Source organism: Kovacikia sp. CALU 1929 (assembly GCF_056784235.1).
In genome coordinates, this window is record NZ_JBXBCF010000083.1 from 1 (window position 1) to 230,686 (window position 230,686).

At 49.3% G+C, this 230,686-nt stretch carries 204 protein-coding genes, 2 tRNA genes, 7 pseudogenes and 1 CRISPR repeat array (1 of these 214 cut by a window edge); of the genes and pseudogenes, 96 read left to right on the forward strand and 117 right to left on the reverse strand.

What is annotated here, in order from left to right; genetic code table 11:
• Nucleotides 1–366: 366 nt before the first annotated feature.
• Nucleotides 367–660: a helix-turn-helix domain-containing protein gene (locus AC1S52_RS22010; protein ID WP_482031190.1), complete on the reverse strand. Its 294-nt coding sequence runs from the start codon at nt 658–660 to the stop codon at nt 367–369.
• A complete protein-coding gene (locus tag AC1S52_RS22015) occupies nt 657–1,259 on the reverse strand; it encodes a hypothetical protein (RefSeq protein ID WP_482031191.1) in 603 nt (200 codons plus the stop codon). The genes AC1S52_RS22010 and AC1S52_RS22015 overlap by 4 nt, the downstream gene beginning before the upstream one ends.
• Nucleotides 1,260–1,426: 167 nt before the next feature.
• Between AC1S52_RS22015 and AC1S52_RS22020 the strand changes: the two genes are divergently transcribed.
• Entirely contained in the window at nt 1,427–1,579 is a 153-nt protein-coding gene (locus AC1S52_RS22020; protein WP_482031192.1) for a hypothetical protein, read from the forward strand.
• 349 nt (nt 1,580–1,928) lie between these two features.
• Here the strand turns inward: AC1S52_RS22020 and AC1S52_RS22025 are convergent.
• Nucleotides 1,929–2,674: pseudogene (locus AC1S52_RS22025) on the reverse strand (IS1 family transposase).
• A gap of 36 nt (nt 2,675–2,710) precedes the next feature.
• On the opposite strand from AC1S52_RS22025, the pseudogene AC1S52_RS22030 reads away from it, so the two are divergent.
• Nucleotides 2,711–2,806, forward strand: a pseudogene (locus tag AC1S52_RS22030) (IS1 family transposase); the annotation flags it as partial.
• A 95-nt stretch (nt 2,807–2,901) separates the two neighbouring features.
• Here AC1S52_RS22030 and AC1S52_RS22035 read toward each other — a convergent pair.
• The gene (locus tag AC1S52_RS22035) at nt 2,902–8,670 is read right to left on the reverse strand and encodes an AAA family ATPase (protein WP_482031193.1); all 5,769 of its coding nucleotides are present in this window, start codon (nt 8,668–8,670) and stop codon (nt 2,902–2,904) included.
• A 99-nt stretch (nt 8,671–8,769) separates the two neighbouring features.
• Nucleotides 8,770–10,083, reverse strand: coding sequence for an AAA-like domain-containing protein (locus tag AC1S52_RS22040; RefSeq protein ID WP_482031194.1), 1,314 nt, complete (start codon nt 10,081–10,083; stop codon nt 8,770–8,772).
• A gap of 356 nt (nt 10,084–10,439) precedes the next feature.
• Here AC1S52_RS22040 and AC1S52_RS22045 point away from each other — a divergent pair, with 356 nt between their 5' ends.
• The 12 genes from AC1S52_RS22045 (at nt 10,440) to AC1S52_RS22100 (ending at nt 27,014) form a co-directional block, all read left to right on the forward strand.
• A complete protein-coding gene (locus AC1S52_RS22045; protein ID WP_482031195.1) occupies nt 10,440–10,670 on the forward strand; it encodes a hypothetical protein in 231 nt (76 codons plus the stop codon).
• A 521-nt stretch (nt 10,671–11,191) separates the two neighbouring features.
• Nucleotides 11,192–11,395 carry a hypothetical protein gene (locus AC1S52_RS22050; protein ID WP_482031196.1) on the forward strand — a complete coding sequence of 68 codons (204 nt, stop codon included), beginning with the start codon at nt 11,192–11,194 and terminating at the stop codon, nt 11,393–11,395.
• Between the two features lie 78 nt (nt 11,396–11,473).
• Entirely contained in the window at nt 11,474–11,629 is a 156-nt protein-coding gene (locus tag AC1S52_RS22055; RefSeq protein WP_482031197.1) for a hypothetical protein, read from the forward strand.
• 63 nt (nt 11,630–11,692) lie between these two features.
• On the forward strand, nt 11,693–12,127 hold the full coding sequence (locus AC1S52_RS22060; protein ID WP_482031198.1) for a cupin domain-containing protein: 435 nt from the start codon (nt 11,693–11,695) through the stop codon (nt 12,125–12,127).
• A 166-nt stretch (nt 12,128–12,293) separates the two neighbouring features.
• Nucleotides 12,294–13,553 (forward strand): DUF8189 domain-containing protein, encoded by a 1,260-nt coding sequence (locus tag AC1S52_RS22065; RefSeq protein WP_482031199.1) that lies wholly within the window; start codon nt 12,294–12,296, stop codon nt 13,551–13,553.
• Between the two features lie 109 nt (nt 13,554–13,662).
• Nucleotides 13,663–16,014: a phosphoinositide-specific phospholipase C-related protein gene (locus AC1S52_RS22070; protein ID WP_482031200.1), complete on the forward strand. Its 2,352-nt coding sequence runs from the start codon at nt 13,663–13,665 to the stop codon at nt 16,012–16,014.
• Nucleotides 16,015–16,271: 257 nt separating this feature from the next.
• Complete coding sequence (locus AC1S52_RS22075; RefSeq protein ID WP_482031201.1) at nt 16,272–16,733, forward strand: hypothetical protein; 462 nt, start codon at nt 16,272–16,274, stop codon at nt 16,731–16,733.
• Nucleotides 16,734–16,816: 83 nt separating this feature from the next.
• Complete coding sequence (locus AC1S52_RS22080) at nt 16,817–19,468, forward strand: two-partner secretion domain-containing protein (protein ID WP_482031202.1); 2,652 nt, start codon at nt 16,817–16,819, stop codon at nt 19,466–19,468.
• Nucleotides 19,469–19,598: 130 nt separating this feature from the next.
• Nucleotides 19,599–21,509: a ShlB/FhaC/HecB family hemolysin secretion/activation protein gene (locus AC1S52_RS22085; RefSeq protein WP_482031203.1), complete on the forward strand. Its 1,911-nt coding sequence runs from the start codon at nt 19,599–19,601 to the stop codon at nt 21,507–21,509.
• On the forward strand, nt 21,494–24,415 hold the full coding sequence (locus AC1S52_RS22090) for a CHAT domain-containing protein (RefSeq protein WP_482031204.1): 2,922 nt from the start codon (nt 21,494–21,496) through the stop codon (nt 24,413–24,415). The genes AC1S52_RS22085 and AC1S52_RS22090 overlap by 16 nt, the downstream gene beginning before the upstream one ends.
• 42 nt (nt 24,416–24,457) lie before the next feature.
• The gene (locus AC1S52_RS22095; RefSeq protein WP_482031205.1) at nt 24,458–26,209 is read left to right on the forward strand and encodes a CHASE2 domain-containing protein; all 1,752 of its coding nucleotides are present in this window, start codon (nt 24,458–24,460) and stop codon (nt 26,207–26,209) included.
• 16 nt (nt 26,210–26,225) lie between these two features.
• Nucleotides 26,226–27,014 (forward strand): DUF928 domain-containing protein, encoded by a 789-nt coding sequence (locus tag AC1S52_RS22100; RefSeq protein ID WP_482031206.1) that lies wholly within the window; start codon nt 26,226–26,228, stop codon nt 27,012–27,014.
• A gap of 590 nt (nt 27,015–27,604) precedes the next feature.
• Here the strand turns inward: AC1S52_RS22100 and AC1S52_RS22105 are convergent.
• Nucleotides 27,605–28,465, reverse strand: a pseudogene (locus AC1S52_RS22105) (IS1380 family transposase); the annotation flags it as partial.
• Between the two features lie 72 nt (nt 28,466–28,537).
• Nucleotides 28,538–28,972 (reverse strand): annotated as a pseudogene (gene tnpA, locus AC1S52_RS22110) (IS200/IS605 family transposase).
• A gap of 293 nt (nt 28,973–29,265) precedes the next feature.
• Here tnpA and cas12k point away from each other — a divergent pair.
• Both cas12k and AC1S52_RS22120 read left to right on the forward strand, forming a co-directional pair.
• Complete coding sequence (gene cas12k, locus AC1S52_RS22115) at nt 29,266–31,185, forward strand: type V CRISPR-associated protein Cas12k (protein ID WP_482031207.1); 1,920 nt, start codon at nt 29,266–29,268, stop codon at nt 31,183–31,185.
• Nucleotides 31,186–31,272: 87 nt separating this feature from the next.
• Entirely contained in the window at nt 31,273–31,428 is a 156-nt protein-coding gene (locus tag AC1S52_RS22120; protein ID WP_482031208.1) for a hypothetical protein, read from the forward strand.
• A gap of 333 nt (nt 31,429–31,761) precedes the next feature.
• Nucleotides 31,762–32,088: direct repeats of the CRISPR family, unit length 37 nt; unit sequence GTTGCAATCAGTCTCCCAGAGATGGGCGGACTGAAAG.
• Between the two features lie 457 nt (nt 32,089–32,545).
• On the opposite strand, the gene AC1S52_RS22125 is transcribed toward AC1S52_RS22120, so the two are convergent.
• Both AC1S52_RS22125 and AC1S52_RS22130 read right to left on the reverse strand, forming a co-directional pair.
• Nucleotides 32,546–32,652: transfer RNA gene (locus tag AC1S52_RS22125), tRNA-Thr, on the reverse strand.
• A gap of 58 nt (nt 32,653–32,710) precedes the next feature.
• Nucleotides 32,711–32,914: a ribbon-helix-helix domain-containing protein gene (locus AC1S52_RS22130; protein WP_482031209.1), complete on the reverse strand. Its 204-nt coding sequence runs from the start codon at nt 32,912–32,914 to the stop codon at nt 32,711–32,713.
• A 144-nt stretch (nt 32,915–33,058) separates the two neighbouring features.
• Between AC1S52_RS22130 and AC1S52_RS22135 the strand changes: the two genes are divergently transcribed.
• The gene (locus AC1S52_RS22135; protein ID WP_482031210.1) at nt 33,059–33,307 is read left to right on the forward strand and encodes a hypothetical protein; all 249 of its coding nucleotides are present in this window, start codon (nt 33,059–33,061) and stop codon (nt 33,305–33,307) included.
• Nucleotides 33,308–33,408: 101 nt separating this feature from the next.
• On the opposite strand, the gene AC1S52_RS22140 is transcribed toward AC1S52_RS22135, so the two are convergent.
• From AC1S52_RS22140 to AC1S52_RS22160, 5 genes are all read right to left on the reverse strand, one after another.
• Nucleotides 33,409–33,903: a hypothetical protein gene (locus AC1S52_RS22140; protein ID WP_482031211.1), complete on the reverse strand. Its 495-nt coding sequence runs from the start codon at nt 33,901–33,903 to the stop codon at nt 33,409–33,411.
• 11 nt (nt 33,904–33,914) lie between these two features.
• Nucleotides 33,915–34,661: a hypothetical protein gene (locus tag AC1S52_RS22145; protein ID WP_482031212.1), complete on the reverse strand. Its 747-nt coding sequence runs from the start codon at nt 34,659–34,661 to the stop codon at nt 33,915–33,917.
• A 167-nt stretch (nt 34,662–34,828) separates the two neighbouring features.
• A complete protein-coding gene (locus AC1S52_RS22150; protein WP_482031213.1) occupies nt 34,829–34,999 on the reverse strand; it encodes a hypothetical protein in 171 nt (56 codons plus the stop codon).
• Nucleotides 34,999–35,460 carry a hypothetical protein gene (locus tag AC1S52_RS22155; protein WP_482031214.1) on the reverse strand — a complete coding sequence of 154 codons (462 nt, stop codon included), beginning with the start codon at nt 35,458–35,460 and terminating at the stop codon, nt 34,999–35,001. Before AC1S52_RS22155 ends, AC1S52_RS22150 begins: the two co-directional genes overlap by 1 nt.
• Nucleotides 35,461–35,463: 3 nt before the next feature.
• Nucleotides 35,464–35,811: an STAS-like domain-containing protein gene (locus tag AC1S52_RS22160; protein WP_482031215.1), complete on the reverse strand. Its 348-nt coding sequence runs from the start codon at nt 35,809–35,811 to the stop codon at nt 35,464–35,466.
• A 372-nt stretch (nt 35,812–36,183) separates the two neighbouring features.
• On the opposite strand from AC1S52_RS22160, the gene AC1S52_RS22165 reads away from it, so the two are divergent.
• Together AC1S52_RS22165 and AC1S52_RS22170 are read left to right on the forward strand one after the other, a co-directional pair.
• On the forward strand, nt 36,184–36,543 hold the full coding sequence (locus tag AC1S52_RS22165; RefSeq protein WP_482031216.1) for a Panacea domain-containing protein: 360 nt from the start codon (nt 36,184–36,186) through the stop codon (nt 36,541–36,543).
• Nucleotides 36,527–36,976, forward strand: a complete 450-nt coding sequence (locus tag AC1S52_RS22170; RefSeq protein ID WP_482031217.1) for a hypothetical protein — start codon at nt 36,527–36,529, stop codon at nt 36,974–36,976. The genes AC1S52_RS22165 and AC1S52_RS22170 overlap by 17 nt, the downstream gene beginning before the upstream one ends.
• Before the next feature lie 6 nt (nt 36,977–36,982).
• On the opposite strand, the gene AC1S52_RS22175 is transcribed toward AC1S52_RS22170, so the two are convergent.
• The 18 genes from AC1S52_RS22175 to AC1S52_RS22260 all read right to left on the reverse strand — a co-directional run bounded on the left by AC1S52_RS22175 (nt 36,983) and on the right by AC1S52_RS22260 (nt 53,849).
• Nucleotides 36,983–38,167 (reverse strand): restriction endonuclease subunit S, encoded by a 1,185-nt coding sequence (locus AC1S52_RS22175; RefSeq protein WP_482031218.1) that lies wholly within the window; start codon nt 38,165–38,167, stop codon nt 36,983–36,985.
• Between the two features lie 161 nt (nt 38,168–38,328).
• On the reverse strand, nt 38,329–38,538 hold the full coding sequence (locus AC1S52_RS22180; protein ID WP_482031219.1) for a type II toxin-antitoxin system HicB family antitoxin: 210 nt from the start codon (nt 38,536–38,538) through the stop codon (nt 38,329–38,331).
• Nucleotides 38,535–38,735, reverse strand: coding sequence for a type II toxin-antitoxin system HicA family toxin (locus tag AC1S52_RS22185; protein WP_482031220.1), 201 nt, complete (start codon nt 38,733–38,735; stop codon nt 38,535–38,537). Before AC1S52_RS22185 ends, AC1S52_RS22180 begins: the two co-directional genes overlap by 4 nt.
• A 15-nt stretch (nt 38,736–38,750) precedes the next feature.
• A complete protein-coding gene (locus AC1S52_RS22190) occupies nt 38,751–38,957 on the reverse strand; it encodes a toxin-antitoxin system, antitoxin component, Xre family protein (RefSeq protein WP_482031221.1) in 207 nt (68 codons plus the stop codon).
• An 8-nt stretch (nt 38,958–38,965) separates the two neighbouring features.
• Nucleotides 38,966–39,520 (reverse strand): Uma2 family endonuclease, encoded by a 555-nt coding sequence (locus AC1S52_RS22195; protein ID WP_482031222.1) that lies wholly within the window; start codon nt 39,518–39,520, stop codon nt 38,966–38,968.
• A gap of 3 nt (nt 39,521–39,523) precedes the next feature.
• Entirely contained in the window at nt 39,524–41,230 is a 1,707-nt protein-coding gene (locus AC1S52_RS22200; RefSeq protein WP_482031223.1) for a type I restriction-modification system subunit M, read from the reverse strand.
• 33 nt (nt 41,231–41,263) lie between these two features.
• Complete coding sequence (locus AC1S52_RS22205) at nt 41,264–41,602, reverse strand: type II toxin-antitoxin system PemK/MazF family toxin (protein ID WP_482031224.1); 339 nt, start codon at nt 41,600–41,602, stop codon at nt 41,264–41,266.
• Nucleotides 41,589–41,813: a ribbon-helix-helix domain-containing protein gene (locus tag AC1S52_RS22210; protein WP_482031225.1), complete on the reverse strand. Its 225-nt coding sequence runs from the start codon at nt 41,811–41,813 to the stop codon at nt 41,589–41,591. The genes AC1S52_RS22205 and AC1S52_RS22210 overlap by 14 nt, the downstream gene beginning before the upstream one ends.
• A gap of 75 nt (nt 41,814–41,888) precedes the next feature.
• On the reverse strand, nt 41,889–44,714 hold the full coding sequence (locus AC1S52_RS22215; protein ID WP_482031226.1) for a type I restriction endonuclease subunit R: 2,826 nt from the start codon (nt 44,712–44,714) through the stop codon (nt 41,889–41,891).
• Between the two features lie 116 nt (nt 44,715–44,830).
• Nucleotides 44,831–45,157 carry a hypothetical protein gene (locus AC1S52_RS22220; protein WP_482031227.1) on the reverse strand — a complete coding sequence of 109 codons (327 nt, stop codon included), beginning with the start codon at nt 45,155–45,157 and terminating at the stop codon, nt 44,831–44,833.
• A gap of 64 nt (nt 45,158–45,221) precedes the next feature.
• Nucleotides 45,222–46,175 (reverse strand): hypothetical protein, encoded by a 954-nt coding sequence (locus tag AC1S52_RS22225; RefSeq protein WP_482031228.1) that lies wholly within the window; start codon nt 46,173–46,175, stop codon nt 45,222–45,224.
• 45 nt (nt 46,176–46,220) lie between these two features.
• Entirely contained in the window at nt 46,221–46,580 is a 360-nt protein-coding gene (locus tag AC1S52_RS22230) for a hypothetical protein (RefSeq protein WP_482031229.1), read from the reverse strand.
• A 422-nt stretch (nt 46,581–47,002) separates the two neighbouring features.
• Entirely contained in the window at nt 47,003–47,479 is a 477-nt protein-coding gene (locus AC1S52_RS22235; RefSeq protein WP_482031230.1) for a hypothetical protein, read from the reverse strand.
• A gap of 175 nt (nt 47,480–47,654) precedes the next feature.
• The gene (locus AC1S52_RS22240; protein WP_482031231.1) at nt 47,655–50,657 is read right to left on the reverse strand and encodes a phage/plasmid primase, P4 family; all 3,003 of its coding nucleotides are present in this window, start codon (nt 50,655–50,657) and stop codon (nt 47,655–47,657) included.
• The gene (locus tag AC1S52_RS22245) at nt 50,657–50,977 is read right to left on the reverse strand and encodes a hypothetical protein (protein WP_482031232.1); all 321 of its coding nucleotides are present in this window, start codon (nt 50,975–50,977) and stop codon (nt 50,657–50,659) included. Before AC1S52_RS22245 ends, AC1S52_RS22240 begins: the two co-directional genes overlap by 1 nt.
• Nucleotides 50,978–51,491: 514 nt before the next feature.
• Nucleotides 51,492–52,646 carry an Arm DNA-binding domain-containing protein gene (locus AC1S52_RS22250; protein ID WP_482031233.1) on the reverse strand — a complete coding sequence of 385 codons (1,155 nt, stop codon included), beginning with the start codon at nt 52,644–52,646 and terminating at the stop codon, nt 51,492–51,494.
• A 176-nt stretch (nt 52,647–52,822) separates the two neighbouring features.
• Nucleotides 52,823–52,895, reverse strand: a tRNA-Thr gene (locus AC1S52_RS22255).
• Between the two features lie 87 nt (nt 52,896–52,982).
• Nucleotides 52,983–53,849: a ferritin-like domain-containing protein gene (locus tag AC1S52_RS22260; RefSeq protein WP_482031234.1), complete on the reverse strand. Its 867-nt coding sequence runs from the start codon at nt 53,847–53,849 to the stop codon at nt 52,983–52,985.
• A 282-nt stretch (nt 53,850–54,131) separates the two neighbouring features.
• Here AC1S52_RS22260 and hpnA point away from each other — a divergent pair, with 282 nt between their 5' ends.
• Together hpnA and hpnH are read left to right on the forward strand one after the other, a co-directional pair.
• Entirely contained in the window at nt 54,132–55,115 is a 984-nt protein-coding gene (gene hpnA / locus AC1S52_RS22265; protein WP_482031235.1) for a hopanoid-associated sugar epimerase, read from the forward strand.
• A 107-nt stretch (nt 55,116–55,222) separates the two neighbouring features.
• Nucleotides 55,223–56,245 (forward strand): adenosyl-hopene transferase HpnH, encoded by a 1,023-nt coding sequence (gene hpnH, locus AC1S52_RS22270; RefSeq protein ID WP_482031236.1) that lies wholly within the window; start codon nt 55,223–55,225, stop codon nt 56,243–56,245.
• A 95-nt stretch (nt 56,246–56,340) separates the two neighbouring features.
• Here the strand turns inward: hpnH and AC1S52_RS22275 are convergent, their stop codons facing one another.
• On the reverse strand, nt 56,341–56,598 hold the full coding sequence (locus AC1S52_RS22275; protein WP_482031237.1) for a hypothetical protein: 258 nt from the start codon (nt 56,596–56,598) through the stop codon (nt 56,341–56,343).
• Between the two features lie 278 nt (nt 56,599–56,876).
• Here AC1S52_RS22275 and AC1S52_RS22280 point away from each other — a divergent pair, with 278 nt between their 5' ends.
• Nucleotides 56,877–61,031 carry a pre-peptidase C-terminal domain-containing protein gene (locus AC1S52_RS22280; RefSeq protein ID WP_482031238.1) on the forward strand — a complete coding sequence of 1,385 codons (4,155 nt, stop codon included), beginning with the start codon at nt 56,877–56,879 and terminating at the stop codon, nt 61,029–61,031.
• A 158-nt stretch (nt 61,032–61,189) separates the two neighbouring features.
• Here AC1S52_RS22280 and AC1S52_RS22285 read toward each other — a convergent pair whose 3' ends face one another.
• Together AC1S52_RS22285 and AC1S52_RS22290 are read right to left on the reverse strand one after the other, a co-directional pair.
• Nucleotides 61,190–61,627: a DoxX family protein gene (locus AC1S52_RS22285; RefSeq protein WP_482031239.1), complete on the reverse strand. Its 438-nt coding sequence runs from the start codon at nt 61,625–61,627 to the stop codon at nt 61,190–61,192.
• Nucleotides 61,628–61,926: 299 nt separating this feature from the next.
• A complete protein-coding gene (locus AC1S52_RS22290; protein WP_482031240.1) occupies nt 61,927–62,718 on the reverse strand; it encodes an SDR family NAD(P)-dependent oxidoreductase in 792 nt (263 codons plus the stop codon).
• Nucleotides 62,719–62,869: 151 nt separating this feature from the next.
• Here AC1S52_RS22290 and AC1S52_RS22295 point away from each other — a divergent pair, with 151 nt between their 5' ends.
• The 7 genes from AC1S52_RS22295 (at nt 62,870) to psb35 (ending at nt 71,698) form a co-directional block, all read left to right on the forward strand.
• Nucleotides 62,870–63,454: a DUF1802 family protein gene (locus tag AC1S52_RS22295; RefSeq protein ID WP_482031241.1), complete on the forward strand. Its 585-nt coding sequence runs from the start codon at nt 62,870–62,872 to the stop codon at nt 63,452–63,454.
• A 228-nt stretch (nt 63,455–63,682) separates the two neighbouring features.
• Nucleotides 63,683–66,190, forward strand: coding sequence for an AMIN domain-containing protein (locus AC1S52_RS22300; protein WP_482031242.1), 2,508 nt, complete (start codon nt 63,683–63,685; stop codon nt 66,188–66,190).
• A 155-nt stretch (nt 66,191–66,345) separates the two neighbouring features.
• Nucleotides 66,346–66,615, forward strand: coding sequence for a cytochrome b6f subunit PetP (petP, locus tag AC1S52_RS22305; protein ID WP_482031243.1), 270 nt, complete (start codon nt 66,346–66,348; stop codon nt 66,613–66,615).
• Nucleotides 66,616–66,668: 53 nt separating this feature from the next.
• The gene (locus AC1S52_RS22310; RefSeq protein ID WP_482031244.1) at nt 66,669–67,766 is read left to right on the forward strand and encodes a Get3/ArsA fold putative tail anchor-mediating ATPase NosAFP; all 1,098 of its coding nucleotides are present in this window, start codon (nt 66,669–66,671) and stop codon (nt 67,764–67,766) included.
• 7 nt (nt 67,767–67,773) lie between these two features.
• Complete coding sequence (gene chlG, locus AC1S52_RS22315) at nt 67,774–68,829, forward strand: chlorophyll synthase ChlG (protein WP_482031245.1); 1,056 nt, start codon at nt 67,774–67,776, stop codon at nt 68,827–68,829.
• Nucleotides 68,830–69,050: 221 nt separating this feature from the next.
• Complete coding sequence (locus tag AC1S52_RS22320) at nt 69,051–71,402, forward strand: transglycosylase domain-containing protein (RefSeq protein ID WP_482031246.1); 2,352 nt, start codon at nt 69,051–69,053, stop codon at nt 71,400–71,402.
• Nucleotides 71,403–71,494: 92 nt separating this feature from the next.
• Nucleotides 71,495–71,698 carry a photosystem II assembly protein Psb35 gene (gene psb35, locus AC1S52_RS22325; RefSeq protein WP_482031247.1) on the forward strand — a complete coding sequence of 68 codons (204 nt, stop codon included), beginning with the start codon at nt 71,495–71,497 and terminating at the stop codon, nt 71,696–71,698.
• 15 nt (nt 71,699–71,713) lie between these two features.
• Here the strand turns inward: psb35 and AC1S52_RS22330 are convergent, their stop codons facing one another.
• Entirely contained in the window at nt 71,714–72,136 is a 423-nt protein-coding gene (locus AC1S52_RS22330; RefSeq protein ID WP_482031248.1) for a tellurite resistance TerB family protein, read from the reverse strand.
• A 63-nt stretch (nt 72,137–72,199) separates the two neighbouring features.
• Complete coding sequence (locus tag AC1S52_RS22335; RefSeq protein WP_482031249.1) at nt 72,200–73,672, reverse strand: 16S rRNA (cytosine(967)-C(5))-methyltransferase; 1,473 nt, start codon at nt 73,670–73,672, stop codon at nt 72,200–72,202.
• A gap of 268 nt (nt 73,673–73,940) precedes the next feature.
• Here AC1S52_RS22335 and AC1S52_RS22340 point away from each other — a divergent pair, with 268 nt between their 5' ends.
• A complete protein-coding gene (locus AC1S52_RS22340; protein WP_482031250.1) occupies nt 73,941–75,200 on the forward strand; it encodes a dicarboxylate/amino acid:cation symporter in 1,260 nt (419 codons plus the stop codon).
• Nucleotides 75,201–75,272: 72 nt separating this feature from the next.
• On the opposite strand, the gene AC1S52_RS22345 is transcribed toward AC1S52_RS22340, so the two are convergent.
• The 3 genes from AC1S52_RS22345 to AC1S52_RS22355 all read right to left on the reverse strand — a co-directional run bounded on the left by AC1S52_RS22345 (nt 75,273) and on the right by AC1S52_RS22355 (nt 78,010).
• Nucleotides 75,273–76,391 carry an N-acetylmuramoyl-L-alanine amidase gene (locus AC1S52_RS22345; protein ID WP_482031251.1) on the reverse strand — a complete coding sequence of 373 codons (1,119 nt, stop codon included), beginning with the start codon at nt 76,389–76,391 and terminating at the stop codon, nt 75,273–75,275.
• Between the two features lie 171 nt (nt 76,392–76,562).
• Nucleotides 76,563–76,991 (reverse strand): hypothetical protein, encoded by a 429-nt coding sequence (locus AC1S52_RS22350; protein ID WP_482031252.1) that lies wholly within the window; start codon nt 76,989–76,991, stop codon nt 76,563–76,565.
• Nucleotides 76,992–77,056: 65 nt separating this feature from the next.
• Entirely contained in the window at nt 77,057–78,010 is a 954-nt protein-coding gene (locus AC1S52_RS22355) for an isopenicillin N synthase family dioxygenase (protein ID WP_482031253.1), read from the reverse strand.
• Nucleotides 78,011–78,093: 83 nt separating this feature from the next.
• Between AC1S52_RS22355 and AC1S52_RS22360 the strand changes: the two genes are divergently transcribed.
• On the forward strand, nt 78,094–78,414 hold the full coding sequence (locus tag AC1S52_RS22360; protein WP_482031254.1) for a TMEM14 family protein: 321 nt from the start codon (nt 78,094–78,096) through the stop codon (nt 78,412–78,414).
• A gap of 7 nt (nt 78,415–78,421) precedes the next feature.
• On the opposite strand, the gene AC1S52_RS22365 is transcribed toward AC1S52_RS22360, so the two are convergent.
• Nucleotides 78,422–80,677 (reverse strand): ATP-dependent helicase, encoded by a 2,256-nt coding sequence (locus AC1S52_RS22365; protein ID WP_482031255.1) that lies wholly within the window; start codon nt 80,675–80,677, stop codon nt 78,422–78,424.
• Between the two features lie 211 nt (nt 80,678–80,888).
• On the reverse strand, nt 80,889–81,311 hold the full coding sequence (locus tag AC1S52_RS22370; protein ID WP_482031256.1) for a DUF1824 family protein: 423 nt from the start codon (nt 81,309–81,311) through the stop codon (nt 80,889–80,891).
• A 549-nt stretch (nt 81,312–81,860) separates the two neighbouring features.
• On the opposite strand from AC1S52_RS22370, the gene AC1S52_RS22375 reads away from it, so the two are divergent.
• Complete coding sequence (locus tag AC1S52_RS22375) at nt 81,861–82,106, forward strand: Asr1405/Asl0597 family protein (RefSeq protein WP_482031257.1); 246 nt, start codon at nt 81,861–81,863, stop codon at nt 82,104–82,106.
• A 315-nt stretch (nt 82,107–82,421) separates the two neighbouring features.
• On the forward strand, nt 82,422–83,078 hold the full coding sequence (locus tag AC1S52_RS22380; RefSeq protein ID WP_482031258.1) for a (2Fe-2S) ferredoxin domain-containing protein: 657 nt from the start codon (nt 82,422–82,424) through the stop codon (nt 83,076–83,078).
• Between the two features lie 37 nt (nt 83,079–83,115).
• Here AC1S52_RS22380 and AC1S52_RS22385 read toward each other — a convergent pair whose 3' ends face one another.
• On the reverse strand, nt 83,116–83,745 hold the full coding sequence (locus tag AC1S52_RS22385; RefSeq protein ID WP_482031259.1) for a ribonuclease H-like domain-containing protein: 630 nt from the start codon (nt 83,743–83,745) through the stop codon (nt 83,116–83,118).
• Nucleotides 83,746–83,899: 154 nt separating this feature from the next.
• On the reverse strand, nt 83,900–84,439 hold the full coding sequence (locus AC1S52_RS22390) for a CAP domain-containing protein (RefSeq protein ID WP_482031260.1): 540 nt from the start codon (nt 84,437–84,439) through the stop codon (nt 83,900–83,902).
• A gap of 453 nt (nt 84,440–84,892) precedes the next feature.
• Between AC1S52_RS22390 and AC1S52_RS22395 the strand changes: the two genes are divergently transcribed.
• Nucleotides 84,893–85,288 (forward strand): hypothetical protein, encoded by a 396-nt coding sequence (locus tag AC1S52_RS22395; protein WP_482031261.1) that lies wholly within the window; start codon nt 84,893–84,895, stop codon nt 85,286–85,288.
• Nucleotides 85,289–85,498: 210 nt separating this feature from the next.
• On the opposite strand, the gene thrB is transcribed toward AC1S52_RS22395, so the two are convergent.
• The 3 genes from thrB to psb28 are packed head-to-tail and all read right to left on the reverse strand — an operon-like array spanning nt 85,499 to nt 87,807.
• Nucleotides 85,499–86,437, reverse strand: coding sequence for a homoserine kinase (gene thrB, locus AC1S52_RS22400; RefSeq protein WP_482031262.1), 939 nt, complete (start codon nt 86,435–86,437; stop codon nt 85,499–85,501).
• A gap of 4 nt (nt 86,438–86,441) precedes the next feature.
• Nucleotides 86,442–87,368 carry a thylakoid membrane protein ThyD gene (gene thyD / locus AC1S52_RS22405; protein ID WP_482031263.1) on the reverse strand — a complete coding sequence of 309 codons (927 nt, stop codon included), beginning with the start codon at nt 87,366–87,368 and terminating at the stop codon, nt 86,442–86,444.
• Between the two features lie 52 nt (nt 87,369–87,420).
• Nucleotides 87,421–87,807: a photosystem II reaction center protein Psb28 gene (psb28, locus tag AC1S52_RS22410; RefSeq protein ID WP_482031264.1), complete on the reverse strand. Its 387-nt coding sequence runs from the start codon at nt 87,805–87,807 to the stop codon at nt 87,421–87,423.
• Between the two features lie 169 nt (nt 87,808–87,976).
• On the opposite strand from psb28, the gene AC1S52_RS22415 reads away from it, so the two are divergent.
• The 3 genes from AC1S52_RS22415 to AC1S52_RS22425 all read left to right on the forward strand — a co-directional run bounded on the left by AC1S52_RS22415 (nt 87,977) and on the right by AC1S52_RS22425 (nt 90,965).
• The gene (locus AC1S52_RS22415; RefSeq protein ID WP_482031265.1) at nt 87,977–88,678 is read left to right on the forward strand and encodes a diacylglycerol/polyprenol kinase family protein; all 702 of its coding nucleotides are present in this window, start codon (nt 87,977–87,979) and stop codon (nt 88,676–88,678) included.
• 156 nt (nt 88,679–88,834) lie between these two features.
• Nucleotides 88,835–89,437 carry a DUF3038 domain-containing protein gene (locus AC1S52_RS22420; RefSeq protein ID WP_482031266.1) on the forward strand — a complete coding sequence of 201 codons (603 nt, stop codon included), beginning with the start codon at nt 88,835–88,837 and terminating at the stop codon, nt 89,435–89,437.
• A 142-nt stretch (nt 89,438–89,579) separates the two neighbouring features.
• Entirely contained in the window at nt 89,580–90,965 is a 1,386-nt protein-coding gene (locus tag AC1S52_RS22425; protein ID WP_482031267.1) for a DUF4335 domain-containing protein, read from the forward strand.
• Nucleotides 90,966–91,068: 103 nt separating this feature from the next.
• Here the strand turns inward: AC1S52_RS22425 and AC1S52_RS22430 are convergent, their stop codons facing one another.
• The 3 genes from AC1S52_RS22430 to AC1S52_RS22440 all read right to left on the reverse strand — a co-directional run bounded on the left by AC1S52_RS22430 (nt 91,069) and on the right by AC1S52_RS22440 (nt 92,214).
• Entirely contained in the window at nt 91,069–91,557 is a 489-nt protein-coding gene (locus AC1S52_RS22430) for a ferredoxin (protein ID WP_482031268.1), read from the reverse strand.
• Nucleotides 91,557–91,943, reverse strand: coding sequence for a DUF1257 domain-containing protein (locus AC1S52_RS22435; protein WP_482031269.1), 387 nt, complete (start codon nt 91,941–91,943; stop codon nt 91,557–91,559). The genes AC1S52_RS22430 and AC1S52_RS22435 overlap by 1 nt, the downstream gene beginning before the upstream one ends.
• Before the next feature lie 61 nt (nt 91,944–92,004).
• Nucleotides 92,005–92,214, reverse strand: a complete 210-nt coding sequence (locus AC1S52_RS22440; RefSeq protein WP_482031270.1) for a DUF2997 domain-containing protein — start codon at nt 92,212–92,214, stop codon at nt 92,005–92,007.
• 370 nt (nt 92,215–92,584) lie between these two features.
• Between AC1S52_RS22440 and bioU the strand changes: the two genes are divergently transcribed.
• Both bioU and AC1S52_RS22450 read left to right on the forward strand, forming a co-directional pair.
• The gene (gene bioU, locus AC1S52_RS22445; RefSeq protein ID WP_482031271.1) at nt 92,585–93,619 is read left to right on the forward strand and encodes a (S)-8-amino-7-oxononanoate synthase BioU; all 1,035 of its coding nucleotides are present in this window, start codon (nt 92,585–92,587) and stop codon (nt 93,617–93,619) included.
• A 199-nt stretch (nt 93,620–93,818) separates the two neighbouring features.
• A complete protein-coding gene (locus tag AC1S52_RS22450) occupies nt 93,819–95,750 on the forward strand; it encodes a serine/threonine protein kinase (RefSeq protein ID WP_482031272.1) in 1,932 nt (643 codons plus the stop codon).
• 137 nt (nt 95,751–95,887) lie between these two features.
• Here the strand turns inward: AC1S52_RS22450 and AC1S52_RS22455 are convergent, their stop codons facing one another.
• The gene (locus tag AC1S52_RS22455) at nt 95,888–97,276 is read right to left on the reverse strand and encodes a glycosyltransferase family protein (RefSeq protein WP_482031273.1); all 1,389 of its coding nucleotides are present in this window, start codon (nt 97,274–97,276) and stop codon (nt 95,888–95,890) included.
• Between the two features lie 120 nt (nt 97,277–97,396).
• On the opposite strand from AC1S52_RS22455, the gene AC1S52_RS22460 reads away from it, so the two are divergent.
• The 3 genes from AC1S52_RS22460 to AC1S52_RS22470 all read left to right on the forward strand — a co-directional run bounded on the left by AC1S52_RS22460 (nt 97,397) and on the right by AC1S52_RS22470 (nt 98,776).
• Entirely contained in the window at nt 97,397–97,720 is a 324-nt protein-coding gene (locus AC1S52_RS22460; protein WP_482031274.1) for a hypothetical protein, read from the forward strand.
• Between the two features lie 10 nt (nt 97,721–97,730).
• Nucleotides 97,731–98,225, forward strand: a complete 495-nt coding sequence (locus AC1S52_RS22465) for an N-acetyltransferase family protein (RefSeq protein WP_482031275.1) — start codon at nt 97,731–97,733, stop codon at nt 98,223–98,225.
• 344 nt (nt 98,226–98,569) lie between these two features.
• Nucleotides 98,570–98,776 carry a glycogen debranching protein gene (locus AC1S52_RS22470; RefSeq protein ID WP_482031276.1) on the forward strand — a complete coding sequence of 69 codons (207 nt, stop codon included), beginning with the start codon at nt 98,570–98,572 and terminating at the stop codon, nt 98,774–98,776.
• Nucleotides 98,777–98,931: 155 nt separating this feature from the next.
• On the opposite strand, the gene ftsZ is transcribed toward AC1S52_RS22470, so the two are convergent.
• From ftsZ to AC1S52_RS22485, 3 genes are all read right to left on the reverse strand, one after another.
• The gene (ftsZ, locus tag AC1S52_RS22475) at nt 98,932–100,026 is read right to left on the reverse strand and encodes a cell division protein FtsZ (RefSeq protein WP_482031277.1); all 1,095 of its coding nucleotides are present in this window, start codon (nt 100,024–100,026) and stop codon (nt 98,932–98,934) included.
• 412 nt (nt 100,027–100,438) lie between these two features.
• Nucleotides 100,439–101,317: a cell division protein FtsQ/DivIB gene (locus AC1S52_RS22480; protein WP_482031278.1), complete on the reverse strand. Its 879-nt coding sequence runs from the start codon at nt 101,315–101,317 to the stop codon at nt 100,439–100,441.
• A gap of 178 nt (nt 101,318–101,495) precedes the next feature.
• A complete protein-coding gene (locus AC1S52_RS22485) occupies nt 101,496–101,900 on the reverse strand; it encodes a DUF4168 domain-containing protein (protein ID WP_482031279.1) in 405 nt (134 codons plus the stop codon).
• A 164-nt stretch (nt 101,901–102,064) separates the two neighbouring features.
• Here AC1S52_RS22485 and AC1S52_RS22490 point away from each other — a divergent pair, with 164 nt between their 5' ends.
• Nucleotides 102,065–102,568, forward strand: a complete 504-nt coding sequence (locus AC1S52_RS22490; RefSeq protein WP_482031281.1) for a pentapeptide repeat-containing protein — start codon at nt 102,065–102,067, stop codon at nt 102,566–102,568.
• A gap of 194 nt (nt 102,569–102,762) precedes the next feature.
• Here the strand turns inward: AC1S52_RS22490 and AC1S52_RS22495 are convergent, their stop codons facing one another.
• The 7 genes and pseudogenes from AC1S52_RS22495 to AC1S52_RS22525 all read right to left on the reverse strand — a co-directional run bounded on the left by AC1S52_RS22495 (nt 102,763) and on the right by AC1S52_RS22525 (nt 109,309).
• Complete coding sequence (locus tag AC1S52_RS22495; protein ID WP_482031282.1) at nt 102,763–104,916, reverse strand: cation:proton antiporter domain-containing protein; 2,154 nt, start codon at nt 104,914–104,916, stop codon at nt 102,763–102,765.
• Between the two features lie 100 nt (nt 104,917–105,016).
• A complete protein-coding gene (locus AC1S52_RS22500) occupies nt 105,017–105,676 on the reverse strand; it encodes an HAS-barrel domain-containing protein (protein ID WP_482031283.1) in 660 nt (219 codons plus the stop codon).
• A gap of 95 nt (nt 105,677–105,771) precedes the next feature.
• Nucleotides 105,772–105,966: pseudogene (locus tag AC1S52_RS22505) on the reverse strand (NAD(P)H dehydrogenase subunit NdhS); the annotation flags it as partial.
• 154 nt (nt 105,967–106,120) lie between these two features.
• Nucleotides 106,121–107,383 (reverse strand): rod shape-determining protein RodA, encoded by a 1,263-nt coding sequence (rodA, locus tag AC1S52_RS22510; protein ID WP_482031284.1) that lies wholly within the window; start codon nt 107,381–107,383, stop codon nt 106,121–106,123.
• Between the two features lie 163 nt (nt 107,384–107,546).
• A complete protein-coding gene (locus AC1S52_RS22515) occupies nt 107,547–108,620 on the reverse strand; it encodes an Mrp/NBP35 family ATP-binding protein (protein ID WP_482031285.1) in 1,074 nt (357 codons plus the stop codon).
• A 14-nt stretch (nt 108,621–108,634) separates the two neighbouring features.
• Nucleotides 108,635–108,787: a hypothetical protein gene (locus AC1S52_RS22520; RefSeq protein ID WP_482031286.1), complete on the reverse strand. Its 153-nt coding sequence runs from the start codon at nt 108,785–108,787 to the stop codon at nt 108,635–108,637.
• Nucleotides 108,788–108,790: 3 nt separating this feature from the next.
• Complete coding sequence (locus tag AC1S52_RS22525; RefSeq protein ID WP_482031287.1) at nt 108,791–109,309, reverse strand: SRPBCC family protein; 519 nt, start codon at nt 109,307–109,309, stop codon at nt 108,791–108,793.
• Nucleotides 109,310–109,672: 363 nt separating this feature from the next.
• On the opposite strand from AC1S52_RS22525, the gene AC1S52_RS22530 reads away from it, so the two are divergent.
• On the forward strand, nt 109,673–109,894 hold the full coding sequence (locus tag AC1S52_RS22530; RefSeq protein WP_482031288.1) for a hypothetical protein: 222 nt from the start codon (nt 109,673–109,675) through the stop codon (nt 109,892–109,894).
• A gap of 209 nt (nt 109,895–110,103) precedes the next feature.
• Complete coding sequence (locus AC1S52_RS22535) at nt 110,104–112,215, forward strand: family 10 glycosylhydrolase (protein ID WP_482031289.1); 2,112 nt, start codon at nt 110,104–110,106, stop codon at nt 112,213–112,215.
• On the opposite strand, the gene AC1S52_RS22540 is transcribed toward AC1S52_RS22535, so the two are convergent.
• Nucleotides 112,142–112,864: a phosphoribosylanthranilate isomerase gene (locus AC1S52_RS22540; RefSeq protein WP_482031290.1), complete on the reverse strand. Its 723-nt coding sequence runs from the start codon at nt 112,862–112,864 to the stop codon at nt 112,142–112,144. The two genes, AC1S52_RS22535 and AC1S52_RS22540, sit on opposite strands and share 74 nt — an antisense overlap.
• A 188-nt stretch (nt 112,865–113,052) precedes the next feature.
• Here AC1S52_RS22540 and psaK point away from each other — a divergent pair, with 188 nt between their 5' ends.
• Together psaK and AC1S52_RS22550 are read left to right on the forward strand one after the other, a co-directional pair.
• Nucleotides 113,053–113,316, forward strand: a complete 264-nt coding sequence (psaK, locus tag AC1S52_RS22545; protein WP_482031291.1) for a photosystem I reaction center subunit PsaK — start codon at nt 113,053–113,055, stop codon at nt 113,314–113,316.
• Nucleotides 113,317–113,485: 169 nt separating this feature from the next.
• Nucleotides 113,486–113,626: a hypothetical protein gene (locus tag AC1S52_RS22550; protein WP_482031292.1), complete on the forward strand. Its 141-nt coding sequence runs from the start codon at nt 113,486–113,488 to the stop codon at nt 113,624–113,626.
• 185 nt (nt 113,627–113,811) lie between these two features.
• On the opposite strand, the gene AC1S52_RS22555 is transcribed toward AC1S52_RS22550, so the two are convergent.
• From AC1S52_RS22555 to AC1S52_RS22570, 4 genes are all read right to left on the reverse strand, one after another.
• Complete coding sequence (locus AC1S52_RS22555) at nt 113,812–114,777, reverse strand: GDP-L-fucose synthase family protein (RefSeq protein ID WP_482031293.1); 966 nt, start codon at nt 114,775–114,777, stop codon at nt 113,812–113,814.
• A 162-nt stretch (nt 114,778–114,939) separates the two neighbouring features.
• Complete coding sequence (locus AC1S52_RS22560) at nt 114,940–115,785, reverse strand: hypothetical protein (RefSeq protein WP_482031294.1); 846 nt, start codon at nt 115,783–115,785, stop codon at nt 114,940–114,942.
• 871 nt (nt 115,786–116,656) lie between these two features.
• The gene (locus AC1S52_RS22565; RefSeq protein ID WP_482031295.1) at nt 116,657–117,439 is read right to left on the reverse strand and encodes an NYN domain-containing protein; all 783 of its coding nucleotides are present in this window, start codon (nt 117,437–117,439) and stop codon (nt 116,657–116,659) included.
• Nucleotides 117,440–117,815: 376 nt separating this feature from the next.
• Nucleotides 117,816–118,784: a YsnF/AvaK domain-containing protein gene (locus tag AC1S52_RS22570; RefSeq protein ID WP_482031296.1), complete on the reverse strand. Its 969-nt coding sequence runs from the start codon at nt 118,782–118,784 to the stop codon at nt 117,816–117,818.
• A 196-nt stretch (nt 118,785–118,980) separates the two neighbouring features.
• Between AC1S52_RS22570 and AC1S52_RS22575 the strand changes: the two genes are divergently transcribed.
• Nucleotides 118,981–119,898, forward strand: a complete 918-nt coding sequence (locus AC1S52_RS22575) for a PRC-barrel domain-containing protein (RefSeq protein WP_482031297.1) — start codon at nt 118,981–118,983, stop codon at nt 119,896–119,898.
• Nucleotides 119,899–120,008: 110 nt separating this feature from the next.
• On the opposite strand, the gene AC1S52_RS22580 is transcribed toward AC1S52_RS22575, so the two are convergent.
• A complete protein-coding gene (locus AC1S52_RS22580) occupies nt 120,009–121,439 on the reverse strand; it encodes an MFS transporter (RefSeq protein WP_482031298.1) in 1,431 nt (476 codons plus the stop codon).
• A gap of 60 nt (nt 121,440–121,499) precedes the next feature.
• On the opposite strand from AC1S52_RS22580, the gene AC1S52_RS22585 reads away from it, so the two are divergent.
• A complete protein-coding gene (locus tag AC1S52_RS22585) occupies nt 121,500–122,327 on the forward strand; it encodes a thiazole synthase (protein WP_482031299.1) in 828 nt (275 codons plus the stop codon).
• A gap of 149 nt (nt 122,328–122,476) precedes the next feature.
• Here AC1S52_RS22585 and AC1S52_RS22590 read toward each other — a convergent pair whose 3' ends face one another.
• The 3 genes from AC1S52_RS22590 to AC1S52_RS22600 form a co-directional block, all read right to left on the reverse strand.
• Nucleotides 122,477–123,244, reverse strand: a complete 768-nt coding sequence (locus AC1S52_RS22590) for a M48 family metallopeptidase (RefSeq protein WP_482031300.1) — start codon at nt 123,242–123,244, stop codon at nt 122,477–122,479.
• Entirely contained in the window at nt 123,241–123,738 is a 498-nt protein-coding gene (locus AC1S52_RS22595) for a DUF6335 family protein (RefSeq protein ID WP_482031301.1), read from the reverse strand. The genes AC1S52_RS22590 and AC1S52_RS22595 overlap by 4 nt, the downstream gene beginning before the upstream one ends.
• Nucleotides 123,739–123,874: 136 nt before the next feature.
• Nucleotides 123,875–125,128 carry a GNAT family N-acetyltransferase gene (locus AC1S52_RS22600; RefSeq protein ID WP_482031302.1) on the reverse strand — a complete coding sequence of 418 codons (1,254 nt, stop codon included), beginning with the start codon at nt 125,126–125,128 and terminating at the stop codon, nt 123,875–123,877.
• 585 nt (nt 125,129–125,713) lie between these two features.
• Between AC1S52_RS22600 and AC1S52_RS22605 the strand changes: the two genes are divergently transcribed.
• On the forward strand, nt 125,714–125,941 hold the full coding sequence (locus AC1S52_RS22605) for a hypothetical protein (protein ID WP_482031303.1): 228 nt from the start codon (nt 125,714–125,716) through the stop codon (nt 125,939–125,941).
• Between the two features lie 491 nt (nt 125,942–126,432).
• Here the strand turns inward: AC1S52_RS22605 and AC1S52_RS22610 are convergent, their stop codons facing one another.
• From AC1S52_RS22610 to AC1S52_RS22630, 5 genes are all read right to left on the reverse strand, one after another.
• Nucleotides 126,433–126,810 carry a helix-turn-helix domain-containing protein gene (locus tag AC1S52_RS22610; RefSeq protein WP_482031304.1) on the reverse strand — a complete coding sequence of 126 codons (378 nt, stop codon included), beginning with the start codon at nt 126,808–126,810 and terminating at the stop codon, nt 126,433–126,435.
• A gap of 14 nt (nt 126,811–126,824) precedes the next feature.
• Entirely contained in the window at nt 126,825–127,118 is a 294-nt protein-coding gene (locus AC1S52_RS22615; RefSeq protein WP_482031305.1) for a type II toxin-antitoxin system HigB family toxin, read from the reverse strand.
• A 119-nt stretch (nt 127,119–127,237) separates the two neighbouring features.
• Complete coding sequence (locus tag AC1S52_RS22620) at nt 127,238–127,612, reverse strand: nuclear transport factor 2 family protein (RefSeq protein WP_482031306.1); 375 nt, start codon at nt 127,610–127,612, stop codon at nt 127,238–127,240.
• Nucleotides 127,613–127,987: 375 nt separating this feature from the next.
• A complete protein-coding gene (locus AC1S52_RS22625) occupies nt 127,988–128,716 on the reverse strand; it encodes a hypothetical protein (RefSeq protein WP_482031307.1) in 729 nt (242 codons plus the stop codon).
• Between the two features lie 152 nt (nt 128,717–128,868).
• On the reverse strand, nt 128,869–129,096 hold the full coding sequence (locus AC1S52_RS22630; protein ID WP_482031391.1) for a GNAT family N-acetyltransferase: 228 nt from the start codon (nt 129,094–129,096) through the stop codon (nt 128,869–128,871).
• Nucleotides 129,097–129,609: 513 nt separating this feature from the next.
• Between AC1S52_RS22630 and AC1S52_RS22635 the strand changes: the two genes are divergently transcribed.
• On the forward strand, nt 129,610–130,302 hold the full coding sequence (locus AC1S52_RS22635) for a hypothetical protein (protein WP_482031308.1): 693 nt from the start codon (nt 129,610–129,612) through the stop codon (nt 130,300–130,302).
• Between the two features lie 8 nt (nt 130,303–130,310).
• Here AC1S52_RS22635 and AC1S52_RS22640 read toward each other — a convergent pair whose 3' ends face one another.
• Both AC1S52_RS22640 and AC1S52_RS22645 read right to left on the reverse strand, forming a co-directional pair.
• Nucleotides 130,311–133,718 carry a PAS domain S-box protein gene (locus AC1S52_RS22640; protein ID WP_482031309.1) on the reverse strand — a complete coding sequence of 1,136 codons (3,408 nt, stop codon included), beginning with the start codon at nt 133,716–133,718 and terminating at the stop codon, nt 130,311–130,313.
• Between the two features lie 260 nt (nt 133,719–133,978).
• On the reverse strand, nt 133,979–134,443 hold the full coding sequence (locus AC1S52_RS22645) for an ABA4-like family protein (RefSeq protein WP_482031310.1): 465 nt from the start codon (nt 134,441–134,443) through the stop codon (nt 133,979–133,981).
• 45 nt (nt 134,444–134,488) lie between these two features.
• Between AC1S52_RS22645 and AC1S52_RS22650 the strand changes: the two genes are divergently transcribed.
• The 3 genes from AC1S52_RS22650 to queF all read left to right on the forward strand — a co-directional run bounded on the left by AC1S52_RS22650 (nt 134,489) and on the right by queF (nt 136,390).
• The gene (locus AC1S52_RS22650) at nt 134,489–135,193 is read left to right on the forward strand and encodes a hypothetical protein (protein WP_482031311.1); all 705 of its coding nucleotides are present in this window, start codon (nt 134,489–134,491) and stop codon (nt 135,191–135,193) included.
• Nucleotides 135,194–135,365: 172 nt separating this feature from the next.
• Nucleotides 135,366–135,833: a secondary thiamine-phosphate synthase enzyme YjbQ gene (locus AC1S52_RS22655; protein WP_482031312.1), complete on the forward strand. Its 468-nt coding sequence runs from the start codon at nt 135,366–135,368 to the stop codon at nt 135,831–135,833.
• Between the two features lie 74 nt (nt 135,834–135,907).
• Nucleotides 135,908–136,390 carry a preQ(1) synthase gene (queF, locus tag AC1S52_RS22660; RefSeq protein ID WP_482031313.1) on the forward strand — a complete coding sequence of 161 codons (483 nt, stop codon included), beginning with the start codon at nt 135,908–135,910 and terminating at the stop codon, nt 136,388–136,390.
• A 5-nt stretch (nt 136,391–136,395) separates the two neighbouring features.
• On the opposite strand, the gene AC1S52_RS22665 is transcribed toward queF, so the two are convergent.
• The gene (locus AC1S52_RS22665) at nt 136,396–136,950 is read right to left on the reverse strand and encodes a GNAT family N-acetyltransferase (RefSeq protein WP_482031314.1); all 555 of its coding nucleotides are present in this window, start codon (nt 136,948–136,950) and stop codon (nt 136,396–136,398) included.
• 96 nt (nt 136,951–137,046) lie between these two features.
• On the opposite strand from AC1S52_RS22665, the gene AC1S52_RS22670 reads away from it, so the two are divergent.
• Nucleotides 137,047–137,271: a DUF4351 domain-containing protein gene (locus AC1S52_RS22670; protein ID WP_482031315.1), complete on the forward strand. Its 225-nt coding sequence runs from the start codon at nt 137,047–137,049 to the stop codon at nt 137,269–137,271.
• Between the two features lie 41 nt (nt 137,272–137,312).
• On the opposite strand, the gene AC1S52_RS22675 is transcribed toward AC1S52_RS22670, so the two are convergent.
• From AC1S52_RS22675 to AC1S52_RS22695, 5 genes are all read right to left on the reverse strand, one after another.
• The gene (locus tag AC1S52_RS22675; RefSeq protein WP_482031316.1) at nt 137,313–138,722 is read right to left on the reverse strand and encodes a cytochrome c biogenesis protein; all 1,410 of its coding nucleotides are present in this window, start codon (nt 138,720–138,722) and stop codon (nt 137,313–137,315) included.
• Between the two features lie 121 nt (nt 138,723–138,843).
• Complete coding sequence (locus AC1S52_RS22680; protein ID WP_482031317.1) at nt 138,844–140,013, reverse strand: PIN domain-containing protein; 1,170 nt, start codon at nt 140,011–140,013, stop codon at nt 138,844–138,846.
• A 173-nt stretch (nt 140,014–140,186) separates the two neighbouring features.
• On the reverse strand, nt 140,187–140,930 hold the full coding sequence (locus tag AC1S52_RS22685) for a cytochrome c biogenesis protein CcdA (RefSeq protein WP_482031318.1): 744 nt from the start codon (nt 140,928–140,930) through the stop codon (nt 140,187–140,189).
• A 171-nt stretch (nt 140,931–141,101) separates the two neighbouring features.
• Nucleotides 141,102–142,301 carry an FtsW/RodA/SpoVE family cell cycle protein gene (locus AC1S52_RS22690; RefSeq protein ID WP_482031319.1) on the reverse strand — a complete coding sequence of 400 codons (1,200 nt, stop codon included), beginning with the start codon at nt 142,299–142,301 and terminating at the stop codon, nt 141,102–141,104.
• 167 nt (nt 142,302–142,468) lie between these two features.
• Nucleotides 142,469–143,341, reverse strand: coding sequence for a 6-carboxytetrahydropterin synthase (locus AC1S52_RS22695; RefSeq protein WP_482031320.1), 873 nt, complete (start codon nt 143,339–143,341; stop codon nt 142,469–142,471).
• A gap of 179 nt (nt 143,342–143,520) precedes the next feature.
• On the opposite strand from AC1S52_RS22695, the gene AC1S52_RS22700 reads away from it, so the two are divergent.
• On the forward strand, nt 143,521–144,987 hold the full coding sequence (locus AC1S52_RS22700; RefSeq protein WP_482031321.1) for a mechanosensitive ion channel domain-containing protein: 1,467 nt from the start codon (nt 143,521–143,523) through the stop codon (nt 144,985–144,987).
• 162 nt (nt 144,988–145,149) lie between these two features.
• On the opposite strand, the gene AC1S52_RS22705 is transcribed toward AC1S52_RS22700, so the two are convergent.
• Nucleotides 145,150–146,466 carry a class I SAM-dependent methyltransferase gene (locus tag AC1S52_RS22705; protein ID WP_482031322.1) on the reverse strand — a complete coding sequence of 439 codons (1,317 nt, stop codon included), beginning with the start codon at nt 146,464–146,466 and terminating at the stop codon, nt 145,150–145,152.
• 118 nt (nt 146,467–146,584) lie between these two features.
• Between AC1S52_RS22705 and AC1S52_RS22710 the strand changes: the two genes are divergently transcribed.
• Entirely contained in the window at nt 146,585–147,688 is a 1,104-nt protein-coding gene (locus AC1S52_RS22710; protein WP_482031323.1) for a glycosyltransferase, read from the forward strand.
• 299 nt (nt 147,689–147,987) lie between these two features.
• On the opposite strand, the gene rsmG is transcribed toward AC1S52_RS22710, so the two are convergent.
• The gene (gene rsmG, locus AC1S52_RS22715) at nt 147,988–148,809 is read right to left on the reverse strand and encodes a 16S rRNA (guanine(527)-N(7))-methyltransferase RsmG (protein WP_482031324.1); all 822 of its coding nucleotides are present in this window, start codon (nt 148,807–148,809) and stop codon (nt 147,988–147,990) included.
• 5 nt (nt 148,810–148,814) lie between these two features.
• A complete protein-coding gene (locus AC1S52_RS22720) occupies nt 148,815–149,237 on the reverse strand; it encodes a hypothetical protein (protein WP_482031325.1) in 423 nt (140 codons plus the stop codon).
• 96 nt (nt 149,238–149,333) lie between these two features.
• Here AC1S52_RS22720 and AC1S52_RS22725 point away from each other — a divergent pair, with 96 nt between their 5' ends.
• Nucleotides 149,334–149,723, forward strand: a complete 390-nt coding sequence (locus tag AC1S52_RS22725; RefSeq protein ID WP_482031326.1) for a DUF6398 domain-containing protein — start codon at nt 149,334–149,336, stop codon at nt 149,721–149,723.
• Nucleotides 149,716–149,850 carry a hypothetical protein gene (locus AC1S52_RS22730; RefSeq protein ID WP_482031327.1) on the forward strand — a complete coding sequence of 45 codons (135 nt, stop codon included), beginning with the start codon at nt 149,716–149,718 and terminating at the stop codon, nt 149,848–149,850. The genes AC1S52_RS22725 and AC1S52_RS22730 overlap by 8 nt, the downstream gene beginning before the upstream one ends.
• A gap of 56 nt (nt 149,851–149,906) precedes the next feature.
• On the opposite strand, the gene AC1S52_RS22735 is transcribed toward AC1S52_RS22730, so the two are convergent.
• Both AC1S52_RS22735 and rimI read right to left on the reverse strand, forming a co-directional pair.
• Complete coding sequence (locus tag AC1S52_RS22735; RefSeq protein ID WP_482031392.1) at nt 149,907–152,378, reverse strand: ATP-dependent Clp protease ATP-binding subunit; 2,472 nt, start codon at nt 152,376–152,378, stop codon at nt 149,907–149,909.
• Nucleotides 152,379–152,548: 170 nt separating this feature from the next.
• A complete protein-coding gene (gene rimI / locus AC1S52_RS22740) occupies nt 152,549–153,160 on the reverse strand; it encodes a ribosomal protein S18-alanine N-acetyltransferase (RefSeq protein WP_482031328.1) in 612 nt (203 codons plus the stop codon).
• Between the two features lie 120 nt (nt 153,161–153,280).
• Between rimI and lysA the strand changes: the two genes are divergently transcribed.
• The 3 genes from lysA to uppS all read left to right on the forward strand — a co-directional run bounded on the left by lysA (nt 153,281) and on the right by uppS (nt 156,869).
• Nucleotides 153,281–154,750, forward strand: a complete 1,470-nt coding sequence (lysA, locus tag AC1S52_RS22745) for a diaminopimelate decarboxylase (protein WP_482031329.1) — start codon at nt 153,281–153,283, stop codon at nt 154,748–154,750.
• Between the two features lie 106 nt (nt 154,751–154,856).
• Nucleotides 154,857–155,789 carry a diadenylate cyclase CdaA gene (cdaA, locus tag AC1S52_RS22750; protein ID WP_482031330.1) on the forward strand — a complete coding sequence of 311 codons (933 nt, stop codon included), beginning with the start codon at nt 154,857–154,859 and terminating at the stop codon, nt 155,787–155,789.
• A 330-nt stretch (nt 155,790–156,119) separates the two neighbouring features.
• Nucleotides 156,120–156,869, forward strand: coding sequence for a polyprenyl diphosphate synthase (gene uppS / locus AC1S52_RS22755; RefSeq protein WP_482031331.1), 750 nt, complete (start codon nt 156,120–156,122; stop codon nt 156,867–156,869).
• A 553-nt stretch (nt 156,870–157,422) separates the two neighbouring features.
• Here the strand turns inward: uppS and AC1S52_RS22760 are convergent.
• Nucleotides 157,423–159,522: a hypothetical protein gene (locus tag AC1S52_RS22760; RefSeq protein WP_482031332.1), complete on the reverse strand. Its 2,100-nt coding sequence runs from the start codon at nt 159,520–159,522 to the stop codon at nt 157,423–157,425.
• Between the two features lie 235 nt (nt 159,523–159,757).
• Between AC1S52_RS22760 and AC1S52_RS22765 the strand changes: the two genes are divergently transcribed.
• Nucleotides 159,758–159,940: a hypothetical protein gene (locus AC1S52_RS22765; RefSeq protein WP_482031333.1), complete on the forward strand. Its 183-nt coding sequence runs from the start codon at nt 159,758–159,760 to the stop codon at nt 159,938–159,940.
• Here the strand turns inward: AC1S52_RS22765 and AC1S52_RS22770 are convergent.
• From AC1S52_RS22770 to AC1S52_RS22795, 6 genes are all read right to left on the reverse strand, one after another.
• Nucleotides 159,912–161,822 carry a vanadium-dependent haloperoxidase gene (locus AC1S52_RS22770; protein WP_482031334.1) on the reverse strand — a complete coding sequence of 637 codons (1,911 nt, stop codon included), beginning with the start codon at nt 161,820–161,822 and terminating at the stop codon, nt 159,912–159,914. The two genes, AC1S52_RS22765 and AC1S52_RS22770, sit on opposite strands and share 29 nt — an antisense overlap.
• 201 nt (nt 161,823–162,023) lie before the next feature.
• The gene (locus AC1S52_RS22775; RefSeq protein WP_482031335.1) at nt 162,024–162,314 is read right to left on the reverse strand and encodes a DUF3143 domain-containing protein; all 291 of its coding nucleotides are present in this window, start codon (nt 162,312–162,314) and stop codon (nt 162,024–162,026) included.
• The gene (locus AC1S52_RS22780; RefSeq protein ID WP_482031336.1) at nt 162,295–162,915 is read right to left on the reverse strand and encodes a J domain-containing protein; all 621 of its coding nucleotides are present in this window, start codon (nt 162,913–162,915) and stop codon (nt 162,295–162,297) included. The genes AC1S52_RS22775 and AC1S52_RS22780 overlap by 20 nt, the downstream gene beginning before the upstream one ends.
• A gap of 203 nt (nt 162,916–163,118) precedes the next feature.
• Nucleotides 163,119–164,564 carry an O-antigen ligase family protein gene (locus AC1S52_RS22785; RefSeq protein ID WP_482031337.1) on the reverse strand — a complete coding sequence of 482 codons (1,446 nt, stop codon included), beginning with the start codon at nt 164,562–164,564 and terminating at the stop codon, nt 163,119–163,121.
• 2 nt (nt 164,565–164,566) lie between these two features.
• A complete protein-coding gene (locus AC1S52_RS22790; protein WP_482031338.1) occupies nt 164,567–165,442 on the reverse strand; it encodes a YaaW family protein in 876 nt (291 codons plus the stop codon).
• A gap of 130 nt (nt 165,443–165,572) precedes the next feature.
• Entirely contained in the window at nt 165,573–166,475 is a 903-nt protein-coding gene (locus AC1S52_RS22795; RefSeq protein ID WP_482031339.1) for a DMT family transporter, read from the reverse strand.
• A 174-nt stretch (nt 166,476–166,649) separates the two neighbouring features.
• Between AC1S52_RS22795 and AC1S52_RS22800 the strand changes: the two genes are divergently transcribed.
• The 3 genes from AC1S52_RS22800 to AC1S52_RS22810 all read left to right on the forward strand — a co-directional run bounded on the left by AC1S52_RS22800 (nt 166,650) and on the right by AC1S52_RS22810 (nt 170,212).
• Nucleotides 166,650–168,017: a peptidoglycan recognition protein family protein gene (locus AC1S52_RS22800; protein ID WP_482031340.1), complete on the forward strand. Its 1,368-nt coding sequence runs from the start codon at nt 166,650–166,652 to the stop codon at nt 168,015–168,017.
• 167 nt (nt 168,018–168,184) lie between these two features.
• Nucleotides 168,185–169,711, forward strand: coding sequence for a YifB family Mg chelatase-like AAA ATPase (locus AC1S52_RS22805; protein WP_482031341.1), 1,527 nt, complete (start codon nt 168,185–168,187; stop codon nt 169,709–169,711).
• 42 nt (nt 169,712–169,753) lie between these two features.
• A complete protein-coding gene (locus AC1S52_RS22810; protein ID WP_482031342.1) occupies nt 169,754–170,212 on the forward strand; it encodes a DUF3887 domain-containing protein in 459 nt (152 codons plus the stop codon).
• 45 nt (nt 170,213–170,257) lie between these two features.
• On the opposite strand, the gene AC1S52_RS22815 is transcribed toward AC1S52_RS22810, so the two are convergent.
• Entirely contained in the window at nt 170,258–175,351 is a 5,094-nt protein-coding gene (locus AC1S52_RS22815) for a RecQ family ATP-dependent DNA helicase (protein WP_482031343.1), read from the reverse strand.
• Between the two features lie 1,111 nt (nt 175,352–176,462).
• Between AC1S52_RS22815 and AC1S52_RS22820 the strand changes: the two genes are divergently transcribed.
• Nucleotides 176,463–177,578, forward strand: coding sequence for a hypothetical protein (locus AC1S52_RS22820; protein ID WP_482031344.1), 1,116 nt, complete (start codon nt 176,463–176,465; stop codon nt 177,576–177,578).
• Between the two features lie 91 nt (nt 177,579–177,669).
• Nucleotides 177,670–178,242, forward strand: a complete 573-nt coding sequence (locus AC1S52_RS22825) for a TIGR04376 family protein (protein ID WP_482031345.1) — start codon at nt 177,670–177,672, stop codon at nt 178,240–178,242.
• Between the two features lie 105 nt (nt 178,243–178,347).
• Here AC1S52_RS22825 and uvrA read toward each other — a convergent pair whose 3' ends face one another.
• Nucleotides 178,348–181,383: an excinuclease ABC subunit UvrA gene (gene uvrA, locus AC1S52_RS22830; RefSeq protein ID WP_482031346.1), complete on the reverse strand. Its 3,036-nt coding sequence runs from the start codon at nt 181,381–181,383 to the stop codon at nt 178,348–178,350.
• Nucleotides 181,384–181,600: 217 nt separating this feature from the next.
• On the opposite strand from uvrA, the gene AC1S52_RS22835 reads away from it, so the two are divergent.
• From AC1S52_RS22835 to pgsA, 4 genes are all read left to right on the forward strand, one after another.
• Nucleotides 181,601–181,798 carry a hypothetical protein gene (locus AC1S52_RS22835; RefSeq protein ID WP_482031347.1) on the forward strand — a complete coding sequence of 66 codons (198 nt, stop codon included), beginning with the start codon at nt 181,601–181,603 and terminating at the stop codon, nt 181,796–181,798.
• Nucleotides 181,799–182,011: 213 nt separating this feature from the next.
• Nucleotides 182,012–183,235 carry a hypothetical protein gene (locus tag AC1S52_RS22840; protein ID WP_482031348.1) on the forward strand — a complete coding sequence of 408 codons (1,224 nt, stop codon included), beginning with the start codon at nt 182,012–182,014 and terminating at the stop codon, nt 183,233–183,235.
• Nucleotides 183,236–183,542: 307 nt separating this feature from the next.
• Nucleotides 183,543–184,325 carry a sugar transferase gene (locus AC1S52_RS22845; RefSeq protein WP_482031349.1) on the forward strand — a complete coding sequence of 261 codons (783 nt, stop codon included), beginning with the start codon at nt 183,543–183,545 and terminating at the stop codon, nt 184,323–184,325.
• Nucleotides 184,326–184,671: 346 nt separating this feature from the next.
• Nucleotides 184,672–185,214, forward strand: a complete 543-nt coding sequence (gene pgsA / locus AC1S52_RS22850) for a CDP-diacylglycerol--glycerol-3-phosphate 3-phosphatidyltransferase (RefSeq protein WP_482031350.1) — start codon at nt 184,672–184,674, stop codon at nt 185,212–185,214.
• Here the strand turns inward: pgsA and AC1S52_RS22855 are convergent.
• A complete protein-coding gene (locus tag AC1S52_RS22855) occupies nt 185,211–186,125 on the reverse strand; it encodes a ChaN family lipoprotein (protein WP_482031351.1) in 915 nt (304 codons plus the stop codon). The two genes, pgsA and AC1S52_RS22855, sit on opposite strands and share 4 nt — an antisense overlap.
• A 353-nt stretch (nt 186,126–186,478) precedes the next feature.
• Here AC1S52_RS22855 and AC1S52_RS22860 point away from each other — a divergent pair, with 353 nt between their 5' ends.
• Entirely contained in the window at nt 186,479–187,474 is a 996-nt protein-coding gene (locus tag AC1S52_RS22860; RefSeq protein ID WP_482031352.1) for a hypothetical protein, read from the forward strand.
• Nucleotides 187,475–187,757: 283 nt separating this feature from the next.
• On the opposite strand, the gene AC1S52_RS22865 is transcribed toward AC1S52_RS22860, so the two are convergent.
• A complete protein-coding gene (locus AC1S52_RS22865) occupies nt 187,758–188,156 on the reverse strand; it encodes a Na-translocating system protein MpsC family protein (protein WP_482031353.1) in 399 nt (132 codons plus the stop codon).
• Nucleotides 188,157–188,661: 505 nt separating this feature from the next.
• Here AC1S52_RS22865 and AC1S52_RS22870 point away from each other — a divergent pair.
• The 5 genes from AC1S52_RS22870 to AC1S52_RS22890 all read left to right on the forward strand — a co-directional run bounded on the left by AC1S52_RS22870 (nt 188,662) and on the right by AC1S52_RS22890 (nt 196,161).
• On the forward strand, nt 188,662–189,081 hold the full coding sequence (locus tag AC1S52_RS22870) for a response regulator (RefSeq protein ID WP_482031354.1): 420 nt from the start codon (nt 188,662–188,664) through the stop codon (nt 189,079–189,081).
• An 84-nt stretch (nt 189,082–189,165) separates the two neighbouring features.
• Complete coding sequence (locus tag AC1S52_RS22875) at nt 189,166–190,077, forward strand: YihY/virulence factor BrkB family protein (protein WP_482031393.1); 912 nt, start codon at nt 189,166–189,168, stop codon at nt 190,075–190,077.
• 85 nt (nt 190,078–190,162) lie between these two features.
• Nucleotides 190,163–190,519, forward strand: coding sequence for a zinc ribbon domain-containing protein (locus AC1S52_RS22880; protein ID WP_482031355.1), 357 nt, complete (start codon nt 190,163–190,165; stop codon nt 190,517–190,519).
• An 827-nt stretch (nt 190,520–191,346) separates the two neighbouring features.
• Nucleotides 191,347–192,807 (forward strand): efflux RND transporter periplasmic adaptor subunit, encoded by a 1,461-nt coding sequence (locus AC1S52_RS22885; protein ID WP_482031356.1) that lies wholly within the window; start codon nt 191,347–191,349, stop codon nt 192,805–192,807.
• Between the two features lie 60 nt (nt 192,808–192,867).
• Nucleotides 192,868–196,161, forward strand: coding sequence for an efflux RND transporter permease subunit (locus AC1S52_RS22890; protein WP_482031357.1), 3,294 nt, complete (start codon nt 192,868–192,870; stop codon nt 196,159–196,161).
• Between the two features lie 162 nt (nt 196,162–196,323).
• Here AC1S52_RS22890 and AC1S52_RS22895 read toward each other — a convergent pair whose 3' ends face one another.
• From AC1S52_RS22895 to AC1S52_RS22920, 6 genes are all read right to left on the reverse strand, one after another.
• Nucleotides 196,324–196,710, reverse strand: coding sequence for a DUF4342 domain-containing protein (locus tag AC1S52_RS22895; protein WP_482031358.1), 387 nt, complete (start codon nt 196,708–196,710; stop codon nt 196,324–196,326).
• A gap of 123 nt (nt 196,711–196,833) precedes the next feature.
• Nucleotides 196,834–198,045, reverse strand: coding sequence for an aspartate aminotransferase (locus tag AC1S52_RS22900; protein ID WP_482031359.1), 1,212 nt, complete (start codon nt 198,043–198,045; stop codon nt 196,834–196,836).
• Entirely contained in the window at nt 198,042–199,259 is a 1,218-nt protein-coding gene (locus AC1S52_RS22905) for an iron-containing alcohol dehydrogenase (protein ID WP_482031360.1), read from the reverse strand. Before AC1S52_RS22905 ends, AC1S52_RS22900 begins: the two co-directional genes overlap by 4 nt.
• Before the next feature lie 20 nt (nt 199,260–199,279).
• Nucleotides 199,280–199,804, reverse strand: coding sequence for a DUF2518 family protein (locus AC1S52_RS22910; protein WP_482031361.1), 525 nt, complete (start codon nt 199,802–199,804; stop codon nt 199,280–199,282).
• 56 nt (nt 199,805–199,860) lie between these two features.
• Nucleotides 199,861–200,283: a tetratricopeptide repeat protein gene (locus tag AC1S52_RS22915; protein ID WP_482031362.1), complete on the reverse strand. Its 423-nt coding sequence runs from the start codon at nt 200,281–200,283 to the stop codon at nt 199,861–199,863.
• Between the two features lie 32 nt (nt 200,284–200,315).
• A complete protein-coding gene (locus tag AC1S52_RS22920; RefSeq protein WP_482031363.1) occupies nt 200,316–200,672 on the reverse strand; it encodes a HesB/IscA family protein in 357 nt (118 codons plus the stop codon).
• Nucleotides 200,673–200,929: 257 nt separating this feature from the next.
• Here AC1S52_RS22920 and AC1S52_RS22925 point away from each other — a divergent pair, with 257 nt between their 5' ends.
• The gene (locus tag AC1S52_RS22925) at nt 200,930–202,576 is read left to right on the forward strand and encodes a DUF6930 domain-containing protein (RefSeq protein WP_482031364.1); all 1,647 of its coding nucleotides are present in this window, start codon (nt 200,930–200,932) and stop codon (nt 202,574–202,576) included.
• Between the two features lie 93 nt (nt 202,577–202,669).
• Here the strand turns inward: AC1S52_RS22925 and AC1S52_RS22930 are convergent, their stop codons facing one another.
• Both AC1S52_RS22930 and AC1S52_RS22935 read right to left on the reverse strand, forming a co-directional pair.
• The gene (locus tag AC1S52_RS22930; protein WP_482031365.1) at nt 202,670–204,049 is read right to left on the reverse strand and encodes an efflux RND transporter periplasmic adaptor subunit; all 1,380 of its coding nucleotides are present in this window, start codon (nt 204,047–204,049) and stop codon (nt 202,670–202,672) included.
• Nucleotides 204,050–204,154: 105 nt separating this feature from the next.
• Nucleotides 204,155–204,793, reverse strand: a complete 639-nt coding sequence (locus tag AC1S52_RS22935; RefSeq protein ID WP_482031366.1) for an exopolysaccharide biosynthesis protein — start codon at nt 204,791–204,793, stop codon at nt 204,155–204,157.
• A gap of 280 nt (nt 204,794–205,073) precedes the next feature.
• Here AC1S52_RS22935 and AC1S52_RS22940 point away from each other — a divergent pair, with 280 nt between their 5' ends.
• From AC1S52_RS22940 to clpB (AC1S52_RS22995), 12 genes are all read left to right on the forward strand, one after another.
• Nucleotides 205,074–206,273, forward strand: a complete 1,200-nt coding sequence (locus AC1S52_RS22940; protein WP_482031367.1) for a class I SAM-dependent methyltransferase — start codon at nt 205,074–205,076, stop codon at nt 206,271–206,273.
• Between the two features lie 134 nt (nt 206,274–206,407).
• Nucleotides 206,408–206,812, forward strand: a complete 405-nt coding sequence (locus AC1S52_RS22945; protein WP_482031368.1) for an ATP synthase subunit I — start codon at nt 206,408–206,410, stop codon at nt 206,810–206,812.
• Between the two features lie 81 nt (nt 206,813–206,893).
• Entirely contained in the window at nt 206,894–207,619 is a 726-nt protein-coding gene (gene atpB / locus AC1S52_RS22950) for a F0F1 ATP synthase subunit A (protein ID WP_482031369.1), read from the forward strand.
• A 129-nt stretch (nt 207,620–207,748) separates the two neighbouring features.
• Nucleotides 207,749–207,994: an ATP synthase F0 subunit C gene (gene atpE / locus AC1S52_RS22955; RefSeq protein WP_482031370.1), complete on the forward strand. Its 246-nt coding sequence runs from the start codon at nt 207,749–207,751 to the stop codon at nt 207,992–207,994.
• Between the two features lie 218 nt (nt 207,995–208,212).
• Complete coding sequence (locus AC1S52_RS22960) at nt 208,213–208,641, forward strand: F0F1 ATP synthase subunit B' (RefSeq protein WP_482031371.1); 429 nt, start codon at nt 208,213–208,215, stop codon at nt 208,639–208,641.
• A 119-nt stretch (nt 208,642–208,760) separates the two neighbouring features.
• On the forward strand, nt 208,761–209,318 hold the full coding sequence (locus tag AC1S52_RS22965; RefSeq protein WP_482031372.1) for a F0F1 ATP synthase subunit B: 558 nt from the start codon (nt 208,761–208,763) through the stop codon (nt 209,316–209,318).
• Nucleotides 209,318–209,875, forward strand: a complete 558-nt coding sequence (atpH, locus tag AC1S52_RS22970; RefSeq protein ID WP_482031373.1) for an ATP synthase F1 subunit delta — start codon at nt 209,318–209,320, stop codon at nt 209,873–209,875. The genes AC1S52_RS22965 and atpH overlap by 1 nt, the downstream gene beginning before the upstream one ends.
• A 112-nt stretch (nt 209,876–209,987) precedes the next feature.
• Nucleotides 209,988–211,505, forward strand: a complete 1,518-nt coding sequence (gene atpA / locus AC1S52_RS22975) for a F0F1 ATP synthase subunit alpha (RefSeq protein ID WP_482031374.1) — start codon at nt 209,988–209,990, stop codon at nt 211,503–211,505.
• A gap of 163 nt (nt 211,506–211,668) precedes the next feature.
• The gene (locus AC1S52_RS22980) at nt 211,669–212,616 is read left to right on the forward strand and encodes a F0F1 ATP synthase subunit gamma (RefSeq protein ID WP_482031375.1); all 948 of its coding nucleotides are present in this window, start codon (nt 211,669–211,671) and stop codon (nt 212,614–212,616) included.
• 381 nt (nt 212,617–212,997) lie between these two features.
• Complete coding sequence (locus AC1S52_RS22985; RefSeq protein WP_482031376.1) at nt 212,998–213,321, forward strand: 2Fe-2S iron-sulfur cluster-binding protein; 324 nt, start codon at nt 212,998–213,000, stop codon at nt 213,319–213,321.
• A gap of 128 nt (nt 213,322–213,449) precedes the next feature.
• Nucleotides 213,450–213,641 (forward strand): hypothetical protein, encoded by a 192-nt coding sequence (locus AC1S52_RS22990; RefSeq protein WP_482031377.1) that lies wholly within the window; start codon nt 213,450–213,452, stop codon nt 213,639–213,641.
• Between the two features lie 598 nt (nt 213,642–214,239).
• A complete protein-coding gene (clpB, locus tag AC1S52_RS22995) occupies nt 214,240–216,900 on the forward strand; it encodes an ATP-dependent chaperone ClpB (RefSeq protein WP_482031378.1) in 2,661 nt (886 codons plus the stop codon).
• A 10-nt stretch (nt 216,901–216,910) separates the two neighbouring features.
• Here the strand turns inward: clpB (AC1S52_RS22995) and AC1S52_RS23000 are convergent, their stop codons facing one another.
• Genes AC1S52_RS23000 through AC1S52_RS23015 form a run of 4 tightly spaced genes read right to left on the reverse strand, consistent with a single transcriptional unit; the run spans nt 216,911 to nt 218,136 of the window.
• Complete coding sequence (locus tag AC1S52_RS23000; protein WP_482031379.1) at nt 216,911–217,168, reverse strand: hypothetical protein; 258 nt, start codon at nt 217,166–217,168, stop codon at nt 216,911–216,913.
• A gap of 45 nt (nt 217,169–217,213) precedes the next feature.
• On the reverse strand, nt 217,214–217,555 hold the full coding sequence (locus AC1S52_RS23005; protein WP_482031380.1) for a DUF5615 family PIN-like protein: 342 nt from the start codon (nt 217,553–217,555) through the stop codon (nt 217,214–217,216).
• Nucleotides 217,552–217,776: a DUF433 domain-containing protein gene (locus tag AC1S52_RS23010; protein ID WP_161824007.1), complete on the reverse strand. Its 225-nt coding sequence runs from the start codon at nt 217,774–217,776 to the stop codon at nt 217,552–217,554. The genes AC1S52_RS23005 and AC1S52_RS23010 overlap by 4 nt, the downstream gene beginning before the upstream one ends.
• A gap of 27 nt (nt 217,777–217,803) precedes the next feature.
• Nucleotides 217,804–218,136: a hypothetical protein gene (locus AC1S52_RS23015; RefSeq protein ID WP_482031381.1), complete on the reverse strand. Its 333-nt coding sequence runs from the start codon at nt 218,134–218,136 to the stop codon at nt 217,804–217,806.
• A 17-nt stretch (nt 218,137–218,153) separates the two neighbouring features.
• Between AC1S52_RS23015 and AC1S52_RS23020 the strand changes: the two are divergent.
• A pseudogene (locus AC1S52_RS23020) lies at nt 218,154–218,372 on the forward strand (transposase); the annotation flags it as partial.
• A gap of 498 nt (nt 218,373–218,870) precedes the next feature.
• Nucleotides 218,871–218,975, forward strand: a pseudogene (locus AC1S52_RS23025) (IS5/IS1182 family transposase); the annotation flags it as partial.
• Nucleotides 218,976–218,991: 16 nt separating this feature from the next.
• On the opposite strand, the gene AC1S52_RS23030 reads toward AC1S52_RS23025, so the two are convergent.
• From AC1S52_RS23030 to AC1S52_RS23050, 5 genes are all read right to left on the reverse strand, one after another.
• The gene (locus AC1S52_RS23030) at nt 218,992–221,016 is read right to left on the reverse strand and encodes a P-loop ATPase, Sll1717 family (RefSeq protein ID WP_482031382.1); all 2,025 of its coding nucleotides are present in this window, start codon (nt 221,014–221,016) and stop codon (nt 218,992–218,994) included.
• Nucleotides 221,017–221,490: 474 nt separating this feature from the next.
• The gene (locus tag AC1S52_RS23035; RefSeq protein ID WP_482031383.1) at nt 221,491–223,158 is read right to left on the reverse strand and encodes a dynamin family protein; all 1,668 of its coding nucleotides are present in this window, start codon (nt 223,156–223,158) and stop codon (nt 221,491–221,493) included.
• Between the two features lie 833 nt (nt 223,159–223,991).
• Nucleotides 223,992–226,610: an ATP-dependent chaperone ClpB gene (gene clpB, locus AC1S52_RS23040; protein ID WP_482031384.1), complete on the reverse strand. Its 2,619-nt coding sequence runs from the start codon at nt 226,608–226,610 to the stop codon at nt 223,992–223,994.
• Nucleotides 226,611–226,836: 226 nt separating this feature from the next.
• On the reverse strand, nt 226,837–227,040 hold the full coding sequence (locus AC1S52_RS23045; RefSeq protein WP_482031385.1) for a hypothetical protein: 204 nt from the start codon (nt 227,038–227,040) through the stop codon (nt 226,837–226,839).
• Entirely contained in the window at nt 227,037–227,264 is a 228-nt protein-coding gene (locus tag AC1S52_RS23050; RefSeq protein ID WP_482031386.1) for an addiction module protein, read from the reverse strand. Before AC1S52_RS23050 ends, AC1S52_RS23045 begins: the two co-directional genes overlap by 4 nt.
• Before the next feature lie 156 nt (nt 227,265–227,420).
• Between AC1S52_RS23050 and AC1S52_RS23055 the strand changes: the two genes are divergently transcribed.
• The gene (locus AC1S52_RS23055) at nt 227,421–228,422 is read left to right on the forward strand and encodes a nucleoside hydrolase (protein WP_482031387.1); all 1,002 of its coding nucleotides are present in this window, start codon (nt 227,421–227,423) and stop codon (nt 228,420–228,422) included.
• Nucleotides 228,423–228,568: 146 nt separating this feature from the next.
• On the opposite strand, the gene AC1S52_RS23060 is transcribed toward AC1S52_RS23055, so the two are convergent.
• The gene (locus AC1S52_RS23060; protein ID WP_482031388.1) at nt 228,569–228,739 is read right to left on the reverse strand and encodes a hypothetical protein; all 171 of its coding nucleotides are present in this window, start codon (nt 228,737–228,739) and stop codon (nt 228,569–228,571) included.
• On the opposite strand from AC1S52_RS23060, the gene AC1S52_RS23065 reads away from it, so the two are divergent.
• Together AC1S52_RS23065 and topA are read left to right on the forward strand one after the other, a co-directional pair.
• A complete protein-coding gene (locus AC1S52_RS23065; protein WP_482031389.1) occupies nt 228,714–229,292 on the forward strand; it encodes a Uma2 family endonuclease in 579 nt (192 codons plus the stop codon). The genes AC1S52_RS23060 and AC1S52_RS23065 overlap by 26 nt on opposite strands.
• A 201-nt stretch (nt 229,293–229,493) precedes the next feature.
• On the forward strand, nt 229,494–230,686 hold the 5' portion of the coding sequence (gene topA / locus AC1S52_RS23070) for a type I DNA topoisomerase (RefSeq protein ID WP_482031390.1). The gene runs 1,012 nt beyond the window's last position; only the first 1,193 of its 2,205 coding nucleotides appear in the window; it begins with the start codon at nt 229,494–229,496; its stop codon lies beyond the right edge, outside the window.

Consider the following 230,686-nt stretch of genomic DNA (forward strand, 5'->3'; position numbering starts at 1 on the left):
ACCTCAAATGGGCTTCCTTCAAAACACTCGACCAACTCCAACTTAAAGTTGATCAACTGATTGCTCAGTTAACTCCTGAGCTAATTGCTTCCATCACAGGGTATGCATTTATTCTCGATGCCCTATCTGCCCTGAATACTGTTTAAATTGGTATGAATTGTCCAGACGTCCTTTCGTGGGTGCTTGCGGAGGGGGTAGCCCTGTTGTTTCAGAGCAGCCCGAATCAGTTCGATGATTTGGACAAGGTGCTGTCGTCTTTTCATGGGGGATAACTCAAGGGGCTGAACGGCTGCAAAACACTGAAGCCACCCTACAAAGAGAGTGGCTTGGCAAAACAGGTCAGGATGATATTGACTTTTTGGGGATTTATGGCTTTGGGTGCTCGGTTGTGGAGGTGCAGAGGGCGTTGATGAACTCCTGGGGCAGTTGCTCGAAGTGGTCGAGGATGAAATCCATCAGAGCCAGGTGTCGCAGGTCGGTGGCGGTGGGGCGACGGTAACGGCGACCTTTGCGGAACCAGCCGCGAACGGTGGAGAGGGAACGGGAACAAATAGCGGCGATCGCCTTGCTGTAGAACTGCTGCGGGGTCATCCCAAGTTGGCAGTAGCTATAGCGTCGAATCAGGTGGTGTTCCCGTGGAGTGAGGGGGCGAGGATTCATAGCAACACCTCCGCTTCAAGGGGTTCAAGGTCGTCTTCCCAGGCGAGGTCGGCTTTGACCCAGGCGGTGCTGGGAGAGTTGGGATCCAGCCAGATCAGGTAGCACCAGCGCCAGCGACCGCAGTGGGGCGCGAAGCTGTAGAATCTGCCGATCGCCCTTCCCCAATCGGTAGTTTCGCCCTTGGAAATCCAGCGGAGGCGATCGCCGTACAGAAATCGGGGTACTGCGACATCGGGGAAGGTGGTGGGCAGGTCGGTTGAGGGGGATTGCAGGTGCAGGCAGGCGACGGCAGGGGAGATATCAAGTTTGTTGTGGCGGATGGTTTCCAGATAGGTGTCCAGGAGTTTGCCGTTGAGCTGGGTGGTGAGGGTTTGGATGAGGAGGGTGGCGATCGCTTTGGCTTCCTGCGGGGTGAGAGCGACACAGGAAGCATCAAAGCTAGCATCGGAGAAGGTTTGCAGTCGGTAGAGCAGGAGGAGGATGGCAAAGTCATCGAGGGCTTGCTGGTAGCTGGACTGGCATACCTCTGGCGTTGAAGCGGGTCTGGCGGGATCGCGAGTGGAATATCCGGCATCCGTTGAGGTGGCGTGTTTTGACATAGGATGAAAACGCTCCTGATGCGATTGGGAGTAAGTGCCAGACCCTGTGCCGACCAAAGCTGTGGGTCTGGCATTTTTATGTTAATCTAGTTTGCTCTACTCTAGAGTAGATTACCCTTAATCGCAATGCTTCACCTAAACTTGCTCTAGAGCTGACCAGAGCAAGTATGACGACCCAAAAGCGACAGACCAGTATTTATCTGCCCGACTCTATGCGGGAGGCGATACAGGCGATCTCCGAGAAGGAGCAGCGATCGTTTACGTTCGTTGTGGAGATGCTGTTAAGGGAAGCTTTAGAGGCTAGGGAGAATAAAAGTTAGGGTGCTTGGGCAATTTACATAGTTGAGCGATCTAGCACTGGTTAGAAGAGGAGCAGCAACAGGAAGTGATTGAGCAGCTTAATCTGGATAAATTATCTGAATTATGGCCCTGCCAAAAGCAGGGTTTTTCTGTAGTTTAGCAACTCTCAGCAAATGCTCCTCGGAAGCACCAACTCATCAACACAGCTTGGAGTGAAAATGTCATGCCACGATAACAATTCTCTGTCGCACGATTCCTCCAAGTTGGGTAGAGAAAGGCAAAGGCAGTTTTATGCATCGACAAATTCTTACTTCTAACAAATTTTCTGTTAAAACCTTCCTTGCGAGGGGAATTTTTGGCGTTGCTGAATCAGTCTATGATGGTCTGAGGAATGGGCACTTCTCGGAACTTGAGGTAGTGGAGTAACATACGCCTTCGGCGGGGCGTAGCCCTAGGAATTGAATGCGCCAGCATTTCTACTGATTTGGAATAACACAACGTCTTACGATGTAATCGAGCCAGATAATGTCGTAAGCGAGTGTTTTCCCTTCCACTCTGGTCATGTAAGTTTTGCTCACAATCTGGTCGCCTTCAGGGATAAAACCAGGATAAACTGACCACCCATCGGTGACATAGAAGTAACATTGCCAGGTTGCCACCACTGCCCACAAAGACTTGAAGGTCTGGGCACTAGGGTCGTCTAAAACCCAGCCTAAGATCCCTGGCTTAAAGTGGTCAACCGCTGTCCACAGCCAGATTTTGTTTTTTTTGACCCGACAAAGGTTTCCAGTACCCTGCGGGAAGCAAGCTACATCGAGTTCACCGACTTCAGGAACTGTCTCAGGATCATAGGCATCGGGAAGTCATTCCCCCACTGGCTTGAGCCAGGTAATCACGGTCGTATGATGCACCCCTTTGACCCGTTCAATCGCTCGAAATCCTAAGCCATTGACGTACATTCTGAGGCACTCCCGCTTAAACTCTTCCGAGTATCCAGCAGGCGGGGAATAGGTATCAAAGAACTGCCGTCTGCACTTCTTGCAGATGTGATTTTGTTTACCTTTCTGTTTCCCGTTTTTACTGATATCAGTCGAGCCACATTCTGGACACTGCATCGTTTCTTCCCTGATTTCATAGCTCTATTATGCAACGCCCGCAGACTGATTTGCTTCTCCAAATCGGTTTTAGTGAATGGTGTCGTGATTGGATTGTTTATCAATCGTTTGGAGTTTGGCTTGCTCATTTAGCCCTAACAAAACATCTGAGACACCACCTCGTTATTCAGCAGGTTACGCCTAATTCAGAAGACAACATATAATTCGTTATTCGGCAGTAGTCCTCTCTACTTTAAAATTCGACACAAACTGTGATCAAAAATTGATTCATAAATACGGTTACTGACCCTGAGAGAACCCTGCTGCTTGACCACTAACCCTGACAAGAGCAATTCTCTTTCTTCAGTACCGCCTGTGGCGACAACTTTTTCCTGATGCAAGACTTGTTGGTAGAGTTCTAGTAGCCGCATAGATTGTTGACTCTTAAGGAGGCGATCGCGGATGGTTCGTAAATGTTCTGGCTCATCCTGGGATTCCCAATTGTCTATTACCTTTGTCTGCACCAGGTTTTGAATCCACTCGGCTTCGCCTTTGGGAGGAATGGGAGAGGAATGATTGCGGATGAACTTACAGAGCTTTTGGGTGAGAAAAGGCTGACCATTCGTCCAAGCTAACAGTTCTTTTAGCACCGTTTGTGGGTTGCTGACCTTTTCTGCCAGTCCTTGCAGCAACGGTTGAGCTTCGTGCTCTTTAAAGCCCTCCAGTTGAATGGACTGACCGATGTTAAAGGGGGTGGTCTGGATATCAGTAATCAAATCTGAGTGGGTAGCAACACCAAAGAGCGCAAAAGTTAAACGTCGATACTGTGGATTGAGGCTGCGTTGGTTATAGCAGGAACGAATCAGGGTGAAAAAATCATTAACTGGAAAATTTAAGCTCAAGACGCTATCAATTTCATCGATAAAAATGATCAGTTGTTTGGAGGGAGTACTATCTTCTAAGCCGACTTCAAACAGCAGAACATCTTCGATAAATTCACTCAATCGCTGAACTGGAGAAAGATCTGCGCGCTCTTGCCACCAAGCTTTCAGGTTAAACTTTGTTCGCAAATCAAATCGTCGCCATAGCTCGAAGGCGATTCCCATATACCATTGGTCAGGGGTAACGGTTGCACTGCCAATGCGGGTCATATCAATGGGCGCACAACAAAATCCCTCATGCTGGAAGTGGTTGATCATGCGAACCATGAGACTGGATTTACCCATCTGTCGGGGATTAAGGACATAGCAAAACTCTCCGCGTTTCAAGGCTTTGTAGAGGTAACGATCGGCAGAGCGTACCACGTAAGTGGGAGCATCCATCGGCAAACTCCCGCCCACTTGATAGTCAAAAGTAGCGGATTGTTCGGTATTTCTAAGTAGCTCATTTTCAAACAGCAGTTCAGCTTGGGTGGTTTTAAGAATTTCCAGAGTTTGAGACAGTTCTTGGGTGCGATCGGAGACTTTTTGTTCCAAGATGTGGCTGTAATTGTCTAACTGCTGATAAAACCGTGAATTTTCAATGGAAATAGCTGCCTGGGTGGAAAGTATCTTTAACACTTCAATGTGCTTTGGGGTAAATGCGCCCGTTGTGAGATTATTTTCTAAATATAAAATGCCGTTCAATTTACCCTGGTTGATTAGGGGAGTGCAGAGAATGGATTTGGGCTGAGTCGCAGCAATATAAGGGGTGTTGGCAAATAGTCCCTCATGGGCAGCATCATTTAAAATCACATTTTCCTGCGTATGCGCAACATAGTTGATGATGGCGGTTGACAAGCGAGGGATTTGAGTGGAATCTCCAAAATCTATGGGAATGGATTGTAGGATGATGTCATCTTCACCTTCTGTTGCCTCAGCTTCAATGACCCAGTGGTGATCCTCATTTTCTAGATCTGCCTGAAACGGTAAGAGTAAGAAACCTTTTTGAGCACCTGCATTTTCAATCACCGTTTTCATCAACTTTTTGATCAACTGATCCAGTGCGATTTCGCTCGAAATTGCCTGTGACGCTTTGATGACGGTAGCCAAATCGATCGCATCACTGGTGCGGTTGGAAATTTTGGTTGCAGGATTGATGAAAGTGTTTTGCATTTCCGATGAGGTCGAAGCCAACCACTGGGGATAGTGTCTATCTAAATCCTCTACTTTGCGTTTAGCACCCCAAAGTTGATAACCCTGGCGTGCTTTGTTTAGATAAAGTTGGGCAAAGGCTTCTTTTCCTTGTTTCAACCAAAACCTGGCTGCTAGTTCATTCGCTAGAGCTTCTTCTTGAAGGTATCCATGCTCACTAGCAAGGGCAATGGCGCGATCGTACTCGTTCAGGGCTTCGCTCACCTCTCCTAAAATGCGATAGCGTTCGGCGGCAACAAGGTGGAACTTGTGTGCGTAATTCATAGGAGCGTATTCCGCCCAAGATTGCATTTTTTGCTGATTGGCTGTGACCTTGAGTAAGATACGCTGTTGCTCTGATTCTGTTGCAGTCGAAAAGATCGCAAGATTAGCAAGGGAGTCATACAGGTAAAAAACTGGCACGATCAGGAGTCCGATCGCACCTTCTTCTACCAGCTGATCAAGTTCGGCGGCGTTGTGCGTTGCTTGAGCATAATCTTGAAAGAGGTAACTGAGCATCAGTTTGTTGAGGTAAAGATGAAAAATGGTGAGTTTGTCATTGACGGCAAGATGGCGAGGCAGACATTCGACTTCGTTGTAAATCTCACCCCTTAACTGGCAGGGATCATTGGACTGCTCCATCAGGTTCAAGACTGATTGTCGATAAATCCTCAGCAAATTCAAGGGAACTTCTTGCTTGAACTGGGCGATCGCCAATTGATCGCTTGCCATCTCTTGTTCCAGTTCGGTCAAGTCTTGTCCAATTAAATAGGCATGGTAACAGCGAAATGCTAGCGAAAAGAGCGCAAATTCTAAATCCCCCGTTTCTAGACCACATTGATACGCTTCCAGCAGCGGATCAAGCGTTTCCCTGAGATGTTCCTGCCAATGTCTCAAGAATATGTTTACGAGCGACAACGTTTTGGGAGTAAATTCCTTTGCATTCAGTTGTGACTGAAGTTTAGTCGCCAGTTGCGCGAATTGAAAACCGATATTGAAGTTTTCTTCAACACCGCAAAGTATCATCCCGTAATCGGCATAGCCAAAGGCTGATCCGGGCGCATTGCCATATTGGAGCGAAAGTTGCATTTTTTGAAATACGATCAGTTGCCATACCTGAGGTGCTACAAAGTAGGCTGGTGTGCAAACACTCGCTATCGTTTGCATTGCTGCGATTTTAATGCGATCGGTCATTCTCGGCAGATCGATTAAATCTTCAACTCGCTTTCCTGTCAGTGCCTGCTTCGTTCTTTCCCATTCCTGCAAAATATCAGATTGGCTGGGATTTTGTGGAATTTCCACGCCCAAAAAACTGAGAACTTCTAGAGCTGTAGCGATCGCCTCTGCTAAATTATACTGAGCAATATAGGCTTGAATTTTGATCTGATAAGCTTTGACCCGATCCAACGGAGTTTTAGTCTGTTGCAGCACGATTTCAATCAGCGATTCCATTTGCTTGAAGTTACCACACAGGTAAGCCGCTTCTGCCAATGCCGAATAGATTGCCAGAGTCAGGTCATAATTCTGTATCCAACTGGTAGCACTCAATAGTTCTCGACCAATGCTTAGATGCTGGAATGCTGATTCGTAGGCGACTAATGTTTTTGCTCGCAAACCCGCCATCAGGTTGAGTCTGGCTAGTTCATCTTTCTGGTTGCGATTGACAATGAGTTCTCGCCCTAAATTGAGATGATGGATGATATCAAATAGTTTTACTTCTAAGGAACCTGCTGGTATGGCTTGCAGTAACAACTGCCCGATTTTTAGATGAGTGAGTTTTCTGTCAGTTTGAGGAATTAATAAATAAGCCGATTGTTGAATCCGATCGTGCGAGAATTTGTAATCCTGGAAAGACAGTTTCGCGTCGAAATTAGGTGTAGAAATAATTAATTCAGCTTGCATTGCCACTATTAACGCTGAAGAAACTTCGTCAGATGGTTTTTCGCAGATAGTCACCAGGGTATTTAAATCAAAATCCGTTCCGATACATGCAGCCAGACATAAAATTTGCTGGGTTGATTGCGGAAGCTTGCGAATTTTGGCGATCGCAAACTCTACCCCATTGTCAGTTATACTTTTAGCTTCAATTTCAGAAATATTCCAAGACCAGTGAGGTGCAGTTTGCTGGTTTTTTCCTGCCTCCTTTCCCGATCCAGGATGGTTAAATGCAATCAGATTCTCTGCATACAGCGAGTGTAAAAACTCATTAACAAAAAAGGGATTGCCATCTGTTTTACGCTTCACCAACTCCGCCAGTGGACTGGCGATCGCTGGACCACACTGCAATGTATCGGCAACCAGTTGCGTAATGCTTTCTTGCTCTAGCGGTGCTAGCGTCATGTGATGAATCGTTGCACCTTCTCGCCTGAGTTTATCTAAAGCTATGCTCAAAGGATGAGACGAACCGACTTCATGATCCCGATAGGCTCCAATCAGGAACAGATACTGCATTTTGCGATCCGTTGCGATCGTCTTAATTAAACTGAGTGTGGCTGAATCTACCCATTGCAAATCATCTAAAAAGATCACTAAGGGATGTTCATGCGAACAGAGTGCCTGAACAAAGCTTTGTAAGACAATATTAAACCGGATTTGAGATTCACTGGGACTCAGTTCTGGTACAATCGGTTGTTTACCAATAATTTTTTCGACTTCCGGGATCACATCAACGACAATCTGACCATTATTCCCTAAAGCAACCAGAAGTTTTTCACGCCACTGGTGTAATTGCGCTTCAGTTTCAGTTAAAAGTTGTCGGATTAGTTCCTGATACGCTTTGACGATCGCAGAGTAGGGAATATTTTGTTGAAACTGCTCGAATTTGCCAGCAATAAAATAACCGTGCTTCTGGGTAACAGGTTTATAGATTTCCTGTACTAGAGCCGACTTACCAATACCAGCGAAACCCGCAATCAGCATCATTTCAAATTTCGATGAGTTGGAATTCTCTACTGCTGTGACTTGCCTAAAAGCTGTTAGTAAGGTTTCAATTTCTCGCATTCTGCCATAGAATTTTTGAGGAATTTGGAACTTTCCAGAGATATCTTGACCCGCGATCGGAAAATCAGAAACCTCTCCAGTACTTTGGAATTGTCTTAGACATTCCTCTAAATCTGCTTTTAGTCCCCAGGCACTTTGATAGCGCTCCTCAGCGGTTTTAGCCAACAGCTTTATGATCAAATTGGAAACCGTTTTAGGAATTGCTGGAACTAACTGGTGAGGAGGCGTTGGCAGTCTTGCAATATGACAATGTACCAGTTCTAGAACATCAGTTGTCTCAAACGGCAGTCGCTGAGTGAGGAGTTGATAAAAGGTCGCACCAAGGGAGTAAAAGTCGGTTCTATAGTCTAGTATCCGATTCATTCTGCCCGTTTGTTCTGGCGACATATAGGCTAGGGTGCCTTCTAATAGAGCGGGATTTGCAAGCGCAATATTTTCACGAGTCAATACTGTAGCGATGCCAAAGTCAATCAGTTTGACCTGCCCCGTTTCTGGGTTGAAAATGATATTGGATGGATTAATATCTTTGTGGATAACGTTGGCAGCATGAATCTGGCTTAACGTCTCAGTGATTTGAATCGCCAGAGGGAGAAATTCTGACAGGGAAAAGCTTCTCGACTCCAGCAATATTTCCAAAGATTCACCCCCAAAATCTTCCAAACACATCACGAGAGAATTTTGATATTTTTGTAAGTCATATGCCCTGATAACGCCTTCTAGTTGCAAGGAACGGGTAATTTCATAGGCTTGCTGATAGCGGCTCAGCTCTGCTGGTGTGGGATAGTCCAGGTTGAGCAGCTTGAGGATGACAGGTTGATTGTCCAGCTTACGGCGCGATCGATAGATGAGTGAATTGGCGCTTTGATAAATTTGAGCCAAAATTTGATAGTCAGGAAGTACTAGCATGGTTGATCATCACTGAGATAAATGGGAAGAATTAAAATTAGAGAACCTCTAGTCGTTTTTTTCCATTGCTACAAGAGGAGTTATACTTAAGTCTACAAATCAGATTTTGAACGCTTGACGATACAACTCACAACCTGGGATCACTTTATCTCCTAAACGTTCTATCAACCCCAGACTGTTTAACTTATAAGCCAGAATAGGAGCTAACGAGATCGGTTTAGTAGCACTCAGGACAGTATGAAGCGCTTGTGCTAATTCCGGTTGTTCTTCCAATGTTACCCAATGGCGCTGTAAGTGATGGTCATAAATTCCAGTGGCTGTGGAGGCAGTTTCCAACAGTTGCGCGAGAGTAACTTCTCTATGGCTAAGGTGATAGATTGCTGTATGTACCAATGCGGGATGTCCTCCAACCACCTCCATCAGTTGCCTCGCCACCGCCCCATTTTCACAGTCAAGTCCGTAGCGTTGAGCTAACTGCTGCACCTCCTCCTGACTAAAACTGTTTAATTTAACCGGCAGTCCTACATTGAACGGGGATTGATTAAGTTGGAGGGGAACGTAAATTTCCGTCGAGTGAACCACGATTAGGCGGAGCTTTTGCCAAATGGACAGTGTTTTCGCTTCTTCATACCAGGAGCGCAGCAGTGGTAAAAAATCCATTGCCACTTGAGAATGTTCAAAGATCTGATTGACCTCATCTAACGCCACAACAAGGGGAGTGCTAATTTGATTGAGTAGATAGTCTTGGAAGTACAGGGTGCAGCTAATTTTGCTACCCAGATCGTCATCCCAGTAATCATTTAATTTTGGTTGTAGTTGAAGCTGGTAGGTGACATTAGCACACAGCCAGCGTAAAAAAAGATCCGAATCGCCTAAAATTGCCTGATCAACTTGTTCCAGGTTCAGGCTGACAGTGTGGTAGCCCAGGTGTCTAGCAGCATCGAGAATCCTCAGCAGTAGTGAAGTTTTGCCCATTTCCCTAGGAGCTTTAATTCGCACTAAGGCTCCTGGCTTCCTGATTTCTTGATAAACCTGCTTTTCAAGGGGAGCGCGTTCCAGGTAAAAAGAGGAGCCAAGAGGGACTGCGCCGTTGGGGTAGTGTGGTGATGGGTTTGGGATGGCATCGATCGCCTCAGGAATTTCAGAATTCTTATCGATGTCCTGAGACAAGACAGTCTGGGATGAAACTTCAAACTCTAGATCAGCGATTTCTCTCCAATCCAGTGACAATCTTCGGCTGAGTTCTTCAAATGTCGTGTAGTCAACCGACTTACCTGTCAGGAAGTTGCTGACTGTAGCTAGCGCCAATCCTGCATCCTCAGCCAAAGCGCGCTGGCTAGGAAAGCCGTTCAGTCTGAGTGCCAGTTTGACTTTATCAATGCAGCCCTGTTGGACTCTGAGTGATCTTGCCATAGAGACCTCTCATAATCAGTAATTTAATCCTACAGGGTAAAAGTCATAACGAAAGCAGTCATAAATCAGAAACAAGTCAGTTAATCTCAGGTTTGAACGCAGTTAGCGATGGAGTTTGATAAAGACATGAGGTTCAAGTCTGGTATTCATCCTTCTGATTAGAGATTTAACCAGCAGGAACTTTAATCAGTATGTGGATCTCTTCTCAGCACCGCGATTTTTTCAAGCCGTTGTCAAGTTGCGATCGCTACCGCTGATCTACTGAGGGTTTCCCTCTCAATGACTTAATAATAACGGGTTAGCGGTAGCTTAGCCAACGCGGAGTTCTGCTTTTCCTTATTGCGAGAGACATGCTAATGGAGATGCAAAATTTTCAAGGAACCTCAAATGAAGGAGATTTTCAAACGGCTCTTCAGGATGCTATTAACAAAGCTTTAAAGACATTGAGTTTTGTTGATGGTACAGCTATCTCAGATCAACACATTGAATGGAAAATCATCGAGATATCAGGTGGCAGAGACGCATTATCAGGAGAGAAAACGATTGTTGTGACGATAGCAGCCTTGAAAACATCAAAGGTTAATTAATCCATGATAACTGTTTTTATATCCACACCTCAACTCACGCTAACCCTGCTCACCAATCGCTTACGCTCCACTTAAGTCTAGCTTTGCTGCTTTTATGACACGAGTGTATCTCCACAATAAATAAAAAGTCACTGTACAAAAGTCATAAATGTTTGAAATTAATGCACTGCATCAGTTCGGAACACCAGCACCTACTCACTGTATGTAGCATTTAATGCTCAAATAAACCCTCTTTTCTAAGGGAAAAACTATGTCTACTCTTCCTAAAAAATCGATCAAGGAAATGATTTTGCTCCCTCTTGTTGCAGCAGTGATTGGCAGTTCGATCATTTTTAGTTTTGTAATGCTGGGAAAAGAATGCTCACGGCTAATCACAAGTTCTATTTTCTATCCATCGTATTGGCGGTGAATCATTCAACAGTATTGCATCGGTTCAGACTACTGACCTTTATCTAAATGCATACGCTCCGATAGTCTGCCGAAGTTGCAACTTTCACTCTACTTAAATTGGAGCAAGCCCTATGCAACTGATCTATCGTGGTCACTCATATACCCATATAACGATTCCTGCTAAACTTGTTCGCCAACCTCCTGCGATCAACTGGCGCTATCGATTGCCCGGAGCAGCCCAGATTGAAATTTTGCCTGTGAAGTTCTCTATAGCCTCTCGCTCTGCCCAACCTCGTGCAATTAACTGGCGCTATCAAATTCCAGCGGAGGTCTAAATGCAAAACGGTTTAAGAACTTACAAAATAATCACGTCTACACAGTACGACCGGACTCAGCATACTGACCCTACTCTCATGAACACCGTCAGCGGATTGCTAGTGATTCTCCTTCCTGTTGTTGCGGTCTGCGCGATCGTGGGATACCGCAAGCACCGGGCTAAGATTCTGCAACAGCATATCCAACGTTTAAACCGAATACTGGAGCTAGACTCCAGTGAAAAGTTAGCTTAAACAGGTTGCGACTCTCAAGAGACTTGCAATAAGCGGAGACAACAGATGAGTTCTGAGCGTTGCATGCTTCCGATTGTAAAGACCCCAAAAGACTATCAAACCTTTCGGATTAGCCCTCAGGATACAAATCGGCTAGCGATCGTGTTTGATCCTGAAAGCGCCAATGTGTCACTGACCTTCTGTATTGAAATTTTTGATGTTCATGGTAAAACTCCACCGAATCGACATCAGTTTGCAGTAGAAATGTTTTTTGTTTTGAAGGGAGAGGGATTGGCAATTTGTGATGGTAAAACAGTTCTCATTCATACCGGGGATAGCATTTTAGTCCCAGCAACCAGTACCCATTTAATCCAAAACATAGGCTCAGAAAGGCTCTATACCCTTTGCATCATGGTACCTAATGAAGATTTTGCTGAACTAATTCGCAGTGGGATTCCCGTTGCTCTGGATGAAGAAGACCTGACTGTTTTAAGACGGTTCTTCAACCAAACTTTTTAACGAGTAATCGACCTGATCTAAATCGAATATGGCAGCTAGACTCCAGCAAAAACTTGCTCTCATGGCGCGATCACAATCCTCAGGAGTCTCGCAAAAACAACTTAATCGTGTGTTCTAGATTGACTTGAAAAATCAAACTCACATTCATCTAAAAGGAGTATCAAATATGACCTGGAGCAATTGGGAAAACTTAGGGGGTGGCTGCATTTCTGCCCCCGCTGCTGTTTCCTGGGGTGACCACCGGATTGATGCATTTGTGATCGGTGCTGACAATGCCATCTATCACAAAGCGTGGGATGGGTTTAACTGGAGTGATTGGGACAATCTGGGTGGCGACTGTCGCTATGGAGTGGCTGCGGCTTCCTGGGCACCGGGTCGCTTAGATATTTTCACAGTTGGTGCAGGAGGAGCGCTAAACCATAAGACATGGGATGGTTCATGGAGCGGCTGGACTAATTTGGGAGGTAGCTGCATTTCTGCCCCCGCTGCTGTTTCTTGGGGAGACAATCGTATTGATGTATTTGTGGTCGGTGCTGACAATGCCATCTATCACATCGCTTGGGATGGTTCGGCATGGAGTGGCTGGGACAATCTGGGTGACGACTGTCGCTACGGAGTGGGTGCTGCTTCCTGGGCACCGAATCGCTTAGATATTTTCACGATCGACGCAGGAGGAGCGCTAAACCACAAGGCATGGGATGGTTCATGGAGCGGTTGGACTAATTTGGGAGGTAGCTGCATTTCTGCCCCCGCTGCTGTTTCCTGGGGTGACAACCGGATTGATGCATTTGCGATCGGTGCTGACAATGCCACCTATCACATCGCTTGGACTGTTTCAGGCTGGAGTGACTGGGACAATCTGGCTGGCGACTGTCGCTACGGAGTGGGTGCTGCTTCCTGGGCATCGAATCGCTTAGATATTTTCACGATCGATACAGCCGGATCTCTAAACCACAAGGCATGGGTGGAAGGGGGAATTGACCCAGGGACACCGAATGCTCCAGCTCAAGAAATTTTGGCAGCGCACAATCGCTATAAAGCCGAAGTAGGGGCTGCACCTCTGCAATGGTCAGACAGTTTGGCGGCGGATGCCCAACCCTGGGCAAATTACCTGGCTTCCCTCGGCGGATTCACTCTGATCCACAGCCAAACTCCCAATCAAGGCGAAAACTTGTTTGTAGGCACCTCTGGTGCATTCGGCTTCACCCGAATGGTTGACGATTGGGGGGGTGAGCAGCAGTCCTTTGTGCCTGGACCATTCACGGGTGTAGGTTTTGATGGGAAACCAGTCGGACACTATACCCAAATAATTTGGCGATCGACAACCCATGTGGGATGTGCGATCGCGACCAGTGGCGACGGCAACGATTTCCTGGTCTGCCGTTACAGTCCTCCAGGAAATGTGATTGGGCAACACGTTCCTTAGCCAACTCGCTGCATCAGTTCAATCTGAGGCACTGATCAATGTGGTGTAACACGGTGAGTGCCTCAGGTTCACTTCAAAGAAGTACTCATCTACTAAGGAGAAGTTAACTATGGGATTCTCTAACGAATATGCCGATGTTCCTAACTGGGTTGCGAAACCTGAAGGATACCAGACCGGAGCAATGGTCAAATACAAAGGTAATGTCTTTTATGCCAACTTCTGGGCGACGGAACCTGGGGTAGGCGATGCGGATCACAATGGTTGGCGATTTTATGATGAGTTGTACGATCAAACTTCGTCACATGCCACCGAAACCAAACAAGCAAAAATCATTGCCTATATCCCCACCTGGAGAAAGAAAGAGGAATTTAACTATGCCAATGACGAGATGTATCAAAACATTACCCATGGCATCATCTCGTTTCTGATGTTTGATGAAACGAAGCTGGGTAAGTTTGAACCCAACTCCATCAACGATGTGAATGCGGTTCTCTCAGATGTGGTTAAAACTGGACATCGAAACGGTGCCCGCATCTTAATTGCTCTGGGAGGGGCAACGGATTATGGATTCCTAAATTTGATGACCGCGATCGGTAAAAACCCCACAAATGTCAATCCACTTTTGGATGAAGCGGTAAAGAATGTTGTCGATTTTGTTCGGTCAAACAATCTAGATGGAGTGGATCTGGATTTAGAGTGCTGGTGGGGCAAACCGGGTGAGCCGGATCAGGGCGGTAGACCTACAGGTGCTGGTCCCCATCCCGCAGGCTATGGGTTGACACTATTTGCTCAAAGTTTAAAGCAAGCCATGCCCACCAGGCTGGTTTCAGCCGCTGTCTTTGGTACCTCCTGGTATGGCAATAACTATGACCCCAAAATGGCAAATTATGTGGATTGGCTGGCGATCATGACCTATGACCTGACGGGATCGTGGAATAGTTCGCCTATTGGACCGCACAGCACCCTGTTTAAAATCCGCAATCAAGCTACTCAGAGACCCAATCACACGGGTGTTTCCCAGGAATCTTATGCAAATGAGCAACAGGGCGCGTGGCCAGGTGGGGGAGCGGTAGACAATCCGATTCTGTCCGTGGAAGATACGCTCTGGTACTGGACCAATCCACTCTTTGTCAACTGGCAGGGTGCCGGGCAAAAAATACCCAGACGTAAAATCGTCGCCGGTGTGCCAACTTATGGCTATGATTTTGCCTATGGGAAAGATCCCGATGCTCAGAGTGGTCAGGTGCCGCCCGGATATAAAGTACTACGGTACAAAGACATCGTGGCTCAATTTCCGACCATTGCTCCTACAGTGCCAAACGGCAACATCAAAGTGCCAGGAAGTACTCCTACCCCTCCTTTCATTTCACCTCAAGGAACCTATCCGTTTGCCAACAACATCTACTTTGAAACGCCCGCGATGGCAGTTGCCAAACTCCAATTCTTAAAGGAAATCGGCGCACAGGGAGTGATTATTTGGGAACTTTCCAATGATGTTTGGGAAGAGGGGAAGAGCATCATCAAGGCACTTTACAAAAAATCAGGTAATCCTGCCATCAAGCCGCCAATCCGACGATATAACCAGTGTTCTTTCTTGTGTACGCACAACTCCTTTACCAATTATGAAGATGCTCGTTGGGCTTCGGCAAATCAATCCAAATCGATTACCAACCAACTCAAAAATGGTGTCAGGGCATTAATGCTGGATACCCATTATGTAGAAGGTGATATTGCGAATCTAGTGATCCACAAGTCAGGAGTGTATTTATTACATGGAATTAATGAGCGTGGTTGGCTCCCAGGTTTTACTTTTGCTCTACCTCCATGGCGTTTGTATGATGCCTTGTCCGAGGTGTGGAATTTTCTGGACGATAATCCGAATGAAATAGTCACCATTTTCTTGGAAGATTACACCGCTGCCGAGGAGCTACAAGCAGAGTTTAACTTCATAGCAGCTAAAAAAGGTCCAGGGTTCCTACGGCGAATCTACAACCCTGACAATGATTCTTATTGGAAGGTCAAAGATCGGAAAGAGTGGCCTTTGTTATCTGACCTGATTGCCTGGGATAAGCGCGTGATTATTTTCAGCAGCAATCAAAATAAACAAAGCAGCAATTATGTCGCTTACGATCGCGACTATACCAAACAAAACTACTGGAGCCTCGGAGTTGACGGTACCAATTGGGGTTGCCTTTCAAGATGGGACGCTGGTGAGTATCCAGATGATAAAGATTACCCCAAGTTGTTCGTTTTCAATCATCACAGAGATGTCCCGACTACAATCACCGCAGCACTTGATAATCATTCTGAAAAAATTCTAAACAGAATTGACTATCAATGCACTCCCAGAGCTAAGGAGCTTCCTAATTTTGTGGCGGTTGACTTTTTTGAAGTCCCTTTAGAAAGAGGAAGACCACAGGATGCTGTCAATGAGTTGAATCGACGGTGGCAAGCCAATTAGGTTAATCAGTCATAAAGTAGTGCGATCGCTACTTTCATCGCGTGCAATGTAATCCAACGTTCTTCTCTATGTAGGTGGGACTAATTAAATATAAGAGCTGTGTAGGTTGGGTTGTTCGCGTTAGCGTTGCGTAGCAATAGCACGTAGCTTGCTTCCCGCAGGGTAACCAACACCCGCATGGGTTAGCGGTAGCGTAATCCATCCTACATTTGATTCCACCTACCTACTTACCACTTCTCCTAAATTCTTAAAGCACCATGAATGAATCTTCCTCTTCGATTCCTCCTAATGCAGCGTCTTTCAGCCAGAATCGCTCTGTTTCTATTGGCGGCAACATGACGGGCAGCAACGTGATTACGGGGGATGGTAATACCGCTTCAGTTCAGTTCCATCAGATCACCCTACCACCTCCAGAAAGTGTGGATATTCAGTCCGAAATGGCGGCGCTGCGAGAAATGTTAGCGCAGCTAGAAACTCCCGACCGCCGCAAGATTGATAACGCTCTGGCTGATGTGGATGAGGAACTCAAAAAACCTGAACCAGATAAAGCGGAGGTGGGGCAGGCGTTGGAACGGGCTTTCAATTATGCCCAGAAAGCAGAAGGCTTTTCGGAAGCGATTGAAAAACTCCAACCACGGGTCAGTAAGGTTGTTTCGTGGTTGGGCGAAAATTGGTACAGCATTCTCAGTGTGGTCAAGCTGGGTGTCATTTGCATTTAAGTAATCATTGTCTAGATCGGTTAAACAAGCAAGTTCATTCCTATGGCTTGTGAATTGACAAGTTTACTGAGAGGTAGATTCTTATGATCACGATCTGCTTGTTTGAAATCCGGCTGGTCTGGTTTCTGAGGATGGCGATCGCACTTTTTAGTAGTTTATGGATTGGCTCTAATCAAACCTTGGCTCAAGTGACCCCCGATCGCACCTTGGGAGCAGAAAGTTCGGTTGTGAATCCGAATCAGATAATTCGAGGATTGCCCAGTGATCTAATTCAGGGGGGAGCCGAGCGGGGAGCCAATTTATTCCATAGCTTTCTAGACTTTAATGTTGCAGCGGGGCGCGGGGTTTATTTCAACAATCCGGCAGGGGTGGAAAATATTTTGAGCCGGGTGACGGGCGGCAATTTGTCCAGGATTGATGGCAGGTTGGGTGTGTTGGGCAGTGCCAATCTATTTTTGCTGAATCCAAATGGGATTCTGTTTGGTCCAAATGCCAGTCTGGATGTGGCGGGATCGTTTTTGGCAAGTACGGCGAACAGTTTACGGTTTACAGATGGCACGGAATATAGTGCTACGAATCCGGATGCGTCCTCATTGTTAACGGTGAGTGTGCCGCTGGGAGTGCAGTTTGGGCGGGAACAACCTCAAGCGATCGCCAATGCGGGCAACCTGACGGTGGGACAGGATCTGATCCTGATTGGAGGCACAGTAGTGAGTACTGGGCAACTGAATGCACCAGAGGGAAATCTGCGGATAGCGGCGGTACCGGCTGGGGCTGGGGTAAATGTGAGTCCAGAGGAACCCCTGACTGTAAACTTGCCAACTGATTTGCCCACGCCTATAACCACAACAACATCGGCAGCGTCACCAGGCAGCATCACGGTGGGGGACATTCGTGCTGGTGATGAGGGCAGCGTAGAAATTAACGCCCAGGGTGACATTTCTACAGATACAATTCAGACTTTTGTAGGAGATGGTGGTAGCGGTAATGGCGGTGAAATTACCCTCACTTCAAGGAACGGCAGTATTACGACTGGTGGTTCACTCAATGCCTCATCTACTGATGGTAGTGGGGGCAAAATCACGTTAGATGCAGCAGGCAATATTACGACTGGTGGTTCACTCAATGCCTCATCTACTGGTGTTTCCTTATCTGAGAACAAGAGTACTGGCGGGGAAATCACCCTCACAAGTCGAACTGGATCCATTAATACGGTAGCGGGTGAACTTAATTCCACTGCTGTTGATGGGAATAGTGGCAACATTCAGTTAAGTGCAGCACTCGATGTAAATACAGCCGATATTAAAACTTCTATTCTTATCGGGAGAGAGGGGACAGGAATTATTGGAAATATTGACATTACTTCCAGTGCCGGTAACATTGACACGACTCAAGGAAATCTAAGTGCTGCAAGCGATAATGGAACCCCTTCTGGTACAGTTGCGCTCACTGGTGCTGGCAATATTTCCCTGGGCAACATTACCGTATCAAGCAAGATTCCTGAATCTAGCGATTTTGATTTTACTGGTTCAATCAGAATCGAATCCAAAAATGGTTCTATCTATCTTGATGGAAAAACGCTAGAAGCAACGAATTCTAGTGATGGGATTACAGGAGATATTGCACTGCAAGCATTTCAAGACATTGTTCTCACTAACAATAGCCAGGTATTGGTTAAAGGTACCTTAGGTTTTATTGAAATGACGACTCCTCCAACCGGGAGAGTTTTGCTCAATGGCAGTAGTGTCAACGCGAGTGTCAATCCAATCAGTACTACTACCAGATCAGGACAGGCTGGAGACATCGAAATCACCACAGGCACTCTGAGGATTGAAAATAAATCTAACGTTGAGGTGAATAGCCCTGAAAGCCTCGCCGGAAACCTGATCATTTCAGCAAATAGCGTTTTGCTAAACCAGAGCACCATTTCTGCTAACACGGGACAGATTCAATCAGAAGAAGATTTTGGAGCAAACATTTTTTTATTGGGCTATTTAGATCAGGCAGCTAGAGCCAGGTTTGAGGGTCCTTCATCAGATTTGACAATTCTAACGGAATTAGAAAGCTACCCAGCCCTGAAATTTTTGATTCTACAAAATGGTAGTCGAATCACCACAAATGCCACCAGCACTGCGAAAGGCGGTAATATTTTCATCAATACTCAAGTGCTGTTAGCCACTGGAACTCGCAATAAAATTCAAGCGAATGCAGCCCAGGGTACAGGGGGAGCGGTTTTCATTGTAGGCAAGCCGCTGGGAATTTATAATATTGACTTTCGCCAATTTGAGACAAGATTACTGAATGATATTACAGTGACTTCAAACATTGGCGATACCGGGATTGTAGAGATTGCTCTCCCCGATATCAATCCGTCACGGGGCTTAAACCAACTACCCGCAGACACTACCGACGCATCGAGACGGATTAACCCCATTTGCCCGATCGCCGGACAACAAAGTGCCGCTAACCAATTTGTTGTCACTGGACGCGGTGGCTTGCCCGCCACACCCAATACTGCCCTTAGCAGTAGCGTCCTCGTTGGCGAATCGTCCCCGGTTGTTACCCAGTCCGATCTCCCCTCTGGTCTCTCTGCGAATGCGACAGAAACTCCCCCCAGTGTCGAAGCTCAAGGAGTTACCATTGGGGCGCATGGAGAATTCATCTTAACTGCCCATCCAGACGGGGTATCGCCCCATTCATCCTGGCAACCGTTCCCGAATTGCAACTCCCAGTAAAACCATTCCAGTCATCAGCCTGGTAAACGATTGTTTGATTGATACTGATGTGATTAATTCGACTTACGCATTTTGACCAAAACCTCCGAGGTTTGCGTAAGTCCTTTAATTCTTAAAACTGCCCAAACATATGGAACTGATAGAACACGATCGCGCTGATCAGGTCATTCAGGTTAACAAACACAATCGACAAGCCGCTTCTGCTTGCCGATTTCACCTCATGACTCAGTTATCCCTCACACTGCCTTTAGGTATTTTGTGGGTCAACTTGCCCAGTGCCGTCATCGCCCAGACGATTGCCCAGACCGTTACCCAAACAAGCCCTGTAGCCCAAATTCTGGCACCCAACTTGACTCCTTTGCCGCCTGTCCGATCGCTGCCGCCCCAGGACATCATCCCCCGTCCCAAACCGTCTCCGCCACTGCCCGGAATTCCGCCACCACCTGCCCCTCCCGCAGAGTTGCTACCTAATCCCCAACTCCAGCCACCCGATGCAGCACCGCCAAACCTACCCATTCAGTTTCGGGTCACAGGATTCAAATTTGAGGGTGGCACCGTCTTCAACAATGAAGAGTTGCTGACCGCGATTGCCGAATCCCTCAAGCTTGACTCGGCAACCCTGCTACCCCGCAAACTCACCTTTGCAGAATTGCTGGAAGCTCGTTCTGCCATCACAAAACTGTATATCGCTAAAGGCTACATCACTTCAGGCGCTTTGATTCCCGCCGAACAAACTGTTCCACCGGAAGGAGGAGTTGTCCGGATTCAAATCGTGGAAGGTGGCTTAGAAGAGATCAAAGTCACGGGCACTCGGCGGTTGCAGCCCGGTTATATCAGCAGTCGGTTGGCGATCGCCACGGCAAAGCCCTTAAATCGCGATCGGCTTCTGGATGCGCTGCAACTGTTATCCCAATCTGTCTTGATTGACAAAATCTCGGCTGAGCTAGCGGCTGGCTCTCGGTTTGGCAGCAACCTGTTAGAAGTTACCGTCAAAGAGGCTCGCACCTTGCATGGTGAACTGAATCTGGATAACAATCGCTCACCCGCTGTCGGTAGTTTCCGTCGCGGCATCACGTTGCACGAAGACAATTTACTGGGGCTGGGGGATCAACTCGGCATCGGCTATGCCAATACGGATGGGAGTAATGCCCTGAACTTGAGCTATACGATCCCCATCAGCCCCCGCAATACTACCCTGCAACTCAGTTACAGCAATACTGCTAGTAACGTGATCGAAAAGCCCTTCAACGTGCTGGACATCACCTCTCAATCCCGCATCTATGAACTGACGCTGCGCCATCCCTTGATTCGCACGGTGAAGCAAGAATTAGCGGTGGGACTTACCTTTTCCCGCGAAGAAACAGACACAGCCCTCGGCTTTGAAGACATCGGACCGTTCCCTCTTTCCCCTGGAGCCGATGCTAATGGACGCACTCGCTTATCCGTCTTGCGCCTGTTTCAAGACTATGTCCAGCGCAATGAGAAAGCCGTATTCGCCCTCCGCTCTGAATTTAACCTGGGACTGGGGATCTGGGATGCCACCCGTAACGAAATTCCCCCCGATGGACGGTTTTTTGCTTGGCGAGGACAGGCGCAATGGGTGCGTCTATTGGCACCCCGCCTGCCGCTGGTGCTGCGCGGGAACATCCAACTGGCAGACCGCCCCTTAGTTGCCCTGGAGCAATTTACCCTGGGAGGGCAATATAGTGTCAGAGGCTATCGCCAGGATGCACTGCTGGCTGACAATGGCGCGTATGGTTCGCTGGAAGTACGGCTTCCTATTCTGCACTTGCCGGAATCAAATACCCTCGTTCAACTGGTACCCTTTGTGGATGTGGGCACAGTCTGGAATCACTCGGAAGATTCCCAATTACCGATCAATACGTTGGTCTCAACGGGGTTAGGGTTACGGGTGCAAGTGAGCGATCGCGTTGATTTTCGTTTTGATTGGGGAATTCCTCTGATCTCGCTCAACGCAGCCAATAAAAACACCCTGCAAGAACTGGGGCTTTACTTTACCTTCCTATGGAAACTCTTCTAAACTGGCTATTTCCCCGGATCGGTGCCTGGACTGCCCAGCACCGACGGCACTCCCCTGTCGTTGTGATAATCGCAGTCATCGCCTTTATCAGCAGTTTGACTATTCACGCGATCGCTGCCGACCGAGGCACGGCGGCAACGCCAGCAGCGTCAGGATTGTGCTTGAATTCAGGTGTAGCGAATGCCGATGACTTGAGCCGTTGGGGTTGGGAAAAGTATCAAGCTGGGCAGTTTGGTGAGGCTAGAGATTGCTGGCGGCAGGCGCGTAAACAGCATCGAGGGGCAGCAGCGATCGCTGACCAAATCAATCAAGCTCAGGCAGAACAGGCACTAGGGCTTTATCCCCTCGCCTGCAAAACGCTCTTACCTCTCTATAGCCCGACTACACCCGACTGTAAAGCTTTACCACAGACTGACGGTGTACAAGATAACCCGGCAAGAGAGCAGTTCCTTGCCCAGGTAAAGGACCATGCCAGAACACCGGAGCAGATCGCGGGCTTACGCAGTTTGGGCAACGTTCTGCGGAGCATGGGTGTCCTGGAGTTGTCTCAGGCGGTGTTGTCGTTAGACCGACTCCCCGACAGTGCCGATCTGCGGCTGGATTTGGGCAATACCCACCGAGCATTGAGCGATCGCTCCTGGGATTTGTATTGGCGATCGGGGGAAGCACTTGACTTAACCGATGCGATTGAGAACGCCCGCAAAGCCATCAAACATTATGAAGCCGGACAATCGGTTGCCCCAGTGACACCAGACACTGCCATAATCGCTCAACAGCAAGCGCAATTGAACCAATTGAGTTTACTTATGTCCCAGCAGCGAGAGTTGGGGTGCTTGCTAGACCCAAACCAGACAGGTTGCCGATTCGAGCAACAGCAGCAACGGACAAAAATCCAAAATCAATCACAGTCCCAACTTAGATCAGAGGCTCAACGATGGTCAAGGGAGGTTCAGGATCGACTCAGCCGTTGCCTCACCGGGCGTGATCCATCCAATTCGTTGTCAGCTCTGTTGTCCGAAATTGAGCAACTGCCAGTTAATCACACCACATTGCAATTACGCCTCAATCTAGCCCACAGTCTGATCAATCTCCCCACTCTAACCAATCTGCCTACGGTGACGATTTCCCAGTGGCATAGCACCCTTGAAGCCTGGTTGAAAACCACGATCGCCCTGACTCAAAATGACAGTCGGGAACGCTCCTACGCCCTGGGGTATTTGGGTCAGTGGTACCAGAATCAAACGGTACCGGATTGGTCTGCGGCGGAACTCTGGACCCAGAAAGCGCTACTAGTGGCGCAAGGGATTCCGGCTGCCGAGATTGCCTATCAGTGGCAGTGGCAGTTGGGAAAAATTTATCACGCCCAATCCCAAGTGCCCCTACAATCGAAAGCCCAAACGGAAACCTCATTAACCCGCGATCGCACCCCAGAAGCCCGTCAGGCTTACAACAGCGCCTTTGAAACGTTGCAAGCACTGCGAGGAGAATTAGCGGCGAGTAACCCCGATACGCAGTTCTCATTTCAGCAAAATATTGAAACCATTTATCGAGAATATATTAATCTACTGCTGGCAGAAGATCGGGAACCCAGTCAACCCGACTTGAAGATGGCTCGTGAAGTGATTGCTGCGCTCCAGGCTGTAGAAATCGAAAACTTCCTGCGGCAGGGCTGCCCAGAAAATAACCTGCAAGCAATTGATCAAATCATTGATAGCAAAGCTGGTGAAAAAACAGCGTCCTTTTTTCCGATCGTGTTGGAGAGTGCAGACGGAAAAACCGTGAGAGTCGAGGTCATTCTCAAGCTACCGGATAGTACTCAGGCGAGTCAAACTCTATCCCTCGATTCACAGAAACAGAGTCAGGCAAACCTTGAAAAGGTCAAGGCGAACAGCCCCACGTCAAATCAAACTGCATCCTTAAAGCATTATCGCAGCAGCATCGATCGCAAGGAGTTCACCGATACAATCCGAGGACTGCTTTTTGATTTAGAAGAAGAATACACGTTTTACAGTGTTAAACAGAAAGCGCACAAGGTTTATCAATGGCTGCTGGCAGAGGCAGAGCAGCGGGGCTATCTCAGCAATATTGATACGCTGGTCTTTGCCCTGGATACACGCTTGCGTAACATCCCATTAGCCGCCTTAGTGTATGCTCCTAACCTGAATACGCCCGATCTTCAGGGCTATTTGATTGAGAAATATGCGGTGGCGATCGCGCCCAGATTAAATCTACAAGTAGCTGAGCGATTTCCCGCTAAAACCCTCAAAGTTCTGGCGGCTGGGTTCAGTGAGAAGCCAACTGTGAAATTTAAGGGTCGCTTATCACGCCGATCCTTTCCTGCCCTGCCCTACGTTAAAGATGAGTTGAACAGCATTGCGTCTGTCGGACAGGGCAAACTCGCCGTATCCCAACTTTTAGATCAGCAGTTCACCGCCGCTGGTTTCCAACAAGCGATTAACACCACGGCGATCGACATCCTGCACCTGGCAACGCATGGTGAATTCAGTTCCAGACCCGAAGGGACATTTGTCCTGTCTGCGGATGAGCGAGTGATGAATGTGAACCAACTGGAACAGATCTTTCGGGATCGTAACCCCAAACAAGCCAACACGATCGGGTTATTAATTCTAAGCGCCTGTGAAACAGCAACCGGCGATCAACGGGCTACGTTGGGGATTTCTGGTGTTGCAGTTCGGGCTGGGGCGCGAGCCGCGATCGCCTCCCTCTGGACTTTAGATGACGAAGTCAGTGTGACGTTTATCGAAAAGCTGTACGAGCAACTCACCCAAACAACTCTCACCAAAGTCCAGGCGTTACAAGCCGCCCAACGGGCTTTAGCAAAGGAGAAAGGCTATGAACATCCACGTTACTGGGCACCCTACATTTTCGTCGGCAATTGGTTGTGATATCCCTAATGACACTCTTCGTATCAATCAGGACTGAAGCGCGTGGCAAACAATTTTGATCAGGATCAGATTAAGGAAATAATCGGCAACAAGTTGTCAGATGGAGAATTGCACAAACTCATGCAATTACTTGGCAATCGTTCTATTTCGATTCAAGGAAATGCAACGGAAGCCATAATTGCTACTGGAAATGATAACACCATCAATAATACCACTAATAACATCACTAATAACACTATCAATAACATAATCTATAGTATCAATCAAAGTACAGATCGAAGCAAATTACTAAAGCTGATTGATGAACTAGAAAAAGAGCAGAAGCTTCCTGTTCGGTGTCGTAAACCCTCCGTGTTGATCACTAGTGTGGGAATTGGCGTGTTGGTTGGAATCGCGCGGTTTCTCGCCGGACTACAAGGACTGGAGTTATGGGCATTAGACGGACTTATGGCAACACAGCGAGGGTTTGCTCAGAAAGATAATCGTATTCTGGTGATTGCTCCAGATGATCATGAAGTTCAACAACAAGGTCAAGAAGTGAATGATAAAGGAATTTCTTTGACAGACGATAAGCTAGCCGAAGTATTAGAGAAAATTCAAAAATATCAGCCGACAGTGATTGGGTTAGATCTTCAGCGCCCATTTGCAGCGAAGGGTAAACTCGCCAAAATCCTAAATTCAAAGGCTGTGACTCAACCCAAACAGCGAGCAGTGGTTCCCCCTCAGAAAGGTGCTGTTAAACCGTTCCTAACTGCCAAACATCAAAAGCGCAACGCCACGATTCCTCCCCAAACAGTCAAGATACTCCCTATGCCAGAAAGCCTCCATTTAATTGGTGGATGCAAAGCACTTGAAACAAAAAAAGTGAAAGATGATATCCAATCGATTAAAGGTACTGAAATTCCCCCTCCCCCTGAAATTGCCCCCAGCCGCATTGGGTTCGTTGACTTTGCCATTGGCGTTGGAAATCGAGCCGTCATGCGCCGTCAGATTCTATCTCAAGAACTTCCTCCCCATGCTGACAAATGCAAAACAACAGTTGCGTTTAGTATCCGTGTTGCCAGCCAATTTCTCTTCAAAACGCAGGGCTACAACAAACTTGAAACAAAGCCGGAAGCGCAACAATGCCCAAAATTTATGCATTCAGATCCTAAACGGAATTTTGTTTTTCCATACTTCAATGCCGTAACAGGTGGTTTTCAGGGCGGTGTAGAAGAGAATGATCACTATGGCGGATGCCAAATGCTGCTGAATTATGGCATCAAAACAATCACAACCTTTAACCTGACAAAACTGTTGCAGGATAATGAGCTAGACCAGCTAAACCCAAAACCAAAGATTATTTTGATTGGGTCTGCTGCGCGTACCCATAGTGATTTATGGCTCACTCCTCTAGGTGAGATGGCAGGGGTCGAAATTCAGGCTCTGACAGTCAGCCAAATTATCGATACGGTATTAGGCAAGCAGCGTCTGATCTGGGTAATGCCCGAATGGGTCGAATTTTTCTGGACGTTAAGTTGGGCTATCGTGGGAGGCGTTTTGGGTTGGTACTTTCTGTTTTGGCGCTTTTTGTTTTGGCGGTTCTGGTTAATATCGCTGACGACTACTGGGATCGTCCTTTACGGAATCTGTAGTCTGAGTTTTTGGTTTGGGCAGTTATGGCTTCCCCTGTTTCCCCCAATCATCACTTTGCTGGCTTCAGGGACAGGTGTTGCCTACCTGAATATCAGTTGCAAATTGGGCAGCAGTAATCCATTGCAAATGCTTCGTGCTGCTCTTAACGAAAATAATTAACTCGGAGTGCTGTTTGATGAACTCATCTCCCTTGCCCCTAGTAAAGCGAGTAGCCGGTTACGTCGTCACCCTATTGTTGACCGTATCTCTTTGGCTTGTATCCCCACCTGCCGTTCAAGCTGGCAATCCCATTGATTACGTCTTTAAGCAAATTGCACTACGGTTTAACCCGCCCAAAGGACCCTCTCCCAATCGTCGATCAGGCGGATTTGGACGCGGTGACAGTTGTCCCATTGAAGTTGATCTTCCCCTCACGGCACTGGCGATCGCTCCACCATCGAACCAGACTGAAACGAACCAAACTGGAACAAGCCGCTTAAAAACGGGGCGTACACAATATGGTGGTGAAACAACAGAGGCTTCTCCAAGGTTCTGGTTTTATGTGCCCTATACTCGTTCTACCAGTGAGGGCTATGCCCAGTTTATGGTGCTGGATGAATCCAGGCTGCCTCTATTTGAACAGCCAGTTAGACTTGATCTTGCCGATCAACCCGGCATTATCAGTGTCAATCTGCCACAACAGCAAGCTTTACAGATTAAGCACCCATATTTCTGGTATTTCTCAGTGATCTGCGACCGCGATCGCCCCTCTCGCAACCCCAGTGTAAACGGTTGGATTCAACGGGTACCTGGCACACTTAGTGTGCCGGATGGTCAGAACTACGATGTATGGTACGACCTGCTTAACGCCCTGGCGACTGCCCGTCGTCAGTCACCCCACAGGCTAGATCTCCGGATCGCTTGGGCGCAACTTATGAAAAATAACAAAGGCTTGGAAAAGCTTGCTCAGAAAGAGCTTCGTTAGCACTGTATGCCCCAGAAGCAAGACTGTTCTACTCACCACGTTCTAGGAGTCTTATAAAAATAAGTTGCGTAACTTTTCCGTTTCAGAATCGATGAAATCGCTAGGTTTGATTGAGTGATGGGCAGATGCGACGATGATTCCTGATTATGTGGTCAAGCAGGTAGAGGTTAAGTATAACCACCAGCCCTTGCAAGATCAATTGAGCTGCTTTTAATAATTCATGAAATCCTCATTGAAAGAGGGCTTTAGTCTTTTGGATAGGAGAAACTACCATCTACAAGTTAGAGGCATTCTGATAGGAATTGAGAAAAACTCTAGACAAGGATATCCAAAATGCTCTTGACCCGGATTTCTCACCAGTCTTTTTCATTGAGAAGGGGAAATAGAATTGAGTGAGGAGAATCTTGAAAATCGCTCTCTATTGCTACAATAGGTATCAAAAGTGGTTGCTGAGCCAAAAAATACCCATTGCAAAGACAATTTTGCAACTTCTGGAAAGAACACAAGCAAGACAATGTCAGGGTGCGATAGTCACCCTGAAAATTGACGAAATCAGCATTCAGTTAACGCGACGGGTCAATGACCTGAGATTACCCTGGATGCGGTAATTGCTGCAATTGTTGATAAATCCGATGGAACAATGATTGACTTGACCAAGCACTGCTGAACGCTATGACCACCCGACGACAAGTGATGCGAATTTGGGCGCCGATTTTGAGGAGTTTGAGCCGAATGGTACCGAGTTGAGCATTGGCTAATTCAGTCTGGGCTAACACCTGTTGGTGCAAGGCTTGCATCAGGATGTAGGCAAAGGAAGAAAACCACAATCGTAATTGATTGCTTTCAAAGTCATGGGTGGAGGTGCGGTCACTAAAGAGGTCGAGTTGATGCTCCTTGATGCGATTTTCCATCTCCCCTCTAGGACAGTAGTAGTCAGCATGAAGAGTGCCTGCACTGATCTCAGTGGTAGAGAAGGAGGTGACAACACAATGACGACGAGCACCGTTGGCATCGTAGGTGATTTTGCACACCACTCGACGCTCACAACTCCAGGAGTCCAGTGTGCGGTAGGTGAAGGACTGATACCAGACTTGGGGGGGCACCAGAGCATCCAGGTCAGGCTTGAGTTCTGCTGCGGTTGCCACCAGAGGACTGAGGGTTTGCTCGACCTGTTGGCGCTGGTGCTCGTAAGCGGCTTTGGCGCGTTGCTCAAGTCCCCAACTCAATCGCCCTACCCGCTCATTGCTGGGATACGCCAACACGTATTCCACCTTGGCTTGAGGCTCACACCAACTCATGAGGTCGTCTCGCCCATAGGCACTATCCCCCCGCACGATGATCACCAGCTCTGCCCACTGGCTTCTAATCTGAACGATAATCCGTTGTAATTCTTCCAGGCCCCCAGCAGCGGGGTCTACATTCGACGGACGCAGTTTGCTTGCTAGCACATGCCGTCCACAGAAACTGAACCACTATGCACTTTCAGTGCATAGGTTCCTGAAGGGCTGAAAGCCCAAGTTAACCTATTCGAGTAGGAAGTTACCGCGATCTTGATTTGACGGACTCCGATGATGCTCTAAATACTCTTCCACTAACTGCTCGGTTAGATTGCCAGTACTCCATGCGCCATACCCAATGGACAAGAAAAGCTTACCTCAATACCGTTTTTGCAACTCTGGATACTCCTGCTGCAACAGTCGTGAACTGCGCCCTTTCATCCGCTTCACCAAATCACTCACCGCTTTCGATGGCGGGTACTCGATATGCAGATGGACATGATCCTTGCTCACAGCACCTTTGAGAATCGTCACATCCTCTGCGTCGCAAACTTTGATAATTAGTTCCCGGCAGCGCTTTTGGTTCTCACCCTTGAGCACCGCATAGCGATATTTCGTCACCCAGACGATATGGACGCTCAACCGTGTGATCGTATGACCGCCCCATCGTTGTTCTACCATGATGGTTTCTGTCAAAGCTACCATCTTTGCCAAACCACCTGAAACACCGGGAACTGTGTAGCAGCTAAAGCCTCCCACTAAAGTGGGTAGTTTTGACTAGCGTGCTGGGACAATAAAGCCGTAACGCATACCAGTGTGTATGAGACGGAGTTTGAGGAGCAAGAGCCATGCCAATCAGCTTGTCACGATGACATTATTTGGAGTATGATGCCTTCGCAGGATAACAGTACATCAGAACTATTGCCAGAGTGCCTAAAACTTTTCGGCAATGGCTGTGCTAGGGGTTGCTAACCATGAGCATCATCACCATTCACTGTCGCTTGACCGCTTCTGAGCCTGTTCGTCGCCATCTCTGGCACCTCATGACTGAGAAAAACACTCCATTAATCAATGCCCTATTAAAACAGGTCAGCCAGCATCCCGATTTTGAGATGTGGCAACGCAGAGGGGAGGTTTCAGAGAGTGCTGTTAAAGGGCTTTGTAAGGCACTCAAAGAAGTTTATCCAGGGCAACCCGGACGATTTTATGCTTCTGCCACTCTTATGGTGACGTACACCTATGAATCGTGGTTATCCCTTCAACGATCGCGAAAACAACATTTGGATGGAAAACAGCGTTGGTTGGATATCGTCAAAAGTGAGGCTGAACTCGTTCAACTCTCCGGTTCTGCTCTAGAAATCATTCAGCATCGGGCACAAGAGATTTTGAATCAACTCAATACCGAGCATGAAACTCAAACGGGTTCCAACACCAACAGGCGGAATGCAAACCGGAAATCTAATTCTTTTAATGATGCGAGTCTGATAACTCGCCTGTTTATAGCCTATAACGCCACAGATGAGCTTCTCAACCGTTGTGCGATCGCCTATCTCATTAAAAACGGTGGCAAAGTTGCTGAAGTCGAAGAAGACCCAGAGAAATTTGCCCATCGTGTCCACCGCAAACAAAAAGAACTTGAAGCCCAACTTCAGGCTCGCTTGCCGAAAGGGCGTGACTTAACTGGGGAAGAGTTTTTGGAGACATTGGCGATCGCCACTCAACAGGTTCCTGAAAGTGTTGCTCAGATGCGTGATTGGCAAGCCAAACTGTTGACTCGACCTGCATCTCTGCCCTATCCCATCATCTACGGTAATTCTATAGATATAAGGTGGGGTAAGACCGCAAAGGGCAGAATTACCGCCACTTTTAATGGGGTTGATAAATATCTCAAAGCGACTGACTCTGATATCCAGAAATGGTTCAAAACCCATAAAGAATATCCATTTCGGTTGTACTGTGATCAGCGGCAACTGCCCCTCTTCCAACGATTTTTTGAAGATTGGCAAGCTTATCAATCCAATCAAGAGACTTATCCAACAGGTTTACTCACGCTCAGCTCAGCCATGTTGGCATGGAGAGAAGGCAAGGGCAAAGGTAACCCCTGGGATGTGAACCATCTTGCCCTCTATTGCTCCTTTGATACTCGCCTGATGATCGCAGAAGGCACCCTGGAAGTTCAACAGGAGAAAGCCGCGAAAGCCCTCAAAAAACTGACCTATACAAATCCTGACCCTCGGAACCAAGCAACGCTTGATCGTTTGCATAATTTACCCGATCGCCCTAATCAGAAAACCTCCCAGAGAAACCCCGAAATCCTGGTTGGGCTTAGTATTGGGTTGGCTAATCCTGTCACGGTCGCTGTTGTTAATGGCAGAACAGGAGAGGTACTAACCTATCACACACCGCGAACACTACTGGGTAATCAGTATCGGCTTTTGAATCGTCATCGCCACCAACAGCAACAGAATGCCCTGAAACGGCACAAAAGTCAAAAGCGGGGTGCTGCTCATCAGCCCTCAGAATCAGAATTGGGTCAATATGTCGATCGCCTACTGGCAAAGGCAATTATTCAACTTGCCCAACAGTATCAAGCGGGAAGTATTGTGATTCCAAGTTTGAGCCATCTGCGTGAATTACTGGCTAGCGAAATTACAGCAAGGGCTGAACAAAAATGCCCTGGTTCAGTAAAGACTCAAAATCAATACGCCAGGGAGTACCGCAAAGCGATTCATCGTTGGAGCTACAACAGACTCATCGAAGCTATCCAGGGTAAAGCCAAGCAAGTTGGCATTGCAGTTGAATCAGAGTTTCAGCCACTCCAGGGCAATTCCCAGGAACAGGCAAGAGACCTAGCGATCGCCGCTTATCACTCTCGTGCGATCGCCACAAAATAATCCTGTAGTTTTTAGTACATTCGTACCTCGACAAGTTAATATATGATTCAACAGCGCCGCAGTTTAAGCTCTATGAGCCGCTGAACTGTGAAAAATATGGGTCAGTTTGGTCGTCGTCAGACGATCGTGCTTTCCGACCCTGGTAACTGTCTGCTTGCTGACTGCCATTCTGGTGCAAATTTCATCGCGGGATTTGTGTGGGGATGGGAAGCTGCATTAGTTGAGTCTCATCTTCCAATGTAGCGTAGGTGCGCACCCAGCAGAAGTGAGTCAAGCCTTCATTTTTGAGGGTACAGGAGCATTATCTGCTCAATTTTTGCAGATCGTGTGACTGAAGTGGCAGTTATTGAATCGCCTCCGATCAAGGAGGAGTCCTCCACAACTTTTTCGCAAACCAAAGCGAGGTCAACAAACTTGGGAGGTTTGCCAAAATCCCAAATCCTGCTATTGGTAAGACTTTCACAATTGTAAGCTTGCTAAAAAGCTTCCTGAGTAACAAGTCAAATGGTAGTTCTCAAGTAGGTTTGCCAAAACTTGACTTAGATAGCTTGCGGGATAAGGGTTCTAACGCTGGGAGTTGCAATCAGTCTCCCAGAGATGGGCGGACTGAAAGGTGTCAGCTTGAATCAAGTCCGCAAACTAGCAATCGGTTGCAATCAGTCTCCCAGAGATGGGCGGACTGAAAGGCAATGGAACGAGTCAAAGTCGTCGATCATTTGAAGTTGCAATCAGTCTCCCAGAGATGGGCGGACTGAAAGAATTTGACGAACCGGAAGCACTTTCCTGGACCGGTGGTTGCAATCAGTCTCCCAGAGATGGGCGGACTGAAAGCGTAGAGGAAATCATCGCGATCGTGGAGAGTCCCGGTTGCAATCAGTCTCCCAGAGATGGGTGGGCTGAAAGATTACAGGAAACTTTCACAAATGGTTCAGGTGCGGAGTCGCTATCAGCATCCCAGAGATAAGTGGGCTGAAAGCAAGGCACGCCACCGGCGTAGATGAAATAGTAGCGTAGCTGCAATCAGCCTCCCAGATATAGGTAGTCTAAAAGCGTCAGCACATCCGAGGGGAGATTTCCACTCGAAACTATGCTCTCTACGTTTTCTGTCTTCTGGCAAGATAGTCTTTAGGAGGACTGAAAGGAGCAGCTGATTTGTAATTTGCGATTGCTGCTACCTCAGTTGCAAGTAATTAGTTACCTGTTGCTTGTTTTAGAGTGCGACACCAATCTGCGAAGGGCAAAGAATTTCAATTTAGCGACATTAACTCACGAAAACAAGCAAAAAGCAGGAAATTAGTCTAAAAACGACACTAATCTGCGAACTGCGACATTTAATGTGCGAACGTACAATCATTAAAACTGGTGACAAGACTCGAACTTGCGACCGGCTGATTACAAATCAGCTATCAGCCCTTGTAAATAGAGGGTTTCAAGCTTTATTACACTTTCTTACACCCAAATTAAACCCAAACTTATTCGCTTCATCGTGGCTTCATAAATTAGAAGGATAAAAGAGAGCGCCTTTTCACTCTTTCTTCTGGTTCTGCTGCTGTTGCTTCTGATATTCTCGATAGGCATTTGTAAGCAGAACTGCTGCCAAATTGGACAGGCTTCTTTGCTCCTTCTTAGCCCATTCCTCTAGACCCTCTTTTACTTCAGGGTCTACATAAGCTGTCACCCGCTCTAAATCTGTGGTCACGGCAGAATGCTGTTTGGTGGTTGTCAGCATTTTATAGACTCCTTTATGTAACTAGGTAACATAGAGTGTCACACCCTATTACACCATGCTACTCTAGCTCCAGTAAAACTAAACCCTGTCCCGAAGTTTTGCAGGCTCACAGGACAGGGCACCCCTTTATGGAGTTAAACCATCATGACAGAGAATACATCCACTCAGAGCGCTTTGCCGTCTGAGCAAACCTTGATCGATTTACGCGATCGCCCCTCTCCTGATATTCTGCGAGTCATTGCGATCGGCTCTCCCCAAGTTGTTCAATTTTGCGTTTCGAGGCTCTTCCAACTGGGTTATGCCAGACCTGATGAATGGTCAAGGCAGCTTCCGACTGTTAACCCTGGCGAGGTAATGCGGATATTGACTAAGCGAGTTAGCTTGTTTGAGTAGGAACTGATTTAGGGCACTCTTTGAGCCGCAAAGATTGAGAAACCTCGGTACAGCATACCGAGGTTTCTTTTTAAGAAAAGAAATTCTAAGCAGAAATTGCTTTACAGCAGTTTTTCCGCAATCAGATTTAGGAGGTTCAAAACCTGGTTGATGTCTCCTCGCAGAGATTGAAGTTCGTGCTCGATCGCCTCAAGTCGTTGAATCAGAAGATCTTGAGATCGAGATCCTGATGAACCGGAATTTGTTGGTTGCTCGTTCAACTTAGAAGCTAACGTTGCCCAACTAGATGCTTTGATGCCGAAATGAGCTTTGGCATCCTTGAGAATTTTGAACTGCTGTTGAAGTTTTTCGACCGTGTAGGGTTCTGAAGGCTGCACCTGTGCTTGTTGGTCAAGGTCTTCCTCGACCATCTCGACAACTTCATCAATTAGTCGATCATGGTTTTGGGCAATTTGGGCAGCAGCCCCCAAGATGCGGGAGGTTGCTTTGATTTGGACTTCACTCTCGTCCCTGAGTTGATTGGCGATGCCACGAATACGATCGCCTAATGTTGGCTTTCGAGAAGTTTGGATCAGTGGACTCGGTTCTTCGCTCATGTTGGGGTTTTCTATTCTGCAAGGATGTCTTTCATTGCCTGCCACATACGGGCAATCTTTTGAAGTAAATTGACTGGGTTACTGGTGGATTCTTGTTCAACCGAATCCACTAGAGATTGAATCCGGTCCATGCGGTCAGCCAAGTCTTCGAGATTAGTGATGGCTTGGTCTTTCCGAGTCAGCGAGTCACGTAATAGGACTGTCATTTCACCAATCTCTTGCTTCAGGCGATCGTTTTCCCGTTTCCGTCGTGTCTCCCATCCCTTGATTCCTGCTTTGGAGCGTCGCTCCAGCTTCAGTTGGGCTTGGGCTTCGTCGTACAGTGTCAAGTAGTGCTGTCGTTCGGCTTGAGCGGTTTCAAATTTGACCAACAATTCGCTACTACGGGCTTGTTCTTGAGTGTAGAGGGTGAGGTAGGACTGTGCTTGCGTCTGGGCTTCTTGGTAAAGAGTCAGGGTTGTCTGGTACTTATGTTGCTCTTCCTGAAATAGAGTCAGGGTTGTCTGGTATTTTTGCTGCTCCCCTTGAAACAATGCGATCGCACTTTGATGCTTCTGCTGCTCTGCCAGGTAAAGTTGATGGTTTTGCCCTGCCCGCTCTTCTACCTCTTGAACACGCTGCTGCAATTCAGTTTTTTGCGCCCGTACAGTCATGAGGGACGCTTTTAGATCATGGTAGGAGGCTGGTTCCGTTGAGCGTGATCGCGGGTTGTTTAGGTTGTTGTCTTCAGAACTATCGCGTCGATCTGCTCTTCTCATAGGTATCTCTCAACCGCAAAACTAACCCGCTCAACCCTTCAAGCCTAAGCTGCCCAAATCCGGAGTGTTGTGACCTGGATCTTGATTGCTGTGAAGTTCTCATCAATTTCTTGAAGCAGAGGGTTGGGGCTAAATTTCGCAATCGTCCTAACTTTCTCCAAGTCCTTTCACCGTGTAGCGATTAGCTTCCCTTGTGTGGCGGCTTGCTGAAGCACTAAGCCATTGTTGGTGAAGAGCTGGATGTCAGGAATGACGGCATAATCCATGTCATCAGTGATCACCTTTACTTGCCCTGCCTCTGCTCGACTGATGGCTTCGAGGATCAGAAGATCGTACATCAAGAGCCTGGGTCTTGGAAACGGGCTAGAGAGGCATTGGTAATTTCTTCGTTGACTATCAAATCAATTGGTAGAGCCAATCCCTCAACCTGCTGCCAAGCTGATTCAACCTCTGCAACGACGTTTGCCCGTTCCACTGGGTTGTTGTGTCGATATTCTTTAGCGTCTAGAGAACTTCTTGTTCGTTGATTATAGATCTCACGCTCTGTTTTCTCGATGACGTGGGAAAGCTCTGCCAGGATTAAGCCAGAGTAGACCAAAGTTGCCCCGTTCCGTCGCGCCTGCCTCAGGTAGGGGGTGTAGGCTCGAATTTTGTTAGGAGCATTGCGAGATGAAGCGATCGCGTTGGTGTAGGTCTGCCAGAGCCAAACATTGGTATCGACCAGAAAAATATCATCCTGGCGTGGGGTATCGTGGCGAATGTCGATGACTTCCGCCTGGATGGTGAGATTAATGGGCATGGTTTAGAAGCTGGCAGCGTACTGTTCTAAGACGGTATCGACTGCATTCTGATATTGAGCATCAGAATAGTAGTGCTTGGCGTTCTCAATGACGCGCTTCAAAAGGCTGTGCCCGTTGGCAGACAGGTTGGTGATCTTGAGAAGTTCGTTGAGCTTGTCGGAGGAAAGGTCTTTCAGGAGTTGCCCGATCGCGAAGTTGAAAAAGGCAGAGGCAAAGACGGTGACTCCGTTGAAGTCTAGCTCTACAGAATGACCAGCCAGAAGTGCAGAGTGAATGCAGTCATAGATTTGCTGCCCACTTTCAGAATCGGTTGCAAATTCTCCAGTGATATCCTGAACTCTATAAGTCATATTGGATTTCCTTCATCTCGAAAAGCTTGCCTCAAGTTACCCAATGTAAAGCGTTGACTAGGCTGATTTTATATAGCTAATTTAAGTACAGCCCTACATATTGATTTAAACGTGCTGCATTCAATTTCGATAGCACCAGATATGCAGTACGTAGACTACGGGCATAAAATAGTACACATAAACTAATTATAAATGCGGCAATCCTCAATTGCGTTCGGGATTAAAAGCGCCTAACCTGAATTATAGGTGTATAACTCTGGCAAGCTTTAGGGGGTGGTTGTATTGTTGACCTGTTTTGAGGTAGCAAGTTATTTTATCTCGCTGGCTAATGAAAGTGGGTCTTTCATTAGCAATCTGAAACTCCAAAAGCTTGTGTACTATGCTCAGGCATGGCACTTAGCGCTTTTTGAACAGCCGCTGTTTAATGAGGACTTTGAGGCATGGATTCATGGTCCTGTAGTTCCTGATTTGTACCATCACTACAAGAAGTTTGGTTGGCGACCAATTGATGAGGATGCTGACCCGCAACTACCCGATGAAATTCGGAATTTTCTGAGTGAGGTTGCCGAAGAGTATTTTGCTTGCGATGCCTATGAGTTAGAGCAAATGACTCATCTTGAAGATCCCTGGAATCGTGCAAGGGGCGATTTGCCACCTGACGCACCCTCTAATCAGGTCATTTTGAAGGAATGGATGAAGGAGTATTACGCGGCGCGTGTCGAAGAAGATTAGGAAGACCGATGTTCCGAAAGATAGCTCATCCGGTATTCAATCAACAAAGCTGAAGCCCCCTCAAGGCATCAGCTTTTCGTTTAAGTATTTCAATGACACCCATGAAAAGTTTTCCTGTACTGAAAGAGAAGGCAGCTATTGGATCACCTTGATTACCCGCTTGCGGGACTTGTCAGGACTTACGGCGGTAGAACTGCGGCAGGGTAATAATAAAACCTTGCGATGTCATCCCATTGATTGGAACAGTAAGGGTGTGAGTGAAGCTTGCTTTGGGATTCCCGGTGAAGAGCAGTTGGTAGACACGCCCTACCAGTTTTCTCTAACCTCTAATGAGCATGGCAGAGTGCATGGCTTTTTCATCGAGAATATTTTCTTCGTGGTGTGGTTAGATGCAGAACACCAACTTTACTCAGGCAATCCAACTGGTAATTGAACCTGCTTAAAGCTCACCCCGGAAGGCGCGGTGCAGGACGGTTTGAAATAAATGCTCTGCCTGCCGATCGCCCTCACGTTGCTGCATCCGAAGCCGTTCAAACCGTTGGACAATTTGAGCAAATTTTTCTTGAAGAGGGAGAGGTGGCAGAATCATTGGAAAACTCCCCATGATTCCCGTGTTGAGATTTGGCTGTGTTCCATCAGGTGCAAGACTTCTAAAGTGGAGAGTAAGTTGATTTAGAGTTCGCAACAGAAAAATTTGATTCAGATTTTTACTTAGTTGATCGAAAGCAAGCCAACCGTCATGGATGCATCCAGAGATCGTCAAAATCCTTGCAAAGCCTAAACTCACTCCACAATTTGCGAATATAAGCGAACCTGGCTCTAGATATACACTTTTGTTTGCACCTTGCTCAGTAACAAAATCTTTTGTGGAGGACAAATACAAACTATCTCCCTTTGCTCCATCGCCAATTTTTATCCAAGGAACCGTGCCACCTAAATAATCATCAATTGGTCGTGGAGAAGCACCACGTCTAATCCGGCATAAATCTCCTAGTTGCTCTTTATCCCAACCCATTGGATTAACCACAGGATCGCCAAACATTTCTAGGAAGACCGATCGCAGGTAACTATCGCTCAACTGTTGGGTGTAGCGGCGGGTGCGGCGGAGGCGATCGCATTTCTGGGCGATCGATGCAATTCGCTTCTGTTCCTCCGGTGGTGGTAGAGGAATTTGTAAATCTCTAAGAACTTGTAAGGATACGAATTTCTGTGTGACACCCAACGATTCTCTAGATAGCTGTTTCACTAGCAGAGATGAGTGAAGAAGATAGTAGAAATATTGATTAAAGACTTGACTATTACCAAATTTGAAAAGAGCAACGTTCTTGATAGAAAACTCGCGCTTTTTATTGACAATGACAGGATTACCTATAGTCCCAATCATTGCCATGATAATGTCACCCTTATCCACTCTTGAACGTTTCTGAATTTCTTCATGGTCCTGCTGAGAGATATAAAACACGTCACTAAAATCTATAATTCCTTGTTTGAGATTCTTAGAAGTGACTAGTGGAACACCCTGAGGAATATATTTCGGAGTGTCATGAGTTCCGTCTCTTACATCGATTACGTCCTGACAACGAACCCATTGCCAGCCTTTTGGAAGTTTTTCCTGAGTCTGCATATAAAAAATAATCTGAATAATTCTGCTAACTTATAAATTTCTACTGTTGCTGCCTCATTAACACCTCGAACCTCCTTACAAACTTAGCCAGCCAAACACCTGCTCTACCGTCAGCGATAACGGGATGCCATTGAGGATGGGAAGGGACGATCGCTCTATCATCAACAGGCTTCAACGTACTCACAAATCGAAACAGGTTCAGGAATTGATTCACCATCTTCCTGCAAACCTTCTAGATGGAATGCGATCGCTTCTTGGATCAGTGTCCTCACCTCTTCCAATGTCTCCCCTACTGCCACACATCCCGGCAAATCAGGAACATAAGCTCCGTAACTTTTAGAACCCTTTTCAATCACCACAGCATATTTCATAAGGTTTCTCCTTGATCCAGTTGAGCCTGTCGCCAAATACTCTTCAGTGTCCCGATGGGAACATCAACACTGAGCTTTCCCGAAACCGTTACCGTGCCAGCTTTCTCAGTATGCTTAAACTGCCGATGACTCCCCTTTGTTCTTGCAAGATACCAACCATCTGCCTCTAACTGCTTAATCACATCCCGTACTTTCATTCTGGCTCACAGTGATCACTCGTCGTAATCGGCATCATCGGGATTATCCCAAACTTTGTTGAATGCGGTTTCCGACAACTTTGTAGCTGCTGTCACTAGTTGTTTATCACGGGTTCGCTCCAGCAGAAAGTCTACAAAGTTCTCAACCTCTGTCACCTTATCAGGAGTCAGTTTGAGAATTTTTTCGAGTAATGCCTGTTGCTGTAGATTTGTTGACATCATTCACCTTCTTACAAACTCAGCCAGCGAAACACCTCTGCCACTGTTAGCGATAACGGAATGCCATTGAGGCTGGGAAGCGGGCGATCGCCACTCAACAACTGCACCTTCTGATCGCTAAAAACGATCAAAATGCTTTCTTCTGCTGGGTCTAGCAACCAACCGAGTTCTGTGCCGTGCTGAGAACAGTGGAGCAAATTGCCTAAAACTTTGGTTTGGCTCTGGTTGGGGGAAAGGATCTCAATCGCCCAATCGGGATGGCTGTCAAACTGATTCGCAACTCGTCCTGAAGCTTGTCGGGGAATTCTGTCCCACCGGAACACTGCCACATCGGGCACAACGGAAGCTCCGCCAAACGTACAGCGCAGTTCTGGAAAGGCATAGGCAATCTTTGGGGCTTTTGTGACCTGGTTGATGCGATCGCACAATTCACTCTGAAGCGTACTATGTTCTCCCTGAGGCATGGGCTTTTGGCTCACTTGTCCACCAATAAACTCGGATGCGGGTTTCGTTTCTGGAAGCTGCAAAAACTCCTCCAGCGTCAGGCTCTTTACGGTTGCAACCATTGCCTATCCCTCCAGTAGTTTCTCTAATTTTGCCACTTCTGCCGCCATCACATGCTCCAGCTTCAGCAAGCGTTCCGTCGTTACTCTGGGCGATTCGTAATACATCTCATCCTGCTCGATCTGGCGATAGCGACTGGCAGACAGGTCATACTTGTTCGTTTTCACATGCTCCTTCGTTACCCAAAACTGGCGATTGAGCTGGTTGATCTCCGCTTGCAACGGTGCCATCTGCTCATGCAGTACGGTCAGCTTTTGCTGGTCAGCTTCCGATGCCTGCTGCTTGGCTTCATCGCCTTCAGGCGCGATCGCTGCCTCAAACATCAGGCGGTTAATCTCCTTCTGGAGTAACAACCGTTCTGCTTTCATTGGGGCAATTTGCTGTTTCAATGCGCCTAACCGGGTGGTGCGTTTTGCGGTGAACTCTGTATCAAACCGATGCTGCCAGCACCGCAAAAGATCGGGAATGTCATTTTGCTCTGGTGTGGGCTGCCGCTTGTCATCCAGCGAAAAGCCATCGTGATCCATGTCGTAGAACCAGATGCGATCGGTCGTTCCCCCGCGAGTAAACAGCAGCACTGCCGTCGAGACTCCCGCATAGGGCTTAAACACCCCACTGGGCATCGACACCACCCCATCCAGGCGATTCTCTTCAATGAGCCGTTTGCGAATCTCAACGTGTGCCTTACTGGAGCCAAACAGCACCCCATCCGGCACAATCACCGCACAGCGTCCGCCCATATCCAGCACCCGCAGGATCAGGTGCAGAAACAGCAGTTCCGTTTTCTTGACCTTCGTAGGCAGAGACGGGTTGATGTCTGACTCATCCATCTTCCCCTTGAACGGTGGATTCATCAGCACCACATCCAGCGACTTCTCATCGTTGAACGCCTTCGAGAGCGTATCCTTGTAGAAAAAACGCGGGTGCTGAATGCCGTGCAGCATCAGGTTCATTGACCCAATCCGTAGCATCGTCATCCCAGAGTCATTGTCGTAGGCAGTCAACGCCTCCGTTTGCAGATGCTTGCTTTGCTCAGGCGAGAGGCGATCGCCCACCAGATGTTTCTGCCCCTTCTCGTCTTGGAGAATTTCCGGGCTGGTGTGCTGCTCCAGAATGTATTCATAGGCGTTTACCAGGAAGCCACAGGTGCCCGCTGCCAAATCGCCAATCCGGTCTTTGGGCTGAGGAGCTACCATCTCCACCATCATGCGAATAATATGGCGGGGTGTGCGAAACTGCCCATTCCGTCCTGCCGCACTCAGCTTACTCAGCAGGTACTCATACAGATCGCCCTGCACATCCTGGTTCTGCTCCGAGATCTTCATCTGATCGATCAGATTGCAGACCTCAATCAACGTCGCGGGCTTACTTACCTTGAACTCCGCCCCTTCCATATACTGCCGGAACGAGCTACCCGCTTCCCCCACCTCTCGCAACCAGGGAAACACCTTCTCCTTCACATGCTTCAGGGCATCCCCTGCTGGTTTATGCACCCACTCCGACCACCGCAGTTCCGTTGGAATTTGGGGCTTAAATTCCTGCTGCCGCCGCAGTGCTTGCTTTTCCCGCTTAGCCTCCGTGTCATCCAACCGCTTCAGGAAGAGAAGATAGGAGAACTGCTCGATCGAATCCATCGGGTTCGACAACCCTGATGACCACAATCGGTCCCATATTTGGTCAACTTTCGATCTCAGTTCTGAATCGGTCAGCATTCTAGACTCTCTTCATTCCATCACTTCCACACTTTAATCGAGTGCCAGATGAAGTTTTAGCGCCGCATTAACCAATGCCATTATTTCTTCACTCAAACAACCTGCCACCGTTGCTTCCAGGCGTTGGATAGAAATGGTTCGGATTTGCTGTGCCTGTACCTTTGAAGGTTTGGGTAATCCACTATCCTGCGGTTGAATCAGCACCTCAAACGGGTAAACCCGACTCACATTAGAGGTGATCGGCAAAATGGTCACGGTACTGCCAGCGCGATTGTTGGCATTATTACTCACCAGCAGAACCGGACGGCGTTTTGCTGTTTCAGATCCGACTGTGGGATTGAGGTCAGCATAGTAAATCTCACCACGTTTCATCGCCCAACCCATCCGCGATCGCATTTTCCCAGACTGGATCGACTTCCCCAGCCGCCTGTCGATACGCCGCTTCTAACTCTTGCATTCGCAGCAACTCTAATGCCCGTTCAATCACTTGAGACCGAGATCGGCATTGATGGGTTATTTTGTAGCTTTCGATGAAATGCACCAAAGGAACTGGTAGAGAAACCGATAGTTTTTCAGCCTGCATAGTCGCACCGTTGGTAATTCACCATCTTCCTACCAAGAGTAGCGTAAATGGTAGGTAAATCGCTACTTCTTGGCTCTATGCTGCCAACTGTTGAGTCAACGTCAGTAGCTCGTGAACCTGTTCCTCTGTAAACCACCTTTCTACAGCATCCTCTCCAAAACGATCGAGCGGTTCATCATACAGGTCAGCCAGTTCAATCCGACGTTTTTGTAGGAAAACAGTCTGAACTGCCCGCAGAAAACGCATCTGATCGGCATTGTAGGGTTGCTGGGCAATATGTTGCTCAAAATTCCGCTGCACCACCGTCTCATAATCCGGTAGCTCCTCCATCTCTAGCTGTTCTCGGAGAAAACCCAATAAACTGCCAGTTTTGACATTAAACGCTTTGCGGATGTTAGATACCACATCAGTTGAGACGGTTGTTGCCCGATAGGTTCCAGCCACTTCAGCCACCCTCGACGATTCGGCTGAAACCACCTCGTTGAAGAGCTTCGTGCCCAACTCCTGCCGCAGAGTCCGTTCCAGGGCAACCAGTTGCAGGTCTGTTGGGGCCTCTCCGTTACGGAGTGCCGCGATCGCAGGGTGATTCTCCACAATTTCCAGCACCTTCCGCTCCACCCGTTCCCGATACTCCTGCACATAGACCTGCTCACCTCCGTCTCCCAGCGTAATGTAGCCGCTATTGGCAATTCGGTCTTTCAGGTCAATTTCTAAGAAATCATTAGGCTTATCATGGCGGTTCCTCATTTGACCTGCCAGAGCTTCAATTACCTGATTGAGTTCGGTCGGTGTGGCGTTTCGCAATCGACCAGAGAGGCAAAATTCAAAAGCAGCCTGCTGTCTAGGATTGCTCTCAATGAGGTTAGGAGGTAGACGGCTGACATCTTCTGCGATCGACTCCAACGTGGCAGCCTTCACAGCATTGGTCAAAATCTCATACTTCAACCGCTCCACTTTGTTGGTGAACGTCGCCGCTGGCACATCCGTCCCCGCCACAAATCGGAGCAACGGACCCACCTTCGATCGCAGGAAGTTGATCTTGGTTTGGTTCAGGTAGAGCCAGAAACTATCTGTCCAGGCTTGCTTAATGTCAGCAAACACCTTCTGAACGCTGAAGGTCTCTGTGGGGATTTGGGCAATTTGCGATCGCAAATCCCCAACCACGCGCTGACGTTCTTCAGGCTGCTGATTGCTCAAATACCCTTCCAGCAGTTTCAACCGGGTATTAAAAATCTTCACCAGCACGGGTAGCTCCTGGCTCACCACCTCCTCGCTAGGGTCACGGTCAAACTGGTTTTGCCAGAAGTCGATAATCAGAAACTTGTCCTTTTTGCCGCCCGGTAGGCGATCGCGAAATTTACAGGTTTCATCATTGCGGGTTCCCCGTCCAATCATCTGCCGCAGCTTAATTTGAGACTGCACTGGCTTCATAAACACCAGATTCACGACTTCCGGCACATCTACCCCGGTATCCAGCAGATCTACCGAAATGGCAATGCGGGGCATATTCTGCTGCTTGAAGTTTTCAATCAGGTCATCCGTTCGCTCCATTTTGGACGTGATCACCTGCACCAGATTGGGATACTGAGGATACATCTCCTCAAATGCCTTCGCCAACCGTAGTGCGTGGTCTTGACTGAGGGCAAACACAATCATCTTCCCTGGCAGTAACCCAGATTGGTCTTTATAGCAGACTTCCATAAGCTCTTCCCATTGCCGCCGCAGGGTATCCCGATTGCTGACTGTTCTCTCTAACTCTGTACCCTCGTAATCAATCTTATCGGGGTCAACGCCATCCTCAATCAGTTCGTTGCGATCCTCCTCACTTAGATTTGCCCCTCGAATGCCGTCCCGCTGAAAGCGAGTGCGTGCTTGATAAACGTCATAGTCCACCAAATGACCTTCCGCCACCGCATCCTTGTAGTCATAAAGAAACGTGGGCTTGGGCGGATCGTCGAAGCAATGAAACACCTGAAACGTGTTGCGATCGATAAACCCAGCAGGTGTTGCCGTCAGTCCAATAATTCGGGCATCGAAGTATTCCACCACTTCGCGGAACAGGTTAAAGATCGATCGATGGGCTTCATCAAACACAATCAGGTCAAAGAAGCCAGGAGTGTACTGCTTGCAACAGACGGACAGGGTTTGCAGCGTTGCCACATACAGCCGCTGGGTTGTATTAGTATCAAAACTACGAATCCGATGTCGGGGTTCGTTCGGTAGAAATGTTTTGAACCCATCATCCAGAGCTTGTTTGACCAACGTATCTCGATCTGCGACAAACAATACCCGTCTTGCCTGATTTGCTCTTAGAAACAGGTCAATTAGTGCCATCGTGGTGCGAGTCTTCCCAGTGCCCGTTGCCATCACCAGCAACGCCCGACGAAACCCTTCATCAAACCGCTCACAAACTCGCCGGATCGCTTCCTGCTGATACGCTCGTCCAGCGATCGCGATGTTGACCCCAAGCGTTTGCAGCACAATCTTGTTTTGGCTCAGATAAAGCAGGTTTTCCAGATCCAAGAGCGAGAAGAAGCCTGCCACCTGACGCTTAGTTGCGCGATCGACATCCCAGAAATAGGTTTCTCTGCCATTAGTCAGAAAGGCAAATGGCTGAAAGGTTTGATGCTTGGCTATCTCTGTCACATAATGTCGCACTTGCTGTTCTGCAACTCGTGGATCGAGGCTTTGTTTCTTTGCCTCTACGACCGCAATCACTTCCCCATTTGAACGATAGAGGCAATAGTCTGTCACCCCTTTCCAAGGTTCTGCATCATACCCTTTTACAGGGATCTCGAACCTGACCTCCCCTTTAGTAGGACTCAAATCCCACCCCGCAGCCTCAAGCTTCGGGTCAATCAATTCCTTCCGAGTCCCGGCTTCATTAAGGGAGTGGCTCATTTTTTGAAGGCTTAACCGAGTTTTTATGAATTGCCAAGAGCACCTTCTATAGTTTTATTCAATTTCTTCGTTGATGTCTCTAAATTTCCGCAGAAAAATCAAAATAGACCTTTAATTCAAATTGCAGCGATCGCACCTTCAATCTTGCCAACCCGTTGGCGTAGCGCATCAATTTGCCGATCCAGTTGCTTGAGTTGCTTTCCACGAGCGATCGCCGCCTCATACTGCCCCACCTCAGCAGCCTTGATATATTTCGACTTCTTCCCATTAAACTGAGCTTTCCGGCTCCTCAACTGCCAATGAGCATTAGTGGTTTTGGCAGTCCCCCTCGGTTTAGATGCTGCAAGCCAGCAGTCAAACAACACATCCCCCTCACGGCTGATCCTGGCTCTTTCAGCTTCCAGGGCTTTCAGGTTTTCCAGCAGTTCAAGGTACTTGTCCATCGTTCTAATTCGTGTGCATTATTCACTTATTATATCCTTTTGCACACGAATTAGAACAGAGAATTCACTGACAGGCAAAGGAATCGGCTCCTGGTGCAGGGCTGAGATCAGGATTTTGACCAAACGAACCCATAGAACCCTCATTCCTCCGTTGCTGGATTTCTTCCAACCGATCCAACGCCTCATACAGTTCCCGGTTAATGTTCCGTTGATAGCGATTCACTAGATCTTGTTGGTGCATCCCCTGACTGGCAATTCTGGCTTGGGTGATGCTCGTTTGAATTGCCTTATTTTCTGCTAAAAGCTGCTTAATTTCCTGAATTCGTTCCCTCGCAAGCTTCTGGAGTTTTCTAAACCGGGTAACAACTTCCTTTGCGGTTGGCAGTGGCTCAGGGTTTGCTTCGTCCTCCCGCTCATACGTCCAGGGGTCAAGCCATGTATCAAAGCTATCTTGAGCTTGATGAACGGCTGCTGAGCGATTACGCGAAAAATAAGCGCCTCCAGAGGAATCCCTCACTCCATCGAGCCAGTCTTGTAAATCAGGGTTCGTCTTCAGTAACGCTACATCCTCATTAAACAGTCGAATCAACCGCTCTAAAACCGCCTGTTCTTCCGTTAGCGACTGCTGAAGGGGAATCCGTTGATCGAGAAAATCTGGCTCACTGGCAAACTTGGATGGAATCACAACATCAGGAAACTTACAGGACTGCTGAGCTTTCAAAATTTCAATATTGGCGATCGCTGCCTCGACTGACCAGAGCCGATGCTGTTTGAGCATTCCCATCGCAACCTGTTGAATCAGAAAATGCTCAACTGGGTTTTCTGGTTGATAGTAGTCAATCAAACCCTGAACCAAGCCCTCGAAAGTTGCCAGGTCTTCAGTTACTAAAAGGGGAGTCTGTTGAGCCAGTAACCCATGCTTGGTTGCATTACGAGCGGCGATCGCCTTTCCCCGTTGAGTGATGGCTCCTCTCGATTTTGACCCATTCATCCGGCATACTTCAGGATTAGCAACCATTTCTCACTTTGAGCCAAATACCTCTCAACAATAGCCTATTCAACCCTAAACAGAATCCTCCAGAACTAACACGGATAGCAGATTATTTCCAAGTGGGATACCATCAAAAATAACAGTTACTTCTTTGCCGTATAGTAGAGCTGATCTTGCCTGCTCAAATGCCCACTGAGGCCAGTTTGAGATGAAGGTAGAATTTCCCCTGGTAAAGCTAACACTGTTGCTACCTGAAGAATTACGCCCAACAGAACTAATCCTGCCAGTCTCAAACCCTAAATTGAGTTCTGCTACAATCTCTGAGAGCTTTTGTAGGCTCCCTCCCTCAGCAGTATTCTCGATAACGATCTGAGCAAGTTCTTTCTCAAGTGTCAGTTTTGTTTCAGCTAATAAAGCAGATTGTTTTTTCATTGTTATATCCTTTCTCGATGGATTATATAAGGTCTTTTTGAAAGCAAATAGGCAATAGATAAAAGCATTGAGAGCTTAGCTTACGCCATTGGTGAGTTAACTGGTTCAGTGTTTGTTAAACAACAGCTAATGTCTACTTTGCAACACTCAACCAGAGTTTGACGGTACCCTTGAAGGTACTTCTTCAATAGTCAATATTCAAGAAAAACTGGCTCTAACTGTCTGCTCGACTACTCTGAGTTGGTGACAGGTGAATAGTTCGTTTTTGAGTTGTCCTTAAAATTTTGAAAAATTATTCAAAGTAATGGTCTAGCGTTTCCCGCTGCACTCTCCCTAGCTGAGTCAGGATTCGACGTACCTGGCGCATCTCAGCAGAGTGCCAGCCTGTCTTTACTGCATCCTGGCTACTGGTTGCCCTGCCCTCACTCGTTACCGGACCTGTTGACAACTCCCACGGTTTCCAAATTTGAATCAGTTCTCGCTGCCGTTGTTTCGCTTCGGGTGTCCATCGCGGCATCGGGTGAAGCCTCCATTGTTTGAGGGATAGGTGAGGGTTGGGAGGTTGTATCTATTACTTGATTGGTTGCTGAGGGCTGGGACTGTTCAACCTTAAGCTGATTCAGTTGCTTATCCACATAGTTCTTGATGAACTGGGTAGGTTTCTTCGGGTTCTTCAGTTCTGCCAGCGCCACTAGGGTTTTACGGCATTGCTCTTGTGCCCTCAAGCATAACGAAGCATAGCGATCGCACACCTCTGGATCAGCAATCATAAACGCCGCAAACCCGACCATGCGATTAAACAAAGCTTGCAAAACCTCAGCCTGACTCAGCAGAATTCGTTCAGCCTCCTGCAAGTCCCCTTTCTTGAGACTGACGGCGTTATCCGTCAGGGTGGGCATTAGAGCCAGTGCCTTCTCAACCGAATAGTCTTTTTGGGTGTAAAGAATTCATCCAATCGTCTGTGCCGCTGCCCATTCTGGAGAGTCTACCGAGAGTTTATGACCATCCATGAATTGAGGTTCTTCCGGTTTAGAGACTTTCTGTTTCTTTGTGCGTGCCATACGCTTGATTGGGTTAATTGGATTGACGGTTGCTAATTGATCGGATGTGGTTGATTTTCCAAATCCGCACTTCCGATCCTCTATCAATCTTGACTTTCCAAGCCGTTATTCGCTTGGTTGGATCAGGATGATTGTTCGGCAAACTGATGATCGTTGCAGGTTCCCAACAAGTATCATGGAACACTTCAACGCGATCGCCTTCCTGTAGATCATCCCTAGAAAAAGAGCTTTTTGGCGTGGTGACAGGTTCCTCACTCGTCATGACTGATGAGCGGTGACGGGTGTAATCGTCGCTAGACAAAGGAGTGACGGATGTGACGGATAAATCACTCCTTTTTTCTATACTGCTTTGATTGCATTGATGAGCGTTCTGATCGAAGGGTATTCTACTCTCCTGCTGTTCAGGTTCATTCCTGTATATAAGAAGTGAAGATGACCCGTCACACTCGTCACAGTCCCTATCTAGCAAAGGTTCTGACCCGTCACTACTATCCGTCACTGACTCGTCACTTTTTGATGAGCCGTCACTAGCTGTGTAGAGGACTTCCAGGGCAAAGGGAATATGGGAATCGGTATTCATACGGAGTCGCAAACCCTCAATAACTTTCCCCCGGTTTCTGTGCCGTTTCTCAATTCCCCACTTCAAAATGTTGTTGCAAAGATCGAGCAGGGAAGGAGAAAACTCACGAATTCCTTTTGGTCGGCTACCTGTGCGATCGCAGTACTGCCAATAAGAACCAAACAGTGTAGATTCATCATCTTTATCATCTCCTACCTGCTCTGATGCCTTCGGTTCACGAATGACACAAGCATTTAGCCATACAGCAATGCTGTCGGTTCTCATCCGATATTCCCAGGTTTGCTCCGCCACTTCTAAAGACTCATCGCCAGCTAGTAGCAATGTAGAGGTTACTTCTGAGTCAGGAATAGACAAAACATAATTTGTGAGAGCAGCTAATTCTGGCTGGAATTCCTCATCTAGATTCCTGCGTTTGTCTGGTGAAACAGATCGACTAAACGGAACAACTAAAGCCCTTCTTGCCATTCCAGAACTAGAATCTCCAGTGAAGATTGGAAAGTTAGAGGACATCATGACCATGCCTTCATAAATGAACTGGAAAGCTTGCTTATTCTTGATTTCTGCTCGTATCCAGTCATTACCAATCAGTGATTTGAACTTCCCAAGGTTCCCATTAAATTTGTCTTCATCCCAAAAGATGAGCAACCGCTTCTTGTAAACATTGGCTGACTCAAAGCGGTTGGTAGTCCAGTCCTGAAGCGTAGAGGAATGAGTATTTTCAGATCCAATTATTTCCGTCACAAGCCTCATAAAAGTTCCTTTACCGCTCCCTCCAGGTCCGGTTAAATGTAAGAACCGTTGCAAGTCATAACGCCCTTTCAGGCAAGCATTCAGCCAACTTAGTAGAATTTTCTTAATTTTGATATTGTTTCCGGTTGCCTCATCCATCCAAGCTGAAATTCCGCTCCAATCCTTAGCCGTTGGATCATGCGCTCTCGGAAATGACCATGTAAACCGATAACCAGGAGAATGATTCAGCAACCTCCCTGTTGAAATTTCCAGAACACCATTCTGAAACGGCAGCAAACCCGCTTGTTCTTCCCATTGATTCGCTAGAAGTTGACCTTTCAGCAACCCCATCACCGATTTAACAGTGGTCAAGCTGTATCCTTTTCCATTCATAGGATGTGAATCTAGTTCGCTCTGAATCAACCGCTGTATTGCTTCATCAGTATGGGCAGTCCATACACCGGATGCTTCTGAGCCATAGCAATACCAGGATTGATTCTCAGCATTAAACAGCCAATGGGAGCGGTATTTTTTAGCAAACTCGCTTACTAGAATCGAAGCTCTCGGTAGGTCTGGAGGGCTTGAACCATCGCCTTGAGAATATTTCTGAGTTTTGTCCTTCTTTCTTTTTGGCAGAGCAGGCATTGTTACACCCGCCTGCTTTGCCAATTCAGCCACAATGTCTATAAAATCCTGTCCATGCGGAGAACCGTTACCATCTCGTAACCGATGCCGATAGTTGATAGGGTTCCTTTTTTTGTTGTTTGTGCAGGTAGGGCACGCCCAGGTATAGGTTTTGCCATCTGCTGTAGGCTCCACCCAAAACGCCGTATGAGTTTGACTTTCATGGAATGGACAGTTACCTTTCAGCTTGCTTTCTGGTTGGGGCTTGAAGTCATGCCCTTGCCAGTTGTAAATCTGCTCTGCTGAAAGTTTTGGATAAACCTCATTTTGTAAGAACTCATTCAGGTCATTTCTTCCCTGTTGAGATTTCGGCTCCAGTTGAGCGGTTTGATCGCCATTAGACGTTGCATTTCGGCTAGGAATAATTGCTCTCATTGCTGCGTAGGTGTGGCGCTTTCCAGAATTAGAAATGATGGTGCTTTGCTGTCCTGTCTCCATGTGAAAACAACCTGCAAGCCTCATGACTCTGGATGGATTTTTCAAGCTACGATCGCCATCTGAGAACTCAAGTAAGTCAGTTTGCAAGACCTCCCACTGTTGAGGATCTACAAACTCACTAAGTACCCAGTAAGAATGAATTGACTTGCCACCTGTATCAACCTGAAACGTCGGTTCTGGTAGCCCTAGCAATTTCCAAAGCTCTCGCTGCTGCTCTTTGTCGATGTCATCATGCTCATAGAAGAGGGCACGACATCGAATAATGTCAGCATTGCAGTGCCCTCCATCATTCACTACGAAGTAACACCCCATTCCCTGAGATTGCAGCTTCTCCATAAGCTTCCAAGGGAGGCGTGGGAACTTCCCATTTAACTTGCGACCTGCACCCTTACCTTTAGGCTGGAAAAAGCGAAGATAGACCAGTTCACCTTCCTCGTATCCCAAGGCTTTTAGATGAGTGAGCGCTTGCTCTTCATCAATTTGAGATTGGCGAGTCTTAGTGTTAGAATAATTAGAGATGAAATTGTTAGTGAGAGAGCGATCGCGAGAGTTCACCCCGCGATCGCTTTTGATTGTTTGCTCCATTACACTGCCCTCCGACCCCGTTTCTTGGGTTGATTTGCAGGGAGCGATGCTAGAAACACTTCGATAGCTTTCTGGTGAGCATGGGGGTTATCACGTTGCATTCCCCAGTCTGCCAGTAAGGTCGGGTTGTATCGAACAACGCGAGAGTTCCAAACAAAGTAGTGGACCCCTTTGATAAGGGGCGAATCTTTCTGAAGTCTGTACCGCTTCAATGTCTCGGTACTAACTCCTAAGATGGCAGCCGCTTCATGCTTGCCTACTAGCCTGATACCAGGTAGATACTGGGAGGAAGATAGTGGAGTGTCAGAAGATGCAGACAACTTTGAGCCTGCAATGTCGTCAAAATTTGAGAAAGCCATATAATAACGGACACGTTATCTCCCTCGTACCTGTGGGAGTAGCGGGGTCTACCAGTGGTGGTAAGTTTCTCAGGCTTTTTTCCCACTGGCAGGCATTTGCTTGACACGAACCCTTTGCAGATTTTCTAGCGCCAACTAGTTTTGCAAGGGGTTCTGTCTTTTTAAGAACTTGAACAGTTTGAAAGTATTTAGTTTGCATCCATACTTTGAATTCATATTACCTTTCAATCCTCTGGCAAGGATCATAATTTGGCTCATTTTGTGCATATATGGTGTAACTTTTTCTGAAGATCTATCATTTCCGATATGGAGATCCATATCTAGCGTTTAGATAAACCATCCCTTCTATTCTACGCACAAAGCGAATTACCCCTTATTCCAATAAGGAACAAAGGGGTGAGGCAAGATTGAGAAGATTTAGCTGTTATCAAGAGTGAAACTTAGCTTCAAGAGTGCCAAAGAACTGGCAGAAGCTTCACAGGTTGGGAACTTGAACATGATCGGTTGGCTTAGCGTAAATTCGATCAATCATCTGAGCAGAATTTCCAACCCATTTTGCAATCTGAATACTGGCGATGTCCGCCTCTCTACACAAATTACAGAAGGTGTGGCGGGTTTGGTATGGGTTTCTGTACTCAATCTCAGGGAGACCATTTAGAACATTCTTCCATGCTCGGTTCGTGAAGTTGTGCCAGTCAATAAACCTTCCTTCTGGACTGGAAAAAACTAAAGATTCAGGATCATGTTTCTCAGGCTTAATCGCTTCCAACAGAGCTGATAGCTGTGCATTAATAGGAAATTTTCTAGACTTCTGGGTTTTCAATCCATCCTTTAAGACCAACCCCTTTCCGTTGTAAATGACTGCACGTTCAAAAGTAATAGTTGAGCGATTAATATTTTTCCATTGCAAAGCTAAAGCTTCCGATGGTCTGCATCCTGTAAAAAATAGAAATTCGATTAGAGGAGAATATCGACTGTAGTATCTATTGGCTTTGAAGGCTTGAATGATGCGATCGCGTTCATCCCTGGTGAATGGGAAAACTTCATCTTCCTCAGTTCCAGCCTTTTTCACTTTCACTTCGGCTGACATACCCTCAAAGGGGTTTGCTATATCCAGCAACTCAGATTTTTTTGCCCACTTGCAGCAGGCAGACAGATGCATCAAAACTCGTTTAGCGGAATCAGCAGGCACATTAGCATTTAGCCAGTCAAAGATCGCCTGTGCTTCGGTGGGAAGTTTGTAGGGACACCGCTCTAGGTGATTTGAAACCCAGCCATACATTCTGATCGTCGCTGGAGACTTTCCTGGTTGCTTAGTTTCACTATACTGTCGCCAAATTTCAGAAAGACTGGGTGTAGCTTTGGGTGTAATGTCTGGAGAACTGACACTTAGAGATGATTGAGGTTTGTACTTTATCAGGGTTTGATCAAAGTGCCCTGAGAGAATATCTAGTTCAATCTCCCTAGCCTTCATCTCAGCCAGCTTACGGTTCTCTGGTGTATCTGGAAAGCCTAGAGAAACATAGTGCCGTTTCCCAGCGAATCGGAAGCGTAACTGCAACCGATTGTGAGAAGTAATGACTTGAACCGAACCCTTAGAAGCCTTGCCTGTTGGAGTCTTTGAGTACATGGGTGCTGACCTTTAGTACACTAGCATTAAACCCAAGTTACACCCAAGTTACACCCAAAATGTTCTAAAAGTACCCAATCTTTAACCAAAATTCAGAACATACGTTCCTATACCTCAGACCTTCTTTGAAAACCGAAAACCCCCAAATCTAGCGGATTTGGGGGTTTTCTTTCAAAAGCTGGTGACAAGACTCGAACTTGCGACCGGCTGATTACAAATCAGCTGCTCTACCAACTGAGCTACACCAGCAAATTTTTTCTGCTAAACCAGGATAGCAAATTATAGAGTCAATTGCAGGGACGATCGCCACTGAAACTAACGCCCCTGCCAAGTAGTTTAAGCCGCATCAGCAACTGGACTCGATTTGCGTTTGGGCAATAATTTGAGCGATCGATAGGCAACTTCGGTTAGCACAGGTAAAAACTCTGGACGGAGCAACTGCTCATCGTATTGGCTCATTCGCTTAGTATTCTCCTGAATGCACACCTCTAGAAACCTATCTATAGTCAGATTGAGGGTGAAAGCTTTGACTCCAGTTGCCGTAAAACCTTTGTTATTGCTACTCTTTTTCTTCTTCTTTTTGGTTATGCCGCTCAGGTTATCGAGTCTGCGCTGAAGGGCACCTGTGTATTGCCAGAAGGAGTGGAAGGGACGTAACCAACCTTTGCCCTGCTGAACTTGCTTATAGGCAATCCAGTTGATAAAAAATACCATGTGGCGGGCTTCTTCATCCAGAATCGGGTCAAAGATGGTGAAAAAGGCTTCGGGCATTAAGCCTGCCTGACGGGCAATTTCAAATAAGCCGAAGGCAAAGAAGGAGTCGAAGCATTCACCGTAGCCAAATTTGATGAATGCCGGTTCCAGATTGGCAGGCAGTTCTCGTTCTGGCTTGGCGGGCAGGTTGACGCTGTAGCGATCGATCAAATACTCAATCACCCGACCATGACGGGCTTCTTCTCTTCCCTGGAGAGCGATCGCCGCTCGAATGACGGGATCCTCTACGGTCGCCGCGTAAACATCCAGCATTTTGCCTGCTTTCTTTTCCGTGTGCAATGCTTCATCCCAGAAGGGAATTCCCTGTAAACGTTCCAGGGTCGTACTGTCTAGCTGGGGCCAGGGTAGCTGTTCCGGTTCGTACAGGCGATGGCTAGCCATAAACCATTGGCAAAACAAATGCTTATGCTCTTCGGAACCCACTTTCATATTTCACTCCACTCACCAGACGAATCCAGAGAAAGTAGTGGGTAGAGGGCAAGCTGTAACGAGTTACTACTCAACAACCCACAACTTCCTACAAGATCCTGTTTACCTTCTCACCAAGTCTAGCTTGCCCATCCTTGCAAAAGCTAGACTCCCTGACACCTAGACCTCCGAGGCTTCCAAAAACCTCGGAGGTATAAGCCTGACGTTCCTTCTTCACTGCTACCCACAGCAGTGGTTGAAACGGTAGGATGACAGTTGAATCAATTCAAAGAATAACGTGGTGTGAACAAGGCGTTTGTAACGGGTGGGACAGGGTTTGTCGGTGCTAATTTAGTTCGCTTACTTTTGAAAGACGGCTATTCTGTGCGGGCACTGGTTCGTTCGGGCAGTCGGTTGGATAATCTGCAAGATCTGGAGGTGGAATTAGTCGAAGGCGAGTTAAATGATCCTGATCTGTGGCAGCAGATGACTGATTGCAAATATCTCTTTCATGTGGCGGCTCACTACTCCCTGTGGCAGAAAGATCAGAAGATTCTGTATCAAAGCAATGTGTTGGGTACTCGCAATGTCCTGGCAGCCGCCCAAAGGGCAGACATTGAGCGAACGGTCTACACTAGCTCGGTTGCCGCGATCGGTGTGAAGGAGGGGAGTATGGCGGATGAAACCTATCAAAGCCCGGTGGAAAAGTTAATTGGTCATTACAAAAAGTCTAAGTATTGGGCAGAGCAGGAAGCCGTCCAAGCGTTTCAGAGAGGGCAGGACATTATTATCGTTAATCCCACCAGCCCAATCGGTGCCTGGGACATTAAGCCAACGCCCACAGGGGAGATTGTTCTCCGCTTTCTGCGTCGCCAGATGCCTGCCTATATTGACACGGGGCTAAACTTCATCCATGTGGAGGATGTGGCAAAGGGGCATCTGCTGGCATTACAGAAAGGAAGGGGGGGCGATCGCTACATTTTGGGCAATCAAAACCTGTCCCTGAAGCAACTACTGGATCAGCTATCTACCATCACAGGGATTCCCGCTCCCCAACGAGCCATTCCGGCATGGATTCCGCTCACCGTTGCCCAAATTGACGAACACATTCTGGCAAAGTTCGGAAAACCCCCTTCGGTTCCTGTAGATGCTGTTCGAATGGCTACCCAAACCATGTTTTACGACTCCACAAAAGCAGTTAAAGAACTGGAACTTCCCCAAACTCCCATCACGACTGCCCTACACGATGCCGTAAACTGGTTTGTAAAATATAGTTACGTATCTTGATAGGTGGTAGGTGGTAGGTGGTAGGTGGTAGGGAGAAATACTCCCGACTCCCGATTCCCCACTTCCTCACCCCCGTCTTGTGGTCTTAGTGAGGAGTTAAACCATCCATGTCAGTTCACATCCAGCAGGCGATCGAAGTTGGTAAGTATATTGTCAGCCAGAGGCTCAAAGGGCGTAAAAAATATGCCCTGACTCTGATGCTGGAACCTCTGTTCCGGTGCAATCTGGCTTGCTCTGGTTGCGGTAAGATTCAACATCCTGTCGAAATCCTCAAGCAAAACCTGACCCCAGAGGAGTGCTTCGCTGCCGCCGAAGAGTGCGGTGCGCCTGTGGTTGCCATTCCCGGTGGTGAACCATTGTTGCATCCTCAAATTGATGAAATTGTGCGGGGTTTGGTGGCACGCCGTAAGTTCGTTTACCTCTGTACTAACGGCATTCTGTTGGAGAAGAGCCTGGATAAGTTTGAACCCTCTCCCTACTTTGCCTTTAGTGTTCACCTGGACGGATTGCGAGAACATCATGACAAGTGTGTAGACCGCAAAGGCGTATTTGATATTGCAGTCAAGGCAATTAAAGCGGCTAAAGCACGGGGCTTTCGAGTCACCACCAACACGACGATCTTTGCAGGGACTGACCCCAAAGAGATGCAGGAGTTTTTTGACTTCCTCACCGAGTTGAATGTCGATGGCATGATGATCTCTCCGGGCTACAGCTATGAGTGGGCACCCGATCAGGAGCACTTTCTCAAGCGAGAGCAGACCCGTGCCCTGTTCCGGGAAATTATGGCTCCCTACAAAGCAGGCAAGAAAAACTGGAACTTTAACCACAACCCCCTATTCCTGGACTTTCTGACCGGGGAAAAGGACTACGAATGTACTCCCTGGGGAATGCCCAGTTACAGTGTGTTGGGCTGGCAAAAACCTTGCTATCTCCTGAATGAAGGGCACGTTAAAACCTACCGTGAACTCTTAGAGAACACAGACTGGAGCCAGTATGGACGTGCCAGCGGTAACCCTGAGTGTCAGGACTGCATGGTGCATTGTGGTTATGAGCCGACGGCTGCCACTGATGCTATGGAACCCAAAAATATGGCGCGGGCATTGGGTAGTGTGTTGAGCTTGAGTCGGTAAAACAAGTTCACTACAAAGGCAAGTTCACCACAAAGACGCAAAGGACACGAAGGAATTATTCTGTTTTGTGTCTTTGTGGTTTGTAGAGTTGCCCATTACTGGGGCGGTAGAACTACCTGGTTTTGCCGCTCATAGATCAGGCGATCGCGCCCTGTGTAAGGGTTACCCGATGTCACTGGGCGAACCAATTCATTTGACTTCACTTGAGTTTGAGGGTTCACTGGCATTTGGACCACCATTTGAACTGGTTTCTGAGTCAATGTTGGAATAGAGTGATGGGTCAAACCTAGCTGATACTCATAACGGGTCTGAGCTTTGACCGCAGAAGCCGATAGGGCAGAAAAAACCAACATCGAAAGTCCAGCCCTAATGAAGCATTTGATCATTTGAACTCCTGGGTGAAGGGAAAGTATGGAGTGAGCCTTCACCTGAATACCAGTGTCTATTGGTATCCTGAGATACCAATTAAGGATGAGTGAGAAAATTTGAGGGAAGAGACCTGATTCAACGGAACTAACGGGTTTGCTGTGCCGTGGATGTAGGGGACAAGTTTAAAAAAATTGCTATAAAGGTTAGCGGTGTTGATTGAACATCTTCACCGAATTTTCAGTGGTGCCTGGGGAGTTTACAAATGGAACCCTTTGCTCAATCTACCAAAATCACATCGGCGAATCTGCTTGCTAGTGGGGCATTGGCGGACCCGGAGCGATCGCTCCAGGCACTCCTCCTCCCCAATCCTCTGGATACAGGCTTTTCCTCCCGTTCCGCCAGTCAGCAAAGTGTTAACGAAGTTGCGACCATTCCTCCGCTCGACAGTTCCCTGATCCAAATTCAACCTCTGGCACAGGCATTAGGCACCCTTTACGGGCAGGCAAGTCTGACAGGAAGCCTCACCACGGGCAACCCCTACGATGTATATCAGTTTGAGCTGCCAACGCTTTCCAGTCCTACAGGTGCTAATCTGGCAGGCACGGGAACGCTCACCCTCACTTCAGAAGCACAGATTGTCCTGGTAGAAGACCGGAACAGTAACGGGCGCGTAGACCCCGGTGAGGCTTTTGAAGGTTCCAGCACCAGTCCAGTTCAGCTTCCCTATCGGTCGGGCACCTATTATGCGATCGCCTATTCACCCGGCGGCGACCTGAACTACACTCTTACCCTGGCAGCAGATTTCGCTGGCAACACCCTGGCAACCGCCGCAGACCTGGGCACTCTGTACGGCAGGCAATCGTTTCAGGATTTCATTGGTAGCACAGACCAGGAAGACTATTACCGCTTTAGCATGGATGAACCCGGCAATTTCACGCTTCTGCTGGAAGGGTTGACCGCCGATGCCAATGTGCAACTGGTGCAAGACCGCAACAACAACGGGTTGATTGAGGAAAGCGAGATTTTACAGGTTTCCGCCAATCCCGGTACAGCAGCAGAAGCGATCACCCAGGCGAAGGCGATCGCTCCCGGCATCTACTACGTTCGTGTCCTGTCAGGCTCCGAGGGCGGGACAAACTACACCCTGACTCTGGATTTGAATCAGGCAGGGAATAGCCTCAGCGAGGCTCGCACCATTCAATTTTTTGACGATACCCAGTCTTTCTTTGGCTTTGTAGACAGCACTGCCCCAGAAGATTATTACCAGTTCGAGGTGTTTACAGACAGTAACCTCAGCCTGGTGTTGAACGGTAGGAGCGATCGCGTTTCCGCCCAACTGATCCAGGACTTGAATGGGAATAGCATCGTCGAAGTTGATGAAATTCTGGCGACCTCCGTGAATCAGGCAGGCACCCTGATGGATACCCTCAGCCGTCCGTTGGCGGCAGGTGCCTATTTTGTTCGGGTACTCTCTGCATCCCCGGCTGGAGCCACCAATTACCAGATCGATCTGTCTGTTACAGGGGAAGACCGGGCAGGGAATGATCTGGGAACCGCTCTGGAGATTGGGGTTTCCTCGATTCCCTCCCCCTTCACCGGCTGGGTCGATAGCACTGACACCAACGACTATTACCGCTTTAGCCTGCTAAATACCAGCACGGTTAATCTCACGTTAGATTCCCTCAGCGCAGATGCCAACCTGCAACTGATTCAGGATTTCAATCAAGATGGCACACTGGATAGCAATGAAATCCTGCAAACATCGGCAAACCCTGGTCTGGCTTCGGAGTCTATCAGCCAGCTTTTAGGACCGGGCGACTATTTTATTCGGGTTTACCAGGGAAGCGGTAGTACCAACTATCGATTGGTCGCGGCTGCGATTCCGGTTCTGGATCAGGCGGGTAACAACCTGAATGATGCCCGGTTAATTGCCCTCAGCTCTACCGCCAGCCCCTTCACTGACCGGATTGACAACGGAGACTTGGAAGACTACTACCGATTTAGTATTACCGACAGCGGTGCTGCCTTTAACTTGCTGCTGGATGGGTTGGAAGGCAATGCGATCGCCGAACTCATTCAGGATCTCAATAATGACGGCATCGTTGACAGCAATGAGGTTTTGCAAACTGCCGTCAGCGTTAATGAAACGGCAAAAACCCTCACCCGTGTTCTGGATACTGGCACTTATTTTGTCCGAATTGCGGGAGCTACGCCTGAGGTCAGTACCAACTATCGCCTCAGTCTGTCCCTGGATCAGGCAGGGAATACGCCCGCTTCAGCCCGACCGATTCCAGCCAGCGACCCGTCCCTCTCGTTCAGTGATTGGGTGAGTCTGGCAGACCCGGTGGACTATTACCAGATCAGCCTGAGTAGGACTACCAACCTGAGCCTGAGCCTGGGCGGACTGAGTACTGATGTTCGGTTCAGACTGTTGGACAGTTCTGGCACGCTCATTCAGGATGACGTGCTGAACCAGGACGGTACGCGATCGCTGAACCAGACACAGACAGCCGGGACTTACCTGATCGAAGTTGCGGTCCTCGGCGGCAGTACGAATTACAATCTGCAAGTTGCAACTTCAGCGATCGATAATGCTGGAAACCGGCTTGCCGATGCCCTCGACCTGGGTTTACTCAATGGCTCCCAAACCTTGAATGATTTTGTTGGTGACTTCGACCCCAGCGATTATTACCGCTTCAGCCTGAATGCTCCCGGTACACTCAGTGCCCAACTAACGGGACTGGCTGCCGATGCCAATTTAGTTCTGATCCAGGACCGGAACAACAACGGCGAAGTAGATGCCGATGAATTGATCCAATCTGTTGCGAATCCGGGGGCGATCGCAGTCTCCCTGACCCAGGAGCTAGAGGCAGGCACTTACTTCACTCTAGTGCGGCAAGGAGCCACAAATGCGAATACGGATTACAGTCTGAATCTGGCATTTGACCAGGCAGGTAATACCCTGGGTACTGCCCGTCCCATTGTCGTAGACGCTGCCAACCGCAGCTTTAGCGATTTCATCAGTGAAACTGGAACCGATACGAATGACTACTACCGCTTTAGCCTGGACAGTAACCAATCCCTCAACCTGGCGTTGACCACCTTCAACGCACGGGCGGCTGTGCAACTGATTCAAGACCGGAATGGAAACGGCGTGGTTGACAGCGATGAAATCTTGCTGGCTCAGGAAACCCTGGGCACTACCCCCATCTCGTTGAGCCAATCCGTGGAAGCAGGCACCTACTGGCTGCGAGTCCTGCCGACGACAGGGGATGCCAACTACACTCTCACCATCAGTACCGCTGCCATTGACTGGTTTGGGCTAAACCTGCGCGACCTGGAAGTCATTAACCTTGCCCGTGCCGCCTTCGCTAACGGCGAAATTGATCGCAACGAAACCCTTGCCATTCTGCGGAGTACCCAGGACGGCGGGATTGTCACCCAAACTGAACTAACAGATTTGAGGCTACTGGTGGGCAATGGTCAGCCGCTAGGGATGCCTGACTATGTGCGAATCCTGGCAGACCGGGTAGTGAATGGGCGTGTGGCAAATCAGTTTTACCAGGGTGAACCTCTGGGCAATTTGGCAGACAGCGGCGACTCGGCAACCCGAATGGATTGGTTGATTCGGAAATGGTTTCTAGGTCAAGACCGCCCCTTAGCCCAATCTTCAGATGGACAGATCACCTATCCCTATCGGCTTGCCAGTGGTGCCCTGTTCCAGGATGGCATCAGCTTTACCGATATTCGACAAGGCGATCTGGCAAATGCTTACCTGTTGTCGGCACTGGCAGCTACCGCTCTGCGATCGCCCGCTGTCATCCAGAATATGTTCATTGATAACGGAGATGGCACCTATACCGTGCGCTTCTACAACAATGGCGTAGCGGATTACGTCACTGTCGATCGCTACCTGCCCACCACAGCCGTGGGCACCTTCGCCTACGCCGGATTCGATACCTTCTACAACGTCAACACGAATGAGTTGTGGGTCGCCCTGGCAGAAAAAGCCTATGCTCAGATCAACGAACTGGGTTGGCTGGGGCAGGATAACACCAACTCCTACCAGGGTATTGCTGCTGGCTTAGAAACCGTTGCCGTCAACCAGATCGCCAATCGGGCTACGACAGCACCACTCCCACTCAACTTTGCCACTTTGGTGAATGCCTTTGATGCGGGGCAGTTGGTATTTGTCACGTCTAATCCGGTCACGGTTGCAAGTAACATTGTCCCTGACCAGAAATATGTCGTCGTGGGTTATGACTCCATTGCTCAAACCGTTACCCTGTTTAACCCCTGGGGCACAGGCGATCGCCGATTGGAAGGCAGCAACCGTCCCGGCATTGTGACCTTAAGCGAAAGCGAATTGACGACCAGCTTTGCCCTCCTGTCCTACACGACCGAAGCAGTAGGATAGTTTTGAGGTGGATGGCTTAGGAATGAGAATTTAATAAGATGCAATTTTTCGCGGAGGGGCTTAGCACTGCTAAGCCCGTACCACCAAGAAATAGTTCAGGTTAATTAATCCATGTTTCTTAGTATCAATTGATAACTCCGCGTCACGGTTAAGGGGGATCACTCAGTCACTTTAGGATATCCAGGCAGAATCGAAGCCTGCTTGGGACCATTGTCTGGTCTGGTGTACCAGTATGCCCAGGCAATTAAGACAAACTGAAACGGCAGTCGAATTGCCTGAAACCACCAACCATCAGGAACTCCATCAATATGGATGTGATTCATTGCCATGTTTAGATTGGCTGGGTATACCGCAATAAACAGTGCCACCAAAAGCCATGCAGATGATTGGCTGATGGGCGGCATCAACAGTCCCAACCCTAGTAAGATTTCAATCACACCACTGATGTAAACCAGCGCAGCCGGATACGGTAAGAAACCAGGCACAATTCTAATAAACGGATCGGAAGCGATAAAATGTAGCGCTCCGGCAACCAACATGCAGACTGCCAGAATGATCCGCAACACTTCCTTATTCTTCTGAATTTGCTCAATCACAGATGGTAGTCTCCAACCAGTTGCAAATCAAAAACGTTTTATCACCACTTTAGGGGTATTTATCCTTCCAGACATCCCTCTAGAGATTGTGCTAGAGATAGGAGCTAATCACCTCTCATCCTCTCTGCTGTGGTGTATGCAGGGAAGCCCCTCTCTGCGAACCAAACGCCAATAATTATTCCCTCACTCTCAACTTTTAATTCTCAACTTTTAATTCTCAACTCTCAACTTTTAATTCTCAACTTTTAATTCTCAACTCTCAACTTTTAATCCTCAACTCTCAACTCCTCACCCCGCCGCTACCAGGGCAACCGGCTTCCATCCCAGGAAAGAAACTGACCACTATCCTCTGACTGTAATCCTTCAATGACCCCAAACAACTGAGTCACCGTCCGTTCAACAGGAAATAGCTTTTCTGGTGGCACATTCCGCTGAAATGGTTTCGACAAATCGGTATCCGTCGTGCCTGGATGCAACATAATGACTAAGGTTTTGGGGCTTTTGCGGCTATATTCGATCGCCACGGTTCGCATCAGCATATTCAACGCTGCTTTTGAAGCGCGGTAGCCATACCAGCCCCCCAGCCGATTATCCCCAATACTGCCAACCTTCGCAGAGATACTGGCAAGCACGCTCCGTTCACCGTGTTTGAGGAGTGGTAAAGCGTGTTTGGCAAGCAGCACCCCCCCAATACTGTTGACCTGAAAATAGCGCATCAGATGGTCAGCCTGAACCTGCTGCAAACTTTTTTCTGGCTGTAGATCGCCTTGATGAAGAAAACCGACACAGTAAATGACTAAATGCAATCGCCCAGTTTGTGCCTGAATTTGAGCCATGCTTTGAATGATTTGGGCTTCATCGGTGATGTCCATTGAAAGTAAGCGCAGCCGGTTTGGATGCTGCTCCAGCAATGCCATTAACTCTGGTGATGCTATTGCTCGGTAGGTGGCATAGACCACTTTGATGCGGCAACGCAACCTTTCGGGAAGCCGGTGATCATCCAGCAATTGCTGCACAAAACCCAACCCAATCCCCCGATTAGCGCCGACAACCAGGGCATGGATTGGCTCAGTTCCCTCAAAAATCTCCATGAATAGCCACTAATGAGAGAAGTTACCTTGCAAATCTTAATGGAATTTGTTGAGGCTTTGAATGTAAACCCCACCAACTTAGAAACCCGTAGTTTTTCCCGGGAAAGATTTCCAGTTCTCAACTTAAATTCAGGTTTAGCAGTAGAATAGCTTGAAATTTAAAGTCCTCAGCTTCATGGCTCAAATTACCGATGCGCTGAAAGAATGGCAAGTTGCCGTCGATGCTCTGGAAACGGGAGAGATGGTCATGCTGTTGCGCAAAGGGGGAATTCGGGAAGCTGGGGGCAAATTTTCGCTGATGCACGATCGCGTCCTGCTATACCCCACGCGCGAACATCAGAAACCGCACCTGCTGAAAACAGCCTATTCCTCTCTGGTTGAGCCGGTGGAGTCAGGTTGGCATCCTGCCTCTATCCGAATTGGGGCATGGGCAGAGATTTCCCAGGTGTTTCAGGTGACAGATGCCGATCGCGTTGCCTCCCTCATGCCCTTTCACATTTGGAATCAGACGTTTATTGATGAACGCCTGAAGTGGAAACCTAATCAGCCCCTTTACATTCTGTTGCTGAGGGTCTACAAGCTATCTTCACCATCGCTCATTCCTTACGAACCTACCTATGGGGGCTGTAAGTCCTGGATTGACTTACGAGAAGCGATCAGTCTGGATGGGCAGCCCGTATTAGAAGATCAGGTCTATAATCAGCGGACGGCTGAGATTTGCGCCGCAGTCGCCTAATCAGCAGGAATCAAAAATATTTCTGGAATTTTTTTGATCAAACGCTACATCTGGTGTCATCATTAGTTGAGTTTGGGGCATTCTCCCCAGATAGTGAGTTCGCATCAGTAGCGACTTCGTAAAGTGATCCACTTTGAGGATTATCATCCTCGCAACTATCGCTTCATCTGATGCTGCTACGGCTATCCTGGAAAGCCAAATCGTTTTGGAAGCGTTCAGCACAGAGCCATGCAAAGCCAAAAATTTGAGTCAAAATCTCAGTCTGCAATTCTCTTACAGCAACGTTTCGCAAGGGTTCCCTTGATGGCTCAATGGTTGAGCCAATCGCTATTGATCATGGGTATCGGTAGTACCACGGGGATTGCGCTGGCAGTGGGGGCGATCGCAACGGTTCAGGCTGCCTCCCTGACTCAATGGCAATATGACCCCGTCGCGAACCAGCTAGAACTGACCGTCAAAGACGGAACCACGCCTCGTTACTTTCTAATGGCGCAGCCTGCCCGCATTGTGGTGGATTTACCCGACACGTCGGTTGGCGAAGTCGCTACCCAGCAAACTTATACGGGTGCAGTCCGCAGTATTCGCGTGTCCCAGTTCCAACCTGGACTGGCTCGGATTGTGATGGAACTGTCACCCGATATTTCCCTCGCCCCTGGACAGGTCAAGCTCGAAAAAGCGGCGGGCAACTCCCGTTGGGTTTTACAACCCTTGATTGCTAAAGCTCCGTCTAACCAGCCTCCCCTTGCCCAGGCACCCAAACCCGTCATTCCCATTGCTCCGCCATCGGGTATCCCCTCCTCGGCTGCGGCTACCAGCCCTCCCCCTGTTTCCGCTCCATCAGTTTCCCCTTCTGCATCAGTTTCCCCTCCGTCCGTCTCCGCTGCAACCCCAACCGCTGCCTTACCGGACTCAACCACGGTTGCCCCCGTTACCAATGTCACCTCAACGGCACTCTCACCGCCGCCGTCTGTGAACACCACCAACGCCTCGATCCGCCGTCCTTCGAGTCCTAAACCAGTTGCCCGCCCAACTCCATCTCAGCCTAAACAACCAACGGTTTCCAAGCCTTCCACGGCTGATGCAGAGGATGTTATGACGGTAGATACCGCTGGGGGAATGGCGATCGCGGTGCCTCCGCCGGAGTCCCCCACCTCCCCTCAACCCCAAGCCCAAACGACAGCCCTACCCTCCCAGGCACCCGTTGTAGTAGTCCCCTCTTCTGCACCAACCGCCAGTTCTGTCGCCCGATCTACCCCCTCTCCGGCTCTGCCCACGCCTGGCTCCCCTGCGCCACTGGATATTCCCACAACCCTGGCTTCCAGTGCTCCAGGCTCTAAGCCTACAATCACGGTGCCGCCGCTAGATGCCGCCAGCCCAGCAGTGGCTCCATCGGGTACTGCCTTTCCCCCGGTTTCACCCCGTCCTGTACCAGCATTAGCTCAGGCTACGCCAGTTGAATTTCCCAATGCGACTCCATCTGGGGCAGGCATTCCTGGTCAACCCGCGATCGCCGTTCCCCCGCCTGCCGCAACTCAACCTTCCCCAGGGGTGCGCAAAAAACCCGCGATCGTCATTCCCCCTCCGACCACGGCTCAACCTTTCCCGGCAGTCCGCGCAGAACCCGTTGTCATCAACCCAACAACGCCCCTGCCTCCTTCGATCGCCTCGCCAGTCCCTCCAACGGTCAACGTCCCACCCCTATCGCCCAGCGTCCCGTCGGTGGTGAACGACCCCTTACCTGGAACTGCCTACCCACCAGCCCTCAACGTTCCACCTCTGGTGCCAACACCGTCTAGAACCAGTGCCCCGTCGCCTCAGCCAGCGGTCCCTGCCTCGTCGGTGTTCAGACCTGATTTTTCCGGTCCCACGTCTGCACCCCCCGTCCCCGCCGTTCCACCGCGATCGCCGGAGGCACCTTCCAGAGCCGATACCCCTCCCGTTCAGCCAGCGGTACCCGCCTCATCGGTGTTCAGACCTGATTTTTCTCCCCCCATTCCAGTCGTTGCTCCCCCATCGCCAGAGGCACCTTCCAGAGCGGGTGCTCCGCCGCTTCAGCCATCGATACCCGCATCGTCGGTGTTCAGACCCGATTTTTCCGGTCCCACGTCTGCACCCCCCGTCCCTGCGCGTCCCACGGGTACCCCAGTGATTGAGTTTGGTCAGCCGTTGCCTGCGGTTCCCCCCTCACCCACTACGAGGGGAGCGCAACCAGGAGTTCCCCATAGCTCCCTATCTGCCCAGCGATCGCTGGTATCTGATGTATCGCTGCCCGCCGGTACGGTACTTGACCTCCACTATCCCGGACAGACTTCTCTGGAATTAAAGACAGGTGCCCCCCAGGCTGAAGTTTTAGTGGTGCGATCAGACATTCGTAATTCCGCAGGAACTCTGATTGCTCCTTCAGGTGCTGTCGTCACCGGGCGATTTGAAACAAACCCCTCAGGCAGCCGGTTTATTGCTCAAGCCATCTTACTCCAGGGTCGCGCGATTCCCTTGGCTGCTCAGTCGGATGTTTTGGGCGCAAACCGGAAGCTTACAGACAACAATCTGGTTCAAAATGCTGGGGTTGGATTGCCTGTAGGCGGACCCATTGGAGAAGTAGCCGGGGGAAACCCCGGACTCGGTGCTGCCGGGGGAGAGACTGCTGGCACCCTCACCGCTCTATCCACTCCCAAATTCGCCACTATACATCCAGGGCAACTAATCCAGGTCAAGCTTTTAGAGGATTTTCGCTAAGGTTGGGGGAAATTTTGAGTTTTGAATGGAGGGTTTTGAGTTGAGAGTTTTGAAGTGCTGGGGCAATGGGAAGATCATGCTTTACTGACCACCTACCACCTAACCCCTACTCCTATCCCTGACACCCCTACCCCACTCCCTGCTCCACAATTCTGTTGCCTCACACGCTAAATCAGGAACAGGACGCTGGTACACTGGGTTTTGGTTTATTTTTAAGTCTTGGAGTTGAAATGGAAGTCGGTCAGAAAGTTCGGGTCCGTCGATTGCGAGATCGGGCATCTAATGAGGTGGTTAGCAAGTTGGGGCAGGTCGGTACAATCCGAGACTTCAAGATGACGGATGGTAGTGGAGTGGGAGTCCTGATTCAGTTTGACGACAAATTTTCTACCTGGTTTTTTGAGGATGAAGTAGAGCAGGTGCAGTAAACCGTCTAGCTCGTTAAACTGTTCAGTGCAGGTAGAGCTTGGGAAGTTGACACATGGCTCTGATTTTGACTTTTTTAGGTAAGGGTGGCGTTGGTCGAACCACGATCGCGATCGCCGCCGCTAAACGGTTTGCCAACCAGGGTAAGCGGGTGCTTCTAGCCATTCAGGAAGCAGGACCCGCCCCTGGTTTAATGCTGGGAATGGTGCTGGAACCCGATCCAAAGGATCTGGCTCCTAATTTACAAGTGATTCAGTTTCAAGCAGCGACTCTGCTAGAGCGCAGTTGGGAAGAACTGAAAAAGTTAGAGGCACAGTATCTTCGGACTCCCTTCTTTAAGGAGGTATTTGGGCAGGAATTAGGTGTTCTGCCTGGAATGGATGGTGCGCTGGTGCTGAATGCGATTCGGGAATACGATGCCAGCGGCAAATATGATGTGATTGTGCTGGATGGGGCAGGCGATCAGGCAACTTTGCGAATGTTAGGGATGCCTGAAATTGCAGGCTGGTATATTCGTCGGTTTCGCCAGGTCTTTGCTGACTCTGACCTGGGCAAAACCCTATCCCCTTTTATTCAACCGATTGCCAGTGCGGTGTTAAATGTCAGTTGGACCGATGACCCCTTCAATCAGCCCGTGGCACGGCAGGCAAACGATATTTTGGAGCAGGGCAGGCAGGCGATCGCCGACCCCAAGCGGGTAATCGCTTACCTGGTGACCACTGGAGAAGAAGGGGCGATCGCGACTGCCCGTCATCTCTGGGGAGCAGCTCAGCAAGTGGGGCTGACCGTGGGCGGGGTGATTGCCAATCAAACGAGCGATACCAGCCCGTTCAGCGAAAAATTTGCCCCACTCCCGGTTAGTTCCGTAGCAAATCAACCTGTCAATGATTGGCAACCCCTGATTGATGCCCTACCTGATTTTGAGCTGACCTCTCAGGTTCCCCCCCCGATCGCGATTAATGTGGCAGAGCGAAAAGTCAGCCTGTTTCTTCCCGGCTTTGACAAGAAACACGTCAAGCTGACCCAATACGGACCCGAAATTACGATTGAAGCGGGTGATCAGCGCCGCAATATTTTTCTGCCACCTGAATTAAGGGGTAAGCCCGTCGCCGGAGCTAAGTTCCAGGACAGCTTTTTAATTATTTCCTTCTAGTAAGAATATGTCTGACCTGAATCCTTCTCAAATCGAGGCTGAGTCTACTGCCGCAATACCCTCTGAGGGGGCGCAGGCAACTTCTGATGGGGCTGCGATTGATACCGCCGCTGACCGGAGCGCTAAAACCCGCCAACTGCTTGGCATGAAGGGTGCCCAACCGGGGGAAACCTCGATCTGGAAGATCCGGCTGCAACTGATGAAGCCGATTACCTGGATTCCCCTGATCTGGGGCGTGGTCTGCGGTGCAGCTTCCTCTGGTAGTTTCCGCTGGTCGCTGGAGTATGTCCTCATCTCTGCCGCCTGTATGTTGCTTTCCGGTCCCTTACTGACCGGCTACACCCAGACCTTGAATGACTTCTACGATCGCGAAATTGATGCCATCAACGAGCCTTATCGTCCCATCCCCTCTGGTGCAATTTCGATTCCCCAGGTCGTCACCCAAATCCTCGTTCTACTGCTTTCCGGCATTGCCCTGGCTTACGGGTTAGATCAATGGGCAGGGCACGAGTTCCCAACCATTACCGCCCTGACCATTGGTGGTTGCTTTCTGTCCTATATTTACTCTGCCCCACCCCTGAAGCTTAAGCAAAACGGCTGGTTGGGTAACTATGCCCTGGGTGCCAGTTACATTGCTTTGCCCTGGTGGGCAGGTCATGCCCTATTTGGTGACTTAAATCTGACCATTATTCTGCTGACGCTGTTTTACAGTCTGGCCGGGTTAGGGATTGCCGTCGTAAACGACTTCAAAAGTGTGGAAGGCGATCGCCAGCTTGGCTTAAAGTCTCTCCCAGTAATGTTTGGTATTGCCACCGCTGCCTGGATTTGCGTTTTCATGATCGATGTTTTCCAAGTTGGCATTGCCACCTACTTGATCACCATTCATGAGAACCTGTATGCTGCAATCTTATTGCTGTTGGTGATCCCTCAGGTCACCTTCCAGGATATGTACTTCCTCCGCGATCCGCTAAAAAATGACGTGAAGTATCAGGCAAGTGCCCAGCCATTCCTTGTTTTAGGGATGCTGGTTGCGGCTCTGGCACTGGGTCATGCTGGTGTTTAAATGGACAATAGACAGTCGATTTCAGTGTTAGCCTTGATGCAAATCAAGCAAAACCCAGGTCAAAAGTCGAACGGTTTTTAGCTCCAAATTGACAGGTAACACTTCGGATCTTGAACATTGCTGGTTTAGGGATAGGTTTTGAAGATTGCTCTCCTTCGGGAATGCAAATTTAAGACCTTACAATGGAGCGGGTAATAACTTGGTGGTGATGAGGCTTTGGTGTGGACGATTTTATTTCAAAGATTAAAAACATCTCAACCGGCTCTAAAAGCTCAGAGTCACTCCAGTCTGAAGGTTCGCATGATCCGGCTGCAAATCGGCAGCCAGTTTCCCCCCGGCGATCGCGCCGCAATGAAGGGGTTGTGCTGAAACTGAGGCGGTTATTTGACAAGCCAGAACCGGATCTCGATCAAACCGATCCAAACCCTCTCCAACCAAAGCTGCCCCAGCATCCAAAACCCCGTCGCCGCTGGCTCTGGGTTACATTTTTGCTAGCCGGTGGCAGTGGGAGTATTCTGGCTTTAGGAATTTGGAGCATTGAGAGTGAACTGCCCGATGTTTCAGATATATCCCGCTTTGTTCGCAATGGCACTCTCACCATCAAAGCGGCTGATGGCAGCGTCTTACAGCAGCGAGGACCGGCAACCCGCGATAAGCTGGACTATGAGCAAATACCCCAAAAGGTTGTGCAGGCTTTTGTTGCGGCGGAGGATCGACGGTTTTATCAGCACAATGGGGTTGACGTACAGTCCATTGTGCGAGCAATGGCGACGAATCTGCTTGCCGGAGATCTGGTAGAAGGTGGCAGCACCATAACCCAGCAGCTTGCCCGCGTTGTTTACCTGAATCAAGAGCGAAGTTTTGGACGTAAGCTTCAGGAAGCCTTTCTAGCCCAAAAGATTGAACGGGAGTTGAGTAAACAGCAAGTCCTGGAAAGATACTTGAATCTGGTTTACCTGGGTTCAGGGGCATATGGGGTAGCCGATGCCGCCTGGGTTTATTTCAGCAAATCCGTGGACAAACTCACTTTACCTGAAATTGCTACCATTGCCGGACTGCCGCCTGCTCCCAGTGACTATTCGCCTTTAGTTAACCTGGATACGGCGAAACAGCGCCGAGATATTGTGCTACAGCGGATGCGGGAAGCCGGTTTTATTACGGCAGGGGAGGAGGAAGCCTCACGGGCATTACCACTAGCGCTAAAGCCCAGTGTTCCTAAAAAGCTATACAGTGATACGCCCTATTTCACTGCCTATGTCCAGCAGCAGCTTCCCAGACTCCTTTCTAAAGAAGCCCTGGAGGTTGGTGGGTTAACGGTTGAAACCACCCTCAATCCCCACTGGCAAAAGGCGGCTGAAAAGGCAATCCAGAATGCTGTGAATGAAATTGGACCTTATGAAGGGTTTAAGCAAGCCTCTCTGGTTGCGGTTGACCCTCAAACGGGAGAAATCCGGGCGATGGTGGGCGGTACTGACTTTGACCGCAGCCAATTTAACCGGGCAACCCAGGCGCAGCGCCAACCGGGGTCTGCTTTTAAGTCCCTGCTGTACACCGCTGCGATCGCCACGGGCATGTCCCCCTACACCAGCTACCTGGATGCCCCTTACACGGTGGATGGCTACAAGCCAGAAAACTACAGTCGCAAATATAGCGGTTGGATGACCCTGCGGGAAGCGTTGACCAACTCGGTTAACATTGTCTCCGTCAGGCTATTGATCGATACCGGCTTTGATCCCGTGATTAAGCTATCGAATCAGATGGGCATCAAGTCTAAGCTGTTGCCAACCTATTCTCTAGCTCTGGGTGCCTCTGAGGTCAACTTACTGGAGTTAGCCAACGCCTATGGAACCATTGCCGCCCAGGGTAAATATACAGAGGCCCATGGCATTCGACGCATCATTGACCGCAACGGCGAGGTCTTATACCAGTCAGACTTCCGTTCCAAACGGGTGCTGGATCCAGGCTCAGCCGCGATCGCAACCTGGATGATGCAGAGTGTAGTCAACAGCGGAACGGGACGGGCAGCCCAGATCGGTCGTCCAGTGGCTGGAAAAACTGGCACCTCTGAAGAAGCCCGCGATCTCTGGTTTATTGGCTTTATTCCTCAACTGGTTGCAGGGGTTTGGCTGGGCAATGATGACAATGCCCCCACCTGGAGCTATAGCAGCACCGCTGCATCCGTCTGGCATGACTTTATGACCGTAGCATCCAGAGGAATGGCAGTCAAAACATTTCCTGAGTTGCCAAATCTGGAAACTCGTAAGGGATCCATGAAAGCCAAGCCAGTCAGACCCAACCGGGCGTACACCAGCGAGGCTCCCTCTTCGGAAACCCGTCAGAGCGCCCCTTCCAGATACACAGAACCAGCCAGACCAGCAGAAAGTTCACGTAATAATGATCCCCCCCCCTCTGATTCGGCTCCCGCTGAGGCACCTCCATCTGATGTTCCACCCCCAGAAGCGCCTCAAGTGCCTGATGAGCCACCCCCACCAACTAATACGGCTCCACCTGAGCTTCCTCCTGCCGAACCGCCTGCTCCCCCAGCCGTTGATTCTCTTCCCACTGCTAATTGAGTCAAACTTCCAGGAGTTTCCATGGGCTAGGAGCAGATGTAGGTTTAATTTCTGTAGTTTTTCTTTAGGTAATTGACCAGGAGTTGTGTCGAATGAACGGATTGATCGCTACCGCTACAAGCGCAGGAATGCACTTTCCCGTAGCATTTACTGCGGTATATGTTGTGGGATTTATTGCCGCTGTTACCATTGGCTCGATTGCCTGGTACAACTCTAAGCGCCCCGCTGGATGGGAAGACAAGGATCGCCCCGACTTTATCCCAAAAGTTAAGCCTGAAGACTCATCTGAGTCGTAGCTGCTCATCGCTGGATTAATCCAGGCTAGAAACCCAGCGCTTGTAAAGATTACGAATAGTCTTTAAAACCGTGCTGTCATTCGGGTCCTCAGGCTCATGTCCAGGGTCTAGCTTTTGCAGGTTGGTCAACAGGCGAGCTTCTTCATTGGCAACCGTACCATCGCTGTAAATCAGCCCGCTAATTGCCTCAATCAGTTGCTGGCAGTTTTCGGTGGTTGGCTGATCGCCCAAAAACTCCCTGACCCAGCCATAGCACTCCTCTGGTTTTACAGGTCTAAACTCGTAAAGCAATGGCTGGATATCAGGTTCATTCGCAACACCTTTTTCCTTGACCACCCGGTGCAGATATTCCCGCTCTTCCGGCTGGATCTGCCCGTCGATCCAGGCAGCGCCAATCAGGATTTTGACGAGGGTTTTGACCTTAGGATCTGCTGTCATCGCTTTTAGGTAATGATGGATTACCTGTACCCTACACCCAACCCCTCTTACTCAGCCACTTCTTCAACTCTTCTTTAGCCGAACCATGAAAAACCCATCCATATCGGATCGATGGGACCAGATTTTGACCCATCCTTCAGGTGTGACCAATGCGGCGGCGGGTGAATCAGAGGTTGGGGGTTCAATCTGCCAGTTGGGATGGTTGGTAAGAAAGGTCTGAACCACCGCCTCATTTTCAGCAGGATGGAGGGTACAGGTCGAATAGACCAGAATACCGCTGGGTTTGACCCAGGAGGCTGCCTGGTCTAGCAGTTGGGTCTGGAGTGCAGCCAGTTCCTGAGCGGAGTCAGGGGTTTGCCGCCAGCGGGCATCGGCGTGTCGGTGTAAGGTTCCCAAGCCAGAGCAGGGGGCATCCACCAGGACTCGATCGCACCCTTGCTTGAACTGGGGCAGGTCGCGGCTATCGCCTTCACAGATTTGAATCGAAACTAAACCCAGCCGATCTGCATTTTGCCGCAACTTTTTGAGTCGGGAGGGTGTGCGATCGCAGGCCCACACCGTCCCTTCATCGTGCATCAGTTCTACCAGGTGCATGGTTTTGCCTCCCGGTGCAGCGCAGGCATCCACCACCACTTCCCCCGGTTGTGGATCAACCAGATAGCCCACTAGCTGAGCGCTGCTATCCTGCACCATCCACCAGCCCTCACTGAACCCCGGTAGCTGCTGAATCGAACCGACTGGTTCCAGCAGCCTCAATGCCTGGGGCAGGTGGGGCACCCGCCCAACCGGAACCCCGGCTGCCTGCATTGCCGCTTCCACTGTCTCAATCCTGGTTCGTAGAGGATTGATCCGTAAATCAATTTGCGGTGGTTGGTTCATCCACTCACACAACTGCTCCGTCTCCTCCAGCCCAAGCTGCTCCAGCCAAACTTCAATGATCCAGTTGGGATAACTGTGCAGAATACCCAGGCGATCGATGGGGGGAAGGGCAGGAGAAGGAGGAAAGATAAAGGATAAAGGATGAGAGGATAGAAAATTACTCTCATCCTCTTGGCTGTTAGTAATTAGCGATTGGCTGCCAGTGGGTTCTTCCCTCGCCTCCCTCTCTTCCCTCTCTCCTGCCCCCCTGCCCCTCTGCGCCCTCTCCTCCCTCTCCCTAGCCCACCTCCGCAGCAACCCATTCACAAACCCCGATAGTCCAGCAAATCCATTTTGTTTTGCCAGGTCTACCGTCGTGTTAACCGCCGCCGATACCGGAATTTGATCTAGGAAGCTGAGTTGATATAAACCTAGATGCAGGATAGTTCGCAGGTCGGGAGACTGCTGGTGCGACTTCTTCTTCGCCAGGTGATCGATGATGGCATCCAGGGTACGCTGTCGCCTGACACTCCCATAGACTAGCTCCGTGACCAGGCGGCGATCGAGTTGGCTCAGACCTGACTGACTGAGTACTTTATCCAGCGCCACATCCGCAAAAGCTCCACGATGCACCTGACGGAGAGCGAGAAATGCAGTTTGGCGGGAAGTTTGAGACACGGAAGGGAGACAGGGTATGGGGAAGTCGTTGAGAGTGAGGGGGAGATGGGGAGGGGATCTGGGGAAGGTGGTGGAAAAAAAGAAAGAACAGTTGTTGTTGGTATCTACCCCCATCTACCACCTTACTTCCTCTACCACTTATCTCATGGGCTATCCCTAACTCAAAACTCTCAACTCAAAACTCTCAACTCAAAACTCCTACCTCCCCGTCCCCTCCCTCACGATGATAGATTGAACGAGTTAGTTTGGGTGAGACGCGCGTGGGCTTATGAATTTATCAACGCTCATTCTCAGTTCGTTGGGGGTAGGGATTCTATTTGGCGCTCTGTTGAATGGGGTTTTCCCAGAGGCGATCGCGCCAGTTGATCACTATCTTCTCACTCCCCTGGGTAATAGCTTTCTTCGCCTCATCCAATTTGTGGTCGTCCCGATTGTGTTTTCGTCGTTGATTTTGGGGCTAACCGGGGTGCGGGATGCCTCTCAGGTCGGGCGGTACCTGCTGAAGTTATTTACGGGATATGTGCTGACGGCGGCGATCGCCGTGTCTTTAGGAATTACGACTGCCCTTCTACTAAAACCGGGGGCTGGGATGGCTGGCTTCTCCCTGGATGTGGCAGCAAGTACGACCCAACGCCCATCCTTGATTGATTGGCTGGTCAGCCTGGTACCGGTCAATCCGTTAGAGGCAATGGCAACCGGGAATCTGCTGCAAGTAATTTTTTCGGCAGCACTCATTGGGGCAGGCATTCAACTGGCAGGAGAGAAATCAGCCAGCTTTGTCAATCTGGTTGAAAGTGTCTATGTCATTTTTGAAAAAGTCCTGTCCATTATCCTCTACACGGCTCCAGTGGGAGTTTTTGCTCTGATTAGCTCTGTGATTGCCACCCAGGGGTTTGGACTGATCGCCCGCCTGCTGATTTATGTACTCGGTTTGCTGCTGGCATTCATCGTAATGATGGGCATTTATCTGTTAATGCTATTTGTGCTGAAAGCTAAGCCAATTCAGTTTTTTAAGTCCTTTTTTCCAACCTTTTCCCTGGGGTTTGGCACCGCCAGTACAAATGCAGTCTTACCCCTGGCGTTACAGGATGCGCAGGAAAGTTACGGCATGAGCGGGACGATCGCCAGCTTTGCCATCCCCCTGGGCACCGTACTGAAACGAGACGGGTCAGCCATTTATCAAGGGTTCAATGCCCTTTTTATCGCCCAGATCTACCACATTCCCCTGACCGTTGACCTGCTGGTGGCAATCGCCCTCAGCACCCTGCTGGTTTCCTTCAGTACAGCCGGTGTCCCCGGCTCCGGCATCATTATGATGGCAACGGTTCTATCGGCAGCGGGGTTGCCCGTGGAAGGCGTGGCACTGGTTGCAGGGGTTGACCGCCTGACGGATGGCTTTAAGACCATCGTTAACATCACCGGCAATGTCGTAAACGCAGTCTTGTTAAGTCGCTGGGAAAACCACGGATTTTCACTACCTGAGGAGGAAGAGGGGGTAAAAAGTGAGGAGTTGAGAGTTGAGAATTGAGAGTTGAAAGTTTTGAAATGGATAGGGAACACCACCCCTTCATCCCCCTCCCCCTTGCTCACCCCTCACCCCTCATCTTCCTGGCTTCACGTACTGCAAAATTCCCCGAGCGATCGCCTCTGCCATGCGATTCTGAAAGGCTGGATCTCGCAGCCTGCGAGCGTCTTCTGCACCAGTCACAAAACCAACTTCGACCAGGACAGATGGCATGGACGTTCGCCGCAGGACGTAGAAACGGGCTTGTCTGACCCGGCGATCGCGAACTTCCGTACCGTTCAGAACACTGCGGTGAATGGTGTCTGCCAGGGCTTTGCCAGAGCTAAAGTAATAGGTTTCCAAGCCATTAACATCTGGGCGGGACATGCTGATGGCATTGGCGTGAATGCTGACAAACACCGTTGCATTGAGCCGGTTGGCAATTTGCACACGGGGTTCAAGCCCTAAATCGCGATCGTCCTCACGGGTTAGAACGGCTTCAATGCCCTCTCTCCGTAGAATGTCTGTCACTCGTAAAGAGATAGGCATCACCACATCGATTTCTCGCAGCCCACCGATGCCAACCGCTCCTGGATCGGGTCCCCCATGTCCCGGATCAATCACAACTACGACTCGACTGTTGGGGTTGCGCAGGGGGGGAAGACTGGTGCGGGGAGTTGGACGGGTAGCAGCCCTGGGGGGAGCGGTTGCGGGAGAAAGCCGGGTCTGCTCTGGAAAGGGAACCAGGATCACCGTTTCAGCGGCGGCTGGCAGGGGTCGCCGATCGGGTTCTCCGGGGTCAGGCTCGTTTGACACGGATGGCGGCAAACGTTCGGGTTCGGGCAACTGCACCACCCACTCGTTTGCATAAACACCACGCAGCCGGACTGCTTTTGGATCAATCGTGTATCCCGGAGCCAGTTCAACGACCACACGGGTCGTATTGCGGTCAAACTGCCCCACCCGCAGGCTACGAATTGCTCCGCCAACCGATTCACTTTGTAGCGGTCTTCCAAGAACGATTCCTGGTAAATCAATTACCAGGCGAGTTGGTTGGGCTAATAATTTAGCGCGGGGCTGAACCCGTTGATCGGTTCTTAGCTCAAGCCGGTTTTGCCCCCGGTCAAATCGCCACTGCTCTAGGGTCGCTGCTTCTGCGGCAGCCGAAATCAACACCATGCCCACTAGAGCGGGCAGAAACCAGTTCAATTTCACAGCCGTACCTGCCTAACCTGTCTCAGGGAAATGTCACAAATCTGTCAAGACGCGATTTGTCCTAAATAGTTGCCGAGCTAATGACATCCCTTAGAGCTAAAAATTATACAGGTATGGAGCCCATCAGCATACCCATGAGTTTTCCCCCAATCGGGGCGATCGCGCACCTGCTTACTGGGCAGACAGCCGGGCAAAAAACTCACCAGTCACCATCACAAAGGGAAACACGATGCCTGCCAGCCCAATCCAGCCACCAAATTGTCCTAAAAGGGATAACAACGTTTTGCTGTTACTAGAAGAGCGCTCGTTGGTAATGGCGACGAAACGAGAACTGGATCCCAACAGAAAAGCGCCTCCAATCCCAAGCGGCAGGCTGAGTGCAAACCACAGACTCAAACGCTCTCCTGGTTGAATTGCGCCTAAAGCCGGTAGCAGCAAAAAGCTGACAACCATGATTACCACCCAGAGCAATAGCCCGGACAGAAAATCCTTCCGCCCCAGTTCATCGAAGCTAGAAAAAATGTGCATTCGTTGAACCGATCGCCCGGTTGAACGCCGTCTGGGTCCAACGAGTTCTGGTCTTCGTTGTTTGTTAATCATCGGGTATTCCTGCTGCGACGATTTATCTCCCTATCCTAACTCTGAAAGTTAGGGATCTCAGTAGTTTACACAGCCAGACCAATTTCCTGCAACCGCTGTTGCAGATAGGCACCCGCCGTGATGCTGGGAAACCTTTGTCCCCCGGTGCTGGTGATGCTTTTCGGTAAAGGCGTCAGGTCTACCTCGGAACGGGGATGGACAAAAAAAGGCATGGAGAATCGCCGTTCGCGACTGTCCACTGGGTTCGTGACTCTATGGGTAGTGCTTTTTAACCGTCCATTAGTTAGCTGCTGAAGCATATCGCCGCTGTCAACAATGATTTGTCCCGGTAGGGCGGCAACGGGGAGCCAGGTGCCATCCCGCTGAAGCAGTTCCAAGCCATCCGTGGTGGATTCACACAGGAGCGTGATCAAATTAATGTCCTCATGGGGAGCAGATCGAAGGCTGGCGGGGTGTGCATTGCCAGGAACTGGTGGATAGTGAATGATCCGCAGAATGGTGTTGCCATCCTGAATCATGGCACTGATTAAATTTTCTGGCTCCTCTAAATAGAGGGCACAGGCTGTTAGCAATTCAACGGCGCAAGCTTCTAGTTGCCGGTAAAGCTGATTCATCACGGGGTGAAACGAGGGCACTTCGATCGGCGCAAGGTTGGAAAGGATGCGATCGCCCAGGGGATGCTGAGGTGGAACCTCTCGCCCCACATGCCAGAACTCTTTCAAGTCTGGAAAGGGATGATCTTTGGCATGTTCTCGCCCGAAGGAGGTAAATCCCCGCTGCCCATGCAGATCTGGCTTTTCATATTGACGTTTGATGGCTTCTGGGAGTTTAAAAAATGCCTCAGCAACCTGATAGGCAGTTTGAATTAGATTGGAGTCCACGCCATGATTGACGAGCGCAAAAAAACCGATCTCCTCCAGTGCCACACCCAACTGATGTATAAACCTATGGCGACTGCTGCGATCGCCCCCGCAAAAGTCTTGCAAGTCCAGAACCGGAATTGTCTGTGTAAGAGCCATAATCTGAGGGAGAATAACGGTAATCCGTATTTCTACAGGATATACATTCCTACAGGGTACACATTTCATAGGTTCACACCGCAATGTCCCCCATTATCTGGTTCATTCTGGTTTACGCTGTACTGGTTCTGGCAGGCGGAATTGTAGGCTACGTCAAAGCTGAAAGCAAAGCATCGCTAATTTCAGGTGTTGCAAGTGGAGTAGCACTGGCGATCGCCTGGTATATCGCAGGTCAAACCCCTGCGATCGGACTGGCTCTAGCAGCCGCTCTGGCGCTCGTCCTACTGATAGTCTTTGCCATCCGGTTCCGCAAAACAGGTAAATTTATGCCCGCAGGGCTGATGGCGGCTCTCAGTCTGGTTGCGACCCTGGTATTTTTTAGCGGCTGGATAGTCGGTAGCTAGACCCCTACTAACTCACTGCCCAGGGAAATTGCTCGATCAACGCAGGAATGACCGGGCAGGGTTTGCGTTCATCTAAATTGTCTGGCTTGTTCCAGGTAAAGGGTGCTTTTTGGGCGGCTGACATCCACAACAGCCGTTTTGCTCGGGTCATGGCAACGTAAAGCAGACGGAATTCTTCGGCAGTTTTCAGATGTTTCGCCCGTTCCCAGGCTGTTTGAGTATCCGGCAGGGGGAACTGGTTGTGAATGCTGGCACGAATCTGAGCGCGGGCAACTTCTGCCAGCGTAAACTCTCCCAAAAATTGCGTCTGAGGTGGCACCCATAGGGTACCCGGAATCGTGTTTTCGTGCAGAAACGGGAGGAAAACAAAGTCCCAGTCCAGCCCCTTCGCCTTATGCATGGTAATCACCGTCAACTGACCGGCACGCATGTAGCGCTCCTCTGGGTCTTCCGCATCCACCGGCTCAAACTGCTCTGACGAAACAATTTCGTTCAGAATGCTCAGGATTGCTGAGAGAGAGTTATCTCCAGCCATTTGCTGGGTCACTCGTTCTGACAGCTTATCCGCCGTTGCCAGTTCAGATTGGTCGTAGTTGAGGGAAAGTGCCAGAAAAGGAATCAGTTGATAAGGCGGCAATTCTAATCGGGCATGGAGCAGTCCGGTGCAATAAAGTCGAGCCTGAATCACAGGTTCCAGTGCAGGGGTTTCGAGCGGTCCTGGATAAAGAAACTGTTCCGGCAGGCTGACCAATGTATTGAGATCTTGAGTCGGAATCAGTTTACGTTCTACCAGGGTGGTGAGGGCTGCTTTTAAGTAGTCCGGGGAATGGGGACGGTCAATAAACTGTAGTAGCCTCAATAGTTCAGCCGGAACGTGGGATTGGCGATCGCGCTGTCCCACCTCATACACCAGTAGCTTCTCTCCATACCAGCGATCCAGTTCTCTAGCAACAAATCGCCCCTGCTCATTCGTCCGCACCAGTACCGCTGCTCGGCTATCGGGATTTCGCTTGAACAAGGCGATCGCCCGCTTGCCAATCCATTCCACTGTCTGGTAAACATCTTCAGGCGTATAAATCTCCAGTCCCTTTCCTTCAGCCGATGGATTTGCATTGGGTTGGGGGTCATCGGCTGGCACAGGCTGAATCTGCTGAACCCGAAACGGCTGCTCACTGCCTGCCACCCCTGATCGATTGACCCAATGAAGCACAAAATTTGCCGCATCAATGATTCGTCGATTACTACGCCCCGCCTGGGTCATGGTCGCCAGTCTGCCCTGTTGCTCACAGGCGGCACAGAATTCTCGAAAGAAGATAGGGTCTGCTGGTGTAAACGTCGAGTTAATAGCTTGATTGGGGTCGCCAACACGAACCAGATTATCCTGTCCAGCCGGCCCCATGTCCCTGGGGTCAGCCGCCAGAATTTCCAGTAATCGAGTCTGGAGGGGACTGGAATCCTGTGCCTCGTCCTCAAAGACAGCAAAGGTCTGTTTTTGCCAGAACGCTCGAACAGCCTCATCCTGCAAAACTTTGAGCGCCCCCAAAATCATTTCATCGTAATCAATCAGGTTACGAAACCGAAGCTGCATCTGGTAAAACTCATACAGCCCTGCCGCTATCGCCAGCACCGAGTATTCATCCGTCATCTCATTGCTCTGCTGGCGCAAGTCTTCCGGCATTAGCCCAGAACTTTTCGCCTCATGGATGACGGTCGAAGCCAGGGCAGGCAACACCTCAGTTCGCAATACCGACTGGCGACGCAACCGCTCCGTTTCTTCGCCATCAAACTGCCGTCCTTCAATCAACATTTGATAGAGGCGGGCATTTGCCGAAATCCATTGCTCCACACAGGTCCGAATCAGGCGATGGCTATGGTTAGGCGTAACCAGCACACTGTCCTGGTTCAACCCGGATAGCTCTGGATGGGCACGGGCGATCGCCCAGGCAAGCCCATGTAACGTCTGTACCGTAAATCCAGTGGCGGGCAACCCCAGATTCTTGAGATAGCCCCGGATCTTGAGCTTAATATTGGCAGCCGCCGATCGCGTAAAGGTTACTACCACCAGTTGACGACGAATATGCAGTTGATGCCGAGCAATGGTGATCGCCGCTGCCACCGCCATGCCCGTAGACTTGCCCGCCCCCGGCACTGCCGACACTGCCAGGGGTCCACCCTGCCAATCCGCAATCTCCCGCTGCCCCGGACGCAACGAGTCCTGAAGTTGCTGGAGAGAAAGCGTTGGAGAGGGGGAGGGGGGAGACATGGGGGAAGAGGGTTGAGAGTTGAGAATTAAGAGTTGAGAGTTACAGCGATTTTTGGATGCGTAAACCACAACGGCGTGTGGATGGGGAGATGAGGGGATGGATGTGGATACAGCTTATGCCAGGGGAAACGGCTGTAAGCGTTGTGGGTTGTGAAGCTTATGGGAGACGGCTGAAGGTTGAAAGTTCTCACCCTCTCACCTCCTCACCCCCCTACCTCCCTTCCCACAAATCCAGCGGCAAATGCCCAAATGTCTCATTCACATCCCCATCGTAGGCAGACTGACAGGAAACCAGAACTCCCCGATGAACGCCTGTATAGGTGTCGGTGTGGCAGCGTCCGGTTTTGGGGTTGAATTTGACGTAGACGGGACCTTCCATCGTGGAAATCGCTGGCAGATGGTCGTAGCCAAGGGCAGCCAGGTAGCTGTGCAGGGTCGCCGCCGCCTGACTTGTAGTATCGGCGCAGATGCCAAAAATCTGAAAATCTGAGCGATCGGCAACCAGCAGAAGGGACTGACGCACTAATTCCCCATCTGGGGCAGGTTTTTCAGTTGTCCGATCCAGACAGATGAATTGTCTTAAAACTTTCTGAGCCGCCTCAAGGGTCAGGTTATCTGCATTCAAAATTGCCATAGGTTTTGGGAACTAAACCGGGTAAAACACAGTGTCCTTAAAGAATAGCGTTTGTAAGGATCCGTGAAGTAATGGCAAAGAGTTTAGTAAAAAAATGTTGGACAAATGACCCGCGATCGCTCAAAAGCCCTTTCTTACGGGGATTGTCAACACAAAAGGCTTATTGCCAATTATTTGCAAGTGGTCATTTTTGGTGTAGGATTGTTATTAAGGTTATTGACTAGCTTTTGCAATAAGTTTTTCTTAACACATTCCATTTTTTGATTCTTTAAAGAGAGTTATTCAGGGAACTTGATATGAATCGATGCTTGTTTTTGGTAAAGCAGTTGACATTTTGGGCAATCTGAGAATTGAGAACTCCTTCTAGATGTAAGCATTGCCGACTACAGAAGAATGTAAAGCTGTCATACGAAATCCAGAAAACACAGGGAGAATCAGCGAAGAAATAATTTAGTACGCAGCTTACTTTCGTTTTTCTCTAAGAATTAATCTCAATAGTCTGCATTGCATCTCATTTGAATTTCATTCGTTTGTACCTCTCTGAACCCGATGAATCCACCCCAGCTTGAATCTCTGACTGTTCCATTACAGACTGTTTCTCGTTGCGATCGCTGGCAAGCCAGTCAACGGCTACAAAATCTCTCAATTCCCTGTCAATGTTCCACCGATGGTCGCTTGGTGGTTGAAGTGAATACACCACTGGCAATTCTTCAAATCAGGAGTGTGGTTAAGCAGCTAACCGCCTCCAGAGCAGAACTGATTGATAGCTTGGAACGCTGCTGGCGTTTGGATTAAAGCAGAAATTGGGTATTGCTGAAAAGCAGGATGAATTGAAACGAAGTTTCAAGCATCCAGCACCTTTCTCATCCCCAGATTCATCAACGCCGAAATTGAATATAGTTGATACAGATATAGCGTTTTTGAATCCAGTAAGGTATGTGGATAGCTGTAGAATCTTTGAGCCAAAACGATGAGATGACCTCACCCAGAAAGGAAACGCTATAGCTAAGCTACGGAGTGATTAAAGAGTGGAGTTGTTAATCGGATAGTAGTCAATGAACTCCACGCCCGACAGTCTAAGGCAGTGAATCACCCAACTGAGATGGACCAATGAGCAAGAAAGATAAGCAGAGGGCACTGTTTAGCCTGAAAGGGCGATTTCTCGGTTTTATCATCGAAGATGGCTATAAAATTAAATACTTACGGCTTGAAACAGGGGATGGAGAGTACTGCATCAAGCTTTCAAAGGAAGCTCGCGCCTCAGTTGGAAGAGTGTTGTCTGCCGGTGATTGGCTACAAGTCTGGGGCGAAAAGACGGTTAGAGACGAAGGTGAAATCAAGCTGAAAGCTTTCCAAATTGCTGTTATCACGCCTGATCAATCACCTGCTATCTTCCCTGAAGTCCCTGCACCCCAGGCAAAATCGAAGAAATCAAAATCGGCAATTCTGGTTTGCCAAAAGTCTGACTGTATGAAGCGGGGTGGCAAAGCCGTCTGTAAGGCATTGGAGAGTGCCCTGGGCGATCGCGGCTTAACTGACCAGGTCTCCATTCAGGGAACTGGCTGCATGAAACACTGTAAAGCTGGTCCCAATATAGTTTTCATACCCGACAAAACTCGCTACAGTCGGGTTTCTGCTGGAGATATTCCCGCTTTGGTCGATCAACACTTTCCTCAGCCACAACCAACGGCAACCCCTCTAGCAGAAACATCGCCTCAAGTTCCTGAAGTACATAACTGGAATCTGAAAGCTACTGTTTCCAACTGATTGCGATCGGAACCAGCAATCTTCTTCAAAGATCAAGTTAATGATCAAACACTCCCTGGTACTGCATCAGATCTAGCAGTGCCAGGGTTGGCAGGCACTCAAAACATTGCTGTGCCAGTTCCCAGCGTTCTTCTCGCTTCAACATGTCAGTCAGTCTTTTATGGGCACTTAACAGGTAACGGACATCGTTTGCCGCATAGCGAAGCTGCTCTGGGGAAAGATTGGCTGCATTCCCCCAATCAGAGCTTTGGGCACTTTTGTCCAGTTCTACTTGCTCTAACTCGTGAATCAAATCCTTGAGTCCATGTTTGGGTGAATAGGTGCGGGCAAGTTTGCTGGCAATTTTTGTGCAAAACAGGGGCGTGGTATGAATGTTCAGGTGATAGCGCAGGGTTGCAATGTCAAATCGAGCGAAGTGAAACACCTTGAGCGTGGCTTCTGACTCCAGCAAATGTTTGAGATTAGGTGCCTCGGTTTGCCCACGGGCTATCCGCACAACCGTTACCTGATCCTGGGGGTCACAGATTTGGACGAGGCAAAGGCGATCTCGATGGGGCAGCAGTCCCATGGTTTCGGTATCGACTGCGATCGCCTCTGCCTTCAAATACTCAGACAGTTGCTCGTCTGATAGATCACCATCGCAAATTTGAAAATTATCCGATGCCATTGGGATGTAGGAAAGAAGAATATAGGCTTATAGAGTATAGGGTACAGGGGAATTAGTGGTTAGTGGCTAGAGAGTCCATCTAACCATTAACCACCAACTACTACCTATTCCACATCCCAAAACGATGGCACACTAACCCTGAAAGCCTCTACCATTACCTGCGCTTGATGAAAATTTGCGTAAAGTAATACTGCCCCTTCGGATTACGGGCAATGCCAATGCCAGTCAAGTCATAATTGCCCTCAATGTTCTTGCGGTGACCAGGGCTTTTGAGCCAACTTTGGACTGCCTGGGTTGCAGGATCTTGGGAACCCATGCCGTAGAAAACGTTTTCTGCTCCACCAGCGTAGGGAATCGAACGGGTAATGACCTGAACGCGCTGTTTAAATCCGTCGTGACCAAAGGGGACACGACCATTTGCCATTGCCTGACTGTGTGCCTGCGCCTGCGAGCTAATACGGGAGTCTAAGGTTAAGGGTGGGAGACGGCGGTTCCGGCGATATTGGTTAACCTGCGTCAAAACCGCCTGCTCCATTGACTGGCTGGAAGCTGTGGTCTGATAAACTCGATGGGTTGGAACCTGGGTGGTCTGCCACAGGGTCAGGTTTGGGAATGGTGCAGCAGTAGCAGAGGCAAGACTGGTAGCTGTTGCCAGCGTACCCAATGCGACCACTGTAGTCAGTTTAGAGAGCATAGCGGTTTTCCAGTGAATTCAAAGTTCAAGTAAATATTCATCGCAAAGTCACTCTTAAATCATTCCCCAGGTAGGTGCAGAATAGAGTGAACTGGTGCAACCCTGAAAATTAGGACTGGGAATAAATCGACGGAGTTCCAGCGATCGCCATGATTCCGCAGTTCTACCAAGGGTATTCTCAATTCCTTGGGAGGAGGATCTGTAGATGAGCGATTCTACGGTCGCGTTTGTATCTTCAGTTTCTTTAAACTACAGATATAAAAACTGCATCTGCCAAACCGCTATAGATTTCTTGCAGTCGAGAGTAATCAGACAATATTTCTGAAAAGGTCGTCAGAAAATTTCATTCAGGCTGATAATGTGGTCAGCTTGATCGGCAAGATGCTTCTGGGCGGTTACCGATTAATCCCTTCCCTAAAGCAAAAGACCTGATGTATCAAGCGAGCTAACCGCATGCCCTCCGTGACTGAAACCAGGTTGCAGCCTTCTTCCATGAACCCACCTGTACCTTATGCAGATTACATTATAGGTGCAGCAATTTTTGACTTGAACGGACTCCCTAAGGAATACTACACCACCTCTGAAAGCAGCAACATGAGCTGGGTACAGACTATTTTTCAAGCCCTGGGGCTGCGATCGCTACTAATGTCCTCTCTCCAATTGGAGGGGTTTCGCCACTCTGTCATTTACGGTTCTGAATACTGTGCAGTCGTGGTAAAGCAGAAGGCGCACTACACGGCGTTACTGGTACAGCAACGGGATGACCTGATTAGTGATGGTTTCATCCACTGGGTACACAGTTTTGAATTCAGTGATTTGAAACAGAATCCCCGGTTTCGGGTGGCTTGAAGGGGAGAGGAGTTGGGAGTTGAGAGTTGAGAATTAAGAGTCATGAGCGTTCGCGGTAGCTGGCATCTTATACCCGATACCCAGGGTCCAGTGCTCAGTCCTTAGGGACTCGCAAATTAATAAAGTCCCAACGTCATTCCCGCGCAGGCGGGAATCCATCGTGGAGCAGATTCTCTAGCGGGTACTTTATTTTGGGGCATATCCCTTAGCCTACTCTCCCGATCTGGCTATCACCTCTGCGATCGCTCCTCGGTTATCCAGTCCTACGACTTTGACCAGGGCATTGGTTCCCTGCTCTGCCCAGGCATGTTCCATTGCCGAGCGAACGGCTTCTGCAAATTCTGATGTTGTCAGTGCCAGGAGGGTGGGTCCGGCTCCGCTGATGACCATACCGTAGGCACCTGCGCCTGTTGCGGCAGTTTGAACAGATTCGTAACCGGGAATTAACGGCTGGCGGAAGGGTTGATGGATCCGATCCTGGAGGGCGACTTTCAACCAGTTGCCGTTGCCCGTCTCTAACCCACGCAATAACAGACCCAGATGGGCTGTGTTGAAGATGGCATCAGCCCGGCTATAGCTGGCTGGTAGAACCCGTCGGGCTGCCTCAGTTGAGAGTTCAAAATCGGGGATGGCAACGATGGGAACAACGCTACTATCCCAGGGAATCTGACAGATTTCCCAACTAGCATCCCTATCAGTTGCGGCTAATCGGCATCCTCCTAGCAATGCGGGAACCACATTATCCGGGTGCCCTTCGATCGCGATCGCCATTTGCATAATCGCTGCCTGACTCATGGGAGAACCGGCTAGCACATTGGCACCCACCAGACCACCCACGATCGCCGTTGCCGAACTGCCCAACCCCCTTGCCAGCGGTACGCCTAACTGAATCGTGATCTGAACCGGGGGTGGAGATTGATTGAGGCAATCATAAAATCGGGTAAATGCTTGATAGACCAGATTGCTGCGATCTGTCTTGACCTGTTCTGCTTCAACACCATTGACTACTATCTCAACGGCTGTTTCTGCCGAGGATAGGGGAGAAAATGTGAACTGGTTGCAGAGAGTCAAGGCAGCCCCCAGGCAATCAAATCCGGGTCCCAGATTAGCCGTGGTAGCCGGAACCGTGACCATAACCGTTGAGATCACAATTTCAGCCCTCACTGCTCAAAACTTGTTTCAATGCTTGCTGTACGGTCGAGTACTGATACTGAAACCCGGTTGACTGAGTCCGTTTAGGTAACACCTGCTGCCCTTCAAGGATCACTTTTGCCCCATCCCCTAATAGTGCCTCCAGGGCAAAACCGGGTACGGGTAACCAGGAGGGTCGGTTCAAAACCTGCCCCATTGTGGTACAAAATTCGGTCATTCTAACTGGATTGGGAGCGGTAGCGTTATAAATGCCCTCCATCCCTGGCTGAGTCAATGCCCAGAGGATCAAACTGACCAGATCTTCCTGATGAATCCAGGAAAACCATTGTCTACCCGTCCCAATGGGACCCCCGGCAAACAATTTAAAGGGAGGAAGCATTTTGGCGATCGCGCCCCCCATCCCCAGAACGACTCCAAATCGTAAAATGACCAGCCGCACTCCAGCGCTAGTGACCTTCTGTGCCTCGCTTTCCCATTCCTGGCAGACCTTAGCTAAAAAATCATTTCCACTTGGACTGGTTTCGTCAAAGGTGGCAGTTTCACTGGTACCGTAATAACCAATTGCGGAAGCATTGATTAATACTTGCGGTTTAGGATTTGCCTGGGTGATGGCTTCCACAACCTTCTGAGTCCCCAGTTTGCGGCTGTTCAAAATCCCTTGCTTGTGTTGAGGCGACCAGCGCTCAGAAATGGGTTCCCCTGCCAGATTAACCACGCCATCACAACCCGAAATCGCCTGCTGCCAATCCCCTGCTTCAGTGGGCGTGTAAACCACAATTTCTACAGTTGGGAAAGCGGATTTGGGAAATACCCGCTCTGCATGAGCTGAGTTACGGGTCAGAACGATCATCTGATGCCCCTCTTGCTGCAACCGCTCGACTAAGCGGCTACCAACGAATCCTGTTGCCCCTGTAATGGCTATTTTCATGAGTTATTTGGATTAGTTATCAGTACTTAAAGGATGAGTAGAGTTCAATGCTTTACTCATCGCCTTTTGGCTCTGGTTCTCCATAGGCCATGCCATTTGCTTCAGCATAGCGGTTCATGAATCGCATGAAGCGTTCCCAGTGCTCATCCTGGTCGATGTCAAAGCGACACTCCATCCGCTCCAACTCATCTCCCTCTGGACCTCCAAAATAAAACTTTACCGACGAGGGTTCAACCTGAATTTCCCCTTCATCGTCGCTTAAGCACATCGCGTTAGAAAAGCGATTCCGAAAGCTGTTGAAATGCTCGATGGCTTTCAATTGGCGGAAGACCATCAGTACACTCCGGGCACCCGTTGAACGATTACGGCGCAAGCTAACGCCATCAAGTTCCTCCGAAAGACCCTCAAAAAATTGAATGCTGGGAACTGGGGAAGTCATAAACCAGGCACAACAACGTAGACCTTAGTATACAAAAGTTCCACCAGCTCCAAAATGGTTCTTTCCGCCATCGGGGATCACTTCAGGCGGGATAATAAAACAAGATGCATAGCGGTGAGACAACTAACTCCCCCTATGGTCTCTACTTGTACCGTGTTTATTTGCGCCGATGTCCCTCCTGTCCTGGTTTGTTGATGCGCCCCTCTGGCTCCACCTCGTTATTGCCGGAGCCTGGTTAGGTACGATTGGGCTACTGGCAGAATGGCTATACCGCCATACCTCTGCTGGCTCGGAAGTGGCGCGTAAAGTGGTTCACATTGGCACAGGTAATGTCATTTTGCTTGCCTGGTGGTTAAAAATCCCTGCCTGGGTAGGGATAGGGGCTTCCGTCGTATTTGGGGCGATCGCCTTTCTGTCTTACCAGGTACCCATTCTGCCCAGCATCAATGGGGTGGGACGCAAGAGTCTGGGTACCTTTTTCTATGCAATCAGTATTGGTATCCTGGTAGCTTGGTTTTGGACAATCCAGCAATACCACCATGCCGTTTTAGGGGTGCTGGTCATGACCTGGGGAGATGGGCTGGCGGCTCTGGTGGGTCAGCGACTAGGTAAGCATCCCTATAAAGTGTGGGGCATGTCCAAGAGTTGGGAAGGATCGCTGGCAATGTTCGTCGTCAGCTATGGGGTAAGTAGCCTGGTTTTGCTAGGAGTTTACGGGGGGCGTTGGGAGATTTGGGCAATTTCTTTTTTGGTCGCTTCTCTGGCAACGGGATTAGAAGCCTTCTCGAAGTATGGGATTGACAATCTGACTGTCCCTATCGGTAGTGCGGCACTTAGTCTATTCCTGACTCAAATTTTACTTCTGAGATAAAAATTGGGTCTTGACCTACAGTGACCCATCAGGAGGATGTTGATTTCTAAAATGTATGAAAAAATCTTTACGGAAACATATGCACGGCTTCTTTAGTCTGTTTCAAGACAGGTAACCAGTAAACCAAGCCCCGGTTTGTCTCCTATTGTTAACTTTATGACCACTACCGTGAAGTCGCCCGCGATCGCCTCAATTCAATCCCTTTCCCTGACTAACCAGCCTGATCCGAGTCAGTTAGACAATATCAAAGCCCAGCTCGACCTGGTGCTCCTGGCTTTAGAAGCGCTGGCAGGCATTGGCTCCGAAGCCATGCTTCAAGCTGCGACTGAACTGAACCTGGAATCGTTAGTGGCAGATCGGGTTTCTCTCTGGCGTTTACGCCAGTCTAGCCCCCTGCGTAAAGGACAGGGCGGACGTAAAAAACTGGATGTGGAAGAAGCACGGGCACTGGTCTTAATTTGCTGCTCCCTGGCTCGACAGCACCATGAACTGATTCGCCGTGCCGTTACCCTGCTCGAACAGATGACAGAACAAAACCGGGAACCCCATCAGTCTGCTCTGTTGGGAGACTACCTCGATAGCTTCAACAATACCTACCAGGAGCGGATGGAAGACGGTGATCATACCTCTCCGGAAGCTCTAACTCACCTTGGCTTGAAACTCCTGATCGATTTGCTGTTTTACAGCGCCAGCAACGGACCCCGCCGCCTCTGGTTGGCATTAATGGATCGGGCAAAGGAAGCAGGAGTTAGGGGTTAGAAGTGTTAGGTGTTAGGTGCCAGGTGTCAAGAACCGACTGCCCCATGACTGATCTCTTACCTTCTCCAACTCAAAACTTTTAATTCTCAACTCTCAACTCATAACTTTTCCCCCTCCCTATTCCCATTACTCGATATTGCCCATGCCTCACTCAGTTTTGCGACGATATACCCCTCCGACCTGCACCCTGGAGATCATTGGGAATCATTCGCCGCTGTCTCGCTGGATGGCGCAACCGGTTGTGAAGAACCTGCGGTTTCAACTGAGCCTGGATGACCCCAAACTATCGAAAGACGAATGGGTCACTGTAAGAGGCGATCGCGTCCAGTTAGAGGCGTTGTGTGAAGCGGTTTCCAGCTATGTACAGCATTTTCTGGAACAGTCGCCGAATCGAATTGGTGAATTGGTTTCGGTGTCCTCTAAGGCGGAGATCGCTCCGTTACCCGAAACAGCCGTTCACGATGCGGTTGGGCGATCGCCCCAGCCTAATGGGGCAGGAATTTCCCTTCAGCCCCAGGGATTGCTATCCCACAATCTACGGTTGGGTTCACTGGCAACGGAAGAAACGGGTTCGATGACTCTTCTCAGTACCTTACAACTGTTTGACCTGGCAAATGCCCTGGATGAATACGCGAGCGAGATTGTGGCATTGCCAAACCTGCAACCGGCACGAAGCGGTTGGTTAAAATCTTCCCCTGCCTGGGCACAGGTTGCAGCCATAGGTTTGGTCGTGGTAGGTCTTTCTACATCAGTGGTGAAGCTATTTGATGAGTCCAGCAGCACCCCGGAACCAGCAATCATGAGCCAGGGAGCAACTAGCCGCGATCAGACCATTGCCAACCAACTTCCTCCCACGGTGACTGAGAATGCAACCCCACCCGTGGCTTCAAAGCAATCATTGCCACCTCCCCCGACTCCAGGGGCAACGGTTCCTTCCACCCCTTCCCTGCCAACGGTAACCGTATCACCTGTGATTCCACCCAGTCCCAACGTCAATCTGGGAGAGTCCCAGCCAATAGCTCCCAGTTCGGCTCTGGAACGCCGCGATCGCTCTGAAGCTGCCGCTCAAAACTCGATTACCCTCGACGAAACGGGAGAAGGAATCGCGCTTGCGCCTGCCCCCGCATTAAAGCCTGAGCTTGGGGATAATCCAGTTGCGCGGCGATCTGCGAGTTCAGAATCTCCCGGACTAGCTAGCTCCCAAGCCCCGCGTGCGCTATCAGCCCCGGCCCAAAACAGTACTGCATTCGACACCATTCCCCAAGTAGCAGAAGTCCGCCAGTATTTCCAACAGCGCTGGACTCCCCCCGAAGGATTAACCCAGACCATTGAGTACACTCTGGTAATTAATCAAAATGGCTCCGTCCAGCAAATTCTACCCCTGGGACAAACCGCAGGTGATTACGTCGATCGCACTGGCATTCCCCTGGTTGGCGAACCGTTTGTCTCTCCCCTTAAAACCAAACCCAGTGCCAAAATCCGTCTCGTATTAAGTCCCGATGGTAAAGTCCAGACGTTTCCTGAGTAGCCTTGCTGTTGTGGATTTGTGGATTACTAAAAAGGGGCCTCTTCAAGAGACCCCTGCCATCTTTCCTTTAGTTACTAACGGATCAAACTAACTTTGATCAAACTTATTTCCGCTTCTGCTTCACCTTGAGACGGCGGTTGCGCTGCTCTCTGCTTACCAGTGCCGGATCAACCGGAAAACCCGCTACCGGAATCACCTGGTACTTGCGATCCTCTTCCAACTGCTTCAATTCGGCGTAACCAACCCAGTGAATGCAATCAACCGGACAGGTATCGATCGCTTCCTGAATTAGATCATCCGAATCTCCATCCTGGCGAACCACGCGGGAACGTCCATAGTCTGGCTCAATATAAAACGTATTACGAGCCACATGGGCACAATGCTTGCAGCCGATGCAAGTAGGTTCATCGACATAAACTCCTCGCTGCCTAAAAGCACCCCCTAACTCTGGCTCCAACCCAGTTCGCTCAGGAGCATCCCGAAGAAATCCTCCCAGCTCAGGCTCTAGCCCAGTTCGGTTCTGCTCATCAGTCAGTTCAGACGCGATCGTCGTGGTCAGTTCACCCGATCCAGGCAAGGAAGCCTCAGACATTACGCACCCCAGCGTTGCAAGACCAAACGAATGGAACCATCCTTATTTTGCTGCTCTTCAGCCACTTGAAACCCTTTCTCGGAAGTTTCGTTGAGAACCGTGTGGTAAGCATAGCGTTGAGTCACCCGGCTGAGGAAACGATCCACCGTCAAATCCTGGTTCCAGAACTGTAAATCAGCAATCAGCTCATATTCACTACCGTTCCAGCTAAAACCAACGTCGTAGCCGTTGGGCTGTTCAATCGCGACTTGAGCCGTTTGAGTCTGTCCGCGATAACCGCGCACTGAACAGGGACCTTCCTTCCAATCGACCCCCAGATCGTTTAGGGCTAATTGGAGAGAAGTGAGATTACGAATTTGGGTTTTGATTTGGCTAAAGTGTGACATGGTGGTTCTTAACAAGAGAGGATAAATTTAACAAACAGAGATGAATTAAAAACTAGAAAACTTACCACTCGCTGAACGTAGTTTGCGCAGATGCCACTGCGGTTTGGTGAGCTTCTTGGGCAAAATATTCAGAAGTCGGTTCCTGAATCAGCACCAAACCTAGCTGAGCTTCAATTGCCGCCGTCACTTCCGCACAGGAAGTACCAACGATTCCAGTTACTTTCTCCTGAACGCGACCATCAGGATAAATAATAAACTCAAGCGTTTCCATGCTTTTTACTGATATGAATTGAACAGAAGCTAAAAACCCGGCGGACTATGGTCGGAAATCGTTAAGTGACTCGAGTGCTGCCGAGAGCCACTCCACTTTTCTTACCTAACTTGATTTATTCAGTTTAACTACTCGAATCATTACGAGTTAATACTTTACAAAAAGAGTCAAACTGCTGATCACACGCTCAATTATTTGACAGTTTCGCTTAACTTCGAGCAGCCGTCAAGTTAAATCAATCGAAGGAATTTAGCTTTGTAAATCTTTATAAATCGAGTTTGCCAGGGCTTGCCTCAGCCCTGGGAGTGATTGGGTGGAAATTGGTTAGATAATATAAGGTCTGTTCAACTTGCGCATGGTAAATTTCGGTATGAATAAAGAGCACGCAACCAATCTGTCTGACCCTACTTCATCGCCTCAATCACTGCCTTTAAGGCTGGGCGTTTTGGGATTTGGTGGGCTAGGGCAGGCGGCAGCCAGAGTTTTAGCGCCGAAACAAGAAATGCAGTTGGTTGCGGCGGCGGATCGAAAAGGCTATGTTTACAGTGCTGCGGGACTAGACCCCGATACCTGCATCACGGTTTATCAAACTCAAGGTTCGCTGGGCTATCTTGACCCAGGGGGGATTTTAAGTAGCCACAGCATTGAAGAACTAATTGAGGGTGCCTCAGTCGATGGATATTTTCTGGCATTGCCCAATTTGCCTAATACCTTCATGGCATCGGTGGCGCGACAGTTTATCCAGTCGGGTTGGCGGGGTGTACTGGTTGATGCGATTAAACGAACCAGTGCGGTCGAGCAACTGTTGGGTATGGGAGAGGAACTACAAGCGGCTGGGATTACCTATATGACTGGCTGTGGGGCGACTCCTGGCTTGTTGACTGCCGCTGCGGCGCTGGCAGCCCAGAGCTACAGCGAAATTCACAGGGTTAAAATTACCTTTGGAGTGGGAATTGCAAACTGGGAAGCTTATCGGGCAACAGTGCGGGAAGACATTGGTCATCTGCCGGGTTACACAGTTGAACAGGCAAGGGCGATGACTGATGCGGAAGTAGAAGCCCTGCTAGATCAAACCAATGGACTGATTACCCTGGAAAACATGGAACATGCGGATGATGTGATGATCGAGCGGTTGGGGATTTGCCCCCGCGATCGCATCACAGTCGGCGGCGTGGTCGATACCCGCAATCCGAAAAAACCACTCAGTACGAATGTGCAGGTCACTGGGCGCACCTTTGAAGGCAAAATTTCTACCCACACCTTTACCCTGGGGGATGAAACAAGTATGGCAGCCAACGTCTGTGGTCCTGCGTTTGGCTATCTTAAAACTGGTATTGGGCTTCACCGCCGGGGCATCTATGGCATTTTTACCGCTGCCGAGGTCATGCCCCAATTTGTCCTTTAATGGGTTGTGTTGGGGGCATTGCTAATTCCAAAAATGAATGTAGAGCAGGACGAAGTGACACGAAGGCTCAATTCGTCCTGCTTTACAGCAAGACCTGCTGGGGGGTATCCCCCTACAGAAGGAAATCTGGTTTGTGAGTCATAATCGTCGGGTTAGGTGTGATATTTCCTGACATTTTACTCGCGGAAGATAGTCAAAAATGGTGCTCCCAATTGCAGTGGGGACAGTTCTGCGTCAACGGTACGTGATCCAGCAGGTTCTGGGTCAGGGGGGGTTTGGGCGCACATATCTGGCGCTTGACCAGGAACGGTTTGATGAGCCTTGCGTCATTAAAGAATTTTTGGTGCCTTATCAGGATGCCTCCCTCGTTGAAAAGTCCAAAACTCTATTCCAGCGGGAAGCCAGCATTCTCTACCAGATTCAGCATCCGCAAATCCCACGCTTTTGGGCATCATTTGAGGACGAACAACGGCTGTTTCTGGTTCAAGATTATATTCAGGGGCAAACCTACCGAAAACTGCTCAGCGATCGCAAACAACAGGGGCAGGCTTTTTCAGAAGCGGAGGTGATGCACTTCCTCAAGCATATGCTGCCTGTTCTGACCTATATCCATGATCGCGATATCGTTCACCGGGACATTACGCCCGAAAACATCATTTTGCAACCCCAGGCAGCAACAGAGCTTGTGCCGATAGAAACTCTGCCGGAAGCAGGTTTACCTGTGTTGATCGATTTTGGTGCGGTGAAGGAGGCAACCAGCCATTGGCCCCTGATGTCGGCTGCAACCCGTGTCGGTAAAGTGGGTTATGCACCACCAGAGCAATTACAAACGGGTAAAGTTTATCCCAATAGCGATCTCTATGCACTGGCAGCAACCTGTCTGGCACTCCTGACCGGACGAGAACCTCAATCCCTGCTGGATAGCCAGACCTTGACCTGGCGCTGGCAGTCCCATGCCACCATCAGTGAAGGGTTGGGTAGTTTACTCAGGAAAATGCTGGCGGTTTATCCGGGCGATCGCTTCCAGTCTGCCCGTGAAGTTTTAGCTGCGCTGCCAGCTAACCCCTCCCAACAAAGTACTTTGTTGCCGTCATCGTCTGGCGACCCTGCTCGGTACTCCCCCCCTATCTCCTTAAACACCCATCCATCAGGCAAATCGACTCAACCTGTTGTCTCCTATTCGTCTTCACTGCAACCCCCTATTTCCCCATCCCCCTTATCAGAAATAGAGTCCCCAAAACGTCCTCGCAATATCCGCAGAGGAATAGGCGGAACCATGCCGCTGGCAATGGCTGCCACCTTTTTGATTGCAATGGGAGTTGCCGTCCCGGTGGTCTGGCGCACCTGGACCAGAAACTCGAATACCAATGAAGTATGGGTTTCGGGGGCAAAGCTACCGGCATCGGAAGCCTCTCGCATCCTCGATTCTCAAGGGATTAATTCCAGTAGTTCAGCCCTTAAGTCTCCTGCCGATAGCTTATCAGGTTCCGATAGCAGCCCTGGTAAAGCCGTCAATAGTAGACCGCCTCAGCCGGTCCAGTTTCCTCCTGACAAAATCTCTACGCTAGTCCAGGGCAAGCTGGAAGGCAATGAATTGCAGCCTTATGTCCTTAAGGGAGCACAGGGTCAAATTATGACGGCTTCCCTGGAAGGAGAGGGGGTGACAATGAACCTCCTGCGTTCTAACCAGGAAGGAATTGATGAAGCCGCTTACCGAACCCAGAGTTGGACGGGGGTGCTACCAGCGGATGATCAATACCTGATTCAGGTCACGGGTTCTGGTGCCTATTCTTTGGATGTGGCAATGTCTCCCCTCTCTCGCCCAACAGAGGGACAAACGCACCGAGTCTCCTTTGCCCGTGGAACGTCGGGAACAACGGTAACTGGACGGATTGCCCCTAAACAAGTCCGGCGCTATTTAATCAGAGCGCAGCAAGGACAAATTCTGGCACTCAAAGTATTGCAGGGAAGTGTTAGCTTGAGCGCGATCGCCCCCGATGGGCAGAGAATTGGGGGCAGCACGACCAATTCTAAAGACTGGCAGGGGAGACTTCCCATGGCAGGGGATTATGTGATCGAGCTGTCTTCTCGCCAGCCAGAAGATTATGCCCTCTCCTTAGAAATTTTTTAGGATGCCGGGTATGGGTTTACGAGGGAGCAGTAAAAGGTGGAGAATAAACATCCTCTAAGGCAATTTCTAAGGAAAAGTTATAGCTGTTTTTGCGAAATCGCCTAACTCAAAACTCAAAACTTCCACCACCCGCCCCCTCACCCCAACCCCAGTTCCTGGCAAACAAGCTGCACCAGCTTTTCAGCCGCACCAGCCTGCCCTCGTACCTGACGCAGATTTGTCTGAACCTGGCGGAGCTTATCGGGATGATTGAGATAGTCCAGAGCGATCGCAGCCACCTGCTCAGGCTCTAATTTGCCAACCAGTTCCGGCACAATTTCTTCTTTTGCCCAGATATTGGGCCACGCCAACAGTTTGCCCTGCCGCAACACCAGCCAGTTAATGCCTTTAGCAAACAGTGAACCCACTCCCGGCAAATTGGCAAGCAAGCCTGGTAACCCATCCCATGCTCGCATCACATCCATCTGCTGAGTTGGCAGCAGAACAATCATGGGAACTCCCAGCGCCCCCAATTCTGCTGTATTGGCACCTACAGTCGTCAGACAGAGTGAACAACGGGACAGCACTTCATAGGCAGGAAATGGTGTCCACAACTCCACCTGCAAACCAGACCCCGTTTCCAGAAACGGCAAACCCGATGCAGAATCAGCCTCTCTGAGACTGGCTTCCGCCCAACCAAATCGACGAATGTTGGGATTGTAGAGTGGGTCTCCATACTTTGCGAGGTTTTGCAGATTGAGCGTCGGTGCAACCAGCATAACGAAGTGCAGGTCTGGACGCGCCTGATGAATTTTCTCCGCGATCGCCAGTGTCAAAGGCACACCCAACATCAACTTCATCGGTTTCGACCCAGGCAGAATCCCAATTAGAGAAGATGAAACCTTTACTCGCGCCTGGGTTGCCGGGTGTGGGGTAGACCGATTCGTTGTTCGCGGCTGGTTGTTGGTTGTGAATGGGTTTAGGGTTTTCTCTGCCCCCTCTCCTTCTCCTTCCTCCCCCCCCTCTGCGCCCCTGCCCTGCTCCTCTGCCTCCTCTCCCCCTGCCTCTGCCATTAAATCCCCCACAACCGTAAACTTGTGGGCAAGTTTTCTATCTACACGGGTAGCGGCAGCTTCATTCATGATGCCAAATCGGTCTATCCACCGATGCCAGCGGGCTTCCCACTCTGCGTATACGACCGTGCGGTAGCCCAGTCGTCTGCCAATCACCACTGGAAAGAACTGGTCACCCCCCAAAAACAGCACCACACCTTTTTGCCGCCAATCCCAATTTTCAGCCGTCTTTCCCCACAGCAAAAACTGCAAAAAATCGGCGGCTCCTTGCACACGGTCAACTTCTGGAAAACAATGGGCGATCGCCGCTTCCTGTCCACTGGCATTGGCACAGGGAGACAGGACAACGGAAATACGCACCTGGTCGCGATCGTTGCCCAACCGCTGCCGTAGGGTTTTGACAACGGGTTTTACCCAGGTTGCCAGTTCCCCAGGTCCATTGGACAAAATTAAGATGTCAATTGCACGGTTCATTGGTGTTGATCGAAGACTGAGGAGTTTACATGGCAAACCTATCAGCCACTCTCCAAATATCTGTAAACGGAGGATGATGGTCTATAACGGTCTAGTTAAGAAAACTAAGCAGCGATCGCCATGAGTATCCTATACGAAGACGACTATATTGTTTGCGATGATGATGCTTTAACGATTCACTGGTACTACTTTCCGATCGGTAGCAAGCGGATTCCCTACACGAGTATTCGTCACATTAACGAAGAATCGATCAGTTTTTGGACGGGATCAGGGCGCATCTGGGGCATGGGTTTGTCACCAGAATGGTTTCATCTCGACCCAAAACGTCCTTCTAAAACTCGCTGCATTGTGATTGACGATGGTAACTGGACTAAATCAGTGATTACACCTGACAACCACGATGGAGTCTTCCGCATCCTACAGGAAAAAACTCAAAACTACTGACCCCTTACCCATGACCCATACCAATACTCAAGTCATCCTGCGTTCAGCAACCCAAACTGATATTCCGGCTCTATTTCGGTTGGTAAAAGCACTGGCAGAGTACGAAAAGCTTACCCATGCTGTGACAGGCAATGAGGAACTATTGAAAGAACATCTTTTTGGTTCCCGTCCTTATGCAGAAGCCATTTTGGCAGAGTATGGGAAAGAACCAGCCGGATTTGCCTTATTTTTCTACAACTATTCTACTTTTCTGACCAAGCCAGGAATTTACCTGGAAGACCTGTTTGTATTGCCTGAGTTTCGGCGGCGGGGAATTGGCAAAAGCTTACTATCTTATCTGGCACAGCGGGCAATGGCTGAAGGCTGTGGAAGACTGGAGTGGAGCGTACTGGACTGGAATGAACCTGCTATTTCCTTTTACGAACGAATGGGGGCTGATATACTCCCAGACTGGCGAACCTGTCGAGTAACAGGGAGCGCTTTAGCTGAACTTGTAAATCAGTAATCGAGCACTCATCGCATCAATGCGGACTGATGGGCGAGCCATTGAACGAGCAGTCCCTAAATGTTCTACGGATTTCACGTTTGTAGGCAATTTCTATGGCTTATTGAGCTAGAAAAACGGTGTCATACCAGTTCAATATGAGTTAGCACTTAACAAGGGGCTTAAGCCCCTTGTCTATCAAGCTTTCTTCTGTGCAGCTTCAAAAAGAATTGGTATAACCCTAATAACGACAGCTAAAAGTTTCTGAAAAGTCCCTTAAGAATTTTCGTTGATTTCAGGACAGCACTATGCTGAAAGTTACTGCAACGCTTTGCTTGAACGGTTGAACTATCGAAAGGGGCACCATGTTGATCTGGGTGAATGAACAATTGGATCCATCGGGAATTCTCTATTCCTGCATTGCCTGCTGCGATGAAGAGATGGCACAAGAATGCCACCAATCATTTCAGGAAAGATTAACTGAACAACAACGAACCGATGGTTGGATCGCCCGCCTGCGAACAGTCCAGTCCTGGGATGAAGTCCCAGCCAACGCGCTCAAGCTGGACTGAATAGCAACAAGGGGGGGCTGAAGCCCCTTTTCCTGACAGATATGGCTATAGCTATAAGAAAGAAAAAACCAGAGCTGAAAAGGATAGGTTAGTCCACGCTAATCTATCCTAAAAGAGTGATAAGTATTTTTTATCTGGGAATCTCCTGGCAACCCTTAACGAGGTGGACGCCGCCGCTGGAGGAATTCTGGAATATCCAGCCCAGGAGGTCTTCCTTTAGGTTCAGGGGTGGGAGAAGGGGGCGGAGGAGAGCCTACGGGAGGTGGGGCAACTCGACGCATACTCGTCGGCTTGGAAAGACTGGATGGACGGACATCGCCTGTAAATCCTGTAGCAATCACTGTAATCCGAATTTCACCCTGCAAGCGCTCATCCAATACCGCGCCGAAGATAATGTTGGCTTCGGGATCGACGACTTCATAAATAATTTCTGCGGCAGCATTCACCTCATGCAGCGTCAGATCGTGACCTCCGGTAATATTGAAAACCACTCCCCTGGCTCCCTCAATGGAAGACTCTAGCAGGGGAGACGAGATCGATGCCATTGCCGCTTCCCTTGCCCTGGATTTGCCTGAGCCAACACCAATCCCCATTAAGGCTGAACCAGCATCTGCCATGACAGCCCGGACATCCGCAAAGTCAACATTCACTAAACCAGGTACAGTGATGATATCTGAAATACCCTGAACTCCCTGGCGCAGAATATCATCGGCAACCCTAAACGCTTCCTGTACAGGGGTTTGCTCCGAAATTACCGACAACAGCTTGTCGTTCGGAATGATGATCAGAGTATCGACCCGGCTCTGTAAGGCAGCAATCCCTTCCTCTGCCTGACTGGTGCGCCGCCTACCTTCAAAATTAAATGGACGGGTTACTACGCCAACCGTCAATGCCCCAATTTCCTTGGCAATTTCTGCCACAATGGGAGCCGCCCCTGTACCGGTACCGCCACCCATACCAGCGGTAATAAATACCAGATCAGCGTTTTCCAGGGCGTTTGCAATTTCATCCCGTGATTCTTCTGCTGCCTTCTGTCCGATCGCCGGATTACCACCCGCACCCAGACCGCGCGTCAACTTTTGTCCCATTTGCAGCCGGTGAGGAGCTGAAGCATGGGTCAATGCCTGGGCATCGGTATTGATTGACCAGAACTCGACCCCTGACACTTCACTCGCAATCATGCGGTTGACTGCATTACCGCCGCCACCACCCACACCAATGACCTTAATCTTGGCTACGCTACTTGGCACAATTTCACCACTCCTTGATTCTTCCCCAGGCATACCTTTTGTACTTGAAGATTGACTTAAGTGTAGTCCGGAGTTGCCAAAGGGATTAGAAGCGTTCATTGCTGTTGAAAATTCAGATTGTTCTTCTGGGTGGGAGCCGTCGTGGGCGTGGTCTAAATTATTATTAAGCGTCATGGAATAGGAGCCAAGTTTACTATTAAGCGTCATAAGTATTCAAGTGTCGCCAGAATTGGAATTGGGTATTTCGACCTTATCAACCCTAGACCTTGTCAACTATAGGGTAAGTTTTTCAAAAAACCAACATTAACGCCAGATTTGCAACAGCTTGAAACGTCTATTTCAATCTGACTAATCGAAGCAATTGAATTAAACCCGCCTAGTGTCGGCTTTTAATGTTCTCATACTGGTAAAGCTATGGAGTGTCTGATTTTACCGGGTCTTTAGATTGAGTCATTTGGGCGATTGGAGCATCTGGATCGCGTAAATCAATGTAAGCGATTTGACTAAAACTTGGGTGGGACTTGAGTTTTCGCATTTGGTCTAAGACGCTGAGTTGATGGGTGAATTGAGGATCGTAGGAACCGAGATGCACAATCCCCAGATCCGTTTTGAGAATTAAATTCGTAGGATCTCGCCAGTCAATCTCAGAAATTTTGACTGGACTGTTGCTGACCTCCTGATAAAATTTTGACCAATAGGGACGATACTGCTGAAAATTACCAATAATCTTTAGAGAGGGCATTTTCAAGGATTGATCTAGCGAGGTATAAAGCTCTAAGGGGATCCACAGCCCTTTTTCATCGAGCAAACCTGCTGTTGGTGCAGCGCCCTTAGCTTTTGTGCTTTGAGGGGTGGGGGTATTCTGGGCCACCAAACGGGGATCAGGGACAGATTGAACCGCGATCGCCACCGGAAACCGTTCCTTCACCTGAATCACTAGACCGGGGGGAAATAGCCGCCGATTGATTGCCACGTCTGCGATCGGTGCCTTTACCTTCAATGTATCAACTATCTGCTGGGGTTCCACCCGCAGTAGAGACTGAGGATAGGGAATTGGCAACAGTGCCTGAATCGTTTGCGCTGGTAGGTAATGATTTCCCTCAATAGTGACCTGTTCTGGACGACGAATCACCCAGGCTGGTAAGCTGGCAACCCAAAACAAACCACCTGCCAAGCCACTTACTGCCAGCAGTCTCCAAACCGTTTGAAAAAACCTGACTCGTCGGCGAAAGCGGAGCTTTTGCCGACGTTGAGCTAACTCTGTGCGCGAAACCGACACGATACTAGTCATCCAGGCTTCTCAATTTATGCTGTAAGTCTATCGGATAGCTACTTAACATACCTGACTTTTAACGAAGTGTCTCAGGTATCAGCGGAACTTATGCTGCTCCCGGTTGCTGGGCTTTAGCCATTTGTTTTAGGATTTCAACTCTTCACTCTCAATTCTTCACTCAACTCTCAACTCCCCCTCAGCTAGTTGCCTCCTGAAGTTGAATAGCAATACGTTCCCCAAACTCAGGATCCGTATTTGCCAAACCCAGCAGTTGTAGATACTCCTGGTGAGTTAAACCAGCTTCTTCAATAATTGCCAGGGCTTCTGCCTCAATTTCCTGCTCAATTCGGAGGGATTCTGACTCAGTTTCTGCTCCCTGAAGTTGACCTTCTCTTCGCTCAATCAGAGCCACAACCTGTAAACAGGCATGGACAAACTGGCTCACCTTCTCCGATGGAATATTGTTGGGATCAAGCCCTGAACGATTGATCACTAACTGTTCTGCAACTGAACCTGAACCATTTGTCGAAGTGAGTGATTCCTGTGCCAGACTGGTTGCTGACTGACCAGGAATCAACCACAGTAACAGTACCACCAACATTAGTATGCAAGCCTTCCGGCAAGTAATAAACACTTGTGACAGCATGGGAAGAGATGGAGAAAGGGTTAGAGGGGTGTTGAGAGTTTTGAGTTGAGAGTTTTGAGTTGGAAGGCGAAAACTCCTCACTTCACTCCTGATACCTATTATCTAAAAGTCCTAGCACTGTGAAGCCAAGAATTTTCATTATTTTGGGGTTGGTGGTTGTAGCGGGTGTGGTGCTTTCGCAGCAGCGTGAGGTTCGTGTGCTTTGGCTGCTGACCATGAAGGAATGCCGAGCTTGTGATTTGAGGGGGGCGGATCTGGCTGGGAAGGATTTGCAAGGAGTGCATCTTCAGGGCGCAAATTTGAGTCAGGCAAAGCTTAGTGAGTCAAATCTAGAAGGATGTAATTTAGCGGATGCCGTGTTGTCGCAGGCTGATCTAAGTTTGGCTAATTTAGTCAATTCAAATCTCCAGAACGCTGATTTAAGGGAAGCAAATTTAAGTGGCGCGGGTTTGATGCAGGCAAATTTGCGGCAGGCTGATTTGAAGCGAAGCACGCTGATATTTGCTGAACTGACAGGCGCAGACTTGAGGGGGGCAGATTTGCGGCAGGCTGAGATCCACGGTGCAACCTGGGTGCAATCCCAGTTGATGGGAGCAATGATGCCAGATGGGCAGGTTCGTTGACTCAAGCTATCGGCACTAGTGTTGTAAACACTAAATTTTGCAACATGGGGGTTTGGGGGATTCGCCCCCAAGAAGGGGTTCCACCCCTTCACCCCTTACAAAACCTTCGTTTTGCTGTACTAGTGTTCTTTTAGGGCGGAGTTCGGAGTACGAAGTAGGTCAGCGTATCTAAATGTCCGCCTGTGGGTCCCAGGTTAGCCAGGCGATCGCCGTATCCGCATCGCTTTTGTTTTATTAATACTGAGTAGGCTGGGAGTTAGCCCTGTGTAAGGTTCACCCAGCATGATGATTGAGCAGGTTAATCGTTCAGCAATTTGGCTGGTAACGTCGCTGACCGCCAGTCCACCTGCACTGGTGCGACGATGGGAAGAACATAGGATGACCAGATCGTGGTCATTGGCAGCGGTGGCTATCGCCCTTACCACATCATCATCAGTCTGAATCTCAATCTGTGGCATCGAGTTTGGCGACACCTTGCTTGCCATTAGTTCCAATTGAGACTTTGTCCAGGCAATTTTTGGGTCGCCAACACGACTAGTCAATCGGTTAGATGCCATCGGATCAAAGACGTGCAGCAAGGTGACCTTTGCCTGAATTGCCTCTGCTAATACATGAGCAAACCTCGTCACCCAGAGCGATCGCGGTGTCAGATTCTCCAACGGCACCAAGATACGCTGCACAGTGGTGGGAGACTCGAGTAACCGGGAAATGGCAACCGGACAATGGGATCCCCAGAGCACGCTGTCAATGACGTTGCCAAATAATCGAGCTTGCAGCCCTGTCCGCCGCCCCCAACCCATAACTACCAGGCTGGCATTTTGCTCTCGGCTGGCACGGTTAATTCCCTGGGCAATGCTGTCATCAATCCGAATCAAGGGTTCGGCTTCAACGCCCACCTCCCGGCTTAACTCTACTGCAACTGCCAGAAGTGACTGGCTTCGTCTCAAAGCCGTCGTAATTTGAGCATCATTCATGTGCGTATGCCCGGAAGCAACCGATAGGGGCACAATTCGCCCAGGATAGTTGCGCACCAAAAGGGCTGCCAGTTCGATTAAGTAGCGTTCCGTTTTTGGATTATGAACAGGCACTACGACCGTAAAAAAGCGCTCTTCTGCCTCATCCCAGTTAAGGGAACCCACTATGCCCTCTGGGTCCAACTCTGGTTCCACCGTTAATTCTGGCGCATAGCGGGAAGTGATAATGGGACCCAGCGTCGAGGTCACCAGCATTAAGACAATCACACTGTTGAGAATATCTTCAGTCAGGAGGTTTGCTCGATAACCAACCAGAGTGGCAGCTAAAGTCGCGGCGACCTGTGGCATGGATAGGGACCACATCACCAGCATTTCTCGCCGACTGTAGCGGTAAGCCAATGCCGCTAAAAAGGCTGCCACAAACTTACTAAAAATTAACCCCAGAACGACTGTCAAGGTTAGCCCCAGGGTTTGTAGAGTAGTCAGGCTGCGGATAAAGACTGGAACATTGATCAGCAAGCCCATGTTCACAAAGAAGATGGGAATAAACAGCACACTGCCAACGAACATCACCTTTTCTTTAACTGCCCCATGCCCTAAAGCCCCGTTGACTGCCAACCCTGCTAGAAACGCGCCGACAATTTTCTCGATGCCAATCATTTGTGCTCCCACAGCCGCTAAAAACACTACCAGCAGCACAAATAGGAACTGATTGCCCTCCTGATCTCCAGAGCGGCGGAAAAACTCGCGTCCAGCGCGATCGAACCCAAACAGCACAACTGCGGTATAAATCACCAGTGACCCAACCAGGCTGACCAGCTTTAGTAGGCTAAAATCTCCAGCATGAATACCCATGCAAACTGCCAGCACCAACAGCGCACCAATATCTGTAAAAATCGTTGCCCCAATGGTGACGGTAACCGCTTCATTTCCCACCACCCCCAACCGGCTCACAATTGGGTAAGCTAACAGTGTGTGCGAGGCAAACAACGATCCGATTAGGATAGACCCATTCCAACCGAAGCCAAATGCTCGCCCTACAATAGTTCCGATAATCAGGGGAACGATAAATGTCAGGCTCCCAAATCCAGCAGAGCGATGTTTGGTCTTGTTGAACTGTTCCAGGTCAATTTCCAACCCTGCAACAAACATCAGGTAAACCAACCCAATGTCCGAGAGCAGTTTCATTGCCTGAGACTTTTCTTGCAGCCAACCCAGACCATTGGGACCGAGAATAACCCCAGCAACCAGCAACCCGACCAGCCCTGGCAGACGTATCCGCTCAAACAGAGGTGGGACAAATAAAATGACACCTAGAAGAACCGCAAAAGGAGCCAGCGGCTCTTGCTGGAGAACGTGCAGGATGGGTTCCATAAAAAAGGATGGGAAATAAGGTAGAGAGGTAGACTCTATTTCTGTAACACACCTGGAGCCGATTAGACAGAACGCCCAGCTTTCATCAGAACAGTCATACCTAAATATGGATTTGATTCAGGATCATGCGCAGGCGATCGTAATCGTCCTTCAGCAGCAAACTCAAGGTTCGCCCAGCCTGCACCAACCAGCTCCGCTCCGCTCGTCGTAGGTAATAAATTTCCCGAATCGTCGCTGCCACCAACGCATCCACAGGGACACCACCCATTTGCAGCAAAGTCCGCAAAAAATCTAGCTTTTCGGTGAACCAAATGATTTCTTCGGGATCACAGTGGTAAACCGCCTGGTGAACCTGGGGTGGACGGGGTGGTAAGTGCTGATAGGTAACTGAACTACCACCCTCTCCAGAGTCTGACGGCAGTTGAAACCCCACGATCGCCGCCCGAAACTCTGTCTTCAGCATCGCAAAAATCTGTGGCTGTTGTTCCCGTAGCTCCTGCAATGACAGCCCCAACGCCCGTGCCCGGTGAACCGAGTCAATCGGGCTGGTGGTGGCATAGTAGACAACCGCATAGATCTGGTTCCTGGATTCTTCATCAACTGCTTTGACCCAGCTACCAAAGGGTGGCATCACCGGAAAGCTCAAATCCTCAGGCTCCAAACATTGTGCCAGAAACTCTGTGGTAGCCGTTTCAATCACCTCAGCAATGTGATTGGGCTGGCGCTGGTGACTTGAAAACTGCGGCAGAGGAAGACGCATAAAATATTGAGTTCTAGAGAATGGGTTTTGAGTTGATTTAATTCATATGTTCTAATTCATAACTCAAAACCACCGCTTTAAACTCCAAAAACTTCCTATTTTCCCTTCTTTTTGCCAGCGGTCACATCCACCTCTACCAGCTCTGACAAACGAAAAGTCACCAGCTTATCCCAGTTTCCTCCCTCAAACAACACCGCAGCTTTGCCATCACTGACGCGCTGCACTAACCCCTGAAAGGCATAGTAAGTATCTTGTGGGTTAGTCACACGGACGGCTGAACCTGGAAGAATCATAAATTTCTTACCCCTTGATGTTCATTCATTAGCTTACAAGCAGTGGGTGGAAGTTGAGAGTTGAGAGTTGAGAATTATCAATTAACGATTAAGAATTGTTGAGCAATGGATTTCGGTTGATTTTCTTCTCCCCTCTACCCTTCACTCCCAACTAGTCCTTAAAGCTCAACCGCTGGCGAAAATTTGCTACCGACTGCACCAGCCCGATCGCCAGAAAGTTCATCAGCAGAGCCGATCGCCCATAACTAAGCCACGGCAACGGAATTCCAGTGACGGGAGATAAGCCAATCGTCATCCCAATATTGACCACGGTCTGAAACACCACCATCGACAGAACCCCGATCGCAATTAGGGACCCAAAATTGTCTCTGGCATTTTGGGCAATGATGACCAGACGCAAGCAGACCAACCAGAATGCCAGCAGTAACAAAAAACCACCAACAAAGCCAAATTCTTCTCCGATCGCAGCAAAAATGAAGTCTGTATGCTGCTCCGGGATGAAATTCAGTTGGGTCTGAGTTCCCTGGTGCAATCCTTTGCCCCAAAGCCCCCCTGCACCGATGGCAATCCGTGACTGGATCAAATGGTATCCCCCGCCCAGAGGATCTTGATCGGGATTCAAAAACATTGTCAACCGCTCTTTTTGATAGTCCTTTAACAAGCCCCAGAGCAAATGACCCAGTGCGCCAGAGATCAAATTAATCACAACCGCTGCAAAAGTTCCAACCCGATACCAGGGAAGGCTGTGCCATGCCACGATCCCAATCACCGCTACCCACACAAACCAGACGGGCAGAAAAATATTGAACAGAATGGCAGATAGAAAGGGTGAGAGCATTAACAGCAGCCAACCTGGATTAGCATTTCCCCAATAGAGCATCCCCAGGGTGATGGCACCAAACACCAGTGAGGTGCCCAGGTTCGGCTCCAGAAAGATCAAAATCCACGGGACTGCCGTTATTCCTAAGGTTTTCAGCAGAACCGGAATTTTTGAGGCGGGACGTTCGCTTAACAACGCGGCAATGGTAATAATGAGTCCAAGCTTGGCAAACTCAGACGGTTGCAGATTGAACCCAAAAATAGGAATCCAGCGCTGTGCCCCTAATTCTTCACGTCCAAAGAACATGACCGCCAGGAGAGACAAATTGGTGATGCCGTAAATAATCCACCGCCAACGGAGCAAATTGTCATAGCGCCAACGGGCAATCATTAGCGACATAATCAAGCCAACCGTCCCCGTAATCCAGTGTTGCCGCCAGTCTGTCCAACCCTGATTTAACTCCACGCTGCGGATCATGAGACCGCCAAAAATGGTTAAACCAATGGGGAGGATAAATAACCACCAGTCTATGTTTTGCCAGGGTTGTACGAGAGACTTCCAGCGGATTTGCCGGAACGATTTTTGCAGGAGCATGGGGAAGAGGGTTGAGAGTTAGAGAGTTTTGAGTTTTGTGTTTTGAATCAGAGGTTTTGAGGGGGGGATGGGCTGAATTCATCCCACACCCAATACTCAACAATTCTTAACTTATAACTTTATAACGGATGAATTCCTCTGATGAATTCCTCACTCTTAACGCTCAACTCGCCAGCGCGGCGATTGAGACTTTTGCAGCAATTTGTTGGGCAATTTGAGTTAGAGCTTTGGCTGAGGCAGATTCGGGGTCAGCCAGGACAATGGGCACGCCGCGATCGCCACCCTGGCGCAGGGAAATTTCTAGGGGTACACAGCCCAGTAAAGGAATTTGCAACTCCTGGGCTGCCTTTTGTCCGCCGTTGGAGCCAAAAATGTCATATTGCTTCTCTGGCAAATCGGGAGGAATGAAATAGCTCATGTTTTCCACAATCCCCAGGACTGAAACCCCAAGCTGCTGGAACATCTTTAAGCCCCGGCGAGAGTCCAACAGAGCAACGGTCTGAGGCGTAGTGACGATCACGGCACCTGCCATTGGGACTGCCTGCACCATCGTTAGCTGAGCATCCCCCGTTCCTGGCGGCATATCCACAATCAAATAATCCAGTTCGCCCCAGTTTACCTGGTAGAGAAACTGCCGAATAATCCCATTTAGCATCGGACCCCGCCAGATGACGGGTTGATCGGGGTCAATCAAAAAGCCCATCGAGACGAGCTTGATACCATGATTGAACGCAGGTTCCAGGATCTCTCCCTGGGGTCCCTGTTGTACCGTCACTTTGGCATCTCCCAGCCCCAGCATGGTGGGGGCGTTTGGACCGTAAATATCGGCATCCAGTAAACCAACCTTTGAACCAGCCTGTGCCAGTGCCACCGCAACGTTAACCGCAACGGTGCTTTTGCCGACTCCACCCTTACCGCTGGAAACAGCAATGATATTTTTAATTCCGGGTACTCCGGTGCGATCGGGCACTGACTTTTGCTGCGGCGTTTCAGCGGTCACATCCACAACGACTTCCTCTACTCCAGGCAGGGTCTTCACTGCCCGTTCACAATCTTCAACAATAAACTGACGCAGAGGACAGGCAGGGGTTGTCAAAACCAGGGTAAAACTGACCCGCCGATCCGCGATCGCAATGTTGCGGATCATATTCAACTCCACCAAACTTTTGCGAAGTTCAGGGTCTTGGACGGGCTTTAGAACTTCCAGAACAGACGTAGTATCAAGAACTTGGGGCATTTTTCCAACCCTGGCTACGGACAGGAACGTAACGTTTCTTTAGCCATCTTACCGTTAGGGTGGATCGGATTAGGATGGGGGATGGAATCACTCCGCACCATCGTCAACCGGGCGACGCGATCAATAAACCCGCCCCTCACCCAATCTTCCAACGGATTGATTTCCATTCCTTAACAATCAAAACAATCAAAATAACCAGACTTGCCTGGTTTTAATCCGGCATCGGCTTGCTCAGTGGCATGCACCAGCTCAGAGGCAACCCGCGCAGCATAGGGACGAATCAGGGACCAGAACAGGGGTGACAACCAACCCCGCAACGTCACTGAATAGGAGACATAAGCACCACAAACTGTAGATTTAATCTGATAGGTGACCTGTTCTTCCAACCCTGGCATGACGAGAATACGCACGCTTAATAGCTCTCCGGGACGTACCCGTTCCACAAAAATTTGAATTGGGATCGGAATCATCCGAGTCACTGCCTGATAAATCAACCCTGGCTGGACGACCAAACCCCTGGGCACGTTAGTACTTTCCAGCAGCGGATGCCAGGATACATCTGCCAGATCTACCAGTTTTTTCCACAAATCATCGACGGATGCAGAACTGAGTGTCTGGTAGGTTCTTGCCAGTGAACACTGAAACCAGCGCCGCTTTCGATGAATCAGTTGGGAGAAAAAGCCAAACATCCCGACCTCACACGTGAACCTGAACAGGGATCTCCTAATCGTACCTGAGATTTTATGGGTTTGTTGATCCTCCGGCGGAAACTGTGCCCCCAGCCCTTTCCCCTTGCAGGATCCACCCATCCACCCATCTACCATCCACACGCCATTGTGGTTGACTCATCTAAAAATCGCTGCAAGGGCTATCCCAAAAGCCTCAGCCGCTAAAGCCCCGCATCCAACCCAGGAAGTAAGTTTTCGGATAGGCTTTTAACTAAGGTTCCTCTGCTTCTATGTTGCCCTTCTCTCTGTTTGGCAAATGTTCGGCGATCGCCCAGTTGAGCCGCTGACGGCGAAGCTAATCTTCTACTATCTTCTATTAGCAGCATGACCATTCGCTATCAACCTGCCCAGCCAAGCCGAAAGCCTGCTTACTGTTACTGTACAGAGTGCGACCACGCCACCATTCTTCAGCGTCAGCAGCAAAACCCCCTCCCTTTTGAGGAAGCCATGCGCGTTCATTGTGAAAGTGGTAATCGCTGTGGTCACTGCCTATATCCCCTGGAACAGTTATTTCGTGCCCACAACTGCTTTTTGGAGAACTCCTAGTGGTTCATCAAAGGAACTTTGCCTGATAATCTAAACCCAGAAAAACCAATTTGTGGGGTTTTGCAGGGTTGCAAACCCTGCAAGATCTGCCTGGCAGATTACTAGTAAAGCTTGGCGTAAATCTGGCTACTATATTTACCACCTGACCCCTGACCCCTGGAAGACTTACCAAACTTACGCCGCAGAGTACTAGAAAACTGCTTTTGGCTATGCCGGTACTTACAGTCACTCAAAATACCGCTTTTAAGAAAACGGTTGCTCCTGCTGCAAATCTTCCACCGCAGGCAAAATTTTCCGTTTTCGCTGGGCAGTTTTTCAACGTCAGGTATGCCTTTAGAGTAGGAGAACATTGCTTTGTCGTGCTATCCCAACCCCTGGGAACGGTTGGCAAGATGGGGTATTTTTATTTACCTCATATCAAGGTTCCCCTTCAAGAACTTCGAGGTGTCTGGTTAACCAACATTGACAGTGAGGTTCTTTATTCCCGCCAGAATCTCAGACAAGGCTTCCAATTTTTGAAAAACCTGGGATTTAATACGGTTTATCCGATGGTATGGCATGGTGGGTACACGCTCTACCCCAGCCCGATCGCCCAGTCATTCTTCGGTTCAGCCAGCACCCCAAATGCCAACTTTATTCACCGCGATTTATTGACAGAGATCCTGGAAGAAGCAAAACCCTTAAATTTGCGCGTCATCCCCTGTTTTGAATATGGTCTGATGGCTGCTCCCAACAGCCCTTTAGCTCTCCATCGTCCAGATTTGCTCACCACTGATCGCCACAACAACAAAATTTTCAATGGCAAGGTTTGGTTAAATCCCTGCCAACCAGAAGTACAGGGATTTCTAGCCGCTTTGATTGCCGATGTTGCTGAAAGATACGAGATTGATGGGATTCAACTGGACGACAATTTTGCTTTTCCAACTGTACTGGGATACGACTCATTTTGCCAAAGGTTGTATCAACAGGAAAATCAGGGAAAACCAATGCCTCAAGCTCCTGAAGATCCACAGCGACAACAATGGGGCATTGCTAAATTAACCACTTTATTGCAACGGATTGTGGGGAGTGTCAAATCTAAGCGGGATTGTGTGATCTCCCTATCTCCTAATCCCTGGGCATTTTCTCGCAGAAATTACCACGCGGACTGGAAGCTTTGGCAACAAATGGGATTGGTAGAAGAATTAGTGGTGCAAATCTATCGCACTGATTTCTCTGCCTTTGTGACGGAACTAGGCAAGGCAGAAGTGGCAGCGGCGCGTTCCTGTATTCCGACAGCGATCGCCATTTTGACTGGTTTAAGAACAAAACCAGTTAGTTTCAGCCAGTTCAATACCCAGATTCAGAAAACACGGGAAAGGCAATTGGCAGGAGTGGTCTGTTTTTTCTACGAAACCTTGCTCTACCAGTACCTTTCACCAACTAAAATTCCGCGCAATCTATCCGACCTGCAAACCCTATTTCCGCCAGTTCAGGAAACTCCTTTCTCAGATATTGATCATCATTGGGCAAAAGCCTGCATTGTTGCGCTGGCTGAGCGAGGTATCATGCAGGGTTACACAGATGCTAGTTTCCACCCCGATGCTGGGATGACCCGAGCCGAGTTCGCAGCCCTCATGTATAGTGCCTTTCCAACGGCAACCGCGGTCCGTCAGCCAGCGATTTTTTCCGATGTGCCCCCGACTGCCTGGTTCTATCAAGCCATTCAGTGGGCAAATGAGCGAGGATTTCTTTCCGGTTATCCCGATGGCACCTTTCGCCCGAATCAGATGGCTTCTCGCTTACAGGCGATTGTAATTTTGGTCAGTACGCAATCCGTGACGAAGCCTGAGTCCCCCGATGAGTTGTTACGGTTGTACTTTGAAGATGGGGGACAAATTCCAGATTGGGCAAAAAAAGCCGTTTCTGATGCGATCGCGGCAGAGATTATTGTCAACTATCCCAATGTCCGGCAACTACGTCCCAATCAGACCATAACGCGGGGTGAGACATCTGCCCTAATCTGCCGCACATTGAAAATTTCCCATAGTGTTCCGCAGCAGTATGCCACCTGGTATTGGGGGCTTAATGAGATTACAGAAACGTTGACCATTCCGCGTGAAACCTGGAATGGTAGTGGTCGTTTGATGCGGGATATCCAGGTACGGCTGTCGGAACTGAGGCTTTATCCAGCGAATGAAATTAACGGTGCATTTAACTGGAAAACTGAGCAAGGACTGATCCAGTTTTGTAATGCTTTAAGTCTGCCTAATATGAAGACTGGTGTATTTGATCAGCCCTTTGCCCAGGCTCTAATCCATTCACCTTCGCTATCTGGTTGAACAATTGGCTGACTTTTTCCAGGTTCTTGTCACCGGGAGCATTTTCTAGACCACTGGAAAGGTCAATACCATCAGGGTTGATCTGCCCAAGGGCATCTAAAACATTATCAGGGGTCAGCCCTCCTGCCAAAAGCCACGGTAAGGGAGAGTGAAATTGACGGAGTGCTTGCCAATCTAGGGTAGTCCCCGTTCCCCCAAACAAATGGGGATGATAGGCATCTAGCAGGAATGTATCGATCGAGCCTTGATAGGGCAATGACTGTTCCAGCACTTCCACCGATTGCACTCTGATTGCTTTGATCAGTTCAACCCCAGGAAGCACTGCCCGAAGCTGTCTGCAAAATTCAACAGACTCGCTGCCGTGGAGTTGGACACCACTGAGGTTGCCGATCGCCACCACCTGACTAATTTCTGCCACGCTGGCATTAACAAACACCCCAATGCGATCGCACCTCACTGCGCCTGTTGCCAGATCCATTGGTAGCTCTGCCACAATTGCCCGGATCTGCTCTGGCAAAACATAGCGGGGAGACTGCCTTGCACAAATAAATCCCAGGGCAGAGGCTCCCATTTCCGAGATCGCCCGCCCCTGTTCAGCCTTTGTAATCCCACAAATTTTGATCCGCAGTTTCATTGATCCATTACCCATTACCCATTACTCACAAACTTCAAAACTCAAAACTTCTCCCTCAAAACTTCCCCCTCCTGCTTTGTGTATCAAAAAATAAAGCATCTTTAACTCTTAAAACAAAATGAGTCCTTGCTATCGTTCCATGTTGAGAAATCTCTATAATCCTTCTTGTTTAGATACACCTATCAAGCTTAGGAGGTGGAAGTTTGTTTTCCTCATCTCTGTTAGCAGTTGCTCGAACTGCCGCGTGGTCTCCCGCTGTAGGGGCGGTCATGATCGCCGCCTGCTTATTTGCCGTTGCGATCGGTCGTCCTGCCATTAAAAACCGTGGAGTGGGTCCTAAACTGCCTGTGGAAGCCCCCGCTCTGTTTGAGGGGTTTGGCGTTCCTGAACTTTTGGCGACGCTTGCATTTGGGCACATCCTTGGAGCCGGACTCATCCTGGGACTCAGCAACGCTGGTATTCTATAGCGATTCTTTCCTGGCTTTAAGAAAGGATTTCATAGGAATCTTTTTGAGTGCATGTCACCTTTGTACCGTCACCCTAAATCTCTCTCCTTGGGGAGAGGGACTTTGAATCCTGCCCCCTTCTCCCTGGGGAGAAGGGTTGGGGATGAGGGTAAATCAGGAACTTACAAAAATGACATGCTCCCAATCCTTTCTTAAAGCCGATCCGGAAAGCCCTAACGGGCAAATGGGTTCTTTTCAGAAATATATTGCTTCAATCAATACGTCTGTTCCCAAAGCCGATAAACTGCGATCGCCCAATAAGCGTTGCTGATTTTAGGTATGAATCAAAAGTTGTATGAATTGGAACGAGGTTTCAATTCATACTGCTATTCAGCACCCCGTTCTTAAATCTCCACCATAGAGCACTGGAATCGAATTGGAATGATAGTGCTTCGGGTTCAAGCTTATAGACTGGCGCAGGGATCGAGTTGCCTGCTGGTTCACCTCATGCGCCTTCTACCCATCCACCCCTGACTCAGCCTGTTGCCGATACCACTCAATCGTCTTTTTCAACCCTTCCCTGAATTCAGTCTGGGCAACAAAACCAAATCCTTGTTTGGCTCGTTCGATATCGAGGCAGCGTCGAGGTTGTCCATTGGGTTTGTCGGTTTCCCAGACAATTTCCCCCGCAAAGCCCATCAATTCGCTGATTACATTCACCAGGTCTTTAATGGTGATTTCATAGCCAGTTCCCAGGTTGACGGGTTCCGGGTCGCTGTAGAATTGGGTGCCCATGACGATTCCACGAGCGGCATCTTCGACATACAAAAACTCACGACTGGGACTGCCATCACCCCAGACGGGAAGCTGTTTATCGCCACGTTGCTGCGCTTCATACACTTTGCGGATCAGTGCCGGAATTACATGGGAACTGTTGGGGTTAAAGTTGTCCTCGGGTCCATACAGGTTGACAGGCAGCAGATAAATTCCATCAAAGTTGTACTGTTGGCGATAGGACTGGAGTTGAACCAGTAGGGCTTTCTTGGCAATGCCATAGGGCGCATTGGTTTCTTCCGGGTAGCCGTTCCACAGATCCTCTTCTTTGAAGGGAACGGGGGTGAACTTAGGATAGGCGCAGATGGTGCCGACACAGACAAATTTCTTGACTCCGGCTTCGTAGGCAGCGTGGATCAGTTGGGTGCCCATCATCAAGTTGTCATAGAACAGTTCAGCAGGCTTTTCGCGGTTCAAGCCGATGCCGCCAACGTGTGCCGCCAGGTGAACGACTACATCCTGCTGATCTACGGCTTGTTGACAATTTTCCATCACACGCAGATCGCAGTCGCGCGATCGCGGCACCGTAATCTTGTCCACTTCTGCCCCAGCAAGACACAGTTGACGCACCACCTCTTTTCCCAAAAAACCGGAACCACCCGTTACCAGGATGCGCTGACCTTTAAGATTAAATTCGGTTTCAGTCATGCTTTGTCACCTTGCTTGCATTTACATCCGTTCTACACTGTAGCCAAGTGGGCGGTTGAGGTCAAAAAACTGCCTAAAGTACTGGTTTTCGCAAGGATCAATTAACCTGCGGGCAGAGGAAGCGATCGCGCTATGCTTCAATCCTGAGGATGCCCCCCGCACTCAGCGCCCTATGCAGTCTTGTAGCTTAATGGCATTCATGTTGCTGTCAAACCCCTGGAAGCAACCCACTAAGGTGGCACGTTGATTAGTCTCTAAGGCGGCAACGATGGCATCTTGATTTTTCGCCATCGTACACAGAACCATCATTTGATTCATTTTCTCGGTTGAGGGGTTACCCAAGGTGGGTTGACCGCTATCGAATGACACTGTATATGAACCACTACTCTCTGTTATGCCGAGTACTTTTCCATTAACCCGGAAAGTTTTGCCGATAAAGTTCAATTTCAGGCGGGCAGGATTATCCGCGGACTCCTTGACCTGTTTAGCCAGTGTGGTTGCATCGATCTCAACTGCCGTAGAATCATCCTTTACTGGCAGGGCAGCCGTCGTATCAGCTTTGGGCAATAATTGATTTAACGCATTACACAAGTGTTTTTTCACCGTCTCCCTGTTTGCAGCGACACCACTCGGCAGAGTAAAGACCATCTCGACGTTTAACAGAGTACCGTCCGTAGTTGCAAACACATCAATCGGCAAAGCACGCTGAAGTAGGGTTGCGGGATTTTCAGCTTTCATCACCCCGCTACTGACATCAGTGCTAATGGTTCTAATCCCATCACGAGCCAAAATTGGGCGTAATTGGGAAAACGCTTTCTCTACGGTTCCCCCTTCAATCTGGACTCGTGCTGCAAAGGCAGTCCCGTTGAAAAAGTCACCTTTTTTCTGAAAGCTTTCCTCACAAGTGGAGGCTATAGCGGGACTGGCTAAACCCATGAAAGCTAAAGTTAAGACAAGCGATCGCATATTAATTGCGTTATAAGAATGAAAATTTGTCAAAACTAGCATGAACGAGGAGTCAGCGGTTTGGCAAGGGACATCAAGGTACAATTGATTGAAAATTTAAAAAGGACTGTATTTGCACTCAAACTTGCCGATAACTGAGCAAACTCCTGAAAACCAGAACAATCCTAATCTGGTCAAAATTTCTCTGCCAGACCACTAGCCTCAATTTCAAAGAAGCCTGATCATGGGCAATTAGACGTGGCAATTCTTATCCTGCGGCAATGCGATCGCTCACGTTCAAGTGGATTCGCATTTTGTTTTGCTGCTGGAAGAACCATGAAGCCTACGACGAAGCTAAGTATATCGAAACATTAAGACGCAAAGGTTCTCCCATCACTAAACTGCTGGTGCATCACCTGATCGATGGAATGGTTTTTCTGCAAATACAGAATCAACAACAACCTAAAAAATACATCAAAATAACAACCAAGAATTGATTCTAAAAATGCAGAGAAGCATCATTCTAGAACCGATTTAAAGTCGTTTGTCCAATTCTGAATAGTTAGAGATGAACACAGAGAAAGTTTTCCAGGTTCACTTGACCCTGTCCTCCTCAGAGGCTATGTTAGCTGAGTAACGCACCGATCGCACCCCAACCTCGCTTTACCGATCGCCTCCTGAGCGTTTTCGAATGAGCGATCGCCCCTCAGCCGCTTAACCTCTGCCACGAATGAACCAGCGATCGGATGATTTTGCAACACCAGCGATCGCCCCTACTCGACCCAACCTTCGCTGACTCAATGGGTGTCACTCATCGACAAACTGTCAGTGACGACAGCCTCGAATTGATGGCAGACAGCTAACGGTAGCGCCCACCGGATGCAGATAACCTTTGCAATTTAGCCAAAATCTGGTACATTCCGGTGCAGCGCGGTTATGCTGCCCAATTAATGTTACCCAATCTGTGCTTTATGTATAGGAGTAAGCGATCACAATCAGGCAATGCTGAATGAAAACATTGATCAGCTTGCTGAACAAGAAATACAAAACCAGACGAACTTTGATGTAGTTCTACCTGCATTGTACCGATGGTCCCGTGTCTGATTAAGATATACCCAGAGAGATCTGGGGTACCCTCAGGAAGCCCTAAAATTGAATAAATGCTCTGCTGACTTCTTGATGACCATCGGTAATAATCGTTGATTGTAAGCGAGTGATAGAAGTCAGATGCCTCAGCAAGAATCGACGACGTATGGTGGGCATCCCCTGCTACTTCCACAAACATTCCCATCTGAACAAGCGCTTCTACAACAGGACGAAAGTCACGATCGCCTGATAGTAAAACAGCGCGATTCATATTCCGTCGAAATGTATGATTCATCATGTCCACTGCTAAGAGGATATCGACTTCCTTCTGACGGCGAGTTCTATTGTGAGAGCCTACGAGTGACCCGAGACGGACGTGTGTTCCTCTGGCTGAACGAATACGTGAGAACTCCGATTGCTGTTTGTTTATCCGATTCTCACAGTCAATAGCAGTCTCGCCCTGGTGAGGTAAATCATCGAGACAGTCGTAAAAGAAGCATTTTGAGGCGGAGAAGTAGGACTGTAACTCAAGTGGATCAAGCTCAGGATCTTCGCCGAACCAGTCTTGCAAAGATTTCCGATAATATTGCAGATGACCAGAATCAATAAACAGATAACAATTATTAATCATGATCGAGTGTTTACGTCATAACAATTTGATAGGCAGAGCTTTGCTGTCTAAGATCACGCATTGAAGAATTAGGCAGACAAGACACTGTCTAAAATCCTAAATTTGACATTTAGAGCAGACAAGGTTCTGCCTGAGATCCCAAAATGGAGATTTAGACAGGCAGACTCAGTATAACTATTCCCTCCAGGCTGGACGGGTCAAAATGTAAGATTATTTAATATTGAGAGGAAAAATCACTTGTAGGATTTTATGTCAAAGGCGATCGCTCCTACAGTCAGGAAATCGATCGCCTTTCGCAGTCAGTTATTTGTGAGTTGCGGAATGAAGCATGGGCAGATCATAGATTGCATATGCTTCATTCAATGAACAAGGGTTGTTAAATGCGATCGCGCCTGTCGCGTTTGCCCCTGTCATCCCTTCGATCAACGACCGGGTTACCTGGAGCATCCACATCTAACTCCTCTCGGCGAAGTTGCTCTTCGACATCCACCGTTTCACGATCTACAACCTTTTTCACATTCACATTTTCGCGGACATAGGCTTCCTTGTGAATGTCTGGAACTTCCTCATAGAGTTCCATCCGAACGGCTTCCTCTCCAAACTGAGCATCACTGGGAGCAACGGCTTTTCCAGCATCGACTGGAGTGTTGCGTTCTACAACGACTCGTTCACTTTCGATCGGAACAGAAGCTCTGGCGGTTTCCGTCTCAACATGTTTGCCGACTCCAATCTCACCAACCTTCTCGCGGTGCTTGTCAGCAACCAACCGTTCTTCATGCAGGCGAACAGTTGCATCTCTGTCAGAAGCGATGCCTGGAGTGGTGCCTTCAGAAGTGCGGCGGTCCCTATCGGTGAAGGTATTTTCAACCCTTTCCCAAGCATCCCTGGTGGCATGTTTTGCCTGCTCCCAGGCAAGACCTGCTCCACCCCGATTGCGCTCATAATCGCTTCTTAATTCTGGCTCAACCTCTGTGTAGGTTCTACCTGTGCCCGCATGGCGACTATATCCCTCATAGCCAGTTCGGTAGGCAGGTTCGTAGTCCTCATACTTGCGACCCTTTTCCGCATAGGGGCGAGAAGTATAGTTGTCGCGCCAGTATTCCTCTTCAACAGTTGGATTAATCTGTTCAGCGGCATTTTTACCGACCAGACCCCCGGCTACTGCGCCAACTATACCGCCGATCGCAGCCCCAATTGGACCACCCACAGCACCACCCACGGCGGCACCCACGGCTCCGGCACCCGCTGCACCAATTCCCGTACCCACAGGATGGGCACCGGGTTCGCCAGTCAAGGGATCTGGATTTGAATCTTTCGGATCAAATGGTTTCTTGTTATCAACCATAAAAATGTCCTCTCAGTAAGTCATTTGCCTATGCCTAACCTTAGCGATGCAATGACATCAATTCGTCTTCAAAAAGAATGAGGATTTGAAAAGAATAATCTACTCTCAGCAGTCTTCCATACGAGGGATGAGGAGTCGTGCGTAAGTTTCTACCGTTGAGTTAAAGGAAAGCTGATTTTTTTGAGGAAGGAGCAAGATGGCTCTCTATCGAGTTAGCAAATTTAATTCTGGCGATCAAAATAGCTTTGATCATCTTCCGGTTAAAAACTTCGAGGTTATTAGCGATCGCAATGAAAGAGTTGGCAGAGTGTTCGATGCCCTGCTGGATCAAAATGGGCATTTACGCTACTTAGTGATTGAACTGGGTACCTGGGCAACTGGAAAGCTGGTTCTCCTTCCGATTGGGCTTTCTGATGTTGATCCGCAGAGCCAGTTTATCTATGCCAGAGGCTTGAGCCGGGAACTGGTCGCGGCTCTGCCTGTTTACCATCCCGATAGGGCAGTGGATTACTCCCAGGAAGAACAGGTGAGACAAATTTATCGCTCCCATTTAGCTGCTATTCCGCCCTTAGACCCCTCTGCTCCGCTACCAGGTTACGGAACCTCTCAACCCACACCGATGACTTCATCGGGCATGGCTCAAACCTCCAATCCACCTCCTATCCCAGCACCCCCTATCCCGGTTGCCAGTGTCCCCTACACGGCTGACACCTACACCTATCAGCAAGACGCGGATTTCTACGGAGTCAACGAGCAAAGTCATCAACCTTTCCTGCAATATCAAGAGCAACTGAGAATCCGAAACCAATCCAATCCCCAGGTTGTTTCTGGTTCCTCAAACATTGTGGAAGAAGAAACAATTCCGCTGAAGGAAGAGCGTTTGATGGTCGATCTCCACAGGCGGAAAGTCGGTGAGGTAATTGTTCGGAAAGAGATTGAGACTGAAATTATTGAAGTTCCTGTACAACGCGAAAAACTGATTGTCGAACAAGTGGGCGATAATCCGAAACTGCTTGCAGAAATCGATTTAGCCGAAGGAGAAATCGATAATCCCGAACTCAGACGCAGAAATAACATTGAATTACCCAATTTGCCAAAACCAAACTCTCCTTAAAGCGATTTGTAGATGGGTAAACCACAACTGAGTGTGGATGAGTAGATGAAGGGATGAGTGGGCAAAGACTTATCAAGGGGCAATGGCTGTGAGTGCCTTAGCCCATCATTTTAAGCGGCTGCCGATTTCTTTGAAGAAACACTATCCTCTGAAGAAACACCATTCCGAAAAACGTAAGTCAGTACGGCTGCCAGCACACATACGCAAGCCAGCATCAGCATCAGGGTTGGTGTACCCAGCGATCGCTGTAAAACGGGCAATGCGAAGGTGCCTAATACAGCCCCCGCTTTGGCAAAGGCAGCCGCAAAACCAGCCCCACTGGCTCGAATCGAAGTTGGAAATACTTCACCTGACAACAGAAAGGTGGTGGCGTTGGGTCCGGCATTCATAGTCAGGTTAAAGACGAAGAAGCCAATAAACACGATGACGAGGTTGGAACCATTGGGTAGCAAACCGGATGCAGCCAGAATGGCAAGTCCAATTGCCATTCCCAAAAAGCCGCCGATCTGTAATCGAATCCGCCCTACCCAGTCAACCAGCAGGACCGCTATTAAAAACCCTGCAATTAAGAACACATCCACCATCGCCGCTCCCCTGGCAGAAGCCATTTCTCTGACAATGAAGTTGTTTTCCTGGACAAAAGCTAAGGCTCCGATGATAGCGGGGGTAAAAATGCCAATCCCGTAAGTAGCAATATCTTGTAGAAACCAGGGAAGGGCTGCCAGCAGCGTATTTTTGCGGTACTGGGAGGAAAACAGCGCTGCGTAGGGTAAGTTAGGCTCTTGCTCTGGTGGGTCGGTTTCTGGGGTAATGGTGATGGGTGTCCCTAGTAGATCGGTGGCAGCTTGGGAAGCTTCAGCGTATTCGCCTCTAGCGATATAGTAACGCGGGCTTTCCAGCAGGAAACTAAAGCGCAAAATGCCCACCGCGATCGCCAGTACCAGCCCCACGCCCAACATCCAACGCCATGCATAGTGAATTATCGGTTGCGTCGAGTCTGGATAGAGAGCTTGGAACAGGTGAATCACCACGATTCCAGTCAACGCTCCCAGCAGGGCACCGACGGCTTGAAACGTGAATGCACCAATCACCATGCGTCCCCGCAGCCGCGAAGGAACATTTTCAGTAATGTAGGAAACGCTGATGGGATAGTCGGCACCAATTGCAATTCCAACCAGAAAGCGAAAGGCAATGATTGAAGCCGCATTCCATGCCAGAACAGTTCCAGCCGTGGCAAGGATAAAAAGCGCCACATCCACGATCAACATTTGCTGTCGCCCCACTTTATCCGTAACCGCTCCCAGGGTTAACGAACCGATCAGCGAACCGGCGATCGCTGCTACAGCCACACTGCCAACGGCGATCGAACTCAGGCTAAAATCTCGTTGCAAAAAGGGCAGAGCAATGCCAATGATAAAAAAGTCAAAGCCATCCAGGGCAATCAAACCCGCGGATAATGCCCATAGGAGCCACATCATCCGGGTCGGGTGGGAAGCATCCAATCGTTGCTCAAAGGAACCCAATTTTTCTGTCGCTGTCATGGTAATAGCGGTAGGGAAACACAAAGGATTATCATGGATACCCGGACTTGAGGTTTAGGAATGCAGACTTTAGATAAACCATTAGAACATTCTCTTGATAATTCGCTGGTCATTGCTGGACGCACTTTTCGCTCCCGTTTAATGACTGGGACTGGTAAGTACCGAAATTTTGATGAAATGCGGCAAAGTATTACCGCCAGCGGGTGCGAAATTGTCACTGTAGCCGTTCGTCGGGTGCAGACAAACGCCCCTGGACACGAAGGATTGGCAGAGGCGCTGGATTGGACCAAGATTTGGATGCTACCTAATACGGCGGGCTGTCAGACGGCGGAGGATGCGATTCGGGTTGCCCGGTTGGGACGGGAGATGGCGAAATTATTAGGACAGGAGGACAATAACTTCGTCAAGCTAGAAGTGATTCCCGATCCGAAGTATTTACTCCCCGATCCCATTGGTACCCTGCAAGCGGCTGAAAAGTTGGTGAGTGAAGGATTTGCCGTCCTGCCCTACATCAACGCCGATCCTCTCCTGGCAAAACGGTTGGCAGAGGCGGGATGCGTGACGGTAATGCCTTTGGGTTCTCCGATTGGCTCTGGACAGGGCTTAAAGAATGCTGCCAATATCCAGATCATTATCGATAACGTGAAGGTACCTGTGGTGGTAGATGCTGGAATCGGCGCGCCCAGCGAGGCAGCCCAGGCAATGGAAATGGGAGCCGATGCGTTACTGATCAATACCGCGATCGCCCAGGCACAGAACCCAGCCGCCATGGCAACTGCCATGAACCTTGCCACCCAGGCTGGTCGCCTTGCCCACCTGGCAGGACGCATTCCGATTAAAGCTTACGCCAGTGCCAGTTCACCGACAACCGGAACGATTACCAGCTAGAAAATTACCATAGCAATTCTCAGCTTTATGAGCTGTGTTTTTGGTCATTGGTCACTGGTCGCTCCCAAAGGACTAATGACTAATGACTCATAACAAACGATTAGCTTGTACTAAATCCGCATGAGAACCGCTGTAGTTAGGAAGTTGGGTTAATTACTCCTGGCAATCCGCTGCTCCAGGGCAGTGACGCGATCGCGGGTTGCCGGGTGACTACTTAAAAAGGCAGGGGGAGACGGATACTTCAGTAGCTTACTCAAAAAGGCAGGCATTGCCTGTGGGTCATAGCCAGCCCGTGTTAAATAGTCCAGTCCCCTGGCATCGGCATTAAACTCTGCCTGACGGCTATAGGGCAGACCGACTGCCAGTTGGTAGGCTAGACCTGCCACCGCACTCCGATCTAACCCTGCCAATGATGCGGCACCCTGGGCGATCGCCGTCTGCCGCAGTTGGGCAATCAGGTCATCATTGCAGATATGGGCAATTTCATGGGCAATGACTGAAGCTAGTTGAGCTTCGTTATCGGTTGCCTGAATTATTCCGGTATGGACATAGACAAAGCCACCCGTTGTAGCAAAAGCATTGATCTGGGGATTGTCAACCACGTAAAAACGAAATGGCGTTTGGGCACAATCGCTCACACCAGCAACCCGTTGTCCAATCTGATTGACATAGTTGTTGATCTGGCGATTAGAACTGAGTCGATAGTTCCTCAGGACTTGCTGATGAATGTCCTGCCCCAGTTGCACTTTCTGTTGTGTAGATGGATTAGCAAGCTGAAGCAGTTGAATTCCGCGAAAGATTAGATCGCCGACTGGCAGGGCAGTGGCAGGTACCGGAGCTGTGGCTCCAACCGTGACAGCCGTTCCAATCCCAAGTAGGAACGATACACTTCTACGAAATGGGTGGGAAAAATTCATTCTCTTCGTTCCTGGTAGTCGTCTGAGGATTTGGGATCAAGCTCCCAGCGGCGATCGTCGCGAGTAGTCAAGATTTCGGTGGTGTGAACATACTCCCCGTCAGCCATCTCTAGCCCGACAGCGGCTCCCAATTCATCCACTACATCCTGATCTGGGGTGGGGGCTGTACCACCGACAGCCTCGTCGCCAACGGCATTTGCCTGTTCGTAGTTGGCATCAATGTCTCCTCCCGTGAGGATGGCATCTGCCTGATTGAACTGGCGATCGCGTTGCCGCATTGTGCGCCCCCCTGCAACATACCCTGGCAGTTCATGAACGCCAGTGCCATAGGATTCAGTTAATTCCTGGGGAATATTTTCCAGGTTATCTTCCCGATCCACATCCTCATCAACGGAAATATCACCAGAAGAATTATCACCGGAGTTGTTCAGCGATGCTTCTAAATCTTCTTTATCCGTTGGGCTAGAAAATTCTTGTTCTGCTTGATCACGCATTTGCGCTTTCTCCTTGATTCATTCTAACGCTGTGCCAAAGGTGATGACCTCTGATTCAACGCTAACAGCAATCTCACTCCAAAACATCCACTTCAGAAGGAGAACAGCCTCTACCACAGGAGTGAGCATTTACTAATTAGAAAAAGTCCCAGCAGAAGGGGGGAGTTGTCTGCCATACCGCATCGAGCTGGGTTAGCAGGGTTACATCTCCCTCGGATTCAATCTCACCTGTCCATAGCAAATCAGTAGCTCGTCGTACTCCACAAAACAGTTCCGTCAGGTGTTCAACTGAGGTGTGAATGACCGTAGAAGTTGGTTTTTCCAGACAGGTCATGCGCCGCTCAGCAAATTCTACAGCGATCGCCTGTTTGCCCAACACCGGATCTGTCACCTGAAACGTTACAGCAAAAGGTTCGCTTGCTCTAATGGGACGCAACTCAAACGCTCGCTTCAGGTCAACTAAACGCCACATGAAACCACCACCGATTTCGCCAAATTTGTGGACCAGCCCAAACTCAAAGGCGGGAGATGCTAAGGCAGGGTCTCGCCGCTGTTCTTGCAGCAGGTGGGGAAATGGATCTTCTGGAAAGGTGTTCCAAACAATCGTTGAAACTTGATCCCGCAGAGATGCCAGAAAGCCCAAAATTCCCCGGTATGCCTCAGCCGACAGCGCTACCCACTCTTGCACCACCACCGCCAGAGCCGACTGAGGAGTCAGGTGAGTAAATTGCAGGATGACATAGCCTGTTAGTTCCTTACCACTCCGATAGCAGTAAATTTCCCGTCCTTTACCCGGCTTCAACCGACTCTCCCACTGCCAGGGTTGCCGCCGGAACCAGCCGTTATGGCAAGAAGCCGCCTGGTCATAAACCGATTGGAGGGAGGGTTGATCGTCTGCATGGTAGGGGAAAATCTGCGATCGCTCTCGAAACACCGGCATATGACGGGCAGACACCCGGTACTGGTGCATCTGCTCAACCCACGCCCAACCCAACTTGCGATAAAACCCGTGCTGAAAGGGGTAAAGCGCCATCAGGGGAAGATTCTGTTCCCGTCCCATTGCCAGTGAGTGTTCCAGCATCAACCGGGCAATCCGCTGTCCCCGCCGATGGGGAGCCACTGCCACGGCGGCAATCCCCATAGCGGGAAACTCCTGTTGTTCAAACCAGAGAGTCAAATCCAGTTGAGCATAACCCCCTACGCCTTCGCCTGTTTCCTCCTCAACCGCCAGAAAAAATTTTCGACCGGGAAGGGCGATTCCATCAGCGAACCATTCCTGCTGAATCTCCTCATTCGAGCTTAAGGGAGCAAAAGAGAGCCTGTCGAGGTTAACCACCTGGGACAGATCCCCATCCTGAAGCGATCGCACACTAAATTTTGGGTGAGCCATATTGGGATATCACGAGACAGCTATAATCCTGGACTTAACTGACTTTTGAATAAACTACAAAGGTTAACGCTCAACACATTTAAGTCTATCAGGGTAGAACAATCCGTCTGATTGCACCTTTTCTTGATGATTTCGGTCTTGAGCCAGATGCATCAATCATGTCATGCTCAACTGGTGAAAAAGGTCGTAGATTAAGGGATATTGCTCCACTCCAGGGGTAGTGTTATAGACCTGCGGGTTCTACAATGAGATAGTAGGATTTGCAAATGAGATCCTAGGGGTAGAAAAGATACCTGTGGTGCTAGAACCTTTACACTGTCCGAGTTACAGCAGTTTTTAGACGAGTGCCACACAATGAATGCCGTTATATTAAGGCGCAACCAACGTTCTGTGTGGCATACACAAATGAAAATTGCTGTATGATGAAAATCAGATCGTCAAGCATGGAAAATCAGCCGCAGGCAAGCAGCGCTACAAGGGTTGCAACTCTAATTGCACAGGTCAAAGCTTTATTCGGAACTATACTTATCAAGGCTATTTAGCAACGGTTAAGCAACCAATTAGCGATAATGACAGTCAATGGAAATGGCATTCGAGATCCGGCTCGTGGATTGCAGATCAGTCCAACGACAGTCCTACAAGAACTTAAAAAAAGAACGAGCATTCGTCCAGGTGAATGAACCGTTAATCCAGCAGTTGAAGCCAACTTCAGTCACGATTGTTCAATGGGTGGAAGCGGCTGAACTTGACGAGATGGGGAGTTTGGTGGGTTTCAAAAAGCAACAACGATGCTTGTGGCATTGCTCCTCATAAGTGATGACTGTCACTACCACTTCAATTTTACCGACCTACTCAGCAAACCTACGCCATTCCTGTCCGAAGCGAACCGCTTCATCGAAGGTCGGATCGTCTTCAAAGCTACCCGCAACTTTTAACCACCAGGGAACTTTTTTTCAAAACCCCAGACAACATCTGCGTTAGTTGTGCTAATTCTGTCTCCAAGGTTGCAACTCGTGCTTCAAGTTGTTGGAAGCGTTCTTCAAGCTGTTAGAAAGTCATAGGGATCTCTTGCAAGTTAACCTTCTGGAAGAATTATAGCGAGATATCTAAGGTCACTGATTGGGTTAGGTTTTGAGTATCTCAGCACTCAACCCGTGATTGCCTGCGCTATCTCAACACCCACAGATGACTGTATAGTAATGCCCTCACCCAAGACCGAAGTCGCATAACGTTGCCCATCACTCGCCGCAGATAACTTTGGATTCCAACCGATTGCTTTCAACGGTCGGCGTATATGGGCGTTGTTAGGCAGAGACTTGTACTGACTCGTAGGGCTGAATCAGAATTTCAGCCGGAATCCTTAATTCTTGATTCAACTTCCGAATCATTTCCAACGTCAAGGTACGTTTGCGAGACAAGATCTCAGACACTCTTGCTCGACTGCCCAGACATGTCTCCAAGTCACGACGAGACCAACCACGGGTATCCATATAATACTGAATTGCCTCGATCGGATCAGGTAGTTCAATCGGAAAATGTGTTTTCTCGTAAGCTTCTACAAGGGTACTAAGGATGTCTAGCCGATCATACTCAGGGGTATTCTCAGCAGCATCAAATAGCGACTCAATCTCTCGAAGAGCTTCTTGATAGTCAGCTTGAGTTTTAATTGGGCGTATTTCCATACATCAACCTCGGTTCAGATTGTTTCCGCATCAACGTTGTCATACTCGGCATGAGTGCCAATAAATCGAATAAAAATGGTGCCAATGTCATAACGAATTGCCACAATCAACCGATAGGTATTGCCTTTGATGTTGAAAACGACACGATTGTTCGCAATGATACTGGCACTGCCATGAGCGGACTTAACATCAACTGGACTCTGCCAATCGGCGTGAGACGCTTCGTAGTACCAAGTTTTCAATGCTTCTTTGGCATCTGGATGAGATTCCCCAAAATCTCGTAAGGTGCTCCGCGACGAGATACGCATGAATTTATCATAACTCGCTCCCAAGGTGGGATCAAGGAGCATTTGAAGAGGCTCTAATTTTCTTCACAAAGCAGCGATGTCCTGCCCTGTCTATCTTCCTTGGCTTCATGCTGCCTGTGTTATGGCTGGTATGGTGTGCCTTGATGAAAGCGCATGACCCAACCACTTTCCGTGCGTGACCAGATAGAGCTTCGTCTTGCGTACTCTATGATGCCATCGTACTCAACCTGACTGTTATAGGTAATTTGCGCTGTATTCTTGTCAAGCAGACGAATGACAAGATTCGACAGAGGAAGCACTGCGTGGATTGGCTGCGAGTCTAGGCGAATGATCTGATCGCGGGTGTAAACTCGTCCCGATCGACCGAACTCAAAGAAATCGGCAGCAAACCGCTGTTCTTGGAAAACTTGATCGAAGCGCGTGACTTCCCGCCACATGTCTTCTTCAAGGTGAGTCAGGATCGCGCGGTCTTCTTGAGAGAGTGTGAGAGACATGATTGAGAGGGAGTGGGATATCGCTGCCTAACGTTCCGGTTGAGCGACTGCAAATAACCTTGAACTCACAACCAAGATATTTTGTCAGTCCGCTCCAAGCGAATTATGGGAGGACGAGACTGGGCTTGACCCTGCTTGCATTTCACAAGCATTGGGGTTCGTGCTTCTACAGTCTCCCAAATTCTGCTATCTTAGTTTATGATATGCACAAGACTAGACGATAATTAAGTCTCAGCAGTTACATCTCAGATTTAGCCTGCTGTTTTGCAGGACACAGCGCAACTCCCTAACCGTCCACCACACGACACAAGTTATTTCATGGACGGGTCGAGGTGACGACCTGATAGCTCGAAAGGGCTTTCAGGTTTTTGGGTTTTAAAGTAAGTCGCTGAGTTTGTTGGATATGTAATAATGCACATCTGCTAATGTTTCTTGAAGAAGACGTGTATATTCGTAGAATCCAGGGTGGCTCCCAAAGCAACCGTGGAGTGTATTGCCATGAACAGACCAGTTTCGGAACCCATATAAGAGGGTAGGCATATCAAGAGAGCTGGCATTTCCTGCCTGCACTGCCTCCTGCATAGCTCTTGCAGTACGTCCACGAATATTGCTTGGCAAGTATTTTAGATAAATAGCTTGTAGTGTAGAAACGGAAGGACTACTCGTGATGGTTGGCATCCGTGTTGAAATTGGTGCGTTTAGCAGCAGATGGAGTTTCTGTAAACGTACTACTGCATTTGTTGGCATAGCATTTGTGTATAGAAGATGAAATGCTGAGTACTCAGTATTATCAGAGGGTGTTCCAAATAAAGACAGCAATTCATTTCGGGTAAATATTGCGTTGAGAGCGAACCAGGAGAAGTTAAATCGTAAAAGTTCAACAAACAAGTCGCTACTCTTCGATTTATTTAAGTTCTTACCCATGTAATGAATACTGTCCATCTCCGCCGCACGTCTTATCCACTCAGTGGCGATACCTATTCCAATAATTTGAGTTGAAAGCAATGGGGTAAGCCCTTGGGTTTGAATAGTACCCTCTACTTTGTTTGCACACTGTGAATAGAATTTACGTGCCTGTAAGAGGGTTTCTCTATGTGGGATCATCGCGGCGGTCTAACTAGGTATATATCAATTATGTCTATCTAACGACTCAAATCAGCGGCGGCAGGCAGACTCGAACTCAACACCAGAAGCTTTCAACCGTCCGCCTGCATTTGAATTGTTGGGCGGCTCGCTACCCACATACCATTTCTAGATCACAATTCACGTCGTATCACAAGTTCGCCGTTCTCTTCTTTTCCGGTGTAAACAAAGCCCATCTTCTCGTAGAACGGACCGGGACCACCTTTTGCTGAAACACAACTTGTTTCGACCGCATTCGCTCCAGGGCGCGTCTTGACGTGTGCGAAGAACAACTCCAAAGCCTTTCGCCCGTAACCACGCCCCTGGTATTGCTCACCTATCATAAAGCGCCACAGTACGATCGCTGATCTCCCGTAGGATGGGTAGACACAGGAAACCCATCATTCTCAATGGGCAGCAAAACAAAAAATGCTGGGTTGAACCTTTGTGAAACCCAGCCTACAAAAGCGGCGATCGCTTAATCCAGGATTTTCTAAATTATCCGAGATGCCCGCGAGAATGTGTACATCGGTTTTGTTGCGCTGAGCCACACAACTTCGCCGTAGCGCTCAAGCCTGATTAGGCACACAACCGAAAGTTTTTTCTATGGCAAATAGAGTTCTGAACATCTGTAAAAGGCACTCAGTCTGGATTACAACGAGCAGGTACTGTTCTACTGCACAAAAGATGGACAGGGTGTTTGTAGATCATGGGTAGCCCTGATAGCGCGTATTGAGCAACCGTCGTGACTTGCTGTTTAGTTAATAAGAGGTTAACGTTTTAGGAACTTACGGTTAAATTCCCCGTCGATTTCCCTGGGGGTGAACTGCCGGGGGATTTCTTGGCGGTCTTGACTATTGTGGGGAGTGGGTGAGATGCCGACCATCACGTTGTTTCCCAAGCAAATTGCCCGTTATTTGCTTGGGGTTGCTCTGATATTTGATGCCCTCAGTTTTTCCACACAATTTCCTGAGTATGCGTTTGGGTATGCGTTACCTCAAAAAATAGTGGAGTTTTTCCATGTAGGGGGAGAATACAATCCCCAGGCATGGTATTCGTCCTTGCTACTGGTACTGTCTTCGCTGTTGCTGTTCCTGATTTCATTGGGAGAACAGGAGCGGATTTCTGATCAAGCGGGTTACTGGCGAGGGTTATCGTTGATCTTTTTCTACCTGGCAATGGATGAAATGTTACTGCTCCATGAAAGAGCCGGTGAGTGGCTCAGCACTCATATTCAGACTGCCGGAATTTTTCGATATACCTGGGTGATTGTTGCCATCCCAATTTGTTTGTTGATTGGGACAATTTATATCCGGTTTCTGTTTCGCCTACCCCAACGAATTCGCCGATTGTTTATTGCCTCTGGCTCTATATATGTGGGTGGGGCGCTAGGGTTTGAACTGATTTCAGGGTTTGTTGCCAGCATTTATGGGGAAAAGACCGTATTTGATTTGGTGCTGGTGGCGATCGAAGAGTTTCTAGAGAAGTTTGGTGTCATTTTCTTTATTTATGCCCTGCTTTTGTACATTGCGTTGTACATCAAATCAATTCATGTTGAAGTTCGTTGAAACAACCTTCAAAGAGCCAATGGCAGCGTAAACCAGAACGCTGATCCACTTCCCGGTTGGCTATTCATACCGATCTGTCCATTGTGGGCAGTCATAATTCGGCGGCAGCGGTACAACCCCAAGCCGATTCCAGTCCGGTGGGGATTGTCCAAACTGCGAACGTAGGGCTTAAACAGGCGATCGCATTGATCCTGATTCATGCCAACGCCCGTATCATCGACACTGAATTGGAGCAGTTTAAATGGATCGGAGGAGCTTTCTGAAGAATTCTCCAGATTGATCACTTCCGCATGGAGGGCGATCGCCACGCCGGGAGGATTATGTTTCACCGCATTGGTCAGCAACGTTTCCAACACTTGCTGAATCTGACCTGAATCTGCAAAGACCCAGGGCAGATCAGCCACAATTTGGTTGGTCAATTGAACCTGACTTTGAATCAATAAAGGCTCCACGGTTTTCAGGGCAGCTTGCAAAATTTCATCAATTCTGGACGGCTTGCAGTTCAAAGAAAGCTTGCAGTCGTCCGCCGAGGGGTCATCCCGCAGGGCATTCAATAGCTGGAGCTGGTCATCGCTGCTCTGAATCATGCAATCCAGGATGGGGCGGGGAATGGCAACCGTTTCCGTTTCGCAACACTTACCACGCAGCCGATTCATCACCATCAGCATTCCTTGAACGGGTGTGCGCAAATCATGGGAAACGGCATGGAGCAAGAGATCTTTCACCTGATTTAGATGTTGCAAATCCTGCATTCGCTGTTGTAGTTCAGCCGTGCGCTGCTCAACCTGACGCTCCAGATTGGCGGCAAGGAGTTGCTTCTGGCGATAAAGCTGTCCCTGCTTAATGGCAATTTCAACCCCGGTTGCCAGTTGTTCCAACAGTTCAATCTCAAAGGGTTGCCACTCTCGTGGTTCAGCACATTGGTTGGCAATTAACACGCCAAACATTTGCTCATCCAGGTAAAGGGAAATTCCCATGCCTGAACGCACCTGGCAGCGCTGATAATACTCCTCTAAGAAGGGGGTTTTGTCTATCTGGCTGGTGTCGTTAATCACACGCAACCGACTGGATTGAAACAGGGTTTTGATGGTGTCAACGTGGTGGTCACTCACCTGCCAACCCAAAACAGGTGCCCATTCCGGTGCAACGGACTCCGCTACCGCCTGACAACTACCACACTCGCCAAAACAGGTAATAAAAACCCGATCTGCCTGCAAAAACTGGCGCACTTCTTCAACCGTGGTCTGTAAAATCGTTTCCAGATCGAGTGAACTGCGAATGCGAGATGCCATTTCTGAGAGCAGGCGTTCGCGGTTGGCAGTCATCACCAGTTTGGCTTCTGCCAGTTTGCGATCGGTGATATCGTAGGCAGTCGCAACTCCGGTGGGTCGCCCTTCAAAAAAGACGACTCCAGCGGTGAAATCCACCCAGCGTTCCTGACCAGATTTCGTCAAAATCTTCATCTCATAGCGGGAAGGAACCGTTTCGCCCCGTTGCCGTGCCATTCCCCGCCCTTTCACCAGTTCCCGGTACTCCGGGTGGGACAGGTCCCAGAAGTCGATGGACAGTAACTCGTCACAGGAGTATCCAGTAATGCGCTCTGCGGCAGGATTGGCATAGCGTAACCGGGTTCCCTGATAAACCAGCACTGCACAGGCGGCTGTTTCAGCAATCACGCGAAACCGGGCTTCACTGTGTTGAAGGGCTTCTTCTGCCTGCTTGCGATCGCTGATGTCTTCAAACATCAGCCCCACACATTGGTTCGGCAAAGGAAATGCTTTGGTGGCATAGATTCCTTCAGGCACCACGTCATCCCCATAGCGAACTTCTCCCAAATCTCGCACTTTGCCAGACCGAATAACACTGGCATAAATCCCTGGAAAAGCACTCTCCAGCAGGCTAGGGAAAACTTCTTTCATACTTCGCCCGATCAGACCTTCGGTGTGGGCGGTAATGTGCAAAATGTGGCGGGCAGCAGGGTTGATGTCTAGTAACCGAAAGCTTTGCAGATCATCCAGATCTTGCAGTTGCCAAACGATCAAACCAATCTGCATCTTTTGGACAATATTGGCATACAGGCGAATGCTTTCCTGTGCCTGCTTAAGCCCAGTAATATCTTCAACCATGCCAATGGTGAATTTGGGTTCACCTGCCTCATCAAGCACCAGAGAGTTAGTCAGGCGCACCCAGATGGCTTCTCCATCCTTACGAATGTGACGTTTTTCTAACTGGTAAGATTCCCGCTGACCAGCCATCATTTCGGCAAACAGTTCTTTGTCAATCGCTAAATCATCTGGATGGGTAAATTCTGCAAAGGTTAACTGTTCAAGCTCTTGCCGACTGTAGCCCAACATTTTTTGCAACGCCGGATTACTTTCAAAAACCCTTCCCTCCGGGCTGTCAAGCCCAATTCCAATGCCTGCTCCTTCAAAGATACCGCGTAAATGTTTTTCTTTGCGACGTAACCGATCTTCTACCTGTTGGCGTTCGGTAACAGCCGCAGCCAGCACCAGAGCCGTTGCAGTGCTGATTCCCACAAACATCTGTACCAGGAGTATGGCTTCCCAGATGTTGCCATCAGCCTTAGATAAAAAGGGACTATTACCCTGAACCACCCCTAAAATTGCATTGCCAGATACCATCGCACTGCCCAGAACAGTGCCCCGCTGCCCGAAACGAAGCGCCGCCCAGATCAGGAAGGGAAAGGGCAGATATTCCAATGGATAGTGGGAAACTTCTGCTTGGATAGGAGCTTGAAAGACAACCCAACTGACCCCAAAGAGTGAAATTGCCCAAATCAGGGCTTCACCAGATTTGGGATGAACCGTCAGTCTACGCCACCATCCTTGCAGGAGCGATCGCCCAACTTTGTGATTTGAGGGGCGATCGCCCAACCAGGTCAATAACAGCGGGGTAATCGTCAGAATGCCGATTCCGTCCCCCAGCCAGATTGTGCCCCAGTGAATACCCAGATTGCGCCAATCAGTGATTCCGGTCAGTCCTGCATTGAGGGTGCTGATGGTTGCGTTCACCACTGGAGAAAGAACAGCAGCCTGGGAAATAAACCCCAACACATCGGGCAAACTGCTGAGCGAGTGATGGAAACCCATTCGACGAAGTAATCGGGCACCTGCGATCGCGCCCAGGGTTTGCCCTGCTGCCATGATCCCAGCCGAAAACCAGGGAACATTCAGCGTTAGATCAAACAACAGCATCCCAGCAGCAACCCCGACCCACTGCCTGCCCCCAAACAGTAAAAGCACCGCGAGGGCAATGCCTGCTGGGGGCCACAGGGGAGATGCGGCAGTTCCAAAACCCAGTAAGCTGTCAGCAAGTCTGGCGGACAGGAAACAGGCAAGGGCGATCGCGCTTGCAGTGAGAAAGAAGTGACGATTTTTTTCCAAGTTCAACTGCATAGACCACCGATCAAACGCCATCAATAGCGTTGCTTGTAGACTTGCAGGTTTAACTCTGCCCGTTCAGTACACCCATCAGTACACCAACGAACAGACTACTGCTCCTATTACTCAGATTGGCTTCTCCCTGAGATTGTTGCTTCCCCCGATTGGATGAGCGGATGGGGAGGGAGAGTGGAGAATTGAGAATTGAGAGTTAAAAGTTTTGAGGTGTACAGGCAACCTCCACCTGACACCTGACACCTAGCACCTGCCAACACTCACGCTCCTGCCGTCTCGTTTTCCACCGTTTCAGTCGTTGACTTGGGCAGGAATTTTTGACTGATCCAACTCGTCAGAATGTGGGAGAGTAAGCCTAATGGTCCTGCAAACAGGCAAAGGGCAATGGAGTGAACCGTCCAGACTCCGGTACGCTGTCCTTCCCAGTAAACCCAACGCCCGACGAATAAATCCATGACTAGAAAATGAGTCCATCCAGTGGCGGCGGCGCGTTCGTCTCCAAAGAAGCGGGCAATGTCTGCCAGTGTAGGGTTGGCGAGTGCCTGAGCGGTTTCAGCCGTCAGAGTGCCAGAAATGAAGTACAGATATAGCCCTGCCAGCAGGACAAAGGGGATGAAAGATTCCATCACCCGGCGGGTGACGCTCCAGTTGGGCAGAAAAACCATCAATGCCCAGAAGGGTAGAACAAACAGGTTGGAAAGGTCGAAAAGTTGAGCGATCGCCATAGCTTTAGATAATAGGTAGATAGGGAATAGGAAAGGACTTCAACCATGAAACGGCGGAATCTGTTAGCCGCGGCTGGGCTGGGAGCATTGGTAGCAGGAACAACTGCGACCCAGTCAACAACTCACTTATCGCCTTCGCTCGTTACTGAACAGGCAGTATTCGCTGAAGGTGGAGGCATGAAATTGGTGACAGAGTTCAGGATGTTTGCCAGCCAATATCAGTTTTATGTCCATGACGGCGATTCAGAGTACTGCCCCGAAAGTTTTTACTCTGAACCAGACGATCGCCGCACGGACATAGGAAGCTATCGACAGGGTTACCTGACAAACGGTCGTACCATTCACTTTGGTACGGATGCTCACTTAAATGACCACTGGGTTGAAGTGTACCTTGCCGATCATAGTCCTGATTTTGGCAAGGCAGAACGGGTCATTGGCTTACCTTTACAAGTCAATTCCGGCAAGGTTGCGATTACCCCTTTATTTTCAGAACCCGATCCCAGGAGAGAAGTGGTTCTTAAGCCTGGAACATGGACGGTTTATCTGCTTGCTTTCAACCTTGGCTCTGATCGGTTGTTTGAGCGGAGGGAGTTTCGTTCTGACAGCAATTCTGAAAAGGATTCTAAAGTACTTTCTGACGAGCAGCTAAAAGCGAACTGGAAGTTTGAGCGGTATCAAATAATCCTTGTACCTGGTATGCAAACCCCAATCGGTGTTTTGCATGGAACTGCAAATAGTAGAGGTACCTGAGGCATTGATTTCTTGTGAGGCTCAGACCTCCGAGGTTTTCAAAAACCTCGGAGGTCTTGAGTGGCTTGAAATTTGAATTAGCTAAATTTTGATCAGAGCTGGTTGCCGAAAATTGCTTTGATGAGGATTGGTCTAAAATCTAGAAGTTGAATCTGTAACATTTTCGCAGCCGATGCCAATTGTTAATCAGATAATTGAAGTAGAAACTGACGTGGGAATCGGGATCTACAACATTACACCTCAGATCAAAGATTTGCTGGCTTCTAGCCCAATTCAGAATGGGCAGGTGCTTGTTTTTTCACGCCATACCACCACTGCCCTGGCAATTAATGAAGATGAAGAACGGCTTCTGGAAGATGTCAAAGGGTTCCTCAAAAGACTGGCACCGGCGGGCGATCGCTATCTGCATAATGACCTCCATCTGCGAATAGGCATTCCCCCTGATGAGCCAATGAATGCCCACTCTCACTTGATGGCAATGATGCTGACAACGAGCGAAATCATTCCCGTTGTCAATGGCAGGCTGGCACTGGGAACCTATCAATCCGTCCTGTTTTTTGAGTTGGATGGTCCCCGCAAGCGCATCGTTTTTTGCCAGATTACGGGAGAAAGCACATCACCCTTATCCCCTGACCCCTGACCCCTAATCCACCTGATGCAAAAGTAGGCAGAAGATGCCTAAGATTAGAAAGGTTAGAACCCCTATGAGTGACTATGACGTACCCTTCAATGCAGCAGACCACTGAATTTGAATTGGCAACCCAGGAGGCAACCCAGGAATTGACAGGTTGTGAATCTGTAAACAGTGAATCCCTGGACAGTAAATACGGCGAACGGTTAATTTCTGAAGGGCAATTGATTACCTTCCCCAACCCCAGAGTAGGGCGACGCTACAACATTCATATCACCCTGCCAGAATTTACCTGCAAATGTCCTTTTTCTGGCTACCCAGACTTTGCCACGATTTATCTGACCTATGTGCCCAACCAGAAGGTGGTGGAGCTAAAAGCGATTAAGCTCTATATCAACAGCTACCGCGATCGCTACATTTCCCACGAAGAATCCATTAACCAAATTCTGGATGACTTTGTTGCCGCCTGTGATCCTTTAGAAGCCAAAATCAAAGGCGACTTCAACCCACGCGGAAATGTACATACGGTGGTTGAAGTAGAGTACCGAAAAGCAGACAAAGGTTAGGAAAACTAACCCCCTACCCGCTTTGCCATCAGGATATCGGGTTTACCAAAGCCGTTAGCATCGGGAATGACACCAACAACGGCATACCCCTGTTTTTGGTAAAACTCGTAGGGATGGTGGCGTAGGTTTTTAATCTGGGCAATGTGTTCCCAGACATTGGGATAAAGATCAATGCCTGAAAGACTGGTTTCACCGCTTTCGTCATCGGTACCAATATAAATGGTAGTGCCACCCCGATGTCTGACCTGTGCCTCCAGGTCTGCAACCAGTGCTTTGCCCACTCCCTGACGCTGGCGATCGCCCCTCACCACCAGGGGATGCAGTTCCCAGGCATGTCCTTCATACTGCTGGATTGCCCCAATCCAGCCCAAAACGGTGCCATCTTGATGAATGGCAATTCGGCTGATGCGATCAGGGGCAAAGGAGTCCTGAATTTCTTCCAGGGCGTTCTTCCGATTGGCAAAATTTTCAGACGATCGCCCCTCAAAAGCTGCGACAAAAAAATCAATGATTTGGGCGATCTCAGACTGGTTGTTGCAAGTGAGATCAATAATTTGCATGGACGGCTTTTGGTTGGGGTGTTCAATATTAGCTGGGTTAAAATTTGAAGCAGCCGTTATTTTGCAAATTATCAGGAGAGATGTGATGGTGAGTCCGTGACTTACCAAGTGATTCTACAAGAAGGTCGCGAAGAAGAAGCGATCGCACTCACGACTCGCCTCTTAACCCGACGACTGCAACAGGGACTTTCTGAAACAATCAAGTCGCGCCTCTCAGCCTTGCCGCTTCCCATTCTCGAAGATCTCAGCGAAGCCTTGCTAGAGTTCACTACTCTATCTGATCTGGAACATTGGTTGGCGATCCATCAAGTTGCACAATGACAATTGCACTTCGCTTCTTACCAGGCACCGCTGTATGACGATTAGTTCATGGTTGCTGGTTCTGGTGTGGATACAGATGGAATATCGCTTGTCACCTGCCCCAGTTGATCCAGAATGGTCAGAAATTCTCGTTCAAACACAACCTGGGCACGGTTGGTTCTACCACCGATAAACAGTTGGCTGTTCTGCTGCAATACCCAGATCTGCGAGTGGGAGACGTAACTCATCAAGACTCCCAGCATCAGCAAGCCAAAACCCGCATAAACAATCGGGATGCCTGGATCGGCTTTAATTTGCAGCCCGGTACTGCCGACCAGTTCTTTCACTGCCAGGGTTAGCCCATTCACCTGGGTAGACATACCTGCCCGCACCGTAGCAGCGAGGTTGCCGGACATATCATAGACCAGCACCATTCCCTGCAAGTCCTTCGCTACCAGGGAAACTCCATCGGTCATATCGGGTTTGGTCGGAACCCAGGTGCCCCAGATACGTCCTGTGCCGCCAGTATCTAACTGTGCCATTGGAATCTGAAAGAGGGGACTATTGTTGAGTTTGACCCGCACAGCCGCGATCGCCCAGTCTGCCTGGTACAGAGTCACTCCCCGGTAACGCAAAGGCTCATTCACATGGATGGTTTTGCGCTTCACCTCTTTGCCATCCTGATCCAGCACCGACATATCAGAATAAAACTGGTCGATCGCCCCGTCGGGGGTGTAGTCAATCCAGAAGCGGTTCACCTTCACCGACCAATCCTTCGGTATCTGAGCAACTGCCAGCGGTCCCGCATCGGTAATGTTTTGAATTTGAAACGTCTCCCCACTGGGAACCATCTCCTGAGCGGTAAACCCGGTAAACGCTCCCCAGATTGACCCTGCCAGAATTACCAGAATACCGACGTGAACAATAATCGGACCAATCCGCCCAGAAAGTCCTTTATGGGCGTAGAGAGACTCTCCCTGACGGAAAATCCGATAACGTCGCTGCTCCAGAATCGTTACTACGGTTTCCAGATTCGCCTGCTTAAACTCTGCACTGAGGGCAAACTTTTGAAACTGGCGTGGTTGGGTGTAAAAGTTCCAGGTACGAGAAAACCAGCGGAGAGCCGGAATTTGCCGTTTAAAGGTGCAGGCAGTCAGACTGGAGCCAAACAGAATCAGTAACGCTAGAAACCACCAGGTGCGGTAGACATGATCCAGTCCCAGGGTCAGCAGCACCTTCCAGGTCAAAAAGCCAAACAGGGCAGGATGCTCTGGATAATTAGCTTTGTAGAACTCAATGGACTGCCCCTGCTCCAGCAAGGTACCAGAGATACTGAACAGGGCAATGGTCAGCAGCAAAGCGATCGCCAACCGCAAATCTGCCAGCAGCGGCACTAACTCGCGCTTAAAAAAGTAATGAAAGCTTGTTCCCAAGTTGGACAGCTTAAAGGTAAATCCGTTTTTCACAGTCATTGATATTTATCCATCACTTCTTATTGGGAACTGAACGACTCCGTTCACCCGCCGCTAGCAACCTCCCGAACTCAACAAAAAAACTCTATGCGGTTGGTGTGTATTGGGGTTATGCCGTTATTCAGTAGTCATCATCTCCATTTCCCCAATCTGGTTCAACAAACCCAAAATCAATACTAGCAGGCACTTTAATCTCGATTTCAACATCATCCACTTCAACTTCTGCACCGATCTTACTCAAATCACCTACAAATGTTATTAAAACCTCTATCTCCAAATCAGCCTGTGTCTTTACAGTATTTCCTCCTATTCCCACATCTTCTTTGTCAAGAGAATCATAAACAGAAAATGAAAAACTGCACTCAACATTGACATCAACACTCAATCTTGATTCGACAGTCAAGCTATCATTATCAGAATCAAAATTAACAGGTCTAAATATGATATTGTGCGGCTCAAACGATTTAAATTGAAACCCAGTAACTCTAACTTCTGTTATTTCTTCTTCATAGCTATAAGAAGACTCTGCTTCTGGATAAAGATTGAAATCATAAATTTCATACTCTAAAGCGTTCAATACAGCTTTTTTAACATTTTCAAGATTACCTGACTCATACTTTTGTGATAAATATTTGCATATGTCATCAGCATCCTGAAGCTGAAATAATCCCAAGGCTCCAGCAAAATCATCAATAGCACAAAGTTGCTCAGAGGATTTACAGAAGCTTTTCCAGTCACTATCTTTTGTGACAACAATCACTTTTGTATTATTTTCATTAGCCCATGTCTCAAGCGAGATTAAAGCAATCGCATCAGGAAATTCATTTTTCTTCTTACCTGTTTCTGAAAACGGTGGCTTAGACTGAAAATACTTTTGTATCAAATCGCTGACTATTAGATAATCTTGAGCTTCAATAATCTCCAGGGATGTTGCCTCTACAAACCGACTAAACCGCTCAGTTACAATCTCTTGAACTTCACGTCCACCAAAAACTTGTTTTTTTATTTCTTCAATCTCATACTCCTCAACTTGCCAATAATCCTTAGCTTGCTTTAAAGATTTTTCAATCTCTCTTTTTGTATCTTTGGTTTTTTCAGTTAGGTGCGACAGAATTTCCTCTTTAATAATCTCAGAGACAACTAATTTTGTAGAAGTATATCGAAATTGCTCTAGTTGTTTGAGTAATCCTGACTCTAGTCTTAAACCCTGCTCATCAAAAATTGACGTGTCTAAAGAAATCGCACCAAACTGACCCTCCCTGACAAGTTCTTTAAGTTCATCTAACTCCATCTTTGGAACTCACAACAATTGAGAAAGGCGCGACACTGAACTAAACCTGTAGCGTAACAATAGAGTGAATAGAAACTCGTACTTTTTAGCGTGAACTTGGAAACATCGTCAGAGACTACAGATTCAGAAATAATAGGTTGATTTACGCCACGTTCTATTAAACAATTTGCCAGCTAAATACTGCCGTCTGGAAGAAATCGAAACAGCAGCGAGAACACCCCAAAGCCCACCAGCAAAGCTCCACTGGCGGGAGTAATCCACCCAGACCAGCGGCGCAGTTCCAGCAGTTTTTTAATCGAGGCGGTAAACATTCCTGCCAGCACGAGCGGAGCCACATAGCCGATCGCATAGAACAGTAGCAGCACACTGCCCAACACCGGGTCTTTTGTGGTCGTAATCCACGCCAGCAAGGTTGCCAGGACGGGAGTGCTACAGGGCGATGCTACCAGCCCAAAGGTTAGTCCAATTAGGTACGATCGCGCCCCTGACGGCAGATCTTTAGAAATCCATTCCATCCCACCCCAGGACGGCAACTGTAGCGGCAGCGCCTCCAGCAAATTTAACCCCATCAAAATCGCCACGATGCTAACCAGAATCGGTAACCCAAACCCTACCTGCCCATAAATTTGTCCCAGCACCGCTGCCAGAATCCCTAACCCAGCCAGGGTCGTTGCCAGTCCTAAAGAAAACCAGGCGGACTGAGCCGCAGCCTGAAGGCGGGTTTGATTCTCATAGCCGCCAATGTAGCCAATCGTAATCGGCAGCATGGAGAGCATACAGGGGGTGAGGCTGGTCAACAGCCCTGCCAGAAAGATGATCCCCACGCTTACGGGGGTCAGGTGAACCAGTTGTTGAGCGACTAACGTATCGGCGAAGTGCTCTAACCAGTACAGTTGGGTTTTTAAGGTTTCCAGCATAGGTGAGATGATTCCTTCCGTAGAACTCGGAAGTTTTTGCTACAAAACCAGCATAACAACCAGCATAGCGATTCAAACCTCCGAGTTCTTAGCTTAGACTCCTGTAGACCTCGGAGGTTTTAGCCAGGGAACGAGATAAACACCAGCACCGCAGGTCAAACCTCCGAGGTCTTATACGAGCCTTCGCCGCACTGTCCCTTGTCCCTTCTCCATCACCGGGCGGTCATGCAACGACACTACCGTTGCTTCACTACTTTCCCGTGCCACCCGAATTAGTAATCCTGCCGCCGCCAGGCTGGCAATCATAGAACTGCCGCCATAACTCATCAGGGGAAAGGGTAGTCCCGTAGTGGGCAAAACGCCTGTGGATACACCTATGTGCAGCATCGATTGCCCAACTAGCAGCACCATGACCCCGATCGCCACCAGCCGGTACACCAGCTTTTGCGCCTTCATTGCCACTCGCACCGCCAGCGTGGCATACGCCACCAACAGCAACAGGAGCAACACACTCCCCAAAAAACCAAACTCTTCTGCAAAGACAGCAAAAATAAAATCTGTATCCTGGATCGGTAAATAAAACAGCTTTTGCTGGGATAACCCAAACCCAGTACCCAGGGGACCACCCGAACCCACTGCCAGCAGACTTTGAACCAACTGATAGCCATCCCCAGTCGGGTCAGCCCAGGGGTTAAGGAATGACATCACCCGACGACGCTGGTAGCTGCGTAAACTCACACTAATCAGTGCCAGGAGAAACCCAGCGATCGCAGTGGTACTCAACTGGGCATAGGGAAGCCCAGCCGCCAGCGCCACCAGCCACAGCAAAATCCCGCACAATGCGGCTGTACTTAAGTTGGGCTGGAGCAAAATCCCTAAAATTACCACTAAAAAAATGCCTAACCATGCCAGACGGGTTGACCATCGGAGTCGATTCCATTGCCCAAAAATGCGGGCACTCTGGAGTACCAGGAAAGGCTTGATCAACTCGGAAGGCTGGATTGGGAAAGGACCAACAAATAGCCATCGGGTTGCCCCATTCACCGTCGTGCCTACACCGGGAATCAGGGTCACTAAGATAAAGCTCAGGATCAGCAGCAGCAGCCAGTCTGTCATGCCCACCACATATCGCAGGGGGGAGTGAACCAACAGGTTAAACCCCACCATCCCAACGGCAATCCAGACCAGTTGCAGCTTCAGGTAATAAAATCCGTCACCTAGTTCGGAATCGGCGATCGCAAACGATGCCGAAAACATCACTGCCAGTCCTACCATCAGCCACAAAAATGTCAGCCAACGCAACCAGCGAGCCTCAACCGCCCAATCCTGAGCAGTGGTGTCAAAAAAAGGAATCAGAAAACGCAGGTTCACAGGAATGGAGGAAGTAGAAACTATGAGCAACCCGTAGCAGGCATATCTTTACGTATCAAGCACATAAGTCTATGCCAGCATCCCCAAACAATCAAGAGGGGTAAGTGATCGATGTTGCCTTAGCCTTTAGCCCACTCCCCGTTCGTAATCCACGAACCCACAAGTTCCTAAGCCTCGACCAAAGCAGGCTCCCTCAAACTGGCGATCGCTGCCGCTGATGCGTCCTCTACACAATAGACTTCACAAGAATTATTAGGGCTTTCAATCAACTTGACCTTATGCAACCTGGCTCCGATTCTGCGGATCGGCTCCTGCAAAAGATCACGGATATGAACGGCGATATTTTCAGCCGTAGGCACCACTTCAGCGAAATAGGGAATATCTTTGTTTAGGAAGGTGTGGTCAAAGGGTTCTACCACGTAGTCATCGACTGCTTTCTGAAATTCCACCAGGTCGGCAATCATGCCTGTACGAGGATCAATTTCGCCTTTGATCGTCACTTCCAGATGGTAGTTGTGACCGTGACCGTGGGGACGGGCACATTTGCCATAAATTTCGCAGTTCTCTTCATAGCTCAGGTCGGGACGTGCCAGCCGGTGGGCGGCACTAAAATGGGTGCTGATAGTGAGATACGCTTCCATATCGTTTCCGTAATAGTCTGCCCAAAGTTCAGGGTGTTCAAAAAGTTGGATGCGAACAACCGGGAGATACGAGACAAGCCGCCGCCAGATAACCCGTGCAATCTGTTCCGTTGTAGGTAACGTATCCTGAAACTCCTGCCAAACGTCATTGAGATAGGAGAAATCAAGCTGGCTGGTGACTTCCCGTTTGATCACCTGCTTCACATCCGACAGGTTCAGCACCATGCCGTACTCGTCTAGCTCACCTGCCATCGAAACGTAGAGGACGTAGTTATGTCCATGTCCGGGATAGCGGGTGCAGGCACCAAACTGAGCCAGGTTCTCTGCCTCACTCAGTTCAGCTAACCAATAGCGGTGACTGGCTGAAAACTGAGCGCGGCGATTGATGATACATTTCATAAAGTTTTCTGCCTGGAAAAAGATATTAAGTTACATGAACTTAATCCTCTCTTCAGGATAACGGATTGGGTTAATCAATGGACAAGAATGGGGCGATCGCTCTTCTACCTCCCGACAAAAGTTAAATTTAGGAAAACTTTCCCCTCACCCCTCACCCTCACCCCTTTCCTCCCACCTCCATGAACTGGCTCCTCTCCCAACTTCAAGCCATCATCTCAGCCCTGGGCACTCTCTTTGCCTCGCCCATGTTTGAGATTGGCAATAACCGTTTCTCCCTCAGCCAGCTTGGCAGTCTTGCCCTGATTATCATTGCGGTCTTTTGGATTTCCCATGGCTTAAGTAACTGGCTCAAGCGCGGAGTACTCGTGCGCATGGGACTCGATCGGGGAACCCGCGAAGTCATTGCTGCATTCATCCGCTATCTGTTTACCCTGATTGGCTTTCTGGTTGTCTTACAAACGGCAGGGGTAAACCTCAGTTCTCTAACCCTAATTGCAGGGGTTGTGGGGATTGGTCTCGGCTTCGGATTGCAAAACCTGGCTAGCAACTTTATCAGCGGATTAACCCTGCTGGTTGAGCAGCCTATCCGAGTTGGGGATTTTATCGAGGTCAATGACCTGCTGGGCACCGTCGAAAACATTTCGATTCGCTCTACAACCGTGCGAACCCTGGACGGAGTATTCGTCATTGTGCCAAACGTGAAGTTTGTTGAGAGCAACGTGATTAACTGGAGTTACCGCGACCCCCGCTGTCGGCTCCACATTCCAGTCGGGGTTGCCTATGGCAGCGACACGTTACTGGTATCTGAAGCCCTGCTAGAAGCCGCCCGCAAAAACCAGCGCGTATTGAGTGATCCACCCCCCAGAGTTTGGTTTCGGTCGTTTGGAGATAGTGCCCTCGTCTTTGAACTGCTGGTATGGATCAATCAACCGACGGAAAGTGAACCGATCAAAAGCAGCTTGAACTTTCAAATTGAACGGGAACTACGAACTCGCCATATTCATGTCCCTTTTCCCCAGCGAGATTTGCACATTCGGAATTTAGATGAGGTGATGCCTCTGTTTCACCAAAATGGTCATGCAGGCGAACCAGACCAGAAAAAGTCGCCTCCGGAGGCGGTGGTGGAACCTAAAAAGCCTCACCCCAAGCCTCCCAGCAATCTGGCACTGCGAGATCTGCTGCGGCGGATCTCCTATTTTGAGCAGTGTAGTGATGCGGAATTATTGCAATTAATTGAATATGGGTACCGTCAACTGTTTCCAGTCGATCAGGTTGTGTGCGAAGAGAACACCCCCGGCGATTCCTTTTACCTGATTCTGAAAGGTTCGGTCGAAATCTTTTCCAAGCGGGTAGAACAGTACATTGCCACTCTGAATGAAGGCGAGTTTTTTGGAGAAATGTCCTTATTGCTGGGTATTCCCCGTTCAGCCACCGTTCGCACTTTGGAAGACACCATCTTATTTGTAATTGAACGGAATGACCTTCAGCGGCTCTTAGAAAATCATCGGGGGTTAGCAGATCAGATCGCCCAAAAGCTGATGGAGCGTCAGCAAACGTTACGGGAGATGGGGATTTTGTCTGAATTTTCAGAGGAAACGCCGCTGCTCAAGATTCGCAGACGACTGCAAACCTTGTTTGGAATTTAGGAGTTTTAGACCTCCAAAATCTGCAAGATTTCAGAGGTCTTGGGTTTCACTCAACTGCTTAGGGACTCGCAAATTAATAAAGTCCCAACGTCATTCCCGCGCAGGCGGGAATCCATCGTGGAGCAGCTTGTCTAGCGGGTACTTTATTTTGCGGCACATCCCTTACAAAGCAACCAGAACATACAAGAATGTCTCTAACCGCATCAGCAGGGCTTTCAGTTGCTCAAAAGCCTGTTCTTCAGTTAATGGCACAAGGGTAACTAAATCAGTGGGGCAGGTTTGTAGCCGTCTATTAATCAGCGATCGCATCGTTTGGGGTGCCTCCCATAGCGGGAGAAGACAGGCTGCCAGATGGCTTTCAATGTGACAAGGCGCTTTAACCGGTGCAGAGAGATGACGGCTAATTTCCCACGATCGCTGTTCCTGAATACTCTCAACCAGTCCTGCCCGTACTGTCGGCGTGTTTAACACGGGATGCAGGTTGATCTGTGCCCGTTGCCATTCCGCCAGCGACCAATCCTGCGGAGAGCGGTAAGGTTGCTTTTGATCTAAATGCCCGCACCAAAAATCCAATAGTCGATGCTGGGGGGAAATCAATTCAAACAAAGTGAGTTGGCTTTCTTCAGACAACTCTGGCAATGTCATTTCCCAGAACAGGGGTAATTCCTCTGGGTTTTTAAATAAACTCAACAGATCCCACCAGCGCCAGTTCACCATGCTGATAAATTCCAGGTCTGCCTGTCTCAAAGCATTAAACAAATCGGGGATGGTGTACCCTTTATCTCCCTGAAATAAAAAGTTCATCAAAACAGCTAAGGGCTGGATTTCACCCTCAGGTTCAAAGGCTTCTTTAGCCCAGGTACTCGCTAAAGTGATATCGGGTTTAAGGGATTTGAGCGTGTCAGCCACAATCTGAACCTCTAATTCACCCGGATTAGCTGCCATTAACCCAAGCTGTTTGAACAGATCCTGTGCTCGGAAATAGTTAGCTCGTTGGTAGGCACTGTGTAAGTTAGCGCGAATGATTCCCTGAGATTTGAGCACCGACTTGAGTAACTTAAAGCCTTCTCCAATATCCCGGAAAAGATATAAAGTTTCATCACAATTAATGTAATCAAACTCTCGTTCAAGTTGGGAGAGTTCATTAATCGAAAGATGATGAAACTCAGCATTGGTAATTCCCTGTTTTTGGGCACGAGCCTTTGCCACTTCAATCGAGGGTTCTGATAGGTCAATCCCAACCACTACCGATCCAGGATTGGCGATTGCCAATGCCAGAGATTTATAGCCACTACCACAACCCACATCTAAAATGGCAGCATTTTGCGCATCAGGAATTGTCTGACTTCTTAAATAGAAAGGCGTGCTCAGACTATGAATAAACAACAGATTCGGATCTTCCAACGGAGATTTCTCCATTGGAACCTGAGGATAGGGCAAGCTATCAAACTGCTGCCGGATCTTCTCGGTTAAATCCATAGAAATAAGCGTTTACTAAAGAGCCGGTTACGACCGATGGTTTCCTGTCGTTTGAATGGATTGTTTCCAATCATCCTGGAACATTCTAAGCTGATTTTGACTGCCTAAAACGTTTGGTATGAGAGTAGCACTAGTTCATGACTATCTGCGGGAATATGGTAACTCCGAACGAGTCCTGCAAGGCTTGCACCGGATGTATCCAGAGGCTCCGGTTTACACCGCATTTGTTGACCCCAAAGGATTGGGAGCAGATGCAGACCGTTTTGCTGGATGGGATATTCGGACTACCTGGGCACAGAAGTTACCTGCGATCGCCCGCTATTACCATGCCTATCGTTCTTTCCTGCCCTACTTCTGGGCATCCCTTGATCTGTCTACCTATGATCTGGTCATTTCTTCCTCAGGTAGCTACCTGAGCAAATCGGTTCTGACCCGTGCCGATGCGTTACATGTTTGCTACTGCCATACTCCACCCCGCTATCTGTGGGAGCCAGCAACCCATGCATTGCCCCGTCGCTGTTACAGTACCGGGGTAGACAGTCGATTGAGACAATACGACTTTTACGCCGCTCAACGATGCGATCGCTTTGTCGCAAACTCGGCAATGGTTGCCCGTCGCATCAAAAAGTTCTACCGTTGTACGGCGGAAGTCATTCCTCCCCCCGTATCGATTCAGGCAGATGGGCAGGCGGGAGGGCAATATTACCTTTATGTGGGACCGCTGACCCGTGATCAACGGGTAGATCTGGCAATCGCAGCCTGTACCCGCAGCGATCGCCCCCTCTGGGTGGTAGGTACCGGCAGCGATGCTCAACGGCTGCAAGCACTGGCGGGTAAATCCGTCCGCTTTCTGGGTGCGGTGCCAGAGCAGCCGCTCACAGAGATCTATGCCCATGCCAGAGCACTTCTATTTCCCAACCCTGACGCTGATTTTGGGTTCCCCCCCGTAGAAGCAATGGGGCACGGGGTTCCCGTTATCGCCTCAGCTCAAAGTGGCATCCAGGAAGTCGTTCTCAACTACCGCACCGGCTTACTGTTTTCAGAACCTACGGTAGAAAGCCTCTGTCAAGCAATGACTCAGTTTGAGGGACTGCGCTTCTTCTCCCATGCCTGCATTCAAAGGGCTGAAGAGTTTGCCGAGTCGGTCTTTGTTGCCAAACTAGAGTGGTTTATCGCCCAGGCATTGGATGACCATCTCCCCAACCACGCAACCCCTGAATAAACCTGATCCAAGCTGAGAACTGGAGACTTTTCCCAGGAAAAACTACGGGTTTCTAAGTTGATGAGGTTTAGCCCCATCCCCAACTATCAAAATTCAGCCAACGAGTACTCACAGGGACAAATCTGGACACGCTGATCTGCTTCGCCCTCCGAACTCCTTACTGCCTGAACCAGGATGCCAACTTTGCGCCGCCCACTAAGGGGCTCGCAAATTAATAAAGTTCCAACGTCATTCCCGCGCAGGCGGGAATCCATCGTGGAGCAGCTTGTCTAGCGGGTACTTTATTTTGGGGCACATCCCTAAAGTGGTCGTTGCTGGGGAACTCCAACCGGGCGGGGAAACTCCTTTGGGGTAGGCGACATTTTCCGCAGGTAAACACAGTGGCGATCGCCCTCTGTTAACGGAGTCTTAAACGCCTCCACCGCTACAATTTGACCGCCTAAGGTTGCCACAGCAGGCTCCAGTAAAGCGGTTTCCTCCACCGTCCACTGCCCTCGATAAAGAACTGCCCATCCGCCTACTTTGAGTAGAGGCAGGGCGTACTCGGCACAGACTGAAGCCGCTGCCACTGCCCGAACAAGTGCCAGATCATAAGCCTCCCGATGCTCGGCTTGTTGTCCAACGCTCTCAGCCCGGTCAACGAGGGTAATTGGATTCAAAAGCAACAGGTCTTTTAGCAGTTGATTCAAGAACTGGATTTTTTTGCGGGTGGAGTCCATTAGAGTGACTTGCCAGGTTGGCTGGGCGATCGCGACGGGAATTCCCGGAAAACCTGCCCCCGTTCCGATGTCAATGACCCGCACAAGCCCTGAGAAGTCGGGTTCCACAGTCTCCCCCTCTTCGACTTGCGGCATCTCCGTGTCTCCCACCGTTGGCAGAAACTGCTTGATTCCCCTCAAAGAATCCCACAGATGCTTTTCCCAAAAGTCTTCCGGCTCAACAATCCGAGTCAGGTTTAGCTGGCGGTTGCCTTCTAAAATGCGATCGTATAGCTGTTGAAATTGCTCCTGCTGTTCTGCACGGGGTTGCCAGCCCGTGGTTTCTAGCCATATTTCTGCTAATCCGGGCAAGGTAGAGGGTGGGGTGGGAGGTGATATGGAGGGGGGCGATGCTTCATTCATGAGGATTACTTTTCTGCTAACACCCATTCATAGCGCGCTGGCTCAAAGTTCAGGTGTTGCTTGAAATCGTGGACGATCGCCTTTAGCTCACCAATCGCTCTAAACATTTCTCCCTCTTTCCAGTCCTTCCGCTCAATCGTGCCTACAACCAAATAATCATTGCCAACAATCTCTGACCGATATTGAGCAAACATTCTAGCCAGTAACTCATCCAACTCATCTTTATGGGCAATTAACAGATCGCAGGATGGACAATAACGACAGGTTTTATTCAGAGCAACAGGTTGATCTGGAATGATGTGAATGAATAGAGGGAGCTTACGCAGCTTTGTTTTTCCATCACACTTTGGACACTTTGTGTACCTCAAGTCAGCGTAAGGATTGAGGAAAAATTTGTGCTGGGGAGTTTTTTTACCAAAGCTTTTCATTCGTCCCTCAGTATCACCAATAGCCTATCAACAATACCTATACAAGATTATTGACCATGATAGTCTGAATACAAGCTGCCGTGCTTGGTGATTTCTATGTCAAAAACAGCTAAATCTGAAAGCGTTCCTGAGGCGATGCGGGCAAAGTTTGAGGAAATTACCGGCATCACCGATGATTTTAGTCAGCAGCATCTCAATGATGAGTATGCTCAACTTTGCCGCCAACTGACAGCCGCACTCTGCCGCAAACGTCCGTCACCTTTGGCAAGTGGTAAAGCAAAGACATGGGCATGTGGAATTATTCATGCTCTGGGTATGGCCAATTTTCTATTTGATTCGTCTCAGCAACCTCACATCAAGGCAACGGATCTGTATCAAGCATTTGGAGTGGGTCAAAGTAGCTGGACAGGGAAAATCCAAACAAATTCGGGAAATGATGAACATGCATCAAATGGACCCAAATTGGTGTCTGCCCAGCATGATTGATCGAAATCCGCTGGTTTGGATGGTTTCTGTCAATGGCTTGCTCATGGATGTCCGCAATGCACCACAAGCTATTCAGGAGGAAGCTTACCGCAAGGGATTGATTCCTTACCTGCCAGACGAAAAATAAATAGAAACCTCCGATTCTTTAAAGAATCGGAGGTTTGAGCCATATTACCTGTTGACTTACTCAGCCGCCTGCGGCAGAAGTTCTCGTTGTTCTCCTTGCAGGACTTTGACCTGACCTTCGGTATCCACATCAACGACAGCAGTATTTCCATCCTTAATGCGACCCGATAAGATTTCCTCAGCCAGGGAATCTTCCAGGAGGCGCATGATAGCACGACGCAGAGGACGAGCACCATAGGCTGGGTTGTAGCCTTCTTCCACCAGGCGATCCTTAAACCGCTCGGTGACTTCCAGAGTAATGCCCTGATCTTTCAGGCGATTGAAGACTTCGTTCAGCATAATGTCGGCAATCTGCTTCACCTCGTCCTTGTTCAACTGACGGAAGACAATAATCTCGTCCAGACGGTTGAGGAATTCGGGGCGGAAGTACTGTTTCAGTTCCTCGTTGACCAGGGAACGGATGCGGTTGTACTGGGACTCTGCGGCATCACCAGCAGAGAACTCGAAGCCCAGACCGCCGCCGCCTTTTTCAATCACCTTAGAACCAATGTTGGAGGTCATGATCAGTAGTGTGTTCTTGAAGTCTACTGTGCGACCTTTAGCATCTGTGAGGCGACCGTCTTCCAGGATTTGCAGCAGCATGTTGAAGACATCAGGGTGTGCTTTCTCAATTTCGTCGAAGAGAACGACCGTGTAAGGACGACGACGAACCGCTTCGGTCAATTGACCACCCTCGTTATAGCCAACATAGCCCGGCGGTGAACCAATCAGCTTGGAGACCGTGTGACGCTCCATGTATTCCGACATATCCAGTCGGATCATGGCATCTTCAGAGCCAAAGAAGTAGGCAGCTAATGATTTGGTCAGCTCGGTCTTACCTACCCCAGTCGGACCGGAGAAGATGAAGCTGGCGATCGGACGGTTGGGGTTCTTCAAGCCAACACGGGCACGACGAATGGCACGAGATACCGCTTTGACCGCTTCCTCCTGACCAATCAACCGCTGGTGCAGGGTGTCTTCCATGTGCAGCAGTTTTTCAGACTCGGATTCGGTCAGCTTATTGACTGGAACCCCAGTCCAGGACGCAACAATTTGAGCGATGTCTTCTTCATCCACAATGGGGGAGGCGTCTTCACCCGTTGACTCAGTTTTCTTGCTCTGGGCGATCGCCCGAATTTCTGCCTTAATCTCCATTTCGCGATCGCGCAGTTCACCCGCTTTGTCGAAGTTTTGAGAACGAACCGCATCGTCCTTTTCCTTCAACACCTGGCGCAACTCCTTATCCAGTTCCTTAGCGGCGGGAGGCAACTGGGAATTGATCAGGCGAACGCGAGAGCCTGCTTCGTCGATCAAATCGATTGCCTTATCGGGCAAGTAGCGATCGGAAATATAGCGGTCAGATAACTTGGCAGCCGCTTCCAGAGCCAGGTCTGAGATTTTCAGCTTATGGTGCTGCTCATAACGTTCCCGCAGACCACGCAAGATTTCAATGGTTTCGTCCACGGTAGGCTCACCGACCATGACGGGCTGGAACCGGCGTTCTAAAGCCGCATCTCGTTCAATGTGCTTCCGGTACTCATCCAGGGTTGTCGCACCGATACACTGAAGTTCACCCCGTGCCAGGGCAGGCTTCAAAATATTTGCCGCATCAATTGCGCCCTCAGCCGCACCGGCACCAATGAGTGTATGAACTTCATCAATCACCAGGATGACGTTTCCGGCAGAACGGATCTCATCCATGATCTTTTTCAGACGCTCTTCAAACTCACCTCGATACTTGGTCCCTGCAACCAACAGACCGATATCTAAAGTGACAACCCGTTTATCTTCCAAAATGTCCGGGATGTCATCGTTCGCAATCCGCTGGGCAAGCCCCTCCGCGATCGCCGTTTTACCAACACCAGGTTCGCCAATCAACACCGGGTTGTTTTTGGTACGACGACCCAGAATTTGGATAACGCGCTCGATTTCCTTTTGGCGACCCACCACCGGATCCAGTTTGCCCTCCGATGCCATTTGGGTCAAATTCGAGCCAAACTCATCCAAAGTGGGGGTTTTGGTGCGCCCCTGGCTACCACCAGAGGTGACCTCTGCGGTTTCGCCAAGCATCCGAATGACTTGCGTCCGAACTTTGGAGAGGTCTACACCCAGGTTTTCCAAAACTCTAGCAGCAACCCCTTCCCCTTCCCGTATCAATCCTAAAAGCAAATGTTCGGTTCCAATGTAGTTATGCCCCAGTTGGCGAGCTTCTTCGAGCGATAGCTCTAAAACTCGCTTTGCCCGAGGCGTAAATGGAATTTCAACTGCAACAAAGCCTGAACCCCGACCAATAATTTTCTCAACCTCAATCCGGGCATCTTTAAGATTGACACCCATAGATTTCAGCACTTTGGCGGCGACGCCGGTCCCTTCTCCAATCAGACCCAAGAGGATCTGCTCTGTACCCACAAAATTATGTCCCAGGCGGCGAGCTTCCTCCTGGGCAAGCATGATCACTTTGATGGCTTTTTCTGTAAAGCGTTCAAACATGGCGTGTTTCTGTAACCTGCTGCGTGCCGGTACTGCTGATTTTAGCATAGCGAAATTCCCTGGCTGCTCATATAGAGCCACAGGTAGATGCGCAATTACCGAACTTGCGGAAACCAGCCGCCTATGTTGTGAGAAAATTCCCCCGAAGGCAGATTGTTAACGGAAAGGGTTCACCAAGTCAACCCTGCTTCCTTAACCATTGGTGGCTCCCAATCTGTAGAGAATTGCCATCCAAACCGTTGCAGGCGACTGCACACATCTTCCCACCAGCCCTGCAAAAGCGGCACAAAATCTGGGGACTGTAAGCCACCCCGCCACAAAACCAGGGCATCTTCTCCGGTGTTCTGGTAGTACCGTTTTCTGCGACCTGCCTCCCGAAACCCAAACTTTTGATATAGGGCAAGGGCTGATTGATTAGAAATTCTGACCTCTAACGTTGCCCGTTCCAGTCCACGTTGATGGGCAGAGTGCAATAAAGCGTACAATAAAGCCTGCCCTAACCCCTGGCGCTGATATTCAGGCACAATCCCCAGCAGAGTGATGTGGGCTTCCTCCAGAATTGCCCAGTAGCAACCGATACCAATCAGGGGCGGGGGGATCTGATGGGGGCACTCAGCCGAAGCGGGTGGGGTGGGGGTCAGAATCAGCAATTCGCTGTTAGGGCTGTCTATCTCCCGCCGATAACCGTCAGCGGTCCAGAGCCCACCGAAGCATCGCTGGTCAAGTTCAAGCGCAGCCGATAACTGGGTTTGAGTCAGGGGATAAAGGGAGAGAAAAGGCACGAAGGGTTTGAGAATTCTACAGGATGGACAGGTTGCGATTGTAAACTGATAGAGGGCATGATGCCTTTGGATTCCAGAGGGAAGTCATCATACAGGGAAGAAAAAGGGGAAGACGCAGGAATGGTATCAACTCAAGCGGTGGAAGTTCAGAATTCGGACTACCAGAATTCGGCTTATCAATATTTACCAGATGGTGTGGATGGGGCAGAAACAGGCTTGCAAAATAGCTCTGATAGAGTATCACCGAATCAACAGCTTCTACCATTGACGGCGCGGGTCAATCAAAATGCCCATCTGGAAATCGGTGGTTGTGATGTGGTTGAGCTGGTTCAGCGGTTTGGCTCCCCTCTTTACATTTTAGATGAGGAAACGTTGCGCTCAGCCTGTCGCCAATACCGGCAGGCATTTGAACGCTACTATCCGGGCGAGGCGCAGGTGCTCTATGCTTCCAAAGCTTGGAGCTGTCTGGCGGTTTGTGCGATCGCAGCCAGTGAGGGTTTGGGCATTGATGTCGTTTCGGGGGGAGAAATTCATACTGCCCTGCAAGCCGGAGCCGATCCCCAAAAGCTTTATTTTCATGGAAATAACAAGTCTCAAGATGAGCTTCGGTTGGCGGTTGAATCGGGTTGCAATATTGTCGTGGACAACTGGCATGAGTTGAAACTGCTAGTCGGATTAGCAGAGGAGCGGAGGAGCAGAGGAGAATTCTCAACTCTCAACTCTCAACTTCCCATTCCCATCCTGCTCCGCCTCACTCCCGGTATTGAATGTCACACCCATGAATACATTCGCACGGGTCATTTAGACAGTAAGTTTGGCTTTGATCCCAATCAACTCGATGAAGTCTTTGCCTTTGTTAGCCAGCAACCCGGATTAGCCTGCATTGGGTTACATGCTCACATTGGCTCCCAAATCTTTGAGGTTCAACCCCATAATGACCTGGGGAGCGTGATGGTGCAGTGGTTCAGTAAAGCTGCACAATACGGCTTACCGGTTAAAGAACTTAACATTGGGGGAGGGTTAGGAATTCGTTATATCGAATCAGATGACCCTCCCAGTATTGATGACTGGGTCAAGGTTGTCGTGGAGTCTGTCAAGACAGCCTGTGATCAGCAGCAGGTGCCACTGCCTAAACTACTGTGTGAGCCGGGGCGATCGCTGATTGGTCCTGCCTGTGTCACTGCCTACACGATTGGTAGCCGTAAGGTTGTCCCCGACATTCGCACCTACGTTACGGTAGATGGCGGCATGTCTGACAATCCGCGTCCCATCACCTATCAATCCCTTTACCGGGTTGTGGTTGCCAACCGGATGAATGCCCCCATGACTGAGCAAGTCGCGATCGCTGGGAAACATTGCGAGTCGGGAGATATTTTAATCAAAGACGCATCCTTACCCACAACTGAGCCGGGAGATATTCTCGTTGTCATGGCAACGGGAGCTTACAATTACAGTATGTCCTCGAACTACAATCGCATACCGCGTCCGGCTGCCATTTTAGTTAAAGAAGGGGATGCCAATATTATTCTGCAACGAGAAACCTATCGCGACCTAGTCCGGCAGGATCGTTTACCAGAAAGACTCAAGTAGTGATGAGTTTTAAGTTTTGAACTTTAAAACTTTGAATTCAAAACTGCTTGTAACCCAAAACTTATCACTCAAAACTTTAGTAGAGGCGCAGGGTTAATCCAGACTGATGGGATATCTATGGAGGCAATGGATAACAGACCCTGGCTGGATCAAGTCTCTGTCATTTCTGATTCTGCAAAACCTCCGCTCATTCATTGACATTGGGCTAGTTCTTGCTGTCACTTATATGATGCTGGTCATCATTGGTGAACGCAGAACGCTATGGATGGTGCGGGGGTTCATTATTTTGATGCTGGCAGCCGCCCTGAGTCGGCGGTTACAACTCCAGCTTCTCAGCTTTGTCCTGAGCAATTTGGTGATCGGGTCAGCGGTGGCAATGGCTTTTATCCTGCAATCGGAGTTTAGACGGTTTTTGGAACAGTTAGGACGAGGACAAATTCTCCAGATGTTTCAGTCATCCCGCCGCACCATTCTCAAGGCTGGGAGCGTGACCGATGAGATTGTGGATGCCGTCAAAGAACTATCCCAGAACCGTACAGGAGCGCTGCTAATCTTAGAAACAGGTAGCCCAATCGATGAGCGAGACTTTTCTGTTCCTGGGGTAAAACTAAATGCGGAAGTTTCCAAAGAACTGATTCAAACTATCTTCCAAACATCCACGTTGCTACATGATGGAGCGGTTTTGATCAGGGATGGTCGGGTAGTCGCCGCAGGAGTCATTCTGCCTTTGTCTGAACGGACGGCTTCTCGCCAATTGGGCACCCGTCACCGGGCAGCAATGGGAATTACAGAGCGTGTTGAGAATTGTATTTGTGTGGTTGTCTCCGAAGAAACGGGTTCCATTTCCCTGGCAGAACGGGGAACACTTAATCGTCCTTTAACCAGCAGCAAGTTGAAGGAACTATTGGAGGCAAAATTCTCCCAAACGGCTGACCGTGAACCTGTTGCGCCCAATCTTCGAGGGTTAGGTCGTCGAATATGGGAAAGGGTAAGAGGGCTACCCCCTCAATTAACTGGTCGGCGGAAAGGGAAAAGCTAGATACAAGACAACTAGGCGCAATTCATGAGATGGTAGGAAGATCTTGAGAAACATTAAGCCTGGGCAAAGAATTGGCAAGGCTGAAAGTAAATCTATTGACGCTACAAGCAAAGCTGGCGTTAATGGCTGTGAAAGACGTTGGAAAAATAAGATCTCTTGCAGAAGTGGGAGAGTTGCTATTTCGGTTGCTATCCCTAAAGGTGAAGCTAAATTGATCTCCAGTCTTTCTGAGAGAGTTTTGGGCTTACCGACTACGCTATTCTGTTGCTGTTTATGGATCTTTTACCTTCTCCTGTCTGAGGTTTATTCGTCTTCTGCTTGAGAAAAAAAATGACTGCAAATTCAACTGTTTTGCAAGATCTGCCTGCTGACCTGATGCGAGAACGGCTACCCAGGCATGTTGCTGTGATCATGGATGGCAATGGACGTTGGGCGAAGCGGCGAGGCATGCCCAGAATTATGGGACATCGACGAGGGGTGGATGTTCTGAAAGATTTACTGCGCTGCTGTCGAGACTGGGGCATCGAAGCACTGACTGCCTATGCCTTTTCGACTGAAAACTGGGGCAGGCCAGCGGAAGAAGTCGAATTTTTGATGACGCTGTTTGAACGGGTACTGCGTCAAGAGCTGCGGGAAATGATGCAGGAGAATGTCCGTATCCAGTTTGTGGGTAATCTAAACGCACTGCCGAAATCCCTGCAAGAAGAGATTGAACGCTCGATGGCAGCGACGGAAAATAATCCAGGTATTCGATTCACGGTTGCCACTAACTACGGTGGAAGACAGGAGATTGTTCAAGCCTGTCGAGCGATCGCCACCAAGGTAGGGCAGGGTCTACTCCAACCAGAACAAATTGATGAAGCACTATTTGAGCGCCATCTTTATACCTCTGGCACCTGTGATCCTGACTTACTAATCCGCACCAGTGGTGAGATGCGAATCAGTAACTTTCTACTCTGGCAAATGGCATACGCCGAAATTTATGTCACCGATACGCTGTGGCCCGATTTTGACCGTAAAGAATTTCACCGGGCGTTATGCGACTATCAACAGCGAGAACGGCGATTTGGAAAATTATAGGGGGATGGGACAATGAGCCACCAGTATTTTGTCAAGAAAATTTTGACGGGACGAAAACCCTCGAAATTTAACCCCCACAAGCTCTTTAGATTTTAACTGCCCGCCAACTAATAATTGACTGACCACTAGTAGTCTGGGACGTAAATCCAGCTCCCATTCAGTAGTGTCGTCGTCTCGACTGCAAGCAGGCAAGATGCCTGCCTTACGGTGCCGAACTTCCACCTTGCTGTACTAGTTAACCTCATACCCTTTCTCGGAAATCACTCCTATCTTTATGAGGCTGAGCAGTTACGCTGTCGCCATAAATGTTAAGGACATCTTGAATCCTCAAAACGGTTTGCTAGTGGCGATTTATCCCCTGACACCGGATACCTAAAACCTGACACCTGCCATATAACAAACTGAAAACGACTGTAAGCCTGGTAGGGGCTACCAGGCTTACAGTCGTGTTCAGACGAGTGCCACACACTCGCTGGCTGTAGTTTAATGCGACACCTATGGATCGGTGTGGCATACACAAGTGAACATTGCGGTAATATTTTAGTTCAACCCTCTAAAAAGCACTCACTTGGACACCCACTCCAACTCTGACATCGTTACTCATGGGCAGGTAGGTGGCATTTGCCCGCAGGGTGAGCAATCCTTTTCCAGCATTCTGCTGACCAGACTGGGAGGGATTCCAAAGGGGCATTCCAGCGGTCAGGTAGAGGTTTGAGTCTTTGAAACTCGTGTTGCCCAGCAGAGAGCTTCTGACAAAGTTGCCTCCCACTTCATAGAGCAAGCTGCCAGGTTTAGTAACAGAGGCAAGGTCAAAATTACCCACATAGGGGTTAATGAATAGCATGTGCCCCCATGCCGCGTGGTCAGTCACCGTTTGCTTGACTGAGACATCTTGAACCACTCGCTGACTGGTTGCTTCCGTACCCACCAACTGGGATGAGGCTTGCTGGGAAACCACATAGGCTGGAGAATACTCAGTTTCGCCTGGGATGATGGAAACGGACGAAGCCACCAGTTCAGAAGCCAGGAGAGATTCTGCTGTGGCGCTGATGGGTTCACCTCGGCGCTCAGTCGTGGTGCGATAGTCAGAGGCAGTCAATCTCGAACCATCAACCTGGGTAACGACGACATCGGTGATGTCCCGTATCACTGGAGTATTGCGGGTCGTATCGATGCGATAGGTGTCCACATAATCGTTTGTAGCCTGCTGGGTAAAGTTGGAGGTGAAGTTTTGCCCCCAGGTGGTGGTTGTAAAGTCATTGATGGTGCGGCGTTCAGAAATAACATCTACTCCCGACACCGAGACCGTTTGGGTAATCGTTTGGGCAGCAATTGGAACATGAAACGCCCCACCCCCGAAACGTACACCTGCCACAACCTTACTGGGTCGATACTGTCCCTCGGAAACCCGAAACAAAAGAGTGTTGAGTTGAGCAAACAGCAGCGTATGGAAGTTGGGCTGACCCGGATTATCAACGCGGGGCGTCCCTCCCACAACAACATTCAAACTGGAAGTTCCTTTCTCAGGATTCAAAGGGATACGTAATTGACCTGAGAAGGTAGGGTTACTGGCATTACTGACATCGCCAGCCATTTGAAAGCTGGTTTTCAACCTTAACTTGCCGGAAACTTCTGGATCCTGATGCAAAATTGCCACAGTCGAAAGCGGAAATATGGATGCCAAATTGGCAGAAAAGTTTTGCCGGGTTCGACTGGTTTCTTCAAGCTGGAAAGGTTGGATCACGGTGGAAACTTCGATCCTCTGCTGGGCATCAGTAACCGCCCAGGTTCTGTTTCCTTGCAGAGAATGCTGAGTTTCTACGACTTCCTGCCGTGTCCGTTGATCAAAGGCGGTTTCGGTCGAAGTTTCGGTCGAAGTTTCACTGGTTTTCTGGTAATTGCCTTCTCCGATCGCAAGCGCTTCCGCATCGGATAGGATGGCCGCATTGCCGTCCCAGTAAAGCTGAGCACCATAGGTTGCTGGGGTTCCTTCAAACAGCACCTTGCCGTCTTTGTCGCGCACAACCATCCAATTCGCGCCAGTTGCCATTCCTCCTTTGATGAATTCATTGCCAAACTCAGTCGGATTGATGGTGGAACCATGGAACTCCCCCGTGAACGCATTATTGTGGTTGATGCCATTCAGTCCCGATGTGCGCAGGAATTCTGGATTGGTTGAGAATGTAATTCTTTCCTCAGGCAGGGTAAACCCGCGTTGAGCGGCGGCTCCTGGAGTTTCTATGGCAAAATCGGGTGAGCCGTAAAACGTTGCGACGGCAGCCCGCCCATCTGGCATCGTGACGGGCAGGGTCGTCTGCCAGGATTTAATCTGAATCTTGGATGGGTCGAGGCTCTCAATACCAAGAAAGCGATCGCTCTCAATTGAAAATTCAGACCCATTAAATTTCACGCCTTCAGGCAGGGCAACCTGATCAGGAGTCTGTAAAACCATCCCTTTGCCATAAACACCGTTGGTTTCAATGGGCATTGCCATAACGGCAGGGGCTGATAAAAGAACGATCACGGGCAAAAGCTTGGGAACCTGTTGGCAAATTCTGCGTCCTAAGGAGTTAAACGAACCAGGGGCAACATTCAACGAACCAGGGGCAATTTGAGAAGACGTTGCAGAGAAACCTTTGTGATTGCGTGTCATGATGAATTTATCCTTTGGGGGCTTATAAATCCATCATGTCGTTCATCTCATCTTTACACTGTGATGAAAAACTGGTAAATTTGTGAGTCTTATATGCAAAATATGGGGTGCTGATCTCCTAAGTTTGTGATGAACAATCTGGCTCACTGGTGACTCAAGTTACAGTCTCAGCGATTCCTCCCATTGCCGCTACATTTGAGGGATGAGAATCGACACTCAAAAACGGTAGAAAACTTTGGGTATTGATGCCACTTACGCGGGTATTTGCAATGACCAACCTGTTGACCGCCTCTGGTTGGGTTGCTGGAGAGCAGGTTTTCTCCCAGGAAGCACCCGTCCCACCTCAGTGCGATCGCACTTCCTGCTGGGGGCAAAGCAGGCAATCGTTGTTAACCTTCTCCAGTTCTGGTTGGATTAAACACATGAAATGCAACACCGCTGGTTGTGACTAGTTTCAGATCTCGGTCAAGTATCCATCCAGGTCCGGGGGCTGTGTTGGTTAAAGCATACTGGTAGCGGCGGGGAGAAGTGGCGTAAAACTGGTATAGCGGTCTACTGTTTGCACCTGGAAGGTTGCCAGGAAAAGCATAGAATTTTCGATCGCTGCCTGTGTTCAGACCAGTATCCAATACCCAACCAGGGGCAATTCCAGAGGTGGCAAGGTCATTTCGAGTGGAATAGAGATAGCGCCAGGGATTTCTGTCAGTCGCGAAATAGCGAAACACTTCAACCGTACCTGGAATCGCTTCTGACCAGGCTAAGAAGGCAACCCCATCCTTGATCCAGCCTGAGCGGCTATCTGGGTCAGTGGTATAGAAATAGCGCCAGGGGTTTTCGGCATGGTACTGGTAAACCGGAATTAATTTGGCACGGGTTTGGTCACGGGGTCCTACATTCGACAGCCGCAGCCCACTATCAAAGATATCTTCGGCGATCGTAATCCCCAGTGGCACGCCCCCAATATTGCGATTCAGATCCGTATTGCCGTTACTGTCTTCGACATAGGAATCGAACAGCCAGTGCACCCCCAAATAGACCCGGCTCAGACCATTTTCAACTATCATTTGCCACAGTCCATCGGGAAAGCTGCGGGTGTGTTTGGGGCGTACCGTTCCCGTACTGCTTCGACTAATGCTGTTAAACTCATCCGAGACAAAAGTCAGACCCGCAAACAAATCATCCCGACTGTGGTTTGTTACCCCATAAAATAGTCGCGCCATGTGCAAAGCCGCCGCCCCAAAAGTGGCATGCCCAGAGGGGTAGGCGGGGAAGGGAGGGGTGAAGTTTTTCTCCCTGGTTCTGGAGTTGGTTCTGGGTGCGCCCAGGGGTAACCAGAACGGATCACAGTCTGGGTCAATGGTATAGTTGCCGCTTCCGGCTGGACCCAGGGAAGTATCCCCTTCCTGAATGCCTACTACCGGACGCCAGTAATCGTAAATATACTTCTGATCCCATGCCAGAATTCCCGCATCTCCCAGGGCCGCATTAACTAAAGCAAATAGACGGGCATTTTGATCCGTGCTATTGTTGCGAGCGATCGCCAGGGTACGGACGATCTGGTTATAGAGACGGGGGGGTGTCCCTAATCCATTCGCACCATCATAGCCCCAGTAAATGCCGATCAGGGTTTCCTCGGCAGTGCGGGGGGTGAGCGAAGTGGGTAGAGTTCCCATTAGTTCGGGGGCAATCCCTTTGCCCCGTACCTGTCGGAGTGCATCAAGGTATTCCTGGCTGTCTAAGGAGGGTGGTGCTGCCAGTTCATGACGACGGGTGACCGCAAAGCAGGCAGATCCGGCACCATAAAAGGGAGCATGAAATCCCTGCCCGGGATTATCTGGATCAGGTCGATGGGCACCGGGGGAAAGGGATGGGGAATAGCCTGTATCTTCGGCTCCTGGATCATTCCGCCGCTGGCTTAAGATCAGTTGCGCGATCTTCGTACCGTATTCAGATCCAGCCTGCACATCCCCTCCCTGGCGAGGAGCCTGGGCATTTTTCAGGTCAAAAAAAGCCTTTTGACTGGGATACAAACTTGATAAGGTCGTATAGGCGGCAGCAGCGATAGCAGCGGTTGGTGAAGCATCAGGCTTTGCTGGAGGTAACCCGGGTAAGTAGGGAGATAAGTTGATCGGAGTGTTTGGATTACCCCGTGCTCCTGCATAAGCGTCATACATTGCCAGGTGAACGATGGCTAAAGCCCGAGAACTTAAGGTAGGTCCTGTTTGTTCATTGTTGCCATTACTATGGCTGATTTGATTGGCTGCGAGTGCGACTTCATTCCAATATAGAATTGCGTCCATCAGGCTTCTCCTGGCAGGTAAGACAGCTTGTTAAGGAGAATAATAAATCGTTTTCCGCAGAATACTCAGGAAATGCTTGAAAGGGATGAAAAAGTTGCAATCGCGGTGGCTATACGCAGCCTGCACGAGAGGGGGCAATCGCGCTAACCTAGCCTACAAAAATCCTACAAAATAGGAGGTCAATTCTTATTTAGAAATGTCCTAAGGTCCGGCAAATACGGCATCCTCAATGTCTCTGCGACTGAGAGAGTATTTAAAGGAACGCTGGATAGTGGGTTGAGCTTCAGGAATAGCCTCGTTTTTGTCAAAGTCGAAGTACCGAACAGTAATTTGATCGATTTCAAGGCAAAGTTCGGCATTCCAATCCGGGCGTTCGATCCGCCAGCAATGCAACTCTGACCTGTCTTGAATGCAGCCCTGGGCTATAAGCCACTGCTCAATATCAGGAAGGGGATGGTTATAAAGCGGTGTCTCAGGAGAGGGGAGTATCATTCGATCGCTTAGAAAATGGTAGGGAATCAGTCGATTGGGTGGAAGAAGAACCAGAAACCGGAGGAGCAGCGCGAGGAGATAACTGACTGCCAGACGTGACTGGAGCAATTGCCTTGACCTTTGGCAACTGGGAACCGTTAACTTGCTGGACTGGCTCAGTTTGGGCAGAGAGGGGTTGCAGCACAGCTTCTCCTCGGGTAATGCCAATGGCGATCGCCAGGATCAGGCAGGCAACAAACGTGAGACCCAAAATGAACAGGGCAAACAGTTCTCCAGGGGAGAGGGGACGGTCTGTTGGGTCAAGGTAGGCGGAGGAACTGTAAGGGCGAGACGAAGTTGATGGTTGTTTCAGCGTCGGTAAGGGTTGTACCACGGGTACCCGTGAGTAGCCAATCTTTTGGTCATAAATCACCCGACGTTCTGGGCTGCTGAGCGTCGCGTAAGCCTCGTTGAGTTCCTGAAACTTGGCAGTCGCGATCGGGGCAGGCAGAGAGGTCGTATCAGGATGATACAGCTTACTCAAGTCTCGATAGGATTGCCGGATCTCCTGAGCGGAGGCATTCGGTTGAACTCCCAGCAAGCCATAGTAACTGGAAGCCACGACCCTTTGATACAGAGTTTTTGGGTACGGAACTTTCTGTTCCCCATCGCCTGGTGTTGATTTACTCTGAGTCACGCAGAACCTCTGCCCCTCTTCAGATCCTGATTTGATTCAACCCAACTTCCAGATATTGTAACCGGGTTGGGTGGGGGAAAGGGGTTGAGAGTTTTGAGTTATTTGCCAAGCTCAATTTTTATTCCCCTTTATTCACTCTCAACTTCCAACTCTCTCCGTCCCGCTTCCCCCTTACCCCAATAGACCAACCCACAAATTCCTGACAGTAGTAACCAGCCAAATAAGTTGATCCGAACGTCAAACAGGGTGATGTCTAGCAGACTAAATAACGTGCAGCCCAGAAAGGCTGTGAGATAGGTGAACAGAATCAGGGAATCTGAATGAGTTAAGGATTGATTTGGCTGGGGGAGTACCGGAGATAGAGAGGCTGGGGTTGACAATGGATGATCTAAACAATTGGTTTGCCAATGATTTAAGAGTAGAACGCTCTGGAAAACCATCCAACCCACCAGGCTGCAAAAGAGGAGAGTCGCTGGAAGTCCAGTCTCGGCAGCTAGCATCAGCAGCAAGTTATGAGGATGCCCGATAAAGAATTGGGTATGAGATTCATAAATTGGGCTGAAGTTTCGTAACCCCCATCCGGTCCAGGGGCGCTGCTGTGCCAGGGACCAGGCAAATTTCCATTGGGTAGTCCGTAGTTCAGCCTCGGGACGATTGGGATACAACTGATCGGTTAGTCTGACCCAAAAGAAGGCAGGGACAATCCTCCGTAACCCTTCTCGCAAAGGCGAAGGAGCAAACGCAGCTCCAAGCACCGCCCCAGCGATCGCAACCACCCCTGCCACCAGCCAGCGCCATCCTAGATAAACCGCAAAAGCAAAGCAGGCAAGAATTACAATCGCCCAGGCATTGCGGGAGTTCGTCAGAATCAGGGCGATCGCATTACCCAGAACAATCAGGGAAAGGAGGAAGGAGGAAGGATGTACCGCTCTGCCGTTCCCGAAGGGTAGGAGGAAGGAGGAACGATTCTTTTTATCCTTTCTCTTTAAGCCTTCCTCCTTTTGCAGTGCCTCCACCAGAAGCCCCAGGCTCAAGATAAACGGAATGATCAAGTAGCTTGCCAGCACATTGGCATAAAAGAAGATGGATGCCATGCGACCGGGGGGATTGCCGGTTGGGTAGATCATCCAGTTCACGACACTACCTAAAATCTGGATACGACCGGTCCATCCCAAAAACTGCTCCCCCAGCCCAATCAGTACCACGGGAACGGAGGTAAGCACTAAAATCCAGGCGAGTCGTCGTAGTTGGGCAGAGGTCTGAATGAGTTCGCTGAGGGTAGCGCAGATGATAAAAAAGGGCAGAAAGTTGGCTAACCCCAGAAATGCCTCAGCGGGGTAATATGCCAGGACTGCACCCACCACCATCAAGAGGCTGACAGCTAAAAGTCCCCAATTGAAGGGGCGTTGAGCAAGGACCTGAAACCGTTGCTTGAGCAGAATTAGGGAAATCAGGGAAATCGCTACACTTCCCAGAAGAGAGCTGAACGGCATCACCAGTATTGCTAGCTGTGTGCCATCCCAATAAATTTGTAATTGGGGGTCGGGGTGGTGCTGGTATCGGATCCGTTTCAAATTCAATATGCAGGCTCGAAACATTCAGAGCGGGTCAGGCGAATCTGTGCCAGGGCATAGATGATGGGGATAATTCGCCCGTAGTTGGTGGCGATCGCTCGCCAGCCAAGGTCTGCAAAAAACCATGCCCAAAGTGCCGGACCCACCACGGCAAAAACACCACGCACAGCGGTGTAGCGAGCAGCATTGGCTGCCATTCCCCGACGAGCCATTTGTACCGCAATCTGATGTTGAAACTGGCTGGCAGCAGCGGCTCCACCCAGCGCAACTGCCTGTTGTGCTGCCTGGTAGGTAGCAAACTGAATTGCAAACTGACGGGCAATCTGGTGTAGCAAAATGGGACGCAAGACGGAAGTCACTGCCAACGCACTGCTGCCCTTGACCAATACACTCATCGGGTCTTGTTGAAGCGCCGTTGGCAGTTGGGGCAGAATTTGGGAGTGGGTCAGCGATCGCTTCAGCCGAATACTCAACTCTCCCTTTTCAGAGGCAGGCATCTGTTTCCAGGCACGAGCCAGTAAGTTTAGAAAGATTTCTGCTTCCAGGTCAGTGGTAGACATGGAACTCCGGTAAGGCAGCTTCAGATAGCGGCAAACCTGGATCAAAATTTGGCGGTAGGAAAGTTTACCCGTATTACGGCTAAGAACCGTCACCCCATCGGCTGCCAGAAAGCGAAAACGATGCTCGATCGCATTCAACCAGTCATCCCGTTCCTGACATTGGACATCTACCGGGTCGGGCGTATTGACATAATCGAGAGGATTAAACTTGCGGCGGAAAAGAATCTCCGTCAGGTCTCTTAGCTCATCATCCGTTGCCAATTTAAGCGCGGATCTCAACTCATCCACCGCTAACTCCTCCCCTACTGCGGATTGCACTCACATTCTACTAAATGAGAGATGGAAGTAGCGGAAAGCATAGCAATTTTGCCCCAGGTATAGCAAGCAGCTAGGATGTTGCTGAATGTAGATATGAATTGCTTTCTTTTACCGCTTGCCTGTCTGAAAATCACGCGATTTTAGAAGGAGTGAACCGGATCGCTTGAATTCCATTGATCACAAGTGCCGCCGCGATCAGCATCATCCCAACGGCTTCAATGGTTTCAGGAGTTTCTCCCAGTTGTAACCAAGCAGCAATGACACCAACTACCGGGTTTAACAGCACTCCCAGTCCAGCGGTACCGGCGGGTAAGCGATTTAACACAAACAGCCAGAGTAGGGCGGCGATCGCCGTCCCTGGGATCACGTTGTAGACCAGAGCGAAGACAAAGGGGGCAGACCAGACAATTGGTTTAGTCGGTTCTAGCAACGCCACTGGAGCGAGAACCACGGCTCCTGCCACCATCTGCCATGCCGTAAATGAAAGCAGATCTAGCTCTACCTCCTGCCGTAGTTTTTTCGCAATGACGGCTCCTGCTGCCCAACTGAGTCCTGCCAGCACTGCCAGCACCTTACTGGAGATCGTGCCCCCCAGATTCATTGGATCCAGAATGAACAGCAATCCAACAATGCTCAAACCGATGGCAAACCACTGAATTCCCCGAATGCGTTCATTTAGAAAAAACCAGGCAAAGATCAGGGTCCAGAGGGGCATGGTATAGACGAGAACTGAGGTTTTTCCAGCGCCTCCGCTTACCAATGCCCAGGTTGCCAACCCGTAAACTCCAGCAATTTGCAAGACCCCAGACCAAAATGTCCACTTGATTTCTTTGGGCGGCAGTGGTTTACGGAGCCACACCATTGCCAGGAAGAGACTTAATGCTCCCAGCACCACCCGCATCGCCGAAAATGTAAAGGGCGAGGCATACTGGACGGCAATTTTCATTTGTACCCAGTTGTAGCCCCATATAAGTGCTAACAGAAGCAGGGCTGCGATCGCAGAACGCTGGTTAGAGGATTGATTCAATGGCAACAAAGGCTCCTCGAAAATGGATACGGAGCTATCTTATCCCAATCTTTTTGTGACATTTTTTTACGTTTAACTCTCTCGTTGCTAATAATCCCTCACAACCACCATCCCACTCTTGTATCCTTCTGCTAGGGTTGAGCAAGCAATTTTTTAGGGATTGAGTGAGGTCTTCTAGCCATGCTTCAAATCATTCAAGCGCCCCAGGGACCGATTCTGGTGAAGCAACAGTTTTTGGTGACGGGGATTGCATCGATTAACTATGTGGGAAGGACCTTAACGCTCACAATCGATAATCAGTACACTACAACCGGGCCCAAGGTTGCCGCTGATGGAACATGGCAACTTAACTTTCTATTTCAGCAGGCAGGTTCCCGTCGGTTGCGGATGGCGATCGACAATGACAGTGTTGAGATCGCTTTGAATGTGGTAGTTGCTCTCCCGCGCTTACAGTTCACCCAGTTTCCAACCCGGGCAACGGTTGGGCAAGCGGTTACCTTTGCGGGTGAAGCAAAAGGTTTCACCAACGGAACGGCTCTGGTGTTGCGAGTGGATGGGCGATTTGAGATTGCCCGTCCTGTTGTGCAGACAGAGCGGTGGCAGGCTCCGGTTTCGTTTAACCAGGCAGGTACGCGGTTGGTTGAAATTATTGGCTCTGGACAAGATCGGGCAGACATTACCCTGGTGGTCGATCCCGCTCCACCCCGCCCGCCCCGCCTGAGTTTTACGAACCCGCCCCAGCGCCTTACCGTTCAACAGGCGGTCAGGATAACGGGCGGTGCGATCGACTATGCCAATGGTGAACAGCTTGTACTGCGAGCAGACCAGGTGTACACATTAGCCCGTCCCCAGGTGATAAATCAACAATGGGAAGCCCAAATTTTCTTTAACCAGGCGGGCAAACGCCTGATTGAAATTGTCGGTTCAGAACAGGACAAAGCACAGACCGTGATTGAGGTGCAGGCGGCTCCTGCGGGGCAACTGCAAATTCAGGCACGAACTAGCTGGAGAGCGGAACCCACTCCGGCAGAGGTGCCAAACCTGACCGCTCCTAAAGGCATCACGATTCATCACACTGCCCTGACTGGCGCACTGAGTGCAAGTGCAACCCTGGCACAGGAAGCAGCGCGGATGCGCTACATCTGGAGTAGTCACGTCAACGGTAACGGTTGGATTGATATTGGTTACCACTACATCATCATGCCCAGCGGCAGGGCATTTGAAGCTCGATCTGAACGTAAACGCGGGGCGCATGATTCGATTAATGACGGATTGGGCGTGGCATTTGATGGCATTTACTCCAGTGCAACGATTTCTCAGCAGCAGTACCAGTCTGCGGTAGCCCTATGCGTCATTTTATGTAAACGCTACGGTATTACAAATACCATTACTCCAATTCCCACCATTACAGCCAGTTTTGGTACTCGCAATCTCCCTCCCATCTTTGGGCATCGCGATCGCGTCGCCACTGAATGCCCTGGCACAGAAGGGGGTAGAACCGTTCGTCTCTCAGAGATTCGACAGACCGTAAATGGGCAATTGAGATGAAGCGGGTAGCATCATGAATTGGAACGAGGTTTCAATTCATACAACGCCCAATTCCTACCCAAAATCAGCAACGCCCAAAGGGATATTAAGCGATCAAGCCAGCCTCCTGTTGGCAGATCAGGAGGATCCGGGCACTCTAAGGCTGAAGAATATTTGTATCAGCAACTATGCTTGCCAAAGTTTGGAGTGCATCACTGGTTGGCATCGACGCAGTGAAGGTAGGTGTTGAAGTTGACATTGCCGGGGGATTGCCCGGAATTGTCGTGGTCGGGTTGCCTTCCCAGGAAGTGCAGGAGTCAAAGGAACGGGTCAGAACCGCGCTGAAAAACGCTGGCTATGCATTTCCAATGCGAAAGATTGTGGTGAACCTAACTCCAGCAGACCTGCGTAAGGAAGGTCCTTGCTTCGATTTACCCATCAGCGTGGGCATTTTAGCCGCATCAGAACAGGTTAGTACCGAGTTACTGGATGAATACCTATTTTTAGGAGAAGTGTCCCTTGATGGATCACTACGTCCCGTCGCAGGGGTGCTGGCGATCGCGGCTGCCGCAAAACGTCTCGGCATCACGGGAATGGTGGTGCCTGCTAATAATGCCCGTGAAGCTTCAGTGGTCAAAGGACTGAAGGTATTTGGTTTCAAACATCTTTCCGAAGTGGGCGAATTTTTAGGAGCCTCAGAAAATTACATTCCCGCTCACATTGATGGACTGGAGGAATTAGAGAGAAGCCGTTTTACCGGACCCGATCTGCGGGATGTCAAAGGACAGAGCCATGCACGACGAGCACTGGAAATTGCCGCCGCCGGAGGACACAACCTCGTGTTCGTCGGTCCTCCCGGCAGTGGCAAAACCATGCTTGCCCGCAGGCTTCCCGGCATCTTACCCGCTTTGTCCTTTGAAGAAGCGCTGGAAGTGACCCAGATTCATTCCGTCGCAGGTCTGCTCAAGGAGAAAGGGTCTTTAGTTGCCATTCGTCCTTTTCGCGCTCCCCATCACTCAGCGTCCGGTCCCTCTCTGGTGGGGGGCGGCAGTTTCCCCCGTCCTGGCGAAATCTCCCTGGCACACCGGGGCATCCTTTTTCTGGACGAGTTGACCGAATTTAAGCGGGATGTGCTGGAGTTTTTACGCCAACCCCTGGAGGATGGGCACGTTACCATTTCCCGCACCCGCCAAACGGTAATTTTTCCGGCTCAATTTACCCTGGTTGCCAGTACCAATCCCTGCCCCTGTGGCTACTTTGGCGATACGGTTCAGCCCTGCACCTGTTCACCCAGAGCGAGAGAGCAGTATTGGGCGCGGTTGTCGGGTCCACTCATGGACCGCATCGATTTGCAGGTAGGGGTCAACCGGCTGAAACCGGAAGAAATTACCCAACAGCCAACGGGGGAAGAGTCGGCAGGGGTGCGGGTACGGGTGCAGGCTGCTAGAGAACACGCCACAGAGCGCTTCAAAGATACGCCCCTACGCTGCAATGCGGAAATGAAAAGTCCCCATCTGCGTCAGTGGTGCAAGCTGGATGATGCCAGTCGCAATTTGCTGGAAGGGGCAATTCGGAAGCTGGGATTATCGGTACGGGCAAGCGATCGCATCCTCAAAGTAGCCCGCACCATTGCTGACCTTGCCGGGGATGAAAACCTGCAAACCCAGTATGTGGCGGAGGCGATTCAGTATCGCACCATCGATAGAATGCAGTAAGAGTGAGGGGAAGTAATGGCAGGTAGGATGGGAGGTACGGCTATGATGAAGCGTGTTCGGCTGTTAGTATTGGTGGGACTGGTGGCGGCGATCGCTTTTTTCGGGGTGACAGAGAGCGTTAGCGCCAATCGACGGGTAACTCAAGAAACCCTGCGGAGGATGCGGGCAGAGACCCAGCAACAGAAAAGAATTGAAAACTTGAAATCAGAAGCATCCAGGGTAGTTAGCCTGATGGCACAGGAGCAGTTTACTGAAGCCACCAAAAACTTTGATCCAGCCCTACGGCAAACCCTGCTGCCAGAAAAACTGTGGCAAATTTGGCAAACCTTAATTGCTGAAGCTGGTTCTTTCAAACAGCAGTTGGAAAACCGAACTGAAGTGATTAACAATCAGCGATCGGTACTGGTGACTTGTCAGTTTGAGAACGCAAAGAAAGGTATTCGGCTGACGTTTGATCAGGATCAAAAGGTGACGGGTTTATCGCTCATTCCACGCAATTAGGGAAGGCATAGCAGCGGAAAGGAATTTTATTGCTTAATGCGAAATCTAACGGCATATTCTAATCTGAGGAACAACTACATACCAATCTTCTAAAATGTTTCCATTAACTGCATCGATCTTCAAATGTCTATATACATTTCTGACAGTAACTTCTCCATCTTGAAACTGAAACTCCCTTAACTGGATATTCCTTGCTGCAAGCACTTCTCCTGCCTTGCGCGAAAGTTCACCAATTTCTATGTTATTCGATGTGTAAATTCCCCAATTATTTCCAAAGCGATTTCTTTTCAACCGTAATTTATCACTTTCTTTAAGTTCTTTAATGAGGTCTTGATTTTCCCTGATCGCCCTATAGCCTAAGTTTATATCTCCTCCGTCTCTCACAAGATTTCCATAGGGAGATAAATCTGAATAAAAGACAAATTGAGGTGGATCAATAGATATATTCTCAATAGGATATGGGGTTGCTTCCGCTTCCTGGAGAAATCGAGAGTTTTGAGAATGGGTTAAAATCAGCTTTTCTTTGGCACGGGTCATGGCAACATAAAATAGTCGCCTTTCAGATTCTATTTTGTCTGTTCTGTACTTAAAGCCATCGGCAATTAGAATCACGTATTTGAACTCCAGTCCTTTTGCTCCATGACAACTGGTGACTAACACCGCATCTGGATCGATTGATGTATCAGGGCTTTCATTAAATTCATAAATTGAAGTAATAATCTCGCTGACAGCAATTGGGGTAGATAAACTTTCGGAGCCATATCCCCTTTCTTGATCAATATCTTCAGCAATTTTGATCAGGGTTTTCACAGTCGGCTCAGATAGGCTACGATTATTTTTTCCAAAGAAATTCTCAAAACGAGCTTTGACAGACTCTTCCGTACAAAGAATCTGATCGGGATTCGTCTCTAGGTCATTAATCAAAAGCTGAGTGACTCGATTACGAATTAGTTTTACATCTTCACCCTTAAGAGAATAAGTGGAAATACCAGCCCTACGCTCAAGCAATGCCCGTGCTTTGTCCATGTATTGCCAGTTTTTCGCTAAAATAGCAATCTCTCCAGGTTGAATGCCATCACGTTTGATCCACTTCTCTACCTGGCGCTTGATGTATTCTGCTTGATAATCAGCGTCTTCAAATCTCAAAGATTGTACATTTAACCCCCCTTGACCAATACGCTCATTGTCGATCCTGACTTGTTCATCTCCTCTGCGTTTTAATCGATCGCTATTGTTTTGAATTAGCCGATTTGAAGCAGCAATGATCGGCTCAGTAGAGCGATAATTTTCAGTCAGTAAAAACTGTCTAGCTTGATATTCTGCTTGAAAGGACTGGATATATTCGGTGGATGTACCTCGCCATTCGTAAATATTTTGATCGTCATCACCAATGACACAAATATTAGTCTGTACAGAGCGAGATTGATCTTCTGACTCCTGCAAACCAGCAATCAACTTTACAAGCCGATACTCATGTTCGGCAACATCCTGATATTCATCTACAAAGATATATTCACAGTTGCCCAGAAGTTTTGAAATCTTGAATTGACGATCTCCATCTTCTATATCTTCTTCATTATGCTCAAGAAAGCTACAGGCATCTTTGATCAGTTGAGTGAATTTTTCATTGGGGTCTTGAACACTCTTTTGTGCAGTTTGAGAGTCATCTTTGGTCGGCTCAACTGTTCGACCCAAAATTGCCAGGGATAATCCATGAAAAGTATATACCCGCAGTCTCGATGCCAGTTCTCCTACCAGTTTTTGTAAGCGAAGTCTTAGCTCTCTGACTGCATTACGATTGTAGGCAAGGGCAATGATCCGGGCCGGATCTACTCGTTTGACCTTGACCAGATAAGCAATCCGATGAACGATAGTAAGAGTTTTGCCTGAACCTGGACCCGCAATAACGGAAATAGCTGGGGACTCGGAAAGGACTATCTCGCGTTGAGTTGGGTTGAGAGGATTGATAATGCGATCGTAGTCTGCTTGAGTAACGGGGCGTCTCGCTGCATCTCCATCGGTATTGGGATGTTGGCTGGAAAATTCTGAGCCAGGGAGAGTAAAATATTCTGCGATGTATTTTTGCGGGTCAAAATTTTCTTGCTTATGCTGTTCTCCATAATTGAGCATGACATGGGTACGACGGGCTTGTTCCTCATAGTGGGGCTTGACTTGTTTGGGATAAGCCTTAGCAATATCCTTTTCCCTTGTTTTTAATGCATCGCCAGCTACGCTCTTGAGCAATTTTATTTTCATTGCCTGATAGAAGAGGTTAATGCCATCGGCTAATCGAATGAGTCGATGTCGGTGCATCCAAGTGATCGCTTTCTCTAAATCCTCTAATTTAAAACTCTGAGGATCAGAAAGCTGGTTAACCTTGGCGAGTAAATCATGTATGTCGTTGATTGATAGTCTTAGACGCGATCCCGTTTGCTTCCCAAGTTCTTTGTAAAAAATATCAATAATGTTTTTAATTAAAATTGAATAGATGTCAAAAATTTCCTTTGTCGTAAATTTCTTGACTACCACAATGTCTCTATTGACTCGTCGGTATTCAATCCATCCAAGATATTTCCATCCTTCCAGAATATCTGAGATCTTAGCTGCACTTAATTTTTTCGTTCCACCTGGATCAAGACGAGTGGCTAGACCCCGGCAATTTATCTGTATTTCTTGACGATCGCTTAGCAAGTTGATAATCTCGTCAATAATTTTCCTCTCTGTTTGTTTCAGTCTGTCATAATTGCTCTGGGCAGCGCCTGTGACACCTTTGGCAACCAGTAAAGTGATTGGTATTTTTGTTGTGCAGACTTCTGCCCTTTGCAATTCTTTAACACGTTGCTTTAGTTCCTGGATGGCAATTCCTGAGTCATCACTTAACCTTTCTAGCGGGAATGGCTCATCTCGATTTTGAGAGTAAGCTTTGGCAATGTGCATAGCCAAAATCAACTTGTGAAATTCGTCTTTACGATAATTCGGTAAATTATTTCTGTGAGCATACAAGTCAAATGCTTCCAGAGAATCTTGTGGAATATGATGAACAAGCTCAAACTCTATAAATGAGGACTGATTTTCTGCTCGTTCAATCATGCCAAACGTTTCTAAGTAGTGTAAAGCTACTTTTATTTTGGTATCTCTTTGTTCAGTTTCTGAGGCAAATTCCTCATCAAGATCACTGGCTTGGTAAATTTCATTTACTGTGATCCAGAAATATTCTTGAGTTTGATCTGTGCCCTGAATTTGCTTCTTAAGGCTAGCGATAGCAGAAAATAAATACCATAATTCTTTTTCAGATAATTGATTCAAACTCTGAAGAAAAAATGCCATCTCTGCATCTTGAGGATCAAATAGTAACGTACAGGTGGCGGGTTTTTCATCTCTTCCAGCTCGCCCCGCTTCCTGCACATATCCCTCCAGGTTGCCACTCATGGTATGGTGAATCACCGCTCTGACATCCGGGCGATCGATGCCCATGCCAAAGGCACAGGTTGCCACAACAACATTGAGTTCCTTAGCCTTAAATCCTTGTAGAATCTCGTGCTTATCTTGTTTAGAAATTTTGCCGTGGTAGAACCTTGCTTCTACTTCATTCTCGTTGAGTAACTGGGCTAATCGTGCTGCATTTTTACGAGTTGTCGTGTAAACCAGTACAGCCCCACCTAAGGTAAGCGCATGTTTAACTTCTGTAATTAACGTTTGATCCTTCGCCTGTTTAGAAGTGGGAATAATCCGATATTCTAGATTTTTTCGCTTACTACTGGAGCAAATTTCGGTGTGAATGAGAATTTGATGATCAGCAAATAGCGACTTAATATCTTGACGCACAGCAACTGTAGCAGTGGCAGTCATAAATGCCATTAAGGGTAATTGTCGCTGCTGGTTTTGATACAGTTCACTAATAAATTTGGGGGCATAGCGATAATCAGGACGGAAGTCATGCCCCCATTGACTAATACAGTGGGCTTCATCAAAGACGATCAAAGACGGGAGCCTCTCCTGAAGTAATGCTCTGATACCGGGCGATCGCAGTTGTTCAGCGCTGATATACAGCAAATCTTTTTCGCCATTGCGTAACTGCTCCAATCTTTCGCGTCTTTCCTTTGGTGTAATATTGCCATTAATAAACGTTGCAAAATCTAGCCCTTTTTCCACCAGTCCATTGACCTGATCTACCATCAGTGCTTGTAGTGGCGATATCACTACCGTCAATCCTTTTTGCCTTTTGGATAGCATCAACGCAGGAAGTTGATAGCAAAGAGATTTGCCCCCGCCCGTTGCCATCAGAATCAGAGGATTTTGGGCGGCAAGAATACTTTGGATGGCTTCTTCTTGCTTACCAAGAAATGTTCCAGTGCCGAATTCCTGTAAGTAAGGCTGGTAGGTAAATTCCCGTGGGAATTTTATCGGGTTCAATTGGTTCAAAATTGATGGACAATCAGGTAATTGACTGAGCCATGCACCAAGAGGCGGCTTCGTATTACTAATATTAGATTCATAGTTCCAGGCTAATATGCCAGCTACACAGAGCCTTTGATCAAAAGCCTTTGTAGGTGCTTGAGTAATAAATTCATGCAAATAGGCGGTATCTATCCCGGCGATCGCTGTTGCAGGTAGCGCATTTATATCAGGAAGTGAGCAATTTTTTGGTGTAAAAAACTGGCGGTATGCTTGACTTGCTTCATCTTCTCCACAACTGAGCAAATAAGCATAGAAATTTAGGAGTTCTTGTGGTTTGACATTGAATGTATGGAGAATCTTCTCTAATAGCCTTCTAGTAGCAAGGGCATCTTCTAAAGGGTTATTACCCGCATATTCACTGAGTTTGTACTCTTTATTGAGCTTATGCGATCGCTCTAGAGGCACAGCTAAAATTGATAATTCTAAAGTATCAATCATTAACCAATGCTTCAAAGTTGGGAAACTCTCGATTAGATAGCGATAATCAAATCGTCGGAAGTTGTGCCCACAAATCTGTAAACCCTGTTTGTGAAAAAGCTCCAAGCTTTCTTGAGCGGTTTCAATTACTTTAGTATCAAGTTCTAGATTCCTAGATACTAAACCAAATCTGTAAATCTTTTCTTCTTGATCTACTTCAAGATCAACATAGGTATAGTTGGTTAGTATTGATGTTGGGTGCATATTCAAGTCCAGAAATTTTGAATTTTGACGGGTTTTACATGCTAGAAAGCCCGGTTTTTCAGAAATGCACCCTTCCCAAACTTATGTCCTGAGATACCAGTTATAAAGCCAGCTAACTATTGAATCATCGGATTCTTTCCTGATAATACCCTCGATGAGAGGATTATCAGGACGTTTTCTACATATCTTCAAAAATCGAGCATTATCAGGTTTTTTTCCATATAACTCCCTGCTAACACTGTAAGCACTGCTTTCCTTTGTATAAGGACATTCCCCATCCTGTGCACCGTAGCCCGTCTCAACAGGATGCACTCACTGAAACGAGATATTGCTATATCAAGACGAATTCCGTATATTCTCCACTGACCACAGCGGGTCTGCCACTAACGCCAGACCCAGGTATCTTTAAATCGATACAGTGGCTAGTGCGAACGCTGCTCATCCAACTCAAAGCACTGCTCCTGCGCCTTGATAATTTCTGGGAAGCATTTTCTTTACATCTATTTAGAAACAGCTTCTTCGGGTGGCATATCTCTCTTTGAGTACTTTGAGTACCACAAATCACCTTTATTTTGTGAGTTTTAGTTCGACAACTCGGTAGAACTCTTTCACATGCTTAGGCGACTGAAGATGATAGACCCGCTTGCTTTCCTTAGCTTTATGCACATACTCTCGGTACTTTGGAGTGAGCTTCTTGTGGCACAGTCTTAGCGGTATCATTGGGAATGCACATTTAGACTGTTGCGTTTCCTTAATTCGATGAATTCTTGGATCATTTTCCGAGTGTTAGGCGTGAACAAGCGATCGCAGCTCTTGAGTTAGCAAAGGAAATGCTGACAGCCTATGCGAATCCTGCTTGATGAATGTGCCCCACGTCCCCTTAAGCGCGAACTCGCTGATTATGAGATACGCATATGGCAGACTGCGCCATTTCGATTAAGTTTTTTAACAGCCTTCCCAAACGAGAAGCATTTTGGCAGTCTTTTGCTAAATTGAAGCATCTCAGGCAAGTATCAGGGGATTGCATCTACTGGCAGATCAAAATTTTCGTTCAAAATGAACGGTATCTTCTATACTTCTGGCGTGTCTCTTCAATCCCTAACAAGTGTTTATGTCACAGGATGCTAGCACCAGTCTTCTCAAATCATCGCCAGGTGAGCCATCTGACTACCCACCAGAAGAAGCCTTTGGCGCTGGCGCTGTGAGTGTATCAGGGGCTTTCCCCGTTGAGTCCTATGCCGATCGCCTGATGGACGATCTGTTTGAAGAAGTCGAAGGACTGTTGGGGGATGGGCTTAAGCCTCCTTCGGTACCAGAACTACCGGAAGAGCCTGCGCCGCGATCGCCCAGCCCTTCTACCCTATTGGGATTGACCCTGGCAGCGCGATTTCGCAATCCAGAACAGCCAACCATCAATGCTCAACCTGAGCCGCCACCCTTGTCACAGTTCAGTGGTGAAAGTTCTGACTCTCAACTGGTAAGAGCAAGCACTTTAACTGAGAGTAACCATCAGCCTGCTCGATCCTACGATCGCTTGCTGTTAGCGGTTGGCTGTATTTCTCTAATTACAACCCTGACATTATGGCTACTGTTTCAAGAAGCTGCCCGACAGACCGCATCCGTTCCAGTTCCTGCCCAAACGGTGACTACTGAGAACCTGAATGCCAGTCATCAGTTTGCCGAGTATATGCAGCGATCGCTACAGGCGATTGACGAGAAAAACCAGGCTTCTGGTTCTACCGGGGCGCAGACTCCTGTGCCACCTTCCAACTTGCCAACAGTCACGGTTCCCGGCAGCGGAACTCCCAGTGCGCCTGTGTCTGGAGGGTTGGTGGGCGGCGCAACGGCTAATCCGCCCCGAACCTCTACAGGTTTAGACCGGCTTTACGGCTCACTGAAGAACTTGCCTCAAAGCTTATATTCTCCCGGTGGCACTTCTGCGCCAGCGGTTGCCCCTCTGCCTGCGATGCCTTCTAGAACGAGCGCCGCTCCGATTGCGCCGCCGGTTCCGCTTCAGGTTCCCGGTGTAGCCCGCACCCTGGTAGGGGTGGTGGATTTGGGTGAGCAGTCCGCCATTCTGGTGGAGGTCAATGGGGTGGCTCAACGTTTCCGGTTGGGTGAGAGCATTGGCTCCAGCGGGTGGGCATTGGTTGAAGTCTCTAAAAATCAGGCAATTATTCGGCGCAATGGGGAAGTGCGATCGATTTTTATCGGTCAAAACTTCTGAAAGTTGTTAGTTTTTAGTTGTTAGTTTTTAGACGTGGGCGATCGCGTTCTCTGGGAGCAAACGACCAATCTCTAACTGCTGGGAGTGATCCATGGGCGTATTTGATGATTTCAGCCGTTTTTTAGAAGAGCGGCTTGATGAGTACCTGCGCAATAATCCACACCTGGAATTGATGGTGCTGGACGAGAAGTTGCGGGAGCAGGAGGAGGAAACTCTCAACCTGATGACCGATCTGCGGCGACAGGAAAAGCAGATGCAAGATGAGATTCTGGCACTGGCGCGGGAAATTCAGCTCTGGCACATGCGGATAGACAAGGCAAAGGCAGCCAATCGACTCGATCTGGTGGAACCCGCCCAGGCGCATGAGGCAAACCTGCTACGTCAGGGCAACCAGAAGTGGGGGCAGATGGAAATGCTGAAGGAACGGATTCAGCAAACTCACGAATTGCAGCGGAAGGTAGAAACCCGTCGTAAGGAAGTTCAAACAAAGGTGGCTGAGGCACAGAAGACTCGCAGCAGTGCCCAACCCGCGGCAGACTGGACTCCTCCATCTCCTGGTTGGAGCCAAACGCCTCCGAGCAGTTTAAATTCTCTGGAACAGCAGTTCAGGCGTTGGGAAGCGGAGGAAGAACTAGACCAACTGAAGCGCAGTATGGGCAAGTAAGGTGATCTACCCAAGAGGAACTTGCCTCTATAGTCGCCCTTCTCTCTGCTGGATGTGATTCTGTTGCCGTCAGGATTTAGAGTTGGGTCGAACCAGATTAATAAACTATGCCGTGGCAGGGACGGAGGGGTAATGCTCCAGAACCTGTTTGAGGTAATGTCCGGTATAAGACTTGGGGTTTTCCGCTACTTCTTCGGGGGTGCCGATCGCAATGATTTCGCCGCCGCGATCGCCGCCTTCGGGTCCCAGATCGATGATCCAATCGGAGCAGCGGATGACATCCAGATTATGTTCGATAACCAGGACTGTGTTACCCTTATCGACCAGCCGTTGCAGCACATCCAGTAACTTATGGACATCGTAAAAGGAGAGTCCGGTGGTAGGTTCGTCAATCAGGTATAAGGTTTTACCCGTTGCCCGACGGGACAGTTCCGTTGCCAGTTTGACCCGTTGAGCTTCTCCGCCTGACAGAGTTGGGGCAGGTTGTCCCAGACGAACGTAGCCTAAACCCACATCGGACAGGGTTTGCAGACGAGCCGCTGCCTGGGGAATATTCTTAAAAAACTCTAGAGCCTCATCCACCGTCATTTCCAGCACATCTGAAATGGATTTGCCCTTAAACTTAACCTGGAGCGTTTCCCGGTTATAGCGGGCACCTTTACACACTTCACACTGCACGTACACATCCGGTAGAAAGTTCATCTCAATCACGTTGACTCCCTGCCCGCCACAAGCCTCACAGCGCCCGCCTTTGACATTAAAGGAAAACTGACCAGGCTTGTATCCCCGTGCTTTTGCCTCAATCGTTTCAGAAAACACATCCCGAATCACATCAAAGGTGCCGGTGTAGGTGGCAGCATTGGAGCGGGGAGTGCGCCCAATAGGGGACTGGTCAATGACGATCGCCTTATCCAGGGCACCTAACCCGACCACAGGTTCCATTTCTTTCGGTTGGGGCACCTTACTACCAAAGTGGTTTTGCAGTGCCGGATAAAGTAGTTCGTTGATCAGGGTTGATTTTCCTGAGCCAGAGACACCAGTAATGCAGACCATTCTGCCCAGGGGAATATCGACATCAATATGCTTCAGGTTATTCCGGTGGGCATTGCGAATGGCGAGAACCCGTCCATTTCCCTCCCGTCGCTCGGCTGGCGTATGAATGATTCGTCGCCCTGACAGGTATGCCCCCGTTAGCGAATCCGATGCCTTCAGCAAGGTCTCCAGACTGCCCTGGGAGACTACTTTTCCGCCGTGAACGCCCGCTCCGGGCCCAATATCCACAATATGATCGGCGGCTCGAATTGTTTCTTCATCGTGTTCCACCACAATCAAAGTATTGCCCAGGTTGCGGAGGCGAGTCAGGGTTCGTAGTAGACGAGAATTGTCCCGCTGGTGCAGCCCAATGCTGGGTTCATCCAGGACGTAGAGAACGCCTGTCAGTCCAGAACCAATCTGAGTCGCCAGCCGAATTCGCTGCGCCTCACCACCGGAAAGGGTCATCGCAGGGCGATCGAGGGTGAGGTAGTCTAACCCCACATCTAGCAAAAATTGCAGTCTGGCTTTAATTTCGCGCAGTGCCAGGTCGGCAATCTGTGCCTGACGGGCACTTAGCTCCATCCCATCTACCCGACTGAGGCAGTCCCGAATCGAAACTCCCAGTAGATCGGTGATGCAATATTGCCCCAACCGCACTGACAATGACTCTGGCTTCAAGCGTCTGCCTTTACACACTTCGCAGGGTTGATCGACCAGGTATTGCTCTAGTTTTTGCTTGTAGACCTCAGAGGTTGCTTCCTGGTACTGGCGCTCCAGCATGGGCAGGGCACCTTCGTAACGACGCTGGTAGCCCTTGCTCTGGCGATAGCGAGAGTCAACTTCAATCCAAATGGGGTCTTTAGAGCCGTGCAGTACTACTTCCTGCTGCTCTTTGGTCAACTGGTTCCAGGGAGTCTGAATATCAAAGCCAAAGGCAGTGGCAACACTGCACAGGAGGGACAGATAGTAGGTATTGTCCTTATCTGACCAGGGGGCGATCGCCGCATAGACCGGCAGTTCCGGATTGGGAATGACCAGGTCGGCGGCAAATTTGCGGTGGCTCCCCAACCCATGACAGGCGGGGCAGGCACCATAGGGCGAGTTAAAGGAAAACAGTCGAGGAGACAGTTCTTCCATAACCGCCCCATGCTCCGGGCAGGCGAAGTTTTCTGAGAAAACCAGGGTTGTGGGCTGGGAACTAGAGGCTGGAACAGTGCCATATTTTCCCTCCTTCTCAGCCGCCTTCAAAGATTTTCCGGTCGGTAATTCCACCACATTTCCGCCTGACTCCTGGCTCCTGGACCCCGCCTCCTCGTGGACAATATCAATCACCCCAATCCCTTCTGAATGCTTCAAGCAAGTTGCAAGGGAGTCTGCCAGTCGCTCTTGAATGCCCTCTTTCTTAACCAGACGATCCACCACAATTTCAATCGTGTGGCTCTGATTTTTATCCAATTCAATCGAGTCACTCAGTTCTCGCACTTCACCATCAATGCGGACACGGACAAACCCTTCTGCCCCAAGACTGGATAGCACTTTTTTGTGGGTGCCTTTTTTACCGCGCACAATGGGTGCGAGGATTTGAAAGCGGGTACGATCTGGCAGTTCCATCACCCGGTCAATCATCTGGTCGATGGTTTGCGGCGCAATGGAGCGATCGCACTGGGGACAGTGAGGCTCCCCCGCCCGTCCATACAGCAGACGCAGATAGTCATAAATTTCGGTCACAGTACCCACCGTCGAACGTGGGTTATGGGAAGTGGATTTTTGGTCAATCGAAATTGCCGGACTCAGTCCTTCGATCGCGTCCACATCCGGCTTATCTACCTGTCCCAGAAATTGGCGCGCATAGGAGCTGAGCGACTCCACATAGCGCCGCTGCCCCTCAGCGAAGATGGTATCGAATGCCAGGGAAGACTTACCTGAGCCAGAAACTCCGGTGAAAACAATCAGGCGATCTCGGGGTAGCTCCAGGTCAATATTTTTCAGATTGTGCTGCCGTGCCCCCCGAATCCGGATGTAGTTCAACGGCTCAGGCAGACTGGCACTCTGACCATTGCGAGATTTACTCGCTCGATTATTGGAACCCTTGGCACGCTCAGACATAGGGGCAGAGAGAAACAATGCTTAACATTCTACCGTTTCAAGTTCACCGTCGTCGTTTGACCTGATGTACTAGTGGGTCATTTGTAATGGCTATCGCCATTTGAGAGTGCCAGACTAGAGGTATAGAACTCATACCAATTTCATTTAAGGATGAGCAGAACTAACCCTTGTCAGGCAAGGGGCTTAAGCCCCTTGTTCAGTGCAGCCTCATAAAGAAATGGTATCAATACCCAGTATTAGGGTAAGTCAAATAACTCGTCGGCAAAAAGCCGCTCTTCGCTCCGTGAGTGTGGAAGAACGTCAGATCATTGAGCAACTCAGTCGATCTCGTCGTGAATCTGCTGTGCATGTGGTGCGTGCCCAACTGCTCTTAGCGGTAGAAGCTGGGGCGAGTTATACCGACGCAGCCCATTGAGTGGGTCGTCGCTCAGGGGATGCCATCTCTCATTTAGTCAGTCGCTTCAATTAAGAGGGCTTAGCGGCTCTTGATCCCCGTCATGGAGGCAGATCGAAGCGTGTCTATGACAGCGAGCAACTGCTGTTCAGCACCACCTGAGGGTGGCTGCGAAATAGAGGCATTCAACGCAATAATAGATCCCAACCGCTTTCTCACTCACCGCTTTAAGGGATGGATAGCACCGTGCTTTACGCTCCCCTTTCAGGCTTACTCTGGACGCTCCTGGTTAATGGATTAGGGCTGAATAGTTCAGAACTAACTCAGCCAATTGCTTCGGGTGAAAACGCTTTGGAGCAACCGCATCTCCTGGTTTCCACAACCCTTGCAACTTCAACTCGTAAGCCTTCCCCTGCATTTCCCAGCTTCAATAGTCAAACTCTGGATAAACAGGTAAAGCTTTACCTGCGGTATATCGCAGAGTTTGGTCCACCCGATGTGTTAATCGTAGGCAGTTCGAGGGCATCCCAGGGAGTAGATCCCATTGTTTTGCAACGAACCCTCTCCAACCAGGGCTACACGAATGCCACCGTTTTCAATTTTGGCGTGAATGGAGCAACTGCCCAGGTCGTTGATTTAAAGTTGCGTCTATTACTGACTTCAGAGCAACTGCCCCGCCTGATCCTGTGGGCAGATGGCGCACGCGCTTTCAATAGTGGACGCATCGACAATACTTACAACAACATTGTCGCTTCCCCTGGTTATCAGCGGTTAGCTGCCGGAATTCGTCCATCTCTGCCCCAGACAGCCATATCAACACCTAATCCATTTTGTATCAGGTTGTCGGCTGGTTTCTCAACGGAAGAGGGTAAGGAAACAAAGTCTCCAGGTTTCCCAGGTTTTACCCCACCTCCCACAGATAATCAGCAGTTCTGCATTCAGCCATCGAATGCGACTGACCCTTCAAACCCATCGGCTTGGGTTATCCAGTCCTTACCCCTACCGGCTGAATCTGCCTCTCCAGTTGCCCTCGGGTTTAATGTAGTCGCTGCTCAATTTAACCCTGCCAGCTACTTTCGGCGGCATCCCAGAGTTCCGGGCAGCTATGATGCTGACTACCGCAGCTTTACCCTTGAGGGCAGACAGGCAGTTGCTATGAATCGGGTAATTCGCTTTGCGCGATCGCGCCGTATCCCCATCGTTTTCGTCAATATGCCTCTGACCCAGATTTATTTCGACTCTGCACGGACTCGTTACGAACAGCAGTTTCAGACATACATGCAGCGGTTTGCAAACTATGGGCAGCTCACCTTTTATGACTATGGTCGGCGCTGGTTAAATCAGCACCAGTACTTTGCGGATCCAAGCCACTTGAATCAGTACGGAGCCGCCACGATTTCGAATCAGGTGGGGCATAACCTCAAGCTGCCCAGGGGGGGTGCTCGTTCGGGTGGTTAGGTAATAGGTGGTAGCTGTTAGGGACTCTTAGTTGTTAGTGGTTGGCTTCAACGTGAGCTTTCGACCTGAGATCAAGCCTAAGGGCGCTCAACCGAACGGTTGTTAGTGGACAGCCATTGGTCATCAACCACGTCCCCGTGCCCAATACCCTATACCTATTGGGCAAGTGCGTGATAACGCGGATAGCTCCCTGTGGAAAGATCACCACTCAGAAGTAAAAACACTGAAACTTTATAAAGGTCATCTCAGTTCAAAGATTGAACAAAAGTCCCTGAATTGCAGTAGGCACCTGTGGCAAGGTTCACCTATGTTGGGGAAAGGCATATTGAACCCAACGCCAGCGACGAATGTGATTACTACAACCAATTTTCCCTCTGCTCTTTACTCAATGTTGCTTCAGCGTCAACAAGAACTGAGTTCTTCGTCTCAAGCTGCTCTCCCAGTTCCTCCGCCTACCCCCGATCAAGAGCGCATCCATCAGGTTCATCCATCCGCTACCAGCACAATTAAACGAGGCATTGACATAGCAGGGGCGTTGGTGGGTTTAGCCATGACAGCAGTTGTAGCAGTCCCTGTAGCGATCGCCATTCAGTTTGATAATCCTGGTCCCATTTTTTACAGCCAAATCCGATGCGGGCTAAAAGGTAAACCTTTCCGAATCTGGAAGTTCCGCTCAATGGTGATGAATGCTGACAAGCTCAAGCACCTGGTCAATAATGAGGCAAAAGGAGGCATTTTCAAGAACAGGAACGATCCTCGCGTGACTCGCATTGGTCGTTTTCTGCGTCGCACCAGCCTGGATGAACTGCCCCAGTTTTGGAACGTTTTGATGGGCGAGATGAGCATGGTTGGCACCCGTCCACCGACTGTGGATGAAGTGATTGGCTATAAATGCCACCACTGGGAGCGCCTAAACGTAAAACCTGGAATTACCGGGGAGTGGCAGGCAAATGGTCGTTCTGAAGTAACTGACTTTGAAGAGATTGTAAAAATGGACGTTGCTTACCAGCAAAAGTGGTCTGTTTTCTACGACCTGCACTTGATCCTAAAAACAATTCAAGTGGTGCTAAACAAACAAGGTGCCTGTTAGTTGAAGGTTCCGATTCTCCTGCGAAGATGAACATTGGGGGGCAGTCCGTATGGGTTGCCCCTATTTTTTTGAGAACTACTCGTTTAGATAGGGACGGTAGACTTTAGACTGGCAGTAAACTTTAGACTATTGACAGCGCGCGGGTAAAGAGGAGTGGGCATGAGGTCAGTAGATCAGTGGTCGAGTAAACAGTTTTTGGTGATTAGTTTTTAGCGTGTTCATCTAACAACCGTTCGGCAGAGCACCCTTCGACTTCATCTCAGGTCAAAAGCTCACGTCGAAGCCAATAACTCCCCCTTACCCTCAACTCTCAACTTCTAACATCTGACACCTAACACCTTCCCCTATGAACCTCCCTACCTGGATCACGGTTTCTCGCCTGATGGCGGTACCGTTTCTGCTTTATGGTTTGCACAATCCGACCCCAGAGGGACGCTGGCTGGTGCTGGGTTTATTTCTGATTGCCTCTGGCACAGATTGGCTGGATGGCTACCTTGCTCGTCGGTTGAATCAGGTAACAGAATTAGGTAAATTCCTTGATCCACTGGTCGATAAGTTTTTGGTGTTGGCTCCCCTCTTGGCGCTAATTGAACTGGGACAGGTGCCCGCCTGGGGGGTGTTTCTAATCCTGGCAAGAGAATTAGCGATCGCGGGTTGGCGGGTTAATCCAAATCTGCGCGGCAGTTCAGAGATTCAAGGCGCAAACCTCTGGGGTAAGCTAAAAACCGTGAGTCAGATTGGAGCGATCGCCCTCCTGATAGCGCCCCTCTCAGACGAGTGGCACACTCCTGTTCTAGGTGCTTTCTGGATTTCCGTCGCCCTAACCCTAATTTCAGGCGCAATCTACCTGCTGCCAACCAAACAGAGCAGCCAGATGAGTGAAGGCTAGCGGGAGTACCAAAAATAATCTGCAATTTTCTTTTCCGTTTCTTTTTGCAGATTTTCTGAGGGATTCAGCAATAGAGAAACCTGATTTACATTCGGTTGACGACGGACAACTCGGTTGGGAATGCCATCTCCATAAACCACATGCCCCTGCCCCACCAGAACTACCACCAGGCTTCGGGGTTGCTGCTGAAGAATTTGAGCGATCCGTTCTGCCATTGTTTCATCCCATAGCACCTGTGCCTGGAAAAACCGCTCAAAACTTCCACTACTGGTCTTGCCATGATGGGCTGCATCGTAGATTGCGCGGAGCCGCTGGCGGTATGCCTCTGGTTCCAACGCAATGTCTGAGATGGGTGGAATAAACTGGCGATCGCTCAAGGTCAGGCTTTCCAGACCCAGACGAGCAACTTTGCGAGTTACTTCTGTAGGGGTATTGAGGGCAATCACAGGTCGCTGTTTCTCTTTGGCAAAGCGCAAAATTGGGGCATAGAACTCCCACGGAAAGCCCCACCGTTTTTCATACTGGCTCTGGTCAATTAGCTCGGTTTCTGTCAGCGTGCCTGCCAGATAACCATCCAGTGCAGGCTGGTAAGGGCGCTGAAACATCTCCATTGCAATCACCAATTGGGGGTTGAGACGATGGAGTTCCTGGATAATTTCTAGTTGAGCCTGGTGGTCTTCAGCGCGATCGTGGGTCTCGCCCAGGTAAACCACATTGGCTTGAGCAAGCTTTTGCAGGACGGCTTGGGGCTTAAGGGACTGCCGAGATCGCGGACTCACCACCGAGGCAGCGAATTTTTCTGGATGATCTGCCCCGGATAAATCCGCCCTGTCCTGGCTAGAAAACGCCATAAACAGAATCAGTCCCACCAAACAGCCTGCACATAACCTGGTAATTGATTGCAACGTCATCAGGAAATGATTACTTTGATTAAGAAAGAATAAGCTGAGTTAAAGATTGGTAAAAACTTTGTTGCTTTTTTAACCTGTAGCACTGGATACTTTGTTCAAGCCTGTAAAGTCGCACCCATTTCTTACATAAATTAAAGCTTTTGCAGAAAAACAATCATCAAAACTCGAATTCAAGAATCAACTGAAAGCATCCATCAAGATTTGTGTAAGAAACGGTTCAATTTTCAAATCCCCTTTCCTGTTCGATGACTCAAGGCATCAAAAATATGAATTTTTATCCCTCGACTGCAACTTCAAATCATGCCGCTTCTAAATCCAATTTCCAATTTGATCGAAGTAAATTATCGACTTCATTGACTTCCAATAAGTCTCCAGCTTCTAATCTACACTCGCTGGCAGCCCTATGGGCACGTAAGTATGTCATATCGCTGACAACCCGTGACGAAGCCGACATGCTGCGGCAGAACAAGAGCTTGACGGAGGTGTCTTCCAGGGAAGGGCGTATTAACACCGCCCAAAAATTAAATCAAAACCTTTCGCTAGCCAGTGCCCAAGCCTGGTCTAGAACGGAAACGCTCCTGTCCACTGAAATACGCAGACATGGCATCAATCCCCAACTGATCAATCCCTGGGAAATTGCAGCAGACTCCCATAAACTGTTTCAGACCTGTCTGGATGCCTATAGCGATCGCACCACGCCCCGTCGTCTCTCAGTCTTGGTGGGAGGCGAAATTGGACGCATTCGGCAGAAATATACAGCCGATGACCCGCGCACCCTGGGTTTTGTCAGTATGCAGTTTCACTACACGGGTATGATGCTGCTAGAACAACTTTCCCAGCCAGAGCAGGCGTTGTTTTCTCCTTACCTGAAAGTAATGGATGACCATCTTTATATGCCGCTCAAAGCTGCCTATGAAGCCGCAGCTAATTACGATATGGGTGCAATGGAGGTCGCTGCTGTGCAACAGCTTTTGCCAGTGAGTACCCGAATTGCCCATGCGGTTTGCAATCAGGTCTGTCGATTGCGCCCCAGCTATAACAGCTATAGCGGTAGCTTGAGTGCCCCCCTGATTCGCGTTTCCAGCGTCCGTGATGTGGAAATGTTCCAGGTCTATCTATGTCTGTGCGCCCTGGAAACCAGTATTCACTCAGTCCAACAAGAACTGTTTCCTCTGTGTGTGTTGCTATACCCTCGTCTGGGAGTAAATTGGGAACTTGTGCAGGAAATGCTGCGAATCATGGGATGGGAAATGCATGAGCGCCTGGCACCTGATCATCTAGCAGTGTTTTACCCCTATTTGAAAGCCCTAACGGAAATGTTTTCCTTAGAAGTGTTTCAAAACGCTTGAGATCGATGGTTACGCTGTAATCTACAGACTGAGAGAAATAACTATCAGTTCAATGGCATTGACTTAAGACTAAAACCCCTGGCGTGCTTTGTTCTCCAGGCTCAGCCTGGGAACACTGAATTGAGAGGCTCTGCCTCTAGCGCTAATAGAGGCAGAGCCTCCAGGTTTGCCATTCCCAGGCAAAGCCTTGGAACAAGATGACATTGCCTACCAAAATCCTATCCGAAAAGCCTTAACGGCTAAACCCGATGTCAGTCCAAGAATTGTGCAGAGAGGCTTTTACTCAGCTTCGCACGGCTGAACCATTGACAGCAGAGCTACGAATTTGCGGCAAATCAGATAACACAGCAATCATGCCTGTTCGTTCTGTTTCTAGCGTGGTGTCACTCAACAAGTCCACGACCGGAACTCCAACGATAGATTCAATTAATTCCTTAAGCTGGGGTTGAATCACTGCATTCAAATCAGAGTGAACCTGTTCAGCCAGGTCATCTTTACCGCTACTGGCTAGAAGCTGTTCAGGTTGGGTGACCGCTTTTTCCATGACAATTGCGATTTTGTGATCAAAAATTTGACAATCGATCGCCCCGAGTCGGTGACCCAATTGGTTGCGGTACAGTGCCTGAATTTGTTGGGCGAGAGTTCGCTCTAGTTGCCCCCGTGTTGGCAGGGAATCAGTCATAAAGGTTGTACTCATCAAGAAAACTTTTTCATTTGATAAATCATTTAAGCGTTGCTAGAGTCCAAACACTATCTATCCCAAGGAGAATTCTGCACATATCAGGAGATAGAAAATCTGTCCTTCTCTTTTCTTCAACCATATAGAAAACGAAAACATTTAGAAAAAACAAAATATTCTACTTATCTCACCATTTTAGGCTGTGTCCTTTTTCCCGTGGTTTCACTTACATATCAATTCGGCTTGTCATTTTTTCTTAAGATTGATTTATAGTTTTAACCAAATATAAATTAAAAGCGTCATACTAAATACTGGTCTTGAGCAGTCCCTTCATCAGCTTGGGCTATTTGCCTCTTAACAGGCATTGTCGCCAACCCGGTGGGGAAAGTCGAACAGCCTTGTCAAAGTGCCGAACTTGTCGCAAAAGCCAATTCGCCGCCAGGAAAGGCTGTCGTCTGCTCCTTCTTCAAAAAGCAGACTCAGTTCGTAACTTTCCCATTAATGGAGCATGAATATGCCGTCCACCTGCGATCGCGCCAGCAAAGTGGTCATTCTAACAGTTGATGATGATCAGGACAATTTAATGTTGCTGGGCTACCAACTGTCGTTGTTGTTACCCTGTTCGGTGGTGAGTGCATCCGATGGTCAGACAGCTTTGCAACTGGCAAAGAAATCTTGTCCAGATTTGATTCTATTGGATATTATGTTGCCTGATATGGATGGGTTCGAGATTGTTCACCAGCTTAAGCAAGATCCACAAACTAAAGACATTCCAGTGGTTGCGGTGAGTGCAATGGCGCGATCGCAGGATCAGGAAACTGCTTTTCAGGCTGGCTACGATGACTACTTATTAAAGCCTTATGAACTTGAGAGTTTGGAAGCTTTGATTTACCGTTATCTTAACTTTGCCTATCCACTTTCAAGTTGAGGCAAGAACCAGATTGGGGGAAGAACGCTGAGTAGCCGCTTTTTTTGCTTTTGGAAGTACCTCACCCCCACCGTTCTTGGGGAAATTCTAAGGCGAACTGTGCGGCAGCGGCTTCCTGGTTTGGCGGCTGAAATGGCATACAATGAAATGCTGGCAATGTTTCCAGCAATTTTGACCATTTTTACCGCCGTAGGGCTAGTGAAGACTTCGGAGCATACTTTGCTGGAGTTGGCGAATCAACTGGCGCGAGTGGTGCCCAAAGATGTGCTGATCCTGGTCCAGAATTTCATTCAGGAAATTACCCACACCAGAAATCAAGGGCTGTTTTCCTTGAGCTTTATTGTGTCGCTGTGGGTAGCATCGAGCGCATTAAGCGCGGCAATGAGTGCGCTTGATCAGATTCATCGGATTCCTCGCTTCCAGATGCGCCCTTGCTGGAAAGCAAAACCAGTTTCTCTGGGATTAACCATCGGCACTATTTTGCTGCTGATGCTGGCTTCCCTGCTGATTTTTATCAGCGACATAGGCATTCGACTATTAGCCGTTCACAGCGGCGGCATGCAATCGTGGGTCTTGACTGGTTGGCGGTTGTTAAGTCTGCCTCTGGCATTGGGAATTCTGGTGCTTGCCTTCGCCTTTATTTACCGATTTGGACCTAGTCGCTGGCTGAAGGGCACTCCTATCCTGCCTGGTGCAATTCTGGCAGCGCTCTTTTGGGCAATTCTTTCAGGGCTATTCCGCTTCTACGTTTCCCGGTTTGGGCAATACAACAAGGCATACGGAGCCGTTGGTGCGGTGATTGTGCTGCTGTTATGGCTATATTTGTGTTCGCTCATTTTGTTGATTGGTGCCCAGTTAAATGTCACCGTTGGGGAAGCGATGCGAATTGATGCCAGGAAAAGAAAAGGGAAAAGAATAAAAGATGAAAGGATAAAAGGGGAAGGGAGGAGGATGCAAGAGGTCGGGAGAAGGATAAAAGATAACAGAAGGAAATAGTTTGTTCCGTGAACCTGACTCCTGAACCTGCCCCTGGCAAGCAACAAAAATGCTGTAATAGGTTTAAAGGCTACTTTTTCGACTGATGCCCGAATGTCCTCGTTGTCACCAGACTGTTGATACAAAGGCGATTGCCTGTCCCTATTGCCGTACTGCTCTAAAAGCGTATGGTCATCCAGGGATGACGCTGCATCATGCTACTGGGGAGGAGCCGCTGTGCCTGTCCTGCACCTACCATGAGGATGATACCTGTACGTTGCCAAAACGCCCCTATGCCAGGGACTGTACATTGTATAGCGATCTCAATCAGTCAGCGTTGTTAACCTCTTCACCCGGTTACACCTACGACTTTCAGGTCAAAAGCTGGATCAAACGCAATGTCGGATGGATCGTTTTGCTGGGACTGCTTTTGGTGAGCTTGATCCTGACGCTCCTCAGGTAAGATAATTCAATTTGTGCATTTTCTGTATGGGATCAAGCAGCCCTGTGCATTGCCAGGGAAATGCCCTCAATAACAGGTAATGGATAGCTCAAAGTTAACTCCAGTAAAATCCATGGGGAATACAGAATTGAGCTTAATCTAAGCTCCAGCAATTTTCATTTGTGTATGCCACATAGATCTTTCGTTTCGTTCGAACGCACATGCATTTGCTGTGTGGCGCTCGTCTGAAAATCGCTGTAATTCCGAGTCAAAACTCCTGTCTGGCTTGAAGATGCGTGTGAATGCCTGAAAGTGAAGCGTTTTTTCTGCCGATGGAGCGTACTACGCATCTTTCAGGTTTCTGATGTCTGTAACGCTGCCATTAATTTTTTAACGATATCCAGCGAAGCGCGATCGCGCTACCTTTAAGAGAGCAAACATAACTTTATGAAGACATACAAAGTTTGAATCCTCCAATTGGGTGAATCAGAAGGATGAAGCCGATTTATAGGACGTAGTAGTACCTTAGAAAGAATTGTCATCCTTTGTAACGGTTTGGTGTTCTGTCATCCTGCTGATTCATTCCTTAAGAGATTGATAGGCGGGCGTTCTCACTTTAGGTTCTTTGTTGGTGTATTTCTCTTTAGCTAAATACTTTTCTAGAGGCAAAAGATTCTATCTTCTGACTAAATAAACCATTTGTAATTCGGTGGTGAGGTGTGTGCTTCCCCCGGAAAATATTTGTTTTCAGTTCGTTTTAAGAGAGCGATCGCAGCCAACTGCAAATTCACCCTGACTATTCTTTTGCGACGGTTCAAGTCCCTGTCTAGAGAAGGCATGAGTCACCCATGAGCGGCGAAAATTTCAACCAAAATCCAACGGTTCAATCCGTTTCCACGGAAGAACCAACTCTTCCCCAGGAGCCTCAAGACGTTGAGGAAAAGCGCTCGGTTCCCGGTTGGCGCCGATTTTTGATACCCGGCGTGATTGGGCTATTTGTCTTGGGCGGGCTTGGCTGGATTGTGTTTAATCGAGTCGTCATTCCACTGATGGCATTTAGCCAGATGAAGTTTGAGCCAACCCCGGTACCGCTTGCCAATCCCAAAGCAGTAACCATCGAAGATAGTTCTGACTATGCTGCCAGTCTTGACTCGCGCCAATCCGTGACTTTACAACCCCGCGTATCGGGGCAGGTATTGCAGATTTACGTGAAGGCGGGCGATCGCGTCCAGGCAGGAGATCCTATCCTGCAAATTGACGCTAGGGAGCAGCGGGCACAGGTTTCCAGTCGGCAGGCGGCGGTTGCGACAGCGGTTGCCAATGTACAAGCAGCCCAGGCAGCGGTTGCCAATGAAACCGATAGCCTCAGAGCCGAACAGGCACGGCGGGCTGCTGCGATTTCCAATGTGGAACTGGCTCAACGCGAGTATGAGCGGTATCAAGAACTCTATCGCCAGGGTGCCGAAAGCCAGCAACTTGCGGATCAGAAACTGAATCTCTTGCAAACTGCCCAGGCAAGCCTACGCCAGGTCGATGCCGATATTCGGGCACAGCAAGCTTCGGTTAACCAGGCAAGGGCGAATGTTGTCAGCAACCAACGTGCTCTGGAACAATCTCAGGCAAATGTGTCTGAAGGCGATGCACAGCTTCAGTACTTTACGATTCGGGCACCCTTCGCAGGTATTGTGGGTGATATTCCAGTCAAACAGGGTGACTATGTTAGCAACTCTACCCAACTGGCGAATGTGACGCAGAACCAGGAGTTGGAAGTGCGGATTCAGATTCCTCTGGATCGATCGCCCGACTTGCGAGTTGGACTACCTGTCAAGTTACTGGATGACCAGAACAAGGTGTTGCAGAATGGGCGGGTTTCCTTTGTTGCTCCCAATGTCAATCCTTCAACCCAGTCAGTTGAGGTGAAGGCAACCTTTGCCAATGCGGGCAACCTCCGCACCTCCCAATTTGTTCGTGCCAGAGTCATCTGGGCAACACGACCGGGAGTTGTAGTGCCAACGACGGCTATTTCCCGATTGGGTGGGCGAGACTTTATCTTTGTGGCAGCTCCGTTGAAAGATTCTGGCTGTGAAGCTCCGGCTGCATCTGGGTTTGGCCCACCCCCTACAGCGGAGCCAGAGATGCTAGTGGCGGCGCAAAAGCCAATTAAGCTGGGCAAGATTGTGGGCAATGACCAGGAAGTGCTGGAGGGGGTAGCACAGGGCGATCGCTTTGTCACTGCTGGTATCCTGCAACTGCAAAATTGCACTCCAATTGCAGAAGCCCCCGCAGCGGCTCAGGCTTCCCAAAAGTAAGCGAACCCAAAAACGAACGCTGATTACTCCCTGCACACCTTCGTTTCCTGGCAGCGGCTCATGATTATTCTGTCTCTCTCCGACTTCTTTATTCGGCGTCCTGTCTTTGCATCAGTCTGCTCCATTGTGATTACACTGTTGGGGCTTGCTTCCATACCAACCTTACCAGTCGCCCAGTACCCCGATATTGCGCCTCCCCAGGTAACGGTGACTTCTAACTATGTAGGAGCCAGCGCCGAGGTCGTAGAATCAACAGTCACTAATATCCTGGAACGGGAACTGAACGGTGTGCGGGGACTCCGCTACATCTCATCCACCAGTGCCAATGATGGTACCAGCAATATTAACCTGACCTTTGACCTGGGTACCGACCAGGATATTGCCGCGGTGGATGTGCAAAACCGAGTGTCTACTGTGCAGTCTCGGTTGCCTGGACCTGTGACGCAAACAGGGGTGCAGGTGTCTAAGGCAAACAATAACTTTTTGCTGGCGATCGGCATCTATTCTGACCGGGATGAGAAAACCGGGCAAGACGTTTATGATGACGTTTACCTGAGTAATTACTCTGACCTGTATATCAGTGATGCACTGAAGCGGGTGAAGGGTGTAGGTGGGCTTCAGATCTTTGGTGAGCGGAAATATGCAATGCGGCTGTGGCTTGATCCGGAGCGGCTTGCCAGTCGGGGATTAACACCCCAGGATGTGGTAACGGCATTACAGCAACAAAACCTGCAAGTAGGTGCCGGACAAATTGGACAGCCCCCTACAACTCCTGGACAGCAGTATCAGTACGCGGTGACTGCCCAGGGACGACTGAAGGATGCAGAGGAATTTGGCGAACTGGTTGTCAAAACGACCGATACGGGAACACTGGTGCGGCTCAAGGATGTGGGGCGGGCTGAATTAGGTGCAGAAAACTACAGTTCGGTACTGCGGTTTACACCCAGCGATCGCGTCTCTCACCGGGGGGTAGGTTTGGGGATTACCCAACAATTTGGTAGCAATGCGCTGGATGTGTCTAGGGCAGTTAGAGAGGAAATGAAGGTTCTATCGGCAAGCTTTCCTCCCGGCATGCACTACGCTGTGGCGTTTGACTCCACTACCTTCATTCAAGCGGGAGCACAGGAAGTCGTTCTGTCGCTGCTACTAGCGATCGCCTTGGTGATTCTGGTTATCTTTCTATTCCTGCAAAACTGGCGTGCGGCATTAATTACCTCGATTGCGATTCCCGTTGCTCTAATTGGTACATTCATTTTTGTCCGGGCACTTAACTTTTCAATTAACACCCTTACCCTGTTTGGTTTGACTCTAGCAACCGGACTGGTGGTGGATGATGCGATCGTGATTGTGGAAGACATTACCCGCCGGATTCAGGAAGATGGCATGCGACCTGTGCAGGCAGCGATCGCGTCCATGAATTCCCTGCTTGGGGCGGTGATTGCGACTTCTATTGTACTGATCACAGTCTTTGTTCCTGTTGCTTTTTTCCCCGGTACCACCGGGCAGCTCTACAGGCAATTTGCCCTCACTATCGCCTTTTCAATTACGGTTTCAACCTTTAATGCCATTACCCTGACACCTGTACTGTCAGCGTTGCTTTTGCGCCAGGGCCAAGCTCCCAACAACTGGTTTTTTAATGGGATTAACCGCTTTATTGATCGTACCCGTGAAGATTACGGACATAGCGTCAAGGGTCTCCTGAAGCGCAAGGGGATTGTGGTCGGTTTTTTCTCGTTAGCGTTGGTGTTGACCTATTGGGTCTATACCATTGTGCCTTCAGGCTTCCTGCCGGATGAAGACCAGGGATACTTTATTACGATTGTGCAGGCACCGGAAGGGGTATCACTTGACTACACTGAGAAGGTATTAGAACAGGCGGAAGGCATCATGAAAGAGGTGCCAGAGATTGAGAGTATCTTTGCGGTGGGTGGCTTTAGTTTCAGCGGCGCAACTCCCAACAATGGTTTAATTTTTACCTTGCTGAAACCGTGGGATCAGCGCAAAGAAGCCAATCAGTCTGTAACATCTGTGATTGGTGGGTTCTTCCCAAAACCGTTTGGCTTGTTTCCCAAGTTCTCGTCAATTCAAGATGCGATCGTCGTTCCCTTCTCGCCTCCAGCCATTCAGGGGTTGGGTAACTTTGGTGGTTTTGACTTTAATTTACAAGACCGGACTGGTTTTGGGTTTGACACAATTGGCGAAGTCCTGGGCAAATTTATGGCGCGGGCAACGACCTACCCTTCTGCCCAAAACCCCCAACTGACAGGATTGCGTCCCACGTTTAACGCTAATACGCCTCAAATTACGGTAGAAGTCGATCGCGTCCGGGCAAATCAGTTACAAGTCTCAGTGGAGCAGATATTTAGCACGCTCCAGGTGTTTCTAGGTTCCACCTATGTGAATGACTTCAACCAGTTCAATCGGGCATACCGGGTATACGTCCAGGCAGATGGCAAGTTTCGATCCAATCCAGAGGATATAAAAAAGCTGTATGTGCGATCGCAAACTGGAGATATGATTCCGCTGGGCAACCTGGTTAAGGTGACTCAAACGATTGGTCCCTCCATCATTAGCCACTACAACCTCTTCCGGTCAGTCAATATTACTGGTAGTCCTTCGATGGGGTTCAGTTCTGGTCAGGCAATTAAGGCAATGGAAACGGTTGCCAAAGAAACCTTACCTAGAGGGTTTGGTTATGAATGGTCGGGGCTTTCCCTAGAAGAAGTGCAAGCGGGTGGATCGGCAATTTTTATTTTTGGGTTGGGGCTGGTGTTTGTCTTTCTGACCCTGGCAGCCCAGTACGAGAACTACCTCGACCCATTGATTATTATGCTGACGGTACCGCTGGCAATTTTTGGTGCATTAATTGCGGTGCTGTTGAAAGGAACAGCCAATGATGTTTATACCCAGATTGGTTTCGTCATGCTTATTGGGATGGCAAGTAAGAACGGAATTTTGATTGTGGAGTTTGCCAACCAGCTATATAAAGAGGGTTTGAGCCTTACTAAGGCGGTGATTGAAGCCTGCCGGGAACGCCTACGTCCAATTCTAATGACTGCCATTTCAACCATCATTGGTGCCCTACCCCTGTTTATTGCAACTGGGGCAGGAGCAGCTTCTCGCCAATCCCTGGGAACGGCAATTATTGGTGGCATGGGCATGGCAACGGTACTCAGTTTGTTTATCGTTCCCGTGTTGTATGTGTTGATTAAGTCTTTTGAAATGCGTTTCCGCCGGTCTCGTAGATCCGCTCTGGAAGGGGCATCCCTTGATGATTCCCATGATGGCAACGGTTCGGGGCATCCTGCTCGGGAAAAAACGTCAACTCACCATGCGCCGGACAGAGATGCCTGAAGACTAAAAACCTATGCCCTTTGCACAGAACCCCAGCTTTGTTGAAAAGCTGGGGTTCTGAATTTAGAAATGGTACTGAAGTAAACAGATTCAGAATCCCAGAACCTTAAAGGTTCTGGGATTCTTGGTAGAAACTTATAGTCAAGTCAGTGACTTTGAATCTTAGACTTTCTTTTCAATTACCACTGTGATATGGGCAACCATCGCTCCAATCACTCCAATGGCAGCAATCACTGGGAACACGGCAGCACTCAAGACGCCACCCACAACGCCAACCGTCATGGGAATTTCAATCAACGTATTGCCGTCTTCGGTTTTGAGGATGATTCGACGAATGTTGCCTTGATGGATCAATTCTTTGATCTTTGCAACCAGGGCATCGCCACTGATCTTAAATTCTTCGACTCGCACATCCTCCTGTTGAGGTGGTTCCTGTGGGGTATCTGCCATAACTGATGTGGATTCTATTTCTGTCGTTTGCAGCGTGTTTTGTGGTGTGACAGTTTGCGGGGTATCCTGGATTTGTCCTTGCTCTTGAATATTGGTCATTTTAAGACCTCCTGGTGATGTGTATGGTTCAAGTCTCATCACATCTTCACTGTGGCTTTTTTCCAGATTTTGTGCTTCCTGCTATTGGAGCATTTGAGTGAGTGATTCGATTCTGAACCTTAATCAATCAGGGTTAGACACCAAAACGTTCGATGGGTAGAAGATACCCGCTTGCTTAAACCGATTGAGTGCCTCTCCCAGGCGATCGCAATCCGCAATTAAGCTAATCCGCACATAGCCTTCGCCCCCTGCGCCAAAAGCATTTCCAGGCGTAACAACAACTCCCGTCTGCTGTAATACCGATAAGGCAAAGTCTGTGGAGCCAATCCCTGGTGGGCAGGGCACCCAGAGGTACATCGTGGCTTTGGTCTTGGGAACATCCCAGCCCAACTCTGCCAAGCCGTCGATTAAGAAATCCCGACGAGTGCGATAACGCGCCTGCACTTCATGGAGATACACATCCGGCAATTGCAGGGCAGTTTCCGCAGCGGTTTGCAGTGCTCTAAAAATCCCATAGTCGAGGTTCGTTTTGAGCGTCCGGAGTCCCTGGATAATGTGGCGATTGCCAACCACAAAACCGACTCGCCAGCCTGCCATGTTGTAAGTCTTCGACATTGTGTGAAATTCAACGCCAATCTCCTTCCCTCCCGGAATTTCCAGCAGACTGGTTGGCTGGTAACCATCAAATGCCAGCTCTGCGTAGCACAGGTCATGCACCAGCAGAATTTCGTAACGATGGGCAAAAGCGACAATTTCTTCAAAAAACTCGCGGGGTGCGGTTGCTGCCGTGGGATTGCTGGGGTAGTTGAAGTACAAGATCTTTGCCTGTTCTGCTACGGAGTCAGGAATGGCTGCCAGATCAATGAGCCAGTCATTTTCAGGCTTGAGCATGAGGCTGTGAATCTGTCCACCAGCAATCAGAGGACCCCGAAAGTGGGCAGGATAGGCGGGACTGGGAACCAGCACCACATCGCCAGGGTTGACATAGGCCAGTGCCAGGTGGGTCAATCCTTCCTTAGAACCTAACAACGGTAGGGCTTCACCGTCAGGATCTAACTCCACGTCATAGCGCCGGTTGTACCACTGGGTAATGGTGCGACGGAAACTTGCCGTGCCTTCAAACGGGGGGTAACCATGATTGGTTGAGTCCTGAATTGCCGCGATCGCCGCATCTACAACCGGCTGAGGCGTGGCACCATCCGGATTGCCCATGCCGAGGTCAATCAAATCTAGTCCCTGCTCTCTGGCACGGAGTTTCAGTTCGTCTAATCGGGCAAAGACATAGGGGGGTAAGGAACGCACGCGATCGGCAGGGCTGATCCAGTCCAGGCTCATTCTGTAACCTCACGATTGAAAGAGTGATGGGGTTTAAGTGTTGGATCTTGAGCAATTGGTGCAGTTGGCGTAGAACACCTATCCTCTAGCTCAGAACCCATGCCTGTAAACTCAAAGCTCTTTTCATTCACAGGAGCCGTGGTCGATACCATTGCCGCCAGGAGTTGGGAGGGATCTACTTTGAAGGGCAAACGGTGAATGTCAGAATTGGCATTGCAGGCAATTTCAGCCGCTTGTTGCAATGCCACCAGGGAAGTTTCTCCCAAACCCAGGTCACTCAGGGTTTGAGGTAGCCCGATCTGAGTGTAAAACTTGAGCAACTGCTGGCGGGCAGTGGCTACAAGCTGGTTGCCCTGAACAATTTCTTCTAAACGCAACTGCACCAAAATGCCAAACGCAACCTTTTCACCATGCAACCTGTCATGGCAGGCAGGTAAATGGGTTAAACCGTTATGAACTGCATGGGCAGCCACTGTACGGCATTGAGCGCCCCCAATGCCCCCGATCACCCCTGCCATTAAGACGGTGGCATCCACCACTTCCTGCCAGTCTGCTCCGCCCGGTTCCTGAAGCGCAACCAATGACTTTTGAAACAAAATATCGCGCAGGACTCTAGCTTGCTGAACCGCTGCAATAATCAACGTTTGCTGGGAATGTCCGCTGCTAACCGATGCTTCATACCACTTGGCGATCGCATCACCAATCCCCGCAACCAGCATACGGTGAGGAGCCGTTTGGACTAAGTCATAGTCCAAAACCAGCAGATCAGGACAGCGTGCCAGTGCCACATCGTAGAGAAAGGCTCCCTGATCCGTATAGACGTTTGAAAGGGCAGTCCAGGCAGCACAGGTCGCGGCAGAGGTCGGAATGGTGACAACCGGCAACTGGTTCTGAAACGCAACCAGCTTGGCTATATCCATTGCCTTACCGCCCCCAACCCCAATGACCAGATCCGCCGGGTGGCTTTCCACGGCTTTTTGCAAAGCAGCTAAACTCGTTTCACTGCAATCGGGACTGTAGGATGCCCAGCAGGGTGAAAGATTCGTTTCCAAAACTGGCTGAAGTTGGGGCTTGACCAATGCCACGGTTCTGTCACCGCCAATCACGAGAGGGCGGCTACCCAGACGGGCGATCGCCCCCCCCACCTGAGCGATGACTCCCCTGCCACGCATCACTTGGGCAGGAGCAACGGCGAGAGACTGAAGAGAAGTCATAGAAGTTACCACCTCACACCTCACTCCCCATCCAGTTCCAACTTAGGCAATTGCGCTAGCTTATCGGGAAAAACTTCCACGATGGGGGTATTATCTTCACGGCTGAGAAGGGAGCGCTTAACCTGCCCCAGATAAAGGGGTTGACTAGTACCAGGCTCTGGATGGAGAACCGTCCTGGCACGAATTGTCATGAACTCCTCTCCCTGCGACATGCGCCCTGGAGAGAAGAGTTTGGAGGCTGCCTGAAGCAAGGTAGCTTTAAGTTCTGATTCAGTAATGGTAGGTGGCACCGTGATCACAATCTGGGTTGACCCGGTATCAAACACTCGCGAGTAATGGACTGCACCAGGAACATCGGGACGGCTATAAAGCCCCAGACTTAGGGCAAATAGCCCGCCCGTCAGAACGCCCATAAAGCCTGTAGCTCCAATCAGACGAAACCGGATGCCCCATTTCAAGATCCAGCCCAACCCAGCCAGGGCACCGCAAAACAGGGTGAAATAGCCTGACCAGCGTGCAAGTGTAAGCAATTGTTCAGTGGACATGGATCTTCCAAAAATACAAGGACTCTAAGCTTCAAGGATTCTAAGCTTCAAGGATTCTAAGCTTCAAATAACCACTCCTTGACCCGTTGCAGGCTCTTCCAGTCCGGTTTACGGGTCAGACCATCTTCAATATTCTGGGAGATTTCCTCTCGTAAATCGGAAATTGCCATGATGAGCTGTTGCGCAACTTCTATATGCTCACGCACCCCCTTTTTGGAGGTATCCAGCATTGCCAGAACCAGGTTGATCCGTGCTTGCGGATCTTGAGGGTTGAGCTTAACGGCTTTGTGAGCAGCTTCATAGGCCTGGCTAGGCTTTCCTGCTAGCAAGTACAGCCAAGCCAGACAGGTCCAGGAAGAACTGCTTTTACGGGAGCGATCGCACACTTCCTTAAAGATTGGAATTAACGTCTCAGGTTTTTCTCCTGCTTTATAACGCTCAATTCCTTCATCAAAAAGGGCTTCAACAGTTTGAGTCATAGCTAAGTAATGAGTGGTCAGTCGTGAGTGCCCTAGGCTGAGAAAGATTTGCCACAGCCACAGGTTTGAGCGGCATTGGGATTTGTAAACTGGAACCCACCACCAATGAGGGCATCACTGTAATCCAACACCAACCCATAAAGATAGAGCATACTTTTGGGGTCACACACCACTTTGAACCCGCCATAATCGTAAACTTCATCGGTTTCCTGAATATTGTCAGGGTTCTCAAAGTTCATGGTGTAAGACATGCCGGAGCAACCGCCACCTTTGACACCAACCCGCAAACAAAGATCTTGTCCTTGCTTTTCCCGCAGCATGAGAACATGTTTCAAGGCAGTATCAGACATCTGAATGCCTCGTTGGGAGGACTGAGCAACTTGAGTCATGAGATATTACAACTCCTTGCCTATATCGTTTTGATTTTTGCAGGTCTATTCATACTATCAAGGATAGATCACGACACGCATCGGAAAGAGGGTGGAGGAGTGGAGTCCTACCACCTACCAGGTAATTCTCCTTAATATCCCGTGTCTGAATGGAAGCAGTCTAACCAGAATTAATGTTTAAGATGAATATCTAAACCTTAATGATTAGCCATTAAACACCTGGTTTTGTCCGTCTTGATTTGTCGCCTCAGGTACCTATGACTCCGCTTAATCGTTCTACCCGTCGTCGCCTCCAGCAGCTACCCCAACATCCAAGTGTCTGGGAGGGCGATCGCCGTCCGTTGGCGGCAGAGGTGCAGGCTAGTGGAGAATGGTTGGATATGGCTCCAGGGGGTTCCCCGGCTCATGGAGATTGCATTCTCTGGGTTGATGGTTCCATGGGAATGGTGCGGGCAATGGATGTGGTGTCACCTGATACTGGACCAGAAACCGTTGTCCGCACGCTGCTACGGGCAATGGAGCATCCCCACAATCCAGGTACTCCAGCGCGTCCTCAAAAAATTGTGGTGCGCGATCGGGAAATTTTGTTTTTTCTACGGGGAGTGTTGCAAGACCTCGACATTGTAATGGATTATGTCCCTGACTTGCCCTTGATTGACGAGATTTTTCGGGGCTTGCAGGATGCCATCAGTACTCGTCCCCCCCAACTCCCTCCTGACTTTGCCGATCCATTGCAAGCAAAAGCCCTGGAAATTTGGCAGGTAGCTCCCTGGGATGTTCTGGCAGACCACCAAATTATTGCGATTGAAATCAATCAATGGGACGTGACAACCCTCTACGCTTCAATTATGGGGATGTTGGGGATGGAGTATGGCATTCTGCTCTATCGCTCTCTCGACTCTCTGCGTCGTTTCCGCCAGCGGGTACTTGCCAACGACTCCTTTGACCAGATGGAAGAAGCCTTTTTGGGGCAGGATTGTCTGTTTATTACGTTTGAGAATCTGGATGAGGAATCGGGAGAGGAAGTTAATCTCTCAACCCTGCCGATTTCTGCGATTGAGCCTGTTTTTGGCAATCTGCATCCCCTGGAAGGGTTACGGTCTTTCCTCTATGAAGAAGAAGCTGCCGTTGTTTTGGTGGCACTTGAAGCCCTACATCGCTTTATGCGTCAGCATCGTCAGAAATTTGAAAAAGATGAGTTTCCCTCTGTTAACAGCCGCTATCGGATTTCCGTACCAGAAAACCAGGAGGCAGAGGACGAAACCAAGGCGAGTTCCCAAGTTTCAGTGAAGGTGTCTACAATGCCTGACCTGGCGGCGGAACTGTTCGATCTGGCAGATCCTGAGGAGGATAGTCCTAGTTTTCCGATGGTGCGGGATGATCTGGTGCCCGAAAACTCATTTCTCAGCCTGGGGGTTGTGCCCTGGGATATGCTGGAGGTTCTCCGTTCTGGGACAGAATACCATCAGCCCCAAGAGGTGACTGCTGCCGGAGATGGGTTGCCGGTGGTCATGATTCAGACTTCCAGACCTAAGGCAAAAACGCTGATCCAGGAAATCAAAGATGCTGGTGGGCTTCAGTCGATCTGCTTTAACCCAGGGGAAGACCCATTTGAGGGCGATCGCTACGATCTGGGATTATTTCAAACCGGAAATGGAGAATTACATCTGTTTGGTGAGTTCGGCGAAACCGACCCGGTTCATGTCGCTGCCCGCAAAAAGTGGGATCAGCGCTGCAAGAAAACTAAAGGTTGTTGCGGCTTAATTATTGCCAGAGGGCTGACTGGAGCTAATCGTGGCAATCCTCAATTCCGAGACATGATGGCACTGTTTGAAGCCCACTCTCTTTCCCCTAAAGAGCTGGGTTTAGGAACCCTACAGCTTGCAGCCGTTGAGTGGATGTAGCAAAGAACGGCTGAAGGCTAATAGGATGGTTGAAAAAGCTTGAATGGTTCCCGATCGCATTGCTTGAGTCCAGCGGATAGCCCCTCGCTTGGATTACTGCTCTGACAAAATACTCTGCTTAATCGGTTCTCCATCCTTAAGCGGCTTGCCGGTACGAACGACAAATCGTTCACCGGGCTTTAATCCAGAGAGAATTTCGACTCTGCCATCCCCTTGATTGCCCAGCTTCACCGATCGCGAAATCACCGTAGGCGGCTCACTCTTGGCATTGACCACAAACAAAAGCCCCTCTTGCTTGAGTGGTTTGCCCTGGCTCGCTGAGTTGGGGGAGTCTGCGGGTCTGGGTTTTTGGCTTTTCTGCGCCCGGTCTTCCTGGAGCGCAGTCAAAGGCACCACGATATTCGCTATACTCTGCTGCTCAAAACTGACCCGTGCCAGCAATCCACTACCAATTTTTCCCGTAGGGTTGGGAATGGTTACCTCAATCGGCACCAGCCGAGAGGTGGGGTCAGCCGCAGGCGACACACGGGTGACAGTTCCAACCAATTTCTGATTCGGCAAGGCATCGAGCCGCACCTGTGCTCGACCGCCCAACCGCACCTTTGCCAACTCTAATTCGGAGACCTGAACCGTGACTTTCGCCCTGGTGAAGTCCCCCAATTTCAACAGCTCTGTACCGGGCTGCACCAAATTTCCAATTTCAGTTGTCCGAGCAATGACCGCTCCGCTAAGGGGAGAATTGACAACCGCATAGGAACGTCGTTCCTGTGCCTGACTAACCAGTGCCCGTTGCGCCAGAACCCGACGCTCGGCAGCCACAATCGATTCCTGCTGGTTCCGAACCTGCTCCTGGGTCGATCTCAACAACTGAGCCGCTGTCCTGGCTTCCGTCCGCGCCTGCTCTGCCCGTTGCTGACTCGATGCCCCATCCTGTGCCAACCCTTCCAGGCGGGCGGCATCTGCTTCTGACTGTTGGAGTTGTAGCCTTGCCTGCTCGACCCGTGTTTTTGCTTCGCTTACCTGGGTCTTCAGACGAGCCACTTCTGACTGGCGAACAGCCAGTTCCGCTTCCGCATTGGCAACCACTGCCCGCAGGATGGCATCATCGATTTGAACTAGCGTTTGTCCCTGACTGATGCGATCGCCCACATCTACATTCAGGCGCAACACCTGCCCTTCAATTTGGGCACGGAGGGAAACTTCGCGCAGGGGTTGGGTAGTGCCAGTGTATTCTCTCACCTGACTCAGGGCAGCCGTTTTGGCAACGGCGACATCTACAGGGACTGGTCCCTGGTTCCGGGCTGCCCCTGCCTGTTGTACGTTTGCCGCACCTTTGGACAATAACCCACAGCTTGAAAGGGTAACCAAGGCTGCCGCCATCCATAGAAACTGAGCAGCCGCGCGCAAGCCTGGTCGGGAGCCGACTAAGCCCAAGTCTGGCAGTGGGTACGGGCAAGTTTTTGGAGAAAACATGGATCGATTCCTCGCACAGATGAGGTAGAACCATTTCAACCAGAAGTGGGTTCGCCATTATTGTAATGGTGTCTTGGGGATTGTAATGGTGTCTTGGGGCTGAAGTTACAACAAATTCTGAATCAGCGAAGGTGAAAGCCAGACGGCGTAGGCGATACCAATGACCAGTAGAGTTATGGCGATCGTCATGCCATAAGAAACGCACATTAACAGCCCATCCCCTTCCAGGGTGGCAACTGCCAGCAGCAGGATGCCAACCGTTGGAATGGGATTGGTAAAGGGGATGGGCAGCATCAGCAGAAATGCCAACCAGGCAATACAGATGCCATTTAGTTGCCAGATGTGATGGCTTTCTGCCAGCCAGCGCAGTCTGGGGCGGGCAATTTTTTCCAGAATTCGAGTCAACCGTTGCAGGAGGGTAAGCAAATTTAGCACTAACCAGTTGGGAAACCGAAGCTGGGCGACTTGCTTAGGTAGCCAGGGAGTTTTGCGCCCCGCTGCCATCTCAACTGCCAGAATCAGACAGCCAAACCCCATCGGTCCTGCCAGTCCGGGTGGCATGGGCAACAGGAAGGGTAGCGCCAACAAACCAATGGCAAGGCTAAATCCACGCTCCGAGGTTTCCGCCAAAATATCTTGAAGAGTCAAGGGTTTTTCTGATAACCGTTGTAGCAGGATAGTCAAGTCTTGCGAAAATCTCAGATGCATGGGTAGTGACGATCGCGGAATCAAATACAATCCCACTCTAGTCGAGGGAATTTGCGATCGACAGTACTCTGATGGGGGAGATCAGATTCAGTTTGCTCAGTAGGGAGTTGAAAGTTGAAAAGTTGAGAGTTGAAAGTTGGAGAATGGAGTTCTTTGTCCTTTGTCATCTGTAAAGACTAATGACCAAATAACCAATGACCAATGACTAACAACCAATAACTAAAAACCTCTCCCTCCCTCTCCTCCCCTTCCCCCCCTCCCCCCTAACCCTGTACCCTATACCCTATAACCTGTACCCCTTCCCCCAATCCCCCTTATGCCCGACTCCCAAGCCGTTAGTGTGGCTGTTGCCAAACTCTACGATACCTATCCATTCCCGCCAGAGCCGTTACTGGATGAACCACCTCCAGGCTACAACTGGCGCTGGAACTGGGTCACTGCCTACAGCTTTTGTACGGGACAGACACCCTCCAGGCAGGATATTCGGATTCTGGATGCAGGCTGCGGGACTGGGGTGGGGACAGAATACCTGGTTCACCTTAACCCCCAGGCACAGGTGGTTGGCATTGATTTGAGTGCAGGAGCCTTGGCGGTTGCCCAGGAGCGCTGCCGTCGATCAGGGGCTGACCGGGTGGAATTTCATCACCTCAGCCTGTTTGATGTGGAGCAGCTTCCAGGTGAGTTTGATTTGATTAACTGTGTGGGTGTACTGCACCACACGCCAGACCCGATTCGCGGGATTCAAGCACTGGCGACTAAGCTGGCACCAGGGGGGCTACTCCATATTTTTGTCTACGCTGAGTTGGGACGCTGGGAAGTTAAGTTGATGCAGGAGGCGATCGCCCTCCTCCAGGGCAACCAGCGGGGTGACTATACCGATGGGGTCAGGGTGGGGCGGCAAATTTTTGCAACCCTACCGGAAAATAACCGCTTGGTGAAGCGCGAGCAGGAGCGCTGGGCGCTGGAAAATCACCGGGATGAGTGCTTTGCCGATATGTATGTCCATCCTCAGGAGATCGACTATACGATCGACACCTTATTTGAATTGATTGAAGCCTCTGGTTTGGACTTTTTGGGCTTTTCCAATCCCCGTTCCTGGGAACTGGAACCCCTATTAGGGCAATCACCGGAACTGATGGAACGGGCAAAGGGGCTGAGCGATCGCCAGCGTTACCGCTTGATTGAATTGCTGAATTCAGAAGCCATCACCCACTACGAATTTTTCTTGAGCCGACCCCCACTCCCCCGCACTGACTGGTCAGCGGACGAGAACCTGCTGAATGCGATTCCAGAGCGGAACCCCTGCCTCAGCGGTTGGCCCTCCACCACCGTACTCGACGAAAACTATCAACTTGTAACGCTATCTGAAGCAACCTTTCAGTTTCTGCAAGCTTGCGATACAAATTCAGGTCGAAAACCTATCCGGGATATTTTGGTAGAGAGTTCCTTAGATCTCTCGCATGTCAGAGCTTTGCTGGCTCAACGACTGATTATTTTGACCCCAGGTTTACGTTAAGTATTATTACTCCCTGCGTGATATGATCTGTCATGGTCTGAAACACATCCACCAAAAGTTGGGATTCAATCCTTGAGTTCCGGCGGTGTTTGCTGAGGATCGTTAGCCTTGCGCTTTCTAAATTTACACCTCTAATGAGTGAGCCATCCCAGTCCAGTTCTCCTCCAGCAGAACCCAATGCCTCGATGAAAGAGTTTTACCAACTCCAGCAGGAATTACTGCTGATCACGGTGGCATTAACAGGGGTGATCTTCATCTCTGTCTGGATTTTCTACTCACTCAACGTCGCTCTGAATTATTTATTAGGAGCGTGCACAGGTGTGGTTTACTTGAAAGTGTTGGCTAGAAACGTTGAGCGCCTCGGTCAAGATCAAAGGCAAGTCGGCAAGTCCCATCTTGCGATTTTTATTGGGCTGATTATAGTTGCAACCCAGTGGAATCAGCTACATGTGATGCCGGTTTTTTTGGGATTTTTGACCTATAAGGGAACGCTCCTCGTTTATATGTTCCGCAGTCTGATGCCATCTGACTCCCGTTAGCAGGTGATGCCAGAACTTATAACTCCTTAACCGTTTGGGGAAACCACTCGGAGTCCAATGCTAAGTTTTTTGACTACTCCTATGCTTCCGCTTGCCAGTCTGGAGGTTGGTCACCACTTCTACTGGCAAATTGGCGGTCTTAAACTTCACGGGCAGGTCTTTCTTGTTTCCTGGATCGTGATTGGGATTTTGCTGATTGCTTCATTCCTGGCAACTCGCAAAGTTCAGCGGGTCCCTTCAGGGATGCAAAACCTGATGGAGTACGCGCTGGAATTTGTTCGGGATATTGCTCGAAGCCAGCTTGGCGAGAAAGATTATCGCCCCTGGTTGCCATTCATCGGCACATTGTTCTTGTTCATTTTTGTCTCAAACTGGTCCGGCGCTCTGGTTCCCTGGAAGCTAATTAAACTGCCGGAAGGTGAACTGGCTGCTCCCACCAATGACATCAATACGACGGTGGCACTGGCACTACTGGTTTCACTGGCATATTTTTATGCTGGTTTCAGTAAGAAAGGGCTAGGCTACTTTGCGAAGTATGTTCAGCCAACGCCCGTCCTGTTGCCGATCGCGATTCTGGAAGACTTCACCAAACCCCTATCCCTCAGCTTCCGTCTGTTTGGAAACATTCTGGCGGATGAACTGGTGGTAGCGGTGCTGGTTCTTCTAGTGCCTCTGTTTGTGCCATTACCTGTGATGTTACTGGGGTTGTTTACCAGTGCAATTCAGGCGCTAGTATTTGCAACTCTGGCAGGTGCATACATCCATGAGGCGCTGGAAGGTCATGGAGAAGAACATGGGGAACATTGATTGATCCTCAGAGGTTTTGAGTGGTTAGATTTGAATTTTGGGTGGTTTAGTGACTCATTCAAAATTCAAGGCTGAATTAACTCGGTTTTTTTGTCCGTTTGTTCTGTTCATTGATAAGGGAAAATCATCATGGATCCATTAGTTTCTGCTGCTTCTGTTCTGGCTGCTGCTCTGGCAATTGGTTTGGCAGCAATCGGTCCTGGTATTGGTCAGGGAAATGCTTCTGGCTCTGCCGTTGAAGGGATTGCCCGTCAACCCGAAGCAGAAGGAAAGATTCGGGGTACATTGCTGCTGACTCTGGCGTTTATGGAGTCCCTCACCATCTACGGGTTGGTTATTGCCCTGGTGCTATTGTTTGCGAATCCCTTCGCGTAGGCAATGGGTCGTTCGGTAATGGGTAATCGATCGCGAGGAATGACTGGTGCGTGATCAGTAGTTGGTGATTTATCACTGATATTACGTTCCTAAATTGCTACCAGTCATCTTTTCTCTTCATTTCTTTCCAAGTTACCCATTACCAATGACCAATTGCCCATGACTGGTTTGCAATATTTGATCCATTCTGTTTGCCTTTTACTTCAGTCAGCAAACTCATGTTTGATTTCGATGCCACGCTGCCGTTAATGGCAGTTCAATTTTTACTCCTGACCGCCATTATGAATGTGGTGTTTTATAAGCCGCTGATGAAGGCGATCGAGGATCGAAGTGAATATATCCGTCTGAATGAGGCTGAGGCGCGGGAGCGATTAGCAAAGTCTGAAGCTCTAGCGCAACAGTATCAACAAGAGTTAGCAGAAACTCGCAAGCAGTCCCAGGCGACGATCGCGGCTGCCCAGGCAGATGCCCAAAAGCAGTCTGCTCAAAAGGTTGCAGAAGCTCAACAAGAGGCACAGGCTCAACGGGAGCAGGTTCAGCGAGAGCTAGACCAGCAAAAGCAAGAGGCAATGCACGCTTTAGAGCAGCAGGTTGATTCATTAAGTCGCCAGATTTTAGACAAGCTTTTAGCTGGAGTTTCACGATGAGTTGTTAGTCGTTAGTTTTTAGTTTTTAGCTCATTACAATCATCTGGTTCTTAATGACTAACAGCTAACAACTATCAACTATCAACCAAACACAGAGCGCAGTTGTGGATGTTGTACATATGGGAATTTTCGTAAAGCTGGCGCTGGGAGCTAATCTGCTTGGCACCGAAGTAGCCGAAGCAGCCGAAGGTGGTTTTGGTCTCAACCTCGATATTTTGGAAACCAATATTATCAATCTCGCGATTGTGGTTGGGATTCTAGTTTATTTTGGGCGGGGGTTTTTAGGCAAAATTCTGGGCGATCGCCGCTCGACGATTGAAACTGCCATTCAGGAAGCTGAGAAGCGCAAAAAAGATGCCGCGGCGGCTCTCGCAGATGAGCAACAGAGGCTGGCACAGGCGCAGTCAGAAGCTACCAAGATCCGTGCTTCGGCTGAGGAAGCCGCCAAATCAGCGGTTGCCGCCATCCTGGCAAAGGCTGAGGATGATATTCGCCGGATGCGGGAAACAGCGGCTCAGGATATGGGCCGAGAACAGGAGCGAGTTATCCGAGAGTTACGGCAGCGAGTCGTGAACCTCGCGCTGCAAAAGGCAGAGTCGGAACTATCTACTCAGCTAGACTCGTCCAGGCAGCAAGAATTGGTCGATCGCTCCGTTTCACTCCTTGGAGGTTCCTGATGAAAGAAGGTGGAATCACATCTAGAATTGCCGATCCCTATGCTGAGGCGCTGATGTCGCTGGCAAAGGAACAGAACTTGACCGATAAGTTTGGTGAAGATGCCAACGGTTTACTGAGCCTACTAGATGAATCAGAGGATTTGCGTCAGTTTTTGGCAAGTCCAATTGTGAATAAAGAGGCTAAGAAGGCGGCGCTTCAGCAAATTCTGGGCGATCAGGTACATCCCTTAATTAAAAATTTCCTGGGACTAGTGGTTGATCATCGCCGCATTATTTTCCTGGAAGATATATGCAGAAAGTATCTAGTACTTTTGCGGGAGCTGAAACAGACAGTCCTGGCAGAGGTTACCTCTGTGGTTGAGCTGACAGACGAGCAAAAGCAAACGATTCGAGAAAAGGTCAAGCAAGCAACGGGTGCCAACGAGGTTGATCTGGAAACTCGACTTGACCCGTCTTTGCTCGGCGGTGTTGTGATTCAAGTGGGTTCCCAGATTTATGATCTCAGCCTGCGTGGGCAACTGCGGCGGCTTTCCCTCCAGCTCAGCACCGCAGTCTGAAAAAGTTCTGAGTTATGAGTTTTGAGTTAATTGCAGCGCTTGAAATTCATAATTCAAAATCCAGAATCAAAAACTTAAAACTCATCACTCAACCCTCAAGAGAGCAACTCCAATGGTAAGTATTAGACCTGACGAAATCAGCAGCATTATTCGGCAACAGATCGAGCAGTACGATCGCACGGTTAAAGTTGCCAATGTGGGTACCGTCCTACAGGTGGGTGATGGAATTGCCCGCATTCATGGATTGGAAAAAGCAATGTCCAGTGAATTGCTGGAGTTTGAAGATGGCACGGTCGGCATCGCCCTCAACCTGGAAGAAGATAACGTGGGTGCGGTGTTGATGGGTGCTGGTCTGGGGATCCAGGAAGGCAGTTCTGTGACCGCAACCACCAAGGTGGCTCAAATTCCCGTCGGTGACGCGATGATTGGGCGGGTTGTCGATGCCCTGGCACGTCCAATTGATGGTAAGGGTGAAATCCCAACCTCTGAAATGCGCCTGCTGGAATCGCCTGCCCCTGGCATCATTGAGCGGAAGTCCGTATACGAACCCCTCCAAACTGGGATTACCGCCATTGACTCTATGATTCCCATTGGTCGGGGACAGCGGGAACTAATTATTGGAGACCGTCAGACCGGGAAGACCGCGATCGCGGTGGATACGATTCTCAACCAGAAGGAAGAGAACGTGGTCTGTGTCTATGTGGCGATCGGGCAAAAAGCGTCAACCGTGGCGAATGTCGTCAACGTGTTGACTGAAAATGGCGCAATGGACTACACCATTGTGGTGGCGGCAAACGCAAATGCTCCGGCAGCTCTACAATACCTGGCTCCTTACACCGGGGCATCCCTGGCAGAGTATTTCATGTACAAGGGCAGACACACCCTGGTCATTTACGATGACCTTTCCAAGCACGCCCAGGCATACCGCCAGATGTCCCTGCTGTTGCGTCGTCCGCCCGGTCGGGAAGCCTATCCTGGCGATGTGTTTTATCTCCACTCCCGTCTGCTAGAGCGGGCAGCAAAACTCAGTCCCGAACTGGGTGAAGGTAGCATGACTGCCCTACCCATCGTGGAAACCCAGGCAGGGGACGTGTCGGCATACATTCCCACTAACGTCATTTCGATTACGGATGGACAAATTTTCCTGTCTTCCGACCTATTTAATGCTGGGGTTCGTCCGGCAGTGAACCCCGGTATCTCAGTGTCTCGTGTCGGTTCTGCGGCTCAGACGAAGGCAATGAAGAAGGTGGCTGGTAAGGTCAAGCTAGAGTTGGCTCAGTTTGATGACCTGCAAGCCTTTTCCCAATTCGCTTCTGACCTGGATCAGACCACCAAGAACCAGTTGGCACGGGGTCAGCGTCTGCGGGAGATCTTGAAGCAACCCCAGTATGCGCCTCTATCAGTCGCCGAGCAGGTAGCAGCAATTTATGCTGGCATCAATGGATATCTGGATGATATTCCGACTGACAAGGTAGTTGCCTTCCTGAAAGGGCTGCGGGAGTACCTGAAGACCAGTGCCTCCAAGTACGGTGAAATCATTCGGGCTGAAAAGCAGATGAACGATGAAGCTGAAGGCATCTTGAAAAGTGCAATTAACGAGTACAAGAAGACCTTCCTGGCAACGGTTTAGATAGTGACGAGTTTTGAGCGATGAGTTTTGAGTTCGGGAGGTGCCTGAACTTAAACTCATTGCTCAAATCTCAAGATTCTCTGAGTTTTGTAGTAAAAGGCTTTTCCAAAAGCACCCATTCAACTCAAAACTCAAAACTTAGAACTCAAAACTCCCCAACGTTATGCCAAACCTTAAGAGCATTCGCGATCGCATCCAGTCGGTCAAGAATACCCAGAAAATTACGGAAGCGATGCGTCTGGTTGCCGCCGCTAAAGTTCGCCGTGCCCAGGAACAGGTCATTGCCACACGCCCCTTTGCCGATCGGTTGGCACAGGTTCTCTATAGCTTACAGTCTCGACTTCGATTTGAAGAGGCAAATTTGCCCCTGTTAAGACAGGGTAATGTCAAGAAAGTGGGTTTGCTGGTGATTTCCGGCGATCGCGGTTTGTGCGGTGCCCACAACACTAATGTCATTCGCCGTGCTGAAAACCGGGCTAAAGAACTGAAGGCTGAGGGAATTGATTACACTTACGTCCTGGTTGGACGGAAAGCTACCCAGTACTTTGAGCGGCGGAACCAGCCAATTGAAGCAACCTTTACGGGGCTAGAGCAGATTCCAACGGCATCAGAAGCCTCTCAAATTGCCGATACCCTGTTTGCGCTGTTTTTGTCAGAGACCGTTGATAAGGTTGAGTTAGTCTACACCCGCTTTGTCTCCTTGATTAGCTCTCGTCCTGTGATTCAAACTCTGCTGCCCCTGGATCCGCAGGGATTTGAAGACGCTGAAGATGAGATCTTCCGGTTAACAACCCGGGGTGGGCAGTTCCAGGTTGAACGGGAAAAAATTGCGGCTTCCCAACCCCAAGCTTTTCCCCAGGACATGATCTTTGAACAAGATCCGCTCCAAATTCTGGATGCGTTACTGCCGTTGTATCTAAATAACCAATTGTTGCGGGCAATGCAGGAGTCTGCTGCCAGTGAGTTGGCATCTCGGATGACGGCAATGAGTAACGCCAGCGAAAACGCCAAAGAATTGATTAGTAACCTGACGTTGTCCTACAACAAAGCCCGTCAAGCAGCCATTACCCAGGAAATCCTGGAAGTGGTTGGCGGTGCCAATGCATTGTAGTCAAACCACTGAAATTAGCTTACAGCAATTTTCATTTGTGTATGCCACACAGAACGTCGGTTGTGCTTTAATACAACGACATTCATTGGCTGGCACTCGTCTAAAAACTGCTGTAATTGAGATCCCCGATTGGTTGAGAAAGTTGGGGATCTCAATCAGTTACGATCATTGATCAGGATCATTGATCAGAAAATGGTACTGGTCATTGGCTATCCTGTCTTTACCATCGACCAGTGGCATTATTTTTGTTAGTTTAGTTGACTGTGTGGCTAAAGCCACTTTAGAGCAGGCAATGCTCTTCAAACCGGAATAGAATCCCCTGGAATCCCTTATTTCATCCCTGGCACCTGACACCTAACACCTGTCACCCCAATTTCCCTTATGTCAAACACTTACACCGTTGAAATTCATCACCAGGGCAACACTCATACGATTCAGGTGCCCGAAGATCGGAAAATCCTGGAGGTTGCCGACGAAGCCGGACTGGACCTACCAAGATCCTGCACTGCCGGAGTCTGTACCACCTGTGCGGCTCAACTTTTGGAAGGAACCGTCGAACAGGGTGATGCCATGGGGATTGGCCCCGACCTGAGAGAAAAGGGATACGCCTTACTTTGTGTCTCCTACCCCCGCTCAAACTTAAAGATTGAGACGGAGAAGGAAGAAGTGGTTTATCAGCTTCAGTTTGGGCAGTTTCAAAGTTAGTAGATTGCCATGTAAATTCGGCAACCCTTGTTCAGACAGTGCAGATTGCGGATTGTGGAGTGGGAAGTAGGTCAGGTTATCCAGAGTTTCGCTTGTGATTACTAATTAACATTGAGTTGGAGTTCACCATGACCACCCACTTCATTACGGCTGAAATCAATCTCCAGGAGTCCCCGGCTGAAACCCAGCGGGCAATTGAAACGGAACTGCAAAAGTGGGGCGAACCCCTACGTTGGGCGGTGACGGAGGTAAATGAAGAAATGCAGAAGGCAGTTGTTGAGGCGATCGTGACGGTATCCCAAGCCGAGGTTGGGCAATAACTGAGAGCGGGGCAGCAGGCGTTACCTTCTAAATTTCGCCTTTGAAATGGAGTCGCGATCGCACAACTCCTCAATGACCTATCCAGGAATTTTTCAACAGCAGCTTGAAAGGGTTCCGGTCACCAGCGAAAATCTTCAGCCTGAACCAATGGTGGCACAGAAGGATCTGGCTTAGTTGAGCGTGGAATAATCAAAGCTTCGATCACTCAAGACAACACAAGAATTTTTACTGGATATGCGGACTGGGGTTAAGTCCGGGGATGTAACTTGCTTTCCGTAGGGTGGGCAAAACATAGGGCACAAAAAGCTTGTCTGAACTTGCATTAGCAAAGCTGGGTTTCGCCTGATTGAAACTTGGCACTGTTTTGTGGGGATGGTTTCCATTGCCGATAACGATTGAGCGTTCAGCTTTAGTCGAGGGGCAGAATCAATAGACAGTGTAAGACTATGGGTGCCAAGGAAAGGCAGTTTTTGATCCTGCAATATTCTGAAATATCCTTAAAACTCAAAACTTAGAACTCAAAACTCATCAACGCTTCTCGCTATACTGAAAACGCTAGGTATACGTATTTCTACCCGTTTAGCCGTCTATTCAAACATGCAGCCCACCGATCCAAACAAGTTCACCGACAAAGCATGGGAAGCGATCGTCCAGTCCCAGGATATTGCCCGCCGCTACAAGCAGCAAAACCTGGAGGTTGAGCACTTGATGATTGCTTTACTGGAACAACCGGAGGGGCTGGCAACGCAAATTTTGACCCGGTCAGGGGCTGACACCGCCCGCCTGTTCCAGGAAATCGACAAGTTCACCCGTTCCCAAACCAAGGTTTACAACGCCAATATTGAAAACATTTATCTGGGACGCAACCTGGATGTTCTGTTAGACAAAGCGGAGGAAAGCCGCCAGGGTTGGCAAGATAACTTTATTGCGATCGAACATCTGCTACTGGCTTATGCGGTTGATCCCCGTCTGGGACTCCGTACCCTCAAGCTGTTTAATCTGGACCCCAAACGGTTGGAAACCGTGATCAAAGAACTTCGGGGAAGCCAGAAGGTAACAGACCAAAACCCCGAATCTCGTTATGCTGCCCTGGAAAAATATGGACGCGACCTGACGGAACAGGCAAAGGCAGGCAAAACAGACCCGGTGATTGGACGGGATGATGAAATTCGTCGAGTCATTCAAGTTCTTTCTCGGCGCACAAAGAATAACCCAGTGTTAATTGGCGAACCGGGAGTCGGGAAAACGGCGATCGCCGAAGGGCTGGCTCAGCGGATCGTCAATGGTGACGTGCCAGAGTCGCTTAAAAACCGGCGGTTAATTGCCCTGGACATGGGTTCCCTGATTGCGGGGGCAAAATACCGGGGTGAGTTTGAAGACCGTCTGCGATCGGTGTTGAAGGAAGTGATTCACTCCGATGGGCAAATCGTTCTGTTCATTGACGAATTGCATACGGTAATTGGCACTGGTTCTGCCCAGGGCACTATGGATGCCGGAAACCTGCTGAAACCAATGCTGGCGCGGGGTGAGTTGCGCTGCATTGGGGCAACTACCCTGGATGAGTATCGCAAGTACATTGAAAAAGATGCTGCCCTGGAACGCCGGTTTCAGCAGGTGTATGTGGATCAACCCAGTGTGGAAGATACGATCTCCATCCTGCGGGGCTTGAAAGAACGCTATGAAGTACACCACGGGGTCAAAATTACCGACTCCTCGCTGGTCGCCGCTGCCACTCTTTCTTCCCGCTATATTTCCGATCGCTTCCTGCCCGATAAGGCGATCGACCTGGTAGACGAAGCGGCTGCCAAGCTGAAAATGGAGATCACCTCCAAGCCTGCGGAATTGGAAGCGATCGATCGCCGCCTGATGCAGCTAGAGATGGAAAAGCTTTCCTTAAAGGGAGAAGACCACTTGGGAGTGCTTGCCTCAACCCGGGCATCTAAAGAGCGGCTGGAGCGGATTGAACAGGAGATTACCGAACTTTCCCAGAAACAGACAATGCTGGACTCCCAATGGCAGGGAGAAAAGCAAGTCCTGGACAAGATCAAAAGCCTGAAGGAGGAAGAAGACCACCTGCGGGTGCAGATTGAACAGGCAGAGCGAGCCTATGACCTGAATACCGCTGCCCAACTGAAGTATGGCAAATTAGAAGCCGTCCAGCACGATCGCGAAGCTCAGGAAGCCAAACTCCTGGAACTGCAAACCCACGGTTCCGCCCTGCTGCGAGAACAGGTGATGGAATCTGACATTGCTGAGATCGTCGCCCGTTGGACAGGCATTCCCGTCAATCGCCTGCTGGAATCGGAACGGCAAAAACTCCTGCAACTGGAAACCCATCTGCATCAGCGGGTGATTGGTCAGCAAGAAGCAGTCGAAGCGGTTTCTGCGGCGATCCGGCGTGCCCGTGCCGGGATGAAAGACCTGGCTCGTCCGATTGGTTCTTTCCTGTTTATGGGACCCACGGGGGTTGGCAAAACCGAGCTTGCCCGCGCCCTGGCACAGTTTTTGTTTGATACCGACGATGCGATCGTTCGGATTGATATGTCCGAGTACATGGAAAAACACGCGGTTGCCCGTTTAATTGGTGCCCCTCCCGGTTACGTCGGTTATGAGGAAGGGGGACAACTCTCAGAAGCGGTGCGGCGTAAACCCTACTCCGTGGTGCTGTTTGACGAGGTGGAAAAGGCACACCAGGATGTGTTTAATATTCTGCTGCAAGTACTGGATGACGGACGCATCACTGATTCGCAAGGACGCACCGTTGATTTTCGGAATACGGTTATTGTCATGACCAGCAATATCGGTAGTGACCACATTCTGGATGTTTCTGGGGATGACTCCCGCTATGAAGAGATGCGTAAGCGGGTGATGAATGCTCTGCGGAAGCACTTCCGTCCTGAATTTCTCAACCGGGTAGATGACCTTATCCTGTTCCATCCCCTCAGCCGTAGTGAACTGAGCCAGATTGTGGGACTGCAAATGAAGCGCATTCAGGAGATGCTGGCGGACCAGAAGATCAAACTGGAGATCAGCGCGGCTGCGCAAGACCACATTGTAGAAGCTGGCTACGACCCAACCTACGGTGCCCGTCCGCTAAAACGTGCCATCCAGCGGAAACTGCAAAACCCGATCGCCACCAAAATCCTGGAAAATACCTTTGGCGAAGGGGACACGATTGTGATTGATCTAGCCGACGACCAACTCGTATTTCGCAAACAGCAACCATCCGTGAAAGGGACAACGGCGATCGTGTCTTAGAGCACATGGCTTATAGCGCGATCGCACCTCTGTCATATAAGGATTGATTCACCTGATTGGGGCAAGGATGGAGAACCATAAACCCCACTGAGGATCTGGGATGCGTAAGGGGGGATGGATAAAATCGATGCATTATGCTGGCGCTAATGCATCCTACGCGAGAGGGGAGGCGATCGCGCTGACCGATGAATTTACAGCTATGTCCCGACCGGAGACTAATCCGCATAACGTTCCAAATCACCCGCCGCAGACAACCTTGAACGCCCATAGATAACCTCCCATCGGTCGGGTGCATTGGGGTTGTGGTGCCGTGTTAGTCTCCACTGATCTCTACTAATTTTTCACCAGAACGTAGCAACTCTAGTGTTTCTGGCAGAACTGAACTCAATATCTCCCTTAGCCTCGCATTTGAAGTATTGCCGCAAGTCAACCAGATAATTTGTGGTGGTGAACCCAGCCGCTCAACTAAATCTACAAAATCACTATCTTTCGTGATAAAAATTACTCCTTGAGCCTTTGCAGCCTCAAAGATTTCGGGGTCTTCTGCATCTCGTAGACCAAGATCCCGTAACGCCAACGCTGTAATCCCAAAGGTATTTGTAATCCAGATTGCTATTGCCGGAGATAAATGTGCATCGATCCAAATGGTTGTCATGCCACCAATACAGGATGATTCAGTTTACGTGCTGCATATGTTAAGGAGGCTCGTATATCATCCATTTCTAAATCTGGTAAGTCTTCTAAAATCTCTTCAGCACTTAAACCTGCTGCGAACAAATCCAAAACATCAGACACTCGAATTCTCATACCACGAATACAGGGACGACCACCACATTGCCTGGGATTTACTGTAATTCGTTCAAGTAGCTTTGACATTTGAAGCAACCTCCATAAGATTAGCGCCTATCGAAAAGTACGTTCGTTCATCTCCTCAAAAAATAACTCCTCGCTTTGAGTTGCCATTCGTAATGCTATGCGGTCTTGCAAAATTCTTGAATTAAAGTTTTTACGAACCTCCTCATCCACACGATTGAGCAAAAATGGTATTTCGTGTCCAGCATGATTCATCTGGCAGTCAGCAGTCATGATGCGAAGCATATTTTCTAGATGATCTTCATGGACTTCAAAGCCAAATACTTTGTTTCTGGGCTTGAAAATACCCCTTAGAGGATGTTTTGAAAGTCGGTTGGGTGGTAAAAAAGCTCTCTCAGTGTACGCTGCAAATAGATAATCCACAGCACGGAGAGAGCCAGATGAGTAAAGCATATCCCAGCAACCTAACTCGTGAGCAGTATGAATTTCTAAGAGACCTGCTACCTGAGGCAAAACCAGGCGGTCGTCCCCGCAGCGTGGATCTGTGGGAAGTCCTCAACGCCATCTTCTATGTCCTGGTGGAAGGGGTTCGGTGGCGAGCATTGCCAGCAGATTTTCCGCCCTGGCAGACGATGTACACCTATTTTCGCAACTGGCGGCGATCGTGTCTTAAAGCACATTGCTTATAGCGCGATCGCACCTCTGTCATATAAGGATTGATTCACCTGATTGGGGCAAGGATGGAGAACTCGCACTTTAAATCTCTATTGACTCCGTCTACCTCAGGGACTATGTTGTTAGCTTGAGATCGCTTGATTCAAGGAATTCATAGAATGGTGCGTTCCCAAAAATCTACCTGTGAAATGGGAAAAGTTGCATTAAGGAACGCACCCTACAAGATCAGCGATCGCACTGCGTTGTGAGGGCAATGGCAAGCCCGTCACCTTCTTGGTGACGATGGGGCAATGTCAAGAGTCGGTGATGTTTGAACGCCTGATGGAGCAAGTGGCTGGGGATAAGGGCTACACTGGGCAACGCGTTCGCACTTACCTGCGAAACTGAGGAATTGGAGTGGTGATTCCTCGGCTAGCCAACGAGCCGCGTCAAGGTGTTCGCTTCAACCGCCATACCGCCAACGCAACAAAGTGAAACGTGCCTTCAACCGACTGAAGCAGTTTCGGTGGATTGCCACTCGCTATGAGAAGCGAGCCGAGAATTACCTTGCCATACTGACCCTTGCCGCGATCCTGCTTTGGCTCTAGGCTTTTAAAGCACGCCCTAACGATAATCAATCAATTTTGCATACACATCCCCTTTAGTTTTATACAGTGTTACTGTTTCTGGAGCACTTTCGAGAAACTTAAGAAATCTATTGTATCCCAGACTACGTTCATTGAATGTTGAGTCAACTTGGAGCATTAGATGTTTGAGATGCCCAACGGTCAATCCATTTGGATATACATTAAGCACTTGCTTAACCAAGTTCAATGCATCTGCACGCTTCAATGGATCTGTATGTGGTTCAATCTCTTGCTCTTTCGCCAATGACAATTGATCAATCTCTTGCTCTTTCGCCAATGACAATTGATCAATCTCTTGCTCTTTCGCCAATGACAATTGAGTAGGGTCATCCCCAATGTCCCTAGGTTTTACGTAAGTAATTCCTTTAGCCACATACATGGTAGCTAGTTCAGCAACACTCTGGAGAAATCCCTCAAAATTGTTGTATCCCAATTTACGTTCATCAAATTCTGGGGCAAGCTCCAATATCTCAGTTTTAAGGTTAGATACAGATATACTGTTAGGGAATTCAGCAAGTACACGCTCGAATAAATCTAACATATCCTCACGCAACTGCTTCTCTTGCGATTCCTGAATTCGACGAGAGTGTCTAGTTCGCCCTAACTCTTCTGCTCGTTCATCTAAATAGCTATAGAACGCTACATGGATGTGATATGTGTGATCAAATCCTGGCTTTCCTCTAGAAATAAAGGAAAAATTTATTTTCTCGTTCTCAGGGGAATAGTATCCTAAGAAACCAACTTCATAAAGACTATCAATGATTTCTTTTATTGGTTTATCTTCATATTCAAAAATCTTTTTCAGTTCAGAGTAACTAATAGTGAACTTTCTACCTGCAAATGAGTCAATCCACATTTCTAGCTGAGGATAAACATATTTCCATTCATCCAATAAAGCTTCTATTCGAAATCTCGAGTATCGTTTCTCAGCAGCACGGACAGATGCCATTGAAACGTAACGTGCAGATTTCATGTTTGCCTCATTGATGCACAAGTTGACAAAATTTATGAGATCCCTTGGTCTTCTCATAGTTCTTTGAATCAAGAAGTCAAGAGCATCTTCGCCCTTAAATGTTCCCGGAAAACGCGATAAAGCTTTTTCAAGAGAACACTTCCAGTAAGAAGTCAACCTTAGCTCTATAATTTCTCTTAGCTGGTTATTATACCAATTTATTTCAGTCACATAGGGTCTAACCTTTTCAGTTTGATGAAAATTTAATTGTCTAAAAATATCTGTCCTAAGGGCTACAACGAATTTGACATTACCATAAAATTTCGTCCCCAATTCAATAATGCAATCAAATAAGCACTGAATTAAATCAATGTTGTCTTGGCTTCCAGTCCAGTTCTTATCAAGATCATCAATTAAAATATAGAGATACTTTTTTGAAAGGTGTTCTGCGAGAGATTGTCTTTCAAAGTCATGCAGAATTTTGAATAAATCATACAACTCATTTTTAGCCTCTCCTGATGTTTTCTTAATTCCTCCAATATTAGCAATAGATATTTCCTGAATACGTTGAAGAAATGAAATTACTTGATCAGTGAATGTCTTTTGTTCTCGTGTTAATTCACCGAACTTATTAAGCAGCATGTAAGCATCTTTATTACTTCCATGAATAAGATTTGTCCATCTATAGTCATTTCCGTAAAGAGATTTCAGAATATTTACAATAACGACGTACTTCCACAACGTTTTAAATGCAAGCTGCCTGTATTGGGTTGGAATATTTGAAACCTCAGGGCTTGATAAAAGAAATTGAACGGCAAAATCTTCTTCTGTTACATTGATTACCCGTAACGAATCTCCCCTCTTTTGGCGAATCATCTCCAAAATCGCAGATTTTCCGGAGCCTGTCCTTCCAATAAAGAAAAACTCACTATGTTTTCTGGAGAATGATGCTGCTTTTTGATAGTAATCATTATCAAAATAATAATCAGGCAAATCTTCAGCTTCTTGCTCTGCTGACTCAAAACCGATTTCATATAATTCTTTAATCATGCTCTTCTCCGTTCAATTTGATTGTTTACATCAAGGCGCATACTCTTCAGTAATATTGAAACTAGAAACTAGAAACTACTAATTCACTTGAGATGAGTCAGCTAGCCACTGTAGGTGTGGGGAGATAATGAACGCAATCAGAAGATTAATAAATTTGTGCCACTCTGTACTGGCACTAGCGGTCTAACTATTAAATCATTGGATTCTTTCCTGATAATACCCTCACTGAGAGGATTATCAGGACGTTTTCCACATATCTTCAAATCGAGTATTATCAGATTTTTCAACTAGCTACACTGAGTCATTTTGGGTATAAAGTCGGTTGAATTCATAGCCAGAGTAGTAGTGAATCAGTCAGTTGAACGGATGCAGCATAACTGTATTTTCAGCCGCCAGGGTACCCCATCCGGACGAATTCCCTCCACTCCGAAATAATACCGATTCTAAGCGGACTAATTATCCATTTCAGTTGTGTTATACGGAAACTTCACGGTCTAACATCTGATTCAACCGCTCCAGGGTCGATCGCAGTAATTCCACTTGATGATGTTGATCAGTTTTCTCAACGGGTTCTTCAGAGGCATCAAAGCAGATGACTCGCTCAGCCGCCTTTTGGTAATTTTGTAATGCTGCCAGGTTAATTGCACTGAAGTTAATCAGGTATTCTCTGGCAGCTTCCAGATAGGCATAGGTGACCTGGGCAGGGGAAGGAGAGGGCGTTTTGGATTTGTCAGAGTCCAGGGTTTTGTTCAACAAATAGGAGGCACCGCCCAGGATGGCACCCCCGACGGGACCACCCAGCACCCAACCTACGCCAGTCGCGATCGCCGTAGGAGTCAAATCATCGGATTTGGAAGAACCGGAATGGGGGGGCGGATCAGGAAGGGGTACCGGGGGTTCCGGTGGAAAGGAAACCAGCAGTTGGTTTGGACGGGGGCGCTCAAAAAACTCGCAGGCTTGCTGCACCCACTTGACGATTGTCTGTTGATGGTCGATCGCTGTTTTCTTAAACGATCCCGTCTCCCAGGCTCTGAACTGTCCAGTTTGAAGTGCCGTGGCAACCTCATCCTGATAACGATCCAGCAGGTTGGTCAGGGATAGCCAATCACCAAACTCGGTCACGCTCCCCTCAAATCCTTTGCGGATCAGTTGCTCTGCCTTTTGCTTAATCTGAATTTTCTGATTGCGCTTGTTTGCCACTGAGTCCAGTTCGGCAGCCAGTCGATCAATTTTGAGTTGGAGAGCTTGTTTCACCTGGAGAGCGATCGCCCTTACCCTCGGCATCCTCGTTTCTGTTTGTTCCTGCTGCACCTGCACAATGGACTGCAACGCCGCCTCAAACATGGGCAGTCCTGCGGTTTGGGCGGCTGCCATATCACCTTTCAGTCGGGCGCGGAGGGCAGGCAGGGCATCTACCCGGTACAGGTTACTAATGCCCGATGGCAGTTTAGACCGAAAACTTTCAGCAACAAATCTCAGTCGATTGTAGACCTGCTTTTGCTCATCCGGCTCCAGCAGGTTGAGGAAGTTGACGACAAATACCACGGTTTCAATGCCCCGGTCTTGCAACCAGTCGCGCAGATGCTCCCGTTCGCCCAGGGTCATCAGTTTGCGCCCATCCAATACCTGCACAATCAGGTCGGCGGTGAGTAGCTGATCTTTGACCAGGGCATCCTGTGCCTCGCGATCGTCCGTTCCCGGCAGGTCTATCAACTCTACTCCCGTTTTCAAAAAAGGATGGGGACAGAGTACTTCCACCGAAGCGACGTCTTCCCGCATCTGCCGCTGGTCATCCAGAATGGCATACCGCTTCAGTACATCGGTCCCTGATTCGCTGATCTCACTGCCACCCGTCAGTCGAATTTGGGTGGACAGATGCTCGCCATAGCGGACTGTAATGGCTGCTCCTGTGGTCGGAATCAAATCAATTGGCAAGGTCCGCTCTCCCAACAGGGCATTCAGCAGCGTTGATTTACCGTAATTAAAAGGACCAAACACCGCAATCCGAAAACTGGGACGAACAAGCTGATCGCAAACAGCCGTGACATCCCGCTGCAACTGGGAAGTGCGATCCAGTTCCAGCAGTCCTGCTGCTGATTTGAGGCTATTCAATAGATCCTGGTAAGCATCTGGATGTTCCATACTGCCAATCTTTGGAACTTGTCTACTTTAGGAAGCGCGGATTCTTCAACCTGTGTAGGTTGATTAAAGTATGTAGCTTGGTATGTAGCTTGTTTTCCCCAGAGTAACCTAACGCCTTAGGAAGGTGTAGTCAAAAATCACCTGAATCCCCCCAATTTCCCCCCAATTTCTCCCCCCTATGCTTTCGTGAAATGGCTAGGATTAGGATACAGGACAGTTGAATTTATATGTCTTGACTGTACTGATTAAAGTTGACCGCTGCATTGTCATCTTTTCAAGTGGATATCTCTTGTTCATTCATCCGCTCCCCCTGTCTCGGTCCAGCGTGGCATGGGGAGTTTTTCCTGGATTACTAGATTGCTGAGTCTACTTAGGGACTCGCAAATTAATAAAGTCCCAACGTCATTCCCGCGCAGGCGGGAATCCATCGTGGAGCAGCTTGTCTAGCGGGTACTTTATTTTGGGGCACATCCCTTATAGCTGGATGGTACTGAAATAAGCGAAAAGACTGACTCAGAAACATTTTCACCTTATATCATCTCGTTCCAAGGCTCAGCCTTAGAATGGCACGTCTCGAGACTCTGTCTCCAGAACGTTACAGAAGGCAGAGCCTCTCAGAGAACGTTCCCAGGCAGAGCCTAAGGAACGAGATAGGTCAGGACTTAGCCTTCCGTCAGTGCCATTGACTTATTAGCTTCATCTGGTACTCGGCGTTGCTGATTTTGGGTATGAATTGAGAGTTGTATGAATTGAGACTTCGTTCCAATTCATACTGCTATTCAGCACTACAAAAAAAGGGTGAGATATCTAACTCACCCTGAACCTTAACTTACTTATTGTGTGGTCAAAACCTCAGAGGGCAGTCGTTTGAACGCTAGTCGCTCATTCTGAACATCCACGAAAATTGTGTCTCCATCCGTAAACTCACCTCGCAGAATAGACTTTGCTATTTGCGTTTCCAACTCGCGCTGGATAGCTCGTTTCAGTGGACGGGCACCAAAGACCGGATCGTAGCCGACCTCTGCCAGAAAGTCGATCGCCACATCTGAGAGTTTTAATGCCATTTTGCGGTCTGCCAACCGCTGACCAAGCCGCTGCACCTGGAGTTTGACGATTTGCCGCAGTTCGCTCTTCTGTAAACCGTGGAAGATGATGATCTCATCGATCCGGTTGAGGAACTCTGGGCGGAAGGTGGTACGCATTGCCTCCATTACCCGGCTCCGCATTTCGTCGTAGCGGGAATCATCCCCCGCCAGATCCAGAATGAACTGGGAACCGATATTGCTGGTCATGATGATGATAGTGTTTTTGAAATCCACCTTATGCCCCTGGGCATCGGTGACCCGTCCATCATCCAAAATTTGCAGCATGACGTTGAACACATCCGGGTGTGCCTTCTCAATCTCATCAAACAGAACGACTGAGAACGGACGGCGACGGATAGACTCGGTCAACTGTCCCCCTTCGTCATAGCCAATGTAGCCGGGAGGTGCCCCAATTAGACGGGAAACGGCGTGCTTTTCCATGTACTCTGACATGTCGATCCGCACCATTGCCTCTTCGGTGTCAAACAGGTAAGCTGCCAGGGCTTTTGCCAGTTCGGTCTTACCAACCCCGGTGGGTCCCAGGAAAATGAAGCTGGCAGTCGGACGGTTGGGGTCTGCCAAACCAGCACGGGAGCGCTGAATGGCATCGGCAACCGCAGTGACCGCTTCATCCTGACCAATCACCCGCTTATGCAATTCTTCTTCCAGATGTAGAAGCTTCTGCATCTCAGACTCTACCAACTTGCTGATCGGAATGCCTGTCCACTTAGAGATGATCTCCGCAATATCCTGTTCGGTCACCTCTTCCCGCAGCATGGATTTGCCGCTGGTTTGAGTCTGAGCCAGGTGATTTTCAGCTTCCTGGAGCTGGCGGTTGAGGTCAGTCAGTTTGCCATATTTCAGTTCAGCCGCCCGGTTGAGGTCATAATCCCGTTCTGCTTGCTGAATTTCGATGTTGACCCGATCGATCTCCTCTTTCAAGGTCTGGATCTTGTTGATACTGCCCTTTTCTGCTTGCCACTGGGCATTGAGGGTGGCTTGTTCCTCTTTCAGGTCTGCCAGTTCTTTTTCCAACCGCTCCAGGCGATCGCGGGATGCTGCATCGGTTTCCTTCTGAAGTGACAGTTTCTCCATTTCCAGTTGCAGGATCTTACGGTCTACCTCATCCAGTTCTTCCGGTTTCGAGGTAATTTCCATCTTCAGCTTGGCAGCCGCTTCATCCATCAGGTCGATCGCCTTGTCGGGCAGAAAGCGATCGGAAATGTAGCGGTTCGACAGAGTCGCTGCCGCAACCAGGGAGCTGTCTGAGATTTTGACCCCGTGGTGTACTTCGTAGCGTTCCTTCAGACCCCGCAGAATGGAGATGGTATCTTCTGCACTGGGCTGATCTACGTACACCTGCTGGAACCGTCGTTCCAGAGCCGCATCTTTCTCAATGTACTTGCGGTACTCATCCAGGGTAGTGGCACCGATACAACGCAATTCACCCCGTGCCAACATCGGTTTGAGCAGGTTTCCGGCATCCATTGCGCCCTGGGTTGCTCCGGCTCCGACAACGGTATGGATCTCGTCGATGAACAGGATAATTGTGCCCCCGGACTCTGTGACTTCCTTCAGCACGGCTTTCAAGCGCTCTTCAAACTCACCCCGGTACTTGGCACCGGCAATCAGGGCACCCATATCCAGCGCAATCAGCTTACGATCCTTGAGAGACTGGGGCACATCCCCACTAACAATCCGCTGGGCAAGCCCTTCGGCGATCGCCGTCTTCCCTACCCCCGGTTCCCCAATTAACACCGGGTTGTTTTTCGTCCGGCGGGATAGGATCTGAATCGTGCGGCGAATCTCATCATCTCGACCAATCACCGGGTCAAGTTTTCCTTCACGGGCGTACTGAGTCAGGTCACGCCCATACTTTTCCAGTGACTCATATTTGCCCTCCGGGTTTTGGTCTGTCACCTTCTGGCTCCCTCGAATCTCACTAATCGCGGTCTTTAATTTATTCTCATCCAGTCTAAATTCTGCAAACAGCGCTTTGCCAAAGCGATCGTCTCTGGAGTAGCCCAGGAGCATATGCTCGACTGAAATGAATTCATCTTCATACTGCTGGCGGAAAGTTTCAGCCCGATCGAGTAGCGTATCGAGCGATCGCCCTAAATAAACACTGCCGCCGCTACCAGAAACCTTGGGCTGCTTGCGGATAAATTCTTCGGTGCGATCGCGTACCTGCTGAACAGTCAATCCCAACTTGTTAAATACACTGATGGCAAGTCCTTCCTGCTCTAAAAGAGCCTTCATCAGATGTTCAACTTCAATATTCTGGTTCTGAGCTTGTTTAGCAATTTCCGCAGCCTGAACAATCGCTTCCCAGGCTTTGTCCGTCATTTTGGCTTGGTTTGGCTGCATAGTTCCCTCTATATCACTTCTATACGGAAGCCGGACTTCAGCAAGTGGTTGGATCTCCCCGCTAAAGTCTAATACCGAATCTGCCTCCTAACGTCTATTTTACGGAAGTCTCTCCAAACGGCAGGATCGGTGTTCACGCCTTTTTACATGGGTATTGCCGTCCAGAGGAAAAGAGTACGGGATAGCGGTGGGAGGGGTGAGGGGTGTTCGCCGTCTGCCTTCTGCCTTATGGGAAGCGACGGATGAGTGCTCGTCGTGCTTGCCGATGGATGAGCGGATAAGCTAATGGATTCCGTCCAATGCCAGATAGACAGGTATCAACGGCTCGGACAAACTCAGAGCCTAAGCTGGGGGCTTGTGTCTCGTACCACGCAAAGGCTTCTTGAATGTCCAATTCTGCCTCTGGGCGGATGATGAGAGTGTAGCTCATTGCGAGAAGCCTAATCGTTGCTTGACTTCTTCCCAGGTTGAGCCTGCGCTGGGGTCTTGCCGATACCGTTGTAGGCGACTATCGAGTTCCTGTTTCTGAACATCCGATAAAGGAAGCTCGTCTTGCTGCTCCAGAATACTGTCCCAAAGGTCTTCAGCGAGTTGGATGCGCTCTGCTATAGACAGTTGCGAGATTTCGACTTTGAGAAGGGGATGACTGCTCATGGCGGTAGTTGGGTGAGGTTAGTGTTCTGATTTTAAGTGGCTGCCTTTTACGGTCGCTATTTCTTCTGAGTAATTACCCCGGAGGGGGAACTTTAACTCTCTATCTTCAACTTTCAACCCAATCCCTGTACTCTGTACCCGTTACCTAACTTTTCTATGGTCACTCCCAAAATTATTCTGGATACGGATCCCGGTGGGGATGATATTTTTGCTCTCCTTTGGCTGTTGAGCCTGGTTAAACAAGGATTGGCTGAGCTGGTTGCGGTGACAACTGCCGATGGGAATGTGTCTGCCAGACAAACTTTTGACAGCGCCAGTCAGATTTTAGGTTTGGCGGGGTTTCAGTCGGTTGAAGTTGGTCGCGGTGTTTCAGTGGCAGATGACGGGATTGAGGATGCAACTCACATTCATGGGACAGATGGGATGGGGAATTTATCCCATACTTTGCCACCTGCATCCCATGCCTGGGAAACCGCTCGTCCTTCGGATCAGGTAATCATGGATTGGCTCAATGCGGCTCCTGGCGAGATCACTCTGGTGGCGATCGCCCCCCTGACCAATCTGGCTACCGCCGAAACTAAACAACCCGGAGTTCTTAAAAAAGCAAAGCAAATTGTGATTATGGCAGGAGCCTTTCTGGTTCCCGGTAATGTTACCTCCCATGCAGAGTTTAATGTCTGGTTCAATCCTGCGGCGGCGGCAACGGTATTCGCCAGTCGGGATGACCTGGTGGTGGTGCCGCTGGATGTGACCCGGCAATTGATCTTTACGCGGGAGATGGCAGAGGCAGTGAGCCAGGTAAATTCGGGGAGTGCGATCGCCCAATTTCTGAATCATTTGTGTGAGTTTATGATTGGTACTGCCCTTTGCTATCGGGAAACAGGGGGGATCCGTGGTTTTTTAGTGCATGATGCGGCAACACTGGGCTACCTGTTCTACCCAGAAACGCTGATGCTGCGACGGGCAACCGTTCAAGTTGAAACGAAAGGCGAGTGGACCCGTGGACAAACGCTAATCGATTGTCGTCATTCTGCTAAGCCAGATGTCAATGCCTGGGTTGCCTTACAGGTTGAGCAGGCTAGTTTTTTCACCAGTTTTGTAGAAGATTTGAAAGTTCTGATCTCGACTTCAAACCCAAATTCAGAAAGAGTTGATTGAGCGATCGGTAATACCAGGTCTTCCATTTCTGACGGGAACTTATACATACCAATTTGAATTGAAACCACGGCAGATCCCGGTACGGGCTTGGCAGTGCCAAGCCCCTCCTGAACTTTGATGTGCCCACAAGTCCGTTTAAATCGGTATTAATCGGTGCCTGTATAAGCCTCAATCTGACGGCAGGCAATGGTTAACTGGAAAACAGCCGAGGGTTCGCTGCTGCCGCAGAAGAATCGCACTTTGGTATTGGAAAGTGACAAAATAGAGTTAGCCTGTTCCTGGTATTTGCTGATGACCACATCCACCCGACGATTCACGTTAGAAGAGTACCTTGCTCATGATGATGGTACGGATCAGCGGTATGAATTGGTCAATGGGGAACTTGTTGCAATGCCGCCCGAATGGGATTTTAATAGCCAGATTGCTTCCTATTTGTTTGCTGAATTCCTAAAGGTTGTTTCCAGTCGTTTGATTCGCTGTAAAGGAACTGAAATTGTGGTGAGTGGAAGTCGCGCCACAACTCGTGTTCCAGATTTAATGGTACTGACTGAAGAACTTTGTTTCGCATTACGGGAATCCAGTCGTGGCACGGTTACTTTAGATATGCCTCCCCCCGCGTTAGTGGTTGAAGTGGTGTCACCTGGTAAGCATAATGAAGACCGTGATTACCGCTACAAGCGGTCTGAGTACGCTGCTCGGGGGATCCCTGAGTATTGGATTGTAGATCCTGAGCGGGAACAAGTCTTGGTATTGAAGCTGGTAGATGGGCTTTATGAGGAAGCAGTATTCCGAACACACGATCCCATCATTTCATCCTTGTTTCTAAATCTAACGTTAACGGCAGAGCAAGTTCTGAAGGCAGGCGAGTAGAAAACCACCCATGAATGGTGGTTCTCAGTTGTCAGCGTTTGGAAATAGAAATCAAGTCTGCGATTGGCAAGTCACCTCTGCTAGAACTTCTAGATAGGCACAGATTTAGCAGGTTGTTTTAAGGCATGTAACTCAGCCTGCAAGGTGGGCGATCGCACTGGATCCGATGTACTATTGAGGGGGCCAATCGGAGATGGAGCGATGGCAAATCTGCTGCTGATTGAAAGTCCGGGTAAGTCCAGGAAGTTGAGTCAAATTCTGGGACCGGGTTGGGTTGTAAAAGCCAGTATGGGACACATTCGAGAACTGGCAGACGATGGCGAAGATGCCCTCGGGTTCGACCTGCTGGATAGCCGCATTGAATGCCGTTATGAACCACGCGACGCAAGGGCTAAAAAGGTGCTGACAGAATTACGGCAGGCGGTCAAGCAGGCAGATACCGTTTACATTGCTACCGATCCCGATCGCGAAGGGGAAACCATTGGCTGGCACCTACAGCAGGAACTGCGGTTGAAAAATCCCCGTCGCGTCGTTTATAGCGAAATTACATCGCAAGCTGTGAAAGCTGCGATCGCCCATCCCCGTACTCTGGATCAATCCCTGATTGCTGCCGGACGGGCACGGGATTGTCTCGATAAGCTGGTGGGCTACAAGGGCAGTAAGCATGTAGTGTGGCGGCTTAACATTGGTGCTAAGTCAATGGGGCGAGTGCAGAGTGCGACCTTACATTTGCTCTGCCTGCGGGAGCAGGAAATTCAAGCCTTTCAGCCCCAGGATTACTGGAGTGTCTGGGTTGAGTACCAGGAAGGGTTTAAGGCATTCTATCGGGCAAAACTGGCAGGCAATTCATCAACAAGCGACCAACCGGATGATGCGGCGGAAGCTAAACCAAACCGAGAATCGGATGGAGGGCATGCCCAGGCAGAAGGCGATCGCGTGACCACTCAGGCAGAGGCGGATCGACTAGTTGCGATCGCCCGCTCCACCCCCCATCAGGTGGTTCTGGTAGAAGGAAAAATGACCCACCAATCACCGCCGCCGCCCTTGATTACCTCCAGCTTGCAGCAGACCGCTGGAGCAAAACTTCGCTTCAGTCCCGATAAAACCATGAAAGTGGCGCAGGCGCTCTATGAAGCAGGCTATATCACCTACATGCGAACGGACTCCGTCACCCTGGCTGAACCATTCTGTGCCGCTGTACGACAATACCTGGAACAGCACGATCCAACCAATGTCCCCAACAAAACAACCCGCCATCGGACTGCGAAAGGTGCCCAGGAGGCACACGAAGCCATTCGTCCCACCGATGTCAACCGTTTGCCTGCCCAACTGCAAGCCCAGGTGAACTCCGACCAAGCAAAACTGTATGAGTTGATCTGGAACCGGGCGATCGC

Bases quoted from the DNA above. Each gene is read 5' to 3' on its own strand.
- AC1S52_RS22050 (WP_482031196.1), top strand. From the start codon at position 11,192: ATGCAACTGATCTATCGTGGTCACTCATATACCCATATAACGATTCCT.
- AC1S52_RS22590 (WP_482031300.1), bottom strand. From the start codon at position 123,244: ATGAATTTTTCCCACCCATTTCGTAGAAGTGTATCGTTCCTACTTGGG.
- AC1S52_RS22940 (WP_482031367.1), top strand. From the start codon at position 205,074: ATGCCCGACTCCCAAGCCGTTAGTGTGGCTGTTGCCAAACTCTACGAT.
- AC1S52_RS22420 (WP_482031266.1), top strand. From the start codon at position 88,835: ATGACCACTACCGTGAAGTCGCCCGCGATCGCCTCAATTCAATCCCTT.
- AC1S52_RS22815 (WP_482031343.1), bottom strand. From the start codon at position 175,351: ATGCACCCAACATCAATACTAACCAACTATACCTATGTTGATCTTGAA.
- AC1S52_RS22820 (WP_482031344.1), top strand. From the start codon at position 176,463: ATGTCACAGGATGCTAGCACCAGTCTTCTCAAATCATCGCCAGGTGAG.
- AC1S52_RS22455 (WP_482031273.1), bottom strand. From the start codon at position 97,276: ATGAACCGTGCAATTGACATCTTAATTTTGTCCAATGGACCTGGGGAA.
- AC1S52_RS23000 (WP_482031379.1), bottom strand. From the start codon at position 217,168: ATGGGCGTTCAAGGTTGTCTGCGGCGGGTGATTTGGAACGTTATGCGG.
- AC1S52_RS22160 (WP_482031215.1), bottom strand. From the start codon at position 35,811: ATGACTTATAGAGTTCAGGATATCACTGGAGAATTTGCAACCGATTCT.
- AC1S52_RS22040 (WP_482031194.1), bottom strand. From the start codon at position 10,083: ATGGCAAGATCACTCAGAGTCCAACAGGGCTGCATTGATAAAGTCAAA.
- AC1S52_RS22035 (WP_482031193.1), bottom strand. From the start codon at position 8,670: ATGCTAGTACTTCCTGACTATCAAATTTTGGCTCAAATTTATCAAAGC.
- AC1S52_RS22330 (WP_482031248.1), bottom strand. From the start codon at position 72,136: ATGACAGCAGATCCTAAGGTCAAAACCCTCGTCAAAATCCTGATTGGC.
- AC1S52_RS22535 (WP_482031289.1), top strand. From the start codon at position 110,104: ATGCCGGTACTTACAGTCACTCAAAATACCGCTTTTAAGAAAACGGTT.
- AC1S52_RS22190 (WP_482031221.1), bottom strand. From the start codon at position 38,957: ATGATGTCAACAAATCTACAGCAACAGGCATTACTCGAAAAAATTCTC.
- AC1S52_RS22620 (WP_482031306.1), bottom strand. From the start codon at position 127,612: ATGTCTCTCACACTCTCTCAAGAAGACCGCGCGATCCTGACTCACCTT.
- AC1S52_RS22625 (WP_482031307.1), bottom strand. From the start codon at position 128,716: ATGATCCCACATAGAGAAACCCTCTTACAGGCACGTAAATTCTATTCA.
- AC1S52_RS22655 (WP_482031312.1), top strand. From the start codon at position 135,366: ATGCCAATTGTTAATCAGATAATTGAAGTAGAAACTGACGTGGGAATC.
- AC1S52_RS22180 (WP_482031219.1), bottom strand. From the start codon at position 38,538: ATGAAATATGCTGTGGTGATTGAAAAGGGTTCTAAAAGTTACGGAGCT.
- bioU (WP_482031271.1), top strand. From the start codon at position 92,585: ATGAATAAAGAGCACGCAACCAATCTGTCTGACCCTACTTCATCGCCT.
- AC1S52_RS22540 (WP_482031290.1), bottom strand. From the start codon at position 112,864: ATGGGTAATGGATCAATGAAACTGCGGATCAAAATTTGTGGGATTACA.
- lysA (WP_482031329.1), top strand. From the start codon at position 153,281: ATGGTATCAACTCAAGCGGTGGAAGTTCAGAATTCGGACTACCAGAAT.
- AC1S52_RS22885 (WP_482031356.1), top strand. From the start codon at position 191,347: ATGAGCGGCGAAAATTTCAACCAAAATCCAACGGTTCAATCCGTTTCC.
- AC1S52_RS22430 (WP_482031268.1), bottom strand. From the start codon at position 91,557: ATGTCTGAGGCTTCCTTGCCTGGATCGGGTGAACTGACCACGACGATC.
- AC1S52_RS22240 (WP_482031231.1), bottom strand. From the start codon at position 50,657: ATGGAGCAAACAATCAAAAGCGATCGCGGGGTGAACTCTCGCGATCGC.
- AC1S52_RS23010 (WP_161824007.1), bottom strand. From the start codon at position 217,776: ATGTCAAAGCTACTTGAACGAATTACAGTAAATCCCAGGCAATGTGGT.
- AC1S52_RS22360 (WP_482031254.1), top strand. From the start codon at position 78,094: ATGTCCCCCATTATCTGGTTCATTCTGGTTTACGCTGTACTGGTTCTG.
- AC1S52_RS22375 (WP_482031257.1), top strand. From the start codon at position 81,861: ATGAATCCACCCCAGCTTGAATCTCTGACTGTTCCATTACAGACTGTT.
- AC1S52_RS22195 (WP_482031222.1), bottom strand. From the start codon at position 39,520: ATGGTTGCAACCGTAAAGAGCCTGACGCTGGAGGAGTTTTTGCAGCTT.
- AC1S52_RS22340 (WP_482031250.1), top strand. From the start codon at position 73,941: ATGAATTTATCAACGCTCATTCTCAGTTCGTTGGGGGTAGGGATTCTA.
- AC1S52_RS22645 (WP_482031310.1), bottom strand. From the start codon at position 134,443: ATGGCGATCGCTCAACTTTTCGACCTTTCCAACCTGTTTGTTCTACCC.
- AC1S52_RS22705 (WP_482031322.1), bottom strand. From the start codon at position 146,466: ATGGATTTAACCGAGAAGATCCGGCAGCAGTTTGATAGCTTGCCCTAT.
- AC1S52_RS22760 (WP_482031332.1), bottom strand. From the start codon at position 159,522: ATGACACGCAATCACAAAGGTTTCTCTGCAACGTCTTCTCAAATTGCC.
- AC1S52_RS23065 (WP_482031389.1), top strand. From the start codon at position 228,714: ATGACCACATCCACCCGACGATTCACGTTAGAAGAGTACCTTGCTCAT.
- AC1S52_RS22580 (WP_482031298.1), bottom strand. From the start codon at position 121,439: ATGACAGCGACAGAAAAATTGGGTTCCTTTGAGCAACGATTGGATGCT.
- atpA (WP_482031374.1), top strand. From the start codon at position 209,988: ATGGTAAGTATTAGACCTGACGAAATCAGCAGCATTATTCGGCAACAG.
- AC1S52_RS22465 (WP_482031275.1), top strand. From the start codon at position 97,731: ATGACCCATACCAATACTCAAGTCATCCTGCGTTCAGCAACCCAAACT.
- AC1S52_RS22065 (WP_482031199.1), top strand. From the start codon at position 12,294: ATGACCTGGAGCAATTGGGAAAACTTAGGGGGTGGCTGCATTTCTGCC.
- AC1S52_RS22775 (WP_482031335.1), bottom strand. From the start codon at position 162,314: ATGATACTCCCCTCTCCTGAGACACCGCTTTATAACCATCCCCTTCCT.
- AC1S52_RS22900 (WP_482031359.1), bottom strand. From the start codon at position 198,045: ATGAGCCTGGACTGGATCAGCCCTGCCGATCGCGTGCGTTCCTTACCC.
- AC1S52_RS22130 (WP_482031209.1), bottom strand. From the start codon at position 32,914: ATGCTGACAACCACCAAACAGCATTCTGCCGTGACCACAGATTTAGAG.
- AC1S52_RS22880 (WP_482031355.1), top strand. From the start codon at position 190,163: ATGCCCGAATGTCCTCGTTGTCACCAGACTGTTGATACAAAGGCGATT.
- AC1S52_RS22480 (WP_482031278.1), bottom strand. From the start codon at position 101,317: ATGACTAGTATCGTGTCGGTTTCGCGCACAGAGTTAGCTCAACGTCGG.
- AC1S52_RS23050 (WP_482031386.1), bottom strand. From the start codon at position 227,264: ATGAGCAGTCATCCCCTTCTCAAAGTCGAAATCTCGCAACTGTCTATA.
- AC1S52_RS22070 (WP_482031200.1), top strand. From the start codon at position 13,663: ATGGGATTCTCTAACGAATATGCCGATGTTCCTAACTGGGTTGCGAAA.
- AC1S52_RS22890 (WP_482031357.1), top strand. From the start codon at position 192,868: ATGATTATTCTGTCTCTCTCCGACTTCTTTATTCGGCGTCCTGTCTTT.
- AC1S52_RS22825 (WP_482031345.1), top strand. From the start codon at position 177,670: ATGGGCGTATTTGATGATTTCAGCCGTTTTTTAGAAGAGCGGCTTGAT.
- rodA (WP_482031284.1), bottom strand. From the start codon at position 107,383: ATGCTCCTGCAAAAATCGTTCCGGCAAATCCGCTGGAAGTCTCTCGTA.
- AC1S52_RS22595 (WP_482031301.1), bottom strand. From the start codon at position 123,738: ATGCGTGATCAAGCAGAACAAGAATTTTCTAGCCCAACGGATAAAGAA.
- pgsA (WP_482031350.1), top strand. From the start codon at position 184,672: ATGAACCTCCCTACCTGGATCACGGTTTCTCGCCTGATGGCGGTACCG.
- rsmG (WP_482031324.1), bottom strand. From the start codon at position 148,809: ATGAATGAAGCATCGCCCCCCTCCATATCACCTCCCACCCCACCCTCT.
- psb28 (WP_482031264.1), bottom strand. From the start codon at position 87,807: ATGACTTCCCCAGTTCCCAGCATTCAATTTTTTGAGGGTCTTTCGGAG.
- AC1S52_RS22585 (WP_482031299.1), top strand. From the start codon at position 121,500: ATGCAGACTTTAGATAAACCATTAGAACATTCTCTTGATAATTCGCTG.
- AC1S52_RS22075 (WP_482031201.1), top strand. From the start codon at position 16,272: ATGAATGAATCTTCCTCTTCGATTCCTCCTAATGCAGCGTCTTTCAGC.
- clpB (WP_482031384.1), bottom strand. From the start codon at position 226,610: ATGCAGCCAAACCAAGCCAAAATGACGGACAAAGCCTGGGAAGCGATT.
- AC1S52_RS22515 (WP_482031285.1), bottom strand. From the start codon at position 108,620: ATGCCCCAAGTTCTTGATACTACGTCTGTTCTGGAAGTTCTAAAGCCC.
- AC1S52_RS22635 (WP_482031308.1), top strand. From the start codon at position 129,610: ATGCCGACCATCACGTTGTTTCCCAAGCAAATTGCCCGTTATTTGCTT.
- AC1S52_RS22470 (WP_482031276.1), top strand. From the start codon at position 98,570: ATGTTGATCTGGGTGAATGAACAATTGGATCCATCGGGAATTCTCTAT.
- AC1S52_RS23055 (WP_482031387.1), top strand. From the start codon at position 227,421: ATGGTCACTCCCAAAATTATTCTGGATACGGATCCCGGTGGGGATGAT.
- AC1S52_RS22260 (WP_482031234.1), bottom strand. From the start codon at position 53,849: ATGAAAGTGGGTTCCGAAGAGCATAAGCATTTGTTTTGCCAATGGTTT.
- AC1S52_RS22610 (WP_482031304.1), bottom strand. From the start codon at position 126,810: ATGGAAATACGCCCAATTAAAACTCAAGCTGACTATCAAGAAGCTCTT.
- AC1S52_RS22275 (WP_482031237.1), bottom strand. From the start codon at position 56,598: ATGTTGGTTTTTTCTGCCCTATCGGCTTCTGCGGTCAAAGCTCAGACC.
- AC1S52_RS22910 (WP_482031361.1), bottom strand. From the start codon at position 199,804: ATGTCCACTGAACAATTGCTTACACTTGCACGCTGGTCAGGCTATTTC.
- AC1S52_RS22140 (WP_482031211.1), bottom strand. From the start codon at position 33,903: ATGAGCGAAGAACCGAGTCCACTGATCCAAACTTCTCGAAAGCCAACA.
- AC1S52_RS22725 (WP_482031326.1), top strand. From the start codon at position 149,334: ATGTCAAAAACAGCTAAATCTGAAAGCGTTCCTGAGGCGATGCGGGCA.
- AC1S52_RS22730 (WP_482031327.1), top strand. From the start codon at position 149,716: ATGATTGATCGAAATCCGCTGGTTTGGATGGTTTCTGTCAATGGCTTG.
- AC1S52_RS22735 (WP_482031392.1), bottom strand. From the start codon at position 152,378: ATGTTTGAACGCTTTACAGAAAAAGCCATCAAAGTGATCATGCTTGCC.
- atpE (WP_482031370.1), top strand. From the start codon at position 207,749: ATGGATCCATTAGTTTCTGCTGCTTCTGTTCTGGCTGCTGCTCTGGCA.
- AC1S52_RS22550 (WP_482031292.1), top strand. From the start codon at position 113,486: ATGACATGCTCCCAATCCTTTCTTAAAGCCGATCCGGAAAGCCCTAAC.
- AC1S52_RS22810 (WP_482031342.1), top strand. From the start codon at position 169,754: ATGATGAAGCGTGTTCGGCTGTTAGTATTGGTGGGACTGGTGGCGGCG.
- AC1S52_RS22650 (WP_482031311.1), top strand. From the start codon at position 134,489: ATGAAACGGCGGAATCTGTTAGCCGCGGCTGGGCTGGGAGCATTGGTA.
- AC1S52_RS22680 (WP_482031317.1), bottom strand. From the start codon at position 140,013: ATGGAGTTAGATGAACTTAAAGAACTTGTCAGGGAGGGTCAGTTTGGT.
- AC1S52_RS22570 (WP_482031296.1), bottom strand. From the start codon at position 118,784: ATGGTTGATAACAAGAAACCATTTGATCCGAAAGATTCAAATCCAGAT.
- AC1S52_RS22085 (WP_482031203.1), top strand. From the start codon at position 19,599: ATGGAACTGATAGAACACGATCGCGCTGATCAGGTCATTCAGGTTAAC.
- AC1S52_RS22525 (WP_482031287.1), bottom strand. From the start codon at position 109,309: ATGTTTGGCTTTTTCTCCCAACTGATTCATCGAAAGCGGCGCTGGTTT.
- AC1S52_RS22600 (WP_482031302.1), bottom strand. From the start codon at position 125,128: ATGGCTCACCCAAAATTTAGTGTGCGATCGCTTCAGGATGGGGATCTG.
- thyD (WP_482031263.1), bottom strand. From the start codon at position 87,368: ATGAAAATAGCCATTACAGGGGCAACAGGATTCGTTGGTAGCCGCTTA.
- AC1S52_RS22350 (WP_482031252.1), bottom strand. From the start codon at position 76,991: ATGATTAACAAACAACGAAGACCAGAACTCGTTGGACCCAGACGGCGT.
- atpH (WP_482031373.1), top strand. From the start codon at position 209,318: ATGAAAGAAGGTGGAATCACATCTAGAATTGCCGATCCCTATGCTGAG.
- AC1S52_RS22370 (WP_482031256.1), bottom strand. From the start codon at position 81,311: ATGGCAATTTTGAATGCAGATAACCTGACCCTTGAGGCGGCTCAGAAA.
- AC1S52_RS22395 (WP_482031261.1), top strand. From the start codon at position 84,893: ATGCCCTCCGTGACTGAAACCAGGTTGCAGCCTTCTTCCATGAACCCA.
- AC1S52_RS22685 (WP_482031318.1), bottom strand. From the start codon at position 140,930: ATGCTGGAAACCTTAAAAACCCAACTGTACTGGTTAGAGCACTTCGCC.
- AC1S52_RS22045 (WP_482031195.1), top strand. From the start codon at position 10,440: ATGGAGATGCAAAATTTTCAAGGAACCTCAAATGAAGGAGATTTTCAA.
- AC1S52_RS22560 (WP_482031294.1), bottom strand. From the start codon at position 115,785: ATGCTAGTTTTGACAAATTTTCATTCTTATAACGCAATTAATATGCGA.
- AC1S52_RS22695 (WP_482031320.1), bottom strand. From the start codon at position 143,341: ATGAAATGTATCATCAATCGCCGCGCTCAGTTTTCAGCCAGTCACCGC.
- AC1S52_RS23030 (WP_482031382.1), bottom strand. From the start codon at position 221,016: ATGATTAAAGAATTATATGAAATCGGTTTTGAGTCAGCAGAGCAAGAA.
- psb35 (WP_482031247.1), top strand. From the start codon at position 71,495: ATGAACGGATTGATCGCTACCGCTACAAGCGCAGGAATGCACTTTCCC.
- AC1S52_RS22060 (WP_482031198.1), top strand. From the start codon at position 11,693: ATGCTTCCGATTGTAAAGACCCCAAAAGACTATCAAACCTTTCGGATT.
- AC1S52_RS22415 (WP_482031265.1), top strand. From the start codon at position 87,977: ATGTCCCTCCTGTCCTGGTTTGTTGATGCGCCCCTCTGGCTCCACCTC.
- AC1S52_RS22985 (WP_482031376.1), top strand. From the start codon at position 212,998: ATGTCAAACACTTACACCGTTGAAATTCATCACCAGGGCAACACTCAT.
- chlG (WP_482031245.1), top strand. From the start codon at position 67,774: ATGTCTGACCTGAATCCTTCTCAAATCGAGGCTGAGTCTACTGCCGCA.
- uppS (WP_482031331.1), top strand. From the start codon at position 156,120: ATGACTGCAAATTCAACTGTTTTGCAAGATCTGCCTGCTGACCTGATG.
- AC1S52_RS22310 (WP_482031244.1), top strand. From the start codon at position 66,669: ATGGCTCTGATTTTGACTTTTTTAGGTAAGGGTGGCGTTGGTCGAACC.
- AC1S52_RS23045 (WP_482031385.1), bottom strand. From the start codon at position 227,040: ATGAGCTACACTCTCATCATCCGCCCAGAGGCAGAATTGGACATTCAA.
- AC1S52_RS22385 (WP_482031259.1), bottom strand. From the start codon at position 83,745: ATGGCATCGGATAATTTTCAAATTTGCGATGGTGATCTATCAGACGAG.
- AC1S52_RS22155 (WP_482031214.1), bottom strand. From the start codon at position 35,460: ATGCCCATTAATCTCACCATCCAGGCGGAAGTCATCGACATTCGCCAC.
- AC1S52_RS22800 (WP_482031340.1), top strand. From the start codon at position 166,650: ATGCTTCAAATCATTCAAGCGCCCCAGGGACCGATTCTGGTGAAGCAA.
- AC1S52_RS23005 (WP_482031380.1), bottom strand. From the start codon at position 217,555: ATGACAACCATTTGGATCGATGCACATTTATCTCCGGCAATAGCAATC.
- AC1S52_RS22615 (WP_482031305.1), bottom strand. From the start codon at position 127,118: ATGCGTATCTCGTCGCGGAGCACCTTACGAGATTTTGGGGAATCTCAT.
- AC1S52_RS22575 (WP_482031297.1), top strand. From the start codon at position 118,981: ATGGCTCTCTATCGAGTTAGCAAATTTAATTCTGGCGATCAAAATAGC.
- AC1S52_RS22450 (WP_482031272.1), top strand. From the start codon at position 93,819: ATGGTGCTCCCAATTGCAGTGGGGACAGTTCTGCGTCAACGGTACGTG.
- AC1S52_RS22230 (WP_482031229.1), bottom strand. From the start codon at position 46,580: ATGAAAAAACAATCTGCTTTATTAGCTGAAACAAAACTGACACTTGAG.
- AC1S52_RS22355 (WP_482031253.1), bottom strand. From the start codon at position 78,010: ATGGCTCTTACACAGACAATTCCGGTTCTGGACTTGCAAGACTTTTGC.
- clpB (WP_482031378.1), top strand. From the start codon at position 214,240: ATGCAGCCCACCGATCCAAACAAGTTCACCGACAAAGCATGGGAAGCG.
- AC1S52_RS22250 (WP_482031233.1), bottom strand. From the start codon at position 52,646: ATGTACTCAAAGACTCCAACAGGCAAGGCTTCTAAGGGTTCGGTTCAA.
- AC1S52_RS22520 (WP_482031286.1), bottom strand. From the start codon at position 108,787: ATGGAAATCAATCCGTTGGAAGATTGGGTGAGGGGCGGGTTTATTGAT.
- AC1S52_RS22555 (WP_482031293.1), bottom strand. From the start codon at position 114,777: ATGACTGAAACCGAATTTAATCTTAAAGGTCAGCGCATCCTGGTAACG.
- AC1S52_RS22920 (WP_482031363.1), bottom strand. From the start codon at position 200,672: ATGACTCAAGTTGCTCAGTCCTCCCAACGAGGCATTCAGATGTCTGAT.
- AC1S52_RS22700 (WP_482031321.1), top strand. From the start codon at position 143,521: ATGAACTGGCTCCTCTCCCAACTTCAAGCCATCATCTCAGCCCTGGGC.
- cas12k (WP_482031207.1), top strand. From the start codon at position 29,266: ATGAGCATCATCACCATTCACTGTCGCTTGACCGCTTCTGAGCCTGTT.
- hpnH (WP_482031236.1), top strand. From the start codon at position 55,223: ATGTCAGTTCACATCCAGCAGGCGATCGAAGTTGGTAAGTATATTGTC.
- AC1S52_RS22100 (WP_482031206.1), top strand. From the start codon at position 26,226: ATGAACTCATCTCCCTTGCCCCTAGTAAAGCGAGTAGCCGGTTACGTC.
- AC1S52_RS22945 (WP_482031368.1), top strand. From the start codon at position 206,408: ATGAGTGAGCCATCCCAGTCCAGTTCTCCTCCAGCAGAACCCAATGCC.
- AC1S52_RS22080 (WP_482031202.1), top strand. From the start codon at position 16,817: ATGATCACGATCTGCTTGTTTGAAATCCGGCTGGTCTGGTTTCTGAGG.
- AC1S52_RS22665 (WP_482031314.1), bottom strand. From the start codon at position 136,950: ATGCAAATTATTGATCTCACTTGCAACAACCAGTCTGAGATCGCCCAA.
- AC1S52_RS22020 (WP_482031192.1), top strand. From the start codon at position 1,427: ATGACGACCCAAAAGCGACAGACCAGTATTTATCTGCCCGACTCTATG.
- AC1S52_RS22015 (WP_482031191.1), bottom strand. From the start codon at position 1,259: ATGTCAAAACACGCCACCTCAACGGATGCCGGATATTCCACTCGCGAT.
- AC1S52_RS22855 (WP_482031351.1), bottom strand. From the start codon at position 186,125: ATGACGTTGCAATCAATTACCAGGTTATGTGCAGGCTGTTTGGTGGGA.
- AC1S52_RS22640 (WP_482031309.1), bottom strand. From the start codon at position 133,718: ATGCAGTTGAACTTGGAAAAAAATCGTCACTTCTTTCTCACTGCAAGC.
- queF (WP_482031313.1), top strand. From the start codon at position 135,908: ATGACGTACCCTTCAATGCAGCAGACCACTGAATTTGAATTGGCAACC.
- AC1S52_RS22090 (WP_482031204.1), top strand. From the start codon at position 21,494: ATGGAAACTCTTCTAAACTGGCTATTTCCCCGGATCGGTGCCTGGACT.
- AC1S52_RS22930 (WP_482031365.1), bottom strand. From the start codon at position 204,049: ATGTTTTCTCCAAAAACTTGCCCGTACCCACTGCCAGACTTGGGCTTA.
- atpB (WP_482031369.1), top strand. From the start codon at position 206,894: ATGCTTCCGCTTGCCAGTCTGGAGGTTGGTCACCACTTCTACTGGCAA.
- AC1S52_RS22220 (WP_482031227.1), bottom strand. From the start codon at position 45,157: ATGGACAAGTACCTTGAACTGCTGGAAAACCTGAAAGCCCTGGAAGCT.
- AC1S52_RS22960 (WP_482031371.1), top strand. From the start codon at position 208,213: ATGTTTGATTTCGATGCCACGCTGCCGTTAATGGCAGTTCAATTTTTA.
- AC1S52_RS22770 (WP_482031334.1), bottom strand. From the start codon at position 161,822: ATGGACGCAATTCTATATTGGAATGAAGTCGCACTCGCAGCCAATCAA.
- AC1S52_RS22530 (WP_482031288.1), top strand. From the start codon at position 109,673: ATGACCATTCGCTATCAACCTGCCCAGCCAAGCCGAAAGCCTGCTTAC.
- AC1S52_RS22805 (WP_482031341.1), top strand. From the start codon at position 168,185: ATGCTTGCCAAAGTTTGGAGTGCATCACTGGTTGGCATCGACGCAGTG.
- AC1S52_RS22845 (WP_482031349.1), top strand. From the start codon at position 183,543: ATGTTGGGGAAAGGCATATTGAACCCAACGCCAGCGACGAATGTGATT.
- AC1S52_RS22235 (WP_482031230.1), bottom strand. From the start codon at position 47,479: ATGCCCACCCTGACGGATAACGCCGTCAGTCTCAAGAAAGGGGACTTG.
- AC1S52_RS22980 (WP_482031375.1), top strand. From the start codon at position 211,669: ATGCCAAACCTTAAGAGCATTCGCGATCGCATCCAGTCGGTCAAGAAT.
- AC1S52_RS22185 (WP_482031220.1), bottom strand. From the start codon at position 38,735: ATGAAAGTACGGGATGTGATTAAGCAGTTAGAGGCAGATGGTTGGTAT.
- AC1S52_RS22485 (WP_482031279.1), bottom strand. From the start codon at position 101,900: ATGTTGGTGGTACTGTTACTGTGGTTGATTCCTGGTCAGTCAGCAACC.
- AC1S52_RS22055 (WP_482031197.1), top strand. From the start codon at position 11,474: ATGAACACCGTCAGCGGATTGCTAGTGATTCTCCTTCCTGTTGTTGCG.
- AC1S52_RS22675 (WP_482031316.1), bottom strand. From the start codon at position 138,722: ATGACTGTGAAAAACGGATTTACCTTTAAGCTGTCCAACTTGGGAACA.
- cdaA (WP_482031330.1), top strand. From the start codon at position 154,857: ATGGGATATCTATGGAGGCAATGGATAACAGACCCTGGCTGGATCAAG.
- AC1S52_RS22365 (WP_482031255.1), bottom strand. From the start codon at position 80,677: ATGTCTCCCCCCTCCCCCTCTCCAACGCTTTCTCTCCAGCAACTTCAG.
- AC1S52_RS22010 (WP_482031190.1), bottom strand. From the start codon at position 660: ATGAATCCTCGCCCCCTCACTCCACGGGAACACCACCTGATTCGACGC.
- AC1S52_RS22200 (WP_482031223.1), bottom strand. From the start codon at position 41,230: ATGCTGACCGATTCAGAACTGAGATCGAAAGTTGACCAAATATGGGAC.
- uvrA (WP_482031346.1), bottom strand. From the start codon at position 181,383: ATGTCTGAGCGTGCCAAGGGTTCCAATAATCGAGCGAGTAAATCTCGC.
- AC1S52_RS22835 (WP_482031347.1), top strand. From the start codon at position 181,601: ATGGTATCAATACCCAGTATTAGGGTAAGTCAAATAACTCGTCGGCAA.
- AC1S52_RS22215 (WP_482031226.1), bottom strand. From the start codon at position 44,714: ATGAGCCACTCCCTTAATGAAGCCGGGACTCGGAAGGAATTGATTGAC.
- AC1S52_RS22965 (WP_482031372.1), top strand. From the start codon at position 208,761: ATGGGAATTTTCGTAAAGCTGGCGCTGGGAGCTAATCTGCTTGGCACC.
- AC1S52_RS22605 (WP_482031303.1), top strand. From the start codon at position 125,714: ATGGCATTCGAGATCCGGCTCGTGGATTGCAGATCAGTCCAACGACAG.
- AC1S52_RS22905 (WP_482031360.1), bottom strand. From the start codon at position 199,259: ATGACTTCTCTTCAGTCTCTCGCCGTTGCTCCTGCCCAAGTGATGCGT.
- AC1S52_RS22500 (WP_482031283.1), bottom strand. From the start codon at position 105,676: ATGCGTCTTCCTCTGCCGCAGTTTTCAAGTCACCAGCGCCAGCCCAAT.
- AC1S52_RS22565 (WP_482031295.1), bottom strand. From the start codon at position 117,439: ATGATTAATAATTGTTATCTGTTTATTGATTCTGGTCATCTGCAATAT.
- AC1S52_RS22390 (WP_482031260.1), bottom strand. From the start codon at position 84,439: ATGCTCTCTAAACTGACTACAGTGGTCGCATTGGGTACGCTGGCAACA.
- AC1S52_RS22915 (WP_482031362.1), bottom strand. From the start codon at position 200,283: ATGACTCAAACTGTTGAAGCCCTTTTTGATGAAGGAATTGAGCGTTAT.
- AC1S52_RS22290 (WP_482031240.1), bottom strand. From the start codon at position 62,718: ATGGAGATTTTTGAGGGAACTGAGCCAATCCATGCCCTGGTTGTCGGC.
- AC1S52_RS22135 (WP_482031210.1), top strand. From the start codon at position 33,059: ATGACAGAGAATACATCCACTCAGAGCGCTTTGCCGTCTGAGCAAACC.
- AC1S52_RS22495 (WP_482031282.1), bottom strand. From the start codon at position 104,916: ATGGAACCCATCCTGCACGTTCTCCAGCAAGAGCCGCTGGCTCCTTTT.
- AC1S52_RS22870 (WP_482031354.1), top strand. From the start codon at position 188,662: ATGAATATGCCGTCCACCTGCGATCGCGCCAGCAAAGTGGTCATTCTA.
- AC1S52_RS22435 (WP_482031269.1), bottom strand. From the start codon at position 91,943: ATGTCACACTTTAGCCAAATCAAAACCCAAATTCGTAATCTCACTTCT.
- AC1S52_RS22300 (WP_482031242.1), top strand. From the start codon at position 63,683: ATGCAAAGCCAAAAATTTGAGTCAAAATCTCAGTCTGCAATTCTCTTA.
- AC1S52_RS22990 (WP_482031377.1), top strand. From the start codon at position 213,450: ATGACCACCCACTTCATTACGGCTGAAATCAATCTCCAGGAGTCCCCG.
- AC1S52_RS22840 (WP_482031348.1), top strand. From the start codon at position 182,012: ATGGATAGCACCGTGCTTTACGCTCCCCTTTCAGGCTTACTCTGGACG.
- AC1S52_RS22280 (WP_482031238.1), top strand. From the start codon at position 56,877: ATGGAACCCTTTGCTCAATCTACCAAAATCACATCGGCGAATCTGCTT.
- AC1S52_RS22150 (WP_482031213.1), bottom strand. From the start codon at position 34,999: ATGTACGATCTTCTGATCCTCGAAGCCATCAGTCGAGCAGAGGCAGGG.
- AC1S52_RS22710 (WP_482031323.1), top strand. From the start codon at position 146,585: ATGAGAGTAGCACTAGTTCATGACTATCTGCGGGAATATGGTAACTCC.
- AC1S52_RS22175 (WP_482031218.1), bottom strand. From the start codon at position 38,167: ATGCAGACTCAGGAAAAACTTCCAAAAGGCTGGCAATGGGTTCGTTGT.
- AC1S52_RS23035 (WP_482031383.1), bottom strand. From the start codon at position 223,158: ATGGAACATCCAGATGCTTACCAGGATCTATTGAATAGCCTCAAATCA.
- AC1S52_RS22895 (WP_482031358.1), bottom strand. From the start codon at position 196,710: ATGACCAATATTCAAGAGCAAGGACAAATCCAGGATACCCCGCAAACT.
- AC1S52_RS22145 (WP_482031212.1), bottom strand. From the start codon at position 34,661: ATGAGAAGAGCAGATCGACGCGATAGTTCTGAAGACAACAACCTAAAC.
- AC1S52_RS22460 (WP_482031274.1), top strand. From the start codon at position 97,397: ATGAGTATCCTATACGAAGACGACTATATTGTTTGCGATGATGATGCT.
- AC1S52_RS22225 (WP_482031228.1), bottom strand. From the start codon at position 46,175: ATGGTTGCTAATCCTGAAGTATGCCGGATGAATGGGTCAAAATCGAGA.
- AC1S52_RS22720 (WP_482031325.1), bottom strand. From the start codon at position 149,237: ATGAAAAGCTTTGGTAAAAAAACTCCCCAGCACAAATTTTTCCTCAAT.
- AC1S52_RS22440 (WP_482031270.1), bottom strand. From the start codon at position 92,214: ATGGAAACGCTTGAGTTTATTATTTATCCTGATGGTCGCGTTCAGGAG.
- AC1S52_RS22425 (WP_482031267.1), top strand. From the start codon at position 89,580: ATGCCTCACTCAGTTTTGCGACGATATACCCCTCCGACCTGCACCCTG.
- AC1S52_RS22205 (WP_482031224.1), bottom strand. From the start codon at position 41,602: ATGAAACGTGGTGAGATTTACTATGCTGACCTCAATCCCACAGTCGGA.
- AC1S52_RS22380 (WP_482031258.1), top strand. From the start codon at position 82,422: ATGAGCAAGAAAGATAAGCAGAGGGCACTGTTTAGCCTGAAAGGGCGA.
- AC1S52_RS22925 (WP_482031364.1), top strand. From the start codon at position 200,930: ATGACTCCGCTTAATCGTTCTACCCGTCGTCGCCTCCAGCAGCTACCC.
- AC1S52_RS22210 (WP_482031225.1), bottom strand. From the start codon at position 41,813: ATGCAGGCTGAAAAACTATCGGTTTCTCTACCAGTTCCTTTGGTGCAT.
- AC1S52_RS22865 (WP_482031353.1), bottom strand. From the start codon at position 188,156: ATGACTGATTCCCTGCCAACACGGGGGCAACTAGAGCGAACTCTCGCC.